Source organism: Janthinobacterium sp. Bl 1 (assembly GCF_058215535.1).
In genome coordinates, this window is sequence record NZ_CM177086.1 from 746775 (window position 1) to 971697 (window position 224923).

The following is a 224923-nucleotide window of genomic DNA, read 5'->3' on the forward strand; positions in this document are numbered from 1 at the left end:
ATTGCAAGAGGTACGCGGGCCGGACGAATTAACCAATGATCCACGGGCGACTCCGGCCCATGCGGCCGCCCTGGATCAATGGTCTCGTCAAGTTCTGCAACCACCTGCACCATGGCCTGCGGGCCAATCATGTTGATACAGGTTCCCGCGGCAGGACCGCAGGACGACTACTCCCCAATGTTCGAGGCGCATCATACGCCAATGCCCGCGCCGGCGCCAGTAGCGCCGGGGTGGGGCGCGGCCCGGTGTGTGGGACTTCGACAACAATGATCGGTTGCAAACAGACTCGACTTAGAATGCAGTTCTGTCCACGACTCCCAGATGGAATGCGCCATGCCGGTTCTCGTTCGCTTGCTTGCCCTGTGTTTGACCTTGTTTTCTCCCTTGCCCGGCCTGTGCGCCGCCGCGTCCTTCGACGACAAGTTCCGCCAGCTGGAAGAATTGCTGCCCACGCCGAACAGCTACCGCACGGCGTCCGGCGCGCCCGGTCACGCCTACTGGCAGCAGCGCGCCGATTACGTGATCCGCGCCACGCTCGATGAGGAACGCCGTGCCATCACGGCCAGCGAGCAGATCACCTATCACAACCGCTCGCCCGACGGCCTGGCTTATTTGTGGCTGCAGCTGGACCAGAATGGCTTGCGCCAGGATGCCGACCAGCGCCGCGTACTGAGTGCGCCATCGCGCCAGGCCTGGCTCAGTGGCAGCGAAGACGAGGCGCTGAAATTCGAGGACTTGCGCGCCATCCACGCCGGGCGCGAATTTGACGGCGGCTTCAAGCTCACCGCCGTGAAAGCGGCCAACGGCAAGCCGCTGCCGTATGTGGTCAACCAGACCATGCTGCGCATCGACCTGCCGGTGGCGCTGGCACCCGGCCAGAGCGTCACGTTCAGTATCGACTGGTCGTATCGGATCAATGACCAGAAGGTGCTCGTCGAGCGTTCCGGCTATGAATATTTTGAGGACGACAAGAACACGATCTTCCAGATCGCGCAGTGGTTCCCGCGCATGGCCGCGTATTACGACGCCGTTGGCTGGCAGCACAAGCAGTTCCTCGGCTCCGGCGAATTCACGCTGGAGTTTGGCGACTACGAGCTGTATCTGACGGTGCCGTCCGACCACGTGGTGGCCGCCACGGGCGAGCTGCAAAATCCTGCGGCCGTATTGAACGCGGCGCAGCGCGAGCGCCTGGCGCGGGCGAAAAACAGCAATACGCCGCTGCTGGTGATCACGCCGCAGGAAGCGCTGGCGGCGGAAAAGGGCAAGGCTGCGGGGATGAAAACCTGGCACTTCAAGGCGGCCAATGTGCGCGACGTGGCGTGGGCCTCGAGCCGCAAATTCATCTGGGATGCGCAGGGTCTGGACAGCGGCGGCAAGCGCGTGATGGCCATGTCGTATTATCCGAACGAGGGCAATCCGCTGTGGCAGCAGTACAGCACGCGCGCCGTCGTGCACGCGATCGAGCAGTACAACAAATACAGTTTCGACTACCCGTATCCGAACGCGATTTCCGTCAACGGCGCCGTGGGCGGCATGGAGTATCCGATGATTGCGTTCAATGGCGGGCGCCCCGTGAAGGACAAGAAGACGGGCGAACTCACGTATTCGAAGACGACGAAATACGACCTGATCGGCGTAATCATCCACGAAGTGGGCCACAATTATTTTCCCATGATCGTCAACTCGGACGAGCGCCAGTGGACGTGGATGGACGAAGGCCTCAATTCCTTCCTGCAGTACCTGGCCGAGCAGGCGTGGGAAGAGCATTTCCCGTCGTGGAATGGCGAGCCGCGCAAGATCGTCGACTACATGCGCAGCCAGAACCAGGTGCCCATCATGACCAATTCCGAGTCCTTGCTGCAGTTCACGGCGAACGCCTACGACAAGCCGGCCACGGCGCTCAACATCCTGCGCGAAACCATCCTCGGGCGCGAACTGTTCGACTTCGCCTTCAAGCAGTACGCGCTGCGCTGGAAGTTCAGGCGCCCGACGCCGGCCGACTTTTTCCGCACCATGGAAGACGCGTCCGGCACGGACCTGGACTGGTTCTGGCGCGGCTGGTTCTATACGACCGATGCGGTCGACATCAGCATCGACGGCATCAGTGAATATGGCGTGAGCACGAAGAATCCGGAAGTCGAGAAAGCGTGGAAGAAGGCGCAGAAGGACGCGCAGCCCATCTCGATCTCGGACCAGCGCAACAAGGCGCTGCCGAAGAAGGTCGACATCGATCCCGCGCTGAAGGATTTCTATAACCGGCACGATGACTTCACGGTCACCAACAAGGACCGCAACAGCTATGCGGAAGAGCAGGAAACGCTGGAGCCGTGGGAGCGCAAGCTGCTGGAACAGCGCAATATGGGCAAGCATCTGTACCTGGTCGACTTTTCGAATAACGGCGGCCTGGTGATGCCGCTGATCCTGGAAATCGAACTGAAAAGCGGCAAGAAGATCATCGAGCGCGTGCCGGCCGAAGTGTGGCGCTATGCGCCGCACAAGGTCAGCAAGGTGATCGTCACGGAAGAGCCGATGGTGGGCCTGGTGCAGGACCCGTACTGGGAGACGGCCGACATCGACACCAGCAATAATAGCTGGCCGAGAAAAATCACGCCTTCACGCCTGGAGCTGTTCAAGCTCGATCGCGACAAGAACAACCTGATGAAGGATTTTAATACGCCGTTGAAGGCGCCCGAGGCCAAGCCGGAAGCAAAATAGGGGAACAGCGCCGGCCAGTCCGGCGCTTTTTTCTGCCGGCCTGCGCCGGAAGTGCTATTCTGCGCGACGCCCCGACGCACACGGACCGGGGCTTTCGCAAATCATTCAAAAGACGACCATGCAAACTTTGACCTTCCTGCGCGCGCTGGGCTGTGCGCTCCTTTGCCAGGTAACCCTGGCCGCGCACGCCGACCCCCTCAGCTATGCGCGCTACGACCAGGTGCGCACGCGCGACCTGCAGCTGGACCTGAAAGCGGACTTCAAGCAAAAGACCCTCTCCGGCTATGCCGAGCTGTCCTTGAACTGGATCGATCCGGCGGCGCGCACTCTGGTGCTCGATACGCGCGATTTGTCGATCGCGAAAGTGCAGGTACAGGACAAGCGCGGCGCCTGGCAGATGGCGCCGTACCAGCTGGACAAGGCCGACCCGGAAAAGGGCCAGGCGCTGCGCATCACCACCACGGGCCAGCCGGGCAAAGTGCGCGTCTACTATCACACGGCGCCCAACGCCATCGCGCTGCAGTGGCTCACGCCGCAGCAGACCATGTCGGGCAAGCTGCCTTTCATGTTCAGCCAGTCGCAAAGCATCAACGCCCGCTCGTGGGTGCCGTCGCAAGATACGCCGGCCGTGCGTTTTACGTATAGCGCGCGCATCGATGCGCCAGCGGGCATGCGCGTCGTGATGAGCGCCGAGAACGATGAAAAGGCGACGGGCAAGGGCGGCTGGAAATTCAGGATGCCGCAGCCGATTCCATCGTACCTGCTGGCCATTGCCATCGGCGAACTGGAAGTGCGCAAGCTCGGTCCCCGCTCCGCCGTGTATGCGGAACCGCCGCGCATCAAGGCGGCCGAATACGAGCTGGCCGACACGGAAAAGATGATCCAGGCAGCCGAAGCGCTGTATGGCCCATATGGCTGGGGACGCTACGACATGATCGTGCTGCCGCCATCGTTCCCCTACGGCGGCATGGAAAACCCGCGCCTGACCTTCCTCACGCCGACCATGATCGCGGGCGACCGCAGCCTGGTCGACCTGATCGCGCATGAACTGGCCCACTCGTGGTCGGGCAACCTGGTCACCAACGCCTCGTGGAAGCACATGTGGCTCAACGAAGGCTTCACCACCTACGTCACCACGCGCATCGTCGAGCAGCTGTATGGCAGCGAAGTGGCGCAGATGGGCGTGCAGGTCGACCAGGAAGAACTGGCCGCTGCGATCCGCGAACTGCCGGCCGCGAAAACGGCGCTGATCACGCGCGATGCGGACGCCAATCCGGCCGAAACGTACACGGACGACGGCATCATCTATCCGAAAGGCGCCTGGTTCCTGGCCACCATGGAGCGCCGTGCCGGCCGCGCCGTATTCGATCCTTTCCTGCGCGGCTGGTTCGACCAGCACGCGTTCCAGAGCGTGACGACGGAGCAGTTCATCGCCTACCTGCGCAAGAACCTGCTGGCGCAGCATCCGGCCGTGATGCCGGAAGCGGAACTCGATGAATGGCTGTATGGCACGGGCGTGCCGGCCAGCGCGCAGCGCGTCGTCTCGCCGCGCCTGGCGCTGCTTGACCAGCACCGCAACGCCTGGTTGAAAGGCACATTGCCGACGAAAGACCTGGGCATGGACAAGTGGATCGCCATCGAATCGATGCACTTCCTGAACGACATCAACAACAAGGCCAGCGCGGCGCAATTGCGTGAGCTGGACCAGGTCTACGGCGTGGGCAAGAGCGGCAACAATGAAGTCGCCTACCGCTTCTACCTGGCCTCCGTGAACGCCGGCTACGACGTGCGGCAGCCCTTGCAGGCATTCCTGATGAGCGTGGGCCGTCAGAAGTTCGTCGTGCCCCTGTACAGCGCCCTGATGAAGACGCCGCAAGGCCACGCCTGGGCCAAGGACGTGTATGCGAAGGCGCGCGAACGCTACCACCCGGTGACGCAGGAAAGCGTCGACAAATTGATGGCCGCGCAAGCGCATTGAACCTTCTTTGGACATCCTGACCATGCATACCATGAACCGCCTCGCCGCCGCCATCGTGCTGGCGTTTTCCGCGATCGCCGTGCCGGCGCTGGCTGTTGACGCCGCCCCCATTGTCACTGCCGCACCGGCGCCCGCGCCGGCCTTCGATCTTGACCGCGACGTCGCCACCGCCCTGAAATTGTTCGACGTGCCCGGCATGGCGATCGCCATCGTCAAAGATGGCAAGGTCGTCACCGCCAGGGGTTTTGGCGTGCGCAAGCTGGGCGAACCGGCCGCCGTCGATGCGAAGACCGTGTTCGAAGTGGCATCGAACTCGAAAGGCTTCACGGCCGCCGCGCTGGCCATGCTGGTCGACGAGGGCAAGCTGGCCTGGGACGATCCCGTCACCAAGCACCTGCCCGGCTTCCAGATGCACGACTCTTACGTCACTGGCGCCATGACCATCCGCGACTTGCTGACGCACCGCAGCGGCCTGGGCCTGGGCGCCGGCGACTTGCTGTGGTGGCCGACGACGACCTTCAGCACCGACGAGATCATCGAGAAGCTGCGCTACATCCGTCCGGCCACGAGTTTTCGCAACAGCTATGCCTACGATAACCTGCTGTACATCGTGGCCGGCAAGATCATCGCCGACAAGGCGGGGAAAAGCTGGGGCGAGGCCATGCATGAGCGCATCCTGGCGCCGCTGGGCATGACGGGCACCACCACCAGCCTGGCTGAAAATGCGGGCAATCCCGACGTCGCCAATGCGCACAGCAAGATCGACGGCAAGATCGCCGCAGTCAAATCGATGCCCGTGCCGAATGCCGTGGGCGCCGTCGGTATCAACACGAATGCGGAAGACATCGCCAAGTGGATGATGGTGCTGCTTGACGGCGGCAAGATCGCCGGCGTGAAGGACAAGGACGGCAAGGACGCGCGCCTGTTCAGCGAAAAGCAGGGCCGCGAAATGTGGACGGCGCAAACGCCGATCAAGATTGCCGAGCCGAAACCGGCATTGGCCGCGACGAAACCGAACTTCAGCGCGTACGGCCTGGGCTTCCAGCTGCGCGACTACAAGGGCATGAAGGTCGCCATGCACGGCGGCGCGCTGCAGGGATTCTATTCGCGCGTGGTGATGGTGCCGGAAGCGAAACTGGGCGTGGCCATTCTCACCAATGCGGAAAATGGCGGTTCCATGACGGCGCTGCAATGGCGCATCCTCGACCATTACCTGCAGGCGGCGCCATCGGACTGGCTGGCGCTGGTGGCCAAGGTGGAGCAGGACCAGCATGCGGAAGAGGTGAAAAAGCAGGGCAAGGCGTCGAGCGCGCGCGCGGCGAAATCGCAGCCGTCGCTGCCGCTGGCATCGTACGACGGCGAGTATGAAGACGCCTGGTACGGCAAGGTCGTGATCAAGCCGGAAGGGAAAAAACATATCCTCAGCTTCACGCGCACGCCGGACCTGACGGGCGAGCTGGAACACTGGCAGCACGACACCTTCATCGTGCGCTGGAAGGAGCGCAACTTCAACGCGGACGCCTACGTGACGTTCTCGCTCAATCCCGATGGCAGCATCGACCGGGTGAAGATGGCGCCCGTGTCGTCCGAGACGGATTTCAGCTACGATTTCCAGGACCTGAGCCTGGTACCGGTGAAGCCGAAGGAAGCGAAGAAATAAAGGGGCGATACATAAAGGGTCGATACCAGAACCGCAGCCTGCGCTGCGGTTTTTTTTTCGCCCGTTGCCATGCAAATGCGTGGCGAAAGGGCAGCGGGCCGGTTTTTATTCCATGAAATCGGGCGAAAAAGAAACGTTATCTTGTTTTCTTGTTTGCGTATTTACTAACTTTTCAAAGTGGTACTATTTCCGTGCGCCATGTAATTCGTCTGTCGAGAGACGGTTTCTGGCGGCTGACGTCTTTGTCTTCCAGTGTTTTTTATAACGACTCAACTTTGGGGAATGGGATAAAAATGATCAATGTGAAAAAAGCCGTATTTGTCTTTTGTGCCGCCGTCGGTTTTGCCGGCGCCATCAGTTCTGCCGCGTATGCCCTGCCAACCCGTGAAACCTGCGAGGAAGCCTACACCGCCTGCGTGGTGGACGGCGACGCCAACTCCTGCACCCTGGTCAATCGCCTGTGCGGCGTGTACGGCATCCACCTGTAAGGCGGTATTCCAGTCCGGGATCGGGCGGCGCGCCGGAGTGGCGCGCCGCCGTTTTCTTTTCTAGGGCTTGACGAACTTCAAGGTCATGCGGTCGCTCTCGCCGATGGCCGTGTATTTGGCCCGGTCCACGTCCTTGTTGGCGTAGGTGGGCGGCAGCGCCCAGACGCCGCCCTGGTGGTCGGCCGTGTCTTTCGGATTGGCGTTGATCTCCGACTTGGCCGCCAGTTTGAAACCCGCGCTTTCGGCCAGCTTGATCACATACGCTTCGTGCATGTAGCCGCTGCTGGCCGTGGCGTCCTGCGCCTTGTTCGCCGGCAGGCGGTGCTCGACGACGCCGAATACGCCGCCCGGTTTCAGGCTGTCATACACTTCCTTGAACAGGGTCTGCATGCCCGCTTCGCCGATCGGTATCCAGTTGTGGATATTGCGGAAGGTGAGCACCATGTCCGCCGTGCCCTTGGGCGCGATGCGGTAGGTGGTGGGCGGCGCGAAGGCGCCGATGTCCACCTTGCCGAAGGCGGTGGGATTGGCGTCAAGTTTTTGCTGGAAGCGCGCCGCGCCACGGCGTGCGCCTTCGCTGCTCGACTGCGGGTCGTTGCCGGCGGCAATCAGCTTGCCGTTGTCGCGCAGGTAGGGCGCCAGGATCTCCGTGTACCAGCCGCCGCCGGGCGCCAGCTCCACCACCGTCATTGTCGGCTTGATGCCGAAGAACGTCAGCGTTTCATACGGGTGGCGGGCGCTGTCGCGCAGCACATTGGCCGGCGTGCGCGCACTGCCGGCGATGGCCGCCTTCAAGGCCGCGTCGCCCGCATCGGCGGCCAGCGCCGCGCCGCTGCCGCCACAGGCCAGCATGACCGTCAGGGCCGCGGCCAGGGATACTCGCTTCATCATCATTTGCTCCATGCGTGATTGGATCGGTTGCTATCTTGGTGGCGATCGCCATCAACGCCGATCATCGGCCAAGCACGCTGGCCGGTCAAGCGGATTCCGTCCCCCATGCGGCGGCATATGCGGGCATGTCGCTGGTGTTGAGCGCATCGGCGATGGCCGCGCCACGGCCGTGCGTAAACGGCAGTTCGCCCGTCCAGACGGCATGCGCCATGTCGCCAGCGTCGTCGAGCGGGCCGCCCTTGCGCTGCTTGACGGCGTATTCGTCGAGCGCGATGCGCAGCACGGTGGTAGCCGCATATTCCTTGGTGTTGCCGCCGCGCACGTGCGCCAGGCGTCCCGGCATCAGCTTTTCCATCAGCGCGTCCATTGCCGCATGTTGCTGGCCGATATCGCTGACTTTTTCAAACCGCCCGTACACCATCGCCGAACGGTAGTTCATCGTGTGGTTGAAGGCGGAGCGCGCCAGTACCAGGCCATCGAGATGGGTGACTGTCACGCATACGTCGCTATCTTGCAAGAGCTTGAGCATGCGGCTGCCGTTCGAGCCATGGATGTACAAGTGGCCATCGATGCGCCAGCAGGCGGTCGGGATGCAATGGCTGCCTTTGTCGTCGTGGAAGGCGATATGGCACAGGTAGGCGGCGTCGAGGATGGCGTACAGAGCGGCTTGCTCGTAGCTGGCCAGTTCGGCGACGCGGCGCACGCGGGTACGGGGGCTGGGAGGCAGGGCGGTAGCGGTCATGGTGAAAGTCCCGTTGGTTGAAGAGGAAGGCCGCACTATAATCGGCATCTGGCTCTGAAAAAAGATCCAGAAGTGAGAAATAATTTAGAGCCACAGTTGAGGGAGCCACATGGATTTTGCTTTGCTGCTGAACGCATTCGAGCGCACGCACCGTGAGCGGGGCTGGCCGCGCCAGCGCCTGCTGCATGAATGCCTGCGCGCGGCAATCCGCGGCGGCCAGCTGGCGCCGGGAACGCGCCTGGCCGCCACGCGCGTGCTGGCGGCCGAACTGGGACTGGCGCGCAATACCGTGCTGTACGCCTACGAGCAATTGGCCAGCGAAGGGTTTGTCTTGCCGGACCGGCGCGGCACCGTCGTCGCCGGCAGCGTTGGCGTGCCGGAAGCGGCACCTGCTGCTGCAGGCAGCAATGACGGCTTGTCGCGCCGCGCCCGGCGTTTGCGCGGCGTGGCGGGGCAGGATGCCAGCGCGGCGGTGGTATTTCCCGCCGATGCCATGGGCGCGTTTGCGCCTGGCGTGCCTGCGCTCGACGAATTTCCGCTGGCGCAGTGGAGGCGCATGCTGGACCGCGCGTGGCGCGCGCTGACGCCGCGCCAGCTCAATTACGGCGACCCGGCCGGCGAGCCGCAGCTACGCATGGCCATCGCGGAGCATTTGCGCGCCGCGCGCGGCGTCGTCTGCGATGCGGGCCAGGTGTTCATCACGGACGGCACGCAGAGCAGCCTCGATGTCTGCCTGCGCGCCTTTGCCGACCAGGGCGATAGCTTGTGGATCGAGCATCCCGGCTATGGCGGCGCGCTGGCGGCGGGCCGTGGCGCCGGCTTGCAGGTGACGGGTATCGCCGTCGACATCGATGGCATCGCGCCGACGGACGAGGACTGGCGCGATACGCCGCCGCGCCTGATCTACACGACGCCGTCGCACCAGTATCCGACGGGCAGCGTACTTAGTCCCGCGCGCCGCATGGCGCTGCTCGAACGCGCGCGCGCCGCTGGCGCCCTGATCATCGAAGACGATTACGACAGCGAATTTCGCCATGGCGGGCCGCCACTGGCGGCCATGCAGGGACTGGTGGCCGACGCGCCCATCGTATATCTGGGCACCTTCAGCAAGACCATGTTCCCCGCCTTGCGCCTGGCTTTTATCGTCGTGCCGGCCGCGCTGGCCGGAGCCTTCGCGCAGATGCAGGCGCAGGGCGCCGCGCGGGGCCGCGTGGCCGAACAGCTGGCGCTGGCCGAGTTCCTGCGCAGCGGCCTGTTTGCGCGCCACGTGCGCCGCATGCGCCGCCTGTACCGCCAGCGCCGCGACGCCTTGAGCGAGGCACTGCAGCGCCATGCGTGTGGGGGCGCGGCCATCCATGGCGGCACGGCCGGCATGCACCTGGCGCTGCGTTTTCACGATCGCGCATGGGACGATCTGGCGCTGAGCCGCCGCGCCGCGCAGGACGGCATCGTGGCGCTGGCGCTGTCCGCGCATGGCACGGGCGAGGGGACGGGAGAAGAGCCAGGCTGGAACGGTTTTTTGCTCGGTTATGCGCAGGTGCCGGCCGAGAACATGGATGGCCTGGCGCGCCGTCTGGGCGCAGTGCTGCCAGCGTGATGAGGTTACCTTACTGCTGATCCAGCATCCACTGTTTCAAGCCGTTGACCCAGTTCTTGGCGGGCAGGTTGAACTGCTTCTTGATGGTGGCGGCGCGTTCGTATAAATCGCTGAAGTCGAGCGATGGCGATTTTTTGAAGGCCAGCACGACGATGTTTTCATCTTCCATTTCCGGCACCCAGACGACGGCGTCGAAAACCAGTTCCATCGCCTGCAAATTCTTGTCGTAGTTGGGGAAGTCGCCGAAGACATTCGTACACATGATGCCGTCGTCCGTCAGGCAGTCGAAGCATGCCTGGTAGAACTCGGGTGTGTCGAGCACGGGGCCGCGCGCATCTTCATCGTACAGGTCCACCTGCAGCGCGTCGACGGTGCCATGGTTGGCCGGGTCGAGCACGAAGTCGAGCGCATTCATTTCGCGCACGTCGAGGCGTGCGTCGTTCGGCGGCAGCGCGAACTGGGCGCCGCAGATGGCGATCACGTTCGGATTGAGTTCAATGGCCGTGACCGAGGCGTCGGGGAAGCGGCGGTAGCTGAACTTGGTCAGCGCGGCGCTGCCCAGGCCCAGCTGCACGATGCGTCTGGGCTGCGTCTTGAACAGCATCCACATCATCATCATCTGCACGTATTCGAGCTCGATGGCATCGGGTTTGTTGAGGCGCATGGCGCCCTGCACCCACTTGGTGCCCAGGTGCAGGTAGCGGATGCCGCGGTGTTCGGTGGTGGTGGCGGGCGGGTGGCCCGGGTGGCTGAAAGCGGTGTGGCTGGTGGAGGTAAAGTCGGTCGTCATGGCGCCAGTTTAGCAGCCGCCAAAGAAAAAGACGCCGTGGCGTCTTTTGGGGGGAGCGCTCAAGATTGTTTGCGGCGCCGCGCCAGGAAGCCGAGTATGCCCAGGCCGGCCAGCAGCATGCCATAGGTTTCCGGTTCAGGAACGGGAGCCAGGTTCAGGTTGAAGACGCCGCCATAGCTGCCGCCTTTGGTGTTGCCGATGACGGTGAGGACCAGCGGGCCATTGAACAGGAGGGTCGTWGGCGCCAGTATCTCACCCTGGGCATAGCCAAAGACGGTGGGGCCGCCAAAGCCGGTCAGTCCAATGCCGTTCAGGTCGGCGCTGGTGAAGCTGATGGAGGAACTGTCCGAACCCGTGACGGAGAGGTTAGCCAGGAAGGCTTGCGCGGTGGAACCGAAGGTCGCGTTCGGTGTGAACGTGAAGGTATCGGTGAAGTCGCCGAGCGGGCTGGGCACGGCGCTGAAGCCGCTTGTCCACAGATTGCCGGTGGTGTTAACGAGGTTGACGGTGTAGGCGGTAGCGTTGGCGCTACCGATGGAAGCAGCGCTCAGTACTGCCACTGCGATGAGTGATTTTAATTTCATGTTGATCCCCGCGAAAAGACGATTGATGTTTCAAAAAAACCGTACCGCGCTGATAAATTATCGCTGGGGCATCACGTTGTCAATTAGTTATTTCAATATCATTATGCAAACTCAAATAGCTTATTTCTAACACACGGGCATGGGACGTCAGTGAATTCAATATTAAAAACCATAATTAACAATATTGCACTGAAAATAATAGCGGATAGTGTGATTTAAAAATCGTTACGCTGGGAACTAATTTCTGTCCAGCAAGGGAAGAATCAAGGTCACCGCCAGGCCGCCGCCCTCGCGGTTGGCCAGGGTGATGCGTCCGCCATGGGCTTCGGCGATTTCGCGCGCCAGGGCCAGGCCCAGCCCCGTGCCGCTGCGCTTGGTGGAATAAAACGGCACCAGCGCGTTTTCCAGCACGGCGCCGCTCATGCCCGGCCCGCGGTCGCGCACTTCGATGCGCAGCTGGCCATGCGCCTGGCTGACGTGCAGGCCGATATGCTCTTCCCGCGAGCCCGATTCCAGCGCATTCTTGAGCAGGTTCAGCAGCGCTTGCTGCATTTGCGCCGCATCGAACAAGGCCGCTTGCGCGGGCGGCGGGGCGTCGAGCGTGAAGGCCGCTTGCGAGGCCAGGCTGTCGAGGAAGAGGCGCCATTCGCATGGCGCCAGGCGCGGTGCTGGCAACTTGGCAAAGCGCGCATAGCCGAGGATGAAGGTTTCCAGGTGACGCGTGCGTTCTTCGATGGTGGCGAGGATTTGCGGCAGGCGCTCCGTCTGGCCGCGGCGCACCAGCTCGGCGCCGGAATGGGCCAGCGAGGCCAGTGGCGCCAGCGAGTTGTTGAGTTCATGGCTGATGACGCGGATGACTTTTTTCCAGGTCTGCACTTCCTGCCGGCGCAGTTCCAGGGTCAGCTGGCGCAACAGCAGCAGTTCGTGCTTGCGCCCGTTCAGGCTGAAACTGCGCCGCGCCAGGTGATACACCTCTTCCTGTTCCCCCTCGCCGCTGGTAAACAAGCCGTCGTTGCGGCGTGCCAGCGCTTCGGCCAGTGCCGGCGCCGCCTGCTGCACGATGTCGGCCAGGTGATGCCCTTCGAGCCGGCGTCCCTGGTGCAGCAGCTGGCGCGCGGCCAGGTTGGCGTAGACGATGGCGCTGCCCTCGGCCACCAGCAGCATGGCCACCGGCGTGTTTTGCACCATGGTGTCGAGCAGCAGTTCGCGCTGCACCAGGTCCAGGCGCTGCTTGCGCAGCACGTCGCCCAGCGCATTGTGGGCCGCCACCAGGTCGGCCAGCTCATCGTCCTGCGGCCAGCGCAGGCTGAAGCCGAAGTCGCCGTCCTGGTAGCTTGTCACCGTGCCGCTCAAGGCGCGAAACAGCGACAGCATCGATTGCAGCTGGGCGCGGATGGTAATGATGGCCACCGGCAGCACGCACAGCAGGGTACCGGCCAGCACCAGCAGCGGCTGGCCCGGCAAAAAATGCGCGAGCAGCAGGGCGATGCTGATGCCCAGCACCAGCAGGGTGACGATCAGCGCCGTCCAGCGCGTGAGCAGGGAGAGGCGCGTGGGGCGGTAGGCCATCAGCCGCGCGCGATGCCCAGGCGTTCCATGCGCCGGTACAGGGCCTGGCGCGACAGCCCCAGTTCCTGCGCCGCCTGCGCCACCACGCCGTGTGCGCGCGCAAGAGCGGCCGTGACGCTGTCGCGGTCCGGTTCCGTCGCGGCGGCATCCTGTGGCGCGCGCGGCGATGCCACACCGGCCAGCGGCAAGCCCGTCTCCAGCGCCCCGATCACGGGGCCGGCCGTCAGCAGGCTGGCACGCTGCATGACGTTTTTCAGTTCGCGCACATTGCCCGGCCAGCCGTGCGCCAGCAAGGTCGCCTGCGCCTGCGCATCCAGCGTCTTTTCGCTGCCCAGGAAATGCCGCGCCAGTACCAGGATGTCCAGCGGTCGCTGGGCCAGCGGCGGCAGTCGCAATTCGATTACGTTCAGGCGGTAGAACAGGTCTTCGCGAAACGTGCCGGCCTTGATCATCGCCGGCAGGTCGGCGTTGCTGGCGCTGATGACGCGCACTTTCACTTGCCGCTCGCGGTTCGAGCCGAGGCGCTCGAAGCGTCCCGTTTCGAGCACGCGCAGCAGTTTCATTTGTCCGGCCAGCGGCAGGTTGCCGATCTCGTCGAGGAACAGGGTGCCGCCGTCGGCCGCGTCGAACTTGCCGTCGCGCGCGCGCGTGATGCCCGTGTAGGCGCCCGCTTCCGCGCCGAACAGTTCCGCCTCGATCAGCTCCACGGGCACGGCGCCGCAATTGAGCACGACGAAGGGGCCGCTGGCGACCTGGGAATTGGCTTGCACGATGGCGGCGATGCGTTCCTTGCCGCTGCCGTTCGGCCCCGAGATGAGCACGGGCACGTCGGCGCGCGCCACCTGGCACGCCAGGTGCACGACTCGTTCCGTGGCCGGGTCTTGCCACACCATGCCGCGCAGGTCGAAGTCGTGTTCCAGGGCATGTCGCTGGCGCTGTTCGGCCACCACGCGCTGGCGCAGCGCGCGGTTGGCTTGTCCCAGCTCCAGCAGGTTCTGCACGCTGGCGATCAGGCGCCGGTCATCCCATGGCTTGGCCAGGTAGTCGGCCGCGCCGGACTTGATCAGGTCGACGGCCGCGTCGAGCTGGGTCCATGCCGTCAGCAGGATCACGGGCAGATCCGGGTAGCGTGCGCGGATCGCGTGGAACAGCGCGCCGCCTTCCTCGCCCGACGTGGTGTCGGCCGTGAAGTTCATGTCCTGCACCACCAGGTCGATGGCGTGGCGCTCGAGCAGCTGCAAGCCCTCCTCGGGCGAGGCCGCGCGCACGGCGTCGATCTCGTGCAGCGAGAACAGCACGTCCAGCGCGATGGCCACGGCGGCATTGTCGTCAATAATCAGTACGGTAGGCATGCGCGCAGCATATCACTCAGGTGCCGGCTCAGGTACTGCGGGTGGCAGTGGCCGGCGAAATGCTGGCCGCGCGCCATGCCGGGCCGTACACGGCGCCCACACCCAGCAGCCAGAACACGAGCGCGCCGGCCAGCAGATAGGCGGGCGGCAGGCGCGCCATTTCCAGCTGGCTGACCAGCAGTTGGTTCAAGCCCAATCCCAGCAGCACGCCGCACGCCACGCCGAAGCTGGTGATCATGAAATTCTCGGTCAGGAAGTAGCGCAGGATGTCGATGCGGCGCGCACCGAGTGCACGGCGTACTCCGATCTGTTTGCGGCGCTGCGTCACCCACAGGCTGGCGATGCCGACGATACCGCTGGCCGTCACTAGCAGCAGCAGGGTCGACACGGCGATCAGCATCCAGGACAGGCCGCGGTCGGCCCGGTAGCGTGACGTGCGGTGCTTTTCCAGCGTATCGGTGCGTACCAGCAGGCGGTCGCTGGTGGCGCTGCGGATGGCCTGTTCCGCCTCCTTGATCAGGCGGTCGCGCTGGCCTGGCTCGGCGCGCACCGCATACAGCAACGAATCGCGCCCGCCCGTCAGGCGCGCTGGCATCACGATAGAATATTCGCCTTGCGGCCTGACCTGCGCCCCCTGCGTCTGCAGCCGCTCGACGATGCCGACCACGCGCAGCTCGGGATCGTCGGCGCCCGTACCCATGTACAGCGTCTTGCCGACAAAGCTGGTTTCGCCGGGCCAGATTTTTTGCGCCGCCGCGCGCGTCAAGATGGCCACCTTGGGGTAGCTGTCATCGACATCTTCATCGATCTCGGGTACCTCCTCAGGCAGGAAGTCGCGTCCTTCCACCAGCTTCAAGCCATAGGTCTTGACCAGGGCATCGGGGGTGACGTAGGTCGAGATAGTGGCGCTGGGCGTGACCTGGCTGCGCTTGGCCGACACGCTGGTGGAGTTGCCGGAGCGCGACAGCACCGCCTGCGACGTTTGCGCCACCGACAGCACGCCCGGCAAGGCGCGCAGCAGGGCCGCCTGGCGCTTCTGCTCGGACAGCTGGCGCTCATGGCTGCCGCGGTCCATGTTCTGGATATGGACATAAAAAATGTCGTTTTCAGCGGCCACGCCGGTGGGCCGCGCGGCGACGGCCTGGCGCAGGTTGACGATGTGCAGGGCATTGGCCAGGATGGCCAGGCTGATCGCGATCTGCACGGCCACCAGGATGGCGCCGGTTTTGCTGCGCATCAGCGCCGACAGGATGGGACGGATTTCCATGCTGGACCTCATAGTGAATAAGTGGTGTTCATTGGGACTTGAGCTGGATCGCCGGTGTCACCTGGCAGGCGCGCCAGGTGGGCAACAGGCCGGCCAGCAGGGCCGCCAGCACCGACATGGCAAACGTCAGCAGCAGCATAGGTACATCCATGTGCGCGACGGTGCCCAGTTCCTCCGACTGCTTGCTGACCACGGCCAGCGCGCCAAACGCCAGCAGCAAGCCCAGTACGCCGCCAGCCAGGCCGATCACGCCGCTTTCGATCAGGAACTGGCGGAAGATGTCGCGCCGTGTGGCGCCCAGCGCGCGGCGGATGCCCACTTCGCTGGCGCGCACGGAAAACTTCGCCAACAGCAGGCCGATGGTGTTGACCAGGCACAGCAACAGAAAGCCGAACGCCAGCCAGGCCGCCAGTTTGTTGTCGTTGTCGACCACCTTCAGATGGGCCATCCATTCGTTCAGGTCGTACAGCTTGTTGGGAGCATTGCGCATCATGCGTCCCAGCTTGCGCTGCTCGCCCGCATACGCATCCAGGTATTGCTGCAGCTGGCCACGCTCGCCGCTGCCGGCCATTTCGAACCAGAACTGCAGCCAGGTGCAGCCGGAGCCGAGCCGGCCCTGGAAGCCAGGGGCGGTCTGCTCGCCATTGCAGCTCATGCCGCCGTCGTGTTCCGTCTCGTGGCGAATCGCGCTGGCAAACGGGATGAAGAATTCGTCTTCCGCGCCGAAAGCGCCCTTGCTGCCGATGATGCGGTGCGGGCGTGGCACCACGTCCCAGGTGGCCAGCACGCCCGTCACCATGTAGGGCCGGCCCAGTACCGTGACGCGCTGGCCGACCGGATTGCTGCTGCCGACGAGCTTTTCGGACAGCGCGCGGCTCAGGACGATCACGTCCGCGCCACTGGCGTCATCGGCTTCGCTCCACGGCTGGCCGTACAGGAATGGCGGCTCGAACATGTGAAAAAAGTCGCGTGTGGGCGCCAGGCCCTGGGCCTGGAAGGAACCGATATCCTTGCGCGCTGGCTCGACCGGACCGGCCACGCCGTACATCACGGTGCGACGCACGCCTACCTTGCTGGCCATGAAATTGCGCGCGTCGATATAGCTCATCTGTGCTTGCGAGAAGCCGGGCTTGTCGCCGGGCACGTAACCTTTGACGGGCAGGATGTCGATCATCGGCACGAACATGCGGTCGCTCTTGTGCGGCAGCGGATCGCCCGACATGGCGTGCAGGATGGTGACGGTGGACACGCTGGCGGCCACGCCCACGGCCAGGGTCAGCACCATCAGCGCGGTCAGGGCGCGGTTGCGGCGCAGGCTGCGCAAGCCCAAGGTGAAATAGTAGCGGAACATGGGCTCTCCTTACGCCGTCGCCGCGTGCTGCGGCTTGGCCGACAGCGTGGCGCGGTGCTGCACCAGGTCCGACACCTGGCCGTCGATGATGTGCACGTTGCGCTGGCTGCGCAGCGCCAGTTCCGGATCGTGGGTGACCATCAGGATGGTGGTGCCTTGCGCGTTGATGTCTTCCAGCAGTTCCATCACGCCGCGCGCCATCTGCGTGTCCAGGTTGCCCGTCGGTTCATCGGCCAGCAGCAGCTTGGGCGAGCCGGCCAGCGCGCGCGCGATCGCCACGCGCTGCTGCTGTCCGCCCGACAGTTCGGCCGGATAGTGTTTCATGCGCGACGCCAGGCCGACCTTGGCCAGCGCCTCCTCGATGCGCTCCTTGCGTTCGGCGCGGTTGAAGCCCCGGTAGCGCAGCGGCACGTCGACGTTGTCGAACAGCGACAGGTCGGGAATCAGGTTGAAACCCTGGAAGATGAAGCCGAGCTTTTCATTGCGCAGGCGCGAGCGGGCATTGTCGTCCATGCCCCTGACGTTGACGCCGTCGAGGATGTATTCGCCGTCCGTGAATTCCTCGAGCAGGCCGGCGATGTTCAGAAAGCTCGTCTTGCCCGAGCCGGACGGCCCCGTGACGGTGACGAATTCACCTTGTTGCACATGGATGTCGAAGCCGCGCAGGGCGTGGGTTTCGATCATGTGGGTGCGGTAGACTTTGCTCAGGTTTTGCATGCGCAGCATGGAGGGCCTCTCAGGGTATAAGTTGAATGATGTGTCAGTTGAGGGAGACGCGGGCCGCGTTCTCGAAGTTTTCCGTACCGGCGACGACCACCTTGTCGCCCAGCTTCAAGCCGTCGATAATTTCCACGGCCGAGACGCTGGTCGCTCCCAGCTTGATCGGCGTGCGCATCGCCACGCCGTCGCGCACGACGTAGGCGAAACGGCCGCCTTCCGCTTCGACGAAGGAGCCGCGCGCCAGCATCAGCACATTCGGTTTTTCATCGATCAGCAGGCGCGCCGCCACGCGCTGGTTCTGGCGCAGGCCGGCCGGCTGCTCGCCGTCGAAACGCACGCGCGCCAGCACCTGGTTTTTCACCACTTCGGGCGACAGCGCCGACAGCTTGCCGGTGGCCTTGATGATGCCCGTTTCGATCTCGGCGCGCATGCCCAGGCCGATGTCGGCCACATACGTTTCCGGTACTTCCAGCTCGACTTCCAGCTGCGACAGGTCGACCAGGGTCATCAGGGCCGTATTGGCTTGCACCACGCTGCGGTTGGCCACCGACAGGGTGCCGATGAAGCCGTTGACGGGCGCGCGCACGGTCAGCTCGTCGACCCGGCGCTGGGCGTTGTCGCGGCTCAGGCGCTGGCGTTCGAGTTCGTTGACCCTGGTCTTGAGGGCCAGGGTCACATCTTCGCTTTCCAGGCCTGCGGCCTGCGAAGCGTGCTTGCTGCGGATATCGGCCGAATTCAAGGCGTCCTTGGCCTTCTGGTAATCGATCTTGGCGATGATGCCCACCTGCGCCACGCTTTCATAGCGTTCGAGCGTGCGCTGCGCGGACAGGCGGTCGATTTCCGCCGTGTCGGCTTCGCGCCGCGCCAGCAGTTTCTGCTTCTTGGCCAGGATCTGCTGGCGCGCCACTTCCGCCTCCAGCTGCTGCACGCTCGATTGTTCGCGCTTGAGCGCGTCGGACAGGTCCGGCGACTCCAGCACGGCCAGGATGTCGCCCTTTTTCACCGTGTCGCCCGCCTTCGCTTTCAGCGTGACGGTGGCCACCGTGGTCGAATACAGGGTCGGGCTGATGGCAGCGACGATGCGGCCCGTGACGGCGGCGTCACGTATCAGGGTGCCGCGCGTGACATCGGCGATGCGCAGGCGGCTGCTGTTGACGGAATGCTCGCTGTTGCGCCAGCCGGCAACGGCAGCGATGGCGCCGCCGATGACGATGACGGCGCCGGCCAGCAGCAGGGCGCGTCGCTTGTGGCGCTGGCCCGGCGGGGCGGTCAGTACGGCGTCTTGGGAGGAAGTATCGCGGATCATGGTCATGTCTCGTGAAGGATACCTTTTACAATGCACGATCCATGCCAGTTATTAAGTCATTGATTTGAATCGGGAAAAATTCTGGCGTCCGGCTGTCCGCCGTGTCCGCGCTGTCCAAGCGGTGTCCGCGCGCGCGGTAATATCGCGGCGTTTGCGCATGGATCTTGATATTCTGGCAATCGACCTGATCTGCGACCCAGGCAGTGATGGCGCGCGGCGCCATGCCGGTCCCCTTCTTTGGAGCATGATGTCGCCTTCTCCCTCCCTGTTTGCCCGCCTGCGTCCCTGGCTGCGCCAGTTTGCCAGCCTGCCTGAGCCGCCGGAACTCGATTATCCATTTGCCGCCAGCGACATCGCCATGCTGCAGCGGCTCGACGGTGGTTCGCCCCAGCTTGATCGCCAGACGTGGGATGAAATGCTGCTCGACGACTATCATGCGCGACTGGCCACGCAGACCAGCATTCTTGGCCAGCAGCGATTGCATCAGCGCCTGGCAAGCGGTGCGGCCGGCGCCGTCTCGCAGGTGCGCATCGCGGCCTTGCTGGCCGCGCCGGCACAGCAGGCGGTGATCGAGCAAGCGATGCAGCCGCTGCGCACGGCGGACATGGAAGTGGCGGCGCTGTTGTGCGGCGCACCGCTGCCAGCACCGCCGTGGTGGAGCCGCTGGCTGCTGCTGCCGACGCTGGCGCTGTTGGCGTCGCTGCTGGCCGCGTGGCTGTTTGCGCCGCTGGCATGGGCCGTCGCGGTGCCCGTCTGGCTCTTGCTGATGGCGTTGCAGATGCGCTTACACGACCGTTGCAAACCGTGGGAGCGCAGCGTGTTTACCTTGCAGCAGATACTGCTGGTGCATGGCCGCCTGGGCGCGCTCGATACCGCGCTCACGGCGGAGCTGCGAGAAGGCGGGCGGGCTGCGGGCGTGATCAACCGCCAGATCACGCCAGTGCGCTGGATTAAGATGGTCCCTTTACTGAGCGAATATGACGACTGGCTCATGCTGGGCAATATCCGCCGCTACTTTCACAGCCTGCGTGTGGTGCAACGCGAACGCGCCTTCTTGCGCCAGAGTTTCCTGCTGCTGGCCGACCTGGAGGCGGATCTGGCGCTGGCGCGGCAGTTGCGTGGCGGCGCCGTGTTTTGCTGGGCGGAGCAAGCCGCCGCGCGGCAGCTGGCGTTTGAGGGCATGCGGCATCCCTTGCTGGAGAACGCCGCGCCGCTGTCGTTCGAGCGTGAGGGAAGCGGCGGTTTCATCTCAGGCCAGAACGGTATCGGCAAGAGCACCTTGCTGCGCTGCATAGGCTTGAACCTGGTCTGCGCACGGGCCTTTGGCTTCTGTCATGCGCAGGCGGCCGATGTGCCGCGCCTGCCGCTGTATGCGAGCATGCAGAACGAGGATTCGCTCGATGGCGGCGAAAGTCTGTATATCGCCGAATTGCGGCGCGCGCGCGAATTGCTGGCATTGGCCGAAGAGGGCGCGCCAGCCCTGTTCCTGATCGACGAGATTTTCCGCGGCACCAACCACCTCGAGTCGGTGGCGGCGGCCGCCGCCGTGCTGCACAGCCTGGCCGCAGATCACCTGGTGATCGTCTCGTCGCACAACCTGGTATTGGGGCCGCTGCTGGAAGACTGTCTGGCGCCGTGGTGCGTGCGCCGCGATGACGGGGGCGCGCTGCTGCTGGCGCCCGGCGTGCTGCAGGCCACGAATGGCATCGCGCTGCTGGCGCAGCGCGGTTTTGACGCCGGTATCGCGGACAAGGCGGGGCGCGTGTTTGACTGGCTCAGCATGCACATGGCGCAGCCGGCCGATTGCGGCGGCGTGCTGGAACGGGCGTGATGGCCGCCCTTACTTGTCCTGCTTTTCCGGCGTGCTCTTGTCGATCACTTCGCGGCAATCGCCGCGGATGATGGCGTTGTCGTAATTGGTCCAGCCGTAGCTGTCGACGTAGCGCTTGTGCTGCTTGAAGCGGGCGCTGGCGATGCTCCATTCGGGCTGTTCGCCGGCGAAGCGGATGTCGCCCAGGTCGAGCAGCGTATGAAACATGTTTTCCGTCGACAGGCGTGCTTTCTGATGGCGCCGCAGCTGCGTTACCTTGTCCGGATAGTGCTGCTTGAATTGCGGCGAATACCAGACGAAGGCGGGCACGTGGAATTCGAACTGCGTGTTGTGGCCATGGAAGGCCAGGCGGCAGGTGCCGTCGTACAGGGTCTGGCCGTGATCGGCCACATAGACGAGCGAGCTGCGCAGGGCGGTGCGCTGGCCATCGTCTTTCAGCATGCCGATCACGTTCGACAGGAACCAGTCCGTGTACAGGATGGAGCTGTCGTAGCTGTTGTTCAGCTGCGGCTTGATGGCCGTGTCCGTGTAGACGGGCTTGTCGACGCCGAACAGCGACGGCTGCCACTTGTCGAACGATTTCGGATAGCGCTGGCTGTAGTTCCAGTGGCTGCCCAGCGTGTGCAGCACGATGAGTTTTTTCGGCGCCGGGTCGGCCAGTGCGTTCTTGAACGGATCGAACAGGATCTGGTCGAAGTTCGAACTGTTGGTAAAGCCGCCCAGGTTCAGAAATTGCACCACGTCCGCTTCCTTGGCAAAGACGGACACGGGCGTGTCGAACTGGCCGAACGAAATCTGGTTCGACAGCCAGTAAGTCTTGAAGCCCGCTTCCTTGTAGGCGGTCAGGAAGGATTTTTCCGAGAAGCCATCCTTGAGGCTTTGCGTGGCCGGCTTGCGCGAGATGATGACGGGCACGGACAGGCGCGTGGCGGATACGGCCGTGATGACGTCGGCCAGCGGCACCAGGTTGCTTTCCTGTTTCAGCAGGGGATTGGTGTCGCGTTCGTAGCCGTTCAGGCTCCAGCGGTCGTAGCGCGACGATTCGCCGATCACCATGACCACCACTTCCGGGCTGGTATCGGGCTGTTGCTGGTGCGCGCCGAAACGGAAGCTGCTGCTTTTCTGTCCCAGCTCGGCCAGGTACTTGCGTTCCTTGTAGAAATCGAAGCCGCGCGCGGTCAGGCCGAAGGGCCAGGAATTGCTGACGGTGTCGAAGGCGTAGGGCAGGCGCGCCCAGTGGGGCAGGCTGGGCCAGCCCAGGCCCGTTTCATCGGCGCCGGCGATGCTGGCGTTTTCCGGCTTGCTGCTTTCCTCGTCTTCCTCTTCCGTTTCATCGTCGGCCGAGCTGGCGTCGCCGAAGCCGGAAGCACCCGGCTTGGCGCTGGCCGCCGGCTTGCTTGCCTTGGCGGACGCGGCGGCGCTGTGCACGGTCTTGGCCTCGAAACCGAATTCGTAGCCATACCACCAGAAGCCGCCCAGCAGGATCAGCAGCACGAAGGCGGCCGGGCGCGTCTTGCCGCGCCAGTCGAGGTCGCGCGTGCGCGTGGCCGCATACCAGCTCAGGGCGCACCAGGTGATCACGCCCAGCATGACGGCGCCCATCAGCCATACTTTTTGCCCGAGGAATTCCATCGCTTCCTTGGGGCTGGTTTCGAAGATGATGCCCAGGTGGTGCGTGGAAATGCCTTGGCCATAAAAGATGAACAGGTAGATTTCCGTCGGCAAGGCCAGGAAGGCGGGCACCAGCAGCCAGTGGAAGTAGGCGGGGCGCTTGAAGATGCTCCAGACGGCCAGCCAGGCCAGCAGCTCGAACGTGAGCATCTGCCACGGATGCTCGAGCGCACGCCCCAGCAGCGCGGGGATGAAGGGCACGGCCGTCAGCGAGGCATACGTCAGGAGCAGGATCAGATTGGCGGGGCGAAGCAAGGAGCGCATAAAGGAGGGCGGGAGGGCAGCGAAAAATGTCCGCTATTATCAATCCTTTTGTTGTCTTGCGGTCACACAAGAATGTGCACGGCAGATGCTTGGCCGTAGGGAAAGAATGCCAAATCATTCATCGTTTACGCAGGCCGGCATCCGCGCATCGTTGCCAAAGATTAGTCAAAATGCCACAAACGCCTGCCATTTTTGCCTTTTTTTATAGCAAAAAGCGGTAAACCGATTGACCCCCTGTGGCACAAGGTCTAAACTAGCGAGTTCTCGATTTTATTCTGCTCATCGTTTACGCATTACTTGGCATTTCATGGCCGCTCCTGATCGAGTGGCTGCGGGCGCCTCCGGTGCGCAGTAGATGAAAGCGGGACGAGGTTTTAGTCGCCGGGCATCTTGCCCGGGTTATTAATCGTAGTTTTTTGTTGGATTTATAACGATGCCAACCATCAATCAATTGATTCGCAATCCACGCGTCGCTTTGACCGTGAAGAGCAAATCGCCGGCGCTGGAAAACAGCCCGCAAAAACGTGGCGTCTGCACACGTGTTTACACCACGACTCCAAAGAAGCCTAACTCGGCTCTGCGTAAAGTCGCTAAAGTTCGCCTGACCAATGGTTTCGAAGTTATTTCGTACATTGGCGGTGAAGGCCATAACCTGCAAGAGCATAGTGTTGTGCTGTTGCGCGGCGGCCGCGTCAAGGATTTGCCGGGTGTGCGTTACCACATGGTTCGCGGTGCTCTGGATACCCAAGGCGTTAAAGACCGTAAGCAATCGCGTTCGAAGTACGGTACCAAGCGCGCTAAAGCTGGCAAGAAGTAATAAGTTGTACGCAGCAAACCCAAGTTTCGCTCAGTGGCAACTAGCTAAGTGAATGTAGTCGACCGCATCTGGTCGAGTAAGTGGAAGACTATGATGGTCGTCCGCGAGTGTGCGAAGAACGCGCGCTCAACTGAAGATTGAAAGGAATTGATATGCCACGTCGTCGTGAAGTACCCAAGCGCGAAATTTTGCCAGATCCAAAATTCGGCAACACTGATGTCGCTAAATTTGTAAACGTGCTGATGCTGTCCGGTAAGAAATCGGTTGCAGAAAACATCATCTACGGTGCTTTCGAGCACATCGCAGCAAAATCGGGCAAAGATCCGCTCGAAGTTTTTGCTACCGCAATCAACAACGCCAAGCCGCTGGTTGAGGTGAAATCCCGTCGCGTCGGTGGTGCAAACTACCAGGTGCCGGTCGAAGTTCGCCCAGTCCGTCGTATGGCTCTGTCCATGCGTTGGTTGCGTGAAGCTGCTAACAAGCGCAGCGAAAAATCGATGCCACAACGCCTCGGCGGTGAGCTGATGGAAGCGGCTGAAAGCCGCGGCGGCGCGATGAAAAAACGCGACGAAGTCCATCGTATGGCTGAAGCGAACAAAGCGTTCTCGCATTTCCGCTTCTAATATAAAGCCAGCTACCGCAAGGCGGCTGTCAAGCATCTGTTGTTCGAGGCCGGGCTCATTTTTGCAAAAAAATGCTGCTCGGTTTTGTCCATTCATTTAGGATTAATTATGGCCCGCAAGACCCCCATTGAGCGCTATCGTAATATCGGTATCTCCGCTCACATCGATGCAGGTAAGACGACCACGACCGAGCGCGTCCTGTTCTACACAGGCGTGAACCACAAGCTGGGCGAAGTCCATGATGGCGCTGCCACCACCGACTGGATGGCACAAGAGCAAGAGCGCGGTATCACGATTACCTCGGCTGCTGTTACGTGCTTCTGGAAAGGCATGGCAAACAACTTCCCAGCTCACCACATCAACATCATCGACACGCCAGGCCACGTTGACTTCACCATTGAAGTGGAACGTTCGATGCGCGTGTTGGATGGCGCCTGCATGGTTTACTGTGCAGTCGGCGGCGTGCAGCCACAATCGGAAACGGTATGGCGTCAGGCTAACAAGTACAAAGTGCCACGTCTGGCCTTCGTGAACAAGATGGACCGTACCGGCGCCAACTTCTTCAAGGTCTACGATCAGATGCGTTCGCGTCTGAAAGCCAACCCAGTGCCTATTCAGATGCCTATCGGCGCTGAAGACGTCTTCACCGGTGTTATCGATCTGGTCAAGATGAAAGCGGTTATCTGGGACGACGCTTCGCAAGGCATGAAGTTCGAATACGGCGACATTCCTGCACACCTGGCCGCTGATGCTGCCAAGTGGCGCGAAAACATGGTTGAAGCCGCTGCTGAAGCGTCGGAAGACCTGATGAACAAGTACCTGGAAGAAGGCGACCTCTCGGAAGAAGAGATCAAGGCTGCTCTGCGTCAGCGTACCATCGCCAGCGAAATCGTTCCAATGTTGTGCGGTACCGCCTTTAAAAACAAGGGCGTACAAGCCATGTTGGACGCGGTCATCGAGTACCTGCCATCGCCAATCGACATTCCACCTGTACCAGGTCTGGACGAGGACGAGCAGCCAGTCGAGCGCGCAGCTGACGACAATGAGAAATTCTCGGCATTGGCGTTCAAGATCGCAACCGATCCGTTCGTCGGTCAGTTGTGCTTCATCCGTTGCTACTCGGGTACCCTGAATTCGGGCGACTCGGTGTTGAACTCCGTGAAGCAGAAGAAAGAGCGTATCGGCCGTATCGTGCAGATGCAAGCGAACGAACGCGAAGAAATCAAGGAAATGCGCGCTGGCGACATCGCCGCCGTTGTGGGTCTGAAAGACACCACCACCGGCGATACGCTTTGCGACGAAAAAGCCAGCGTCGTTCTGGAACGCATGGTCTTCCCTGAGCCAGTGATTTCGCAGGCAGTCGAGCCAAAAACCAAGGCCGACCAGGAAAAAATGGGCCTGGCGCTGAACCGCCTGGCTGCAGAAGATCCATCGTTCCGCGTGCGTACCGATGAAGAATCGGGCCAGACCATCATCGCCGGTATGGGCGAGTTGCATCTGGACATCATCGTTGACCGCATGAAGCGCGAATTCAACGTTGAAGCGACCGTCGGCAAGCCACAAGTGGCTTACCGCGAAACGATCCGTAAAGTGTGCGAAGAGTCGGAAGGCAAATTCGTCAAGCAATCGGGTGGTCGTGGTCAATACGGTCACGTGGTTCTGAAGATCGAACCGCAAGAACCGGGCAAGGGCTTCGAATTCGTTGACGCGATCAAGGGCGGTACCGTTCCTCGCGAATACATCCCTGCAGTTGAAAAAGGTGTGCGCGACACGCTGACTTCGGGCGTGATGGCTGGTTACCCAGTCGTTGACGTGAAAGTCACGCTGTTCTTCGGTTCGTACCATGATGTTGACTCGAACGAAAATGCATTCCGCATGGCCGCTTCGATGGCATTCAAAGATGGCTGCCGCAAAGCATCGCCAGTCATCCTGGAGCCGATGATGGCCGTGGAAGTGGAAACGCCGGAAGACTACGCCGGTACCGTGATGGGCGATCTGTCGTCGCGTCGCGGCATGGTGCAAGGTATGGATGAAATTGCTGGCGGTGGCGGCAAGATCATCAAGGCCGAAGTACCGCTGTCGGAAATGTTCGGTTACGCCACATCGTTGCGTTCGTCGACCCAAGGTCGTGCGACTTACACGATGGAATTCAAGCACTATGCTGAAGCACCTAAGCATGTGACTGAAGCAATCGTAAGCTCGAAAGCTAAGTAATAGAAGTTCCGGGCCGGCTTTTACGAGAATGCCGGTCCCTACATTTAAATCATTGTTCTAAGGAAGAATAAAATGGCAAAAGGTAAATTCGAACGGACCAAGCCGCACGTCAACGTCGGCACCATCGGCCACGTCGACCACGGTAAAACCACGCTGACCGCTGCAATCGCAACGGTTCTGTCGAAGAAATTCGGCGGCGAAGCTAAAGCATACGACCAGATCGATGCAGCACCAGAAGAAAAAGCGCGCGGTATCACGATTAACACCGCCCACGTCGAGTACGAAACGGAAACGCGTCACTACGCGCACGTTGACTGCCCAGGCCACGCCGATTACATCAAAAACATGATTACCGGTGCAGCCCAGATGGACGGCGCGATCCTGGTGTGCTCCGCAGCTGACGGCCCAATGCCACAGACCCGCGAACACATCCTGCTGGCCCGCCAAGTTGGCGTTCCATACATCATCGTGTTCCTGAACAAGTGCGACCTGGTCGACGACGCAGAGCTGCTGGAACTGGTTGAAATGGAAGTGCGCGAGCTGTTGTCGAAGTACGAATTCCCAGGCGACGACCTGCCTATCATCAAAGGTTCGGCACGTATGGCGCTGGAAGGCAAAGAAGGCGAAATGGGCGTTGACGCAGTGTTGCGTCTGGCCGATGCGCTGGATGCTTACATCCCAACGCCAGAGCGCGCTGTTGACGGTGCATTCCTGATGCCAGTGGAAGACGTGTTCTCGATCTCGGGTCGCGGTACCGTTGTGACCGGTCGTATCGAGCGCGGCATTGTCAAAGTCGGCGAAGAGATCGAAATCGTCGGTATCACCGATACCGTCAAAACGACTTGCACCGGCGTGGAAATGTTCCGCAAGCTGCTGGACCAAGGTCAAGCTGGCGACAACGTTGGTCTGCTGCTGCGCGGCACCAAGCGTGAAGATGTGCAACGTGGTCAAGTTCTGGCCAAGCCAGGCTCGATCAAGCCGCATGCACACTTCACCGGCGAGATCTATGTTCTGTCGAAAGACGAAGGCGGCCGTCATACGCCATTCTTCAACAACTATCGTCCACAGTTCTACTTCCGCACGACGGACGTAACCGGTTCGATCGAGTTGCCAGCAGACAAAGAAATGGTTATGCCAGGCGATAACGTGTCGATCACCGTCAAGCTGATCAACCCGATCGCGATGGAAGAAGGTCTGCGCTTCGCTATCCGTGAAGGCGGTCGTACCGTCGGTGCTGGTGTTGTTGCAAAAATCCTGGCTTAATTCTTAAGCCTGCATAAAAGAAGACGCGTCGTCGCCCGGCGCCCTTCTTTTTATTCAACTGCCGGGGTTGGCAAGCATTTTGGTGCTATCATGTCGACCCTGACGGTTGTTGCGTCAGAAATTCCCGTATGACCTCATTGCCGTGCAAACCGCGCGGTTCGTTCTTTTAAGGAAATATCATGTCGGCACCAAACCAAAAAATCCGTATCCGCCTGAAGGCTTTCGATTACAAACTGATCGACCAGTCCGCTCTGGAAATCGTTGAAACCGCGAAGCGCACCGGCGCTGTCGTCAAAGGCCCAGTACCACTGCCTACCCGTATTCAACGTTTCGATGTGCTGCGTTCCCCGCACGTCAACAAAACTTCGCGCGATCAGTTCGAGATCCGTACGCACCAACGCCTGATGGACATCGTTGACCCAACGGACAAAACCGTTGACGCGCTGATGAAGCTGGACCTGCCAGCTGGTGTTGATGTCGAAATCAAACTGCAATAATCGTTTTTAAAAGGCCGGCGGGGTATCCCGCTGCCTGATGATGGGGCCGGGCCTGCTCACGATCGTGAGTGCGCCCGGCCCCATTGCTATTGGTGCCCGCGCACCTCTGCAAAATCGCTTTACAGTGCCGCGGCTGGCCGATAAAGTCGCTGCATGCTTAACGCCCTCGATACCCATCTGTTAAATGCCACTCCCCGTCAGCGCCTGCGCGGCTGGCCGCGCTTCCTGACCGAATTTTTGTATTTCGGTATCAAGGAGGCGAGGTCGTGCCTGTTCGTGGGGCTGTTTTTTGCTGCCGTCTTCCTGGTGCCGCGCGCCGGCCTGTTCGGCCTGCCGCGTTATGACGTGCTGCTGCTGGTAGCGCTGGCGATCCAGGGAGCGATGGTCTGGAGCGGGCTCGAGACGTGGGATGAATTGAAAGCCATCTGCCTGTTTCATGCGGTCGGCTTCGCGCTGGAGGTGTTCAAGGTGTCGGGGACGATCCAGTCGTGGAGCTATCCCGACTTCGCCTACACCAAGGTGTTCGGCGTGCCCCTGTTTTCCGGCTTCATGTATGCGGCTGTCGGCAGCTACATCATCCAGACCTGGCGCCTGCTCGACATGCGGATCCGCCACCATCCACCGTACTGGATGGCGGTGCTGATCGCGCTGCTGATCTACGCCAACTTCTTTACTCACCACTACATCGGCGACTATCGCTGGTATCTGGCCGCCTGTGCGCTGGGCCTGTATGCGCGCACGACCGTGGTCTTCCGCCCGCTCGACCGCGACCGCAGCATGCCCTTGCTGCTCGGTTTCGTGCTGGTCGGCTTCTTCATCTGGCTGGCCGAAAACATCAGCACCTTCTGGGGCGTGTGGCGCTATCCGAACCAGCTTGGCGCCTGGTCGGCGGTGCACGTCAGCAAATGGAGTTCATGGTCGCTGCTGGTGGTCATGACCTTCACCATCGTTGCACACCTCAAGCACATCAAGGCCAGCATCCACGTCGCCCAGCCTTAGGCCGGGCCCCGGGATTGCTTTTGCAGGCTGGCCGCCACCACGTCGAAGCGCGCCCCCAGCGCCGCTTGCGGGCCGCCTTGCAGTTGCTTCGCGTATTGGCGCAGCACTTCCGCCGAATAGGTGCGCGAGGCGGGCGACAGCTTCGGCAGCAACGGCAGCACGCGTTCCAGATAGCCCGTGCCTTCCTGCCACTTGCCTTGCGCGGCCAGGGCCGACGCCAGCTCCACCATGCGGCGTCCGACGCGCGCATCGCTGCGCGGCTGCGCCGCTTCTTCCGTGGCCAGGGCTTGGCGGTACAGTTGCTCCGCTTCGGCATTCTTGCCCTGCAAGCGCTTGATGCGGCCCAGGTTGTACTGGCGCTGTGAGAGGATGTCCGCGCTGGCGCCAGCCTGCTCGGCGCTGCGCAGTGCCTGTACACACGCCAGTTCCGCTTCGCCAAACTGGCCTTTGAGTTCGGCCGCGTTGCAGGCGTCCTGCTGTTCATTGGAGGTGGTGAGTGTCGCTGGCGCCGCGCAGGCGACCAGCAGGCTGACAGCGCATAGCAGGCTGATGGTATGGGTCTTCATAGTCTCCTCGGACGGGTGTCAAACACAGTGTATCGGTGGAGTCATGCCGTAATAAATATACTCTAAGTTTTTTGGGGTAGGGTGGCTTTTCGCCAGCCCGCACAATTGACGCCGCTTGCGTGCTTCAGGGATACTCCGGGCTTGTCCATTAATGCGTGCCGCCGCCATGTCCAAGACTGTCCTGATCGTGGAAGATGAACAGGCGATTGCCGACAGCATCGCCTATGCCTTGCGCACGGACGGCTTTACGCCGCGCCATGTGATGTTGGGCGAGCACGCCCTGGCCGCGCTGCGCCCCATGCCCGGGGAAGCCGCGCAGATGCCCGTGCTCGTGGTGCTCGACGTGGGCTTGCCCGACATGAGCGGCCTGGAGGTGTGCCGCCGCCTGCGCCAGTTTTCCGACGTGCCGGTGATTTTCCTGACGGCCCGCAGCGACGAGATCGACCGCATCGTGGGCCTGGAAATCGGCGCCGACGATTACGTCACGAAGCCGTTTTCGCCGCGCGAACTGGTGGCGCGCATCCGCGTCATCCTGCGCCGCGCGGGTGTCGCTCAGGTGCCGCGCGAGACTGGCATGACGATAGCCGCGCCTGCCGCCGCGACCGCGCCGGCGCGCTTCGAGTTGCGCGCGCTCGAAGCGCGGGTGCTGTTCCACGGCCAGCCGCTGGACCTGACCCGCTATGAATACCTGTTGCTGAAAACCCTGCTCGAGCATCCGGGTCACGTGCTGTCGCGCGCCCAGCTGATGGAGCGCGTGTGGAGCGGGGCGTCCGACACGCTCGAGCGCACCGTCGACGCGCACGTCAAATCGCTGCGGGCCAAGCTGCGTGCCGTCGATGCGCAGGTCGACCCCATCCACACCCACCGTGGCCTCGGCTACAGCCTGGCCGGCGCATGAAGATCGGTCTGCGTATCCTGCTCGGCTACTTCCTGATCGTCGGGCTGGCCGCGTGGTTCCTGCTCAATGTTTTCATGGAACAGGTCAAGCCGGGCGTGCGCTCGACCCTGGAAGACACCCTGGTCGATACCTCGCAACTGCTGGCCAACCTGGTGGCGCCCGACGTGAAGGCGGGCACGCTGGCGCAGTCGCCCGTGGCCGAACGCATGCAGGATTACGCGCGCCATGGCGTGGACGTCAATATCAATGGCGTGCGCAAGCGCACGCTCGATTACCGCATCTATATTACGGACCGGCACGGCATCGTGCTGTTCGATTCCAGCGGACGCGACGTGGGGCGCGACTATTCGCGCTGGAATGACGTCTACCTGACCCTGCAGGGCAAGTATGGCGCGCGCAGCACGCGCAGCCAGCCGGACGACGAGATGTCGACGGTGATGCACGTGGCCGCGCCGATTCGCGACGGCAATGAGGTAATCGGCGTGCTGACGGTGGCCAAGCCGAACGCCAGCGTGCAAGCGTTTGTCGAGCGCAGCCAGCGCAAGATCCTGCAGCGCGGCGCCGTACTGTTGCTGCTGTCGCTGCTGATCGGCCTGGCGTTCGCCTGGTGGCTGCACCATGCGCTGGGCAAGCTGATGGACTATATTGGCGACGTGGAAGCGGGGCGCAAGGTGGCGCTGCCGGCGCTGGGCACGAACGAGATCGGCACCTTGGGCAGGGCGCTGGAGGCAATGCGCACGCGCCTGGAAGGCAAGGAATATGTGGAGCAGCTGATGCATACCCTGGCGCATGAATTGAAAAGCCCGATCGCGGCCATCCAGGCCTCGGCCGAACTGCTGCAGGAAGACATGCCGCCGGCCGAGCGGCGCCAGTTCCTCGCCAGTATCCTGGAACAGAATGCGCGCCAGCGGCAGCTGATCGACAAGCTGCTGGCCCTCGTGCGCGTGGAAAAGCAGCAGCGCCTCGATCATCCCGAGCGCATCGCGCTGGGACCCTTGCTGGCGCAAGTGGCGCAGGATGGCGCGGCCACTTTGGCGGCGCGCGGCGTGCGCGTGCAGCTGCATACCGACGAGCAGCTTGTGGCAGGGGACGCCCTGCTGCTGCGCCAGGCGCTGGGCAACCTGCTCGACAACGCAGCCGGCTTTGCGCCGCCGGGCAGCTGCATCGACCTGACGGCGCAGCGCCACGGCAGCCAGGTGGAAATTGCCGTGCGCGACCGGGGCGAGGGGATTCCCGCGTATGCGCTCGAGCGCGTCTTCGAGCGCTTTTATTCGCTGCCGCGCCCGAGCGCCGGCAAGAGCACGGGCCTGGGCCTGCCCTTCGTGCGCGAGGTGGCCTCGCTGCATGGCGGCACGGTCGAAGTGCTCAATCACGCGGAGGGCGGCGCCTGCGCGCGCCTGTGCCTGCCGCTGGCTTAGCGCACTTTATTTGTCGGCTTCACACAGACTGCATCGTCAGCGCACACAGCTCTTTTACACTGGCCGCCTTACTTCAAGGATGCGCCATGCAAAAAACTCTGTTAGTCAAAGCGTTGATCGTGTTCGGCCTGATGCTGCTGATCGGCCTGCCTTTGCTGATGATTCAGGAAACGATCAAGGAGCGGATGGAATTCCGCCAGGAAGCCGTCAACAGCATCGCCGCCGATTCGGTGCGCGAACAAACCATCATCGGCCCCATCCTCGTGATTCCCTACACGGAGCAGTATGAAGAGCGCGTCGAGATCGCAGTGGCCAAGGAGCAGAAAGGAAGCGTGCCGGCGCAGCCGCAGTTGCTGCGCCGCCTGGTGCAGCGCCGCCTGATCGTGTATCCGAACATCTTGCAGCATCAAGGCAACATCGAGACGGACCGCCGCTACCGCGGCATCCACCAGGTGCTGGTCTACAGCGGCCAGCACGCGTTCAAGGGCGACTTCACGGTGACCGGCCAGCAGCAGCTGCCGCGCAAAACGCCGGACTCGCGCGTGACTCTCGGTGCGCCATTCGTGGCCCTGTCCATCGAGGACGTGCGCGGCATCCGCAATATTCCGAAAATCGACTGGGGCGGCCAGAAGATCGAGTTCGAGCAGGGCACCGACCTGTTTGCCTTCCGCAGCGGCCTGCATGCGCCGCTGGGCGCCATGCCGCTGGCGGCGCCGCAGCAGGTGCGCTTCAGCTTTGACCTGGGCCTCGATGGCATCGAACGCCAGCATTTCGTGCCGGTGGCGAAAAACAGTCAGATCAGCATCAAGTCGAACTGGCCCCATCCGCAGTTTGGCGGGCGCTTCCTGCCGTCGCCGAAGAATCGCCAGATCGACGCCCATGGGTTTCACGTGGCGTGGAATATCTCGTCGCTGGCCACCAATGCGCAAACCCAGCTGAGTACCATCGAGGGCGAATTCAAGGTGCCCGACAGTGCGCCGCTGGGCCAGATCGACCGCTTCAGCGTGGGCTTCATCGAACCCGTGAACGTGTATTCGCAATCGGACCGGGCCACCAAATATGGCTTGCTGTTCGTGGCGCTGACCTTTGCCGCCTTCTTCATCTTTGAAATCCTGAAGAGTCTGCCGATCCATCCGGTCCAGTATCTGCTGGTGGGCCTGTCGCTGGTGATCTTCTTCCTGCTGCTGGTGGGCCTGGCCGAGCACATCGCCTTCCTGTCCGCCTATCTGATCGCCAGCGCCGCCTGTATCGTGCTGACCAGCTTTTACCTGGTGCACGTGCTGCATAACGCCTGGCGCGGCATCGGCTTCGGCGTGGCGCTGACCATGCTGTATGGCGCGCTGTATGGTTTGCTCAGTTCGGAAAACAATGCGCTGGTGATGGGCAGCATCCTGCTGTTCGCCGTGCTGGCCGTCATCATGGTGGCGACGCGCAAGGTGGACTGGTATCAGATTGGCAAAGGAGCGCCGCAGGAATAAGGAGCGGCCGGGCGCCATGCGCCATAACGCTTGCAGCCAGCCCGGACGGTGATCTGTCCGGGCTGGCTTTTTTTGATTGGCTGGTATGCGGAGTCATTAATTGGTAGTTGGTTGGTATTGTTTACGGTATTCTATTGGCATTGCTTTTTAAGTAATGGCGGGTGCTGCGGCACCTGCCCGGGGCGGTGCGAGGATGGCGTGTCGTCCTGGTTGTTCTTCCATCTGATAAACGGAGATGAAATATGATCAAGAAGTCGATGGCTTTCCTGTTTGCGCTGGGCTTGAGCGCCTCGTATGCGTTTGCCGCTGGCGATGTCACGCAGTGCTATAGCGAATGCGGGCAAAAAGTGGCCAATTGCCGCGCGCATCTCGGCGGCAGCCCCATCTGCGAAGATCTGTACCAGCATTGCCTGATCAACTGCCAGCAATAAGCTTTTTCGGGCGTCGCGCCCGGGAAGTGCAGGGCAGGGCGCGCAAGCCATTGCGCGCCCTGTGTGTTTCTGCCATTGCCCGCCAGGGCGCATGGCGCCGTGCTTTGCGCCTCTCAAGTTGGCTCGCGGCGGCATTTTTCCGGCGCGCCGACAACTCCCGCAGGGGCGTCGCGCAACACTTTGACATACCTCGTGTTAACTTGTTGCGTCAAGGGTTTTTGTGCTATATACTAGCCGGCTTCGGTATGGATTCGTCTTTTTTGAGTCCTACGTTACTTTGTAGTTAAACAAGCCCCGCCCAATCGCAGGTGGGAATGGAGAAAAAATGAGCCTAGGCCTTCTCGGTCGCAAGGTTGGTATGATGCGCATTTTCACGGATGAAGGGGATTCGATTCCTGTCACCGTGTTGGACGTATCGAACAACCGTGTTGCGCAAATCAAAACCCCTGAAACAGATGGTTACTCCGCTGTTCAGGTCGCATTCGGTCAACGTCGCGCTTCCCGCGTGACCAAAGCTGTTGCTGGTCATCACGCTAAAGCTGGTGTTGAAGCCGGTACTCTGTTGAAAGAGTTCCGTGTCGACGCTGCCAAAGCCGCTGAACTGAAAGCTGGCGATGTTGTCGCTGCTTCCCTGTTCGAAGTCGGTCAAAAGATCGACGTGCAAGGCGTTACCATCGGTAAAGGCTATGCAGGCGTTATCAAACGTTACCACTTCGCTTCTGGCCGTGCAACGCACGGTAACTCGCGTTCGCATAACGTTCCAGGTTCCATCGGTATGGCACAAGATCCAGGTCGCGTTTTCCCTGGTAAGCGCATGACCGGTCATCTGGGTGACGTTAACCGTACGATCCAGAACCTCGTGATCGCCCGTATCGATGCCGACCGTCAGCTGTTGCTGGTCAAAGGCGCGATTCCAGGTGCGAAAAATGGCCAGGTAGTTGTCTCGCCAGCCATCAAAACCAAAGCCAAGAAGGGAGCTTAAACGATGGAACTCAAGCTTCTGAATGCGCAAGGTCAAGCCGCCTCGAACGTTGCTGCAGCCGATACGATTTTCGGCCGTGACTACAATGAAGCGCTGATCCACCAAGTCGTCATCGCTTATCAAGCGAATGCACGTAGTGGTAACCGCAAGCAAAAAGACCGTGAAGAAGTTCACCACACGACGAAAAAGCCATGGCGCCAAAAAGGTACCGGCCGCGCTCGTGCTGGTATGTCGTCGTCGCCACTGTGGCGCGGCGGTGGTCGGATTTTCCCGAACTCGCCTGACGAAAACTTCACCCACAAAGTGAACAAAAAAATGTATCGCGCAGGTATCTGCTCGATCCTGTCGCAGCTGGCTCGCGAAGAGCGCCTGATCGTAATCGACGATCTGACGATCGACGCGCCAAAAACCAAGCTGCTGTCGCAAAAATTGAACGGCCTGGGCTTTGATTCGGTTCTGATCATCACCGACGTTCTGAACGAAAACCTGGAACTGGCATCGCGCAATCTGCCTAACGTACTCGTCGTTGAGCCACGTCACGCAGACCCGATGTCCCTGGTGTTCTACAAGAAGATCCTGGTCACCAAAGCTGCATTGGCCAAGATTGAGGAGATGCTGGCATGAGCGCGATTTTGAAACATAGCGAAGAACGCTTGATGAAGGTGCTGTTGGCGCCCGTGATTTCCGAAAAGGCCACCATGGTCGCGGAAAAGAACGAGCAAATTGTATTCCGCGTATTGCCGGATGCAACCAAGCCTGAAATCAAGGCAGCGGTCGAACTGCTGTTCAAGGTTGAAGTTCTGTCCGTGCAAACTGCAAACCGCGAAGGTAAGCAAAAGCGCACCGGCAAGTTCAACGGTCGTCGTAACCATACCAAGCGTGCTTTCGTGTGCCTGAAGCCTGGCCAGGAAATCAACTTCTCCGAGGAGGCTGCATAATGGCACTCGTTAAGATGAAACCAACCTCGCCAGGCCGTCGCGGCATGGTGAAGGTGGTGAATGCCGACCTGTACAAGGGTCGTCCATTCGCTGCTCTGGTTGAAAAGAAATCCAAGACCGCTGGTCGTAACAACAACGGTCACATCACCACCCGTCATATCGGTGGTGGTCATAAGCAACACTACCGCTTGATCGACTTCAAGCGCACCAAAGATGGTATTCCAGCGAAAGTGGAACGTATCGAATACGATCCAAACCGCACCGCGAATATCGCTCTGCTGTGCTACGCCGACGGCGAACGTCACTACATCATCGCAACCAAAGGCATGGCCGTTGGCGACAGCGTGATGAACGGTTCGGAAGCACCGATCAAATCGGGTAACTGCTTGCCAATCCGTAACATCCCAGTCGGTACCGTGATGCATTGCGTTGAAATGCTGCCAGGTAAAGGTGCCCAAATGGCCCGTACCGCCGGCGCTGGCGTTGTGCTGATGGCTCGTGAAGGTACCTACGCTCAAGTGCGTCTGCGCTCGGGTGAAGTACGTCGCGTGCACATCGAGTGCCGTGCAACGGTTGGTGAAGTCGGCAATGCCGAGCACAGCCTGCGTAAAATCGGTAAAGCTGGTGCGATGCGCTGGCGCGGTGTTCGTCCTACCGTTCGCGGTGTGGTCATGAACCCGGTCGATCACCCGCACGGTGGTGGTGAAGGTAAAACAGCAGCTGGTCGTCATCCAGTTTCGCCTTGGGGCCAACAGACTAAGGGTAAGAAGACACGCAGCAACAAGCGTACTACTTCCATGATCGTCTCGCGCCGCGGCAAGAAATAAGGGGTAGCACATGACACGTTCATTGAAAAAAGGGCCGTTCTGTGACGCCCACCTGGTGAAAAAAGTTGAAGCCGCGCAAGCAGCCAAAGACAAAAAGCCAATCAAAACCTGGTCGCGTCGTTCGACAATCATGCCTGACTTCATCGGCCTGACGATCGCGGTTCATAACGGCAAGCTGCACGTGCCGGTTTATGTTTCCGAAAACATGGTTGGTCACAAGCTCGGCGAATTCGCACTGACCCGTACGTTCAAGGGCCATGCAGCTGACAAAAAGGCTAAGAAATAATGGAAACTAAAGCTATCCTCAAAGGTGTGCGCCTGTCGGACCAAAAGGGCCGCCTGGTTGCTGACCTGATCCGTGGCAAGAAAGTTGACGCTGCACTCAACATCTTGCAATTCAGCCCGAAAAAAGGTGCTGCGATCATCAAACGCGTTCTGGAATCGGCAATCGCCAATGCGGAACACAATGATGGCGCGGACATCGACGAATTGTTCGTGAAAACGATCTACGTCGAAAAGGGCCCGGTCCTGAAGCGCTTCACCGCGCGTGCAAAAGGCCGTGGCGACCGTATTTCGAAACAATCCTGTCACGTTTACGTGACTGTCGGTAACTAAGGAGCCACGATGGGTCAGAAAATTCATCCAACCGGTTTCCGTCTGGCGGTCACCCGTAACTGGGCTTCGCGCTGGTATGCAGGCAACGGTAATTTCGCTGCCATGCTGAACGAAGACTTGAAAGCACGTGCTTACCTGAAAAAGAAACTGAAGAACGCTTCGGTTGGCCGCATCGTTATCGAGCGCCCAGCAAAGAACGCGCGCTTCACGATCTACAGCTCGCGTCCAGGCGTGGTCATTGGTAAAAAAGGCGAAGACATCGAAGTACTGAAGTCCGCTTTGACCAAGATCATGGGCGTACCTGTTCACGTGAACATCGAAGAAATTCGCAAGCCTGAAATCGACTCGCAACTGATCGCCGATTCGATCTCGCAGCAGCTGGAAAAACGGATCATGTTCCGCCGCGCCATGAAGCGCGCAATGCAAAATGCAATGCGCCTGGGTGCACTCGGTATCAAGATCATGTCGTCCGGCCGTCTGAACGGTATCGAAATCGCGCGTAAAGAGTGGTACCGCGAAGGCCGCGTGCCTCTGCATACCCTGCGCGCCGATATCGACTACGGTACCAGCGAAGCATCGACCACCTACGGCATCATCGGTGTCAAGGTGTGGGTATATAAAGGTGACCGCGCGCCGAACGGCGATGCACCAGTCATCGATACCCCAGCTGACGAGAAGAAGAGCCGCGGTCCACGCCGTGACGATGGCAAGCCAGCCGGCCGCCCACGTCCAGCAGGCGCCGGTGCGAAACCATCCACAGCACCAGGTGCACGTGTGCGTACGGCCGCTAAACCGGCCGCCGCAGCAGCACCAGCTGAGAAAGCAGGAGAATAATCATGCTGCAACCAGCACGCAGAAAGTATCGTAAAGAGCAGAAAGGCCGTAACACCGGTATTTCGCACAGCCGCGGCACCGCCGTGTCGTTTGGCGAATTCGGTCTGAAGGCAGTTGCGCGCGGTCGTATCACTGCACGTCAAATTGAAGCGGCGCGTCGTGCAATGACGCGTCACATCAAGCGCGGTGGCCGTATCTGGATCCGTATTTTCCCGGACAAACCGATTTCGAACAAACCGGCTGAAGTCCGTATGGGTAACGGTAAAGGTAATCCTGAGTACTACGTCGCTGAAATTCAGCCAGGCAAAGTACTGTACGAAATGGATGGCGTTGACGAAGCGCTGGCACGGGAAGCATTCCGTCTTGCCGCCGCTAAACTGCCACTGGCGACGACGTTTGTCATCCGCCAAGTCGGCCAATAATTGGAGTTGTATATGAAAGCATCTGAACTCCGCGGCAAGGACCAGCCAGCTCTGCAAAAAGAGCTGAATGACCTGTTGAAGGCACAGTTCGGCCTGCGCATGCAAATCGCTACGCAGCAGCTGAGCAACACTTCGCAGCTCAAGAAGGTACGCCGCGATATCGCGCGTGTGAAGACGGTAATGAATCTGAAGGAAGCCAAATGAACGAACCAGTGAAACAGTCGCTCAAGCGCACGCTGATCGGTAAAGTGGTTTCGGACAAGATGGACAAGACCGTTACCGTTCTGATCGAGCGCCACGTAAAACATCCTTTGTATGGCAAGATCATCATGCGCTCGAACAAGTATCACGCGCATGACGAGACCAACCAAGTCAAGGCCGGTGACACGGTCGAGATCCAGGAAGGTCGCCCGATCTCCAAAACGAAGGCATGGACGGTGACACGTGTGGTTCAAGCCGCACCAACCGTTTAAATAAAAACCACCGTTTCGGCGGTGGGTTTTAATTAGTACTTGCAGGCCCGCAAATTGTATGTAATACTTGCGGGCTTCGTTCATGTAACGCCGCAAAGTGTCTGGCCACAGACAGTAGCATTCGCGGTCAGTTGATGTATGAAGGTCATGCACCCAAACAGTGAAGCCCAGCAGGGCGGCTCTGGCGGGACCAAGACTGACCGTGGGTCTACATTGTGTGGATTCTTCGGCTTAAGTTGGGAAAGAGAATACTATGATTCAAACTGAAAGCCGGCTCGAAGTGGCTGACAATACCGGTGCCAAAGAAGTAATGTGCATCAAGGTATTGGGCGGCTCCAAGCGCCGTTATGCTGGCATTGGCGATGTGATCAAGGTAACCGTTAAGGTTGCTGCGCCACGTGGCCGTGTCAAAAAAGGTGAAATTTATAACGCCGTGGTTGTGCGCACCGCTAAAGGTGTTCGCCGCCAAGACGGTTCCCTGGTGAAGTTCGACGGCAACGCCGCCGTTCTGTTGAACGCCAAGCTGGAACCGATCGGTACCCGTATTTTTGGACCTGTCACACGCGAACTGCGTACTGAGAAGTTCATGAAAATCGTGTCCCTGGCACCGGAAGTCCTGTAAGGAGTCGTAATGGATAAGATTCGTAAAAACGACGAAGTCATCGTTCTGACCGGGAAAGACAAGGGCAAACGTGGTGTGGTACAGCAGCGTATCGATGCTGAACATATCGTGGTTGACGGCATTAACATCGCTAAAAAAGCGACTAAGCCAAACCCGATGACTGGCGTAACTGGTGGTATCGTCGATAAGACCATGCCAATTCACGTGTCCAACGTTGCATTGTTTAATGCAGCGACTGGCAAGGCAGATCGCGTGGGTTTCAAAGAAGTGGACGGCAAGAAAGTTCGCATCTTTAAATCCTCCGGCGAAGTAGTGAAGGCTTAAGAAATCATGGCACGTCTCCAAGAATTCTATAAAGAAAAAGTCGTTGCCGACCTGACCAGCAAGTTTGGTTACAAGTCGGTAATGGAAGTTCCACGCCTGACCAAGATCACCCTGAACATGGGTGTTGGTGAGGCTATCGCGGATAAAAAAGTTCTCGAGCACGCAGTTGCTGACTTGACCAAGATCGCCGGCCAGAAGCCAGTGACCACCAAGTCCCGCAAAGCGATCGCAGGCTTCAAAATCCGTGAAGGTTACCCGATCGGTACGATGGTCACCCTGCGCGGCGCTCGCATGTACGAGTTCCTGGATCGCTTCATTACCGTGGCTCTGCCGCGCGTGCGCGATTTCCGTGGTGTGAACGGCCGTGCATTTGATGGTCGTGGCAACTACAACATCGGTGTCAAGGAACAGATCATTTTCCCTGAAATCGAATACGACAAGATTGACGCGTTGCGCGGTATGAATATCAGCATCACGACAACCGCTAAGACCGATGACGAAGCCAAAGCTTTGCTCGCCGCCTTTAAATTCCCTTTCAGGAACTGATCATGGCCAAACTGTCACTGATTAATCGTGAGATCAAGCGTGCTGACCTGGTGGCGAAATTCGCCCCTAAGCGCGAAGCTCTCAAGGCCATCGTCGATGACCAATCGAAATCGGAAGAAGAGCGCTACGAAGCTCGCCTGAAACTGCAGGCGCTGCCACGTAACTCGAACCCGACGCGTCAACGTAACCGTTGCGCCATCACTGGTCGTCCGCGCGGCACATTCCGTAAATTCGGTCTGGGTCGTATCAAGCTCCGTGAATTCGCCATGCGTGGTGAAATTCCGGGTATGACAAAAGCAAGCTGGTAATAGGAGAATATGCAATGAGTATGAGCGATCCTATCGCCGATATGCTGACCCGCATTCGCAATGCACAAGGCGTGCAAAAGACGACCGTGGCCATGCCATCGTCGAAAGTCAAAATTGCGATTGCCAGCGTCCTGAAGGACGAGGGTTACATTGAAGATTTCGCTGTTGCCGAAGCTGGTGGCAAAGCGGAACTGAAAATCGGTTTGAAGTATTATGTTGGCCGTCCCGTCATTGAGCGCTTGGAGCGCGTGTCCCGTCCGGGTCTGCGCGTCTACAAGGGTAAAGACGAGATCCCTGTTGTGATGAATGGCTTGGGTGTGGCGATCGTGTCGACTCCGCAAGGCGTCATGACTGACCGCAAAGCACGCGCTACCGGTGTCGGCGGCGAAGTTATTTGCTACGTGGCTTAAGGAGTTACACATGTCTCGAGTAGCTAAAATGCCTATCGTAGTGCCAGCTGGCGCCGAAGTCGCCATCTCCGCACAAGCGATCACCGTAAAAGGCCCGCTGGGCGTACTTTCCCAGGCCCTCACCGGCCAGGTCAAAGTGGAAAACAATGCAGGAACCCTGAGTTTCGACGTGGCGAACGACAGCCGCGAAGCCAATGCCATGTCCGGCACGCTGCGCGCACTGGTCAACAACATGGTTGTTGGCGTCACCAAGGGTTTCGAGAAAAAGCTGAACCTGGTAGGCGTGGGTTACAAGGCGCAAGCTCAAGGCGACAAGTTGAATCTGTCCCTGGGCTTCTCGCACCCTGTAGTGCATGACATGCCAGCTGGCGTTACCTGCGCAACACCAACCCCGACCGAGATCCTGATTAAAGGTATCGACCGTCAACAGGTTGGCCAGGTAGCCGCTGAAGTTCGTGCTTACCGCGCTCCTGAGCCTTATAAAGGCAAGGGCGTTCGCTATGCGGACGAAGTGGTTAAGCTTAAAGAAACCAAGAAGAAGTAATTAGGGGCTGACGATGGATAAGAAAGAATCACGGCTTCGCCGCGGACGCCAAACCCGCATCAAGATTGCGGAATTGAAAGTAAATCGCTTGTCGGTGCATCGCACCAACCTGCACATTTACGCCAACCTGATCAGCCCGGACGCTAAAGTCCTGGTTTCGGCCTCGACGGCTGAAGCGGAAGTTCGCGCTGAACTGGCAGGCCAATCCGGCAAAGGCGGCAATGCCGCTGCTGCAGCCTTGATCGGCAAGCGCGTCGCTGAAAAAGCGTTGAAAGCAGGGATTACCGAAGTTGCGTTTGACCGCTCCGGTTTCCGTTACCACGGCCGTGTGAAAGCGTTGGCAGAAGCCGCACGCGAAGCCGGTCTGAAGTTCTAAGGATCAATCATGGCAAAAATGCAAGCAAAAATGCAAAGCGACAAGCCGGATGATGGCATGCGCGAAAAAATGATCGCGATCAACCGCGTGACCAAAGTGGTCAAGGGTGGTCGTATCATGGGTTTCGCCGCGCTGACCGTAGTTGGTGATGGCGATGGCCGCGTCGGCATGGGCAAGGGCAAATCGAAAGAAGTGCCAGTTGGCGTGCAGAAGGCAATGGAAGAAGCCCGTCGCAACCTGATCAAAGTACCGCTCAAAAACGGTACCTTGCATCACACGGTTGTTGGTCGTCACGGCGCCTCCAAGGTCCTGATGAACCCAGCTAAGCCTGGTACTGGCGTTATCGCTGGTGGCGCAATGCGCGCTATCTTCGAAGTGATGGGCGTGACGGACGTGGTGGCGAAATCCACCGGTTCGAACAACCCATACAACCTGGTACGCGCTACGCTGGACGGCCTGTCGAAAATGAGCACTGCTTCCGATATCGCTGCCAAACGCGGCAAGTCGGTCGAAGACATTCTGGCTTAAGGTGGACAAAATGACAAACACAGTCAAAGTGCAATTGGTCAAGGGCTTGATCGGTACGCGCGAATCGCATCGCGCTACCGTGCGCGGTCTGGGTCTGCGTCGTGTAAATTCGGTTTCCGAATTGCAAGACACCCCATCCGTACGCGGCATGATCAATAAAGTATCGTATCTCGTTAAAGTTGTCGGGTAAGCCTTCGGGCTTACACGAACGGAGCAAATCATGGAATTGAATACTATTGCACCAGCCGAAGGCGCTAAGCACTACAAGCGTCGCGTCGGTCGCGGTATCGGCTCCGGCCTGGGTAAAACCTCGGGTCGTGGTCACAAAGGTCAGAAATCGCGTTCGGGCGGCTTTCATAAAGTCGGTTTCGAAGGCGGTCAGATGCCTCTGCAACGCCGTCTGCCTAAGCGCGGTTTCAAATCGATGCACGCAACCTTCAAAGCTGAAGTGCGCCTGTCCGATCTGAACAACCTGGCTGTTGGCGATGTCGACATTCTGGTCTTGAAGCAAGCTGGCGTTCTGGGCGTGTTGGCCCGTGACGTGCGCGTGATCTTGTCCGGCGAAATCACCAAAGCGGTGAATTTGAAGGGCTTGAAAGTGTCCGCTGGCGCGAAAGCAGCCATCGAAGCAGCCGGCGGCTCGGTAGCCTGAGTTGACCGCTAACAGCTTGATCGGAGCGAAAATTGGCGACTAATCCACAACTTGCTAAAAGTGCAGCGGCCGGTTTCCCTTGGGGACGGCTCTGGTTTTTGCTTGGCGCATTGGTGGTTTATCGTATCGGTGCTCACGTCCCGGTTCCCGGGATTGACCCGACACAATTAGCCTCGCTGTTCAAGGAGCACGAAGGCGGCGTCCTGGGCATGTTCAACATGTTCTCGGGCGGTGCCTTGTCTCGTTTTACAGTGTTTGCGCTGGGTATCATGCCTTATATCTCGGCCTCGATCATCATGCAATTGCTGTCGATCGTGTCACCGCAGATGGAAGCGTTGAAAAAAGAAGGCGAAGCAGGTCGTCGCAAGATCACCCAGTACACCCGGTATTTCACGGTTGCCCTGGCACTGTTCCAAGCGTTAGGCATTGCAGTCGCACTGGAGTCGCAAGCTGGTCTGGTGTTGGAACCTGGTCTTGCATTCCGCTTCGTGACGGTCGTCACTTTGTTGACCGGAACAATGTTTTTGATGTGGTTGGGTGAGCAAATTACCGAGCGTGGCTTGGGGAATGGCATCTCGATCATCATTTTTGCCGGGATTGCAGCAGGTCTGCCGTCGGCGTTGGGTGGCTTGTTCACTCAGGTGTCGAATGGTTCGATCGGCAGCTTCAGCGCGATTTTCATCGTGATCCTGGTAGCACTGGTAACGTACTTCGTTGTATTCGTCGAACGTGGTCAGCGCAAAATATTGGTCAATTACGCGAAGCGCCAGGTAGGCAACAAGATTTATGGCGGTCAAACCAGCCATTTGCCGTTGAAGCTGAACATGGCCGGCGTGATCCCGCCGATCTTTGCTTCTTCGATCATCTTGTTCCCGGCCACTATCGTGGACTGGTTTTCAAAGGGCGCCGACAACGCTAACCCTGCGGTGCGGTTCTTGAAAGATTTGGCAGCATCGATGGGGCCTGGTGAGCCTATCCATGCGCTGTTGTACGCAGTGGCGATCGTGTTTTTCTGTTTCTTCTATACAGCGCTGGTCTTTAACAGCAAGGAAACAGCGGATAACTTGAAGAAAAGCGGTGCGTTCATTCCCGGGATTCGTCCAGGCGAGCAGACAGCCCGTTACATCGACAAGATCCTGACACGCTTGACACTTGCCGGCGCAGTCTACATCACCCTGGTGTGTTTATTGCCGGAATTTATGCAAGCCCAGTGGAAAGTACCATTCTATTTCGGCGGTACTTCTTTATTGATTATTGTAGTTGTCACCATGGATTTCATGGCGCAAGTACAGAACTACGTGATGTCGCAGCAATATGATTCACTGCTGCGCAAAGCAAATTTCAAGGGCGGAATTCCGACGCGTTAAGCGCGGTAAACATACCGAATGGCAAAAGACGACGTCATACAGATGCAGGGCGAGATTCTTGAGAATCTCCCAAATGCAACATTTCGAGTGAAGCTGGAGAACGGACACGTGGTGCTCGGGCATATTTCAGGTAAAATGCGGATGAACTATATTCGCATTCTCCCTGGAGACAAGGTGACGGTGGAGTTAACGCCGTACGACCTGAGCCGAGCCCGCATTGTGTTCCGTACCAAGTAACACACTGAATCAAACCAAAGAAGCGAAAGAAAGAGCCCAAAAATGAAAGTTCTCGCATCAGTCAAGCGGATCTGCCGCAACTGCAAGATCATCAAGCGCAAAGGCGTAGTCCGCGTTATCTGCGTGGAACCACGTCACAAGCAGCGTCAAGGTTAATCGAGGAATAACAAATGGCACGTATTGCAGGGGTTAATATCCCAAATCATCAGCATACCGTTATCGGCCTGACGGCCATCTACGGTGTGGGCCGTCCACGCGCAGAGAAAATCTGTGCATCGACCGGTGTAGCAACCAACAAAAAGATCAAAGATCTGGATGACAGCGAACTGGAAAAGCTGCGCGATGAAGTAGGTAAATTCATCGTCGAAGGCGATCTGCGTCGTGAACTGTCCATGAACATCAAGCGTTTGATGGATCTGGGTTGCTACCGCGGCATGCGTCATCGTAAGGGTCTGCCTTGCCGTGGCCAGCGTACGCGTACGAACGCACGTACCCGCAAGGGACCGCGTAAAGCCGCTCAATCGCTGAAAAAATAATCCGCTAGGGAATAATTATGGCTAAGTCGCAAAATAACGCCGCATCAGCACGCGTGCGTAAAAAAGTTAAAAAGAACGTCGCTGAAGGCATCGCACATGTCCACGCATCGTTCAATAACACCATCATTACCATCACCGATCGTCAAGGCAATGCCTTGTCGTGGGCTACCTCCGGCGGTGCAGGCTTCAAGGGTTCGCGTAAATCGACCCCATTCGCAGCGCAGGTCGCCGCGGAAGCCGCTGGTAAAGTGGCTGTTGAGTGTGGCGTGAAGAACCTGGAAGTACGTATCAAGGGCCCAGGTCCTGGTCGTGAGTCCGCCGTTCGCGCGCTGAACAACCTGGGTATCAAGATCACCGAGATCCAGGACGTGACGCCGGTACCGCACAACGGTTGCCGTCCACCGAAACGTCGTCGTATCTAAGATAGTGTTGCAGAGGGCGCTTCGGCGCCAGCTGCTTTGCTGTCTGTTGTAACTCAGTACAGTTGTGTGAAAACGCTGGAGCAGGGAGCCGGAAACGGTTATACTGCCCGGCTGTTCTTGCCTGTCAAATTCTGTTTGGCGGGTTTTTCGTTTTCAGCCACCGTCTGATTGAAACCAAATCAGACTAGCGCCTAACCGCATCAGTGTGTTTGATCATGCATGTGGCTGGGGCGTTATCATTTAAAAAAAGGAAGTATCGTGGCACGTTATATCGGACCTAAAGCAAAACTTTCCCGCCGTGAAGGTACAGACCTGTTCCTGAAGAGCGCACGTCGCTCGCTGGACAGCAAGTGCAAACTGGACGTCAAGCCAGGCCAGCACGGTGTCAAATCCGGCGCCCGCACCTCGGACTACGGTAACCAACTGCGCGAAAAGCAAAAAGTCAAGCGCATGTACGGCGTGCTGGAACGTCAATTCCGCCGCTACTTCGCTGAAGCAGACCGTCGTAAAGGCAACACCGGCGAAACGCTGTTGAAGTTGCTGGAAACGCGTCTGGACAACGTTTGCTACCGCATGGGCTTTGGCTCGACCCGCGCTGAAGCGCGTCAATTGGTCAGCCACAAAGCGTTCACCGTGAACGGTATCGTTGTGAACATCGCTTCGTACGCAGTCAAAGTTGGCGACATCGTTGCTGTTCGTGAAAAATCGAAAAAGCAAGTGCGTATCGTTGAAGCACTGTCGCTGGCTGAACAAGTTGGTATGCCTAGCTGGGTTTCGGTTGATGCCAAGAAAATGGAAGGTACCTTCAAGTCCCTGCCAGAGCGTAACGAAATCGCTAACGACGTCAACGAATCGCTGATCGTCGAGCTGTACTCGCGTTAATAGTAGTCAGTAGCAAGATCTCCGCCCACTTTGCTTTTGTAAAGTGGGCGTTTCACTAATGCCATCAGCCTTATCGGTGTAATGAGCCGAGGGTATTGAAAAGGACATTTCATGCAAAACAGTTTGTTGAAGCCACGTATTATCGATGTTGAAGCTCTCGGTGCAGGTCACGCCAAGGTCGTGATGGAACCGTTCGAGCGCGGCTATGGCCACACATTGGGTAACGCGTTGCGCCGCGTTCTGCTGTCGTCGATGGTAGGCTACGCGCCGACCGAAGTGACGATCGCTGGCGTCGTCCACGAATATTCCTCACTCGATGGCGTGCAAGAAGACGTCGTCGATCTGTTGCTGAACTTGAAGGGTGTGGTTTTCAAAGTCCACAACCGCGATTCGGTAACCCTGACCCTGAAAAAAGAAGGCGAAGGCGCGATCCTGGCCTCCGACATCGACCTGCCGCATGACGTCGAACTGATCAACCCTGACCACGTGATCGCCCACCTGACCGCTGGTGGCAAGCTGGACATGCAGATCAAGGTTGAAAAAGGCCGCGGCTACGTTCCTGGTAACGTGCGTCGCCTGTCGGAAGACACGAACAAGACCATCGGCCGCATCATCCTGGATGCGTCGTTCTCGCCAGTGCGCCGTGTATCGTACTTCGTTGAGTCGGCCCGCGTTGAACAGCGTACCGACCTGGACAAGCTGATCATCAACATCGAAACCAACGGCGTGATCTCGCCGGAAGAAGCGATCCGCCAGTCGGCCCGCGTTCTGGTGGACCAGTTGAATGTGTTCGCTGCCCTGGAAGGCACGGAAGCCGCCGCCGAAGCGCCATCGCGCGCTCCGCTGGTCGATCCTATCCTGTTGCGTCCAGTCGACGACCTGGAGTTGACCGTGCGTTCGGCGAACTGCCTGAAAGCGGAAAACATCTACTACATCGGCGACCTGATCCAACGTTCGGAAAACGAACTGCTGAAAACGCCAAATCTGGGCCGCAAGTCCCTGAACGAAATCAAGGAAGTGCTGGCATCGCGCGGCTTGACCTTGGGCATGAAGCTGGAAAACTGGCCGCCTGCCGGCCTGGAAAAGTAATTCGAAGTTTGTAGCAAACTGCCTGGGACAGGTGTCCCAGGCTTTTATTTTTGAAGTACCAAACCGGTCCGCGATGAAACCCTGGTTTCATTGATCGAAGAACTGGATTTAAACTCACTACCGAAAGGATTTACCATGCGTCACGGTCACGGCCTCCGTAAACTGAATCGTACCTCGTCCCACCGTCTGGCAATGCTGCGCAACATGACAGTATCGCTGCTGCGTCACGAAGCGATCAAAACCACCCTGCCAAAAGCAAAAGAACTGCGCCGCGTTGTCGAGCCAATTCTGACCCTGGGCAAAACCGACTCCCTGGCAAACAAGCGTCTGGCCTTCAACCGCCTGCGCGACCGTGAAATGGTCGTCAAACTGTTCGCTGAACTGGGCCCACGTTTCGCCAACCGTAACGGTGGTTATGTGCGTATCCTGAAAATGGGTTTCCGCGTCGGCGATAACGCTCCTATGGCGTTCGTTGAACTGATGGATCGTCCAGATACGACCGAAGCAGTTGAAGTTGCTGGCGAGTAATCCCAGTAGCCGCTTCAAGAAAAGCCAGGCCTAGCCTGGCTTTTTTGTTTTCTGCTGCAGCTATCCTTGCTGCGGTGTACTATTCTTCTTTCGCGCCGGCCCTGCAGCCACTGCACGCCCCGCGCGTCTCTTGTTGAATGGCACAGCTGATGCCGCAGAAAAAGGTCGTTCATGTCCCGTTTCCCCTCCAGCGCCACCGCGCGCGCCGCCCCCTTACGTCAACTGTTGCTGTGGTTTGCCACCTGCTTGCTGCTGGCGATGGCCGTCTTTGGCGCCAGTCATGCCCGTGCCGACGATGAATTCCTCGATCCCGAGCTGGCCTTCAAGTTTTCCGCCCGCATGCAGGATCCGTCCACCATCGCCGTCACCTATGTGATCGCCGATGGCTACTATATGTACCACGAGCGCTTCAAGTTCGAGGCCGTGGGCGCCAAACTGGGCACGCCCGTGTATCCGGCTGGTAAGGTCAAGTTTGACGATACCTTCCAGAAGAACGTGGAAACGTTCCGCAAGACCCTCACCATCACGATTCCCGTGGAAGCGGCCGTCGCCTTCACCTTGAAGGCGACGGGCCAGGGCTGCTCCGACAAGGGCCTGTGCTATGCGCCGCAGGACGCCACGGCCCAGCTGGTGGGCGGTGGTGGCGGCCAGAGCATGGCGCCGGGCGGCTTGCCGTCGAAATTCGCCTTGCCGGCAGCTCCCGCAGTCGACACGGCGGCCGTCAATGGTCCGCAGGCGCAAGCGTCGCCTGGCGTGTCCGTCATGAGCATTCCCCAGGCCGATATCACCAGCACGCCCGAGCCGGTCGCGGCGGCCCCCGTGGCGGCAAGCGCCGCGCCTGCGCAAAGCGAGATGGGCAAGATCGAAGCGGCACTGAAGGGCGGCAAGCTGCTCGTCATCGTGCCCCTGTTCATGCTGCTGGGCCTGGGCCTCGCCTTTACCCCATGCGTGCTGCCGATGGTGCCGATTTTGTCGTCGATCATCATCGGCGATGGCGCCAAGGTCAGCCGCTCGCGCGGCTTGCTGCTGTCGCTGACGTACGCGCTGGGCATGGCCATCGTCTACACGGCGCTGGGCGTAGCGGCCGGCCTGGCGGGCGAAGGCCTGGCCGCGCAACTGCAAAACCCGTGGGTGCTCGGTTTCTTTGCCCTGCTGATGGCGGGCCTGGCCCTGTCGATGTTCGGTTTTTATGAGCTGCAAGTGCCGGCTTTCCTGCAAGGCAAGCTGACGTCCGTGTCGAACCAGCAATCGTCGGGCCGCCTGGCGGGCGTGTTCGTCATGGGCGCCATTTCCGCCCTGATCGTGGGGCCATGCGTGGCCGCGCCGCTGGCCGGCGCCTTGCTGTACATCAGCCAGACGCGCGACGTCGTCATCGGCGGCAGCGCCCTGTTCGCCATGGCCGTGGGCATGAGCGTGCCGCTGCTGCTGGTGGGCGTGTCGGCCGGCACCTTGTTGCCGCGCGCCGGCGCGTGGATGGATGCCGTCAAGCGCTTCTTTGGCGTGCTGCAACTGGGCGTGGCCTGGTGGCTGGTCTCGCCCGTGCTGCCGGGCGCCGTGCAGATGCTGGGCTGGACGGTCTTGTTCGTCGGCTACGGCATGTATCTGCTGGTGGGCAAGAGCGGCGCGAAGAACGCCTGGGTCGCCAAGGCCTTCGGCCTCGTGTTAGCCGTGCTGGGCGCGATGCAGCTGGTCGGCGTGGCCAGCGGTGGCCGCGACCCGCTGGCGCCGCTGGCGCACCTCGGTGGTGGCCAGGTGCATGCGCAACCATTTACGCGTGTAAAGACCGTGGCGCAGCTCGATGCGGCGCTGGCCCAGCTGGGTGGCAAGCCGGCCTTGCTGGACTTTTATGCGGACTGGTGCGTATCGTGCATCGAGATGGAAAAACTGACCTTCGTCGATCCCGCCGTGCGCGAGAAGATGGGGCAAGCCGTGCTGCTGCAAGTGGACGTGACGGCCAATGATGCGGACGACAAGGCCATGCTGAAACGTTTCCAGCTGTTCGGCCCGCCGGGCATCATCATGTTCAACCCGCAGGGACAGGAAATCGCCCAGTCGCGCGTGATCGGCTTCCAGAATGCGGCCACTTTCCTGACCTCCTTGCGCAAGCTGGCGGGGTAGGTCGGGTTAGCCCGCCAGGGCGTAACCCGACACCACCGCACACTTCAACAAGGTTGTCGGATTACGCGGCGTTCCGCCGCTAATCCGACCTGCGCTCAGCCTGCTTTATGGTGCGCACCATGACCACGATGGTGGCCGCGCATTCCACCATCTTTGCCGCCAGGCACACTGTCGTCAAACACTTTCTTTTGCTCCGGCGTCAGCACGGCATAAAAGGTTTTCAGCGAGGCCAATCGGCTTTCCTGGTCGGCGATGCGTTCCTTCGACATGGCGATCCATTGTTCCATGCGTTCCGGCGCCGACAGCTTGGCCATCGCTTCGCGCTTGGCTTTCCAGTCGCCCATCGGCTTTTTCGGTGCGTTGGCGGCCGTGAAAGTGGCCCAGGCCGGTTCCTGGGCGGCCGTCAGCTTCAGCTTGTCGTGCAGGCGGGCCTGGTACTTGGCCATGCGTTCGGCGGGATTGCCTCCGCGGTGCTGGCCGCGCTGGCCTTCATGTTGCATCTTGGTGCTGGCGGCAGGCGCGCTGGCGGCCGCTTCCTGGGCGTGGACGGTCAGCGATGCCGCACCCATGCCGAGTACGCTCATGGCGATGATCAAATTCTTGCGTAAAGTCTTCATTGAGGCGTTCATCTGGATTCCTTTGTAAAGTGAGGGATGTACATGTTGCTGCACATGAATCCATGTTGGACTTTCCATGTTTCCCCGAAGTGTCCGCTGCCAGACAGTTTGTATCTATATGTTTCTTCGGGTCTTCTATATACAAGACGATACAAATGCGTTGTGCAAGGCCGGGGGAAGTGGGGATAATTCGTACCATGGAACCCACTTCTACAATTCTCATCGTCGACGATGACCGCGATATCCGCAGCCTGCTGGCGGACTACCTGGAAACGAACGCCTACCGCACCCTGGGCGCGGCAGATGGCACGGCCATGTGGAAAATCCTCGATGAAACGCGGCCCGATCTGATCGTGCTCGACTTGAACCTGCCCGGCGACGATGGCCTGACCTTGTGCCGCAAGCTGCGCGCGCAGTCAACCGTACCGGTGATCATGCTGACGGCGCGCAATGAGCCGCTGGACCGCATCCTGGGCCTGGAAATGGGCGCCGACGATTACTTGCCGAAACCGTTCGAGCCCCGCGAACTGCTGGCGCGCATACGCAGCGTGCTGCGCCGCAGCCATGCCATGCCGTCGAACGTGCCGTCGGACAAGGCGCAGCAAATCCGCTTTTCCGGCTGGACCCTGGACTTGACGGCGCGCCACCTGCTCAATCCCAGCGGCCTCGTGATCATGCTGTCGGGCGCGGAATTCCGCTTGCTGCGCGTCTTCCTCGAGCACCCGAACCGCGTGCTCAACCGCGACCAGTTGCTGAACCTGACGCAGGGCCGCGACGCGGACCCGTTCGACCGCTCGATCGATATCCAGATCAGCCGCCTGCGGCAAAAGCTCGGTGAAGATGCCCGCTTGCCGCAAATCATCAAGACCGTGCGCAACGGCGGCTACGTGCTGGCCGGCCAGGTCAATGTGGAGCCGCACGCGTGAAGGCCTTCCTGGGCTCGATGACGGGCAGAGTCTTCGTGTTTTTGCTGATCGGCATCGTCGCTTCGGCCGCGCTGACGCAGTGGCTGGCCGTGGGCGAACGCCAGCGCGCCATCGAGCAATACCGCGATTACCACGCCGTCGAGCGGGCCGAGCAGCTGGTGATGGCGGCCGACGTGGTACCGCTGGCCTCGCGCGCCGCCTACCTGAAGGTGGCCAACAAGGGCAGCGTGCGCCTGGAATTGCGCCCCGACGTCGAGCATGTACCCGGCAAGCCGACGGAATTTTCCACCGCCCTGCAAGCCAAGCTGGGTGAAGGCTTCAAGGTCAGCGCGCTGGCCGAACGTCCGGCCGCCTGTATCGAGCCGCGCAAATCACCGGGCATGTTTTCCGCCAAGCCATGGGGCGGCACCTGCGAAAATCTCGATGTGCGCATGCAGGATGGCCACGTGCTGCGCCTGATGGTCTTGCCACCGCGCCAGCAGCCGCCGTTCAATGAACATAACGACTGGATGACCTTGCTGCCTTTCCTGATCAGCATCGCCATCCTCGCCTACCTGGTCACGCGCATGACCATGCGCCCGCTCAAGCAGCTGGCGCAGGCGGCGAAAGACCTGGGCAACGACATCAACCATCCGCCGCTGACCCTGTCGGGCGCCAGCGAGATCCGCCAGGCCAGCGCCGCTTTCAATGCCATGCAGGCGCGCATCCGCCAGCATATTTCCCAGCGTACACAGATGCTGGCCGCCATCACGCACGACTTGCAAACACCGCTCACGCGCTTGCGCTTGCGCCTGGAAAAAGTGGCCGATACGGAATTGTATGACCGCCTCGTGGGCGACCTGTCGGCCATGCAAAGCATGGTCAAGGAAGGGCTGGAGCTGGCCCGCTCGATGGACAGCACGGAAGCGATGCAGGCGCTCGATCTTGATTCCCTGTTGGATAGCGTCTGCTCCGACGCGGCCGATGCCGGCCAGAAAGTCACCCTCAGTGGACAGGCGGGCATGGCCTTGATGGCGCGCCCGATCGCCATGCGGCGCTGCCTGGTGAACCTGATCGACAATGCTGTCAAATATGGCCAGTACGCGCAGGTTACCGTTGAGCGCATCCCCGGTGCCGCGCGCATCCGCATCCGCGATGGCGGGCCGGGCATTGCGCCAGATCAGCTGGCCAAGGTGTTTGAACCGTTTTACCGTATCGAGACGTCGCGTTCGCGCGAGTCGGGCGGCACGGGCCTGGGCCTGACCATCGCGCGCAATATCGCCGAGCAGCACGGCGCCACGGTTTTGCTGTCCAATCACGTCGACGGTGGACTGGAAGTCACCCTCATCGTGCCAGAGTATTACGCAGGAAAGTGAGCATTTCCGTGCGACAATATTGTGCTTTATGCCTCCCTGGCAACTACATTCAACCTGCAGCCCTGCGCTGCGACAGCATGACAGAACAATGAAAAAGACTAGTCTGGCAATCCTCGTGGGTGCGGCCCTGTGTATCGGTGGCGGCATCTGGTATTTCACTCATCCGTCCGGCGCGGCGACCGGTGGGCAGGATGGCAAAGGGGGCAAGGGCGGACAGGCGCCGACGACGGTGAGCGTGGTCGCGCCCGTGCGCCAGGATGTGCCGATGGTGCTGCAAGCCAATGGCAGCGTGACGCCGATCAGCAGCGTCGACTTGCACCCGCAGACGACCAGCACGATTAGCAAGGTGCATATCCGCGAAGGCCAGTTCGTCAAGCAGGGCGAGCTGATGTTTACGCTGGATGCGCGCAGCGAGCATGCGAATGTCGACAAGGCACAGGCGCAAGTCTTGCGCGACCGCGCCTCGGTGCAGGACTTCGAGCGCCAGCTCAAGCGCAACCAGGATTTGCTGAGCAAGAATTTCATCGCCCAGGGCGCCGTCGATACCCTGCAAAGCCAGCTCGACGCGGCACGCGCCTTGCTGGCCGCCGATCAGGCCGCCTTGCGCGCGGCCCAGGTCGATTCCAGCTACACCGTCCTGCGCGCGCCGCAGGCGGGCAGGGTGGGCGCCATCAATGTCTACGCGGGCAGCCTGGTGCAGCCGACCACGTCGCTGACCAGCATCACCCAGCTCGACCCGATCGATGTGGCTTTCACCTTGCCGGAAAGCAGCTTGTCCGGCTTGCTGGCGGCGCAAAAGGCGGGCGAGGTGCCTGTCACGGCGCTGTTGTCGGATGCGGGGGGCAAGCAGCTCGATGGCAAGCTGAACTTTATCGACAATGCCGTCGATCCCGCCACGGGCGTGATCAAGATCAAGGCCCGTTTCAATAATGGCGGCACCGATTTGTGGCCAGGCCAGTACGTGAATACGCAGCTGACCGTGCGCACCCTCAAGGATGCGCTGGTGATCCCGCAAAACGCCATCATCACGAGTACTTCCGGCACGTTTGTGTACTCGATGGAAGCGGACAGCACGGCCAAGATGCGCAAGATTGCCCGCGTGTATGCATTTGGACCGAATGCCGTCGTCACCGGCCTGGCCGGCGATGAAAAAGTCATCGTCGATGGCAAGCAGAACTTGCGTCCGGGTAGCAAGGTGCACCTGGCGGAAAAACACAAGGCTGCCGATGGCGCCGCCGCACCGCAGGGCAAGCCAGCATGAACCTGTCCGAACTGAGCATCCGCCGCCCCGTCATGGTGGTGCTGCTGTCCCTCTCCATCATCCTGGCCGGCGTGCTGGCCTACCTGCAAATTCCCGTGGCAGCCTTGCCTAGCTACAACACGCCCGTCATCAACGTGAGCGCGGACCTGGCCGGTGCCAGCCCGGAAACCATGGCGTCCTCGGTCGCCTTGCCGCTGGAAAAACAGTTTTCCACCATTTCCGGCCTCAGCCTGATTACGTCCACGAGTACCCTGGGCAATACCTCGCTGACCCTGGAGTTTGACGCCAGCATCAATGTCAACGAGGCGGCCGTCGATGTGCAGGCGGCCCTGCTGCGCGCGCAGCGCCAGTTGCCGACGGAAATGACGGACTTGCCGTCCTACCGCAAGGTCAATCCGGCCGATGCGCCCGTGCTGTTCATCCAGATGACGTCGCCCTCGCTGAACTTGTCGGACCTTAACGATTATGCGGAAAACCTGATCGCGCCGAGCCTGTCGACCCTGCCCGGCGTCGCCCAGGTCATCGTCAATGGCCAGAAGCGCTTTGCCGTGCGTGTGCGCGCCCGTGCCGACCTGATGAATGCGCGCAATCTGACGATGGACGAGCTGGCCATTGCCTTGCGCACCTCGAACACGAATTCCCCGCTGGGCATCCTTGACGGCCCCAGCCAGACCCTGACCATCCAGGGCAATCCGCAAATGATGAAAGCGGCCGATTTTGCCGAACTGATCGTCGCCAGCCGCAATGGCCAGCCCGTGCGCCTGAAAGACGTGGCCGAGGTGGAAGACAGCTTTCAATCGATCAAGGCCGTCGGCAGTTTCAATGGCGAGCGCTCGATCAGCCTGATGGTGCAGCGCCAGCCGGACGCCAACACCGTGCAAGTGGTCGATGGCGTGCGCCGATTGCTGCCAGGCTTCAAGGAGCAATTGCCCCAGTCGATACAGATCAGCCTGGTCAATGACCGTTCGCTATCGATCCGCGAAGCCATCCACGACGTGAATCTGACCCTGGCCCTGACGGTGGTGCTGGTCGTGCTGGTGATCTTTTTGTTCCTGCACCGCGCGGCCGCCACTTTCATTCCGGCCGTCACCATGCCGATCTCGCTGCTCGGCGCACTGGCCCTGCTGTACTGGCTCGGCTACAGCCTCGACAACGTTTCCCTGCTGGGCATTACCCTGGCCGTCGGCCTCGTCGTCGACGATGCCATCGTGGTGCTGGAAAACATCGTGCGCCATATCGAAATGGGCAAGAAACCGATACGCGCGGCCCTCGAAGGGGCGAAAGAGATGGGCTTTACCATCATTTCTATTTCCGTTTCGCTGGTGGCCGTGTTCATCCCCATCTTCTTCATGCCGGGCGTGATCGGTTTGCTGTTCCATGAGTTCGCCGTTGTCGTCTCGCTGGCCGTGCTGGTGTCCGCCATTGTGTCGCTGACCCTGGTGCCGATGCTGGCCAGCCGCTTCCTGCCGGCCGACTCGCGCGAGCACAATGACAGCGACCCGAGCCATGGCGAGAAAACCTTTATCGGCCGTCATTTCGAAGCGGGTTTCACGGCATTGCGCAACGGCTATGTGCATCTGCTCGACAAGGCCCTGGCGCACCGCAACGTGGTGCTGTTCGTTGCCGTGTGCACCTTTGCGCTGACGGTGCTGCTGTACGCGACTATTCCGAAAGGATTCTTCCCCGAGGAAGACCTGGGCCAGATCCAGGTGAATACGGAAGCGTCGGAAGACATCTCATCTGCGGCGCTGCAGGATTTGCAAGCGCGCGTGGCGGCCGTGCTCAAGGCGGACCCGAGCGTGCAGGACGTGACGTCGTTCGTCGGCGGCGGCAACACGGGCCGCATGTTCATGGTCTTGAAACCGCGCAGCGAGCGGCCGAAAATGCCCGTGGTGCTGGAAAACCTGCGCCGCGCGGCGGGCACCGTGCCGGGCATGGCCGTGTATTTCCGTCCCGTGCAAAACTTGCAGCTGGGCGGGCGCCAGAGCAAGAGCCGCTACCAGTACACCTTGCAAAGCGTCAGTCCCGACGCCCTGAATGACTGGGCGGAAAAGTTTATTGCCGGCATGCGCACGGATCCCGCCTTCCGCGACGTCACCAGCGATTCGCAGATCAAGGGCTTGCAGGCCTCGCTGAGGATCGACCGCGACAAGGCCAATCTGCTGGGCGTGCAAATGTCCGATATCCGCACGGCCCTGTACAGCGCCTTTGGCGAGCGGCAAGTGTCAACCATTTATTCGTCGGCAGCCAGCTATTACGTGATCCTGGAAGCGGCCACGGCAGACCGCCAGTATGACGATGCGCTCACGCGCGTGTCCGTGCGCAGCAAGACGGGCGAACTGGTGAAACTGTCGAGTATTGCCTACGTGGAACGCACGATCGGTCCCACGTCCGTCAACCACCAGGGGCAGTTGCAGGCCGTCACCATCGCCTTCAACCTGGCGCCGGACGTGCCGCTCGGCATCGCCACGGGCAAGATCGACGCGATGGCCAAGGAAATGAGCTTGCCAGCCTCCATCATCACGCGCTATGGCGGCGACGCGGCCGTGTTCCAGAGCTCGCAGGCTAGTCAGATCATCCTCATCATTGCCGCGCTGGTCGTGATCTATGTGCTGCTCGGCGTGCTGTATGAAAGCTATATCCACCCGCTGACCATCCTGGCCGGCTTGCCATCGGCGGCCGTGGGCGCGCTGCTGACCCTGCGCCTGTTCGGCATGGACCTGACCATGATCGCCATCATCGGTATCCTGATGCTGATCGGTATCGTCAAGAAAAACGCCATCATGATGATCGACTTCGCCCTGCATGCGCAGCGCAATGAAGGCATGAGCCCACCTGAGGCCATCCGCCAGGCGTGCATTCTGCGTTTCCGTCCCATCATGATGACGACGGCGGCAGCCCTGATGGGCGCCTTGCCGATCGCCCTGGGCCTGGGCGCCGGCGCCGAGCTGCGCCAGCCGCTGGGCTTGGCCGTAGTCGGCGGATTGCTGTTCTCGCAAGTGATTACCCTGTTCATCACTCCCGTCATCTATTTGTTCCTGGACAAGTACAGCGGCACGGGGCCGATGACGGACGAGCAACTGGTGGCGCTCGACAACAAGGCTTGAGTACGTGAGCACTTGCGTGACCCGTGACCGGCGTCCCCTTCCTGCGTGAATGGGGCGCCGGTTTTGTATGGGCAGTGATACATACGGTAACAACCGTCAAGGGAGGGCTCGGGTACTCTGGTCAGCGCTGCAAGGAATGTCGCTATCCTGTACGCTTCGGGTTGGAAAGGCCGAGGAAGTGTTCCCAAAAGCAAGGGACTCTGGCACTATGGCTTCCCTGTAATGTTATTTCTTCGCTACACAGAAAGCACGATTCATTTTGCATGACACGACCCATTTGTTGGCTGCCGATTCCGATGTTTGCCCCACCTGCGGGCAAGTGATCCAGCCACCACCGGCCTACGGGTCCAAGACCAGCACGACGCGCAAGGTAGCGCTTGGCGTGTCCGTCTTGCTGCACGTGCTGCTGGCGGCGTATGTCCTGTTGCGCAGCGACAAGATTGAAAAGATTCCGCCGCCGAAGAAGGAAAGCGCGATGGTCTACATCGCGCCGCTGAAAGACAAGCCGCAACCGAAGCCCACACCGAAACCGAAGGACACGAAAGTGGCCAAGGTGAAACCGCCGCCAGCGCCGAGCAAGCGCGTGGTGACAAAAGACGTGCCGCGCGACAAGCCGAAACTGGAAACCTACACGCCGCCGCTGGTATCGAAAGTGCCGTTGCCGCCACCACCGGCTGAAGACATGAGCTCGATGATCGAGCAGCGCCGCAAGCAGCGCGAGGCGCAAAATCCCACGCCGCCGGCCGAGGAAAGCGAAAACGATCGCGCCATGCGCGTGGCCAAGGCGAATATCGCCGGCGCCCAGGGACGCAATTCCGGCAGCGACCGCGAGGATTCGGGCGGCGTGTTTTCCATCGTCAACCAGACCTCGTTCAGCGCGGAAGTCAAGTTCAAGGGCTGGAATGGCAATTTCAAGCGCAATTGGCTGAAGCAGGAAAAAGTCGAACTGGGCAATGAACCCGATATCGAATCAGCCATCATCAAGAAGATGATCCAGCTGATCCGTGCTGAAAAACCCGGTGACTTCGTCTGGGAATCGCGGCGCCTGGGACGTAACGTCAACCTCAGCGCCCGCGTGGAAGACACGGCCGAGCTGACGGCGTTCCTGCGCCAGGAATTCTTTTCCGAGAAGCGCTCTGGGCCGGGACGGCGCTAGACGGTCGGAAACGCGGCAATAAAAAAAGGCTGCGCCGTGTGAACGGGCAGCCTTTTTTACGTAGCGTTGATCTCGATCAAGCCGGTTTGTCGGTTCCCGCTTCCGGCTCGACGTCGTCTTCCATCTCGATCAGTTCGACCATCTGGGCCGCGCCATCTTCGCTGATGCCGGCCAGTTCCATGATCTTGTCGTTGGCTTCGTCGATGCCGACTCTTTTCAGGGCCGAGAACAATTGCACGGTGAACGGGAAGCCAACGCCGTCTTCATCCACGTAGCTGTCGAGCTTGGCTTTCGCCTGGCGCAAGGCATTCACCGATTCGTTGCGGTTCAGCTTATCGACTTTCGTCAGGATGCAGTGGATCGGCTTGCCCGTCGGGGCGAACCATTCCAGCATCTGGATGTCCAGGTCGGTGAACGGGCGGCGCGAATCCATGATCAGGATCAAACCGGCCAATTGTTCGCGGCGCTGTACGTAGTCGCCCAGCAGGCGCTGCCAGTGCAATTTGGCCGAGCCCGATACTTCCGCGTAGCCGTAGCCCGGCAAGTCGACCAGCAGGCATTCGATCTCTTCGACGATGGTGGCATCCTTGCGGTGCTGCGCCACGTGGGCGCCGCCGATGGAGAAGTAGTTGATGTGCTGGGTACGGCCAGGTGTCTTGGAGGCGAACGCCAAGCCTTTCTGATTACACAAGATGTTGATGGCGGTCGATTTACCGGCATTGGAGCGGCCGGCAAAGGCGATTTCCGGCACCGTGGTATCGGGCAGGTCACGCAATTGGTTGACGGTCGTAAAGAAGCGGGCTTGCCAGAGTTTTGACATGGGAGTAGTAAAGCAACAAAAGGGAGCGATAAGGGAGCGATAACGCCAAGAAGCTATTGTACAATAAGGGGTTGTTTATTGTTGCCGGCGTAGCAGCGATGCGGCTTGCGGCCCTGAAAATAAAGCAAAAATCCACAGGGCGCGGCAATGTCCACCACTAATTTCTCACTGTCTCAGGGTGCCTGAATGAATCGTGCGTTTTCACCGTTGTTCAAATCCATGCTGCTCGCTTTGCTGGCTGTATCGGCAACTGCCTCCGCGGTCGAAGCACCGAAACCGGCCATCAAGGCTGACGCTGCCAAGGGCGCTACCCTGTACGCCGATGGCGATGCGGCGCGCGGCTTGCCTGCCTGCGTCTCCTGCCATGGCGCGGCCGGCAATTCGACCATCGCGGTCAATCCGAAGCTGGCCGGCCAGCACGAAAGCTATATCTACAAGCAATTGGTCGATTTCACGACGCCGCAGCGCAACCAGCCCGTCATGACGACGTACGCGAAGATGCTCAGCGACGCCGACAAGAAGAATATCGCCGCCTACCTGGGCGCGCAGCTGTCCAAGCCGGGCGCCGCGAAAAACAAGGATACGATCGACCTGGGCAAGAAAATTTACCGTGGCGGCATTGCCTCAAAGCAAGTTGCCGCCTGCGCCAGCTGTCATGGCGCGACGGGCAATGGCATTCCCGTCCAGTATCCGCGCATCGCCGGCCAGCACCAGGATTACACGGTGGCCCAGCTGACGCTGTTCCGCAGCACCAAGGCCGATGCCCGCAAGAACAGCGCGGAAATGCACACCATCGCCGCCCGCATGTCGGATGACGAGATCGCCGCCGTGGCCGACTATATCGCCGGCCTGAAGTAAGTTTTCATAGTGGCAAGAGATTGCCAGGCGCACCAGCGCGCGTGAACAAGGGCGGCCGTCTCAACGGGCTGCCCTTTTTCATGGCAGGGACCAAACAGGAGTATGCTGCCGCCTTGCGCGGAGAAACACTCTGCTCCATGCCTACATTTTCTTGAAGATTGCATATCCCGTATGAGTATCCACGTATGAGCACAGGCACGACCGGAATCGAGTTAAAGACCCAACGCCGCAGCCTGGCTGAGTTCGTCGAGCTGGTCTCGTCGATGCGCTTTGCCATCAGCCTGCTGACCCTGATCGCCGTCGCATCGATCATCGGCACCGTGCTCAAGCAAAACGAGCCCATGCCCAATTATGTGAACCAGTTCGGTCCGTTCTGGTTCGCCGTTTTCGACAAACTGAGCCTGTATTCCGTGTATTCGGCCTGGTGGTTCCTCGTGATCATGGGTTTCCTCGTCGCCTCGACCTCGCTGTGCATCGTGCGCAATGCGCCGAAGATGCTCAAGGATATGCGCAGCTGGCGCGAAACCGTGCGCGAGCAATCGTTGCGCAATTTCCACCACAAGCTGGAATGGCAGGCGCCGCTGCCACGCGCCGTGCTGGCCCAGCAGATGGTGATGCGCCTGAAAGACGCCGGCTATGCGGCCAAGGTGGTCGAGAAGGACAACGCCACGCTGGTGGCCGCCAAGCGGGGCGCGGCCAATAAATGGGGCTATATCTTTGCCCACGGCGCCATCGTCATCATCTGCGTGGGCGGCTTGCTCGATTCGGAAATGCCGATCCGCGTACAGCAATGGTTCTTTGGCAAGACGCCATTTGCCGGCAGCGGCGTGATCGCCGACATTCCCGCACGGCACCGTCTGAGCCTGTCGAACCCCACTTTCCGCGGCAATACCATGATCCCGGAAGGCTCGTCGAGCAACACGGCCATCATTCCCCAGGCCGATGGCGTGCTGATCCAGGATTTGCCCATCACCATCCTGCTGAAAAAATTCCACATCGATTTCTACAGCACGGGCATGCCCAAGCTGTTCGCCAGCGATGTCGTGGTGACCGATCATGAAACAGGGAAAAGCTTCCCAGCGACCATCAAAGTCAACCAGCCGCTCCTGTACAAGGGCCTGGCCCTGTACCAGTCGAGCTTTGAAGATGGCGGCAGCAAGCTCAAGTTGACGGGTTTTCCCATGACGGGCAAGACGACGAAACGCTTCGATATCGGCGGCGAAGTGGGCGGCAGCACGCCGCTCGAGCGCAGCGATGGCAATTCCTACACGGTGGAATGGTCGGGTTTCCGCCCGTTTAACGTGGAAAACCTCAGCGCGGGCCAGGATGTGCGCGCCGTCAGCAAGGCGGAAAGTTTCAACGAGAAGTTCTCCGTCGGCCTGGACAAGCGCCTTGGTTCGGCCGCGAAGAACGCGAACAACAAGGATCTCAAGAACGTCGGTCCCTCGGTGCAATACAAATTGCGCGACAAGACGGGCCAGGCGCGCGAGTACCAGAACTATATGCAGCCCGTCACCGTCGATGGCACGACGGTGTTCCTGGCCGGCATGCGCGTCAACCCCAGCGACCCGTTCAGCTATCTGCGCATTCCCGCCGATGACAATTACAGCGTGAATGAATGGATGCGTTTGCGTGCCGCGCTGCAAGATCCGGCGCTGCGCCAGCAGGCGGCCACGCGCTATGCGGCGCGCGCCATGCCGCAGGCGGGCGCGGAAGCGTTGCGCGGCCAGTTGCAGGAATCGGCCGCGAAAAGCCTGGGCATCTTTGCCGGCAATGGACAAGAGGGCGGTTTCCTCGCCATCTCACGTTTCCTGGAGAAAATTCCTGCCGCCGAGCAAGAAAAAGCGGCCGATATCTTCATGAAAATCTTGAATGGCAGCCTGTGGGACTTGTGGCAGGCGGCGCGCGCGCAGGATGGCTTGAAAGCCATCGAGGCCGATGACAAGCACGGCCGCTTCCTGCAACTGGCCACGAATGCGCTGTCCGACAGCTTCTTCTATGGCGCGCCCGTGTATCTGCAGCTCGACGACTTTACGGAAATCAAGGCGTCCGTGCTGCAGGTGACGCGTTCGCCGGGCAAGAGCGTGGTCTACCTCGGTTGTCTGTTCCTCGTGATCGGCGTATTTTCCATGTTCTATATCCGCGAACGCCGCCTGTGGGTGTGGATCAAGGATGGCGAAGGCGGCAGCGAAGCCTTGATGGCCATGAGCACGCAACGCAAGACCCTGGATTTTGAAAAAGAATTTGAGAACTTGAAGGCAAAGCTGCCGCAATCGGCGTAAGCTGCGCTGAGTTGGATTAGCTGAGTTTCGGAACGCTGCAGCGCCGCCGGGAATGGAGAAAATGATGGAATTGGCAAACAAGCAAATATATACGCAGGAACCAGGATTTTTCAAGCGCCTGAGCCTGATCGATTGGCTGTACGGCGCCGGCTTGCTGGCCGCCTCCCTGTTCGGCCTGATGCGCTTTGGCGAATTCATGGATATCTATGAAAAAGCCATCCTGCTGGCCGCAGCGCCCACGTTCGCGTGGCTGGGCTGGTACTGGAAGCCCGTGCGCTGGCTGATCCCCGTGGCGGCCGTGCTGTCGCTGTTCGCCATCGAGCTGTACGCGGGTCACCTGGAGATGGCGAACCAGAAATTCTTCCTGAAATATATCTTGTCGAGCCAGTCCGCCATCTTGTGGATGGGTACGCTTTTCGTGCTGTCGACCCTGTTCTACTGGATCGGCCTGGTGGCGCGCTCGGAATTCGGCTCGTCCGTCGGCTCCCTGCTGTGCTGGGCCGGCGTCGTGCTGGGCCTGACGGGCATGCTGGTGCGCTGGTACGAGTCTTACCTGATCGGCGCCGACGTGGGCCATATTCCCGTGTCGAACCTGTATGAGGTGTTCATCCTGTTTTCCCTGATCACGGCCATGTTCTACCTGTACTACGAGCAGCACTACGCGACGCGCCAGCTGGGCGCCTTCGTCATGCTGGTCATTTCGGCGGCCGTCGTGTTCCTGATGTGGTACACGGTCACGCGCGACGCGGCCGAAATCCAGCCGCTGGTGCCGGCCCTGCAAAGCTGGTGGATGAAAATCCACGTGCCGGCCAACTTCATCGGCTACGGCACCTTCGCCCTGTCGGCCATGGTGGCTGCGGCCTACCTGCTCAAGTCGAGCGGCTACCTGGTCGACCGTTTGCCGTCGCTGGAAGTGCTCGACGACGTCATGTACAAGGCTATTTCCGTCGGCTTCGCTTTCTTTACGGTAGCGACCATCCTGGGCGCCCTGTGGGCGGCCGAAGCATGGGGCGGCTACTGGTCGTGGGATCCGAAAGAAACGTGGGCGCTGATCGTCTGGCTCAACTATGCAGCCTGGCTGCACATGCGCCTGATGACGGGCTTGCGCGGCCGCGTCGCCTCGTGGTGGGCGCTGGTGGGTTTGTTGGTGACGACCTTCGCGTTTTTGGGCGTGAACATGTTCCTTTCCGGCCTGCATTCTTACGGCAAACTTTAATGACAGAAGCGTCATGAACGGCCCGGAAAAACTGGTGTAAGGTATATCCAATCACCTTTTTCCGGAGCCGCCATGTTGATCAAGCGCAGTCCCAACGGCATTGAGTTGCCGTATTCTTCCGAAATCACGCCGCGCGCCGTGTTTGAATCGCGCCGCAGCTTCATCAAGCAAGTGGCGCTGGGCTCCGTGTCCAGTGCGGCCTTGCTGGAAATGGCCAGCCGCGAAGCCTTCGCACAAGGCACGAATCCCAAGCTGGCTGCCAAGCTCAATCCCGCCTATTCGGCGCTGGACAAGCAGACGGCGTATAAAGACGCCACCAGCTACAACAATTTCTACGAATTCGGCACAGACAAGAGCGATCCGGCGCAAAACGCGGGCACCCTGCGCACGCGGCCGTGGACGGTCAGCATCGAAGGCGAAGTCAAGAAGCCAATGACCCTGGACCTCGACGCGCTGCTGAAGCTGGCGCCGCTGGAAGAGCGCGTCTACCGGCTGCGCTGCGTGGAAGGCTGGTCGATGGTCATCCCTTGGGTCGGTTATTCCTTCTCGGAAATCATCAAGAAGGTCGAGCCGACGGGCAATGCCAAGTACGTGGAATTCATCACCCTGGCCGACAAGAAGCAGATGCCGGGCGTGGGCAGCCGCGTGTTGCAGTGGCCGTATACGGAAGGCTTGCGCATCGATGAGGCGAACCATCCGCTGGCGCTGCTGACTTTGGGCATGTATGGCGAAACCTTGCCGAACCAGAACGGCGCGCCCGTGCGCATGGTCTTGCCGTGGAAATATGGTTTCAAGTCAGCCAAATCCATCGTCAAGATCCGTTTCGTCAAGGAACAGCCACGCACGTCCTGGAACCTGTCGGCGCCGTCCGAATACGGTTTTTACTCGAACGTGAACCCCAACGTCGATCATCCGCGCTGGTCGCAAGCTTCCGAGCGGCGTATCGGCGAAGACGGTTTTCTCGCGCGCAAACGCAAGACCCTGATGTTCAACGGTTACAACGATGTCGCTTCCCTGTACGCGGGCATGGACCTGAAGAAGTTCTTTTAAGGAACGACCATGGCCCTCAATCCCACAGCCAGGCAGTTGTCGCTGCTGAAAAGCCTGATCTTTTTGCTGGCGCTGCTGCCGTTTGCACGCATGGTCTGGCTGACGTACACGGGGCAGCTGGTGGAGCCGCTGGAATTCATCACGCGCGGCACGGGCGACTGGACCCTGTATTTCCTGTGCATCAGTCTGGCGGTGACGCCCTTGCGCCGCTTCACGCAGTGGAATTGGCTGATCAAGCTGCGGCGCATGCTGGGCCTGTTCGCGTTTTTCTACGCGGTGCTGCACTTCACCACCTTTTTATGGTTCGATCACTTTTTCGATGTGCAGGAAATGTGGAAGGACGTGCTCAAGCGCCCGTTCATCACGGTAGGCTTTATCGCTTTCGTGCTGCTCATTCCGCTGGCCGTGACGAGCACGAATGGCATGGTCAAGCGACTGGGTGGCAAGCGCTGGCAGTGGTTGCACCGGCTGATCTACATCATCGCGCCGCTGGGCATCTTGCACTTCTGGTGGATGAAGGCGGGCAAGAATAATTTCGCGCAACCGATCCTGTTCGGCAGCATCGTCGCGCTACTGCTGTTAATCCGCGTTTATTTCGCCTGGAGCAAGCGAGAGAAAAGCGCCAGGGCGGCCAAGGCTGCCACCCCGGCACGCTCGACCTAGGTTGCCGGCACGATCACCGGTGGCGGCGGCACGGGCGCCGGTTCGACGGGGCCTTTGGCTGGCGCGCCTTTGGCCGCAGGTGGCTTGGGCAGGTACAGGGGGCCGGTCTGGCCGCAGCCGGCCAGGACGCTAGAAACCACAATGGCGGTGCCGATATAAAACGCTGAGGATGACTTCACGATTAGAATCACGGTTTGATTAAGATCTTTGGAGTGTAGCATGAGCGAATCGGAATTCCTGGCCCTGGCCGAAGCCACCCTGACCCAGATCGAGGCGGCGCTGGACCGGCTGAACGATGAAGACGTGCTCGACGTCGAATGCAGCCGCAGCGGCAATGTGCTGGAAATCGAGTTCATCGACAACGGCACGAAAATCATCGTCAACAGCCAGGCCCCCATGCGTGAAATGTGGGTAGCCGCCCGTTCCGGCGGTTTCCACTACAAGCGCGTGGGCGACGAGTGGATCAACACGCGCGACGGCTCGGAACTGTTCGCGGCCCTGTCGGCCATGGCCAGCGAGCAGGCGGGCGCGCCGGTGGTCCTGAAGTAATTCTGACTGCCGTGGCAATAAAAAAAGGGCAGCCTTTGCAGGCTGCCCTTTTTGCATGATTACCGTTTAAAACAACTCGTTCTTCACGGCCTCTTTCGCTTTCTCTTCCTCCGGCGTGCCGCGCGCCGCGCCTTCCAGGCTGCCGACGCCCGTGCCCGGTGGATTTTCCGCATAGTAATACTCGTCGCCCACGTGGATCAGACCTTCCGGCACGGCGCGTTCCTCGACGGGAATGCTTTTCAGAGCTTTCGCCATGTAGCTGATCCAGATCGGCAAGGCCAGGCCGCCGCCCGTTTCCCGGTTGCCCAGGTTGCGCGGCTGGTCGTAGCCGATCCAGGCGATACCGACCAGCTTGGCCTGGTAGCCGGCAAACCACGCATCGATGGAATCGTTGGTCGTGCCCGTCTTGCCGGCCAGGTCGGGACGCTTTAGGGCCATGGCTTTATTGGCCGTGCCGAAGCGCACGACGTCGTTGAGCATGCTGTTCATCATGAAGGCATTGCGCTCGTCGATGACCCGGTTGGCTTCCTCGCCCGCCAGGTCCGGCTTGGCTTGCGACAAGACATTGCCATCGCTATCGGTGACCTTGGCGATCAGGTAGGGGTTGATCTTGTAGCCGCCATTGGCGAACACGGCGTAGGCACCCGCCATCTGCAGCGGTGTCACGTTGCCGGCGCCCAGGGCCAGGGTCAGGTATGGCGGGTTCTTGTCCGCGTCGAAGCCGAAGCGCGTCGCGTATTCCTGGCCATACTTGGCGCCGATCTTGTGCAGGATGCGGATGGAAATCATGTTTTTCGATTTCATCAAACCCTTGCGCATGGTCATCGGGCCATCGTATTTGCTGTCGTAGTTCTTCGGTTCCCACGCCTGGCCGCCCGTCTGGCCCGCGTCGAACGAGATCGGCGCATCGTTGATGATGGTGGCCGGCGACAGGCCACGCTCCAGCGAAGCGGAATAGATGAAGGGCTTGAAGGCCGAACCGGGCTGGCGCCACGCCTGCGTGACGTGGTTGAACTTGTTGCGGTTGTAATCGAAGCCGCCCACCATGGCGCGGATGGCACCGTCGGTGGTGCTGGCCGAGACGAACGCCGATTGCACTTCCGGCATCTGCGTCAAGACCCAGGCATTGCCTTCTTGCATGACGCGGATCACGGCGCCGCGCTTGATGCGGCGGTTGGGCGCCGCTTTTTCCGACAGCCAGGCCGCGCCGAAGGTCAGGCCGGGGCCGGTAATGGTGATTTCCTCGCCGGCCGAGGTCACTGCCTGGATGGATTTTGGCGAGGCCTGCAGCACCATGGCGGCGATGATGTCGTCGCTGTCCGGGTGGTCGGCCAGTTCCGTCTCGATCGCGTCATCGGCTTCGGCCTTGGTTTTCGGAATTTCGATATACGCTTCCGGACCGCGGTAGCCGTGGCGTTTTTCGTAATCCATCACGCCCTTGCGCAAGGCGATGTAGGCGGCGTCCTGGTCGGCCTTGGTGATGGTGGTGTAGACGTTCAGGCCGCGCGTATAGGTGTCTTCCTTGAATTGTTCGTAGACGAGCTGGCGCGCCATTTCCGACACGTATTCCGCGTGCACGCCAAAGGCGCTGCTGTCGGTTTTCACTTTCAGCTCTTCATTCTTGGCTTCCGTGTATTGCTCTGGCGTGATGTAGCCCAGCTGCGCCATGCGCTGCAGAATGTATTGCTGGCGCATGCGCGCGCGTTTCGGATTGACGACGGGATTGTAGGCCGACGGCGCCTTCGGCAAGCCGGCCAGCATGGCCGCTTCGGCCACGGTCAGGTCCTGGATATTCTTGCCGAAATAGATTTGCGCGGCCGAGGCGAAACCGTAGGCGCGCTGTCCCAGATAAATCTGGTTCATATACACTTCGAGGATCTGGTCCTTGCTGAGGTTTTTCTCGATCTTCCAGGCCAGCAAGACTTCATACGCCTTGCGTTTCAAGGTCTGTTCGCTGGACAGGAAGAAATTGCGCGCCACCTGCTGCGTGATGGTCGAGGCGCCTTGCTTGGCGCCGCCCGTCAGGTTGTGCAGGGCCGCACGCGTGATGCCCAGGTAATCGACGCCGCCATGCTCATAGAAGCGGTCATCTTCGATGGCCAGCACGGCTTTCTTCATGACATCGGGAATATCCTTGATGTGCACCATGTTGCGGCGCTCTTCGCCGAACTCGCCGATCAGCACGCTGTCGGAAGTGAAAATGCGTAGCGGCATTTTCGGCTTGTAATCGGTCAGGGTATCGAGCGCCGGCAGGTTCGGATACGCCATGGCCAGGCCGAATACCACCAGCAGCACGCCGACGATGCCCAGGCCCAGCAGCGATGCCAGTGCCATCAGCAGGAAACGTTTGGGTTTGCTGCCCTTGGTGGGCGGCTTCGAGCCAGCGGGGCCAGCGGATTTTGAAGATGTCATGCGTGTCATGTCTTTCGGTTAATTTATGCCGGCCAATTATAAGCGAGCTTGCCGGGGTGGCAGCGCGCTGTGGCGCTTGCCGGGGGCGACAGTCGAAACTTGCCGATACTCTATATAAGCGTGTATTGGCCCGCTGGCAACCAGGATTTGGTAACAATTATCCTGCGCCAGATCACGGCCCCGCCAGATAGGCGCCGCGCGCCGCAGAGACCAGCGTGAAATCCATTTACAAGCCAGCGCTGCCGGGACTAGGCTTTCGGATGGCAGGACCTCCTTCCACGCTGACTTTTCTCTATGAAAAACATGTCCATCAGCAGTTTTCTTGGCACCGGCTTGCTGGGCGTCGACATGGCGGACGATGCCGTGCGCGTGGTCGAGTTGGGACGCCGGCGGGGGAAACTGTCGTGCCGGCATTGCGGCAGCGCCGCGCTGGCCGCAGGAGTGATGCTTGAAGGCAATGTCGAAGATATGGAAGGCATGGCCGATGCCGTGCGCCAGGCATGCCGCGACAGTGGCAGCACCTGCACCCGCGTGGCGTTGGCCATGCCGGCCACGGCCCTGATCACGCATGCGATCCGCCTGCCTGCCGGATTGCCGGAGGAACAGCTGGAAATCCTCGTGGAACTGGAAGCGGCGCAATACATGCCGTTTGCGCTGGAAGACGCCAGTCTGGATTTTGTCATGCTCGGCCCCGCGCCGCCGCTTGCCGGCCAGACCTGCAGCGAGATCGACGTGCTGCTGGTGGCGGCGCGGCGCGCCAGCGTGCAGCGCCGCCTCGATGCGGCCAAGGCGGCCGGCTTGACGCCGGTCATCATGGATAGCGAGGCGCTGGCCTTGCAGGCGGCGCTCGCGCAGGGCGGCTGGCAAGCCTTGTCCGACGGTGGCGTGGCGTACCAGTTGGCCTGGGGCCTGGCCATGCACCGGTACGCCCGATGAAGGCCGTGGCGGAAGCGCCGTGCATCAACCTTTTGCCGTATCGCCAGGTGGCGCGCCGCAAGCGCATTCAGTGGCTGCTGTGGCAACTGGCCGGCGGGGCACTGCTGGGATTGCTGCTGGCCCTGGCGGCAGGCGCCTGGCTGCAACAGCAGCTCGACGCGCAGCTGCGCCGCCAGGAGGACTGGCAACATCGCACGCAGCAAGTCAATGCCGTCCTCGCCGCCGGCAAGCGGGTGCAGGGCGAGACGGCGGCGCTGCTGCAGCGCCAGCAGGCCATTGCCAGTTTGCAAGAGCAACGCCATGCCTGGGTGCGCATGCTGGCGGCCCTGGCCCGGGCGATGCCGGCCGGTGTCGCCTTGCACAGTGTGCGCCAGGAAACGGCGATGGTGCGGCTGCAAGGGCAGGCCGTGTCGCAGGAAAAGGTCGCGGCATTGCTGCTGGCGCTCGAACAGGCCGCGCCCTGGTCCCGCCCGGAAGTGCTGGAAGTGCGCGGCGCGGTTGATGGCGCCGTGGAATGGACGATACGGCTGGCTTTGGCACCCGCTGGACAATCTTAGTCGTGGAGGTTGATCATGCTGAGCTTGAAGACCGCGTCGCTGTGGCCGCTACCGGCGCGCTTCGCTTGCGCCGCCCTGGCCGGTGCGCTGGTGGCTGCGCTGCTGCACGTTGTGTGGCTCGATGGCTTGATGGCCGCCGTGCAGGTGGCGCAAGGCGAGGAGGGGCGCTTGCGCACCGATTATCTGGCGGCGCAGGCCAGGGCGAAGCGGTTGCCGCAGTGGCGCGCGCAGCAGCGCCAGGCCGGCGCCGAACTGGCCCTGCTGGAACAGCAATTGCCGGACCAGCAAGCGATGGCGGCACTGTTGACGGACATTAACGCCGCTGGCCAGGCGCGCGGACTGCAATTTTCACTGTTCAAGCCCGGTGCTGCGCGGCCGCAAGCGCCTTATGTCGCCTTGCCGATCGCCATACAGTTGCGCGGTGGCTATCACGCCATGGGTGCGCTGCTGGCGGACCTGGCGCGCTTGCCGCGCATCGTCACCGTGCATGCGCTGGCCCTGACCCTTGGCAAGGACCGCTTGCTGACCCTCGATGCCGTGCTGCAAGCGTATCGCTTGCCCGAAGCGGGGGAGCTGGCGGCGCAAGCGGCATTGCCGCCCAAGGCGGGCGCGCCCGCAGTGACACCAACTTGGCGTCCGCTTGCCGCTGTCGCGCCGCATCCCTACGAAGCGGCCGCCCTGGCCGATCCATTTAATGCCTTGCCGCCGGTGCCCTGTCGGCAGCGGGGCGTGGCGGGGCCAGATCTGCGGCGTGTGCGCGAGCCGCTGGAAAGCGTGGCTTTGCCGGCCATCAGCATGGTTGGCAGCGTGCAACAGGATGGGCGCCTGAGCGCATTGCTGCTGGCGGGCCAGCGCGTGTACCGGGTGGCGGTGGGGCAGTACTTGGGACAAGACCACGGTGTGGTGACGGACATCAGCGAACAGGCCGTGCAGTACCGCGAATTGCTGCGCGACGGCCGAGGTCCCTGGCGCGAGCGGCGCGGTAGCCTGGCCTTGCAGGTAGCGGCGGCTGCTCCGAAGGCCAGCCTGCCCGAGGCGGCGCCATGAGGCCGCGCCGCATGCTCCTGGTCGCCATGCTGTGTCTGCATGCCTGCGGTCTTGCCCAGGAAGCCGTGGTGCAGGTGACGGCGCCGCGCCTGTATGCGGGCGACAAAATCTCCGTTGATTTCCAGAACGTGGGCGTGCGCGCGGCCCTGCACATCCTGGCCGATGCGTCGGGGCAAAACATCATCGCCAGCGACAGCGTGGCCGGCAATGTGACCGTGCGCCTGCGCGACTTGCCGTGGGACCAGGCGCTCGACGTGCTGCTGCAGGCCAAGGGCCTGGACATGCGGCGCAATGGCAACGTGCTGTGGATCGCGCCGCGTGAGGAAATTCTCGCGCGCGAAAAGCTGGAGCTGGAGCAGCGCGCGCAGATCGCGGAACTCGAACCGTTGCAATCAGCCATTTTCCAGCTCAATTACCAGAAGGCCGAAGCGTTCCGCACCGTGTTCGGCCTCGATGCGGGGGAAGGGCGCAGCCGGCTGCTGTCGCGCCGTGGCAGCGTGCTGATCGAGCCGCGCACGAATCAGCTGTTCGTCACCGACGTGCCGGCGCGCCTGGAGCAGATCCGCCAGCTGATCGCCAAGACGGATATTCCAACGCGCCAAGTGATGATCGAGGCGCGCATCGTCGAGGCGAACGACAGTTTCAGCCGCAACCTGGGCGCGCGCCTGGGTTTTACGGACCAGCGCCTGGCTGCGGGCCAGTTGCCCGGCTTTTCCCTGGGCGGCAGCGGGCGCCGCGCGGCCATCGGCGGCAGCTACCAGGGCGTGGGCGAGGCGACGGGGCAAACGGTGGCAGGCAGCGGCGCTTTCGTGCCGAACACGCAATTCGTCAACTTGCCGGCCGCCAGCATCAATGGCTTGCAGCCGGCCAGTTTCGCCCTGAGCCTGTTTTCGGCGGCCGCCAACCGCTTCCTGAACCTGGAACTGTCGGCGCTGGAAGCGGACGGCCGGGGCAAGATCATTTCCAGCCCCCGCGTGGTGACGGCCGACAAGGTGCTGGCGCTGATCGAACAGGGCATCGAACTGCCGTACCAGGTAGCCACCAGCAGCGGCGCCACGTCGATCACGTTCCGCAAGGCGAATCTGCGCCTGGAAGTGACGCCGCAAATCACGCCGGACGGCAACGTGGTGCTGGAAGTGGACGTCAACAAGGATAGCGTGGGTCAGGAAACCCGTTCCGGCTTTGCCATCGACACCAAGCACGTGCGTACGCAAGTGATGGTGGAAGATGGCGGCACGGTGGTGCTGGGCGGTATTTATCAGCAATCCGAACGGGGCACGGACAGCAAGGTACCGATTCTTGGCGACATTCCCGTACTCGGTGTTTTTTTCCGCAGCACGGGCCGCAGTCAAGAAAAAACGGAACTAATGGTGTTTATTACGCCGAAAATAGTGGCAGATCAGCCAGCAACACGTTAATGTCACATCTTTACGTTTAAGTAACAATGCAAACGAAAGCGGACTGATGGCGACTATGCGGAATGTATCTTGGGGCAACACTTATTGGAGTGGGGTATCGAACTGGCTGGTCTTGCTGGCTCTGAGCACTGTACTGGCCGCCTGTGGCGGCGGTGGCGGCGATCCGACCCTGGGCGTCAAGGATGGCGCGAATGCCGGTGTCGGCAGCGTGGTACTGGTGGCTGGCGCAACAACGATTGTGGCATCGGGCGCGGACGGCACGGAAGTTGTGCTGACGGCAGTAGTGAAAAATCCCGGCAATAATGCCATGGCAGGCCAGACGGTGACCTTTACCGCCGGTTCCGGCACCATCAGCAACACCAACCGCGTGACGGATGCCAATGGCACGGTGACGGAAAAACTCAGCGTGAAAGGCGATGCGAGCTTGCGCGACATTACCATCAAGGCCAGCAGCAGCGGCGTCGAGTCGGCGCCCGTGGTGGTGAAAGTGGTGCCAGTCACCTCCGGCATTGCCAGCTTGCTGCTGACGTCTTCCGGTGGCACCCTGGCGTCGTCGGGCGGTACCGCCGTCAACATGATCGCCTTTGTCAAAGACGCCAACAATGCCGTCGTGCCCAATGCCAGCGTGACATTCAGTGCCGATTCGGGCGCGCTGGGTGCGACGAAGGTCAATACCAATGCGCAGGGACAGGCACTGGTCAGCCTGAACACGGGTGGCGACGCCAGCTTGCGCACGATCAAGGTCACGGCCAGCGCAGGTGAGCAGACGGCCAGCACGGACATCGGCGTCAGCGGTACCCGGCTGGTCATCAGTGCCTTTTCGACGGTGAACCTGAAGACGAGCACCGACATGGTGGTGAAGCTGGTCGATTCGAGCGGCAATCCCCTCGTTGGCAAGCCGGTGACCTTCAGCGCCCGCAGCAATGCCATCACGGTCAAGGGCGGCGGCGCCAGTCCCGCGCTGACGGACAACAACGGCCAGCTGGTGTTGAGCTACAACGCTCAGGCGGGCAGCAGCGACAGCATCAGCGTCAAGGCGCAAGGTGACAGCGTCGTGTTGCCCATTGTAATTAATGCATCGAACTTCACGATCAATGCCGTGTCGGGAGGCAATGTTGCCTTGGCGACCTTGAACACGAACACCTGCTATGCGGTGACGGTGCATAGCGATGTGGCTGGCGTGCCACAAACGGGCAATGTGCGTTTCAGCACGTCGCGCGGCGCCATCTATCAGGACGCGACCTGCGGCACGCCATTGCAGGCGCCGCTGGCGCTGGTGGGTGGCAATGCCATCGCTTACGTAAAGGCCAGCGGCGCCGGCCTGACCGCCCTCACGGCGAAGTACGAAGACAGCGGCGCCTCGGTGCAGTCGGAAGTGGAGTTCGTTGCACCACTGACGGCCCAGGCCACGATCAGCCTGCAAGCCGATCCGGCGGTCATCGGCGCCAATACGGCCGGCAGCACGGCGCAGCGCAGCGCCTTGCGCGCCATCGTGCGCGATGGCACGGCAGAAAACAACCTGGTCAAGAACGCACAGGTGAGCTTCTCGATCCAGACCGACGCCAGCAATGGTTCCCTGAGTTCGCCTTCGCTGGTCTCCACCGATAGCGATGGTGTGGCCACGGTCAGCTACATCGCGGGGCAGGGCACCACCGGTGTCGATGGCGTCGTTGTCAAGGCGCAGCTGCAGGGCGTGTCGAGCAATGCGGCCACGGTCAAGCTGACGGTGACGAAAAAATCGCTGTTCATCAGCGCCGGCAGCGGCAATGCGCTCGACGCCTCCGACAGCAGCACCTACCGCAAGACGTATAGCGTGTTTGTGACGGATGCCGCCGGCAACCCCGTGCCGGACGTGATCATCACGGCCGCCGCCTGGCCACGCTATTATTACAAGGGCTATCTGCAATATTCCCAGGCTGCCCAGTCGTGGGTGGTGGCGGCCGCGCTGAAGTGCGACAATGAAGACCGGGACCGCAGCGGCGCCTTCAATCCGAATAACGACCTCAATCTGAATGGCCGTCTGGACCCGGGTATTCCGCTCAATCTGTCGACCGGCGGCAAGACCGACAGCTCGGGAACGGCGCTCGTCACCCTGACTTATCCGCGCGACAGGGCCAACTGGCTGGACGTCGAATTGACGATTCGCGGCAATAGTTCCGGGACGGAGGCAACTTATGTCGGTTACACTTTGCTTCCGGGGCTGGCGACGGACTTTAACCGCGTGGATATTTCACCGCCAGGCGTCATTAGTCCGTATGGGCAAGCCACTGATTGTCGTAATCCAAATTAACTGTCGCAGCACATGCAAAATCTGTTTTTAGTAGGCCTCATGGGCGCAGGCAAAACCACGATCGGGCGCATCCTGGCCCGCAAGCTGGGCTTGCGCTTTGTCGATTCCGACCACGAAATCGAAGCACGCACGGGAGCGACCATCCCGTGGATCTTTGAAATCGAGGGCGAGGCCAGCTTTCGCCGGCGCGAAGCCGAGGTCATCCGTGACCTGAGCGCCCAGGAAGGCATCGTCATGGCCACCGGTGGCGGGGCCATCCTCAACGCCGACAGCCGCGCCTACCTGAAGGAGCGGGGCACGGTCGTGTACCTGCGCGCCAGCGTCAGCAACATCCTCGCGCGCACCAGCCACGACAAGAACCGCCCCCTGTTGCAGACGGCCGACCCGCGCCGGAAGCTGGAAGAATTGACGGCACAGCGCGAGCCCCATTACATGGAAGTGGCCGACATTGTGATCGACACGGGCCGTCCTAACGTACAATCGATGGTCCAGACCATCCTGATGCAGCTGGCCAGCCTCGAATGCGAGGCCTCGCCCAACTGCGTCATTCATGCAGAGCCTTCGATGAACGAGCAATCCAAAATGTTGTTGAGCGTAGACCTCGACGAACGCAGTTATCCGATCGCCATCGGTCCTGGTCTCCTGGCCGACGCCGATGCGCTGCTGCGCCATATCAGCGGCCACAAGGTGGCCATCGTCACCAATACCACGGTCGCGCCGCTGTACCTGGGCCGCCTGCAGGCGGCGCTGGCCAGCGATGGCCGCGAAGTGATCAGCATCGTCCTGCCGGACGGCGAAGAATATAAAAACTGGGCCAGCCTGATGCAGATCTTCGACGCGCTGCTGGCCAACAAATGCGACCGCAAGACCACCCTGGTGGCGCTGGGCGGCGGCGTGATCGGCGACCTGACCGGCTATGCGGCAGCGAGCTACATGCGCGGCATCGGCTTCGTGCAGGTGCCTACCACCCTGCTGGCGCAGGTCGATTCCTCCGTCGGCGGCAAGACGGGCATCAACCACCCTCTGGGCAAGAACATGATCGGCGCCTTCTACCAGCCGCGCGCCGTGATCGCCGACACCTCGACCCTGGAAACCCTGCCGGCGCGCGAGCTGTCGGCGGGCCTGGCCGAAGTGATCAAGCATGGCGCCATCATCGACGCCGCGTTTTTCGACTGGATCGAGGCGAACATGGCCAAGCTGATGGCGCGCGACAAGGGCGCCCTCGCGTATGCGATCGCCCGCTCGTGCGAAATCAAGGCTGACGTGGTGCGCCAGGACGAACGCGAAGGCGGCTTGCGTGCCATCCTGAATTTCGGTCACACCTTCGGCCACGCCATCGAGGCCGGCCTGGGCTACGGCCACTGGCTGCACGGCGAAGCCGTCGGCTGCGGCATGGTCATGGCGGCAGACCTGTCGTGCCGCATGGGCTATATCGACGAGGCAGCCGTCGAGCGCGTGCGCAAGCTCGTCGCCGCTGCCGGCCTGCCGGTCAAGGCGCCGGACCTCGGTGTCGAGCGCTGGCTGGAACTGATGGAAGTGGACAAGAAGAACGAGGGCGGCGCCATCAAGTTCATCCTCTTGCAACCGCTGGGCAGCCCGAACATCACGGCCGCGCCGCACGAACTGGTGCTGGCCACCCTGGCCGCCGGAGTGCAATACCATGACGCCCGAAGACTTCCTTGCCCCCTACGCGGCCCACTCGGCACAGGGCCAGGGACGTCGCTTTGATGAAGCGGCACACGCCTCGCGCAGCCAGTTCCAGCGCGACCGCGACCGCATCATCCACTCCTCGGCCTTCCGCCGTCTCGAATACAAGACGCAGGTTTTCCTCAACCACGAGGGAGACCTGTTCCGCACGCGCCTGACGCACAGCCTGGAAGTGGCGCAGGTGGGGCGTTCGATCGCGCGCAACCTGCGCCTCAATGAAGACCTGGTGGAAGCCATCGCGCTCGCGCATGACCTGGGCCACACGCCGTTCGGCCACGTGGGCCAGGACGTGCTCAATGAATGCATGCAGGAGCATGGCGGCTTCGAGCACAACCTGCAAAGCCTGCGCGTGGTCGACACCCTGGAAGAGCACTACGGCGCCTTCGATGGCTTGAATCTGATGTTCGAGACGCGCGAAGGCATCCTGAAACACTGCTCGCTGACGCATGCGCGCGAACTGGGTCCCGTGGCGCAGCGCTTCATCGACCGCACGCAACCGACCTTGGAAGCGCAGCTGACCAACCTGGCCGATGAAATCGCCTACAACAGCCACGATATCGACGACGGCCTGCGTTCCGGCCTGATCACCATCGCCCAGCTGGAAGAGGTGGAATTCTTCGGCCGCCTGTGGCGCGACGTGCAGCAGGCGTTCCCCGGCCTGTCGGGCCGGCGCGCCATCTATGAAACCCTGCGCCGCCTGATCACGGCCCTGGCCGACGACCTGATCGTCACCTCGACCGGCCTGATTGCCGATGCCGCGCCGCGTGATGTGAACGAAGTGCGCGCGAGTGCCCCGCTGATCCGTTTTTCGGACGCCATGCGCAAGGACGCGACGGACCTGAAACGCTTTTTACGGGCAAACCTGTACCGCCACTATCAGGTCAACCGCATGCGCGTAAAGGCCAGCCGCATCGTGCGCGAACTGTATGACAGCTTCATGGCCGAACCGGCCCTGCTGCCGCCCGACTATCAGCTCAAGGATGGCGACGTCACGCAGCAGGCGCGCAAGATCGCCGACTACATCGCCGGCATGACGGACCGCTACGCGATCCGCGAGCATCGCCGGCTGTATTCGCTCGACGAGTTGTAACAGTCATTTTGGGGGCAGACCCGCCGGGTCTGCCCCCAGCATTTGCCGTTGGGTTATAAGCGCGTACACCCATCCGACATCCTCTGTCAATTGGCATGATCATCTAGGCCCCCGCACTATCACCCCAATATCCCCGCAGCACCTTCTTTTCTATCATGGCAGCAAGTCAACAAGGGCTTGCCGCCCATAGTCAAGGAGAGTGTCATGATTGAATCGCGCCGCAGTTTCTTGCGCGCCTTGCCAGCCGTAACGATCGGGGCGGCCATCGCGCCGCTGCCAAGCAAGGCGGCCACGAAGGGCGAAGGCGGCCAGCGCTGGGCGATGGTGGTCGATGTGCAGAAGTGCATCGGCTGCCAGGCTTGCACGGTCTCCTGCATCATGGAAAACGCCGTACCGGAAAACAGCTTCCGCACCGTCGTCTCGACCTATGAAGTGAAGGAAGAGAACCGCTGCGGCACCTACATGCTGCCGCGCCTGTGCAACCACTGCGCCAATCCTCCCTGCATTCCCGTCTGTCCCGTAGGCGCCACCTTCCAGCGCAAGGATGGCGTCGTCGTCGTCGATGGCGACCGCTGCGTGGGCTGCGCCTACTGCGTGCAAGCGTGTCCGTACGACGCGCGCTTCATCAACCACGAGACGGGCAAGGCCGACAAATGCACGTTCTGTGCGCACCGCGTCGACGAAGGCTTGCTGCCGGCCTGCGTGGAAACCTGCGTGGGCGGCGCGCGCATCTTTGGCGACCTCAATGACCCTGAAAGCCTGGTGCACCAGCTGCTCACCGAGAACAAGGTGAAGGTACTCAAACCCGAGCAGGGCACCCAGCCCCACGTATTTTATTTGGGACTGGACACGCGCTTCGCCGGCCACGTCGAAGGCGAAGCGACTCTTTGGCAACCGAGCAAACACGGGAAATAAACCATGGACAGCCACATCACCGAAATTGTCAACGTCACGCGCGAAGCGGCATGGCTGCCGTGGGCGGTGCAGTATTTTTTCCTCATCGGCCTCAGTTACGGCAGCTTCATGCTGACCTTGCCGTACTTCGTCTTCGGCCGCAAGGCGTATGAACGCCTGGGGCGCATCGCGCTGCTGGCGTCCCTCGTGTGCGGCATGACGGCGCCCGTGGCGCTGCTGGCCGACCTGCACGGGCCGGGCCGCTTCTACCATTTCTATATTTACTTCCAGCCGCAATCGTGGATGTCGTGGGGCTCGTTCTTCATTCCCCTGTACCTGGGCTGTCTGATGCTGTACGCGTGGCTGGCGCTGCGCGTGGATTTTGCCACGCGAGGGCAGGGACATGACCGACTTGCCTTTGCCTATCGCCTGCTGGGGCGGGGTGGCGCCGCTTCCTTGCGCGCCATCCGCATCGCCGCCGCTTGCACCTTGCTGGCTGCTTTCGCCGTGGGCCTGTACACGGGGATGGAAGTGATGGTGGTGCGTGCCCGTCCCCTGTGGTTCACGCCCTTCCTGCCGGCGCAATTTGCGGCCACGGCCTTTGTTGGCGCCGTGGGCCTGGCGCTGCTGTTCAACCGCTTCCTGCCGGGCCGCGAGCAGGCGCTGGAAGTATCGCTGAACCGCGCGCTGGCCCTTTCGCTGGCGCTGGTGCTGGCCCTGGGCGGCGGCTGGCTGTTCGTGAGTCTCTCTGGCGTGAGCGCCAGCCACAGCATGGCGTTCACCCAGGTAGCGGGCATGCCGCAATGGCAGTTCACGGCTGTCTGGGCCGTGCTGTCGTCCATCGTGCCGATGGCCCTGGCCATCTGGCGCCCGGCCACGAGTGGCCTGGTCAACGGCCTGATCGCGCTGCATAGCGCCTGGATGATGCGCTGGACGATTTTCATCGGCGGCCAGACGATCCCGAAAACGGGCGCCGGCCTGTACGACTACCACCTGCCGATGGGGAATGATGGCTTGATGGGGATTATCGGCACGGCCGGCCTGTGGATCGCGCTGCTGTTGCTGATGCTGGAATTTTTGCCATGGGCCGGACGCATGCTGCGCAGCCGCCCCGCCGTGGCCACGCACTGAGGAGTTAGAAATGAACGAACACACACACGACGACGTCCCTGAAGACGACAATGAAAAACGCCGCAAGCTGCTGCGCTATGGCGCCATCGGCGGTGGCCTGGCTGCGTTTGCCGCCAGTTTTTCCACCACGGCCGGCCGCATGGTCGACCACGCACTGGGCAAAGACAGGCCTGTGCAGAAACTGCACGGCAATTCGCTGCCGCCCGAATTTTCCGTCGACACGGCCACGGGCAAGCTGACCGTCAATCCGGACCAGCAGGTCAGCTACACCATGTGCATGGGCTGCACCACGTTTTGCGGCGTGCGCGTACGCCTCGATAAAAAAAGCGGCAAGGTCTTGCGCGTGGCCGGTAATCCGTACAGCCCCCTGTCGGCCGACCCGGCGCTGCCGTACCAAACGTCGATACGCGACAGCTTTGTCTCTCTGTCGCGCTTCCAGGAAAAGGGCTTGAAGGGCCGCTCGACGGCTTGCGGCCGCGGCAACGGCGTGCTGGAACAGATGGAGTCGCCATTCCGCGTGCTGGCGCCCATGAAGCGCGTGGGCCCGCGCGGCGGCGGCCAGTGGGAGCCGATCGCCTTTGATCAGTTGGTCAAGGAAGTGACGGAAGGCGGCGACCTGTTTGGCGAAGGCCACGTGCAGGGCTTGCGCGCCTTGCGCGAGCTGGAAAAACCGATCGATCCGGCGCAGCCGGAATTGGGCCCGCAAGTCAATCAGGTGGGCTTGATGTGCAGCACGGACGATGGCCGCCTGGCGTTCGGCACGCGCTTTTTCAAGCAGTCGTACGGCAGTCTGAACCTGGTCAACCACGGCTCGTATTGCGGCGGCGCCTACCGCAGCGGCTCGGGCGCCATGTTTGGCGACATGAAGAAAATGCCGCATGCGAAAGTGGACCTGGAAAACACGGAGTTCTGCATTTTCGTCGGCACGGCGCCGGGCAACGCGGGCAACCCGTTCAAGCGCCAGGGCACTTTGATCGCGAAAGCCCGCTCGGGCAAGCGCGACTTCAGCTACGTCGTCGTCGACCCCGTGCTGACGAATGCCGACAGCCTGGCTGCGGGTGACCGCAGCCGCTGGGTGCCGATCAAGCCGGGCACGGACGGCGCGCTGGCCATGGCCATGATCCGCTGGATCATCGAGCACGAACGCTATGACCGCAACTTCCTCGTGCAGCCGAACCTGAAGGTGGCGGAAGCGGCGGGCGAGGCCGCCTGGTGCAACGCCACGCATCTGATCATCAACGAAAAGGGCCATCCTCGCGATGGCCGCTACCTGCGCGCGTCGGACATCGGTGCGGTGGATCTGGCGGAAGAAGAGCGTTACAAGGATGGCGACGCCTACTGCGTGATCGACGCCGCCACGCAAGCCATCGTGCCGCACAACGCAGCCAAGGGCGAGGCGCGCCTGTTTTTCGATGGCCCGCTGGACGTGGCCGGCGCGCCGCTGCACCTGAAGACAGCGATGACGATGCTCAATGAAGAAGCGCAGCGCCACAGCATGGATGACTACGCGGCCGCCTGCGGCATCGCGCGCGACATCATCGAAGGGCTGGCGCAGGAACTGACCAGCCACGGCAAGCGCGCGGCCGTCAATGCGCACGGCGGCATGATGTCGGGCGCCGGCTTTTACAACGCGTATGCGCTGGTCATGCTCAATACCCTGATCGGCAATTTGAACCGCAAGGGCGGCACCCTCGTCAATGGCGGCAGCTTCAAGGATGCGGGACCCGGTCCGCGCTATAACCTCGAGAGTTTTGACGGCGAGATCAAGGCGGCCGGCATGCCGATCGGGCGCAATGTGCCGTATGAAAAAACCTCGGAATTCAAGCTGAAGAAAGAAGCGGGCAAGGCGTATCCGGCCAGGGCGCCGTGGTATCCGAACGCGCCCGCGCTGGCCACCGAATGGCTCACCAGCGCCATGAACGGCTATCCGTACACCTTGAAGGCGCTGATACTGTGGAGCTGTAATCCCGTCTACGGTATCACGGGCTTGCGCGCGCAGATCGGCAAGGAGCTGGCCGATCCGAAGAAGATTCCCCTGATCGTCGCCATCGACCCCTTCATCAATGAAAGCTCGGCCTTTGCCGACTACCTGCTGCCCGATACCTTGCTGTATGAAAGCTGGGGCTGGGCTGGCGCCTGGGGCGGCATGCCCGTCAAAATGAGCACGGCGCGCTGGCCCGTGGTCGAACCGCGCGTGCAAAAGACGCCGGACGGCCAGACCATCTGCATGGAATCGTTCTTCATCGCGCTGGCAAAAACGATGGCCTTGCCCGGTTTCGGCCCGGACGCCTTGCAAGACATGGATGGCCAGCGCTTTCCCCTGCAGCGCGCGGAAGACTGGTATCTGCGCGGCGGCGCCAACATCGCCTGGCAAGGAAAAACGTCCGTGCCTGACGCGAGCGACGACGACATCGACCTGTCCGGCGTGGCGCGCATCCGTCCCGAGCTGGAACGTACCCTGAAGCCGGAAGAGTGGCGCAAGGTGGCCTTCATGCTGGCGCGGGGAGGGCGCTACCAGAGCTATGGCGAGATGTTCGGCCTGCGCCTGCCGCCGCCCGCGAACCCCAAGGCGCCGGCTGTTCCTGCACCCGTGACCGACGAATCGCCGTATCCGCAGGACTGGTCCACGCACCGTTACCTGAAACCGATGATGCTGTACAACGAGGGCCTCGGCGTGAGCAAGAACAGCTTGAGCGGCAAGCGTTTCCCTGGTACGCCCGCGTGGCGAGTGGCGGCGTTCGCCGATGGCACGCCCGTGCGCAAGGCCTATCCGGCCAGCGAATGGCCATTCGAACTGATCAGCTTTAAATCGGCGCTGCAAAACTCGTACAGCATCGGCGCGCGGCGCTTGCGCGGTATCCATCCGGACAACCCGGTCGCCGTGCACCCCGACGACGCGGCCCGTTTGAAGCTGCAAAATGGCGACGTGATTTACCTGGAAACGCCGGGTGGCAAGGCCAGGGCGACGGTGATGCTGCGCCACGGCGTGCAGCGCGGCGTGATCGCCATCGAACACGGTTTCGGCCACAAGGAGCACGGCGCGCGCGCCCACCGCATCGGCAAGTTGCGCCAGCCCGACGAACCGGCCATCGGCGCGGGCATTAACCTGAACGACCTGGGATTGACGGACCCTAGCCGCGGCGACAAGAACGTTTTTGTCGATCCCGTCTCGGGTACGGCGGTGCGGCAGGGGCTGCCGGCGCGGATTATTCGTTGAGAAGCAGGCTCGAACCTTTTACCCCAAGGTCGTAACGGCCGGGGTCAGACCCGGCGGGTCTGACCCCGGTTAAATTTCCCCACCAGCCATCAGCAGCCGGGCCACCTCGGCTGCTGAATGCAGGCCCAGTTTTTCCATCGTGTTATGGCGGTGCACCTGCACCGTCTTGTCGCTGATGCCCAGTTCGCGGGCAATGACTTTCGATGCTTTGCCTTCGGCCATCAGCAGCGCCACTTCGCGTTCGCGTGCCGTCAATGTCGCCAATGCTGCCTGTGCCGTATTTGTGCTGGCGGCGCTGCGGCTTTCTTCCACGCTGCGGGCCACGGCGCGCGAGACGGCGTCCAGCAGCACCTGGTCCTTGCATGGCTTTTCCAGAAAATCGCAGGCGCCTGCCTTCATCGTCTGCACGGCCATGGCCAGGTCGCCGTGGCCGCTGAGGAAAATCACTGGCAGCGCGATGGCGTGGCGTGATAGTTCCTGCTGCAGTTCCAGCCCGCTCATCAAAGGCATGCGCACGTCGAGCAGCAAGCAGCCGGGCGCATGGCCTTCATAGCGCTGCAGGAAATCGCGCGCCGACTCGAACGTTGCCACTTTCCATCCGGCTGAATCGAACAGATAGGCCAGCGAGCGGCGCATGGCCGCGTCGTCGTCGACGACAAAGATGATCGCATCGCTTTCATTCATGGTGTTTCCTCTTGGTTTTCCTTGTGCGCTTCCATAGCCGTATCTTCGGGCAGGCGGAACCAGACCGTCAAGCCTGGCGCATCGGCGTTGGCGTGCGCCGACAGGCTGCCGCCGAACGATTCGATGATGCTTTTGCTGAGCGACATGCCCAGTCCCAGGCCTTCGGCCTTGGTGGTAAAGAACGGTTCGAACAATCGCGCCATCTGCGCCGCTGGCAGGCCGCATCCCGCATCGCGCACGGCCACCGTGCAGGCGCCGTTTTCACGGTGCAGCAGCACGCCGATCGGATGCTGCGGATTGCCGTTTTCCACCTGCGCATCGAGCGCATTTTTCAGCAGATTGAGCAGCACCTGCTGTACTTGCTGCGGGTCGGCCAGCACGCGCAGCTCAAGATTGCTGCCGTCGTGGTTCCAGCTGATATGGGCGTGCGGGTGGGCCGCACGGAACAGCGATACGGCTTGCTCGACGGCGTCGGCCAGGACGAAGGCCGTGCTGTGCGCGGGACGTTTTTGCGCCATCGCGCGGATGTGGCGGATGATGGCGCCCGCGCGTTCGCTTTGCGTGGCGATTTCCTGCGCGCCGTCGAGCAGGGGCGCCGCGTCGAGCCGGCCCGCCGTGATGCGGCGCGCCATGCCGCGCGCGAAATTGCCGATGGCCGCCAGCGGCTGGTTCAATTCGTGCGCGATGGCGCTGGCCATTTCGCCCAGGATCGCCAGGCGTGCCGTGTGGTCGAGCGTGGCCTGGCGCTGGCGCGCCTGTTCTTCCAGCGCGCGCTGCTGGTGCTGGGCCGCGCGCAATTGCTCCGTGCGCCGGCTGACCAGGTATTCCACGCGCACCGTGTGCACGGCCCAGGCCACGAGCAGGGCCAGCACAAGCAGCATCCAGCCCCAGTAGCGACGCAGCGCCGTCTCGAACGTCAGCTTGTCCAGATAGGCGTAGGGGCCGATGTGCAAGTCGCGGAACAGTTCATCGACGATCTGGTAATCGCTGGGCACTGTCCAGCTGTAGCCTTCACCGGTGCGCGGCATGGCCAGCAGGGCCTGCGCCACTTTTTTCGCCAGCGCGGGCGGCGTCTGGCGCAGGGCCACGAAGGGCCAGTCCGGATACAGCCGCGACGAGCTGGCGCAGCGAAAGCCGGGTATCGGGCGCGTCGTGATCACGCGCAGTTCCTCGGCCCGCACTTCGCCGCGCGCCACCATCTGCTCGAGCAGGCAAGTGCGCACGATGCCCGCATCCATATGCCCGGACCTTACGGCGTCGACGATCTGCTGCGAGGGAAAGCCGCTGTAGCGCAGGCTGGCAAAATCGTGCGTGGGATCGATGCCCGCTTCGCGCAGTTCGCGCGCGGCGATCTGGTAGCCGCCAAAGGCGTCGGGCGCCACGGCCATCACATTCTTTCCCGCCAGGTCGGCCAGGTCATGCAGCGGCGACGCGCTGCGCACGACGATGGCCGAGCCGATGGCCTGGCGCGGCGAGTCCGTCCATGGCGATTCCAGGGTGGCGATGCGGCTGGCGCCGTCGCTGTGTTCGAGCGCTACATAGTGGCCGCTGCTGGTGATGGCGAAGGCGATCGCTTGCGATTGCACGGCGCGCGTCAGGCCCGCCTGGTCGTAGTCGGCCAGGATGAAACGGATGCCGGGAATGCTGGCCTGCAGATGGCGCGTAACGTACGACCAGTCCTGCTGCACGGCATCGCCGCCCTTGTAGGCGAGTACGCCTATTCTGACTTCCGGCAGCGCCGTGTCGGCATGCACTGGCGAGAACAGGATCGCCAGCGCCAGTACGGCAAGCCTGCGCACTAAAACATGCTGCGCTGCGCCGAACGCGCATCGCCGAACAGGTCCAGCAGCAGTTTCTTGATCGGTGCAGGCAGCGGCGCATCGGCGATTTTCGCGCCGTCGTACCAGACGTGCGTCGCTTCTCCTGCCAGCGCCAGACGGCGCGCCACGGTGATGCGGCAGGGGACGATGTGCAGCTTGTAGTGGGTGAAGACGTGGACGATGGGCAGCAGCCGTTCCTGCGATTCGATTTCGCCGAACGGCGCTACGGCGCGCGCCAGCGCATCCTGGTCGATGTCGCGCGGACAGTCCTCGCCGGCCAGCACGTGGCCATCGAGTTCGGGCAGGGACAGCAAGCCGCCCCAGATGCCCGAACCGGGACGCTGTTCCAGCAGCACCTGGCCATCGTCGATGATGACGAGCATGACGGCGTGTTTTTCCGGGCTGGTTTTCTTCGGTTTACGCACAGGTAAGTCTTTAACCCGATGGGTGGCGTAGGCCACGCAGCGGGGCTGCAGCGGGCAGCGGCCGCAATCGGGGCTGCTGCGCGTGCACAGGGTGGCGCCGAAGTCCATCAGGCCCTGCGTGTAGGCTTCGATGCCGGTTTCAGGCAGCAGCGCTTCGGCGCGGCGCCACATGGCTTCCTCGACCCGCTTTTCGCCGGGATAGGCGTCGATGCCAAACGTGCGCGCGAACACGCGCTTGACGTTGCCATCCATGATGGCAGCGCGCGTGCCGCTGGAAAACGCGGAGATGGCGGCGGCCGTCGAGCGGCCGATGCCGGGCAGGTCGGCCAGCAGGGCCGGGTCGCTGGGGAACACGCCGTCGTATTCGGCCACCACGCGCTGCGCGCACTTGTGCAGGTTGCGCGCCCGCGTGTAGTAGCCTAGGCCGCTCCACTGCGCCATCACGTCTTCGACGGGCGCGCTAGCGAGGTCGCGCAGGGTGGGGAAACGTTCGAGGAAGCGCGCGTAGTAGCCGAGGACGGCGGTGACCTGCGTTTGCTGCAGCATGATTTCGGACAGCCAGATCAGGTAGGCATCACGCGTGTTTTGCCAGGGCAGCGCGTGGCGGCCATGCTGCTTTTGCCAGGCGATGACGGTGGCGGAAAAAGTCGGGTCGACATAATCTTCAAAAGGTGCCGTGCCCATGGCGGGCGAGAGCGGATGCAGCAAACGTTTCATGCAGGATTCCAGTGTTCTGTTGTCTATGTTGCGCTGGCCGCGCGCAAAGTGGCCAGCAATTGCGCCAGCTGCGCCTTGTCGCGTTCGAGCGCCGCCAGGCTGGCTTCGAAGCCGGCGATTTTCTGTTCCAGGCTGCCCGTCGCGTCGTGGATGCGCTGGATCGAGGCGAAGCGCAGTTTCAGCTGTTCCTTGTACTCGACGATCTGCGCTTCGAGCGGCGCCATGATGACTTTCAGCCAGGCGCTGGCGTCGTCATTGGCGTTGGTGAAACTGCGGCGCACGCGCGAGGCGATGGTGTCGAAGAATTTTTCCATCAGCACGACGCGGCTGGTGGTGAGCAGGGTCGCCGTGCCGAACTGCTTATGGTAGACGGCTTCGATGTCGGCGATCTCCTGGCGGTAGCGGACCAGCGAAAACGGCATCGGCAAGGCCAGCGCCAGGCCATGTTCGGAGGCGAATTTGCGGTACATCACGTTCATCATTTCCGTGATCTCGGCCGTCTTGCCTTCCGAGCGGTCCAGGTTGCTGGCGATGCGCTCGAAATACTGGCGTACGGCTTCGCGCAAGCCCGTGAAAAAGCGGCTGCGCTGCATGGCGGCGCGCACGCCGTCGATATCGTCGCGCACGATGTCCATGCCCAGGCTCGTGTACAGCTCCGTCGACAGGCGGGTAAACACGGCGCGCGTCGCCTGCAGCTTGAACAGGCTGCTGTCGAACTCCTTCTTCTCGATATCGATGCGCCGCATCATGTGCGCGATCACGCTCTGGTTCTTGCCGCGCAGGCTGTGCAGTTCGTGCAGCTGCTCGGCGATGCCGCGCGCGCGGGCCGCCGCCTGCACCTGCTGCGCCGCCTCGATGGCGTCCAGGTCGAACGCCAGCTGGCGCCGGATGATGTCCTTGCGCGCGGGGATCAGCTCCTCGAACAGGGCCGTCTCCAGCGGCAGCAAGCGGCTCTTTTCCAGGAGCGCCGCATCGTCGTTGATCTTGCCCACGAGGGCCTTTTGCGCCGAGACGGGAAACACCTGGCTCGCGTCGAGTGTCAACAGATGCGCCACGCTGGCCTGCTGGCGTTCGATCGCCTGCGCCACCTCGGCATCGCCGCGCAATTCGTCCCACATGCTGTCGATCTTGTTGAGCACCACCAGGCGCCCCGCACCGGCGCCGATATGGTTGCGCCATACCTCGATATCGCTGCGCGTGACGCCCGTGTCGGCTGCCAGGATGAACAGCACCGCGTGCGCATTCGGGATCAGGTTCAGGGTCAGTTCAGGTTCCGTGCCGATGGCGTTCAGGCCCGGCGTGTCGAGGATCACCAGGCCCTGTTTCAGCAGCGGATGGGGGAAGTTGATGATGGCGTGGCGCCACATGGAGATTTCCACCTGGCCGTCCTCGTCGAGCATGGCGGGGGCATCCGCGTCGTCGGCGTCGTACAGGCCGTAGCGCGCCGCTTCCTCGACGCTGACTTTTTTCGTCAGGCTGACCTGGCGGATCGCTTCCTGCATGTCGCCGCCCGCCTCGATGTTCAGGGGCAGGACGGTCCAGGCGGCGGGCAGGTCGCGGTAGTCGCTGGTCGACAGGTTCTGCGCGCGCGTCTCGATGGGCAGCAGCCGGATCGATGGCGGCCAGGCCGCGTCGTACAGCAGCTCGGTGGGGCACATGGTGGTGCGGCCCGCGCCCGATGGCAGAATGCGCTGGCCGTAGCCGGCAAAGAAGATGGCGTTGATCAGCTCGGATTTGCCGCGCGAGAATTCCGCCACGAAGGCGACGGATAAACGGTCATCGAGCAGGCGGGAACCACAGCGCGCCAGGCGCAGCGCGGAGGCGCCGTCGACCAGGCCTGCCGCGCTGGCGGCTTGCCGGTATGCCTGCAAGGCGGCCTGCACGTCCTGCCGCCATGCGCTGTACTGTTCCAGGTCTCTGACCATCTGCTCCCCTTTACCCATGACTTACTTTTGACAGTTCACGCAGTAGAACGTGGAACGCTGTCCCTGCACGATCTGGCGTATCGGCGCGCCGCACACGCGGCAGGGCTTGCCCGCGCGGTTGTACGTGAAATACGTCTGCTGGAAGTAGCCGGACTGGCCGTTCACGCCGATGAAGTCGCGCAGGGTGCTGCCGCCTTGCACGATGGCTTCGGCCAGCACGTCGCGGATCGCTTGCGCCAGTTTCTCATAGCGGGCCAGCCCGATGCGCCGCGCTGGCGTCTTCGGGTTGATCCCCGCGCGGAACAGGCTTTCGGAACAATAGATATTGCCCACGCCGACGACGATGTCGCCCGCCATCAGCACCTGCTTGATGTTGGTGCCCTTGTTGCGCGTTTTTTCGAACAGCAGCTGGCCCGTGAAGCCGCCTTCCAGCGGTTCCGTGCCCAGGCCGCGCAGCAGCGCGTGGCCGTCCAGCGGGCCGTCGGCCTCGTCGTGCCACAGCACGGCGCCGAAGCGGCGCGGATCCGTCATGCGCAGCACCTGGCTGCCGCCGTCCGCGTCTTCCACGACGAGGTCGAAATGGTCGTGCTTTTGCGCTTCCGTCCCCGTCGGCAGCACGCGCAAATGGCCCGACATGCCCAGGTGGATGATCAGGGTGCCGTGGCGGAAGTGGATCAGCAGGTATTTGCCGCGCCGACCCGTCAGGCCGATGGTTTGCCCCGACAATTGTTCGCCCAGAGCAGGGGGGAAGGGCCAGCGCAAGCCGTCGCGGCGCAGCACGACGGAGCGCACGGCGCGCCCTTCGAGGTGGGGCGCGACACCGCGCCGTGTGACTTCGACTTCTGGCAATTCTGGCATAGGGCTCGAATGGTTGAAAACCGGGTAAAAAAACAGGAGGCTTGCAGGCCGAGGACTGGCCCTGGCAAGCTACGCCGCCACGACGTATATATTTCGTTACATACGTGAAGTACGCGATAGCCGCGTTGGGCGTAGAATCAAACTTTGCCGTTTAGCCAGGATCAGCCTTTGAAAAACGCTTTCGCCATTGTAACCTTGTCCGCCCTGATGGCCACGCATGCCATGGCACAGACGCCTGTCGCCCCTGCCGATGCCGCGGCCAGCCCCTCTGCGTCCGCGCCCGCCGCGCCGCAGGAGGAGGGCGCCGAGTCCAAGGTGGACGCCAAGGCGGACGGCTTGCCCAAGGTCGAATTGAGCAGCGACCTGCTGTACAAGCTGACCCGCGCAGAAATGGAATTCAAGAGCGGCCAGTGGCAAGGGCCGTACGTGACGATGATGGTGGCAGCGCAGCAGACGCGCGACCCGCGCCTGGCGCGCCGCGCTTCCGAAATGGCGCTGGCCGCCAAGCAGGGCAGCGAAGCGCTGGCGGCCATCCGCCTGTGGCGCGAGCTGGCGCCCGACTCGGACGAGGCAACGCAATTCTTCCTCGGCTTCGTCGTCCTGACCGACAAGATCGAGGAAGCGGAACCGATCTTCGCCGAACGCCTGGCCAATGCGCCGGGTGGCGCGCGTGGCGTGGCCCTGTTCCAGATGCAGCAGATTTTGTCGCGCTCGAATGACAAGCTGTATGCCTATTCGATGATGACGCGCCTGGTGCAGCCTTACCTGGACATGTTCGAAGCGCACCTGGTGCTGGCGCAGGGCGCCTTGTCGCTTGGCGAGCGTGACCGCGCCATCCGTGAAGCGAACAAGGCGCTGGCCATCAAGCCGAACTCCGAACTGGCCGCGCTGACCCTGGCGCAGGTGACGGGCGAACCCGAGGCGGCAAACAAGGTGCTGGCCACGTTCCTGCAAAAGAATCCGGACGCCGTCGAAGTGCGCGGCGCGTATGCGCGCCTGCTGGTCGAGCAAAAGCAGCTGGAGCCGGCGCGCGAACAGTTCCTGCTGCTGCTGAAAAGCCAGCCCGATAACGTGGGCGGCCTGTACGCGCTCGGCATCGTGGCGCTGCAGCTGGAAGACACCAAGGGCGCGGAGCAGTACTTCAAGCGCTTCCTGGCCGTGCTGGAAAAAAATCCTGGCGATACGCGCGATCCGTTCAAGGCCCTGATGATACTGTCGCAGATCGCCGAGACGCGTGGCGACACGGCCGGCGCCATCGCCTGGCTGGACAAGGTCGACAACAGCGCGTCGGCCGGCTATGTCGAGGCGCGCTTGCGCCGCGCCCAGCTGATCGCCCGTGGCGGCAATCTTGATGCGGCGCGCAAGGCGCTGACGGAAATCGAAACGGACGATCCGGCTAGCCAGGCGCAGGTGCTGCTGGTCGACGCGCAATTCCTGCGCGACGCCGGCTACGTGCAAAGCGCGTACACGGTGATGGAAAACGCCTTGCTGCGCTTCCCCGACAATCCGGAACTGCTGTACGACTACGCCTTGCTGGCCGAGCGCCTGGATAAATTCGAGCTGATGGAAGCGAGCCTGCGCCGCGTGATGGCGCTGGCGCCCGACAACCAGCACGCGTACAACGCGCTCGGTTATTCGCTGGCCGAACGGGGCCTGCGTCTGGAAGAAGCCCATGCGCTGATCGAGAAAGCCTTGCAGATGGCGCCCGGCGACCCCTTCATCATGGACAGCATGGGCTGGGTACAATTCCGCATGGGTAACCTGGCCGCTGCGGAAAACGCGTTGCGCCGCGCCTATGCCGTGCGCAGCGACCCGGAAATCGCCGTCCACCTGGGCGAAGTGCTATGGCAGAAGGGCGACAAGGCCGAAGCGCAAAAGCTGTGGCGCGAGGCGCAAAGCAAGGACCCGAAAAACGATGCGCTGAAAAGTACGCTGGCGCGCTTGAATGTCAGTTTGTGAGCGAATCGATTAACTAAAATATCAGACCAGCGCCATGGGTCTGACCCTTCATAATTCCCATGTCAAAAAACCTCTTTGCTCTCACGCTCCTTTGCCTGTCCCTCTCGGCCTGTTCGACCCTGACTTCCCCCTTTTCGTCCGGCGCCGCGCCATCCGCTCAAACCGTCGCCCCCTACCGCGAACAGGTCGAGCTGACGGGCCGCCTGAACGTCGTGTACCAGAAGGATGACAAGCCCGAATCGGCCACCGTCAATTTCAACTGGCAGCAGACGGCGCAGCGCACGGACGTGACCTTGTATTCGCCCGTCGGCAGCACCCTGGCGACGATTGCCGTCACGCCGCAGCAAGCCGTGTTGACGCAAAGCGGCAAGGCGCCGCGCAGCGCACCCGATGTCGATGCTCTGAGCGCGCAGATGCTGGGCTGGTCCTTGCCCGTGTCGGGCTTGCGCGACTGGCTGCAAGGCCATGCCGTGGGTGCCGATGGCAAGCGCTTCGTCGCTTCGCCGGCCAACGACAGCGTCACCACGAAAGACGGCTGGCGCTTGCGCTATGTGTCGTGGCAAGATGCGGCCGACAATACATCGGGCGCCTTGCCCCAACCGCGGCGTATCGATGCCGAACGCAATGCCAGCGCGCAGGCCGATGCCGTCTCGCTGCGCATCGTGCTCGATGCTCCATCGGCTCAAGCACAATGACGTTGACTACCCTGAATAACTGCCCGGCCCCGGCCAAGCTGAACCTCTTTTTGCACGTCAACGGCCGCCGCGCCGATGGCTACCATCTGCTGCAGACGGTGTTCCAGTTGCTCGACCATGGCGACACCCTGCACTTCACGCTGCGCGACGACACGGCGATCCGCCGCGTGACGGAACTGGCCGGCGTGCCGCAAGAGCAAGACCTGATCATCCGCGCCGCGACACTGCTGCAGGCCGAAGTGCTGCGCCGCACGGGCGCCTTGCCGCGCGGCGTCGATATCGCCATCGACAAGGTGCTGCCCATGGGTGGCGGCCTCGGTGGCGGTTCTTCCGACGCGGCCACGGCCCTGATGGCCTTGAACCGCCTGTGGCAGGCGGGTTTGAGCCGCGAGGAATTGATGGCGCTGGGCTTGCCGCTGGGCGCCGACATCCCGTTTTTCATCTTTGGCGAGAATGCCTTTGCCGAAGGCGTGGGCGAAGCTTTGCAGCCCGTCGCCACGCCCGAGTGCTGGTATGTCGTGATCGAGCCTGGCGTGCAAGTGCCGACCGCCGCAATTTTTTGCGCGGAAGGCTTGACGAGAAATACCGAACCCGTCACAATAGCGGACTTTTCCAGGTACCTCGCAGAAGGAAACGATGCGGGCGGGTTTGGTAAGAATGATTTACAGCAAGTGGCATGCAGTCTTTTCAAGCCGGTAGCAGATGCGGTAGAATGGCTGAGTGCTTACGGTGAGGCCAGGATGACTGGCTCCGGTGCTTGTGTGTTTAGTGCGTTTGGCAGTCAGGAAGAAGCGGATGCGGTGCTCAGCAATGTGCCACCAGTCTGGATCGCCTGGAAGGCAAAAGCGCTGAATTATCACCCAATGCTCACCATGTTGTAGAGAGTAAAAAAAGATTTTGCTTAGCGTCAAATAGTCGGTATAATACTGGCCAACATGACGGCAAGCAGTCAGTAACGTAGGGGAATCGCCAAGCTGGTTAAGGCACTGGATTTTGATTCCAGCATGCGAAGGTTCGAATCCTTCTTCCCCTGCCACAATTTCACCGTAGTCTGTCGATGCGAAGTTGGCGTCCAGTACGGGAAAAAGCAGATGTGCCGCCACGCGGCATATTCTAAACATGACTGACCGGGCCTATGCCCGGTTAGTGCTTTTCAAGACTTCTATATCACCTCTTGGGACTCCCATGGCTTACGAAAACCTGATGGTTTTTACCGGCAACGCGAATCCAGCGTTGGCAGAGGGGGTCGCAAAAAACCTCGGCATCCCTCTCGGTAAAGCAAACGTTTCGAAATTCTCCGACGGCGAAGTAATGGTCGAGATTAACGAAAACGTACGCGGCAAGGATGTTTTTGTTTTGCAATCCACCTGTGCTCCAACCAACGACAGCCTGATGGAAATCATGCTGATGGTTGATGCCTTGAAACGTGCTTCCGCTGGCCGCATCACCGCCGCGATTCCTTACTTCGGCTACGCCCGCCAAGACCGTCGTCCACGCTCCGCGCGTGTGGCGATTTCGGCCAAGGTGGTGGCGAACATGCTGGAAGAAGCCGGTGTCGAGCGCGTCCTGATCATGGACTTGCACGCTGACCAGATTCAAGGTTTCTTCGATATCCCAGTCGACAATATTTACGCTTCGCCAATTTTGCTGGGCGACCTGCAAAAGAAAAACTACCAGGATCTGCTGGTGGTGTCACCGGACGTCGGCGGTGTGGTACGTGCGCGCGCCCTGGCAAAACGCCTGGGCTGCGACCTGGCCATCATCGACAAGCGTCGTCCAAAAGCGAACGTGTCCGAAGTGATGAACATCATCGGTGAAGTCGAAGGCCGCAACTGCGTGATCATGGATGATATGGTCGACACGGCAGGCACCTTGACCAAGGCTGCCGAAGTGCTCAAAGAGCGCGGCGCGAAAAAAGTCGTGGCGTATTGCACGCACGCGGTGCTGTCGGGCCCGGCGATCGACCGTATTTCGGCCTCGCCACTCGATGAGCTGGTCGTGACCGATACGATCCCCCTGTCCGAAGCGGCCCTGGCCTGCGGCAAGATCCGTCAATTGACGTGCGCGCCGCTGCTGGCCGAGACGTTCAAACGCATCATCAAGGGTGACTCCGTCATCTCGCTGTTCATCGACTGATTCGATCAGCAGTAACAGACGTAATGCCTGCGGCGCGACCGGCTTTTTGCCTGTTGCGCCGCAGTGTTTTAATTTTCGGGGTGTTTTGCACCCCATTTCCGAGGATTCCTGGTCGCGGGCATCCTCATAACACAAGGCGCAAGCCTTGTTCTTCTTGGAGTTTCACATGAAAGTTATCGCATTTAAACGCGAATTGCAAGGTTCCGGAGCGAGCCGCCGCCTGCGCATTTCCGGCCAAACCCCTGGTATCGTCTACGGTGGCGCTGAAGCCCCTGTGCTGATCTCGCTGGATCACAACGCCCTGTACCACGCGTTGAAAAAAGAAGTGTTCCACTCGTCGATCCTGGATCTGGAAATCGACGGCGTTTCCCAGCAAGTTCTGCTGCGCGACTTCCAAGTCCACGCATACAAACAACTGGTTCTGCACGCTGACTTCCAGCGCGTTGACGCTAAGCAAGCTATCCACGTGAAAGTGGCGCTGCACTTCGTAAACGCTGACGTTTCCCCAGCAGTCAAACTGCACGGCGCGACCATCAGCCACGTAGCCAACGAAATCGAAGTTTCGTGCCTGCCAGGCCAACTGCCAGAATTCATCAACGTTGACCTGTCGAACATCGACGTCGGTCACTCGCTGCACGTAGGCGACCTGGTCCTGCCAGCTGGCGTGACCGCTGTCACCCACGGCGCCAACCTGACCATCGCTACCGCTTCGGTACCGGCTGGCCACGTTGCTGCTGAAGCCGCTGCTGCTGAAGTTGTTGCTGACAAGAAGTAATTTTGCCGCCGCAGCAATGCGGTAGTCGCAAGGAAAAACCCGCCAGGTTCGCCGCGCGGGTTTTTTTCTGCCTGTTTTCACCGATAATGCTTTCTTTTACATTGCAGACACAGCCATGCCCATACGCCTGATCGTCGGCCTCGGCAACCCGGGACCCGAATACGAACAAACCCGCCACAATGCCGGCTTCTGGCTGGTGGACAATCTTGCCAACAGCTTGCCCGGCACGCGCTTGCAGCGCGATTCGCGCTACAACGCCATGCTGGCCAAGACCTCCATAGGTGGCAACGAAGTCTGGCTGCTCGAACCGCTGACCTTCATGAACCGCTCGGGCCAGTCCGTGGGCGCGCTGGCGCGCTTCTTCAAGATCGCCGCCGATGACGTGCTGGTCGTGCACGACGAACTCGATCTGATGCCCGGCATCGCGCGCCTGAAAAAGGGCGGCTCAGCCGGTGGCCACAATGGCTTGAAAGACATCACGGCCGCGCTGGGCACGCAGGATTACTGGCGCTTGCGCCTGGGCATCGGCCATCCGCGCACCCTGAGCCTGCAGCAGCAGGTGGCCGACTTCGTGCTGCACCGCCCGCGCCGCGAAGACCAGGAACTGATCGAGCAAGCGATCGATAAATCCTTGCAGGTGATGCCGCAGATCGTCGAAGGCAAGTTCGAAGCGGCCACCATGAAGCTGCATACGGCCTAGTTATTTTCCTGCCTGGCCGAAGCCGGCCATGATGGTTTTCGCCATCTGCTGCTGGCTGGCCTGGGCGCTGCTGCCTTCGCCCGCGTTGGCGGCGATCAACAAGCCGTCGCCGCTGCCGGGCGCCAGCGCGATCAGCGCGTGCCAGTAGCCGTTCGAGCCAAGGTGGGTGAGCACACGCTGCGGCGCTTGCGGTGGAAAATGCATCACGCCCCAGCCCAGGGCCGCATTCGTGTCGCCCTGCGCCGTGTGCAGCAACACATACGTTTCCCGTTTCAGCAGCTTGCCCTTGCCTTGTTCGCCGTGCAGTTGATCAAGCGCAAACTTGGCCCAGTCTTGCATGCTCAGGTGAATCTCCCCATCGGGCGCCATCATCAGCGGATTGCTGGCCATCAAGCCGGCGATCGGCTTGCCTTCCTTATGCCCCAGATTCTGTCCGCGCACGGTGGGGCCGAACGCGGCCCGCATGCCCAGCGGGCCGAACACTTCGGCCTGCATCAATTCCTCATACGTCTTGCCCGTGGCCTGTTCCGCGATGGCGGCGGCGATCATGGCGCCGCTGTTCGAGTAGTGCGATTCGCCGCGCGGCGCGGCCACTGGCGCGTCGGCCAGCGCGCGCTGCGCGTACTCCTGGCGCAGCAGCGGCAAGGGGCGCGTGTCCGCGTAGGTGGAATTGATCCACGCCTCGTCGGGATTGGGCGGCAGGCCGGCGCGGTGCGACAGCAGATCCATCAGGTTGACGTCGCGGTACTCGGCGCGCATGCCGCCAGCCAGCGCGGGCAGCATGCGCGACAGCGGCGCGTCCCATGACAGCACGCCCCGTTCCACCAGCCGCGCGATCAGGGTCACCGTCATGGCCTTGCCGTCCGAGCCGATATTCCACACATCATCGGCGCGCACGGCATCGTGGCCATCATTGGCGCGCACGCCAGCTTGCGCCTGCGCATCGATCTTGCCGTCGCGGATCACGAGTATGGCCATGGCCGGCACGCTCTTGTCGGCCAGCGCCTGCTGCAACATGGCGTTCACGTCATGGGCGCGGGCGGCGCCGCTGAGCAAAAAGGCGGTGCTGCAAACGAGCGAGGCAAGCAGGGTTTTCATGGTGTCTCCAGTCGATAGGGGTGGGCGAACATGTTAAAATGGTCGCAAAACATGATCTAATTATTGTTTTACGATAATTTATTCTAACGGCACTAGCCGCTTTCGTATACTTTTCTTTTAACTATGAAAAAAAATCAGACGGCGCCCGCGGCGCTGAGCCGGCGCGTGCGCTACGGCGTTTCGGGATTCTTTGTCTTGTACCTGCTGCTGACGGTGCTGGGCTGGCTGGCGCCCGCGCCGGCCGTGCAGGGAGCCGTCGGCAACGCCGGCATGTATGAGCTGTTGCTGCAATTGCAGAGCCAGACATTCGAGCGCCTGGCCGCCATGCCCTTGTGGCAGCGGGGACTGGGCCTGGCGCTGGCCTTGCCGGCCTTGTGCGTGCTGGGTGACGCCGTGCGCCAGCTGGCCGCGGTCTTGCGCCAGTTCGAGCAGGGCGTGTTTTTTACGCCGCAGGTAGCGCGGCACTTTCGCCGTTTCGCCGGCGGCTTGCTGCTGGGGACGGTGCTGACTTTGCTGGAACCGACCGTGCGCGGCATGCTGTTCGGCTTGCTGGAAGAGGGGACGAGCCAGTTGCGTCTGGTCATCGACATCACGGGCGGCGACCTGTGGACCTTGCTGCTGTGTTCCGTTTTCTTTGCGCTGGCGCAAATCCTCCATGAAGGCCAGCGATTGGCCGATGAAAACAGCGGGTTCATCTGATGGGTATCGTCGTGCGCCTCGACCTGGTACTGGCCAGGAAAAAAGTGAAATCGAAGGAACTGGCCGCCTTCATCGGCATCACGGAACAGAATTTGTCTCTCTTGAAATCGGGCAAGGTGCGCGGCGTGCGTTTCGATACCCTGTCGAAGATTTGCGAAATGCTCGAATGCCAGCCCGGCGACATCCTGGAATTCGATGCGTCGCAGCCGGACGACGGGGATGGCGGCAGTTAGCGGCACAGAGGGCGGTTTTTTTGAAGAGTTGGGTGCATAGAGGTACAATTGACCCTTACGAGCATTAATACAGCAAGATTATCCAGAAAACGCCGGTACAGGCCGTTTTTGCACCAGCCGCTTGCCGGCAAAATTGATTAATTAAAGGTTTTCCATGAGTCTCCAATGCGGTATCGTCGGCTTGCCGAACGTCGGCAAGTCCACCCTGTTCAATGCACTGACGAAAGCCGGCATCCCGGCTGAAAACTATCCGTTCTGCACCATCGAGCCGAACGTCGGCGTCGTCGAAGTGCCGGATCCGCGCATGGATGCGCTGGCCGCCATCGTCAAGCCGGAACGCATGGTCAACGCCATCGTGGAATTCGTCGACATCGCCGGCCTGGTGGCTGGTGCATCGAAGGGCGAGGGCCTGGGCAACCAGTTCCTGTCGCACATCCGCGAAACGGACGCCATCGTCAACGTCGTGCGCTGCTTCGAAGATGACAACGTCATCCACGTGGCTGGCAAGATCAACCCGCTCGACGATATCGAAGTCATCCAGACCGAACTGGCGCTGGCCGACATGGGCACCGTGGAAAAAGCGATCCACCGCGAAAACAAGAAAGCCCGCTCGGGCGACAAGGACGCGGCCAAGCTGCTGGCCATCATGGAACGCATGATGCCTTACCTGAACGACGCCAAGCCCGTGCGCGCCATGGGCCTGGACGCGGACGAAATGGAACTGATCAAGCCGCTGTGCCTGATCACGGCCAAGCCCGCCATGTTCGTGGCCAACGTGTCCGATTCGGGCTTCACGGACAACCCGCTGCTGGACCAGCTGACGGCCTATGCGCAATCGCAAAACGCCCCCATCGTCGCCATCTGCGCGGCGCTGGAAGCGGAAATCGCCGACCTGGACGACGCCGACAAGGGCGCTTTCCTGGCCGACATGGGCATGGAAGAGCCAGGCCTGGACCGTCTGATCCGCGCCGGCTACAAACTGCTGGGCCTGCAAACCTACTTCACGGCAGGCGTGAAGGAAGTGCGCGCGTGGACCGTCCCTGTGGGCGCCACGGCACCGCAAGCGGCCGGCGTGATCCACACCGACTTCGAACGCGGCTTCATCCGCGCGCAAACCATCGCCTATGATGACTTCATCGCCTACAAAGGCGAAGCGGGCGCCAAGGAAGCGGGCAAGATGCGCGCCGAGGGCAAGGAATACGTGGTCAAGGATGGCGACGTGCTGAACTTCCTGTTCAACGTCTAATCCCGACCCGCTCCCGTACGGAACCGCCACGAACCCTGCAAGTCATTGATTTGCAGGGTTTTTTATTGCCCGGATGGCCCAGCGGGCGCGGGATATGGTTGCGGCTGTCCTGTTTTTCACTATATAATGAGAATAATTCTCATTTATAATCCAATGCGCCTGTTCTTGCCGGCCGTTGGCGACAGGAAGGGTATCGTGAGCACCGCCGAGTTAGCGCTTCAGCAGCAAGTCAGCAGTCTGTACACCGACCACCATCACTGGCTGCGTGGCTTGCTGCGCCGTAAACTCGGCAATGCCTTCGATGCGGCCGACCTGGCGCATGACGTGTACCTGCACCTGATGAAGACGGGCAGGGTGCCTCCGGCCGGGGAGTCGCGCCGCCACCTGACGCAGATCGCCAACGGCATGGTCATCGACCTGTACCGCCGCCGCCAGATCGAGGCCGCCTACCTGGAAGTGCTGGCCTTGGTGCCCGAAGCGCTGGCGCCGTCCGAGGAAGAGCGCGCGCTGGTGATCGAGGCGCTGACGGAAATCGACGCGGTGCTGCACCAGCTGCCCGCCAAGGCACGCAAGGCCTTGTTGCTGTGCAAACTCGATGGCCTGAGCTACCGCGACATCGCCACCGAATTGCAGGTGTCCGTTTCGTCCGTCGAAAAATACATCGCCGCCGGTCTGCTGGCCTGCTACCAGGCCATGCACGCCCAAGGCGCCTGAACCATGGATGTGGTGATTGCACCGGCCATCGTGCAGCAGGCGGCCCAATGGATGGCGCGCCTGTGGTCCGATGACGCCAGCGACGAAGACCGGGCTGCCTGTGCCCGCTGGTGCGCAGCCCATCCGCACCACGCCATCGCCTGGCAGCGTTTGCAGGCGTTCGAGGGCAAGCTGCACAGCGTGCCGCGCGATGCGGCCCGGCACGCGCTGCGCGAACCGGCGCCAGCCGCCTACCTGAACCGCCGCCGTGCCCTGAAACTGCTGGCCGTGCTGCTGCCCGTGGGCGGCATGGCCTACATGCTGCGCGGCACGGATGCGTGGCAAGTGGCCACGGCAGGGCATGGCACGGCCACGGGCGAGATCCGCGAGATGACCTTGCCGGACGGCACGCGCGTGATGCTCGCTTCCGCTTCCGCCATCGATGTGCGCTTCGATGCCAGCGAGCGCTTGCTGATCCTGCGCAGCGGCGAAATCCTCGTCACGACGGCGCACGATCCCGATCCGGCCCAGCGGCCTTTCCGCGTGCAGGGCCGCCATGGCACGGTGCAGGCGCTGGGCACGCGTTTTACTTTACGCCAGGACGAATACACGTCGCGCGTGGCCGTCTTCGAGGGCGCCGTCGAAGTGCGCCTCGCGCATGCGCCGGGCCGCCCCGTGCGCATCGACACGGGCCAGGGCGCCGTCTACTCGGCCGACATCGTGCAGTCTGGCGCACCCGCGTCCGCCAGCGCCGCGGCCTGGGCCAAGGGCGTGCTGGTGGCCGACAACATGCGCCTCGATGAGCTGCTTGCGGAACTGGCCCGCTACCGTCCCGGCCTGCTGCGCTGCGACCCTGCCGTGGCCAGCCTCACCGTCAACGGCGTGTTTTCCTTGCGCGACACGGACCGCGCGCTGCACAACCTGGCGCTGGCCTTGCCCGTGCAGATCGTTGCGCGCACGCGCTACTGGGTGACCGTCCAGGCCGCTGCCTGACAATTTCGCGGACCCGATTGAGGGTTTTGCATTCTCGTTCGGGATATAGGGTGAGAGCCACCCTTATCCATTGAACTTATGCACGCTTTTTCCCGTTTTTCCCATGAGTAGCCACAGCAGCCAGGCCGGCCCGATCAGCCGGATACTGCAGCCCATCCGCGGGCGCCTGATCGCCGCCGCCGTGCTGGCCGGTATGGGTTCCATGCTGACCCTGGTACCGCTGGCCGGTATTGCGCACATCGCCAGCATCGCCCTGGCCCCTGCGGCCACGCAGCTTGGCATCTGGCCCACCATTCTCGCCAGCGTCGCCTGCCTGTTTGCCGGCATGGCCCTGATCACGCTGGGCGAGCTGGCCGCGCATCTGGCCGACAACCGCCTCACCCATCAATTGCGCCTGCAAGCCATGCAGCGCCTGGGGCAGGTGCCGCTGGGCTGGTTCACCAGCCGTGCCTCGGGCGAGGTCAAGCAGGCGATGCAGGACGATATCAATACCCTGCACAGCCTCACCGCGCACTTTTATACGACGACGGGACGCGCCGTGGGCGCCATCGCCATCTCCGTCATTTACTTGTTCGCCATGGACTGGCGCCTGGCCCTCGTCGCCATCCTGCCATTTCCCGGCTTCTTCCTGTTCTTCGGCCGCGCCATGAAGGCCAGTGGCGGCAATATGGAGCAATTTGTCGCCGGCATGGGGCGCATCAACAATGCCGTGGTGGAATTCGTCAACGGCATCCCCGTGGTCAAGGCCTTTGGCGCCACGGGACGTGCGCACGGCAGCTACCGCGCCGCCGTCGATGCGTTTGCCGAGGCGTTTGCCGCGTTTACGCGCCCCCTGGTTGGCTCCATGGCGAATGCCAATGCGCTGATCGCGCCCGTCGCCGTGCTGGGCGTGGTGGTGCTCGCCGGTACCGTGTTCGTGGCGCTGGAGGCGATGGCACCCGTCGATATCCTGCCGTTCGCCCTGGTGGCGCCCGGCATTTCCGCACCGATGCTGTTGCTGCATTACCTCACGCATGACCTCAACAATGCCACGGGCGCGGCCCAGCGCGTGCAAGCCTTGCTCGACACGCCCGTGCTGGCGCAGCCGGCGCCAGGCCAGCAGCAGTTGCCAGTCGGTACCGAGATTCGCATGGAAAATGTGGGCTATGCCTACGATGGGCAGAACAAGGTGCTGTCGGACATCACGCTGACTTTGCAGCCCGGCACGGTGACGGCCATCGTCGGCGCTTCCGGCTCCGGCAAGTCGACCCTGGCGCGGCTGCTGCTGCGCTTTTTCGACCCGACCGAGGGGCGCATCACCTTGGGCGGCGCCGACCTGCGGCACATCGCCACGCCCGAGCTCTACCGGCGCATCGGTTTCGTGCTGCAGGAAGTGCGATTGATCCACGCCAGCGTGCGCGAGAACATTGCGCTGGGTCGTCCATCGGCCAGCACGCACGAGATCGAAGAGGCGGCGCGCCTGGCGAACATTCACGAGCGCATCCTGGCCTTGCCGCGCGGCTACGATTCCGTGGTGGGCGAGGATGCGCAGCTGTCCGGCGGCGAGTTGCAGCGCGTGAGCATCGCCCGCGCCGTGCTGCTCGATCCATCCGTGCTGGTGCTCGATGAAGCGACGGCCGCAGCCGACGCGGAAAACGAAGTGGCGATCCAGGATGCGCTGTCGCGCTTTGCTCAAGGCCGCACCCTGCTGGTGATCGCGCACCGGCTCGACACGGTCATGCATGCAGACAATATCGTCGTCGTCGAGAACGGCGCCATCGCCGAGCAGGGCAGCCATGCCGGCTTGCTCGCCCACCAGGGCCGTTATGCGCAACTATGGGCGCTGGGCGGCTATCAGGATTCTCAGGAAGATGCGGTGCTCCCATGCTGAAAACGTTTATTCAACTGCTGGGCGATGATGCGCCCGTGTTCCGCCGCTATTGCGCCATGGCGCTCGCGTATGGCGTGCTCAGCGGACTGACGATCACGGCGCTGGTATTGGCTCTGGGCCGGCTGCTGGCCGGCGATGCGGGCGGCGCGGCCCTGTGGCTGATCGTGCTGCTGGCCGGGCTGGTCGCTTGCTGGGCCTGGCGGCGCCAGGTGGAGAAAGCGGGCGTGCGCGTGGGCGTGACGGTCTTGCAAGGGGCGCGCCAGCGCCTGGGCGACCACGTGGCGCGCCTGCCCGTCGGCTGGTTTACGCCGGAGAATACGGCGAAGCTGGGCCACGTCATCACGCAAGGCATGATGAACGTCGCGCAGCTGCCTGCCCACGTGCTCACGCCCGTGATTTGCGGCGCCGTCACGCCCGTGGTCTTGCTGGCCGCGCTGTTTGCGCTGCATTGGCAGCTGGGCGTGATCGCGCTGCTGGCGCTGCCCCTGCTGGCCGGCGCCTTGCGGCTCACGGCGCACCTGGGCCAGCGCGCCGACGATGCCTACCACCATCATTTTGCCCAGACCAGCCAGCGCCTTGTGGAGTTTGCGCAAGCGCAATCGGTGCTGCGCGCCTTCAATGGTAACGGCGGTGGCGCAGCTGACGGCGGCACGCGTTTCCTGCAACAAGCCATCGACGAGCAGCGCCACGCGGGCACGCGGCTCATTTATCTGTCGGCGCTGTCGTCGGTGCTCAACGCCTGGACCGTGCAAGCCATCTTCGCCGTCTTGCTGGCCGTTGCCGCGAGCCTGCTCGGTACGGTAGCGGTGGCAGACGCCATCACCGTCATCGTGGCATTGCTGCTGGTGGTGCGCTTTGTCGACCCGCTGCAGGAAGTGGCCAGCTACGGCGAAGTGCTGCGCGGCGCGCGTGGGCCGCTCGATGCGGCACGCGATATTTTCGCCGTGCAGCCCTTGCCGGAAGCACACAAGCCGCAAGCGCCGCGCGATGCTTCGGTCGAATTGCGTGGTGTGCACTTCCGCTATGCGCCGGACCAGCCCGACGTCTTGACGGACATCAACCTGCAGATTGCGCCGGGCAGCATGACGGCACTGATCGGCGCTTCCGGTTCAGGCAAGACGACCCTGGTGCGCCTGATCGCGCGCTTCTTTGACGCCAGTGCAGGCACGGTGCTGGTGGGTGGCGTCGATGTGCGCGACATGTCCAGCGAGCAATTGGCCGGCCAGATCAGCCAGATCTTCCAGGACAGTTATCTGTTCCAGGGCAGCATCGGCGACAACATTCGCATCGGCAAGCCGGAGGCGACCGATGCCGAGGTGCTGGAAGCGGCGCGCCAGGCTGGCGTGGCCGAAATCATCGCCCGCTTGCCGCAGGGACTTGCGACACCGGTGGGCGAGGGCGGCGCGCGCCTGTCCGGCGGCGAACGCCAGCGCATCGCCATCGCGCGCGCGCTGGTCAAGGATGCACCGATTCTGCTGGTCGACGAGGCGACGGCCGCGCTCGACGCGGAAAACCAGGCCGCCATCGCCGAAGCGCTGGCGCGGCTGCGCGGCAAGCGCACGGTGATCGTCATCGCCCACCAGCTGTCGACGGTGGCCATGGCCGACCAGATCGTCGTGCTCGATGGCGGCACCCTGGGCGAGCAGGGCGCGCCAGCCATCTTGCGCGCGCAGGGCGGCCTGTATGCGCACTTCCTGGCCCAGCGCCAGGCGGCCAAGGGCTGGCGCATCGCCGCGCCTGCGCGCCAGCCTGGAACGGAGTCCGGCATTTGACACACGCGCGTCTGCTTTTCCTTTTCGTGCTGCTGTGCTGCGCCTCCTTGCTGGTCGGCGCCAGGCAGATGGAGTGGGCACAACTATTGTCATCGTCCGGCGCGCTGTCTGCCGCTGCTTGGCTGACCCTGACGGCCAGCCGTCTGCCCCGTTTGGCGGCGCTGGTGCTGACGGGCGTGGGCCTTTCCGTGTGCGGCGTCATCCTGCAGCACATCGTGCGCAACAAATTCGTCGAGCCGGCCACGTCGGGCGGCCTCGACGCGGCCAAGCTGGGCATCCTCGTTGCGCTGACCGTGGCGCCGGCAGCGGGCACGGCCGGCAAGATGGCGTTCGCGCTGGCCTTCTGCCTTGCCGCCAGCGTACTGTACGTGGCCCTGATCCGCCGCATCCGTTTCAAGAACACGATACTCGTCCCCGTCATCGGCCTCGTGTATGGCGGCGTGCTCAGCGCCGTGGCCGAGTTTTATGCCTACCGCAACAACATCCTGCAAAGCATGCAGGGCTGGCTGCTCGGCGATTTTTCGCGCATCGTGCAGGGCAACTATGAAATCATTTATCTGATCCTGCCCATCGTTGCCCTCACGTATTTGTACGCGCAGCGTTTTACCGTGCTGGGCATGGGCGAGGACATGGCTACCAGCCTGGGCCTGAATTATGCGGGCACGGTGGCGCTGGGCCTGATGCTGGTGGCCGTCACGGTGGCGGCCACGGTGATCACGGTGGGGGCCATTCCGTTCGTCGGACTGGCCATCCCGAATCTGGTGGCCTTGCGCTATGGCGACAGGCTGGAGCGCACCCTGCCCATCGTCGCGCTGTGCGGCGCGTCGCTGCTGCTGGGCTGCGACATCGCCGGGCGCTTGCTGATCTACCCATTCGAAGTGCCGATCGGCCTGACGGCCGGTGGCGTGGGCGGCCTGCTGTTCCTCATCCTGATCATCCGGGGGCGGCGATGAGGCGCAGTTTGAACCAGCGGACGCTGTGGCTGGCCGTGTTTGCTTTGGCGCTCGCTTTCCTCTTCCTCGGCGCCAATCTCGACTTCGATTACGTCATTCCCAAACGATTGTCGCGGCTGGCCGCCATCGCCATCGGCGGCGTCTGCGTGGCCGTGTCGTCGATTGTGTTCCAGACCATCGCCGGCAACCGGATATTGACGCCGGCCGTCATGGGTTATGAAGCCGTGTACCTGCTGCTGCAATCGCTGCTGATCCTCGCGATGGGCATGCACAGCGTGGTGCTGCTGGGACAGAACGGCAATTTTGTCGTGTCGATTGCGCTGATGCTCGCGTATTCCTGGGCCATCCACTCTTGGCTGTTTCGTGATGGCAAGAACAACGTGTATTTTCTGCTGCTGCTGGGTTTTGTGCTGACGATGGTGATCGGCACGTTGACCCAGTTCATCCAGCTGCGCATCAGCCCCGGTGAATTTGCCATCTTGCAAGGCTTCAGCCAGGCATCGTTCAACAAGGCGCAACCTGCACAATTGCTGTACTCGGCCCTGTTGGCGGGCGCCGCCTGCGTGGCTGTCGTGAAAACTTTGCCGGCGCTCGACGTGCTGGCGCTGGGGCGCGAACAGGCGATCTCGCTCGGCATCGATTACCGGCGCATGGTGCGGCTGCAGCTGGCGCTGATCGCCGTGCTGGTGGCCGTGTCGACCAGTCTGCTGGGCCCCACGGCCTTCATGGGTATCTTTGTGGCGAACACCACGTATGCCCTGGCCCGCACGGGGCGTCACCGCGCCACCTTGCCGCTGGGCTGCGCCATCGCCATCGTCATCTTCCTGGCCGCCCAGCTGCTGGTCGAGCACGTTTTCAACTACCGGACCACGGTTGGCATCCTCGTCAACCTCGTATGTGGCGCGTATTTCCTCGCGCTCATGGTCCGCACCCGGGGTACCGCATGATCCACGTCAACCATATTGAAAAAAGCTACGGCGCCAGGCGTGTGCTGGACAACGTCAGCGTGCAGTTTCCCAAGGGGAAAGTGACATCCCTGATCGGCCCGAATGGCGCCGGCAAGACCACCTTGCTGATGCTCATCGCGCGCTTGCAGCAAGCGAATGGCGGCGAGATTGCGATAGACGGGCGCAGCATCGCGGCCATCAAGATCCAGGACTATGCGAGACTGGTGGCCACCCTGCGCCAGTCGCCCGATTTTCATTTGCGCCTGACGGTGGAAGAGCTGGTCGCCTTCGGCCGCTTTCCCTACAGCCGGGGTAACTTGACGCGGCAGGACCGGCAAGCCATCGACGAGGCCATCGCCTTTTTGTCGCTGGACAATCTGCGCTTGGCCTACGTCGATGAGTTGAGCGGCGGCCAGCGCCAGATGGCCTTCCTGGCCATGACGATCGCCCAGCAGACCGATATTTTGCTGCTCGACGAGCCGCTCAATAATCTCGACATGCAGCACGCCGTGCAGATCATGCGTGCGTTGCGCCGCCTGTGCGACGAGCAGGGCCGCACGGTGATCCTGGTGATCCACGACATCAATTTCGCCGCCAATTATTCCGACCACATCGTTGCCATGCAGGACGGCGCCGTGCGCTTTTCCGGCCCTGCCGACGAGGTCGTCACCGAGGCACGCTTGCGATCGTTGTACGGCATCGATTTTCACATCGTGCGCAATGAGCGCGGCTGCGTCTGCAATTACTTTACCCCCACAGGAGCTTGAGATGATCTGGAACAAATCCCGTCTGGCGCTGGCCGTGCTGCTCGCCGCCATGGCCGCCCTGCAAGGCTGCACCGACAAGGTGGCCACGGCGCCGCCGGCGCCTGCCGCATCCGCATCGGAGCAGGCATTTACTCCCGTCACCATCGTGCACAAGCTGGGCACGACGGTGATCCAACATCGTCCGCAGAGGGTGGCCGTGCTCGACATGAACGAAGTCGATTTCCTCGACCAGCTGGGCGTGCCCGTGGCCGGCATGGTGAAGGATTACGTGCCGCATTTCCTCAGGCGTTACAAGGACGACGCGAACATCCGCGACCTGGGCGCCATCGTGCAACCCAATCTCGAGCATATCCACGCGCTCCAGCCCGATCTGGTGCTGATGACGTCGATTCAGGCCAACCATTACAAGGAACTGAGCCAGATCGCGCCCACCTTGCATTTCGACGTGGATTACCAGAACAGCGAAAGCAAGCATATCGAGGTGGTCAAGCAGCACTTGCTGACGCTGGGGCGTATCTTCGGCAAGGAAGACATTGCCAACCGGAAAGCCGCAGGACTTGACGCCAAGGTGGCGGACGCGCGCAAGGTGACCCTGGACCGTCCCGAGAAAGCGCTGATCGTGCTGCATAACAATGGCGCCTTCAGCTCATTTGGCGTGCAGTCGCGCTACGGTTTTGTCTTTGATGCGCTGGGCGTGAAACCCGCCAGTTCGGCCATCGAAGCAGGCTTGCATGGCCAGCCCATTTCCAGCGAATTCATCCAGCAAGCCAACCCCGACATCATCTATGTTGTCGACCGTACGGCCGTGATGGAGCACCGTCCCGTCATGACGGCCGAACAGATGGCCAATCCGCTGCTGCGCCAGACCAAGGCCTGGAAGAACGGCCGCGTCGTCTTCGTCGATGCGGATGCCTGGTACATCACGGCGGCCAGCGTGACGTCGCTGAAACGGGTGATCGGCGACGTGCTCAAAGGTTATCAATAATATTTTCGTAATGATTCGTATTTAGATTGAGGGTTTTGCCTTTTCGTTCGGGAGATAGGGTGAGAACAAGCAATCATCCCATCTGAAAGGATTTACTGTATGACACACCGCATGGCAACGCGCCACCTTCCCGCCTTGAATCTGAGCCGCATCGCCACCGCCGTGCAACTGGCGCTCATCACGGGCTTGACCGTGGGGGCGCTGGGCGTGGCGGCCCCGCCGGCCTTTGCGCAAGCGGGGGCGGGCCAGGCCCGGCAAGCGTTCAGCGTGCCGGCCGGTGCGCTGGGCTCGGCGCTCAACATTTTCGCCGCCGAGGCGGGCGTGGAATTGACGGTCGAGGCTAGCCTGTTGCAAGGCAAGAACAGCGCCGGCCTGTCAGGCAGCTACAGCGTGCCCGAGGGCTTTTACGAATTGCTGCGCGGCCACGGCTTGCAAGCCGTGCGCGAGGGCAATGGCAGCTATACGCTCCGCCGCGAAGCGGCGCACAGTGCCGCCGCCGAGGCCGCCGCCACCATGCCGGCCGTGACGGTATGGGGCAAGGGCAACACGGTGACGGATGCCTATGCCGGTGGGCAAGTAGCATCGGGCGGCCGCGTGGGATTCCTGGGCGACAAGGATTTCATGGAAACCCCGTTCAACACCATCAGCTATACGGATAAATTCATCGAAGACCGGCAGGCGCGCGACATCACCGATGTGATTTCCGCCACCGATCCCACCGTCTTCAGCAGCGGCATGACGGGCATCATCGGCGAGAATTATTCGATACGGGGCTTCAGCTCGAATATCGGCGACGTCGCGTTTGGCGGCTTGTACGGCATCTCGCCCTACTACCGCACCTCGCCTGAAATGTTCGAGCGCATCGAGGTGCTGAAGGGACCGTCAGCATTGCTCAACGGCATGCCACCGGGCGGCTCGGTAGGCGGCAGCATCAATCTCGTGCCCAAGCGCGCGGGTGATACGCCGCTGGCGCGCGTGACGGCATCGTACATGTCGGACGCGCAATGGGGCGGCCATGTGGACCTGGGACAGCGGTTCGGCGAGCATAAACAGTTCGGCATCCGTGTCAACGGCGTCTACCGCGATGGCGAGGGCGCCATCGACCATCAGAAAAAGAAGACCAAGCTCGTTTCCGTGGGCCTGGACTGGCGTGGCAACGGTGCGCGCCTGTCCGCCGACCTGTACCACAGCGAGGACCGCGCCGACGGCTTGAACCGGGGCGTCAACCTGGCCCCCGGCTTGCCCGTGCCGCGTCCGCCGAAAGCGGAAACCTTGTTGAATCCCAGCTGGGCGTTCTACGATACCAAGGACAAGGGCGCCATGCTGCGCGGCGAGCTGGACCTGAACGGGCAAGTGATGGCGTATGCCGCCGTGGGCGCCAGCCGGGCCGACTACCAGTCGACGGGCGCGTACCTGATCCAGGTGTTCAACACGGCTGGCGACTACCGCACCAATCTTGCCGACCTGGGTTTTGATGTGGAAAAGCAGTCGGCGGAAGCGGGCTTGCGGGGCAAGCTGCGCACGGGCGATATCGGCCATCAATGGGCCGTCAACGCCACGTATTATCACCACACGGACAAGCAGTACGGGCGCAGAAATACCCTGGCAAAAGACTGGATCACGAATATCTATAACCCAGTCTGGGGTCCGGCGACGCGCTTCGAGGCGCCGCAAATTTCCAAGGCGGAACTCCGCCTGGCCAGTATCGGCCTGGTCGACACGCTTTCTTTTGCGCAAGACACCGTGCAGCTGACGGTGGGCTTGCGCCGCCAGGAAGTGCTCAGCGATAACTTCAACATCAAGACGGGCGCGCGCACCTCGCGCTATGACGAAGGCGCCACCACGCCGGCCGTCGCCCTGCTGGTCAAGGCGAGCAAGACGATTTCCCTGTATGGCAATTACATCGAAGGCTTGAGCCAGGGCGCCACGGCGCCGTTGACGGCGGCCAACTCGGGCGAGGTCTTTGCGCCATACAAGTCGAAGCAGGCGGAGCTTGGCTTCAAGGTCGACCTGGGCGAGTTCGCGCATACGGTCAGCATGTATGAAATCAAGCGGCCCAGCAGCTATGTCGATCCCGTCAGCAATATCTTTTCCTTTGGCGGCGAACAGCGCAACCGCGGCATCGACTGGGGCTTCTTCGGTTCGCCCCTGCGCGACGTGCGCCTGATGGGCGGCGTGGCGTATGTCGACCCGGTCTTGAGCAAGACGCCGGGCGGCGCCAACCAGGGCAAGCAGGCAACGGGCGTGCCCAAGCTGCAAGCCAAGCTCGGTGTCGAATGGGACACACCGGCCATCCCCGGCGTGACCCTGACGGCGAATGCGACGGCGGCATCGAAGCAATACATCAATGCCGACAATTCGATGTCCGTGCCGGGCCGTACCGTGTTTGACTTGGGCGCCCGCTATGCGACGAAGGCGGCGGGCCGGCCGTTGACCGTGCGCGCCAGCGTGACGAACGTCGGCAACAAGGCGTACTGGGCGCTGCCGCAATGGACCAGCCTGGGCCTGGGCGCGCCGCGCACGGTCATGCTGTCGGCCACGACGGAGTTTTAAGCCATCCCGCCGTTAGTCGTTCGCACCTCGCGCCAGGCTGTCCGAGCGCCGCCACGTCCACATCAGGCCGATGCCGGCCGAGGTGCCGCTGTTCTGGCGCAGCAGGGGGCTGGCGCGGTTGGCGGCGCCTGAGTAGTTGTCGTAGCGTAAGAAGGCAAAGGCGCGCCAGTCCTGGTGCAGCCGGTACGAACCGCCCAGACCCAGCCGCGTGAGCATCAGCCCGCTTTTTGCCGCATACGCTGGCCGCTGAGCGGTGGCAAACGCGGGGCTGACGCCATAAAAATAATCATTGATGGCGGAATTGCCCAGTACGGCGCCCAGGCTGGCGTCGACATGCCATGCCTGCTGTTCGCCTTGCAGCGCGTAGACGAGGCGCGGCTCGAACGTGGCGCCCTGGCGGCGCAGGCCGCCGCGCGCTTCGATGACGGTGCGCAACGGTAGTTCCAGGCCCAGGCGGCTGTGCTGCGTCGGCTCGGCCAGCTTGATTTTCAGACGCGGGCCAAATTCCACCAGGGTGCCCAGGTCGGGCATGCCGCGCCGGGCCGGCACGTCGCTGGAGCGGGCCGGCAAGGACAGGGCAAAACCGATATCGAAGTCGAGGCGGTCCGTATCGAGCAGGCGCGCGCCCACGCCCGAGCGGTCGGCGCGCAACACTTTTCCGCGATAAATCAGATAGGGCAGGGCCAGGCTGCGCGTCGAGCGTTCGCTGGCGCCGGGATAGGCGGGCGTGACGGCCGTGCCGCCAAATACGCCCGCTTCCCATAAGGGCAGCGGTGCTTCGGCGGCTTGCGCCGGCGCCATGGCGGCGAAGAGGGCGCAGGCGGCCAGCACGGTGCGGGCGGTGTTCATCAAGGGACTCTGCAAGGTTTGCCGGCCTGTAGCGATTCCAGCGCCTTGTCGCTGAGGGCGCTCGATTGGCCGCCTTTCTTGGCCAGCGCGATGGCGCGGCGGAAATGAAAGGCGGCCGCGTCTTCGCGGCAGGCGGCGCTGGCGGCGCGCCCCGCCTCGTGATGCAGCCGCGCCTGCCAAGCGAGATCGCCATGGCCCAGTTCGGCATTGCCGGCGGCGTCCGCGTAGTTGCGCATGGCTTGCGCCCAGTCGCCCTGGCTGGCCGCTTCCCGCGCGAACTGCTCCTGTTGCGCCGCCGTGCGCAGTTCGATTTGCGTGGCGCAGGCGCCCAGCGCCATCGGGACGAACGGCAGGACGAGGCAAGACCGGAAGGACAGGAGTGTGGACATGGCGCCACTGTAGCGCATGGGAAGGGGCGCACGTTTGCGCTGAACGCGTGAATCGGGGCTTTTTTGTAGCACTGATGACATATAATTTGCACACGACTTTGTTATCTTTGACACATCACCGAACAGGAGCACCATGTTTTCACGTAAATTTCATTCTTGTGCACAGCTGATGCTGGCTACCTTGCTGATGGGCTTTGTCGCGGCCTCGCCTGCGCGTGCACAACAGGCTGCCGTCAAATTGCCGAACGTGGTGATCCTGGCAACGGGCGGTACCATCGCCGGCAGCGGCGCCGACAGCACCACCACCGTCGGCTACACCTCGGCCACCGTGGGCGTCGAGCGCCTGATCGCGGCCGTGCCGGAACTGAAGAAAGTGGCAAACGTAAAAGGCGAGCAAGTGTTTCAGATCGCCAGTGAAAGCATGGGCAACAGCCACTGGCTGACCCTGGCCAAGCGCATCAACGTGCTGCTGGCCTCGAACGATGTCGATGGCGTGGTCGTCACGCACGGCACCGACACCATCGAGGAAACCGCGTATTTCCTGAACCTGACCGTGAAAAGCCACAAGCCGGTCGTGGTGGTGGGCGCCATGCGTCCGTCGACGGCCATCTCGGCTGACGGCCCGATCAACCTGTACAACGCCGTGTTGCTGGCCGGTAGCAAGGAAGCCGTGGGCAAGGGCGTCCTGGTGGCCTTGAACGACCAGATCAACGCCGCGCGCGAAGTGAGCAAAACCAACACCTCGACGACGGATACCTTCAAGTCGCCGGAACTGGGCATGCTCGGCTACATCCAGGGCAGCAAGCCTTTCTTCTACCGCCAGTCGACGCGCAAGCACACGCTGGAATCGGAATTTGACATCAGCAAGCTCGATGTTCTGCCGCAAGTGGACATCGTTTACGGCTATGCCAACATGAACCGTGTCGGCATGGACGCTTTCATCGCCGCTGGCGCCAAGGGCATCATCCACGCTGGCGTGGGCGATGGCAGCGTGGCCGCGCAAATGAAGCCGGCCCTGGTGGAAGCGCGCCAGAAAGGCGTGCTGATCGTGCGTTCGAGCAGAGTCGGCCAGGGCATCGTGGCGCGCAATGGCGAAGCGAACGACGATGAACTCGACAGTGTCGTGTCCGACACCCTGAACCCGCAAAAAGCCCGCATTCTGCTGATGCTGGCCCTGACCAAAACGAACAGCACACAAGAAATCCAGCGTATTTTCTACACGTATTAATCACTGCTACGCCACACTCAGCCTTATTGGCTCAGTGTGGCTGATTTACGCTTGCCCGCTTTGCTGCCATACTTCGCTTCTGAATAATTTCCTGACAGAAGCAGCAACACTGTCTCCGGTTCATGGCCATCCTGTCCGACATCATTCTGTATCCCATCAAATCGTGCGCCGGCATCCATTTGCGCGAGGCGGTCCTGACGCGTTCAGGGCTGATGAGCGAGCACGTGTTCGACCGCGAATGGATGGTGGTCGATGAGCAGGGCCGCTTCCTGACCCAGCGCGAGCATCCGCGCATGGCGCTGATCGTGCCGTCCATCAAGGCCACCACCCTGGAATTGCGCGCACCGGGCATGCTGCGCCTGGAAATCGAGCTGGGCTTGCCGCATCCGCAACACTCGCCCATGCTCGACGTGCAAGTGTGGGACGATTGCGTGCGCGCCTACGATTGCGACGACGTCACGGCCACCTGGTTTTCCAACGCCATCGGTGTGCCGTGCCGCCTGGCGCGCTTTCACCCGGACGTGGTGCGCGCCACCAGCACCAAATGGACGGACGGCATTGCCGCCGAGACCATGTTTGCCGATGGCTACCCGGTGCTGATCGCCGGCGCCGCTTCGCTGGCCGACGTGAATGACAAGCTGCGCGCCGCCGGCCGTGAAGCGCTGCCGATGAACCGCTTCCGCCCCAACCTCGTCATCGGCGATATCGGCGCCTTCGAGGAAGACTACGCCGACTTCCTGCAATTCGGCGCGACCGTGCTAAAACCCGTCAAGCCGTGCTCGCGTTGCCCGATTCCGTCGGTGGACCAGGCCACGGGCGTGCCCGGACCCGACCCGCTCGACGTCATGCATGGCTATCGCGCCAAGCCCGAGCTCGACGGCGCCATCTGCTTCGGCATGAACGCCATCGTCACCGAAGGCGGCGATGAGCGTATCGTGGTGGGGCAGGACATCGGTTTCGAACTGGCATTTTAAGCATGGCGCCCGCATACAAGGGTTTAAGGTTTCTATGAATCAAGCAATACCGCCGGACCCGCGCATTGCCAGCCTCGAAGCCGAAAACCAGGCCTTGCGCGCACGCATGGCTTTCCTGCTGGAACAGGCCGAGCGCAACCATGACATCATGTGCCGCCACCAGGCGTTCGACCTGGAAATCGTCAGCGCGTCCACGTTTCCTGAATTGATCGGCACCATCTTCCGCACCTTGCCCGTGATTTCCGACCTCGACGGCGTGACTTTGAGCCTGCTCGACGAGGATGACGATATCGTGCTGGTGATGGAAAAGCTCGGCGTCGATTTCAGTGCCTTCCCGCAGTTGCTGTTCGTGCATGCCGTGGCGGAGCTGGGTTTTGCCGCACCAAAGCCCGTGGCCGAGGGCGAAGCGGCCTTGCCGCCGATGCCGCTGCTCGGTGCCTTCGATGCGGCCGTGCATGGCCCGCGTTTTCCGCAGATCGACGCGCTGCGCAGCGTGGCGCTGGTGCCCTTGCTGCGCAACAAGCGCCTGATTGGCAGCCTGAACTTGGCCAGCAGCGACGTGACGCGCTTTACGCCCGCGCTGGGCACGGATTTCATCAAGCACATGGCGTCCATCATCGCCATTTGCCTGGAAAACGTGATCAGCAATGAAATGCTCAAATACATCGGCTTGACCGATTCCCTGACGGGTGTCTACAACCGGCGCTATATCGACCGCCGCCTGCTGGAGGAAATCGCCCGCGCGCGGCGCCAGAATTATTGTATTTCATGCATGTATATCGACATCGACCATTTCAAGCTGGTCAATGACACGCATGGTCACCAGGGCGGCGATGAAGTGCTGCGCGAAGTGGCCACGCGCATCCGCACGGAATTGCGCCGCTCCGATGCGCTGGGCCGCTTTGGCGGCGAGGAATTCGTCGTGCTGCTGATCGACGCCGATCTCGACAGTGCGACCTTCGTGGCCGAACGCATCCGCGCCAGCATCGCCGGCACCATGTTCGACTTGCCGGGCAGCGCGCAGGCGTGGGTCAGCGTGTCGATCGGCGTGGCCAGCCTGGAAGCGGACGCGGCGCTGCTGCCGATTGAAACGGTGGCGCAGCAACTGGTGGCGCACGCCGACCAGGCCCTGTACCAGGCCAAGGCTGATGGCCGCAACAAGGTCGTCAGCTGGAAAGCGCAGCGCGATTGATTATTTCAACAGCAAGGTCTCGGCTTTGGCCACGGCGTCGGCCGTGCCGCGCAGCACCACCACGTCGCCGCTGGCCAGCTGCGTCTCGGGGGTAACTTCCAGGCGGCCGCGGCCGCGGCGGATGGCCGTCACAAACGCGCCGCAGCCGGCCACGTCGACCGCACTCAAGGGCAGTCCCACGCAATGCGCGTCCTCGCTGACGGTGACCGTATGCAGGCGTTCCAGCTCGGCATCGTCGCCCGCGTCGCTGGAACCGTGGAAATAGCCGCGCAGCGAGGCATAGCGTTCCTCGCGCGCCGCCTGCACGCGGTGCACCACGCGGCGCAAGGGCACGCCCATCATGATCAAGGCATGCGAAGCGAGCATCAGGCTGCCTTCCATCAATTCCGGCACCACTTCGGCCGCGCCCGCCTTTTTCAACTGGTCGAGGTCGGTATCGTCATGGCTGCGCACGATGACGGGCAGGGTCGGCGCCATTTCGTTAAGCAGGTGCAATAACTTCAGTGCCGAAGGCGTGTTGGCATACGTGATCACGACGGCGCTGGCCCGGTAGATGCCGGCCGCCACCAGGCTTTCGCGCCGGCCCGCGTCGCCATACGACACGTGGGCGCCGGCCAGCTGCGCTTCCTGTACCCGTTCCGGGTCCAGGTCCAGCGCGTGGTATTCGATCTTTTCTTCCGCCAGCAGGGTGGCCAGGCTTTGCCCGCTGCGCCCGAAGCCGGCGATCAGCACGTGTTTCTGCGATGCCATGGTGCGCGTGGCGATCCTGGTCAGCGCCAGCGATTGCATCATCCAGTCGTTGGCCGCCAGCTTCATGACGATGGCGTCGGACTTGGCGATGAGGAAGGGCGCCACCAGCATCGACAGCACCATCGAGGCCAGCACCACCTGCACGACGAACGGGTCCATCAGCTTGATGCCGCCAGCCAGGTTCAGCAGCACGAAGCCGAACTCGCCCGCCTGCGCCAGCCCCAGTCCCGTGCGCAGGGCCACGCCGTTGCTGGACCCGAACAGCCGCGCCAGGCCCGCGATCAGGGCAAATTTCAGCAGCACGGGACCGCACAGCAAGAGCAGCACCAGCCACCAGTTATCGAGCACCACGCGGATATTGAGCAGCATGCCGACGGTGATGAAGAACAGGCCCAGCAGCACGTCGCGGAAGGGCTTGATATCCTCTTCCACCTGGTGCTTGAATTCCGTCTCGGAAATGAGCATGCCGGCAACAAACGCCCCCAGGGCCAGCGACAGCCCGGCCCGTTCCGTGATCCAGGCCGCGCCCAGCGTGATCAGCAGCAGGTTAAGCATGAACAATTCTTGCGAGCGGCGCTTGGCGACGATGGTCAGCCAGCCGCGCACCATTTTCTGGCCAATGAACAAGAGCAAAATGAGTACGACCAGGGCCTTGCCGCCGGCCCAGGCCAGGGTTTCGGCCAGGTTGTCCGAATCGCGCGTGAGGGCGGGAATCAGGATCAGCAGCGGCACGACGGCCAGATCCTGGAACAGCAAAATGCCGATGATCTTGCGCCCGTGTTCGCTTTCGAGCTCGAGCCGCTCCGTGAGCATTTTCGAGACGATGGCCGTCGACGACATGGCCAGCGCGCCGCCCAGGGCGAACGCGGCTTGCCAGCTCAGGTGGATGTAGGCGGACAGGTAGCGCCCGACGAACCAGCCGAAGACGACGGTGGCGATGATGGTGGTGACCACCTGCGCCATGCCAAGGCCGAAGACGATGCGCCGCATGGCGAGGAACTTGGGCAGGGAAAACTCAAGCCCGATGGAAAACATCAGGAAGACGACGCCGAACTCGGCCAAAGTGTGGCTGGCTTCGTTTTCCGCCGCCAGGCCCAGCGCGTGGGGGCCGATGACGATGCCAACGGCCAGATAGCCCAGCATGGGCGGCAAATGCAACATTCTGAAAGCGACCACGCCCAGCACGGCGCTGCCGAGTAACATCAGGGTCAGTTCAAGCGAGGAAAACATGGGTTGCCCGGTACGGTCAATGGAAATCGTTGTTTGTTGTGACTGGCAAGTTTTTTGCTTTCCTAATTCGTTTATACTTTGGGCATGAGTGTAACCCATGAAAAAACAATGCTGAAAGCTTTTGATCGAATTGACATGCAAGCGACGACCGAGCGCGCTGTCGAGCTGGCCCGCACCACCTTGCAGATCGAGTCCGACGCCATCGTTGCGCTGCACGCGCGCCTGGCCACGGACGACAGCGTGGGCCGCGCCGTGGCGCTGTTGCTGCAATGCAAAGGAAGAGTCGTCGTCTCCGGCATCGGCAAGTCCGGCCATATCGCGCGCAAGATTGCCGCCACCCTCGCTTCCACCGGCACGCCGGCCCTGTTCGTGCATCCGGCCGAAGCGGCCCATGGCGACCTGGGCATGGTCACCTCGGACGATGCCTTTATTGCCATATCGTATTCGGGCGAATCGTCCGAGCTGATGGCCATCATGCCTGTCGTCAAGCGCATGGGCGGCGTATTGATTTCCATGACGGGCAAACCGAATTCCAGCCTGGCCCAGCTGGCCGACGTGCACCTGGATATTTCTGTTGAGAAAGAAGCCTGTCCGCTGAACCTGGCGCCGACGGCCAGCACCACCGTCACCCTGGCCCTGGGCGACGCGATCGCCGTGGCCTTGCTCGACTTGCGCGGCTTCAAGGAAGAAGATTTCGCCCGCTCGCACCCGGGCGGCGCCCTGGGCCGCCGCCTGCTCACGCACGTGCATGACGTCATGCGCAGCGGCGAACGGGTGCCGAAAGTGCCGGTAGAGGCATCCTTGCTGCAGGCGCTGGAAGAAATGACGAAGAAGGGCATGGGCATGACGGCCATCGTCGATGCGGACAACCGCCCCGTGGGCGTGTTTACGGATGGCGACTTGCGCCGCATGTTCGAGCGCGTGCAGGATTTCACGCAAGTGGCGATCCGCGACGTCATGCATGCGCAGCCGCGCAGCATCGCACCCGAACGCCTTGCCGTCGATGCCGTGGCCGTGATGGAGCAGTTCCGCATCAACCAGATGCTGGTCGTCGATGCCGACGGCAAGCTGGTGGGCGCCCTGCATATCCATGATCTGACGCAAGCGAAGGTGATCTGATGGACAGCGTGGCGGACAACCTGGCGCGGGCGGCCAAGGTCAAACTGATGATCTTTGACGTCGATGGCGTGCTCACCGACGGCAGCCTGCATTTCGGCCCCGATGGCGAGATGATGAAAACGTTTAATGTGTATGATGGCCTGGGCATCAAGCTGCTGCAGGAATCGGGCGTGCAGACGGCCATCATCAGCGCGCGCCGCTCGGCCATTACGGCACGCCGCGCGCAAGACCTGGGCATTACCCATGTGCACCAGGGCGGCCACGACAAGCTGACGCCGTTTCGCGAACTGCTGGCGCTGACGGGCTTGACGGAAGAACAATGCGGCTACATCGGCGACGACGTCATCGATGCGCCCATCCTGAAACGCGTGGGCTTTGCCGTCAGCGTGCCGGGCGGGCGTCCGGAAGCGCAGGACCTGGCGCACCATGTGACGCAGGCCGGCGGCGGCCGCGGCGCGGTGCGCGAAATCTGCGAATTCCTGCTGCGCGCCCAGGACAACTATGCGCGCGTCATGGCGCCGTTCCTGGAGTGAGGCGTATCTTGCCGCCAGTGATATTTGAAAGAGTGAAACCCTATGCGTAAGCCAGGAGGCGCCCATCGCTGGCGCACGATTTTTACCCTGCTGGGCGCGGTTGTTGTCGCGCTGGCCAGCTTTTGGCTGCTCGAAGTGATGAACAAGAATAGCCAGGATATCAAGGCCAGCAAGCACCTGGATGAGCCCGACTATTTCATCACCAATTTCAGTCTGGTGCGCATGGATCTGACGGGTAAGCCCAGCTACATCGTGTCGGGCAACAAGCTCACGCATTATCCGGCTGACGATTCGTCCGATATCGACCAGCCCTTCGTGCGCAAGCTCACGCCGGGCATGCCGCCGTTGAACATGAACGCGGAACTGGCGCATATCGACCAGGACAATACCCGGCTGCAACTGCACCGCAAGGTCGTGATCGACCGCGCGGCCAGTCCGAAGGCGCAGAACCTGACGGTCAGGACGGAAGCGCTGACGGTGTTTCCGGACGAGGAAAGAATGGAAACGGACGTGCCTGTCGATATCCTGACGGGCACCTCGCGCCTCAATGGCATCGGCATGAAGGCCAATAACGCCACCGGCGTGGTGGAAGTGCAGAATGCGCTGCGCATGGTCCTCCCGCCGAAACCGCGCCCGGCCGCGGCGGCACAATGACAGAATGAAACAAGGAAACCCTACTATGAAGAACATCTTGCTGTTGACCGTATTTTCGCTGGCCATCATGGGCGTGGCGCATGCCGAGAAGGCCGATTCCGAGAAGGAAGCCGTCATCACGGCACGTAGCGGCCACGTCGATGACGTCAAGCAAGTGCGTACCCTGACGGGCGACGTCGTGCTGGTCAAGGGCACCCTGACCATGAAGGCGGGCCGGGCCCTGATCACGGAAGACCCGCAAGGCTACCAGTTCATCACCTTTTGGGCCGATCCCGGCAAGCTGGCCACGTTCCGCCAGAAGCGCGATGGCGCGGGCGACCTGTGGGTCGAAGGCGAGGCGGAGCGCGTGGAATACGACAACAAAACGGAAGTGGTGAAACTGTTTTCCAAGGCCAAGCTGACGCGCCTGGAAGGCACGAAAGTGACCGACGTGGCCAATGGCGCCTTCATCTCGTATGACAGCCGCCAGGAAGTATTCAAGATGGAAAATTCCGACAGCGGCACCAGCACCTCCGATGGCGGCAGCGTGCGCATGGTGATCCAGCCGAAGACCAAGGCGCCCCAAGCGGAGAAAGCGCCGGCCACGCCTGCGCCAGGAAAGAAATAATGGACAATACTCGTTGCGGCAGCACCCTGATCGTTCGCGGTCTGCAAAAAACCTATGGCAAGCGGCAAGTCGTGCATGATGTCTCGCTGCAAGTCGAATGCGGCGAAGTGGTGGGTTTGCTGGGCCCGAACGGCGCCGGCAAGACCACCTCGTTCTACATGATCGTCGGCCTGGTGCCGTCGGACGGCGGCAGCATCGACATCAGCGGCGTGGACATTTCCAGCCTGCCGATCCACCGCCGCGCGCAGATGGGCTTGTCCTATCTGCCGCAGGAAGCGTCCGTCTTCCGTAAGCTGACGGTGGAAGACAATATCCGCGCCGTGCTGGAAATCCAGACCGTCGAAGGCCGTCCTTTGAAGAAGGCCGAGATCGAGGAGCGCCTGGATAAACTGCTGGCCGATTTGCAGATTGAAAAGCTGCGCGAGAACCAGGCCCTGTCCCTGTCGGGCGGCGAGCGCCGCCGCGTGGAAATCGCCCGCGCGCTGGCCACCGATCCCCGTTTCGTGCTGCTCGATGAACCGTTCGCCGGCGTCGATCCGATCGCCGTGATCGAGATCCAGCGCATCGTGCGCTTCTTGAAGGAGCGCAATATCGGCGTGCTGATCACCGATCATAATGTGCGCGAGACGCTGGGTATTTGCGACCGTGCCTATATCATCAACCAGGGCTCGGTACTGGCGTCGGGACGCCCCGACGACATCATCGCGAACGAGTCGGTACGCCGGGTCTATCTGGGCGAACACTTCCGCATGTAAGCCAATGAAACAATCATTGCAGCTGCGCACTTCGCAGCACCTGGCACTGACGCCGCAGTTGCAGCAATCGATACGCCTGTTGCAATTGTCGACCCTGGAATTGCACCAGGAGCTCGAGCAACTGCTGACGGACAATCCCTTGCTCGAGCGCCTCGACGATCCGCTCGACCGTTCGCTGCGCCTGCTGTCCGACGGGGCCTTGAGTTCCACGGCCGCGCCGGCTGAAGCGCCGCCCCAGCCGCCAGGCCAGGAGGCGCCTGCCGCGCCGGCCGAAGCGGAAACCTTTGACGGCGAGGCGGGCGAGGGCCCGGCCGCTGCGGACGGCGGCGACAGCGACTGGAGCGAGGCGAGCCGGGGCAAGGCGCCCGACGACGAAGATTCGCGCCCGCAACTCGAGGCCCATCACTGCACCTTGCGCGAACACCTGATGGAGCAGATGCGCGTGACGGTGCTCGAGTTGCGCGACCGCGCGCTGGTCGAGCTGATCATCGACGCGCTCGACGACAATGGCTATCTGGAAGAGACGCTCGACGACATCCTGGCGCGTCTGCCGGAAGAGCTGGAAATCGATGCCGACGAGATGCGCACGGCCTTGTCGCTGCTGCAAAGTTTCGATCCGCCCGGCGTGGGCGCGCGCAATGCGTCCGAATGCCTGGCGCTGCAGATCAAGCGCTTGCCGCACATCGCCATGGTGACGCGGCGCATGGCCCTCGTCATCGTGGAAAAGCACCTGGCCTGGTTTGCCCAGCGCGATTTCAACAAGCTGAAAAAAGCCCTCGATTGCGACGATGAAGACTTGCGCGAAGCACAGACGGTGATTCGCCAGTGCAATCCGCATCCGGGCGCCGTATTCGCATCGGACGTGTCCGATTACGTGGTGCCCGACGTCGTCGTCAAGCGCGCGCGCAATGGCTGGCAAGTGACCCTGAACAACGACGTCATGCCGCGCCTGCGCGTCAATGCCATGTATGCCAACTTGCTCAAGCAGGGCAAGGGCGAGGGCGCCATGGGCGCACAGTTGCAGGAAGCCAAGTGGTTGATCAAGAATATGCGCCAGCGTTTCGACACGATCCTGCGCGTCGCACAGGCGATAGTAGAAAGACAAAAGAACTTTTTCTCGCACGGAGCCGTTGCCATGCGCCCCCTTGTGCTCCGTGAAATAGCTGATACACTGGGTTTACACGAGAGTACTATCTCGCGGGTAACAACTCAAAAGTACATGCTGACCCCGCACGGCATGTTCGAGTTGAAATATTTCTTTGGTAGCCACGTCGCCACCGAAGCGGGGGGCGAAGCGTCATCGACGGCGATACGGGCATTGATCGTGCAACTGACAGGAGCAGAAGACCCTAAAAATCCTTTATCCGACAGTAAGATTGCGGACATGCTGGGGGAACAAGGCATGGTGATTGCGCGACGTACTGTTGCCAAATACCGGGAAGCGTTGAAAATTCCGCCAGTGAGCCTGCGTAAGTGTTTGTAAGTTTTTTTCGGTTCCTCTGCGGGCCGGATAGGATGGACCGCACGAACCCGATCATCTTTAGGAGTGTGTATGAATCTCACCATCAGCGGACATCATCTCGAAGTGACACCAGCCATCCGTGAATACGTACAAACGAAGCTGGAGCGCGTGAAACGTCATTTCGATCAAGTTATCGATATCGCCGTGATTCTGACCGTGGATAACCTCAAAGAGAAAGAAAAACGTCAAAAGGCCGAAGTCAACCTGCGTTTAAGTGGCAAAACCGTCTATGTGGAAAGCCTGGCACAAGACCTGTATGCCGCGATCGATGCCCTGATCGACAAGCTCGATAGGCAAGTGATGAAATACAAAACCAAAGTGCAAGGGCACGGTAAAGAGGCGATCAAGCATCTGCCAGACAGCTCGGAAGAAGAATTCGCCCCCGCCGTTTAAGGGCCCGCGCTTTCAACCGTTGTGATCAACTAAGGGCGCACATTGCGCCCTTTTTTGCGCCCTGACCTTTTGAACGCAATGTTCCTCGCGCAGGCGCTAGAATGTTTGTACTTTCACTTTTTTCACGCCTGCCATGAGCGACTTCGTCCAGACTGCCATCCGCAACCGTACGGGGCATATCGTGCTCGACCGTCCGAAAGCCTTGAATTCCCTGTCGCTGGAGATGGTGCGCGCCCTGAGCGCGGCCCTGCTGGCCTGGCGCGACGATCCGCAGGTGGACGCCGTGGTGATCCGCTCGAGCAGCGAAAAAGCCCTGTGTGCCGGCGGCGACATCCGTTTCTTTTACGATGCGGGCCTGGCCACGCCGCAAGGCGGCAGCGCCTTGCTGGAAGATTTCTTTACGGAAGAATACGCGTTAAATCATGTGATTCATTTCTATCCGAAACCGTATATCGCCGTGATGGATGGCGTGGTGATGGGCGGCGGCATGGGCGTGGCGCAAGCCGGGCCCGGCAACCGCTTGCGCATCGTCACGGGCCGCACGCGCATGGCCATGCCTGAAGTCAATATTGGTTTGTTTCCCGATGTGGGCGGCAGCTATTTCCTGTCCCGCCTGGCCGGGCAGCTGGGCCTGTACTTGGGCTTGACGGGCTTGACGATCAGCGCGGCCGACGCCCTGTACACGGACCTGGCCGATGTTTACCTGCCCGAGGCGCAGATCGGGGCGCTGCTGGCCCTGTTCGAATCGACGCCGGGCGAGGCCTTGCCGGTGGCCATCAAGGCGCTGGCGGCGCCATTCCAGGCACAGGCAGGCGTCTCTTCGCTGGCGGTGGCGCGCGCGGCGCTGGACCGCCATTTCGGTGCGGGTTCCGTGGCGGCCATCATGGCTTCGCTGGCGCAGGATGACAGCGCGTTCGCCGGCAAGGCTTTGGCGGCCATGCGTCTGCGCTCGCCCTTGATGATGTCGGTAACTCTGGAATTGCTGCAGCGGGGGGCTCACTTGGGCGTGGCCGATTGCCTGCGTCTGGAACGCACCGTGGTGCGCCACAATTTCGAGCATGGCGAAGTGCTCGAGGGCGTGCGCGCGCTGGTGGTCGACAAGGACAATGCGCCGCGCTGGAATCCATCAAGCCTGGACGAGGTCGACGCGGCCATGGTGGCGCGCTTCTTCGCCCCCGTCTGGCCGGCGTCAGCGCATCCGCTGCGCCACCTGAATTAACTAGCTACGCTCGCGGTGGCGCAGGACCACGCGTTCGTTGGGGCCGAAGTATTGCGCCAGCCGTTCCGCCATGTACACGGAGCGGTGCTGGCCGCCCGTGCAACCGAGGGCCACCGTCAGGTAGCTGCGGTTGTCGGACTTGAATGACGGCAGCCATTTCTCGATGAAGGCGCGGATGTCGGCCAGCAGTTCCAGCGCGCTCGGCTGCGCGTCGAGGAAGGCGATCACGGGTGCGTCGCGGCCGTCGAGCGGGCGCAGCGCCAGGTCGTAATACGGGTTCGGCAAGGCCCGCACGTCGAAGACGAAATCGGCGTCCAGCGGCACGCCCAGCTTGAAGGCGAACGATTCGAAGAACAGGGTCAGCGGCGCGCGTTCGGAGGCGACGATATCCTTGATCCAGGCACGCAATTTGTTGGCGCTCAGCTCCGACGTGTCGATCACGTGGCCCAGCTGTTCGATGGCCGACAGGCGTTCGCGCTCTTCCGAGATGCACTCGATCAGTGTGCGGCGGCTGGCCGGATTCTGGTTCGGGCGCAATTCATGCGACAGCGGATGGCTGCGCCGCGTTTCCGAGAAGCGCGCCACCAGCGAATGCGTGGTGGCCGTCAAAAACATGACCTTGACGTCGTGGCCCTGGTCGCGCAGCAGCGCCACGTTGTGCGGCAAGCTGACGAGCGACTCGGCGCTGCGCGCATCGACGGCGACGGCCAGTTGCGGTGTACCTTCGTCGAGCAGGGTTTGCACCAGGCTGGGCAGCAAGGCCGGTGGCAGGTTGTCGACACAATAATAGCCGGTATCTTCCAGCACATTGAGCGCGACGGATTTACCGGAGCCGGATATTCCGGTGATAAGGACGATATGCATAGCCCGATCATACAATAAAGATCGGCACTCTGCTCCAAGGCAATTATCTTTACAAATTATTGCAATTTAGACTGTCGTATTTCTTTGCTGCACACGTCAACAATGTTGTCGGATTACGCGGCGGCTTTGCCACCGCTAATCCGACCTACGTTGCTAATCGTCGCTCATTGCGAGTCTTTGGTGCAGCAGGGAATTCACGCAGCACTGCTGCGTGCCTGCGTAACGGTTCGCCCTTGCAAGGGCGAACTCCTTGGCAACATTAATCGCCACTCATGGCGAGTCGTTGCCGTTCCATGGAATTCACGCAGCACTGCTGCGTGCCTGCGTAACGGTTCGCCCTTGCAAGGGCGAACTCCTTGGCAACATTAATCGCCACTCATGGCGAGTCGTTGCCGTTCCATGAACTCCTGCAAGGTATCGATGCCGCGCAGCTGCAAAATCGTATTGCGCACGGCCGCTTCCAGCAGCACGGCGATGTTGCGGCCGGCGGCGACGGGGATGACGACCTTGCGCACGGGCAGGCCCAGCACGTCTTCCGTGGGGAACAGGAAAGGCAGGCGCTCGACTTCTTCTTCCAGCGCGTTGCGGCGGACCAGGTGCACGATCAGTTTCAAGCGCATCTTGCGGCGCACGGCCGTTTCGCCAAAGATGGCCTTGATGTCGAGTAAGCCCAGGCCCCGCACTTCGAGCAGGTTTTGCAGCAGGGGCGGGCAGCGGCCTTCGATCATGTTCGGTGCGATGCGCGAGAATTCGACGGCGTCGTCTGCCACCAGGCCGTGGCTGCGCGAGATCAGTTCCAGCCCCAGCTCGCTCTTGCCCAGGCCCGAATCGCCCGTGATCAGCACGCCCACGCCCAGCACGTCCATGAACACGCCATGCATGATGATGCGCTGCGCCAGTTTTTTGGACAGGTAAACGCGCAGGAAGTCGATCACTTGCGCGGCCGGCAGCGGGGTGGAGAACAGGGGAATGTTTTGCTCGTCGCAGATGGCGAGGATGTCGGGCGGCGTTTCCAGCCCCTGCGCAATGATCAGCGCGGGCGGGCCGCCGGCGATCAGCTCGCCGATCACGTGGGTGCGCGTATTGACCTTCAGGCGCTGATAGTAATTGATTTCCTGGTGGCCGAAGACCTGGATGCGGCCCGGATGGATCAGGTTCAAGTGGCCCACCTGGTCGGCGGCCGACGAGACGTCGCCCGAGATCAGGCGTTCGCCGCCGGGGAAGCCGGCGAACCAGCCCAGTTGCAGACTTTCACGATTGTCGTCGTACAGGCGTTGTATCGTCAGCGGCGTTTGCAACATGGCAGTCTTCTTCAGGAGTGGAGGAATACCTGAAGTTTAACCCGCCGCTTGCAGACTGGGTTGCCAATTGACGATGCGCGAATGCACGGATTTCGGTTCCGGATCCGTGGCCAGCGCCGTGCGGAAGGCATCGTCGGAAAACATTTCGGCGATTTCCGACAGGATTTCCAGGTGTTGCTGGGTGACATGATCGGGAATCAGCAGGAAAAACAGCAGATTGACGGGCTTGCCATCGGGCGATTCGAAGGGAATCGGCTCGGCCAGGCGCACGAAGGCGCCCAGTGGCGATTTCAAGGTTTTACTGCCCTTGACTCTACCATGCGGCACGGCCACGCCATGGCCCAGACCCGTCGAGCCCAGGCGTTCGCGGGCAAACAGATTGTCCGAGACGGTAGAGCGGGCGATGCCGTAATTGTTTTCGAAGATCAGGCCGGCTTGCTCGAAGGCGCGCTTTTTACTGGAGACTTCCAGGTCCAGCAGGACGTTTTCGAGGGATAGTATTTTGCTAAGATTAGTCATGACACTCAATGAAATGGTGCAATGCGCAGAGGGCTTGCGAGCCGAATTATAGGCCTGTTTCGGCGGCCTGTAACGCCAATTCTCAACAGTATACGCCCGCTACGGGCGCAGTGGGCGCTACAGCCCACGTGACCATCATTTTAGCAAAAAAATAACATCGGCGTGTATCGGCTATTTCCTGATTAAAAACACGCGGCGCGCCGGTTTTTCCGCCGCCGAATGCCGATTTTCCAATTTTTCAGCGTCTGTGACATGCTCTGCGGCACTACTGCAACGTTGTTTTAAAACACAGCCAACATTCCTGCTGGCATGGTTTCGTGGTGGTGTTTGGTGTTACTGGCGCGCGTTGCGCAGATTGCCCGGCATCGTACCCGTGCTGAAGTTGCTGCGCCATGGATTGATATCGAGGCCGCCGCGGCGCGTGTAGCGCGCATACACGGACAGTTTTTGCGGCTTGCACTGACGCAAGATATCAACAAAGATGCGCTCCACGCATTGCTCGTGGAATTCATTGTGCTCGCGGAAACCGATCAGGTAGCGCAACAGGCTTTCCTGGTCGATTTGCGGCCCCGCATAGTCGATTTGCACGCTGCCCCAGTCGGGCTGGCCCGTCACCAGGCAATTTGATTTGAGCAAGTGCGAGACGAGTTTTTCTTCCACGGGCGCTTCATCCAAGGCGGCTTTCAGCAGCAGCGGCGAGGGCGTGTATTGCGTGATTTCCAGGTCCAGTCGGTCGAGCAGCACGCCGTCGAACTCGCCCATTTTCAGCTTGCCGAAATCTTCCTGCAAGGTCAGTTCCACTTGCACGGGCGCGCCGAAACCGTTCGACAAATCCTGCTTGAGCAGGGCCAGCAGCGCTTCGGGGCTGTCCAGTTTGGTCTGGTTGAACGAGTTCAGGTACAGCTTGAACGATTTCGACTCGATGATGTTCGGCGAATCGGCCGGCGCGCTGACCTTGGCGACGGCCACCTGCGGCTTGCCGCGCTGGTTCAGCCACGACAGTTCATACGCATTCCAGATATCGAGGCCGAAGAACGGCAGTGTGCCGTGCAGCTCCAGCTCGTCGCGCTTGCCCTGGCGCGGAATCGGAAACAGCAATTCGGGCGCGTAATCGGTGCGGTAGGCGGAGCTTTTGCCCAGGGGAGATTGTTCGGCGAGATCGTTGGTGGTGGTCATGGTCGTGTGGCGTGAGTTCGGTCAAGGACGCATGGTAGCCTATTTCAACCCAACGGCGACGGCTGGGGTCGTACCCTGCAGGGTAATGCGCCCCAGTATTTCGCAGTACGACCCCGAAGTATTTGCAGTTGCTATTACCCCAGGAACAGCTTATACACAGGATTGCTGCTCTCATCCCAGTAACGGTACCCGAGGGTATCGAGGAAGCGCGCAAACTCGCCCATCTCATCGGGCGGCACTTGCAGGCCGATCAGGATGCGGCCCACGTCGCCGCCCTGGCTGCGGTAATGGCACAGGGAAATATTCCAGTTCGGCGCCATGCTGTCGAGGAAACGCATCAGCGCGCCGGGGCGCTCGGGGAATTCAAAGCGGTACAGCAACTCGTCCTGCGCCAGGCGGCTCTTGCCGCCCACCAGATGGCGGATGTGCGACTTGGCCAGCTCGTCGTGGGTCAAGTCCAGGGTCTTGAATTCGTGTTCCTCGAAGGTTTTCGCCAGCACGCTCGACTCATGCCGGTCGGCAATCTGGATGCCGACGAATACGTGCGCGGCTTTTTCATCGCTGATGCGGTAATTGAATTCCGTCACGTTGCGCGCGCCGATGAGCGAGCAGAAACGCTTGAAGCTGCCCCGCTGTTCGCGCATGGTGACGGCAAACACGGCTTCGCGGAATTCGCCCAGTTCGGCCCGTTCCGCGACGAAACGCAGCCGGTCGAAATTCATGTTCGCACCGCTGGCGATGGTGACCAGGGTTTCGTTGTTGACGGGGTGCTTGGTCAGGCTGGCCCGTTCCACATAGGCCTTGGCGCCGGCCACGGCCAGCGCGCCGGACGGCTCCAGAATGCTGCGCGTATCCGTAAACACATCCTTGATGGCGGCGCAGATGGCGTCTGTGTCGACAGTGATGATTTCATCGACATATGCCTGCACGAGGCGGAAGGTTTCCTCGCCAGCCAGGCGCACGGCCGTGCCGTCGGCAAACAGGCCCACGTCGTTCAGGGTCACGCGTTCGCCGGCCTTCAGCGAACGGGCCATGGCGTTCGAATCGACGCTTTGCACGCCGATGATCTTGATGTCGGGGCGAATCTGTTTCACGTAGGCGGCAATGCCGGCGATCAAGCCGCCGCCGCCGATGGGGGCGAAGATGGCGTGGATGGGGCCGGCGTGCTGGCGCAGGATTTCCATGCCGATCGTGCCCTGGCCGGCGATCACGTCCGGGTCGTCGAACGGGTGCACGAAGGTCAGCTTCTGTTCCTTTTCCAGGGTCAGTGCATGGTTGTAGGCATCCGTGTACGACTCGCCGTGCAGCACCACTTCCACGTTCACGCCGCCGCGCCCTTTGACCGCCTCGACCTTTACCAGCGGCGTGGTGGTCGGCATGACGATGACGGCACGGCACCCCATGCGCGCGGCGGACAGGGCCACGCCCTGGGCATGGTTGCCGGCCGAGGCGCAAATCACGCCGCGCTTGCGTTCCGCTTCGCTGAGCTTGGACATCTTGTTGTAGGCGCCACGAATCTTGAAACTGAACACGCTTTGCATGTCTTCGCGCTTGAAGTAAATCTGGTTGTTCAGGCGCTGCGACAGGGCAGGGGCCAGTTCCAGCGGCGTTTCGGTGGCGACGTCATAGACGCGGGCGGTCAGGATTTTCTTGAGGTAGTCGATGTTCATAGTCTGCAAGCAAGTGATTCTGGGCCAGAAAGGGTCTGGAGCGTGTCTGTCGATAGCGGCGGCGCGGCGGCGGATAGCCTGGCGACAATAATGCTCTGTGGAACTGCGGGCGGGTATGCCTTTGCCGGCCGGCGCGATGTGTGCGGCGCCCAGGCTGCTCTTCATTATAATGGAGAGCCTTACTGCATCGCGAAGTGTTCCATGATCGAATCCGCAATCGCCTGGCTGCTGCAGCTGATCGCAGCACCGGAAGTCGGGCTGACATCGGTCTTTCTGATCAGCTTTATTTCCGCCACCTTGTTGCCGCTCGGCTCGGAGCCGGCCGTGTTTGCCGTCATCAAGGCCAATCCCGCGCTGTTCTGGGCCGCCATCGGCGTCGCCACCCTGGGCAATACCCTGGGCGGCATCGTCGACTACTGGCTCGGCTACCGGGCCAAGCAGGCGTTTGCCAAGGAGCGCGACACGCGCTGGTTCCGCTGGCTGGCCCGCTATGGCGCCAAGACCATGCTGCTGGCTTGGCTGCCCCTCGTGGGCGATCCCCTGTGCACTTTGGCTGGCTGGCTCAAGCTGCCGTTCTGGCCCAGCGTCGCCTACATGGCCGTCGGCAAGTGCGCGCGCTACCTGACCATGACGGGCTTGCTGCTGTACGTGCCCGATGGCGTATGGCACCGGATCGGCCAGATGCTGGCCTGAACGGGTCTGCCTGCAACGCCGATTTGCCCCATTTTTGGGCAGTCCGATAGTTTGCAGTGGAGTCCGATTCTTGGCATTTTTGCGTCAAAAAATCATGGAAACTGGTTTTTTATTCACGTAAAAGAAGGCTTTTCCATATTTTCTATGATGGCGGATCAGGTGCTTAAACCTTGGGCGGCATAAGGCTGTTCCCGCATGGTGCGGCGCAATAAGATAAAATGGCCCTTTAGGGTCCAGTCTATATCGTCACCACACTCCATGAACGCTCCCGCACAAATCCAAGCTTTACTGGCAGAAACGCCGAATGGTCCCGCAGCAAGCCGCCTGCGCGAAATCCCGTATAACTACACGTCGTTTTCCGATCGCGAGATCGTCATACGCCTGTTGGGGGAGGACTCCTGGCGCCTGCTCGACGAGCTGCGCGGCGCCCGCCAGACGGGCCGTTCGGCCCGCATGCTGTACGAGGTGCTGGGCGATATCTGGGTCGTGCGCCGCAATCCCTACCTGCAGGATGACTTGCTCGACAATCCGAAGCGCCGCCAGGGCTTGATCGATGCCTTGCATCACCGCTTGGCCGAAGTCGACAAGCGCCGCCTGTCCATCGATGCGGCCGGCGGCGACGCGCTGGCGGCCGGCGAAGCGCCGGAAGTGGCCAAGGCGCGCAGCGCCAACGTGGAGCTGCTGCTGAAGGCGGCCAGCAAGGCCGTGGCCGACTTTGGCGACGAATTCCGCAAGACCTACGATTTGCGCAAGCGCACGGTCAAGGTGCTGGGCCGCTACACGGAAAAACACAATGTGCGCTTCGACGGCATGACGCGCGTGTCGCACGTGACGGACGCCACCGACTGGCGCGTGGAATATCCGTTCGTCGTGCTCACCCCCGACACGGAAGAGGAAATGGCAGGCCTGGTCAAAGGCTGTATCGAGCTGGGGCTGACCATCATCCCGCGCGGCGGCGGCACCGGCTACACAGGCGGGGCGATTCCCCTGACGCCGATGTCGGCCGTCATCAACACGGAAAAACTCATCACCCTGGGTGCCGTGGAAATGACGGTCTTGCCGGGCCTGACGCATGAATATGCGACGATCAATTCGGGCGCGGGCGTGATCACGAACAAAGTGTCGGAAGCGGCGGAAAAGGCCGGTTTCGTGTTTGCCGTCGACCCGACCTCGGCCCACGCTTCGTGTATCGGCGGCAACGTCGCCATGAATGCGGGTGGCAAGAAGGCCGTGCTGTGGGGCACGGCGCTCGACAACCTGGCTTCGTGGCGCATGGTCGACCCGAACGGCGACTGGCTCGACGTCACGCGTCTCGACCATAACCTGGGCAAGATCCACGATATCGCGCTGGCACGTTTCCAGCTGGAATGGCGTCACCCGAGCACGCGCGACGCGACAAAACCGAACGCACCGTTCAAGACGGAAATTTTGGAAATTCCTGGCCGCAAGTTCCGTAAAGAGGGCCTGGGCAAGGACGTTACCGATAAATTCCTCGCCGGCTTGCCGGGCATCCAGAAAGAGGGTTGCGACGGTCTGATCACGTCGGCGCGCTGGATTTTGCACAAGATGCCGAAATTCGCCCGCACCGTCTGCCTGGAATTCTTTGGCCAGGCGCGCGACGCGATTCCGTCGATCGTGGAAATCAAGGATTACCTCGATGGCTTGCCGGCCAAGGGCGAGCAATACACGAGCATCCGCCTGGCGGGCCTGGAGCATCTGGACGAGCGCTACCTGCGCGCCGTCGGCTACGCTACCAAGTCGAAGCGCGGCGTGCTGCCGAAGATGGCCCTGTTTGGCGACATTGTCGGCGACGATGAAAACGCCGTCGCGCAAGCGGCGTCGGAAGTGGTGCGCATCGCCAACACCCGCGTGGGTGAAGGTTTTGTGGCCGTCAGCCCGGAAGCGCGCAAGAAATTCTGGTTAGATCGTGCCCGCACGGCCGCGATCGCCAAGCACACCAACGCTTTTAAAATCAATGAAGACGTCGTCATTCCCCTGAACCGCATGGGCGAATACACGGATGGCATCGAGCGCATCAATATCGAACTGTCGATCAAGAACAAGCTGCAACTGGCTGACGCCCTGAGCGCGTTCTTTGCCAAGGGTAACTTGCCAATCGGCAAGAGCGACGATGCGTCGGACGACCGCGTGGACGATGCTGAAATGCTTGGCGACCGTGCCGAGCAGGCGCAGCAGTTGCTGGCGCAAGTCACGGCACGCTGGACCTATCTGCTGGCCCAGCTGGACCGTCCGCTGGTCGACGCGAAGGGTGAATTGGCCGAACTGGGCATGGAGCGCTTGCTGCCCGTGTTCGAGGCGCGCCTGGAAACGCAGCCGAACGCCACCTTGTTCGACGTGGTGCAGGACCGCACCGTGCGTATTACATGGAAACAGGAAATCCGGGCCCAGCTGCGCCAGATTTTCAACGGCGCCGCGTTCAAGCTGATCCTCGACGAGGCGACGGCCATCCACGCGCGCATCCTGCGTAGCCGCGTGTTCGTCGCGCTGCACATGCATGCGGGTGACGGCAACGTGCACACGAACTTGCCCGTCAACTCGGACAATTACGAAATGCTGCAGGACGCCCACGAAGCCGTGGGCCGCATCATGATTTTGGCCCGCTCGCTCAATGGCGTCATTTCCGGCGAGCACGGCATCGGTATTACCAAGCTGGAATTCCTGACGGAAGAAGAAATCGGCGACTTCCGCAGCTACAAGCAGCGCATCGATCCGGAAGGCCGTTTCAACAAGGGCAAACTGCTGAACCTGCCGGGCATGGGCGCCGACTTGCGCAATGCCTACACGCCATCGTTCGGCCTGATGGGCCATGAATCCTTGATCATGCAGCAAAGCGATATCGGCGCCATCGCCGACAGCGTCAAGGATTGCTTGCGTTGCGGCAAGTGCAAACCCGTGTGCTCGACCCACGTGCCGCGCGCCAACTTGCTGTACTCGCCACGCGACAAGATCTTGGCGACCTCGTCCTTGATCGAAGCCTTCCTGTACGAAGAGCAGACGCGCCGCGGTATTTCCATCAAGCATTGGGAAGAGTTCGAGGACGTGGCCGACCATTGCACGGTCTGCCATAAATGCGTGACGCCTTGCCCTGTGAACATCGACTTCGGCGACGTGTCCATGAACATGCGCAACCTGCTGCGCAAGATGGACAAGAAGAGCTTCAATCCGGGCACCAAGGCCACGATGATGTTCCTCAACGCCACCGATCCCGTGACCATCAATGCCACGCGCAAGGTCATGATCGGCTGGGGTTACAAGGCGCAGCGCCTGGGCAACGATTTGCTGAAGAAGTTTGCCAAGAAGCAAACCAAGGCGCCGCCGCCATCGACGGGCAAGCCGCCCGTCAAGGCGCAGGTGATCCACTTCATCAACAAGAAAATGCCGGGCAACCTGCCGAAGAAATCGGCGCGCGCGCTGCTCGACATCGAAGACGACAAGGTCATCCCGATCATCCGCAATCCGAAGACGACGACGGCCGATACGGAAGCCGTGTTCTACTTCCCCGGTTGCGGTTCGGAGCGTTTGTTCTCGCAAGTGGGCCTGGCCACGCAAGCGATGCTGTGGGAAGTGGGCGTGCAGACGGTATTGCCACCGGGCTACCTGTGCTGCGGTTATCCGCAGCGGGGCGCGGGCGAGTTCGACAAAGCCGAGAAGATGATGACGGACAACCGCGTCCTGTTCCACCGCATGGCCAACACGCTCAATTACCTGGACATCAAGACGGTGCTCGTGTCGTGCGGCACGTGTTACGACCAGCTGGCCACCTACCAGTTCGAGAAGATTTTCCCTGGCTGCCGCATCATGGATATCCATGAGTATTTGCTGGAGAAAAACGTCAAGCTGGAAGGCGTCAACGGCACCCGTTATATGTACCACGAGCCATGCCACAATCCGATGAAGCTGCAGGAATCGGGCAAGACCATCAACTCCCTGATCAGCACGGTAGATAACGTGAAGATCGAGAAGAATGACCGTTGCTGCGGCGAATCGGGTTCGCTGGCCGTTACGCGTCCCGACATTTCCACGCAAGTGCGTTTCCGCAAGGAAGAAGAGATGGTCAAGGGCGCCGACAAGCTGCGCGGCGACGGTTTCACGGGCGACGTCAAAATCCTCACCAGCTGCCCGTCGTGCCTGCAAGGACTCTCGCGCTACAATGACGATTCGGGCACGACGGCCGACTACATCGTCGTCGAGATCGCCAAACACTTGCTGGGAGAGAACTGGATGCCGGATTACGTGAAACGCGCCAATGACGGCGGTATCGAACGGGTGCTGGTGTGACCTGCGATCTGTGCACATTGCTGGACGGCTTTGCCAACAAGCAGGGCTGTGAAGCCTTGCTGTGGCGCAGCGAGCGCCTGTCCGTCGTGGCCGTCGATGACGCCGCCTATCCCGGCTTTTGCCGCGTGATCTGGAACAAGCACGTGAAAGAAATGACGGATCTGACGCCTGGCGAGCGCAACTACGTCATGGAAGTCGTGTGGCAAGTCGAGCTGGCCGTGCGTGAAGTGATGCAGCCGGAAAAGGTCAACGTGGCCAGTTTCGGCAACATGACGCCGCACGTGCACTGGCACGTGATTCCCCGCTACCGCGACGACGCGCATTTCCCGAACCCCAGCTGGGCTGTCGTGCAGCGCGAGACGGCACCCGAGGTGCTGGCCGCGCGCCGCGCCCTGTTGCCGGCCTTGCGCGACGCCATCATTCAACGTTTATCCGCATAAAGTATCGTCATGACTGAAAAAGCAGCAACACCGCAACCGACCGGCTTGACCGTGCACAACCAGTCGCGCGTGCTCGACGTGGCTTTCGACGATGGCAGCGAATTTGCGCTGCCGTTCGAATACCTGCGCGTGTATTCGCCGTCGGCCGAAGTGCAGGGCCATGGCAAAGGCCAGGAAACCTTGCAATTAGGAAAGCGCCTGGTCGGCATCATAGGCCTGGAGCCGGTCGGCAACTACGCCGTGCAACCGACCTTCAGCGATGGCCACAATTCCGGTCTGTACACCTGGGCATACTTGTACAAGCTGGGCGCGGAAAAAGACAAGCTGTGGCAAGCCTACCTGGACCAGCTGGCGGCAGCCGGCTACCCGGGCGACAGCGGCCGCGACGCCAAGGCCGACATGACGTTCAAGCAATCTTCCGGCCACGTCCACGGACCGAGCTGCGGTCACAAACACTAGGGTAAAAAATAATGCGGTAATCTTGTCGGATTGCCGCCGCCCCGTTCGTCGTATGAATGCCCGCGCTTGCGGGCATTTTTCTTTTGGAGAAGAGACTATGGAATACCTGATCCTGATCTACGCCGACGAGGCGCGCTTTGAATCCATGGAAGAGGGCCAGATGGCCAGCCTGATGGCCGACTTTGCCAGCTATACGCAGGCGCTGGAGGCGGCAGGCGTGCTGCGCGGGGGCGCCGAGCTGGCGCCAGTGGGCAGTGCCACCTGCGTGCGGGTGCGCAATGGCAAACCCGTCATCACGGATGGGCCGTTCGCGGAAACCAAGGAACAGCTGGGCGGCTACTATCTGCTAGCCTGCGCCAATCTGGACGAGGCGCTGGCCTGGGCCGGGCGTTGCCCGGTGGCCTCCTTGGGCACCATCGAAGTGCGGCCCGTGACGGCTTGACGATGGCCGGCGACGCCATCGCGGCCGTCGAACGCGTCTTTCGCCAGGAAAGGGGCAGGGTGCTGGCAGGCCTGATGCGGCGTTTCGGCGACCTGGGCCTGGCGGAAGATGTGTTGCAGGAAGCGTGCCGCAAGGCGCTGGAACTGTGGCCGCGCACGGGCACCCCCGATAATCCCGCCGCCTGGCTCAGTTCCGTGGCGCGCAATGCGGGCCTCGATCACGTGCGCCGGGCGGGCAAAAGCGTCAGCGATGCCGAGGCCCAGCTAGCCAGCCTGACTGCGGCCGTGGCGGTGGACGCGCCGCCGATCGAAGACGACCGCCTGCGCCTGCTGTTCATCTGCTGCCATCCTGCGCTCGCGCCCGAGGCGCAGGTGGCGCTGGCCCTGCGCACCCTGTGTGGGCTGTCCACGGGCGAGATCGCGCGGGCCTTCGGCGTGGCGGAAGCTGCCCTGTCGCAGCGGCTGTTGCGCGCCAAGCGCAAGATCGCGGAAGCGCGTATCCCCTTCGAGTTGCCGCCGGAGCAAGAATTGCAGCCACGGCTGGCGCAAGTGCTGCACGTGATTTACCTGGTGTTCAGCGAAGGTTATTGCGCCAGCGGCGGCGACACCCTGCTGCGCGCGGACCTGTGCGCGGAAGCGCTGCGCCTGGGGCGGCTGCTCGACAGTCTGCAGCCGGGGCAGCCGGAAGTGCAGGGTGTATTGGCCCTGATGCTGTTGCAGGCGTCGCGCGGCCCGGCCCGGCTGTCGCCTGAAGGCTATTTGCTGACCCTGGAAGAGCAGGACCGGCGTCTGTGGGAAGGGGAATTGATTGCCGAGGGTCTGGCTGTGCTGGAACTGGCCTTGCTGGCGCGCGCGCCAGGGCCATATCAGCTGCAGGCGGCGATTGCCGCCTTGCACGCCAAAGCGCCCACGGCCAGCCAGACGGACTGGCGCCAGATCAGCGCCCTGTACGGCGCTTTGCTGCGGCACAAGCCGGAACCGTTGATCTTGCTCAATGCCGTGATCGCCTGCGCCATGGCGCATGGCACCGCACACGGGCTGGCGTGGCTCGAGCGCCTGGAAGCCGTGCCCAGCCTGGCGCCATCGCATTATCTGCATGCGGCCCGGGCCGACTTGCTGCGCCGCCAGGGCGACCGGCCGGAGGCGCTGGCGGCATATGCCCGGGCGGCCATGCTGGCTTCGAATGCAGTGGAAAGGCAATACCTTCTCCGGCGTCACGGGGAAATGCGCCTGCCGCTTGTATAATGCTCCCAAGTTCAAACAGACTGCCTACCATGACCAATACGACCCATTTCGGATACAAAACAGTTGCAGAAGACGACAAAGTGCGCGAAGTCGCCAAGGTGTTCCATTCCGTCGCTGCCAAATACGACGTGATGAACGACTTGATGTCGGGCGGGCTGCACCGTCTGTGGAAGACGTTTACCATTGCCAACGCGGGCGTGCGCCCCGGTTTCAAGGTGCTCGACATCGCTGGCGGCACGGGCGACCTGTCGAAGGCATTCGCCAAGCAGGCGGGCCCTACCGGCGAAGTCTGGCTGACCGATATCAATGAATCGATGTTGCGCGTGGGCCGCGACCGCCTCTTGAATCGCGGCTTGCTGACCCCCACCTTGTTGTGTGACGCGGAAAAACTGCCATTCCCCGATAATTATTTCGACCGTGTCAGCGTGGCCTTTGGTTTGCGCAACATGACGCACAAGGATGTGGCGCTGGCGGAAATGCGCCGCGTGCTGAAACCGGGCGGCAAGCTGCTGGTGCTGGAGTTTTCCAAGGTGGCCGCCCCCCTGCAAAAGCCGTACGACCTGTATTCGTTCTCGGTCTTGCCGTGGTTCGGGCAGAAAATCGCCGGCGACGCGGAAAGCTATCGTTACCTGGCAGAATCGATCCGCATGCATCCGGACCAGGAAACCCTGAAGACCATGATGGAAACAGCGGGCCTGGAGCGCGTGCAGTACTACAATTTGACGGCAGGCATTGCCGCTTTGCACACCGGTATCAAGATGTAATGCATCAATGTTGGTGATTTTAGGAGATGGAATGAAATTGAAGAAATTTATGGTCGGCATGATGCTGGCCGCGACCACGGTATCCATGCTGGGCGAGGCGCTGGCCCGTCCCATGGGCGGTGGCCGTTCGATAGGTCGTCAGTCGCAGAACGTGAGCCGCCAGGCGCCGGCCCCAGCGCCGGCACCGGCTGCCACGCCACGCCAGGCGCAACCGGCGCCGGCTCCTGCGCCAGCACCTGCCGCCAAGGCACCGAGCCGCTGGAAGGGTTTGCTGGGCGGCGCCTTGCTGGGTCTGGGTCTGGGCGCGCTGCTGTCGCACTTCGGCCTGGGCGGCGCCCTGGCCAGCATGATCAGCACCTTGCTGATGGTGGCTTTGCTGGCCGGCGTGGTCTTCTTCATCTACCGCATGGTGCGCGGCAAGCGTGCTGGCAACAGCAGCGGCAATACGCCGTTCGCCGGCTTCGGCAACCAGCCTGCGCCAGCGGGCAACCTGCCTGACATCGGTTCGCGCATTCCACCGCTGCCACCGCTGCAGCCCGTCTCGTCCGGCGTCGGTCTGGACAAGCCGGACCCGGTCCCGGTGCCGGCTGCCGCGCCATGGGGCGTGCCAAGCGACTTCGACAAGGATGCCTTCCTGCGCCACGCGAAAAGCAATTTCATTCGCCTGCAAGCGGCCTGGGACAAGGCTGACGTCAACGATATCCGCGAATTCACGTCGCCGGAAGTGTATGCGGAACTGCGCATGCAAATCCAGGAACGGGGTGCGCAGCCAGACTTTACCGATGTCGTCACCATCGATGCCGAACTGCTGGGTATCGAGACGAGCGTCAACGATTACCTGGCCAGCGTGAAGTTTGTGGGCCTGATCCGTTCGGCGCCGGGCGCCGCGGCGGAACCGTTCGCGGAAGTGTGGAATATGTCGAAACCCGTCAGCGGCAATAGCGGCTGGGTCCTGGCAGGCATCCAGCAATTGAATTAATTGCAAAAACTTGCTGAATATTGGCTTAAGTCCATGCGGAATGCATGATGCTTAACAGATATTGCCTGCTGAACTGGTAAGATCGAAACCGCCCACGTTGTTTTACGGGCGGTTTTTTCTTTTTAGGGGCGCGCCGCGCGCTATATGATGGCACCACTTTCCGACCTTTCCCTGATGACGCCTGTCATTGCAACCATCAACCACTTGCTGGCGCAAGAGCCGTGGGCGCGCCATCAGCTGGCCGTGCACGCCGGCAAGCTGGCTTGCATCGACACGGGCGCCGTGGCCCTGCGCCTGCGCGTCGACAGCGCCGGCATGCTGGAAGCTGTGCCGGCTGACATGCCGGCCAACGTCACCATCCGCGTAAAATTGTCCGACGTGCCGCTGATCCTGCAAAACCGCGAGCGGGCGTTTTCCTACGTCAAGATCGAAGGCGATGCCGAGTTTGCCAATGCGATTTCGCAATTGAGCAAGGGCTTGCGCTGGGAAGCCGAGCACGACCTGGAAAAGGTGGTCGGGCCCATGCTGGCCACGCGCCTCGTTGCCGGCGCGAAGGATGCGGCCGCGTTTGTGCGCACGGGCCAGCAAAAGCTGGCGGAAAACGTGGCCGAATATTTTCTCGACGAACAGCCCATGCTGATCCGTCCTTCCACCTTGCAAGAGTATTCCGCTGGCGTAACGCGCGTGCGCGATGACGTCGAACGCCTGGCCAAGCGCCTTGCCCGGCTGGAAAAGGCGGTCGCCGCCGTCCAGCCGCAGTCTTCCTCACCGGATTTGTCTACATGATATTGAAATTCCTGCGCCTGTTTAAAATCATCCGTGTTTCCATCAAGTACGGTCTGGATGAGATAGCGATTTCTGGTCTGCAAGTTCCCCGCACCGCCAAATTGATCGACACCCTGATTTTCTGGCGCGACCTGTCGTCGCCACGGGGCTTGCGCCTGCGCCTGGCGCTGGAAGAGCTGGGCCCGATTTTCGTCAAATTCGGCCAGGTGCTGTCGACCCGGCGCGACCTGATGCCGCTCGACATCGCCGAGGAACTGGCGCGCCTGCAAGACCGCGTGCCGCCTTTCGATTCCGACCTGGCCATCGCGCAAATCACCAAGTCGCTCGGTGCACACCCGGATCAGTTGTTTGCCCACTTCGAGCGCGAGCCGGTGGCGTCCGCCTCGATTGCCCAGGTGCACTTCGCCACCTTGAAAGATGGACGCGAAGTGGCCGTGAAGGTCTTGCGTCCAGGCATGAAAAAGCTGATCGACGAAGACGTGGCCCTGATGCACATCGCCGCCGACTGGACCAGTCGCCTGTGGGCCGACAGCAAGCGTTTGAAACCGAAAGAGGTAGTGGGCGAGTTCGACAAATATCTGCACGACGAGCTGGACCTGATGCGCGAGGCGGCCAACGCCAGCCAGCTGCGCCGTAATTTTGCCAACTCGGACTTGCTGCTGGTGCCGGAAATGCACTGGGATTACTGTTCCAGCAGCGTCATCGTCATGGAGCGGATGGTCGGCATTCCCGTGTCGCAAACGGAGCGCCTGGTGGCGGCCGGCGTGGATTTGCGCAAACTGTCCAGCGATGGCGTGGAGATTTTCTTCACGCAAGTGTTCCGCGACGGCTTTTTCCATGCGGACATGCACCCGGGCAATATTCTCGTGTCGATCGCGCCTGAATCGTTCGGCCGCTACATCGCGCTCGACTTCGGCATCGTCGGAACGTTGAACGACTACGACAAGGATTATCTGTCGCAAAACTTCCTCGCCTTCTTCCGCCGCGATTACAAACGCGTGGCCGAAGCGCACATTGAATCGGGCTGGGCGCCGAAAGACACCCGCGTCGATGAGCTGGAAGCGGCCGTGCGCGCCTGTTGCGAGCCGATCTTCGACCGTCCGCTGAAAGATATTTCTTTTGGGCAAGTGTTGCTGCGTTTGTTCCAGACCTCGCGCCGCTTCAACGTGGAAGTGCAGCCGCAACTGGTGCTGCTGCAAAAGACCCTGCTCAATATCGAAGGCCTGGGCCGCCAGCTGGACCCGGAACTGGACCTGTGGCAAACGGCCAAGCCCTACCTGGAAAAATGGATGAGCAACCAGGTGGGGCCGCAAGGCTTCATGGAGCGCCTGCGCGCCGAGGCGCCCCGTTATGCGCACATCTTCCCACAACTGCCGCGCTTGTTGCACCAGGCCTTGACCGTGCATGGCGAGCCGCGCGAAAACGATGTGGAATTGATGAAAACCTTGCTGGCGGAGCAACGCCAGACGAACCGCTTGCTGAGCTTTATCGTGTACTTCGTGGGCGCCTTCGCCCTCGGCGCGCTGGGCTTGCAAGTGTTCATGCGCTGGCATCAACTGCCGTTTTAAAGGCTGAGGACGTAAGTGATGGCTGACTTCAATTCCCGCGATCCGCTCTCGCCCGCCTTCTGGGACGAGCGTTTCGAAAAGCAATTTACGCCCTGGGACCACGGCGGCGTGCCGTCGCGCCTGCGCAGCTTCGTTGCCGGCAGCCCGGCGCCGCTGCGCTGCCTGATCCCCGGCTGCGGCTCGGCCTATGAGCTGGTTTTCATGCTCGATCACGGCTGGGATGCCACGGCCATCGACTTTTCGCCGGCCGCCGTGGCCGCCGCGCGGGCCGTCGTCGGCGAACGGGCAGGGCAGGTGGTGGAAGCCGATTTCTTTGCCTGGGAACCTGTTGCGTCGCTGGACCTGATCTATGAGCGGGCTTTTTTGTGCGCCATGCCGCGCGCCATGTGGCCGCAAGTGGCGGCCCGCTGGGCGCAGCTGTTGGCGCCGGGCGCCATGCTGGCCGGTTACTTTTTCTTTGACGACAATGCCAAGGGACCGCCATTTGGTATTTCAAAGGAGAAACTGCAGGAATTGCTGGCCCCGCATTTCGACTGCCTGGCCGATGAAGCCGTTGACGATTCCATCGCCGTCTTCGCCGGCAAGGAGCGCTGGATGAGCTGGCGCCGCCGGGCGGACTGAGGCGGACCGGTCAATTTCCGTTGAGGGCAAAGGAAAAGCTTTATAATTCAGGGTTTTTGATGATTTTCTCGGAGTAGAGATGCCGATTTACGCTTACCGTTGTGACGAGTGTGGTTTTGCCAAGGACGTCTTGCAAAAGATCTCCGATCCAGTACTGACGGTGTGCCTGTCGTGCGGCAAGCCCAGTTTCAAGAAACAATTGACGGCCGCCGGTTTCCAATTGAAGGGCACTGGCTGGTACGCGACCGATTTCCGCGGCGGCACGGCGCCCACCACGGCCATTCCGACGGGCCCGGCCGATAACGCCAAGCCTGCCCCGGCCGCCGAGAGCGCGCCTGCTGCCGCACCTGCGCCCGCCCCAGCTGCCACCGCGCCGAAAGCGGACTGAGCGCGCGCCGCGCCGATACGATCCATTACCGAGAAACTGATGCGTAAATACTTTATTACCGGATTACTGATTTTGGTGCCCCTGGCCATTACGGCCTGGGTCCTGAATCTGGTGATCAGCACGATGGACCAGTCGCTGTTGCTGGTGCCCGGCAGTACGCAGCCCAGCGTCTGGTTCGGCCACAAGGTTCCCGCGCTGAGCACCATTCCCGGCCTGGGCACGGTATTGACGGTGCTGATCGTGTTCTTCACGGGCTTGCTGACGAATAACCTGGTCGGCAATTACGTGGTGAAGCTGTGGGAAAAATTGCTGCAACGCATACCCATCGTCAATTCCCTGTATTCGAGCGTCAAGCAAGTGTCGGATACCCTGTTTTCCCCGTCGGGCAATGCGTTCCGCAAGGCCGTGCTGGTGCCGTATCCGCACCAGAACTCCTGGACCATCGCTTTCCTGACGGGCGTGCCGGGCGGCGATGCGGCGAACCACCTGGTGGGCGACTTTGTCAGCGTGTATGTGCCGACGACGCCGAACCCGACATCGGGCTTTTTCCTGATGATGAAGCGCAGCGATGTCGTCGAACTCGACATGAGCGTCGATGCGGCGCTCAAATATATCGTCTCGATGGGCGTGGTGGCGCCTGCGGAAGTTGTTGCTGTACCGGCCCCGGCAGCCAAAGAATAAAGGCAGGCGTCCCATACGGGACGTGGCCGGATTGAACACTCACTAACCTGAACTGAGAATTTTATGTCTATGCGTACTGAATACTGCGGCCTCGTTACCGAAGCCATGCTGGGACAAACCGTCAGCCTGTGCGGCTGGGTACATCGCCGCCGCGACCACGGCAGCCTGATTTTCATCGACTTGCGCGACCGTGAAGGCCTGGTGCAAATCGTCTGCAACCCGGAACAAGCGGAAATGTTCAAGGTCGCCGAAGCCGTGCGCAACGAATTCTGCCTGCGCGTGACGGGCGTCGTGACCAACCGTATCGAAGGCACGATCAACAACAACCTGAAGTCGGGCAAGATCGAAGTGGTCTGCTCGGAGCTGGAAGTGCTGAACCCTTCCGTGCCCGTGCCGTTCCAGCTGGACGACGACAACCTGTCGGAAACGACGCGCCTGACGCACCGCGTGCTGGACCTGCGCCGCCCGCAAATGCAAAACAACCTGCGACTGCGTTACAAAGTGACGATGGAAGTGCGCAAGTACCTCGACGCGCTGGGCTTCATCGACATCGAAACGCCGATGCTGACCAAGTCGACGCCAGAAGGCGCGCGCGATTACCTGGTGCCATCGCGCGTCAACGCGGGCAGCTTCTTCGCCTTGCCGCAATCGCCACAGTTGTTCAAGCAACTGTTGATGGTCGCTAACTTCGACCGTTACTACCAGATCACCAAGTGCTTCCGCGACGAAGACCTGCGCGCGGACCGCCAGCCTGAATTCACGCAGATCGATTGCGAAACCTCGTTCCTGACGGAACAGGAAATCCGCGACCTGTTCGAAGACATGATCCGCGTCGTCTTCAAGAACACCCTGGACATCGACCTGCCGAACCCGTTCCCGGTAATGGATTTCGCCGAAGCGATGGGCCTGTACGGTTCCGACAAGCCGGACATGCGCGTCAAGCTGGCCTTCACGGATTTGACGGAAGTCATGAAATCGGTCGAGTTCAAGGTCTTCAACGGCGCCGCCAACATGAAAGGCGGCCGCGTGGTTGCCCTGCGCGTACCGCAAGGCGGCAGCATGCCCCGTTCGGAAATCGACGCCTACACCCAGTTCGTCGCCATCTACGGCGCCAAGGGCCTCGCTTACATCAAGGTCAACGAGAAAGCCAAGGGTCCTGAAGGCTTGCAGTCGCCGATCGTCAAGTTCCTGCCTGCCGACGTGCTGGCCACCATCCTTGAGCAGACCGGTGCGCAAGACGGCGACCTGATCTTCTTCGGCGCCGACAAGGCCAAGGTCGTCAACGACGCCATCGGCGCGCTGCGCGTGAAAATCGGTCACAGCGAGTTCGGCAAGAAAGCCGGCCTGTTCGAAGACGTGTGGAAGCCATTGTGGGTGGTCGACTTCCCGATGTTCGAGCACGACGAAGAAGCGGACCGCTGGACGGCGACCCACCATCCATTCACGGCGCCAAAAGACGGCCATGAAGACATGCTGGAAAGCGATCCGGGCGCCTGCATCGCCAAGGCCTACGACATGGTCTTGAACGGCTGGGAACTGGGCGGCGGTTCGATCCGTATCCACCGCGAAGAAGTGCAGTCGAAAGTGTTCCGCGCACTGAAGATCGATGCCGAAGAAGCGCAGCTGAAGTTCGGCTTCCTGCTCGACGCCCTGCAATACGGCGCGCCACCGCATGGCGGCCTGGCATTCGGCCTGGACCGTATCGTGACCATGATGACGGGGTCCGAATCGATCCGCGACGTGATCGCCTTCCCGAAAACCCAGCGCGCGCAAGATTTGTTGACCCATGCGCCGTCGGAAGTGGACGAGAAGCAACTGCGCGAACTGCACATCCGTTTGCGCAGCGCCGAGCCAAAAGTAGTGTAATGAAGCATGCGGCTGCCCCGGTGGCCGCTGTTTGATCCACTATGCAAAAAAAGGCGCTGTCGTGGCGCCTTTTTCATTGTTGATATGACTCATAAAATTCCTGTTTCCGTGCTGGTCGTCATTCATACGGCTGACCTTGACGTCTTGCTCATCGAACGCGCGGGCCAGCCCGGTTTCTGGCAATCGGTGACGGGTTCCGTCGATGCCGTCGATGAACCGCTGCTGCAGACGGCCGCGCGCGAACTGTTCGAGGAAACCGGCATCGTTGCTGATGGACACGATATCGTGCTGCGCGACTGGAACCTGTCGAACGTGTACGAGATCTATCCGATCTGGCGCCACCGCTATGCGCCCGGCGTGACGCGCAACACGGAACACGTGTTCAGCGTGCAAGTGCCGCGCGATATCGCCATCACCCTGAGTCCGCGCGAACACTTGCAGTACGCGTGGTTGCCGTACCTGGCGGCGGCCGACCGCTGTTTCTCGTCGTCCAACGCGGAAGCGATTTTGCAATTGCCAGCCATGACGGGCCTGGCGCGTCCCACCTGATTTTCCTAGAAAGCATTCCATGTTGAACTGGTTACATTTGACTGCACAGCAAAAACTGCTGGGCACCCTGGGCATCGTTTTTTGCCTGTGCTTTATCTTCCTGCTGTTCAGTTCCACCGTGCCCGGCCGTACGCCACCGATCGGCATGCCGCTGATGGCCATCGGCTGGCTGCTGCACCCGGGCGCGTTTGCCAAGGGCAAGCGCACCGTGGCCTGGCGCGGCGCGCCGTTGCTGGTCAAGATCGTCTGGGCGGCTGGTATCACCGCGCTGCTCGTCAGCGTGACGGCGGGCGTGGGACGCATGCTGGCCTGAACACGCGATAGCGAACGATTACCCGGCAACATTTTGATATGAATAACAACGTCAGCGATGACGAGAGGATGGCATGCTGAATTGGTCTCAACTTTCTTTACGGCAGCGCATGATCAGTGTGCTATTCCTGTCCTGGGTGTTGGGCAGCCTGTATGCCGTCTGTTTCCCGGAGCAGCCGCATGCCAGTTTTCCGCAGGCGGGCTTGCCCTTGTTGATGCTGGGATTTTTGCTGCATCCGCGTTTCTTCGCTGGCGGACGCGGACCGTTCAGCTGGAGCAGCGCGCCCAGTTTGATAAAGGGCTTGTGGGTGACAGGCGCCATCGTCGGCAGCATCAGTGCCGCTAGTAGTCTGCTGCTGTCGGCTGCAGGCAAATAAAGCTGCCGTAGGTGCGCACGCGCACCTACGCTGGCGCCGCGCGGGGCCCGTCTGGGAGTAGAATCAATGCATGAAAATCCGCGTAGCAACTTATAATATTCACAAGGGTGTCTCCTCCGTGCGAGGCTTGCCCCGCGTACATGCTTTAAAACAGGCGATTGCCCTGTTTCATGCCGATGTCGTCTTTTTGCAGGAAGTGCAAGGCAAGCACGACCGCAATGCGGCCCGCTATGGCGCCGAGAAAAATGGCCACAAGCATTGGCCGGAAGCGTCGCAGCACGAGTTCTTTGCCGGCGCCGAGCACCATTCCGCGTATGGCATGAATGCCGTGTACGATCACGGCCACCATGGCAATGCGTTGCTCAGCAAGTTTCCCATCGCCTCGCAAACCAACCACGACGTCTCCGACCATGCCTACGAGCAGCGCGGCATCCTGCATTGCGTGCTCAAGACGCCGCAGGCCGATGTGCACTGCTATGTCGTTCACCTGGGCCTGTTCGAGTCGGGACGGGGCCGCCAGACGCAGGCGCTGATCGACGCCGTGATGGAATCGGCGCCCGATGGCGAGCCCGTCATCATTGCCGGCGATTTCAACGACTGGCGCAACACGCTCAGCGACAAGCTGCGCAATGCGCTGGGTGTGGTCGAGGTATTCGACCAGCGCGCGTCGAACTCGGCCTTGGGTGACCTGGTGCGCACCCTGGCGCGGCGCCAGACGAAAACGCCGATCCCCGTGCCGGCGCGCACCTTTCCCGCCGCCTTGCCGTGGTTCCGCCTGGACCGCATCTATGTGCGCGGTTTCCACGTGGAAGGCGCGCAAGTGATGCATGGCACCCTGTGGGCAAAACTGTCGGACCACGCGCCGATCGTTGCTGCTTTGAAACTCGCGTAGACTGCCGGCATGCGTACAGTCAATTTCATCGCCCACAACGACATCAAGCTGCTGTATTGCGGCACCGATTACTTTCCTGCGCTGATCGCGGCCATCGACGGCGCGCGCTCGGAAGTCTATTTCGAAACGTATATCTTTGCCGACGACGCGACGGGCACCCTGGTGCTCGACGCGCTCAAGCGTGCCGCCGCGCGCGGCGTGCTCGTGTGCATGATCACGGACTGGTTCGGCACGGGCAACCGCCGGGTCAATGCCATGCATGCGCAACTGGAAGCGGCCGGCGTGCACCACCGCATCTTCAACCCGTGGTTCCGGCGCGGCATCACGCGCACGCACCGCAAGATCTGCGTGGCCGATGGCGAGATCGCGCTGGTGGGCGGCATCAATATCAATGATGACATGTTTTGCGACTACGACCACAACATCAGCCTGGAAGCGCCGCGCTGGGATTTCGCCGTGCAGGTGAAGGGCCCGCTGGTCGACGCCATCCACGAAGAAGTGCAGGCGCAGTGGGCGCGATTGGGCAAGATGAATCTGGTGCGGCGTATCAAGCTGTACCGCAAGATGCGCGTCGTCAGCAAGGAGCTGGCAAAAAATCCCGTCGTGGCCGGCTTTGTCGTGCGCGACAACCTGCGCAACCGCCGCACCATCCAGCGCGCCTACCTGCAGGCGCTGGGCCAGGCGCGGAAAAGCGTGATGCTGGCAAACCCGTATTTCGCGCCCGGACACAAGCTGCGCCACGCCCTGGCCCAGGCGGCCCAGCGGGGCGTCGACGTGGTGCTGCTGATCGGCGTGGGCGAATTCCGCATGCAGGATGCCGTGGCGCACTCGTTTTATCCGAAACTGCTGGCCGCCGGGGTGAAAATCGTCGAATACCGCAAGACGCAATTGCACGCCAAGGTGGCCGTCGTCGATGACGACTGGGCGACGGTGGGCTCCAGCAATATTGACGCGCTGAGCCTGTTCCTGAACCAGGAAGCGAACGTGGTGATCAAGGACGTGGCCTTCGCGCAAAGCTTGCGCCAGCATATCGAGCAGGGCGTGGCCGACGGCATCGTCATTCACCAGGACGATTTCAAGCACATCGGCCGCTTCCGGCGCATCGGCTATGAAGCCGCGTTCCTCGCGTACCGGCTGGTGATGCGCATTTTTTCAGTAGGCAAGTACGCATGAGCGAGATGACAACGGTAAGGCTGGACAAATGGCTGTGGGCGGCGCGCTTCTTCAAGACGCGCTCGCTGGCCAGCGAAGCTGTCGACACGGGCAAGGTCAAAGTGGGCGGCGAGCGCGTGAAACCGGCGCGCAGCGTGCGCGTGGGCGACGAGCTGGCCATCGACAATGGCGCGGAGACGTGGGAAGTGGCTGTGCTGGGCCTGTCCGACAAGCGCGGCGCTGCGCCCGTGGCGCGCCTGCTGTATGCGGAAACGCTGGCCAGCATCGCCGGCCGCGAGCAGCTGGCCGAGGAGCGCAAGCTGTTCCGCGAGCCGGGCACCACCATCAAGGGGCGGCCGACCAAGCGCGACCGCCGTCAACTGAACAAGGCAGGCGGCCTCGACTGAGGCACGCTGGCACTCAGGCGGCAGGGCTGCGCACCGCTTTTGCCTGCCTGAAATCGCTACAAACACGCGGCTAAAAAATGCTGCGCCGCATCAATAGAACACCGGCTCTAAAGTTCCCGTTTGACTTTTACGTGGTAGTGGATAATAGTACGAGCGTTCGGATTTTTTCGAAGCGTGCTTTTTTTACCCTCGCTTCAGTCCGCCAGATCGGCAACATCACTTTGAGAACGGACCTCTTGAATACTTCAGTCAAATTCATGCGCAAGGGCGAACTGACCCGTGCAGCCATCCTCGACGTGGCGCTGGACCTGTCCAGCCGCGACGGCCTGGAAGGCCTGACCATCGGGCTGCTTGCGGACAAAATGAACATGAGCAAGTCGGGCGTGTTTGCCCACTTTGGCTCGCGCGAAGACTTGCAGATGGAAGTGCTGAAGCTCTACCACTATCGTTTCGAGCAAGAAGTCTTTTTCCCCAGCATGAAAGAACCACGCGGCATCCAGCGCCTGCAATCGATGTTTGCGCGCTGGGTCAAGCGGGTCAGCGTGGAAATCGCTTCCGGCTGCATCTATATCAGCGGCGCCGTTGAGTATGACGACCGTCCCGGTCCCATCCGCGAGGCCCTCGTGGCCATGGTGCGGGCCTGGCAGGGCGCGCTGCTGCGCTGTGTCGAGCAATCGATCGCCACGGGCGACCTGAAAGCGGACACGGACGCGCAGCAGCTGGTGTACGAGATGTATGGCCTGATCCTGGCCCTGCATCACGACGCGCGCTTCCTGCGCGTGCCGGGCAGCATCGAACGGGCGCAAGCGGGCTTTATCCGCCTGCTGGCGTCGTACCAGAATTCCGTCACAAGCAAATAAGCCGTCAGGCAGTATCCGCAACAACGCACACGCACTTACAAGTACAACACTTTAGCTAATCGCCTTCAGGAGAAAATTATGGGTCAATACGTCGCGCCAATCCGGGATATGCAATTCGTCCTGCATGAGTTCCTGCAAGTGGAAGAAGAACTGAAGCAAATGCCGTCGTATGCCGACGTCGACGCCGACATCATCAACCAGGTGCTGGAAGAGGGCGGCAAATTCACTTCCGAAGTACTGTTCCCGCTGAACCACTCCGGCGACCGCGAAGGCTGCCACCACGACCCGGTCACGAAAAGCGTGACCACGCCTAAAGGTTTTAAAGAAGCCTACAAGCAGTACGTCGAAGGCGGCTGGGCGGCACTGGCTTGCGATCCGGAATACGGCGGCCAGGGCTTGCCTGTCGTGCTGAACAATTCTTTCTATGAAATGCTGAACTCGTCGAACCAGGCCTGGTCCATGTACCCGGGCCTGTCGCACGGCGCCTACGAGTGCCTGAAGGAACACGGCACCGACCACCAGAAGGAAGTGTACCTGCCGAAACTGGTGTCGGGCGAGTGGACGGGCACCATGTGCCTGACCGAACCGCACTGCGGCACCGACCTGGGCCTGCTGCGCTCGAAAGCGCTGCCTGAGGCGGACGGTTCCTGGACCATCACCGGCAACAAGATCTTCATCTCGGCCGGCGAGCACGACATGGCGGAAAACATCCTGCACCTGGTGCTGGCCCGCGTGCCGGACGCGCCGGAAGGCTCGAAAGGCATCTCGCTGTTCCTGGTGCCGAAATTCCTGCCGAACGCGGATGGCACGGTCGGCGAACGCAACCCGATCACCTGCGGCGCCATCGAAGAAAAAATGGGCATCCACGGCAATTCGACCTGCCAGATGAACCTGGACGGCGCGAAAGGCTGGATCATCGGCCAGCCGAACAAGGGCTTGAACGCCATGTTCGTCTTCATGAACGCGGCCCGTCTGGGCGTGGGCATGCAGTCGCTGGGCCTGACGGAAATCGCTTACCAGAACGCGCTGATCTACGCCAAGGACCGCACGCAAATGCGTTCGCTGTCGGGCATCAAGAACCCGGAACTGCCGGCCGACCGCATCATCGTGCACCCTGACGTGCGCCGCATGCTGCTGACGGGCAAAGCCTACGCCGAAGGCGCGCGCGCTTTCACCTCGTACGTGGCGCTGCAGATCGACCGCGAACTGCACCACCCGGACGCCGACGTGCGCAAGGAAGCGGCCGACGAAGTGGCGCTGCTGACCCCTGTCATCAAGGCCTTCATTACCGACAACGCTTGGATCGCCACCTCGGACGCGATGCAAGTGTTCGGCGGCCACGGCTACATCTCGGAATGGGGCATGGAGCAGTATGTGCGCGACGCGCGCATCAACATGATCTACGAAGGCACGAACACGATCCAGTCGCTGGACCTGTTGGGCCGCAAGATCCTCGGCGACAACGGCGCCAAGCTGCGCAAGTTCGGCGAAAAGATCAAGGCTTTCGTCGAAGACAACGGCACCGATGAAGCGATGAGCGAATTCGTCACGCCACTGGGCGACCTGGGCGACAAAGTCACCAAGCTGACCATGGAAATCGGCATGAAGGCCTTCCAGAACCCTGACGAAGTGGGCGCGGCATGCGTGCCTTACCTGCGCGTCGTCGGCCACATGATCTACAGCTACCTGTTCGCACAGATGGCCAAGATCGCCCTCGAAAAAGAATCCAGCGGCGACAAGTTCTACACCGCCAAACTGGCTACCGCACGTTTCTACTTCGCCCGCTTGCAGCCTGAAACGGCAACCCTGATCCGTCAGGCGCGTTCCGGTTCGGCCAACCTGATGGCACTCGACGCAGACCTGTTCTAAGACTTGAGGAAAATATGACCAATTTCATCGTTAAAAAAGTAGCCGTCCTCGGCGCCGGCGTGATGGGCGCGCAGATCGCCGCCCATTGCATCAACGCGAAAGTGCCGGTCGTGCTGTTCGACCTGCCAGCAAAAGAAGGTCCAAAGAATGGCATCGTGCTGCGCGCCATCGAGAACCTGAAAAAGCTGTCGCCTGCCCCGCTGGGCAACAAGGATGACGCCGCGCTGATCCAGGTCGCCAACTACGAAGACAACCTGGACCTGCTGGCCGGTTGCGACCTGATCATCGAAGCCATCGCCGAGCGCATGGACTGGAAACACGACCTGTACCAGAAGGTGGCCCCGCACATCGGCCCGAACGCGATCTTCGCCTCGAACACCTCGGGCCTGTCGATCACCAAGCTGGCCGAAGGCTTCGACGCCGACCTGAAATCGCGCTACTGCGGCGTGCACTTCTTCAACCCGCCGCGCTATATGCACCTGGTCGAAATCATCCCGACCGAGTTCACCAAGCCTGAAATCAGCGACCAGCTGGAAGGCTTCTTGACCACCACCCTGGGCAAGGGCGTGGTACGCGCCAAGGATACGCCGAACTTCATCGCCAACCGCGTTGGCGTATTCGGCATCCTGGCCATCGTGCACGAAGCTGAAAAATTCGGCCTGTCCGTGGACGTCGTCGATGATTTGACGGGCGCCAAGCTGGGCCGCGCCAAGTCGGGCACCTTCCGCACGGCGGACGTGGTCGGCCTGGACACCATGGGCCATGTGATCAAGACCATGCAGGACTATCTGCCGAACGATCCGTTCGCCGCCGTCTACAAGACGCCGGAAGTGCTGGCCAAGCTGGTGGAAAAAGGCGCGCTGGGCCAGAAGAGCGGCGCAGGCTTCTACAAGAAGGTCGGCAAGGAAATTCAACGCCTGGACTTCGCAACCGGTGAATACGTGGCCGGCGGCGCCAAGGCTGCCGACATCATCGCCCGCATCCTGAAGGAAAAGGATCCGGTCAAGAAGATGAAGGCGCTGCGCGAATCGACGAACCCGCAAGGCCAGTTCCTGTGGGCGATCTTCCGCGACGCTTTCCACTACATCGCCATCCACCTCGACACCGTGGCCGACAATGCGCGTGACATCGACTTCGCCATGCGCTGGGGCTTCGGCTGGAACGTCGGTCCGTTTGAAACGTGGCAGGCATCGAACTGGCTGCAAGTGGCCAACTGGGTCAAGGAAGACATCGACGCCGGCCACGCGCTGTGCAACGCACCGCTGCCAGCCTGGGTCTTCGAAGGTCCGGTTGCAGACAAGGGCGGCGTGCATACGCCGGAAGGTTCGTACTCCGCCGTGTCGAACAGCTTCGTGCCACGTTCGACCCTGTCCGTATATGACCGCCAGCCATTCCGCGCGCCCGTCCTGGGCAGCGGTGCCATCGACGGCAAGACCGCCGGCACCACCGTCTTCGAAGACGAATCCGTGCGCGTCTGGCATACGGGCGACGACGTTCTGATCATCTCGTTCAAGACCAAGATGCACGTGATCGGCGAGGGCGTCATCAATGGCCTGAAACTGGCCTTGGCCGAAGCCGAGAAGAACTTCAAGGGCCTGGTGATCTGGCACGCCGACGCAGCCGAAGGCGGCGCGTTCTCGGCCGGCGCCGACCTGCAATCGGCCCTGCCGGCGTTCATGCAAGGCGGCGTGAAAGCCGTCGATCCGATCATCGCCGAACTGCAGAACACCTTCATGTCGCTGAAATACGCGAACGTGCCGGTGATCGCCGCGGTCGCTGGCCTGGCACTGGGCGGCGGTTGCGAACTGGCCCTGCACGCATCGAAGCGCGTGGCCTCGATCGAGTCGTACATTGGCCTGGTGGAAGTGGGCGTGGGCCTGATTCCTGCCGGCGGCGGCTTGAAGGAAGCGGCGCAGCGCGCCTTCAAGGAAGCCAAGGGTAACGACATCCTGCAATTCCTGAAAACGGGCTTCACCAATGCAGCCACCGCCAACGTGTCGAAATCGGCGCTGGAAGCGAAGAAGATGGGCTACCTGAAGGAAGACGACGTGATCGTGTTCAACGCCTACGAGCTGCTGCACGTGGCCAAGGTCGAAGCACGCGCCATGTTCGACGCCGGCTTCCGTCCAGCGCTCCCATCGCTGATCCAGGTCACGGGCCGTTACGGCTGGGGCACCATCAAGGCGCAGCTGGTCAACATGCGCGACGGCGGCTTCATTTCGGCGCACGATTTCAAGCTGGGCGAGATGATCGCCGAGATCGTATCGGGCGGCGACGTGGACCAGGGCAGCTTCGTCAGCGAACAGTGGCTGCTGGATATGGAACGCAAGGCATTCCTGGAGCTGTTGAACCATCCGAAAACCCAGGAACGGATCATGGGCATGATGCAAACCGGTAAGCCGGTACGCAACTAAGCCTGACGTCGATGACGATCCTGTCCATTATTTTTAAAGTATTGCTGCGCGTGAGGCCAAGCATGGTGTATGACCGTATCAAACAACAGATGATGGACACCTTGCCCTTCGTGCGGCTGCTGGGGATCAGCATCGACGACATCGGCGCCGGCACCTCGAAGGTGTCGATGCCGGAAGATCCAAAACTGAATAATCACCTGGGCACGCAGCATGCGGGCGCCTTGTTTACCCTGGCCGAAACGGCTTCCGGCGCGGCCATGGCTGGCGGCTTCGCCGAGCTGATACTGGGCTTGCGCCCGGTGGCCAAGGAGTCGCGCATCCAGTACCAGAAGGTGGCCCGGGGCGCGACGCGCGCCGAAGGCCGGGTACCGGGCGACCTGGCTGCCTTGAAGGCGCAGCTGGCGCAGGACGGCAAGGTGGCGTTTCCCGTGGCAGTCGATATTTTCGACGCCGAAGGCACGCTGGCGGCACAGGTGACGGTGGACTGGTATTTGTCGCGGAAGCGATAGGCCAGCATCCCGGACATTCGACAGAACACGAACCTCGTTCAACATCTTTGAAAGAAAAAAATGAGCAAACAACTTCAAGACGCGTACATCGTCTCTGCAACCCGCACCCCGATCGGCAAGGCGCCGCGCGGCATGTTCAAGAACACCCGCCCGGACGACCTGCTGGTGCGCGTGCTGCAATCGGCCCTGGCGCAAGCGCCTGGCCTCGACCCGGCTTTGATCACCGACGCCATCATCGGCTGCTCGTTCCCGGAAGCGGAGCAGGGCTTCAACATCGCGCGTAACTCGGTGCTGCTGGCCGGCTTGCCGAAAACCGTCGGCGGCGTCACCGTCAACCGTTATTGCGCTTCGGGCATCACGGCGATTGCCATGGCGGCCGACCGCATCCGCGTGGGCGAAGCCGACGTCATGATCGCCGGCGGCATCGAATCGATGTCGATGGTGCCGATGATGGGCCACCACCCATCGATGAACCTGGACATGTTCAGCGACGAGAACATCGGCATGGCTTACGGCATGGGCCTGACGGCCGAAAAAGTGGCGCAGCAATGGAAAGTGTCACGCGAACAGCAGGACGCGTTCTCCGTTGAATCGCACCGCCGCGCCATCGCCGCGCAGCAAGCCGGTTTCTTCAAGGCGGAAACGACGCCAGTGGAAATCATCACGCGCACGCCGAACCTGGCCACCGGCCAGGTCAATGTAACGCGCCGCACCGTCGACACGGACGAAGGCGCGCGCGCCGATTCGTCGATGGAGTCGCTGGCAAAACTGAAGCCTGTGTTCGCCGCCAAGGGTTCCGTCACGGCCGCCAACAGCTCGCAGATGTCCGACGGCGCCGGTGCGCTGTTGATCGTCAGCGAAAAAATCCTGCGCGAGCACAACCTGACCCCGCTGGCGAAATTCTCCTCGTTCGCCGTGCGCGGCGTGCCGCCGGAAATCATGGGCATCGGTCCTAAATTCGCCATTCCCGCAGCCTGCGCCGCCGCCGGCATCACGCAAGACCAGCTGGACTGGATCGAGCTGAACGAAGCGTTTGCCGCGCAAGCCCTGGCCGTCATCGGCGACCTGGGCCTGGACCCATCGAAGGTCAATCCGATGGGCGGCGCGATCGCCCTGGGCCACCCGCTGGGCGCGACCGGTGCCATCCGCGCCGCCACCGTGATCCACGCACTGCAGCGCACCAAGCAGAAGTACGGCATGGTCACGATGTGCGTCGGTGCGGGCATGGGCGCGGCAGGTATTTTCGAACGCGTCTAAGTTCGACGGGCTAAAGCAATAAAACAGGGCGCTGCGGGATTACCCCGGCGCCCTTTATCTTTTTGGAGACGACATGGATATTTTGTGCAGCAAGAGCGAGGGCATTCTGACCCTGGAATTCAACCGCCTGGAACGCAAAAATGCGATCACGGGCGCCATGTACCAGACCCTGGCCGATGCGCTGGTGGCGGCCGAGACCGATGATGAAGTACGCGCCATCCTGATCTGCGGCAAGCGCGAGATTTTCACGGCCGGCAACGACCTCGATGACTTCATGAAGACGGCGCGCCCGAAGGATGGCTCGCTCGACCATGACCGTCCCGTGTTCCAGTTCATGCGCGCCCTGTACGGCAGCAGCAAGCCCGTGGTGGCGGCTGTTTCCGGCCCGGCCATCGGTATTGGCACCACCTTGCTGATGCATTGCGACCTCGTCTACGCGGCCGACAATGCCAGCTTCTCGATGCCGTTCACGCAACTGGGTCTGTGCCCGGAGTTCGGCTCCAGCCTGCTGCTCACGCAACTGGCCGGCTATCCGCGCGCGGCGGAAAAATTGATGCTGGGCGAGTCGTTCCCGGCCAGCGAAGCGCTGGAAATGGGCCTGGTCTCGAAAGTCGTGCCCCTGTACGACTTGATGACGTATGCGCAAGGCCAGGCGGCCAAGCTGGTAGCGTTGCCAGCCGCCTCGATCCGCGCTACCAAGCGTTTGATGAAGCAAAGCCGCATGGAGCCGATGAAGGCCGCCATCGCCGAGGAAAACAAACTGTTCAGCGCCATGCTGGGCGGCGCCGAAGCGAAGGAAGCGTTTACGGCCTTCTTTGAAAAGCGCAAGCCGGATTTCAAGAAGTTTGCCTAAGGCAGGGCCTGACATCTCGTCGGACCCGGCACCATCTGATTTGGACATGATGATCGGTGATGAGAATGCGGTGGCCGGTGCTGCCGCAATTCATCGAATGGATTTTTCTCAGCCCCCGGCCTGCGTAGGAGGATGTGCCTTCAACGAGTGATGGAAGCGGCCAATTCCGAGCTATCGAGGAAGAATGCGCGGTTGTCAGCGAGTTTCTCGATCATGAAATCAATAAAAGTCCTCACCCGCAGAGACTGTTCCGCCCGATGCCCATAGTAGATATAGATGGCGCCGCACTCGCTGACATGCTGCATGAGCAAAGGCACGAGCCGGCCGCTACGGATATGCGGCATCGCCTCGAAACTCCCTAGCTGTCCAATGCCAAGACCCGATAACACCGCCCGTGTCTCCATCGCGGTGTCATTCACGCAAATGACGGCCGGTATGTCCCGATGCACAATTTCATCGCCGATCTGGAACTGCCATTGGGCGACCTTGCCTGTATTTGCCCACCGATAGCCGGTGCAGCTGTGCTGGCTCAGTTCGTCTATCGTCCGAGGAGCGCCGTGGCGCTGAATGTAGTCCGGCGATGCGCAAACGATCAGCTGAATGGGCACGAGCCGCCGCGCAATCGACCCTCCCGAGGGCGGCGGCCCACCCCGGAAGCCGACATCGGCGCGTCCGCTCACCAGATCGGTGAACTGGTCATCGAGCTGGATGTCGAGCTGCACTTTGGGATGGGACTGGTGGAATAATTCGAAAAATTGCCAAAGCACGGACAGCCCCAGCGACTGGGGAGCGTTGATGCGCAATATCCCGTTCACTTCGTCCTTTGACCGGCGCGCTTCGTCGAGGGACGACGACAGTATGGCCAGTGCCGGTTTCACGCTGTCGAACAGGCGCTGGCCTTCTTCCGTCAAACTCAGCTTGCGCGTGGTGCGGTGGAACAGGCGCACGCCAAGTGATTTTTCCAGCTGGATCACCGATTGGCTGGCCGCCTGCGGCGAGATGCCCTGGTCGATGGCCGCGCGCCGCAAACTGCCCAGCGTTGCCGTGCGGACGAAGACGGTAATGGCGCGGATATCGTTCATGGAGCGAGAATGATTAGCAAGTTTTAGTTGATTATCATTCTAGCATTTGACCACTAGTTCATGCCAATTTTTGCTTCTATCATTCGCCCTTTAAGCACCTCGGGAGCAGAATGATGAAGAACGTTCAACAGCACGAATTCAAGCGCGTCTGGTTGATCACCGGTGCATCCAGGGGCATCGGCGCGCTGATTGCAGAGGCGGCACTGGCGGACGGCAATGCGGTGGTCGCAACCGGGCGTAACGCGGCAGCGGTCGTCGAGCGGCTTGGCACATCCTCCGCGTTGCTGCCGCTTGCGCTCGACGTGACGAATGAGGAGCAAATCAGGCTGGGCGTGCGTGTTGCGCTGGAACATTTTGGGCGTATTGACGTGCTCGTCAATAATGCGGGCTTCGGTCTGCTGGCTGCCGTGGAAGAGTCTGGCGATGCGGATGTGAGACGGATGTTTGACACGAATGTCTTCGGCTTGCTGAACGTGACGCGCGCCGTGCTGCCCACAATGCGGGCGCAGCGTTCCGGTCACGTGATCAATATTTCATCGATCGGCGGCTATCAGGCTGCGGCAGGGTTCGGGGTGTATTCATCGACAAAATTTGCCGTCGAAGGCATCACGGAAGCCATGCATACCGAACTCAAGCCACTGGGAATTCACGCCACCATCGTTGAACCAGGTTATTTCCGCACCGATTTCCTCGATGCCTCATCGCTGCTCGTAGCACCCGATGAAATTGGGGATTACGCGGCGACTTCGGGCGCCGTGCGCAGACAAGCGTTAGCGCTGAACCACAATCAGCCCGGTGATCCCAAAAAATTGGCGGCCGCCATGCTCCGCCTTGCCGACGCGCCCAATCCGCCACTGCGCCTTCCCATGGGCACCGATACGCTGGCTGCGATTGCTGCAAAAAACGCCTTTGTGGCACAGGAAATGGAGACGTGGCGCGAGCTCTCCGCATCGACGGATTTTCCCGCCTGACAGAGTTTGACCGGGGGGCCATGCCTGAATTTGCCCATATAAGCGGTTTGCAGCTGCATCCCCCGATGCTTGAAACCATTATTGATATCGCGTTCGCTGGCAAGGAATAACGCATGAGCACATCTGATTCTGTTGGCAAAGTTCTCCACCATCACATACGGCGGATGTCAGGACGCGATCCGCACGAGCCGCACCGTGTCGCATCGTCTCTGGAATTGTTATTCGACCTGACTTTCGTCACATGCTTTGCGTTTGCCGCGGCACAGTTCGCACACGCACTCGCGGCAGGCCATTACGCCAGCGCGCTCATCGGATTTGGATTTTCGAGCCTCTGCATCTGCTGGGCCTGGTTCAATTTCACGTGGTTTGCATCCGCCTACGACACTGACGACTGGATTTTCCGCATCACCACCATGGTACAGATGACGGGTGTGCTGGTGCTGGCGGTTGGCTTGCCGCGCCTGTTCTCTTCCCTCGAACACGGCCAGCAGCTCGATAACTCGGTGATGGTACTTGGCTACGTGATCATGCGCGTGGCGCTGATATTTCAATGGTTGCGGGCAGCGAGGCAAGACGTCGCACGGCGCCGCGCGTGCCTCACCTATGCCGCCGCCATTGCGATTGCCCAGATAGGCTGGATAGCGATTATTCTTTTCCCTTTCTCGATGGGCGTGACCATTGCCCTCGTTGTCATCTGGTTTCTCATCGAGTTCGCCGGCCCCGTGCTGGCGGAGCGCAAGGATGGCGGTACGCCCTGGCACGCGGAGCACATTGCCGAACGCTACAGCCTGTTCGCCATCCTTGCCTTGGGTGAAGGGTTGGTCGGTACGGTCGCGACTTTGTCTGCCGAAATAGAGCACCAGGGCTGGACACTGGAAACGGCGCTCGCTTGCCTTGCAGGTGTCGGACTGACCTTTGGCATGTGGTGGGTGTATTCCATTCTGCCGTCGGCAAATGTGCTGCACGTGCATCGCTCACGCGCTTTCATCTGGAGCTATGGGCAGATACTGATCATTGCATCTATTGTGGCGACGGGGGCTGGCCTTGACGTCGCGGCGAACCTGATTGAAAACAAGGCCCATATCGGCACACTCCCGGCCCTGCTCGCCACCGCGATTCCCGTGACCATTTTCCTCGCCTTGATTTATGCGCTCCACTATTTTCTTGTGCGCCGCTTCGACCAACTGCATATATGGCTTTTGCTTGCAACAGCCATCGTCATCGCGACAGCGATCATGGCGGCGATCTTTGGCGCGAATATCGTTGAATGTCTCGGTATTCTGCTCTTTGCACCGGTCATCACGGTCGTCGGCTATGAAGTCTTGGGACACCGTCACCAGGACGAAATGCTCACGTCCGTTAATGTGTGACGCAGTGCGCGAACCGATTGCATGCTGTTGATAGGGCTGCCGGCAAGCAAACCTGACATTTTTATCTTTTATGATACTTTTCTGAAGAATTTCATTTTTTTACGCTAATTCATTGATTGCGACAATTGTCATTCTCAAATGATGTGAGAGTCCGTGGCCATACGCTTTCACAGCCATGACGGCCAGTTAATGCGTATTGTTCGAGTATTGCTGCTGCAGTTAAAAACAGGAGGAGCATTCATGATTCGATTGGTGTTGCTGTTATTGGGCGTCGAATATCTACGCAAGCGCTGGCGCGGTATCCTGTTGATCGGATTGATATGGCTGCTCGCAGGCCTGGTCATATTTATCGACGCACTCGATAACGCACTGTACTTCCCGATCAATTTCTTTGCTTACCTGTTCCTGGCCGAAGGCCTGGCAACGCTGGCTGTGGCATGGACAGGCGTCGGCGGCCAACGCATCCTGCGATACGTGAAAGGCTGCGCCGTCGTGCTGGCGGCGATGCTGATCTTCGCCGGTCACCACCATGGCAATTTCCTGTTATCGATGATTTTTGGGACGCTGTTTCTCGCCGATGGGCTGATACAGTGCATTTCCGCTTACATGGTCCGCTATCGCCGCTGGCGCGTGGCCTTTTCGTGGGGTGTGGCCGAGATTGCGCTGGCCATTTTCTTTTATCAGCCCTACCCGACGCATTATGTCGGCACACTGCCGTATTGTCTGGGCTTGTTTTTGATGTTTGGCGGCGCCAACTTGATCGCCCTGGCCGCCCGTGTTCGCCGCATGAGCGATAACCCGGCGCTGTCGGAATCGGTGCGGCCTGACGTTCAGCCGGATGAGCAGCTTGCTTCCGCATTCACGCAAGTGGAGTGGGAAGGTCCTCCCGCGGACCATGAGCAGGCGCTGACGGTGCACGTCTGGACGCCTTCCGGTTCAGCCAAGTCGCCCACCCAGAATTACCCGATCGTCGACCGCTATATCGCCGCGGTCGATGTCAACGGCGTGATCTCCACCGGGCATGCGGCATTGGAGTCGCCGGAGGGTATTTATATCAGCCTGTATCCGAGTGTGGAGATTGACCGTTCGCCCGACGATTTCGGGCGCCTGCTGCGCGCCACCCGCGAAAATGACGTACCGGGCGTATTCCAGCCCGATTACGCGACAGAGTCGAAGGCATGGTGCCCGTCCACCGTTCAGGTCCGTATCCGGAATTATGACCCACGCCAGCTGCAGTCTTTCTGGCGCCATTATCGCGAGGACGCGACTTACAATCTCACGCATCGCAATTGTTCCAGTACCGTCGCCCGGGCTCTGGAAGCGGCTATCGACGGCGCCGTTGGACGTCTGTACGGGGAGCGAGCAGGCTGGAGAGTGTTTTTCCGCATCCTGGCGACACCGGAACTGTGGGTCGCCGCCCAGATCCGCAAGCGTGCCGTGACGATGGCGTGGACGCCCGGGCTGACGCTCGATTACTCCCGAGCGCTCAGCATGCTGGCCGACCCGCGTCCGTTCGCCTGGTGGAAATTGGCAAGGACCGCCTTCAGCCGGATGGCGCAATTGCGCCGCGAATGGCGCGCCCAGGATCATGGCGCCGTTGATCTTCGCGAGCAGCCTGATGAAGACGCCATGCGTGACAAGCGCGCGTAGGTCGCCGCTGCTGCATTGAAATAGAGGCCTCTAGACGACTGGTCTAATTGTGCTACAATGCCTCGCATGAAAGCTGAATACACCGACGTGCGCCAGCACATTATCGACCAGGGCAAGGCCATCATCACGCGCAAGGGTTTTGCCGGGGTGGGGCTGAACGAGATCCTGTCGGCCGCCGACGTGCCCAAGGGCTCTTTCTACCATTACTTCAAGTCCAAGGAATTGTTTGGAGAAGCGATGCTGGAAGATTACGTCACCGGCTACCTGGACGAAATGGAGCTCGTGCTGGGCCAGCCCGGCCAGAGCGCGGCGCAGGCGCTGATGGCGTATTGGGCCAGCTGGACCAGCGAGAGCCTCGATGGCAGCGGCTGTGATTGCCGCTGCCTGGTCGTCAAGCTGAGCAGCGAAGTGGCCGACATGTCGGAGCCGATGCGCGTGGCGCTGCTCGACGGCACCCACCGCATCATCGCCAGGCTGGCCTTGGCCATCGCGCGGGGCAGGGTGGACGATACCTTGCCATCGGTGGCCGATCCGGCGCAGATGGCAGCCACCTTGTACCAGCTGTGGCTGGGCGCGGCCATGCTGACCAAGCTGCGGCGCGACGCCAGCGCCTTGCAAACGGCCTGGCGGGCGACCCTGGCCATGTTGCAGCTGCCGCCGGACAGCGACCGATAAGCAGTGTACCAAGTAAACAAGCGGATACAGCACGTCCGCGTTTTTTGAATTGCATTCTAGACGACCAGTCTAATAATAAAGGAGCCGCAGCATGAAGAATTTTGAATTCCATAACCCGACGAAGATCGTGTTCGGCGCCGACACCGTCAGCAAATTGTCCGCCCTGGTGCCGCACGATGCGCGCGTGCTGATTTTGTACGGCGGCGCCAGCGCGGAAAAGACCGGTACCCTGGCCGAGGTGCGAGCTGCTCTTGCGGTGGGCCAGCGCAGCGTGCAGGAGTTTGGCGGCATCGAACCCAATCCCAGCTATGAAACCCTGATGCGCGCCGTGGCCCAGGTGCGCAATGAGAAAGTGGACTTCCTGCTGGCCGTCGGCGGCGGCTCCGTGATCGACGGCACCAAGTTCGTCGCCGCCGCGGCCCTGTACGACGGCGAGCCGTGGGAAATCGCCGAGCGCGGCGGCGCCAATGTGCAGCGCGCCTTGCCGTTCGGCACGGTGCTGACCTTGCCGGCCACGGGATCGGAAATGAACAGCGGTGGTGTGGTGACGAAAAAAGCCACGCATGCCAAGCTGAGTTTTCGCAACCCGCTGCTGTACCCGCAGTTTTCCGTACTCGACCCGAGCAAAACGTTTACCTTGCCGGCCACGCAGGTGGCCAATGGCCTGGTCGACGCCTTTGTCCATACCACGGAGCAGTATCTGACCTATCCGGTGCAGGCGCGGGTGCAGGACCGCTTTGCCGAAGGCTTGCTGCAGACCCTGATCGAGATCGCGCCGCAGGCCGTCGCTTCGCCCGACGACTACGAAACACGCGCCAACCTGATGTGGACCGCCACCCTGGCCTTGAATGGCTTGATCGGCGCCGGCGTGCCGCAGGACTGGGCCACCCACATGATCGGCCACGAACTGACGGCCCTGTACGACATCGACCATGCGCGCACCCTCGCCCTGGTGCTGCCGGCCCTGCTGGACGTACAGCGCGAGCAGAAACGCGGCAAATTGCTACAGTATGGTGAACGTGTCTGGAACATCACCGAGGGCAGCGACGATGAGCGCATCAATGTTGCCATCGCCAGCACACGCGCCTTCTTTGAAGGCCTGGGCATTCCGACCCGTTTGTCGGCCTATCAGCTGGGCCAGGAAGCGGTGGAAGCGGTACTGACGCAATTGGAAGCACATGGCATGACCTCACTCGGCGAACACCGCGATATCGACCTCGCGCGCAGCCGCCGTATTCTCGAAGCAGCACTGTAACCCTGACATAAAAGGAAACAGCATGAACATCCTGATGGTACTGACCTCGCACGACCAACTCGGTAATACCGGCAAGAAAACCGGCTTCTGGCTGGAAGAATTCGCCGCGCCTTACTATGCCTTGCAAGAAGCGGGCGCGAAGCTGACGGTAGTGTCGCCCCACGGCGGCCAGCCGCCGCTGGACCCGAAAAGCGACGAGCCGGAGTCGCAAACGGACGCCACGCGCCGCTTCAAGCAGGACGCCGATGCGCAAGCTGTGCTGGCCAACACGGGCAAGCTGGCCGACGTGAAGGCAGCGGACTTTGACGCCGTGTTTTACCCGGGCGGTCATGGCCCCCTGTGGGACCTGGCCGAAGACCCGCACTCGATCGCGCTGATCGAGCAGATGATCGCCGCCGGCAAGCCCGTCGCCGCCGTCTGCCATGCGCCCGGCGTGCTGCGCCACGTGAAGGCAGCTGACGGCACGCCGCTGGTGCGCGGCAAGCAGGTGACGGGCTTTACGAATACCGAGGAAGAGGCCGTCGGATTGACGGCCATCGTGCCTTTCCTCGTCGAGGACATGCTCAAACAAAACGGCGGCGTCTACTCGAAGCTGGGCGACTGGCAGCCGTACGCCGTCACCGATGGCTTGCTGGTCACGGGCCAGAATCCCGCATCGTCGGAAGCGGCCGCGCAGGCGCTGCTCAAGCTGCTGGGCTGATACCCGGGTAGCGCGTCCGGCTGCTCGTCGTCACACCGCAGTGCGCCCGGCGGCCATGCCTGCCAGGATCAGGCCGACCGAGGCGTGCCATTGCGTCTCGCTGGCCGGCCTGCCCGCTAGCGCATAGCCGTGCAGGAAATCGACGACGGCATCGCGCCCGCGCAGCCGGGTTTTCTTGTCCAACTCGAGACCGTCGAGGGCCTGCTCAAACAGCGCCGTGAACCGCTCGGCCACGTCGGCTTGCTCCACCAGCCCGCGCGCCATCAGGCGCACGAAATACGGCGTGGCGCTGACCAGCTCCAGATACAGCGCGCACAGCGCGAGCAGACGACGCTGCGGCCCCTGGCGTTGTGTAAACGGTGGCTGGCGCGGATCGAGCGCGGCAAAACGCTGCGCCATCAAGGCCAGCAATAATTCCTCTTTCCCCGCGTAGTAGTGATACACGGCCATGGCGTCGACGCCCAGGCTGTGTGCCAGCGCGCGCATGGAAAATGCGTCACCTTTTTCTTCCAGCAGGGCCAGGGCCGCTTGCAGGATGGCGGCGCTGTCCAACGCGGGCTTGGTGCGGCGCGGACGTCCGGCGCGGCGCACGGGAGATTCCAGGTCTTGAAGTTTTTTGGTTTTCATGGGCATAATTCTACACTGTAGAATTAAATCAAGGAGCACCCATGCAAAAACCTTTTGTCAGTGTGTTTCTCGGCATCAGCCTCGATGGCTGCATCGCGGGAGAAAACGGCGACCTGTCCTGGCTGGCCGAACTGGCGCCCGACTCGCCCGAGGCCACCGGTTACACGGCATTGATGGAGCAAGTCGATACCTTGCTGATCGGCCGCACCACGTATGACGCCGTGCTGGGGTTCGAACCGTGGCCGTATGCGGACAAGCGCGTGGTGGTATTGAGCCATCGCGGTTTCGCACCGCGCCATGGCGAGCAGCGCCGTGAAGGCAGCGTGCGGGAAGTGCTGGAGACGCTGGCGGAGGAGGGTTGCCGCCACGTGTATCTCGATGGCGGCGCCGTCATCCGCGCCGGTTTGCGTGAGGGGATCATCGACAGCCTGACCTTGTCCGTGCTGCCCGTGGTGCTGGGCAAGGGCGTGCGCCTGTTCGAGGACGGCTTGCCGCGCAGCGATTGGCGCCTGGACGGCACGCGCCAGCTGCCCAGCGGCGTGGTGCAGCTGCGCTATCGGAAAAATTAGTCTGCGCTGGCGATGTCGACGATAAAGCCGGGATCGTAGCGTTCATTTTCCGGCGTGCCGTCGGGGCGCTTGTAACCGCAGGGGTTGCACACGACGCGGCAATCCTGGACGCGGTAGTCGAGCGAGGCATGCATGTGGCCATGCACCCACAGGTCGGCCTGGGCCACCACATCGTCCAGCTGCGAGGCGAAAGCGGGCGAGCCCAGGTTCGCCGCGTATTGCTCTTCCACCGACAGCATCGATGGCGCCATGTGCGTGATGACGACCGTCTTGCCATTGAAGGGCTGCGCCAGCTGCCGCTCCAGCCAGGCGCGGTGCCGCGCGTGCAGCTGCGCCGTGTCGCTCGCACACAGCAGGCGCGGCGTGTCGCCGCCCGTGCTGATGCGTTTGTAGTCGGGCATGTAGGCTTGCGCCGCGCTCAATGCTTCGTCCCGGCGCTCCTCGCCGAACAGCAGGAAATCCGTCCACAGCGTGACGCCGAGGAAGCGCACGCCGCCAAGCGTCACCGCGTCGCCGTCGAGCAGGCGGATGTTGGCGCCCTGTGCATTCGCGCTGGCGCAGGCGCCGCGCACGGCGTCCTGCATGTGCTCGAGCTGGTGGCCATAGCCTTCGTGGTTGCCATGCACGTACAGCACGGGCAGGGCGCCAAAGGTGCGCGCGGCCCAGGCGATGGCGTTGCTGCCCGTGTCGATGTCGCCGGCCAGGATCACCACGTCGGGTCGGCAGGCGGCAAGGTCGATGGCGGGGGTGTCGTCACCCCAGACTTCCAGGTGCAGGTCGGACAGGATCAGCAGACGCATGGCAATAGGGGAGCAGTGACTGGGCCTCTATCGTAGCGCAAGTCGCCGCGCCCGTCTGCTTGACCGCGCAAGGGTAGCGACGTTACCCTGTGGCATCGATTACCGCAACTTACCCTGGAGCCGCATGCCGCCTTTCTTCCTTCCCAAGACCTTGCTCAGCATCGCGCTGGCCGCCATGGCGCTGCCGTTTGCCGCGCATGCGGAAACGCCCGCCATCGATCCCTTGACGCAGCCGATCGCCTCACCCTATGCGGCACAGTGGAACCGCCCGCAGCAGCCGGCGCGCATCCACGGCGACACGTATTACGTGGGCGTGGGCGGCTTGAGCGTGGTGCTGATCGACACGCGCGAGGGATTGATCCTCATCGATGGCGCGTTGCCGCAATCGGTGGCCGCCATCAAGGAGCATATCCTCGAGCTGGGCTTTCGCCTGGAAGACATCAAGTTCATCTTGAATACGGAAGCGCATTTCGACCATTCGGGCGGCATCGCCGCCCTGGCCCGCGACAGCGGCGCGCAAGTGGTCGCCAGCCCGCTCGGTGCGCAGGCGCTGCGTGCAGGCTCGGTGCTCGCCATGGATCCGCAAGCGGGTGAAATCGACCCCATGCCGGCCGTGGAAAACGTGCGCGAAATCGTCGATGGCGAAACCCTGCAACTGGGCGACGTGACCGTCACGGCGCGCTACACGCCCGGCCATACGCCGGGCAGCACCAGCTGGACCTGGGTGTCGTGCGAGGATGCGGAGCGTACCGACTGCCTGAACGTGGTGTTCGGCGCCAGCCTCACGCCGGTGGCGGCCGACGATTTTCACTACCTGGGCGATGAGCGCCATGCGGACCTGACGCCGGCCTTCCGCCAGGTCATGCGGGATTTCGCCAAACTGCCGTGCGACATCCTGATCTCGGCTCACCCCGACCACTCGGGCGGCGACCGCAAGCTGACGCAATTGCTGGAAGGCGTCACGCCGAATCCCTTTATCGATACGCAGGCGTGCAGCAGCTATGCGGCCAAAAATGAAGCGAAGCTCGATGCGCGCATCGCCAAGGAAAAAGCGGCTGCGACAAAATAACAACGTTGGCGCGTTCGCCATGAAAAGCGGTTGACGCACTGCAGCATCCGGTGCAGAATCATCGTCCGCAGTGCAGATTAACCCAACAAAAGAAAGGATACCCATGTTCGAGCAGGCTGGCAGCAAGTCGTACCTCCACTAGCCCCGCGCATGACGCTCGGGGCCATCGGCATCTTGCCGATCCCGAGCCGGTGTCCTTGAAAACCCCGGTGAGGAAACTCGCCGGGGTTTTTTGGTTTACCAGGACCCCGGCATAACGCAGACATCAGGAACACCGTTATGCCCATTCATCAGACACTGCGCGGCGCCCATGTGCCCGTGCATATTTTTACCGACGATATCGACGCGCAGGCATTGCGCCAGCTGCGCAATATCGCCAGCCTGCCCATCGTCCATCCATATGTGGCGGCCATGCCCGACGTGCATGCCGGTATCGGCGCCACCGTCGGCAGCGTGATTCCCACGCGCGGCGCCATCATTCCGGCCGCCGTGGGCGTGGACATCGGCTGCGGCATGAACGCCGTGCGCACCACCCTGACGGCCAGCGACTTGCCCGACAACCTGGCGCGCCTGCGCAGCGCCATCGAAGCGGACGTGCCCGTCGGTTTCGAGCAGCACGACTGGAGCCGCGTTCAGGGTTCGCGCCATGCACGCGCCGCGCGTCCCCTCGCCGGCCGCCTGGAGCACATCGTCGAGCGCCACCGCGGCATCGCCAAGATGCTGCGCCAGTTCGAACGCACGTGGATCTGCCAGGCCGGCACCCTCGGCGGCGGCAACCATTTCATCGAGATCTGCCTCGACGAGGAACAGCGCGTGTGGATCATGCTGCATTCGGGCTCGCGCGGCATCGGCAACGCCATCGGCCGATACTTCATCGCCGCCGCGCAGAAGGACATGCGGCGCCACCAGCTGCAGTAACTGCCGGACGCGGACCTGGCCTATCTGAGTGCAGGCTCCACGGTGTTCGACGACTATGTGGAAGCGGTGGACTGGGCGCAGGATTACGCGCTGCTCAACCGCAGCGAGATGATGCGCCGCGTGCTCGACGTGCTGGCGAAGTTTGTGCCACCGTTCCAGCTCGACGGAGAAGCCATCAACTGCCACCACAACTACATTGCGCACGAAACGCATGGCAATGCCGACTTGTACGTGACGCGCAAGGGCGCCATTTCGGCGCGGCAGGGGGAGCTGGGCATCATCCCCGGCAGCATGGGCGCGCGCAGCTTCATCGTGCGCGGCAAGGGCAATCCGGAGTCGTTGTGTTCCTGCTCGCACGGAGCGGGGCGCAGCATGAGCCGCAGCGAGGCGAAGCGCCGCTACGACCGCTTCGACCTGGCCGAACAGACCGCCGGCATCGAATGCCGCAAGGATGGCGGCGTGGTCGACGAGATTCCGGCCGCCTATAAAAATATCGACGCCGTGATGGCGCACCAGAGCGACCTGGTGGAGGTGGTGCATACCTTGCGCCAGGTCGTCTGCATCAAGGGTTGAAAGGAGAGCATATGAAAATCAAAGTGAAAGCCACGCCCAAGCCGCGCAACCCGCTGGTGGCGGCAGCGAAACTGCGCGGCGGCGCCGGCGCGCACCAGTCGGAGGCGTCGCCGCGCGCGGCGCGCCGGGCCGGCAAGCACCGCCTGCAGCAATGGCTGGCGGGCCGTTTGAAGCCGGACGATTAGCGGACCGGCAGTTCGACGATGAAGTTCGGATCAAAAGCGGGATTTTGCGGCGTGCCGCTGCGCGTCCTGTAGCCGCACGGGTTGCTGACGACGCGGCAGGGGCCTATGCGGTAGTCGCGCGAGACGTGGAGGTGGCCATGCACCCACAGGTCTGCTTGCGCGGCCAGGTCGTCCAGGCGCGAAGCGTAGGCAGGCGAACACCCCTCGCTGCCGTAGGCATCGTCGACGGACAGCAGCGACGGCGCCATGTGGCTGATGACTACCGTGCGCCCGTCGAAGGGCTGCGCCAGTTCGCGCGCCAGCCACGCTTTTTGCTGCGCGTGGAACATGGCCGTGTCGGCCGCGCGCAGCTTGCGAAAGCCCATGCCGGCCAGGCGAATGCGCTTGTAATCGTTCATGACGGCTTCCGCGTCGCGCATGGCCGCTTGCCGCGTGTCGTCGCCCAGCAGGCGGAAATCCGTCCACAGGGTGGCGCCCAGGAAGCGCACCTTGTTGCCTGCCTGGTCGGTGATCACATAGGACTCCGCATCGAGAAAATGCACGTTGGGCGTGGCGGCGCAGGCCGCGCGCAGCTCCTGGCGCACCTTGTCCAGATGGTGGCCGTAGCCTTCGTGATTGCCATGCACGTACAGCACGGGCAGGCCCGCGAATGCGCTGGCGGCCCAGGCGACGGCGCGCGATCCCGTGTCGATGTCGCCGGCCAGGATGACGGCGTCGGGGCAGCTGAGCGCGAGGTCGCCCTGCGGCGCTTCATCGCGCCATAGCTCGTGGTGCAGATCCGACAGTATCAATAAACGCATGCTGTTTTCACGCCTGTTGAAAGAACACCATCGTACCTGAAAACCCTCATTCTTCCGGCAGTGCGGCGAAGCTGTGCGCCAGGTAGTCGATCAGTGCGCGCACGGCCGGCAGCAGGCCGCGCCGCGAGGGAAACACGGCGTGGATGATTTCGCGCTGCGGCCGCCATTGCTCCATCAGCTGCAGCAGGCTGCCATTGGCCACCTGCTCGGTGATCATCATGGTCGGCAGCTGCACCACGCCCACGCCGGCCACGGCCGCGTCGCGCAGGGTCAGCATGTCGCCCGTGACGAAGCGCGGCGTATGGCGCAGCTGGGCGCGCGCCCCATTGGGGCCATGCAAATCCCACTGGTAGTGCTGTTGCGGCATGCCCAGGGCCAGGCTGGGCCAGTCGGCCAGGTCGGCCGGCGCCTTCGGCAGCGGTGCACCGGCGAACAGCAAGGGGCTGCCCACCATGCACTGGCCGCGTTCGGCCAGCACGCGCAGCACCAGGTCGCTGTCGGGCAGCGGCGGCGGACGCACGCGGATGGCCACGTCGATGCCCTCGGCCACCAGATCGACGCGGCGGTTACTCGCTTCCAATAACAGAGTCACCTGCGGATGCGCGCGCATGAAGCCGGCCAGCATGGGCGCGACCAGCGATTGCAGCAGGGCGATGGGGCAGGACAGGCGCACCGTGCCGCGCGGCGCGGCCCGCGTCAGTTCGATCGCTTCCTGCGCCGCCTCCGCTTCCACCAGCATCGCCTTGCAATGCTCGTAAAACGTCAGCCCCACGTCGGTGACGGAAAAATGCCGCGTCGTGCGCTGCAGCAGGCGTGCACTGAGGCGCTCTTCCAGCAGCGCGATGCGCCGGCTCAGTTTGGATTTCGGCATGCCCAGCGCCCGTCCGGCCGGCGCAAAGCCGCCATGGTCGACCACCTGCACAAAGTAATACAAGTCATTCAGGTCCTGCATGCCGCCTCCTTGATCGTTCCATTTTTAGAACGCTGATGGCCTATTTTACCGTCTACCCGCTTCATCGTTGCAGGTCTATTCTGTCTCCATCGTAATGCAAACCTCAACAGGAGATCGAGATGAACAAAGTCACAGGTATCTACAGCGCACCGCGCCAGCACTGGGTAGGCGATGGTTTCCCCGTGCGCTCGATGTTTTCGTATAACGGCCATGGCAAGCAGCTGAGCCCATTCCTGCTGCTCGACTATGCCGGCCCCGCCGAATTTGCACCCGGCACCCGTCCGCCCGGCGTCGGCTCGCACCCGCACCGCGGCTTTGAAACGGTGACCATCGTCTACAAGGGCGAAGTGGCGCACCGCGATTCGACGGGCCAGGGCGGCGTGATCGGCCCCGGCGACGTGCAGTGGATGACGGCCGGCGCCGGCATCCTGCATGAAGAGTTTCACTCGCCAGCCTTCACGCAGTCGGGCGGCACCCTGGAAATGGTGCAGCTGTGGGTGAACCTGCCGGCGAAAAACAAGATGACGGCGCCCGGCTACCAGGCCATCACCAGCGACACGATACCCACGCTGGCGCTGCCCGACGATGCAGGTTCCGTACGCGTGATCGCCGGCGACTTCGCTGGCCAGCATGGTCCGGCCCGCACGTTCTCGCCGATGCAGGTGTGGGATGTGCGCCTGGCCCAAGGCAAGCTGACGGAACTGCCCGTGACCCGCGGCTGGAGCACGGCGCTGATCGTCCTGCATGGCACGGCGCTGGTCAATGGCGAGAGCGTGGTGCGCGAAGCGCAGATGGCGCTGTTCGAGCGCGACGGCGACAGCATCACCGTCGAGGCGAACAATGACGCCGTGGTGCTGCTGCTCAGTGGCGAGCCGATCGATGAACCCATCGTCGGCCATGGCCCCTTCGTCATGAACACCGAAGCGGAAATCGCGCAGGCGTTCGAGGATTTCAACAGCGGCCGCTTCGCCCGCATCGCGAAGTAATTTGTGCAGTGAATTTGTGTAGCGAATTTGTGTAGTACCCGTGCCGCATCCCGCGGCACGGTTTTTCAGGAGACCACCATGAGCACCCCCGCCAACTTCCAAGGTTTGCCACCGATGATCGATCCCGACGATGCCGTCATGCTGCTGATCGACCACCAGAGCGGCTTGTTCCAGCTGGTGCGCGACATCGAGCAGCACGTGCTGCGCGGCCACGTCACGGCGCTGGCCAAGCTGTCGCGCCTGGCCAAGATGCCGACGTTTACCACCGCTTCCGTGCCTGACGGCCCGAACGGCCCCTTGATCCCGGAAATCCACCATTTCAACCCGGAAGCCGTCTATATCCCGCGCACGGGCCAGATCAATGCCTGGGACAACCCGGCCTGGGTCGAAGCGATTGAAAAGACGGGGCGCAAGACCCTTCTGATCGCCGGCACGCTCACCAGCGTGTGCATGGCCTTCCCCACCATCAGCGCGCTGGCGGCCGGCTACAAGGTGTTTGCCATCATCGACGCCTCGGGCAACTGGTCGAAGATGGCCACCGATATCACCATGGCGCGCGTGACGCAGGCCGGCGCCGTGCCGATCGACACGTATGCCGTGCTGGCTGAAGTGATGAGTACCTGGAACCGCGCCGACGCGATGGAATTCGCCGCCATCATGACCGACCACATCGTGCCGCCGTACCGCGCCCTGATCGAAAGCTATGACAAGGCGCAGGGCGTGCAAAAGAATGGCCGCGAAACGAAGCTGGAAATCCTCGAGGCGGCATCGAAGGGCTGACCGCCGCTAAGGCGCTTCATAGCTGCTGCGTATCGCCGCCAGCACGCCGCGCTGTTCCAGGCGCGTGATGGCGGCGTTCAGGCGCGCCGGGTCGGCGGGGCTGGTCGTGCGCGCGTTGAGCATCAGGTGCACGGGCGCGCGCAGTGCCAGGAAGGGCAGGGTGTTCAAGGCCACACCCTGCAGACGCGCTTCGTGGCGCACGGCCAGCACGTCGCCCAGCAACAGGTCGGCGCGGCCCGCGTCGAGCATGAGGATGCCTTGCCGGAAGCTGCCGAAGGTATTCAGGCGGCCGTCTTTTTCCAGTGCCGGACGGGCCGCCGCATAGTCGGCCCCGTACCAGCCCACCTTGGGCGCCAGCAGGGTGGACTTGCCGCGCGCGAGCTGCGCGAAGCTGGCGACTTGGCGGTGGTTGCCGGGCGCGCCGGATTTGCTGAAGACACCGACGGCTTCATCGCGATACGAGAGGGAAAAGCGGGCATAGGAGTGGCGTTCCGGCGTCTCGGACGCGGCGGGCAGCAGGTCCAGTTCGCCTTTCTGGAACAGCAACTGGCGCCGCGCCGTGGGCAGTTCCGGCACGGTCAGCAAGGTGCAGCGCGCCTCCTTGAAGATGGCGCGCAGCAGTTCCAGGTCCAGGCCCGTATAACTGCCCTGGGCGTCGCGGTAGACATACGGCGGCCATTGCTCGAGCGCCATCGTCATGCGGCAGGCCAGGGCGGGCAGGACGCTGCCAAGCAGCGTTGCCGCAAGCAGCACGTGGCGCAAGCGCATGGAACATCTCCGCAGTGGTTCAGGGGGTACTGCTTAGCAATTTGCCAGAATGGCCACGGAAGTCAAGCAGTGCATGGCGGGTTGCGGATATCAAATGGGCTATAGTGGCGGCGTGTCTTCACCCAAAGGAAATCCGCTTGACTCCCCCGCTCGAGATCGCCGCCAATGTCTTGATGACTGCTTCCATCATCCTGGCCGGACGCAATAACATTCATTCCTGGTGGATCGGCATGGTCGGCTGCGTGCTGTTTGCCGTGCTGTTTTTCCAGGTTAACCTGTACGCCGACGTGATGCTGCAGCTGTTTTTCATCGTCACCTGCGTCATCGGCTGGGTGCAATGGCGGCGCGGCGCCGGTGGCAAACCGTTGCCGATCACGCGCACGGGCTGGCGCAGCCTGGCCTGGATAGTCCCGGCCGGCATCGCCTCCGTGGCGATCTACGGCATGCTGCTGCACCGCTTCACGAATGCCTACGCGCCGTTCATCGATTCGGCGGTGTTGGTATTTAGCATCATCGCGCAATTCCTGCTGATGAGCCGGCGCATCGAGACGTGGGCCTTCTGGTTGCTGGTCAACACGGTGGCCGTGCCGCTCTACTACAGCCGTGGCCTGCACCTGACGGCCGTGCTGTATGCGGCCTACTGGGTCAACGCCGTCATTTCCTGGTACTGGTGGAGCGTGCAGGCACGCCGCGCGGCGGCCGCGCCACAGGCGCTGGTCGACGCCTGATATTGCCAAAAACCAAGTCCTTAGATCCAAATCGTATATACATTCAATTTTTAATTCGTTCACCCCATAAAGACACCGGGATATAGTGGCCTTTCCCCGCTTACCGGTGTCTTTTATGTTGCGTTTTACCCTTTCTGCCTGTTTTTACGCCACCCGGCACCAGCTGACCATGCAATGCATGGCGCAGTGGATGCCGGTGCGTGGCCGTCCACGCATCCCGTAATTCCGTCATCCCCCCGTCGTCGTTTTTCCCGCAGACCCACCCGGTCCGCGTGCCCCTGCTCGGCCTTTTTTATGTGAAAAAGGCTGCAATCCCAATAAGAGGAAACCATGTTCAAACCACTCGCCATCAGTCTTGCCATCGCCGCCGCCTTTCCCGCCGTTTCGACCATCGCCCACGCCGAGGACGACATGCTGCGCGTCAACGTGACCGGATCGAATATCCGCGTCAGCGAAAAAGAGGGCGCCAGCGCCGTGCAAGTCATCACGGCCAAGGAATTGAAAGCCAGCGGCAAGACCAGCGTGTCGGATGTGCTGCGCGCCATCTCGGCCAATAGCGGCAACAGCTACAACGAACAATATACGGGCAGTTTCTCGGCCGGCACCTCGGGCCTGTCGCTGCGCGGCATCGGCCAGAAAAATACCCTGATCCTGGTGAATGGCAAGCGCGTGGCCAGCTATGCGACGGCGCAAAACCTGCAGGAAACCTTTGTCGACCTGAACAGCCTGCCGATGGCGGCCGTGCAGCGCATCGAGGTGCTCAAGGATGGCGCCTCGTCGATCTACGGTTCCGACGCCGTGGCCGGCGTCGTCAATATCATCCTGTACAAGGAATTCACGGGCACGGACATCACGGCGCAGTGGGGCGGCTCGACCGAAGGCACGGGCCAGCATGAAAAGAGCGCGGCGCTGCAGACGGGTTTCGGCAAGCTCGAGGAAGACGGCTACAGCCTGGTCTTCTCGATTGACGCGCAGCAGCGCGACAAGCTGCAGCAAAGCGACGTGGCGTGGATGCGCGATGCGGACTTCCGCAAGCAGCAGCGTGGCGCGCTGGGCTGGGTAGCCACCAATTATGCGGGCAGCGATCCGACGCGGACTCTGGGCGGCGTGCGCGCACCGCTGCAGCTGGTCAATTATGGCGACATCACCCCCGGCAAGACGGGGCAGGTGCTCGCGTATAACCCGTCGCCGTATAAAACCCTGATCCCCGGCATCAAGCGCGTGCACACGGCCGCGCGCGCCACCTTCAAGCTGAACGCGGACACGGAAGCGTACGTCGACTTGCTGCATAGTTATTCGCGCGCCGACCAGACCTTCAGCGCGCCGCTCACCGTCAACAATGCCACGCGCGTGTGGAACAACGCCACCCAGGCGCTCGACACCATTCCCGTCGTGCTGCCGGTCGGCCACCCGAACAATCCGGGCACTACGCCCCTGCCGTTCACGGCCACCCTGTTCGACCTGGGACCACGGCTGAAGCAGGACAAGGTCACCTTCTACCGCGCGCTGGCGGGTGTGAAAGGCACGCTGGCGGGCTGGGACTGGGATGCGGCCGTGGGCCACTCGAGCAGCAAGCTGGAAGAAACCGTGCAGAACTTCGTCAACCGCTACGAATTCCAGAAGGTGCTGGCCGACGGCAGCTATAACTTCTTCGACCAGTCGCAAAACAGCGAAGCCGTGCGCAACCGCCTGCGCCTGTCGACCTTGCGTCCGGCCGAGTCGACTCTCGACACCGTCGACTTCTCGGCCGCGAAAGACCTGTGGCAATTGCCTGCCGGTCCGCTGGGCTTTGCCGCCGGCGCGCAGTGGCGCCGCGAAAAGATGGATTCGCAAACCTCGACGGCCGTGCTGTCGGGCACCGAGCTGCGTCCGGCCATCAACATCATCAACGGTTCGCGCAGCGTGTCGGCCCTGTTTGCCGAATTCAACGTGCCCGTCGTAAAAGACCTGTCCGTCAACCTGGCGGGCCGCGCCGACCATTACAGCGATTTCGGCAATGCGTTTTCGCCGAAAGCCAGCGCGCGCTACCAGGCGGCACCGTGGCTGCTGGTGCGCGGTACCGTGTCGCGCGGCTTCCGCGCGCCGTCGCTGCCGGAAATCACCGACAGCACGGCCGTCAGCTATACCGGCGTGATCGATCCGCGCGACCCGATCACGCCCACGCAGTCGCGCGGCGTGACGGCCATTACCATCGCCAATACGGCGCTGCGTCCGGAGCGCTCGAATAACCTGAACCTGGGCGTGGTGGTATCGCCGAGCAGCAGTTCGAGCATCGGCCTCGATTACTACCGCATCAAGCAAGATGGCGTGATCGGCACGGAAAGCGCCACCACCACGCTCGCCAACGAAGCGTCGGCGCCGCAGAAGATCACGCGCGATGCCGATGGCCGCATCACGACCCTGTACCGCCAGTACCGCAACCAGGGGCAGCGCGAAGTGTCCGGTATCGACCTCGACCTGCGCCAGCGCTTCGTCGACAAGGACTGGGGCAAGCTGACCCTGGCCGGCCAGTTGAGCCGCGTGCTGCGCTTTGCCGAACCGCTGTCCGACGGCGCGCCGCTCACCGATGGCGCCGGCACCAATTATTTCGGCTCGATTCCGAAATGGCGCGGCGTCACGTCGGCCACGTGGGAGCAGGGCAAGTGGTCGTCCACGCTCACTTGGAACTACGTGGGCAGCTATGCGCAAAACACGCATCTTGATGAATCCGTGGCCGCCTTCAGCACGTTCGACGTGACCACCAGCTGGCAAGTCACGCCAGCGGCGAACGTCACCTTCATCGTGCAAAACCTGGCCAACAAGCGCGCGCCGTGGGATTACTCGGCCTCGGGTTTCGACTATACGCAGGCCGACCCGCGCGGCCGCTTCGCCTCGCTCAAGCTGAACTACAAGTTCTAATGACCGTTTGACACCTGCCGCTGCCCCGTCTGCTCCTGCAGGCGCTGGCGGTAGGCGCTGGGCGTGACGCCCATGCGTTCGCGGAAAGCCGTGGCGAAGTTGCCCGCGTTGTGAAAGCCGATCAGCAGGGCGATGTCCTGCACGTCGATCTCGGTCTGCTGCAGCAGTTCCACGCCGCGGGCGATGCGCGCTTCGCGGATGAAGGCGAAGACCGTCATGCCCGTCTGCTCGCGGAACATCAGGGTCAGCTTTTCGCGGTAGGTGCCCACGCTGCGGGCAATTTCGGACAGGTTCGGCAGGCTGCCCAGGTTGTCGAGGATCAGTTGTTTGACGGCATTGACGAACACGAGGTCCGGATGCTGCAGCTTGTCGCTGATCGGCGCCGTTGTCGGTGGCGTACCGTTGCTTTTACGCATCAAACCCAGGTGGATATGGATGCGCGCGGCCAGTTCTGCCGGCGTGAACGGCTTGGAAATGTAGTCGACGCCGCCCACCTGCAAGCCCATGATGCGCTCCTTGGCGGCATCGGCGCCGCTGAGAAAGATCACGGGAATCTCTTCCGTTTCGGGATTGGCCTTGAGCAAACGGCACGCCGTGTAGCCATCCATTTCAGGCATGCGCACGTCAAGCAGGATCAGGTCTGGATGCGTGGCCAGTGCCAGCTGGTAGCCCTGGTAGCCATTGAAGGCGATGCTGAAACGATAGGGCTGCTCGCTGAGCAGTTCCATCAGCATGCGCTGCTCGAACGCGGAATCGTCCACGATCAAGATATTTTTTTTGATGGTTTCGCTGGTCAATGGCATGGCATGGATGACTTAACCAAATAGCAAGTTGTGGCTTATTATGCCTCGCTTTTTCTTTTTTTTCTGCTTTTCTCGTGTTTCAAAAGATGTTTCTCCGCCAGAAGAAGCGCGGATTTCCCAGATCGCCAATAATTCACTCATGCATTGATTTTAAGCAATGTCGCTTGCCAAAAAATCTGTTTTGCCAATGCCGCAAAAAATGCCGGAGTCCCCGGGTTTCTGACTCTTGGCACAAGTATTTTGTCGTCCTGGTTTGCGTGCCCGAGAAAACGCCGGCAATACCGTGACTATCCTCGATGCCCTTCATATTGGTGGGCTCATTAATGATGTTCCATCATCAGGAGGTATCATGTTGCGAGTGATTTTTCCCCGCCTTGTCGTTGCCGCCAGCGTGGCTGTTGCCGCCACGGCGCTCCTGCCGCGTGGCGCCGACGCCGCCGTGTATTTGAATGGCAGCGCCACCACCACCTTTGACGTCACCCTGAAAATCATCGCCAATTGCACCATCGCGGCGGCCAATCTCGACTTTGGCCAAAGTCAGGGTGTACTGGCTACTGCCGTGAACGTCAATACGACCGTGAACGTCACCTGCACCAATACCACGCTGTATAACGTGGGCTTGACGGCCGGCTCGGGCAGCGGCTCGAGCGGCACCACGCGTTATATGAGCGGCACGGGCGGCAATCTGGGGACGGTGCAATTCAATCTGTACCAGACGGCCGGCAGCACCTTGTGGGGCGATACCCAAGGCACGAATACCGTCGGCGGCACCGGCAACGGCTCATCGCAGCCGATCACGGTGTACGGCAATATTCCGCCGCAGGCGACACCGGCGCCCGATACCTACAAGTCGACCATCACGGCCACCGTTTACTTTTAAGCCAGGCGCTGCGTGAAGGCCGCTGCTGTTTCCCTGATGAAAAGCGTGCTGGCGCTGCTGGCCTGCTGCGCCGCTGGCGTTCAGGGCGCCAATCTGCAGATTTCGCCGGTGACGCTCAATTTGCGCGCGCCACAGAATGCAGCGGGCATCAATTTGCAAAACCTCGGCGACCAGCCCATCTACGGACAGGTGCGGGTGTTCGCCTGGGAGCAGCGCGATGGCGAGGAAACCCTGGCGCCGACGCAGGAACTGGTGGCCAGTCCGCCGATCGTGGAAATCGCCGCCAACAGCCGGCAGACCATCCGCCTCGTGCGTGCCCAGGCTGGCCCCGTGGCGCAGGAAAAGACGTATCGCGTGCTCATCGATGAAGTCAGCCGCGAAGATGGGGCGGGCCGCAGCGGCATCGATATCCGCCTGCGCTACTCGGTGCCCGTGTTCGTGCTGCCGGCCGGTGCGCCGGGCAAGGAAATACTCGACTGGCAAGTGTTTCGCGAGCGGGGCGAGTGGATGTTGCGTGTCAAAAACAGCGGCAACTTCCATGCGCAGATCGGTGCGATGACGCTGACGAACCAGGCGGGCAAGGAGTTTGTCATCAGCAAGGGCCTGTTTGGCTATGTCCTGGCGGCACGCATGCGCGTCTGGCGCCTGCCCGTCGCCAGGGAGGCCGAACTGGATGGACCGTTGAGTATTGCGGCAAACGTGAACGCAAAGGCGCTCGTTGCCACGAATTCGACACCTTGAACCGGGCCGCCATGGCGGGCGGGCTTGCCGCGAACCGGGTTAAACCATGAGACGCGCACTGGCATCCTTGCTGTTGCTGTTGCTGGCCATGGCACCGGTGGCCAAGGCCGATGGATCGGCCGCCGAGACGGGTGCGGATCCGGGACCGGCCAGCTTGCCGAGCGATCCGATGGCGCCGAATGAACTGTATCTGGAGGTGACTGTGAATGCTGAATCAACCGGGCTGATCTTGCGCTTTACCCAGGTGGGCAAAGGCTTGCGCAGCAGTGTGGCGAACTTGCAGCAGCTGGGGCTGGACCCGGCGCGCCTGCTCGCACCCGGTCAGACCGAAGTGGCGCTCGATGCGATTCCCGGACTCAGCTATGACTATGATGCGGCGCGCCAGAGCGTGTCGCTGCAGGTGGCGGACGACTTGCGCTCGCCGTACCGCATCAACGCGCGCCTGGCCCCGCAGACGCCGCCGTCGCGCGTCACGCCCGGCGCCGTCCTCAATTACGAAGCCTATGCGGAACTGGGCCGGACGCGGCGCGCCGCCATCTTCAACGACTTGCGCTATTTCAATGACAGCGGCGTGTTCAGCAACACCGGCACTTTGAACCTGGGGTCGGAGCAGCGCAAATACATGCGTTTTGACACGTTCTGGAGCCATGCCGACCCCGAGACCCTGCAGACGTGGCAAGTGGGCGACCTGATTTCGTCTTCGCTCAGCTGGAGCCGCGCCGTGCGCGTCGGTGGTCTGCAGTGGCGCAAGAATTTCCAGCTGCGCCCCGACCTGCTGACCTTTCCCGTCGCCTCCGTCGATGGCACGGCGCTCGTGCCCTCATCGCTGAGCCTGTACGTCAATGGCGTGCAGCAATATGCTGCCAGCGTGCCCAGCGGTCCGTTCGTGCTGAACCAGGTGGCCGGCATCAATGGCGCCGGGCAAGCTACCATCATCACGCGCGATGCCCTGGGGCGCAGCGTGACGACCGTGCTGCCCCTGTATGTCGATACGCGCATGCTGGCTGCCGGCTTGAGCGATTATTCGGTCGAGGCGGGCGCCGTGCGGCGCGACTATGGCCGCCGCCTGTTCGGCTATGAGCGGCAGCTCGTTGCCAGCGCTTCCGTCCGCCATGGCGTCAGCGACAGCTTCACCATCGAAGGACATGCGGAACTGGCTGCCGGCCTGTATCAGGCGGGGGCGGGCGCTCTGGTGCGGCTGGGCCAGGCGGGCGTGCTCAGCGGATCGTTGTCGGCCAGCGCCGGCCATAGCCGTGGCGCGCAGCTGGGCGCCGGCTACCAGTACATGGGGCCGCGCTTCAGTGTCGACGTGCAAAGCGTGCGCGCGAGCGCCGGCTTTGGCGACCTGGCCTCGCGCGACGGCAGCCCCGTGGTGCGCGCGGCGGACCGCTTTACCGTCAGCCTGCCTTTGCCGGCGGGTAGCAGCATCAGCAGCAGCTATATCAGCTACCGCACACCGGGCGCACCGCCATCGAAGCTGGCCACCGTGGGCTATTCGGCCACCCTGTTTCACGGCCTGTTCCTGAACGCCAGTCTGTTCCAGGATTTGCGGCAACGCGAGAAGCGGGGATTTTATGTCGGCCTGAGCATGGCTTTCGACAACAATCTGTCCATCAGCACGAGCGCCAGCCGGCAAAACGGCGAGAGCGGCCGCAGCGTCAGCGCGCAGCGCGCGGCGGACTTTGGCGGCGGCTTCGGCTGGAACTTGCAAGCTGGCACGGTGGGCGGCAATACCTACCGGCAGGCGCAAGTGGAATACCTGGGCAACGACGGGCGCGTGAGTGCGCGCACGCAAAGCAGCAGCATGGGCAATGCCTCCTCGTTGGGCGCGGCTGGCGCGCTGGTGCTGATGGATGGCCATGTCGAGACGGCGCGCCAGGTGGGCAACGGTTTTGCGCTGGTCTCCACTGGCGGCGTGGGCAATATTCCTGTGCTGCATGAAAATCGCCAGATCGGCGTGACGGGCAGGAGCGGCTATCTGCTGGTGCCGAATTTGAATCCCTATGGCAATAACCAGATCAGCATCGCCACGGATGAGCTCGACGTCGACGCGCGCGTGCCCGTGACCAATATGACGGTCGTGCCGCAGCAGCTGGCCGGCGTGCTGGCGGCGTTTCCCGTCGAACGCTACAGCGCCGCCACCGTCATCGTGCAGGGCGCCGATGGCAAGCCGCTGGCCACGGGCATGCCCGTGCTGCATGTGCAAAGCGGCAGGCAGACGGTCGTGGGATTTGACGGCATCATTTTCGTCGACGAGCTGCGCGAACAGAATCAGTTGCAAGTCGGCGAGGAGGACAGCGCGTGCACGGTCGGCTTTGCGTATGTGCGTCCGGCCGCAGGCGGCTTGCCCGTGATCGGGCCATTGCGCTGCGCGGCCGCCGGGGGAGGCCGCTGATGCGCCGTCTGCTGCCATGGCTGACCTTGCTGCTGGGCTGCGCCTGGAGTAGTGTGGCGCAGGCGGCCGATACCTGCACGGTCAGCATGACGAATATCAATTTCGGCTCCGTCAGCCCGATTTCCGGCACCGATTACGTGGCGCAGGCCACGGGTACCTTCAGCTGCCTGTTTTCGTCGCTGAACCTGGGACAGTTACTTACGCCCAATGCGCAAGTGTGCATCTCGCTGGGGCTGGGCACGAATTCCACCTCGGCCCTGCCGCGCAAGCTGGGCAATGGAAGCAACCGCATGGAGTACAACGTGTACGTGGACAGTTCATATGCGACGGCGAAGATCTGGGGCGGCGCCGGCGTGACGGGCGCACCATCGACCTTCGGCATGACCCTGTCGGCCGGCTTGCTGGCCCCGCCCGGCACGTATTCCACCACCTTTACCGTGTACGCGAAGATCCCTGCCGGTACGGCCCTGGCCGCCGTGCCCACGGTCGCCAACGCCAATACCGTCTATGCGTCGAGCTTTGCCGGCGTGGGCACCTACACGTACACGACGTATGGCCTCGTCAACCTGCAGGGGTGCTCGGCCACCAGCGGCAGCTTCGGTTTCACGGTAAGTGCCACAGCCGTCAACGACTGCACCATCGCCGCCAGCCCGATGGCATTTGCCAACGCCTCCATCTTGACGGGCAACTTGCGCAGCACCAGCACCTTGTCCGTGCGCTGCGTGAATAACAACGCCTACCAGATTGCCCTGAACGGCGGCAGCGTGGCGGCCAATGTGGCCAACCGGCAAATGAAAAACCTCTTAACGACGGACAAGGTCAGTTACCTGCTGTCATCCACGCTCGATGGTGCGCCCTGGGGCGATGGCACGGCAGGCACGAGCATGGTGACGGGGACGGGCACGGGCGCCAGCGTGCCGTTGACGATTTACGGCCGCGTGCCGGCGCAGGTGTCGCCGCGCCCCGGCGACTACAAGGACACGGTGACGGCAACGATTTATTTTTAGAACGTGACGGTAACGAGGCCGGCGCCCGATGGCGTCGCCTGCTGGTGCAGCAGATAAGGCGTGTTGTGCTGGCAGCGTACCTGGGTGATGTTGCGCTGCGAGACGATGGTGCACGCTTCCTGCACGACGAAGGTGGCCTGCAGCGTTGCGGAAGAGGTGGTACCGGCGGTGGTGGTCTGGCAAAGGGACAGGGCGAGCAGGGCAGTCAGTACGGCAAGCTTCAAAGGGGTCATCGTGAACGCATCGAGTGAAAAACGGGCGTGGGCAGCAGCGCCGGAAGGCGTGGCTGGCACCGTTTTTCGCACCGGGATTGGGAGAGCAGAACCAACCATGATTGTACTTGAACAAGGAAAGTGTGAGTTTTCGTGTATTTTCAGCCCGCCGCAGGGGCAAGCACCTCACTTTCAAAATGATAGTAACTAAGTTTCCGTGTTGCAACTGAAATTTTTTTCGATTGTTGTGTTGAATCAATGTGAGGAGATGGCCATGAAACATACCAACTTTAATAATTTGCCTTGCCCGATTGCGCGCAGCCTGGGCAAGGTGGGCGAATGGTGGAGCATCCTCATCCTGCGCGAAGCGTTTTATGGCAAGACGCGCTTCGACGAATTTGAAAAAAGCCTCAAGATCGCCCCGACCATCCTGACGCGCCGCCTGGCCGACCTGGTGGAGGGCGGTTTGATGACGCGCCGCCTGTATTGCGCCAAGCCGCCCCGCTACGACTATGTGCTGACCAAGTCCGGGCGCGCCTTCAAGCCCGTCTTGCTGGCGTTTATCGCCTGGGGCAATGAAAACTTTGCGCCCGAAGGCGCCAGCCTCGTCATCGCCAGCCGCGATACGGGCCTGGCCGCCGATCCGGTGCTGGTCGACGCCACGACGGGCTTGCCTATCAATGACGAGTATTACGCGTTCGCGCCAGGACCTGCCGCCAGCGACAGCATGCGCAGCATCATCCTCGACGCGGAAAAAAGCAGCGGCATCGCGCCCAAGCCGAAGGCGCCGGCCGCCAACCGCGGCTGGGTGGCGGAAGGGCATCTGGCCTGAAGACGCGCTGGCGGAGGTGCGCCGAGTTTGGCGCAAAGCAAGACGGACTGCACGGCATGGCGCTACCGTCGCACTATGCAATGCAAGTGCGGCGCAGGCCCGGCTGTGCAGGGCGAGGCGCCATCCGTGACCCGATGTCCGTTGAAGGAGTACTGCGATGACTACATTGCCACAACACGCTCGCCGCGCCGCCACCGTGCTGGCGCTGGCCGCCCTGCTGGGCGCCTGTTCCCATGGCCCGCATCAGCCGGGCGGCCATGACGTCACCTTGACGGGCGCGCAGGAAGTGCCGGCCAATACGAGCACGGCCAGCGGCAGCAGCACGCTTCGCGTCGCCCACGACCGCAGCGTCAGCGGCGGCGTGCGCTACACGGGCATGGTGGCCACCGTCGCGCATATCCATGAAGCGCCGGCCGGCGCCAACGGCCCCGTCATCATGCCCCTGATGAAAACGGCCGAAGGCCTGTTTGCCGTACCGGCCGGCGCCATGCTGACGCCGCCCCAGTATGCGAGCTACCAGGCCGGCAAGCTGTACGTGAACGTGCACAGCGCCGCCTACCCGGCCGGCGAGATCCGCGCCCAGCTCAAGCCCTAGCCGCCGCCGCTTTCCCGAAACCTCCTTGGGCCGCGCGAGCGGCCTTTTTTTGCGCCCGGCGGCCAGCCGCAGCAGCGCGCTACAATGGCGCTTCATGCTGACCATCCTCGCCATCACCTTTCCCTTCTTCGCCCTGGTACTGTGCGGCTACCTGGCCGTGCGGCGCACGCTGCTGCCGCTGGCCGCCATCGGCGGCTTGAACAGTTTTGTCCTGTACTTCGCGCTGCCGTGCATGCTGTACCGCTTCGGCGCCGCCACGCCCATCGCGCAGCTGCTCGACGCCAGCGTGTTCGGCGTGTATCTGCTGTGCGCGCTGATCATGGTAGGCGTCACGACGGCGATGACCCTGAGCCACCGCATCGACTGGAATAACGCCGCCTTTGGCGCGCTGGTGGCGGCCTTCCCGAATACGGGCTTCATGGGCGTACCCCTGCTATTGACCCTGCTCGGACCCCGCTCGTCCGGCCCCGTCATCGTCACCATCATCGTCGACATGCTCATTACCAGCTCGCTGTGCATCGCCCTGTCGCGTATCGGCAGCGGCGGCGCGCACGGCAGCCGCGCCGCCGTCGCCAACGCCATGAAAGGCATGCTGGGCAACCCGATGCCGTGGGCGATCGTGCTGGGCGCCATGTCGTCGTGGCTGGAGCTGGCCTTGCCCAAGCCATTGATGCAGACGGTGGGCCTGCTGGCCGATGCCGCCTCGCCGGTTGCCCTGTTTACCATCGGCGCCGTGCTGGCCCGTTCGCAAATGAGCACGGCCGACCCGGCGCCGCTGGGCGAGTATGTGCCCGTGGCGCTGAAAAAACTGCTGCTGCATCCGCTGCTGGTGTGGGGCATTGGCCACGCGGCCATCGCGCTGGGCGCGCCGCTCGATCCGTTCGCGCTGACCTGCATGGTGCTGGTGGCGTGCCTGCCCAGCGCCAGCAACGTCTCGCTGCTGTCCGAGCGCTTCGGGGCAAATACTGCGCGCATCGCCCGCATCATTTTAGTGTCGACGGCGCTGTCGTTCCTGACGTTTTCGGCGGCCGTCAGCTGGCTGGCGTGMCGTTCCCGGCGCCGCAACGTGCCTCGCTGCTGTCCGAGCGCTTCGTCGAGAGCAAATCGACTGCGCGCATCGCCCGCATCATTTTAGTGTCGACGGCGCTGTCGTTCCTGACGTTTTCGGCGGCCGTCAGCTGGCTGGCGTGACGTTGGCGGCGATCAGCGCACCGAGTGCCTGCGCCGCGCCGGGCTGGGTGCCGGCGGCCAGTTCGCGCGCCATGGTGGCCTGGTCCTGCATGCTGCGGTTCTGCCCCAGCTTCCATTTGCCCGTGATGCGCGTGAGGGGGATTTCGATGCCGACGATGGCTTTCAAGAGTTTCTCGATATAGCCGGCCGGCGCATCGCTCACCCGCCATGGCGCGGCTAGCCCCGCCTCGTGGCGCGCCGTCAGCCGCTCCACCAATCCCAGCAGCCACGCCGCATCGTCGATGGCGCGCAGGGGACCGTGGGCGTGCACGACCGCGTAATTGAAGGTCGGCACCTCCTTGCCGCTGCGCTGCTTTTCCGCATACCAGGCGGGCGTGATGTAGGCGTGCGGGCCCTGGAAAATCACCAGTGCATCATCGCTCCCGCCGGCGGCGCGCCACAGCGGATTGGCACGCGCCACGTGGGCGCGCAGGGTGCCGAATGGGGCGTCAAGCGTGGGCGCGGCGATCTCGAACGGCAGGTGGTCGGCGCACAAGCCATCGGCATCGTGGCGCACCAGCGCGCCCAGCGGATGCGCGTCGATCAAGCCATGCAGCACCTCGAGGCGTTCTTCGCGAAAGCTGGCGGGCGAGTACATTTAATCGGCTCCTTCCACGACCACGTCGGCCGTCAGCGAATTGGCGATATAGCAGCGTTCGTGCGCGTCGTGGTGCAGGGCGGCCAGCGCCTCGGGCGAGGGCGGCGTTCCCGCAAACGCGATGCGCGGACGCAGCACGATGCGCGTCATGGCCAGGCGGCCTGCCGCATTTTTCCCCAGCTCGCCGGTGGCGTCGTCGCGGTAGTCGTCGATGACGTAGCCGCGCTGCGCTGCCAGCGACAGGAAGAACAGCATGTGGCAGCTCGACGTGGCCGCCACCAGCGCTTCTTCAGGGTCGATATTTGCCGCCACCGACATGGGCAGCGGCACGGACAGGGGCGACGACGAGGCAGCTACCGTCAGGCCGCCGTCGAACTGCCATTCATGGCCGCGGCTGTAGCGCTGGCCGGCGAAATCCTGGCCGTCGCGCTGCCAGGCCACGGTGGCGAAAAACTGATGCATGGGTGCTCCGCAAGAGTAGAGGGGATGCGCCATCTTAGCGCCAGTCTTGGCTATTTAAAACAGCCAATAAATGCTATCTTGAGGCTACCAATTCAAGAGTGCCACCATGCCAGCTTCCCATCTGCACCAGATCATCGCCACCTTGCCGCTGCAGCGCGGCGCCAGCGAGCCGCTGTTTCGCCAGCTGTATGCGGCCATCAAGGCCGCCATCCTCGATGGCCGCATGAATCCCGGCATGCAGCTGCCGCCCACGCGCGACTTTTGCCGCCTGCTGGCCGTGTCGCGCCAGACGGTGCTCAATGCGTATGCGCTTCTGACGGCCGAAGGCTATCTCGATGGCGCCGTGGGGCGCGGTACTTTTGTCAGCGTCGACGTTCCGCTGCCGGCGCCTGTCACCTAGCCGCCAGCGCCTGGCCTGCTGCGCCCCCTGTCGGCGCGCGGCCAGGGCGTGGTGACGGCCATGCGCCAGGTGGCGTTCCACCGTGGTCCGCTGCGGGCCTTCCGCGTCGGCATGCCGCGCATCGACCATTTCCCGTTCGACGTGTGGAACCGCCTGGAAGCGCGGCGCTGGCGCAGGCCCGACCACCATTTCGGCTACAGCGATCCGGCCGGCTACCTGCCGCTGCGCGAACTGCTGTGCGTGTATTTGAAGGCGTCGCGCGGTGTCCAGTGCACGCCGCAGCAGATCGTCATTACGTCCGGTTCGCAGCAGGCGCTGTTCCTGCTGTCGACCATTTTGCTGGCGCCCGGCGACCCGGTCTGGATGGAATCGCCCGGCTACCGGGGCGCCAGCGGCCCGCTGCGCGCGGCCGGCGCGCGCGTGTTTCCCATCCCCGTCGATGCGCAGGGGCTGGACGTGGCGTATGGCGTTGCGCACTGTCCGCAGGCGAAGCTGGCGTACGTGACGCCGTCGCACCAGATGCCGCTGGGCGTGAGCATGAGTTTACCCCGCCGCCTGGCCTTGCTGGCCTGGGCCGCACAGCACAAGGCGTGGCTGGTGGAAGACGATTACGACAGCGAATACCGCTACGCGGGCGCGCCATTGGCTTCGCTGCAAAGCCTGGACCGGGCCGGCTGCGTGGTGTATGTCGGCACCCTGTCGAAAGTGCTGTTCCCTGGCCTGCGCCTCGGCTACATGGTGGCGCCGCCCGCGCTGGCCGAGGCGCTGGTGCAAGCCAAGGCCGTGATGGACCGGCACACGGCCATTGTGCCGCAGATGGCGCTGGCCGACTTTATCGCCGAGGGCCACTTTGGCCGGCATATCCGCCGCACGCGCGACAGCAATGCCGAACGGCGCGACTTGCTGGTGCGCGGCATCGCGCGCGAACTGGGCGACCAGCTCGCGTGCGGCCCGGCCGACAGCGGCCTGGAACTGTGCGCGTATTTTCGCGCCGGCCACGATGAAGAAACGGTCTCGCGCGCGGGCCTGGCACGGGGCATCGAATTGCGTCCGTTGAACCACTATGCCGATCCGGCGGCAGGGCTGGAGTGTGCCACGCCGCCCGGGCTGCTGCTGGGCTTTGCGGCCATCCCCCCCACCGAGATACAGCACGGCGTGCAGGAACTGGGACGCATCCTGCGCGGCCGATAAACTATACTGGCACTTGCCTGCACATGAAGAACACGACCATGACCACCATCCGCTGCGCCTGGGCCAACCCGGCCAATCCCCGCTATCTCGACTACCACGATACGGAGTGGGGCGTGCCCTGCCACGACGAGCGACGGCTGTTCGAGATGCTGAACCTGGAAGGCGCGCAGGCTGGCCTGAGCTGGGAAACCATCCTCAACAAGCGCGACACCTACCGCGCCGCGTTCGATGACTGGGACGCGGACAAGATCGCCGCGTATGGGCCGGACAAGGTGGCGCAGCTGCTGGCGGACCCCGGCATCGTGCGCAACCGCCTGAAGGTGGCGGCCGCCATCACGAATGCGCAAGCCTATTTGCGCCTGCGCGCACAAGGGCAGACCCTGGACAGTTTTTTGTGGGCGTATGTCGATGGCCAGCCCATCGTCAACAGCTGGCAGCCGGGTGAATTCCCCGCCAAGACGGCCCTGTCCGACCAACTGTCGAAAGACTTGCTCAAGCTGGGCTTCAAGTTCGTCGGCTCGACCATCATCTACGCCTACATGCAGGGCATCGGCATGGTCAATGACCATGCGCCCACCTGCTTTTGCCGCGCGGGGCGCTGATGCACCGCGCGCTCGTCCTGCTCGACACGGATTTCGACGGCGCGCGCTTGAGCGCCGTCTGTGCGGCGCATGGCGGGCGCCGCCTGCATTACATCGCGCTGGCGCCGCGTCCCGTCGACGCGCGCCACTTGCCCGAGCAGTGGCGTGCGCAATGGCCGCCCTGCGTGCCGGGCCTGCACCGCATGGTGTCGCACGATGGCCTCGTCACGCTCGATGTGCTGATCGGCGAGGCCGATGCCTGCCTGGCGCAACTGTCGGCGCGCGTCGATGAAGTGCACCTGGCCTGGGTGCCGCCAGCCACGCCGGTGCTGGCGCGCCTGATGGCCGATGGCGCCCGCCTGCAAGCCGTGCACCTGGACGAGGCGCAGCGCATGGCCCTGCAAAAGCATGGTTTTGTCTTCGACGAGAGCCGGCTGCGCGCCATGTTTTATGCGCGGCGCGGAGAATCCGTGAGCGTCGGTGGTCCCGAGCGGCGCGCCATCGTCATCGGCGCGGGCGTGGCCGGTGCGGCCGCCTGCGAGCGGTTGGCCGCGCGCGGCTGGAAGGTGACCCTGGTCGAACGCCACGCGCAGCCGGCCAGCGAAGCCTCGGGCAACCTGGCCGGCATCTTCATGCCCCTGATGTCGAAGGACGACAATATCGCCACGCGCCTCGTGCGCGCCGCCTACCTGTATTCGCTGAACCGCTGGAAAGACCTGGGCGGTATCGGTGCCGCTTTTGACGGCGCCCAATGCGGCGTGCTGCAACTGGCTCGCGACGGCGCGCATGCGCAGGTGCAGCGGCAGATCGCCGCCAGTGGCCTGTATCCGCGCGAATTCGCTCGCTGGCTGGAAGCGCCCGAGGCGACCGCCATGCTGGGCGCGCCGGCGCCCGATGGCGCCTGGTGGTTCGAGCAGGGCGGCTGGGCGCGCCCGTCCTCCGTCTGTGCCGCCATGCTCGACGCCTGCGGCGGCTTGCTCACACGGCACTTTTCCAGCAGCGCCCTGCGCCTGGAGCGTGGCGACCAGGAATGGCTGGTGCGCGATGCGGACGGCACCCTGATCGCTGCCGCACCCAACGTCATCCTGGCGGCGGGCACGGGTGCCATCGATTTCGAGCAGGCGGCCGGCCTGCCGCTGGACGCCGTGCGCGGCCAGGTCACGCACCTGGACGAAGGCAGCTTGCCATCGTTGCCCTTCGTCGTCTGCCGCGAAGCCTACATGACGCCGGCGCATCAGGGCATCGTGTGCGTGGGCGCCAGTTACGATGCGGACGCGGACACCAGCTTGCGCCCATCGAGCCAGGAAGACAATATCGCGAAGATCGCCGATATCCTGGGCGTGGCCCCGTTCGCCGCGCCGCTGGCGGGCCGCACGGGCTTTCGCTGCATGGCACCGGACCGCCTGCCGCTAGCGGGCGCCTTGCCCGACCCCGGCGTACCGGGCCGCTGCGAGCGCTTGCGCGACGTGCCGCGCTGGCCCGGCCTATTTGGCTTGCTCGGCTACGCCTCGCGCGGCCTGATCTGGGCGCCGCTGGCGGCCGAGCTGCTGGCGTGCCAGCTGGAGGGGGAGCCGCTGCCGCTGGAGAGTCAATTGGCCGCTGCCTTGGATCCTGCGCGATTTTTATTACGAGAGCGCCGTAGAGCATATTGATTCTGGTCTTTTTATAATTCACCCCCAAAACAAGTTCTGGGGTCAGACCCGGCGGGTCTGACCCCGGCTTTACGCTGCCATATCTCCATATACGTTTTTCAGCTTTCCAAACTCTTTTTAATTTGTTTTCCGAACAACATAAGTTCGCTACAGTGGACTCGTGCTGGTTTTTGACGACGGAAGAAAGAGGTGGAAAGATGGCTGCTGCAGAACTGATTTTCGATCCCCGCGCCGCGCATGGCGAGGCGGCGTTTGACGAAGTGCTCAATCTGGCGCGCACCCAGGCGCAGGCGCAAGGCTTGCCGTATGCGGGCATCGTCAGCGCGCAGGATGCGTGGCAGCTGGTGCAGGCCGGCAAAGCCGTGCTGGTCGACGTGCGCACGCATGAAGAACGCACTTTCGTCGGCTACGTGCCTGCCTCGCTGCACGTGGCGTGGGCGACCGGCACGGCCATGAACCGCAATCCCCGCTTTACGCGCGAACTGGAAGCGAAGGTGGGCGGCAAGGATGGCGTCGTGGTGCTGCTGTGCCACAGCGGCAAGCGCTCGGCCGCGGCCGCCGAAGCTGCCGCCAAGGCCGGTTTCACGCACGTCTACAATATCGCGCAAGGCTTCGAGGGCGACCTCGACGAACAGCAGCAGCGCGGCCACAGCGGTGGCTGGCGCTGGCATGCGCTGCCCTGGCTGCAAGATTAATTTTCTTCCCGGGACCACCATGAACCAGCGAGCCATTCCCCCGGCCTCCCTTGCCGCACAGCCGCAATGGGAACTGCGCCAGATCGTCGATGAATTGCGCGCCGTGCGCGAGCAGTGGCGCGAAGGGCTGGCCAGCAATCAGGAGTGCGGCGCGCGCGAATTCCCGTCGCGCCAGCATTTGCACGACATCATCAAAGCCCTGTGCGCGGCCCTGTTCCCCATGCGCCTCGGGCCCTTCGACCTGCAGCAGGAGAGCGAGGATTTCTTCGTCGGCCACACGCTCGACACGACCCTCACGGGCTTGCACGAACAGGTGCGGCGCGAACTCAGTTACCACGCGCGCCAGCACGGCTTGCAGCAGACGGTGTCCATCGAACAGCAGGCGCTGGCCATCGTGCAGCGCTTCGCCCGCGCGCTGCCACGCATCCGCACCCAGCTCGACACGGACGTGGCGGCCGCCTTCCATGGCGACCCGGCCGCGCACAGCGTCGATGAAGTGCTGCTGTGCTATCCGGGCATCCTGGCCATCATCCATTACCGCCTGGCGCACACCTTGTATGCGCTCGGCGCGCCGCTGGTGGCACGCATCATCGCCGAAGTGGCCCATTCGCAGACGGGCATCGACATCCACCCGGGCGCCATCATTGGCAGCAGTTTTTTCATCGACCATGGCACGGGCGTGGTGATCGGCGAGACGGCCATCATCGGCGAGCGGGTGCGCATTTATCAAGCCGTCACCCTGGGCGCCAAGCGCTTTCCCGCCGGCGCCGACGGCGTGCTGAAAAAGGGACTGGCGCGCCACCCGATCGTGCAGGACGACGTGGTCATTTATGCGGGTGCGACGATCCTGGGACGGGTGACCATCGGCCAGGGCTCCGTCATCGGCGGCAATGTCTGGCTGACCCGCAGCGTGGCGCCCGGCAGCCATGTCACGCAAGCGCACAACCAGCAGGAGGCACCGGAGCCGCCGGCGCCATCCCACCCCGCCTTTGCCCACCACCCATGAGGACAGCATGTTGATCAAACAGTTTGGACTGGCCGTGCGCCAGTTGCGCGAAGGGCATGGCTGGTCGCAGGAGCGCCTGGCCGAAGCGGCCGACTTGAACCGTTCGTTCATCGGCGAAATCGAGCGGGGCGCCGCCACGCCGTCGCTGCTGACGGTGGAAAAGCTGGCCGGCGCGCTGGGTATCGGCCTGGCGGGTTTGATGGCGCGCTGCGAGCCGGAGTTGGTGGACTAAAGCGGTTGGATTAAGTGCCGCGTTGGTGGCGATAGCATGTTGAGAGAAAGAGAGAGACGTCCGATACTTTATTCGTTTTTCAGATAAGCATATTCACTTTTCTCATCAGGAGTAGTCATGACAGTAGCAACAGAGAACCAGTTCGCGCTGGGCGATAACGCCGCGCGCCAGCTGGCCAATGCAAGCAAGAGCGTCCCCCAGTTATCCACGATCACGCCGCGCTGGCTCGTGCATTTGCTGCAATGGCTGCCTGTGGAAGCGGGTATCTACCGCCTCAATCGCGTAAAAAACCCGAAGGACGTGCGCGTGGCCTGCTCGCAGCGCGACGAGTCGGAACTGCCGCAAACCTTCGTCGACTACGACGACCAGCCGCGCGAATATTTTCTCAATGCCGTCAGCACGGTGCTCGACGTGCACACGCGCGTGTCGGACCTGTACAGCAGCCCGCACGACCAGATCAAGGAGCAGCTGCGCCTGACCATCGAGACGATCAAGGAACGCCAGGAAAGCGAATTGATCAACAATCCCGATTACGGCCTGCTGGCCAGCGTGCATGACGACCAGCGCATCTTTACCCTGACGGGCGCGCCCACGCCGGACGACCTCGACGAACTGCTGACGAAAGTGTGGAAGGAGCCGGGCTTCTTCCTCGCCCACCCGCTGGCCATTGCCGCCTTTGGCCGCGAATGCACGCGCCGCGGCGTGCCGCCGCCGACGGTCAGCCTGTTCGGTTCCCAGTTCCTCACGTGGCGCGGCGTGCCGCTGGTGCCATCGGACAAACTGCCGATCGAAGACGGCAAGACGAAGATCATTTTGCTGCGCGCGGGCGAACAGCGCCAGGGCGTGATCGGCCTGTTCCAGCCTGGCCTGGCGGGCGAGCAAAGCCCGGGCCTGTCCGTGCGTTTCATGGGCATCAACCGCCACGCGATTTCGTCCTATCTGATTTCGCTGTATTGCTCGCTGGCCGTGCTGACCGACGATGCGCTGGCCGTACTGGAAGACGTGGAGATCGGTAAATACCATGACTACCCAGACACCTACAAGTGATGGCGCGGCGGGCTTGCCTGCCGTCCCGTTCTTGCCCGACGAAGCGACCCTGAACCGCCTGGCCGGTGAATTCTTTGCCCGCCTGCCGGGGTTGGCCCCCGCGTTGGACAAGTCGCCCAGCCTTGGCGGTTCCGGCAGTGTGCTCGATGCGGCGCCCCGCTACGCGAACCGTCCGCCGCCGCAGCCCGGCCCTTCCTTCGCCGCCATCGCCCCTGGCGTGGCGACGGCGCAAGTGCCGCCCGTGACGGCGCCGCTGGAGGCACCGATTGCGCCGGCGCCCGCATCGATTCCCACGCCGCGTGCGTCCGCCCTTGGCGCGCCGTCGCCCTACTATTTTGTCGGTGGCGCGCATGGCTATCCGGCATCGGACGGCAAGCTCGATGGCCTGGCGCAGCAGGGTTTGGGACAGGCCGCGCCGCAGCAGGCACCCGCGCGCCAGCTGCCCGTATCGCCGGCGAACAGCCAGCCCGTGTTCTATTTCCAGACCGAGCTGCCCTCGGCGACGAAGCCGGGCCAGCACCAGACGCCGGCGCCGTTCGACGTGCATGCCGTGCGGCGCGATTTTCCCGTGCTGGCCGAGCGGGTCAACGGCAAGCCGCTGGCCTGGTTCGACAATGCGGCCACCACGCACAAGCCGCAGTCGGTGATCGACCGCGTGTCGTATTTTTATGCGCACGAGAACTCGAACATTCACCGCGCCGCGCACGCATTGGCGGCGCGCGCCAGCGACGCATATGAAGCGGCACGCGCCAAGGTAGCCAATTTCCTTGGTGCGGCTTCGCCCAATGAAATCATCTTCGTGCGGGGCGCCACCGAGGGCATCAACCTGGTCGCCAATACGTTCGGGCGCAAATACATCGGCAGCGGCGACGAGATCATCGTCTCGCAGCTCGAGCACCACGCCAACATCGTGCCGTGGCAGCAGCTGGCGGCGGAGAAGGGCGCAACCCTGCGCGTGATTCCCGTCGACGACAGCGGGCAGATCATCCTCGATGAATTCCGCAAGCTGCTCAACGGCCGCACCAGGCTCGTGTCCGTGACGCAGGTGTCGAATGCATTGGGCACCGTGACGCCCGTGGCGCAGATCATCGCGCTGGCGCATGCGGCCGGCGTGCGCGTGCTGGTCGACGGGGCGCAAGCCGTGTCGCATTTGCGCGTGGACGTGCAGGCGCTGGGCGCCGATTTCTATGTCTTCTCGGGCCACAAGGTATTTGGTCCGACGGGCATCGGCGCCGTGTATGGCAAGGCGGACTTGCTCGAGCAATTGCCGCCATGGCAGGGCGGCGGCAACATGATCGCCGACGTCACGTTCGAGCGCACCGTCTACCAGGGCGTGCCGAATCGTTTCGAGGCGGGCACGGGCAATATCGCCGATGCCGTGGGCCTGGGCGCGGCCATCGACTACGTGCAACGCATCGGCCTGGAAAACATCGCTGCCTACGAGCACGCGCTGCTGGAATACGCGACGCACCAGCTGCAGTCCATTCCCGGCGTGCGCCTGATCGGCACGGCGTTCGAGAAGGCGAGCGTGGCCTCGTTCGTGCTGGCCGGTTACGAGCCGGCGGAAGTGGGGCGCGCGCTGAACGACGAGGGCATCGCCGTGCGCTCCGGCCACCATTGCGCCCAGCCGATCCTGCGCCGCTTCGGCGTGGAAGCGACCGTGCGGCCATCGTTCGCCTTCTACAACACGTATGAGGAAATCGACCGCATGATCACCGTGGTCAAGCGCCTGGCGGGTGCGCGCCGCTGATCTTGCCTGTTTGTCAGCCTGATGCCGCCCCTGCGCAAGCGAGGGCGGCATTGTTGCGTCATGTCACGGACTTTGCGCGCGGCTGGCTGGCGCTTGCAGGCTGGCGGTATAATTTATCCTTGGCAATATTGAAGCTGCGGCCCAAGGAGATATCCGGTGGAAGATCAACACAGCTCGCCCGAGCTTTTCCTGTTCCTGGCGTCGACCGTGCACGACATGAAAAACTCGATCAGCGTGGTCAGCGGCACTCTGGAGTCGCTGCTGGCGGCCGAGCAGGCGAAAACAGCCCCCCAGGCCGACCCTGCCTACCTGCAGATGGCGCAGATGCTGTACCAGACCAAGCGTCTCAACGATAACCTGATCCAGCTGCTGGCCCTGTACAAGGAAGTGGGCAAGCCCGGCTACCCGTTCGACGTGCAGCCGCAGCTGGTGAGCCAGGTGGTCGACCAGGTGGTGGACCAGGAAAAGATCCTGCTGGCCTCGAAAGGCATCGCCCTGGAGACGGCCTGCCCGCCAGAGCTGATCTGGACCCTCGATGAAGACCTGGTCATCGGCGTGCTCGCGCATGCGATCAACAACGCCATCCGCTACACGAAGGACACGATCCGCCTGTCCGTGCGGGAGCACGGCGGCATGCTCGAGCTGCGCGTGGAAGACAATGGCGACGGCTATACGCAGGCCTTGCTCGACGCGGGCAGCGCGGCCATGGATGGCATGGCGGCCGGCGTGAATTTTTCCACCAACAGCACGGGCCTGGGCCTGTATTTTTCCAGCGAAGTGGCAAAAATGCACAAGCACCGGGGCAGCAGCGGCAGCATCGCCCTGGAAAACGGCGGCGCCCTGGGTGGCGGCTGTTTCATCCTGCGCCTGCCCTGAACGAGGACTCCATGACGACAGACAGCCACGCCACGGCCGCCGAAGCGGGCAGCACCGACTGGGCCGACAAACATTATCTGCTGGTCGACGATTTCATCGGCATCCGCATCCTGCTGCGCGAATCGTTGCGCAATCTGGGCGCGCGCCATATCGACCAGGCGGCCAGCGGCGGCGAAGCCATGAAGCTGCTGGCCAAGACGCGCTACGACGTGGTGCTGTGCGATTACAACCTGGGCGAAGGCAAGAACGGCCAGCAAGTGCTGGAAGAGACGCGCGTGCGCAACCTGACGGCGCCGTCCAGCGTGTGGCTGATGGTGTCGGCCGAGAAAAGCGTGGAGTCCGTGATGGGCGCGGCCGAGCACCAGCCCGACGCGTATCTGATCAAGCCGATCACGGAAGGCGTGCTGCTGACGCGCTTGAACCGAGTGTGGCACAAGAAGCAGGTGTTCCGCGAAATCGACCAGGCCTGCATGGAAAAGGATTATTTGCGTGCGGCCAAATTGTGCGACGCGCAGATCGAGCTCAACAAGCTGCACGAGCTGGAATTGCTGCGCATGAAGGCGCAGTTGCTGCTGAAAAGCGGCGAGCCGGAAAAGGCCCGCGCCGTGTACGAAAAAGTGCTGGCCGACCGCGATTACAGCTGGGCCAAGGCGGGCCTGGGCAAGATCCGCATGAACAACGGCGAGCACGAGGCGGCGCGGCAGATATTCCAGGGCGTGATCGTCGAAAACAAGTACTACATCGACGCCTACGACCAGATGGCCGTCGCCTACCAGCTGATGGGCCAGCACGAGGAAGCGTGCGGCGTGCTGGAAAAGGCGGCGCGCCTGTCGCCCAATTCCGTGCCGCGCCAGCGCAATCTGGGACTGGCGGCCCTGAAAGTCTGCAATGTCAGCATGGCGGAAAAGGCGTTTCGCAAATGCATCTCTATCGGCGAGTTTTCCGTCATGAAGACGCCGGATGCCTACCTGGGTCTGGCGCGCGTGTGCGGCTTGAAGAAGGATGCCAAGGAGGCGCTGCAGTGGCTGCTGCTGGCGCAGCGCGAGTTCTCGCCCGAGCAGATCGGGCTGCGCGCGAAGATCACGGAAGGCATGGTGCACCACGAAACGGGCGACTACCGGCGCGCGCGCAAGTGCGGCGACGAACTGGAAGCCATGCTGGCCGAAGACCCGGCGCGGCCCGAGAAAAGCATCTGCATGGAACTGGCGACCCTGCTGTTCGCCGTCGGCGTCAAGGATGCGCCGGCAGGGCTGCTGTGTTACGTGGTGAAGAACAACCACGACAACCAGGTGGTGCAGGACGAGGTGCAAAAGATTTTCGACAAGGCGAAGATGGGCGACGAGGGCACGAGCCTGATCATCGCCTCGCGCAAGGAAGCGTCGGACTTGATGAACAAGGGCGTGCTGTTGTGGAAGACGGACAAGCTCAACGAAGCCGTTGCCTGGATGCGTACGGCGCGCGAAAAGCTGCCGAACAACCTGCGCATCCTGTTCAATTCCGCGCAAATCATCGTCTCGTTCCTGGAGCAGCGCGGCTACCAGGCGGAATTGGCGGCCGAAGCCATGGAAGTGTTGTTGTATGTGGACAAAATTGCACCAGGCCAGCAGCGCTTCGCGCAATTGATGGAGCAACTGGTGCAGCTGACGCCGCCGCCCGGGCCGGAAGAGGCCGTCGTGGTGCCGGAAAAAGCGCCACCGGCGCCGGAAAAAGGGGGAAAAGTCGTGCGTGAGCGTGCCGGATGATAAACTAGGGGCCAGCGTGGGTTCGCCTGCGCTTGAGTTGCTCTACAACAATAAGGAAGAAACTATGCGTGATGTGGTCAATGAAGTATACAAAAAAATGAAAGTCGGCGCCGTTGCCTGGGTACGCCCGGTCGCCGCCAAGGGAGACACGCTGGAAACATTCCAGTCTTCGTACGAGCACGCCAAGGCGCTGGCCGACGAAGGCCTGATCACGATCGGTGACGTAAAACGCCAAGCCGACAATCAGATCGAGGCGATCCGCATTCATCGTATCGCCTGATCATATCGCCAGCTTGAAACATCAGGCCTTGCCTGGTGCTTTCGACTTGGGTGCCGCGCGCTTTGCCGGCGCCTTGCGCAGCGGGGCCTTGGCCTTGGCTGCCGTGCCTGCTTCTGCCGGCTTGGCGGATTTTCCGGCCGCCGGCTTGGCCGCCGCTCCAGCCGCTCCAGCGCCAAAACTGGCAGCATCGGGCGACATCGCTGTCGACACGGCCTGCTTGAACTGATCTTGTAACAAATTCCACCAGGCACTTGGATTGGCCAGCTGGGCTGCCGCCTGGCTGCCGGCATCGTTGGGCGCTGCTGCGGCTGGTTCCGGCGCGGGTGCGGGTGCAGGCGCCGGTTTCGGTTCAGGCGCTGCAGCTGCGGGTGCGGCTTGCTGGAAAAACGCGGAAGCGTAGGGCACGGATTCAAACACGGATTTCTCGCTGGCGCCGGGCTGGGTGATGGCCGCCGCCAGGGAAGCACCCATCGATTTCAGGGTGGCGATGGTGCCGCGCTGCACTTCCAGTGCCTGGATACTGCCGCGCAGCATGCTGGTATTGAGGTTCAGCCAGGCTTCGACGGCTTTCAAGTCATTGATTTTCTTGTCCAGCTCTTCCACCGACATGGTGGGCGCCGTGATGCCGGGCACGCCCATGCCGGGCACGCTCATGCTGCCCCACAGGTTCTTGACGAAGTCGAGGGTGTCGGTCACAACTGCTGCGCCCGGCATTTGGGGCATTTGCGGGTTTGCCATGCGAAATCTCCTGGTAGGTGGATGTGCCTAGCGTAGCAGATATCAGCTTGCTACTGACGCAAAGCCGCCAACATTTTCTTACATAAAACAGTAGGAGTTGAGCACGGGCAAGAAGCAGGAAGTGGGGCGAAGGCGGTACACTACGGCCTATGATGCCTGACTCCTTCTTTTCACCACCGCGCCGCCGCACCGTCATTTTTGTTGCGATCATCGGCGCATTGCACTACGTGGCGCTGGAATGGCTCACCTCGCGTGCCAGCATGGTGCCGCTGGGGCAGGATCATGCGCAGGTGGTCAGCATGGCGCTGATCGCCGAGCCACCCAAACCCGTGCCGGTGGCGCCGCCTCCGCCGCCGCCGAAGCTGCAGCCCTTGCCCGAGCCCCGCTTGCCGCCACCGCCGCCGCCGACGGAACTGCCGTCGAGCGAAGCGCCGCAGTTGACTGCGCCGGCCAGCGACGTGCCGGAAGGACCTGCCACGCCAGCCGCCGCCGTGGCTAGCGCGCCGGCCATCACGGCGCCGGCACCGGCTGTGGCGGCCGCGCCCGTGCCGGCCAGCGCGCCGCCGCCGCCCGTCGAGCAGGCGCGGCGCTACAAGACGAATGCGCCTGCCTCGGCCCAGTTCGACCTGCACGTGGACCGGCGCGATGCGGACGGCACCAAGTGGCAGGGCGTGGCCGCCATGGCGTGGGACAACCGCGGCGACACGTACCAGCTGAAACTGGAAGTGGGCTTGAGCATGCTGATCACGCGCATCAATCTGCTGGTGCTGACCAGCGAGGGCCTGATCGATGACGGCAGCATCGTGCCCGTCACGGCCACGGAAAAACGCAAGGGCCGCGCGCAAACGGCCACGCATTTCAACCGCGACGCCAAGGCCATCACGTTTTCTGCCACGACGGCCACGGTGCCATGGCAGGAGGGGACGCAAGACAAGGCCACCGTGCCATTCCAGCTGGCCGCCATCGGCCGCGCGGACGTCAACCAGCTGGCGGGCAATATCGATATCCTCGTCGGCGAGGAAAAGGAAGCGACCGTCTTCCGTTTCCAGCTGGTGGGCGAGGAAGAACTGGAGACCAAGATGGGCCGCCTGGTGACCTGGCATTTGCGCCGGCCACCGAAGCCCGGCACGTATTCGTCGCAGCTCGATATCTGGCTGGCGCCGTCCATGCAATGGTATCCGGTACAAATACGCAATACCGAAGCAAACGGGGCGCTGACCACGCAAACCGTGACCCAAATTCGCGTCAATGACGCTACAGGAAAATAGATGACTACTTTGCATAATTTGAAACGCCTTCTGATCGCCAGTCTGCTGGCCGCCACCCTGGCTCCCGCCATGGCCGACGAGCCCGTGGACCACCCCGTCATCAAGCGCCCGTACAAGCTGGCGCCGTCGGCCGACCTTGTGTATTCGATCAAGGCCAGGCAGCGCGGCATTGCGCTGTCCGGCGAATCGGTCAGCAACTGGCGCGCCGGCGATGGCAAGTACTCGCTGCTGGCTGAAACCAAGGCCGCCCTGTTCGGCAAGATCCTCGAGCAGCGCAGCGAAGGCGCGATCGACGATTTCGGCCTGGCACCGGCCCAGTTCGTGGAAAAACGTTTCCGGAAGGAAGCGGCCACGACCACCTTCAAGCGCGACAGCAAGACCATCGTCTTCAGCGAAGGCGATGACAGCTATCCGCTGAAAGGCGGCGAGCAGGACCGCAACAGCACCGTCTGGCAACTGGTCAGCATCGCGCGCGCCACGCCCGAGAAATTTACGCCCGGTTCGGAATGGAGCTTTTTCGTTGCCGGCCGCCGCGACGCCGAGCCATGGACCTTCAAGGTCGTCAAGCAGGAGACCGTCGCCACAGGCCAGGGTCTGGTGGAGGCCGTGCACCTGACCAAGGCGCCGCCGCCGGACAAGAAAGGCCAGCAAGTGGACCTGTGGCTGGCGCCGTCGCTGGAATGGTATCCCGTGAAGGTGACGTTCGCCGATGAAGACGGTGATTACGTGGAGCAAACCTTGCAAAAGGTCGTGCAGAAGTAAGTGCTTGCTGTTGTTGTGGGGTCAGACCCGCCGGGGGGAGGTGCCCAATGGGCGCATCCCGATTCCAAAGGAACTGACCCTTGTCCGCCCGTTTTCGCCATCAGGAGTCTTGATAAGCAGGCGCCAGCGTTGCGCCGTGTCCGCACCTCCCCCTCCCACGCGCTAAATTGCATGTCAGAACTGATATACTGACGCCCCCGCCCCGCAGCGCTGCGTTAGCCCGCTGCGCCGCCCGCTGAACACTCATCCGGAAAAGAATGATTGATATAATGGCAAGTGCAGCCGTGGCTACGGATGCAAATCAGACAGAGCAAGAGCATCACGATTCCTTGCAGGCGCATTTCCAGCCCAATATTTCGGCCGATGAAATCGAGCAAGTTTTTCACTTGAAGCGGGCGCAGCCCCTGCTGCAAGTGTTTACGGCTCTGTTTCACGGCGGTTTCGATGGTGTGCTGGTGCGTCTGCTTGTGTTGCGTGAACTCGCGTCCGATGCGGCCACTTCCGCCTATACGCGCGCCGATATCAACACGAAACTGGCCTATCTGTTGCCGGAAAGTCTGGAAACGGTCTTGCTGCGCCTGCGCTCGAATCAGTTGCTGGCCTGGGATGCACAGCAGGGCGTGTACCGCGTCACGCCGATGGCGCGCAACGTGCTGTCTGCCATCGACAGCTTGCTGGGCCTGGGCCAGACGGAAGACGAAGCGGAAATGGGGTTTCTGCTGTCGCAGGTGGCGGGCGCGCAAGCCGTCGGTGGCGTGTCGGTCGAGCAATTGCAGCATTTGCTGGGACGCCTGGTGGACTTGACGGAGGAGTTCTCCGACGCCATCGCGTCCGGTTCCGAATTCCGGCTGCGCACGGCACAGGCAAAGTGGAACATGGCGTGCGACTGGGTCGAGAAGGGTTCCGAGATTCTCGTGGCCATCACGTCCGATGAAAACGCGGACAGCGCCACGCACAAGGCGGCGCAAGCGATTGGCCGTGCGCAAAGTAAATTGCTCAACATGCAAGGCATGTTTTCGCGCGCCCTGAACCAGATCGAGCGCCAGCGCGTGCACCTGGGCCAGTCGGGCCTGTCGACCACGGACATCAAACGCTGGCTCTTGCTGCACGAAGACCTGGCCAGCCTGGCCGAAGGCGCCATCGATCAGCCCGTCGTGCCGCTGTTCTCCACGCCGGCCGAGATGATCGACGTTGCCGAAACGGAACTGCTGTCCGAACGGGCGGCAGGCATTACCAACACGGGCCTGCCCAGCGGAGAGGATGCGCCCACCACCATCAGCGACGGACCCGCCATGCAGCTTGAACTCGATGACCTGTTGGACCGCCTGTCGAACTTCGCCAGTCTGGGCAATTTCCCCAGCATCGGCGAAGAGGGGCCGAAATCGGTGCCCGTGCAGGATTCCTTGCTGCCTGCCAGCTTTGCCGTCGCGTCGTACCGCGCCTCGATGCTGCCGCTGCTGGGCGACGTCTCCGAAGCGAGCTTGCAAGGCTCGACGGCCGAACTGGCCCGCCTGCCGATTACCTTTACACCGACCGACGAGATGGTCCAACTGACCGACCCCCACGTGGCGGCCATGTCGATCGCCTCGCTTTCACTGAATGTTTCACTTGATTTAGATAGCGGCACAGCCGATGAATGACGATTCCCAAATCCTGATTGCGCGCCTGCTCACGCATCAAACCCTGCGCCGCGACGACAAGCTCGTCAAGCGCGTGCTGTCCGACGAGCTGTTCCGCGCCGAGATCGATGCGCGACTGCTGGCCTGCGGCTTGAAACTGCTCGACAACGTGTATGCCGACCACGTGACTTTGGCATTGACGCGCACCATCGAGCCAAAGATTTTCGGCGCGCGCGACGTGTGGCAAAACAATAATTTCGGTCTGGCCCGCGATGGCGTGGCCTTGCTGGTGGTGCTGTGGGCGCAGATCATCCTGCCCAAGCGCGAACGCCAGGAAACGCACCAGCACGCGGACGATGACCAGAACGATATGTTCGGCACGGAAAAGCCGCTGCCGCGCGCGGAAGACGCGTCGATCGGCATTTCCTACAAGGCGCTGCTGTCCGACTTCGGCGACAAGCTGGGCAAGAAGACGCGCATGGACATGAACCTGGGTACCCTGGCCAAGCTGGGCTTCATCGAACGGCGCGGCGATTTCATCCTGGAAGGTCCGCTGCTGGACCTGATGATGGACACGGACGTCTTGAAAGAGCGCATCATCAACGGCGCCCTGGCCGACGTATTCAAGCGGGCGCCGGCGCGCCTGGTGGCCGTCGATCCTGATGCTGACTTGTCCGCTGATTTGTCCGCCGACATCGGCGACCTGCCTGATGCTGGCGACGAGCCCGCGTCCGACCTTCCTCACTGAAAGCGCCCATGTTTCATATCAAATCACTTGAACTGGTGCACTGGGATTACTGGCAGCGCATCAAGAATATCCCGCTCGACGCGAAGATCATCACCATCGCGGGGCAGAACGGATCGGGCAAGACCACCTTGCTTGACGCCTTGCGCACCCTGTTCGGCCTCGACTGCTCGATGGGGCGCACGTACAAGCACTATGCGCGCCACTCGGGCCAGCAGACGGCCTGGCTGCGCGCCGTGGTCGACAACAAGAACGTGGGCAAGCAGCTGTCGAACCGGCCATTCCGCAGTTCCGGCTTCTTCAGCGACGATGAAGTGACCCTGTTTTGCCAGATTCAGAAAAATGGCGGCGACTGGAAGCGCCAGTATCTGATGCGTCCGGGCAATGTGCAGATCGAGGACATCACGGATGCCAACGATTGGCTCGGCGTGGAAAACTACCGCAAGCGCCTGGCCAATGCGGGCCTGTCGCCAGCCATGTCGAAAGTGCTGGCGCTGGAGCAGGGCGAGACGGACAAATTGTGCGAATATGCGCCGCGCCAGCTGCTCGATCTGGTCTTCCAGGTGTTCGGCGACAAGGAAGTGCTGGATGCCTACGACGAAGCCAAGCGCCACCAGCGCGACACGGAAGTGGAGCTGAAACGCTTCGAGACGGAACTGGAAGCGTCGAAAACCAACCTGGAAGGCTTGCGCCTGCGCGTGGCCAATTACCACCAGTGGGAAGGGCTGCATAAAGAGCGCCGCAACCTGCTGGAAGAAGTGCTGCCCAGCCTGCAATACCACGAGGCGCGCGAAAAAGCGGCCATCGCGAGCCGGCAATTGCGCGATGCGCGCAAGCCGATGGCGCAGGCGGACCAGCAGCTGACGGATAAACGCAATGCGCTGGCCGCGCAAGCCAAAGCCCTGTCCGACGCGCAGATGAACGAGACCTTGCTGGAGCAGGAATCGATCGGCCTGCAGAGCCGCTTGTCACTGATCAATGCCAAGTTGAAACCGCTGGACAGCCTGCTGGAACAGAAGGACCGCCTGCAGAAGCTGGCGGCGGACTCGGGCAGCGACATCGCCGAAGTGGCGGCCCAGCTGGAACAGAAGGAAGCGGAATTGCTGCGCCAGCGCCAGCAGCGCGACGCCCTGTCGGCGCGCATCGCGGGCGAGCAGGCGACGATTGCAGCATTGCAAGGCAAGACGGCCATGCCGGAGCCGGACAATGTGCGCGGCATGCGCCGCGCGCTGCGCGACGCGGGCATTCCCCACGCGATGCTGTCGGACATCGTCGAAGTGACGGATAGCCGCTGGCAGGGCGCCGTTGAAGGCGTGCTGGGCGGTTACGCCTCGGTTGTCTTGCTCGACAAGGCCAAGGATGCGGCCGCCGCTTACCGCCTGGCCGAGAAGGAGCGCTACCGCCACTTCATCGTGCCCGACCTGGTCACGGCGCCCGTGGCGAAAGACGAGAGCCTGCTGGCCGTGGTGAAATTTTCCGCGCCCGTACCAAGCTGGCTGATCGAGCAATTGTCGCGCATTTCGCGCGTCGATTCCGTCGAAGCAGGCTTTAAATTGGGCAACCACGAAGAGTGGATCACGCCCGAGGCTTACCACCGCGAACGCCGCGGCGGACGCTCGCTATTCGTGGAAGCATCGCGCTACCGCTTCGGCCAGGCTGGCCGCAGCGGCCGCCTGGAAGCGCTGCTGCGCTCCTTGCCGGGCCTGGAAGGCCAGGAAGACACGCTCACCCTGGCGATCTCGAAGCTGGCGGCCGAAGTGGGCGCGTTAAAAGCGCGCATCGCCGGCGTTGATGCGGCCAAGGAGCTCAGTGCACGCCAGGAAGAATTCGCCGAAGCGCTGCGCAATTCCAAGCCGCTCAAGGAAGAGCGCCTGGAAGTGGGCGGCCGCCTGGGCGAGTTGCAAAACCTGACGAAGAACGCCACCGTGGCGCGCACGCGTGCCGATACGGTGTGGCAAAACGCGCGCCTGGCCTTGTCCGAAGCGGAAGCCGGTTCACGTCTCGGTTACAAGAAGCAGATTGAACAGCGCGCCGAGCATGCGCGCGCCTTGCTGGCCCTGCGCCATGCGTGGCGCCACCTGCCGAAAAGCTGGCGCCGTCCCGCACGTCGCGCAGCCCTCGTGGCCGAGCACCAGAATGCGCACCAGGTCGATCTGCGCGTGGCCAGCCTGCAAAACAGCCTGGCGCGCGACGACTGGGAACTGGACGCGACCGTCATCGATCAGCACCACCGCCTGTCGGACCAGCTGCATGGCCGCCAGTCGGAAACGGACGAGCGCCGCTACCAGAACAACCGCGCCATCGAAGCGACGGGCAATGCCCGCGGCGCCTACATGGAGCGCTTGCGCTACACCATCAAGACGTACAGCAAGAACATCAAGGAGCTGGGCGAACTGGCCGGCATCGAAGTCCATGCCGACCCCGTGCGCCTGGAAAACGACGACGTGCAACTGTCGCAGGCGGGCTTGCACGTGCGCTTCAAGTTCGATGGCAAGGGCGTCATCGGCATGAACGATGGAGAAGCGTCGGGCGGCCAGCAGGTGATGAAGTCGCTGGTGCTGCTGATCGGCTTGCTGAAATCGGAAGACGGTTCCGGCGGCTTCGTCTTCATCGACGAACCGTTTGCCCACCTCGATATCCGCAACATTCAACTGGTCGGCGAGTTCCTGAAAAACACGGAAGCGCAATACCTGATGACGACGCCATTGACGCACAACACGGACGTCTACGATCCGTCCGAGCTCACTTTGATCACCAGCAAGAAGAAAAAGGATACCCAATGGGCGCAACCGATTTTCGTGCTGCAGCGCCGGGTCGATCCGGCACCGGGCAAGGCGGCGTGATGATCATGCGCACTTTTCTGGCTGCGGCCGTACTGTCGCTGGCATGCTCGGCGCCAGCCGTGGCCAACGACGGCATCGGTTCCGTGAGCGCGGGCGGCATCCTGTTCGGCAAGACGGATGCCGTGGCCATGAAAAAGGAAGTGCTCAGCGTGAGCACGGACTTGATCAAGGTCGAGTATGAATTCCTCAATGAATCGGCCAAGGATGTGGAAGAGACGATCTTCTTCCCGCTGCCCGAATACTCGGCCGGCTACCATGGCTCGCCCACGTATTACGGCCAGCCGCAGCAGTTTACCGTCGATGTCGATGGCAAGCGTAAGGACTATCAAACGACCTTCGTCGCCAAGCTCGACGCCGAGGACGTGACGGCCCGCTTGCGCCAGCTGGGTCTGTCGGATGCGCAAATTGCCTATTTCCCCTCGCACACGCCGTTCGACAAGAAGGTGGCGCCGCTGACGGCCGCGCAGAGCAAGATCATGATACGCGAAGGCTTGCTGGCCCAGCTGTATGATGAGGAATGGGTGCCGGCCTGGACCGTCAAAGTCATCTACCTGTGGCAGCAGAAATTCCCCGCCGGCAAAGTCGTGCGCGTGCGCCATCAATATGCGCCATTCGTCGCGGCCGGTCCGGGCGCGTCCTACCTGGGCGATGGCGATACATTTGAAAAGAAATACTGCGGCGACAAGGCCTTCTACAAGACGTGGAACCGCCTGGCGGCCAAGCAGGGCGAGAGCGGCTTCGTCAATGCTGTCTGGGTGTCGTACATTCTGACGACGGGCAACACGTGGAAGAATGGCATCGAAGACTTTACCTTGAACCTGATCAAGGGCAAGCCGGACGAGCTGATCAGCCTGTGCTTCCCCGGCACGTTCACCAAAATCAACCCCACCACCTTGCAAGTCAAGCTGCGCAACTTCCATCCGAAGCAGGATCTCGACGTGTACTTCGGCAATGTCGAAAGCGCGGGCGACCACGACGGCGTGGCGCCACGGATCCGGCCATAGCGCTGAGCACGCAGGAAGCACTGGCCGCGCGTCTGCGCGCCATCGCCAGCGCCACGCCGTGGTGCATGCAGGCCCTGCACGCCGTGGCGCAGCTGGGCTTGCCCCACTGCTGCATCGGTGCCGGCGCCGTGCGCAACCTCGTGTGGGACGCCTTGCACGGTTACGCGCAACCATCGGCATTGAGCGACATCGACGTGGCGTATTTCGATGCGCACGATGTGCATCGGGAAAGCGAAACGCAGTTGCGCCAGCGCCTGGAGACTGTGCTGCCCGGTGTGCCGTGGGAAGTGTGCAACCAGGCCCGGGTGCACCTGTGGTTTGAAGATTACTTTGGCTACGCCGTGCCACCGCTGTTGTCGCTCGACGACGCCATCGCTTCCTGGCCCGAGTTTGCCACTTCGGTTGGCATCTATCTGCAGCCTGACGGCGGGATCGGCATCATCGCGCCGCATGGCCTCGATGACCTGTTCGCCATGGTGGTGCGGCGCAACCCCGCGCGCATCAGCGAAGACGGCTATGCGCAGCGCCTGGCCAGCAAGAACTATGCGGCGCGCTGGCCGCGCGTCACCATCATCGCTTGAGAAATGCTGGCGTAAAAGCAATTAAATGCACTGTGGATACAGATTGCCTATAATTGGCAGCTATCCAATAGTGTTTTCCTGATCTCATGTCCCTGTCCATTTCCATGCCGCTGCGCCGCCTCGGCCGTTTGTTCTGCCTTTCCTCCGCCCTCTTGGCGCCCGCCGCCTGGGCCGACAGCTACAGCGATTTCCAGCAAGCAAGCGGCCAGCTGGAAGCGCTGATGGCCAAGGCCACGTCGCAAAGCGGCTTGCCGCGCCTGGGCGACCCTGCCGTGGCGCATCTGTTTGCCCAGGTCGCCGATGGCCCGCGCCTGTTCCAGGCGCCCGTGACCGCGCTGCAAGACATGAATCAGAGCGTGGCCGTGTGCGAGCGGAGCACCAATCTGGGCAAGTCCTATTACCAATTTGGCCTCACGCGGCCGCTGCCGTTGTCGGGCGCCGAATTGCAGCAGGCGCGCAGGGAACAGGTGACGCAGAACCTGGCTGATTACGGCGATGAAATGGCCGCCTTGTTCGCCTTTGGCATGCATTGCCATGCGCACTTGATTGGCTTGATGGAAAAGGAGTTCAGCAGCCAGCCCTTGCAGGAAGTGAGCAGTGCAGAGCGCATGCGCGCCCGCGCCTTCAGCAAGGGATCGAGCACCATGTTTGTGAACGTGGTGCAGTTCGTGCAAGTGCCGTTCTGGAACGTGGCGCAAAAGAAGCGGATGCTGGAAGCGGCGGCGCAGCACGCTGCGGCGAATGCCAATTTGATGGCGCCGCCCTTGCGCGAGCGTTTGCTGACCAGTCTGGCCGATGCGGACAAGGATATCGATCCGGCCCTGGCGCCGGCGCTGGCGGCGATACGCCAGGCGCTGTCGGTGACGACGTGTACCGGCCTGTGCCAGTACTACTGACCGATGTGACTTACTCGGATGCCTGCAGCGGCTTGTTGCGCTGGCGCCAGCGCACGAGGCCCCACGCATACACGGCGTAGTAGCCGACGACGAGGCCGTAGGCGGCCATGGTCAGCGGACTCTGGCCGAATGGCGGCGGCGGCACGGGCACGTCCAGGCGCGTGTTCAGGTAGATTTCCATGCCGCGGTACAGCAGGCGGGCGATGAACAGCATCGTGACGGCCAGGCCCAGGTAGCGGTGCTGGGTAAAGAAGAAATCTTTGCCGACCTGTTCGAAGCGCGTCAGCTTCAAGCCCAGCACGCCGAGCCAGCCGCCGGCCAGCGCGCCTGCGCCCAGGCTGGACAGGGGCAACAGCTCGAATTTCGTCGTCGTCGCCAGGAACAGCAGCAGCGCGGGAAAGGCGATCGCCACGCTCCAGTGGCGCCACAGCTGCGACTTCTGGCGCGCCACCAGTTTCTTCAGGCGCGAATAAATGCGCCAGACCAGCAGCGGGACCAGGAACAGCAGGGCGAGGGTAGTGGTTTCCATGTAGGCAATCGGGTGCGGGTAAAACAGCGATTGTAAGCCAGATGGGGACGGGCGGCGATGCTTGTCAAACAGCAAAAGTTGCTGGTTGACATTTACATGGCATGAACGCACTATGCCCTGTCACAAAGCGCCGCCATGAGCGGTGCGGTGCGCTCGCTTGTTGTCACCACCTTCATACACTGGAGTTCCATGTCTACTCGTTTGCCTTTGCTTCCCATCACTGTCGGTCTGATGGCCTCGTCTTCCCTGGCCATGGCGCAAGATGGCGTCTATCAAGCCCCGCCGGCGCCCCTGCAAGCCATCGTCGATGCACCGCGCGCGCCGACCCTGAGCCTGAGCCCGAAACGCAACCTGGCGGCCTTGCTGCCCACGCCATCCTTGCCCAGCATCAGCGAAGTGGCGCAGCCGGAACTGAAGCTGGCGGGCTTGCGCATCAATCCGCGCACGTATTCGGCCAGCCGTTTCAGTTTTCACACGGGACTGGGCTTGCTCGACATCGATACGCAGAAGGAAATCAAGGTCAGCGGCTTGCCCGCCTCGCCCCGCATCGCCGACCTGGCCTGGTCACCCGACCAGCGCTACCTGGCGTTTACGCACATCGCCTTTGCCGATCCCGCCAAGGGCGTGAAGGAATCGGGCGTGGAGCTGTGGTTGCTCGACGTGCAGACGAAAGCGGCGCGCAAGCTGGGCAATCAAGCGCTGTCGACCGTGTATGGCCGCGGTTTTTCCTGGATGCCAGACAGCAAGACCTTGCTGGTGCAAGTGAAACCGGCCAAGCTGGGCGCGGCGCCCGTGGCGAGCGGTATCCCGACGGGCCCGTCCATCCAGGACAGCGTGCCGGGCGGCGGTGTCAAGCAATTGCGCACCTATCCCGACCTGCTGAAAAACGAACAGGATGCGCAGCTGTTCGAACACTACATCACCGTGCAGCTGGCCATGCTGGACGTGGCGGGCAAGCAGCGCCTCGTGGGCCGGCCCGGCCAGTTCTCGCGCGTGGCGGCCTCGCCCGATGGCAAGCACCTGCTGACGACCAGCATCGTGCGTCCGTATTCGTATATCGTGCCGGCCTCCGATTTTGCCCACAAGATCGACGTGCGCGACCTGAATGGCAAGGTGGTGCATGCGGTGGCGGCCCTGCCGCTGGAAGAAGGCCTGCCGCTAGGTAACGATGCCGTGTCCGCAGGCGTGCGTTCCGTCAGCTGGCGCGTTGATGCGCCAGCGACCCTGGTGTGGGCCGAAGCGCAGGATGGCGGCGACCCTGCCAAGGCGGTTGATATCCGCGACATCGTCTACACGCAAGCGGCGCCGTTCACCGCCAAGCCGGCCGTGCTGGCCAAGCTGGGTTCGCGCTATGCGGGCGTGGCCTGGGGCCGCGGCGACCTGGCCCTGCTCAGCGAAGCGTGGTACAAGACGCGCGCCGTCAAGCAGTGGAAGATTTCGCCGGATCAACCTTCCGCGCCGGCCGACCTCGTGTATGCGGGATCGTTCGAAGACCGCTACAACGACCCGGGCAAGCCTGTCATGCGCGCCGACGCTGCCGGCTTGCCGCGCTTGCTGATCGCTGCTGATAGTTCCATCCTGCTCGACGGCCAGGGCGCCTCGAAGGAAGGCGACCGTCCCTTCATCGACCGCCTGAACCTGGCGACGAAACAGAAGCAGCGGCTGTTCCAGAGCGCCGCGCCGTATTATGAAAACGTGGTGGCCGTGCTGGACGAGGATGGCAGCCGTTTGCTGTCCACGCGCGAATCGCCGACCGAGCAGCCGAATTATTATGTGCGCAACCTCAAGCAGCAGGGTGCGGCGCAATTGACGGCTCTCACGCATTTCCCCCATCCGCTGCCGCAATTGAAGGACGTGCAGAAAGAGCTGATCCGCTACAAGCGCGCCGACGGCGTGGACTTGACGGCGACATTGATGCTGCCGCCGAACTATGACGTCAAACGCGATGGCCCGCTGCCGACCCTGATGTGGGCATACCCGCAGGAATTCAAGACGGCCAGCGCCGCCAGCCAGACCAAGGGTTCGCCGTACAAATTCAATGCCGTCAGCTATTGGGGGCCGGCCGCCTTCCTGTCCATGGGCTACGCCGTGCTCGACAATCCATCGTTCCCCATCGTCGGCAATGGCGATCAGGAACCGAACGACACCTATCTGCCGCAGCTGGTGGCCGACGCCGAGGCGGCCGTCGAGGAAGTGGTCAAGCGGGGCGTGTCCGACCGCAACCGCATCGCCATCGGCGGCCACTCGTACGGTGCTTTCATGACGGGCAATTTGCTGGCGCACACGCGGCTGTTCCGCGCCGGCATCGCCCGCAGCGGCGCCTACAACCGCACCCTGACGCCGTTCGGCTTCCAGGCGGAAGAGCGCTCGTTCTGGCAGGCACCCGCCGTCTACCAGGCCATGTCGCCGTTTAATTATGCGGACAAAATCAAGGATGCGCTGCTGATGATTCATGGCGAGCAGGACAACAACTCGGGCACCTTCCCCATCCAGAGCGAGCGCATGTTCCAGGCCGTCAAGGGACTGGGCGGCACGGCGCGCCTGGTGATGCTGCCGAACGAGAGCCACGGCTACCGCGCACGCGAATCGATCATGCAGATGCTGTATGAAAGCAACAACTGGCTGGAGAAATATGTGAAGAACGCGGCGCCACCGGCCGCCGACGTCAAGCCGGCAGGCAAATAAGGGCAGCGGCGCGCATCTCGTGGTATGGTCTTCCTTTGCCCGCAGGGAGGCCAGCCATGTCAGTCATCCATACCCACCGCGCGCCCGACCCGGCGCCCGTCGATGAGCCCATGCCGGCGCCGGAGCCGCAAGAAGCGCCCGGGCGCCAGCCGGGGCCCGTGCATCCGGTGCCGCAGGACGATCCCGTGCCGCACCCGCATCCCAGTTAACTTCGTCAAGAAAGGCTGTTTTAGATGGCAATTGTCAAGGAAGTCTACACACGCAAAGTCAGCGGAGAATCGTTCGACTATGAACTCGACTACACCCAGGGCGCGGACGTGGCCTGGATTGCGCGCGTGTACCACGACGGCGTGCTGAAAGGCTCGCCGCACGGCGCGCTGACGGCCAACGTGCTGTCCGGTCCCGCACTGGAACAATACCTGCGCGCCTACGTCGAAGGCATGATCGAGCGGGGGCTCGACGTGGCTGAATAAGCTGTTTTCGTTAGAGCAAAGAAAAGGGCGCCGAGGCGCCCTTTGTGTTTCTGCTGGTGTCGGTTTACGCGGCTGCGCCGCTAATCCGACCTACGCGCATGCACATGGAGCGTAGGTCGGATTAGCGGGGCAACGCCCCGCGTAATCCGACAACATGGTTGGCCGCCAATTCAATCAAACGCCCACGTATACAACACGTCCAGCGCATTGTTCGTGCCCGTCTGGAATTGCAAGGTGATGCGGCGGTTCAGTTTGTAGCGCAGTTTGACCAGGCTCGTCGCCGTGCTCGTGCCTTGCTCGAACGTCAGGTAGGCGCGCGACGACAGGCGCTTGCCGACGGTGACGACCGTGCTTTCCAGCCCCTGCGCCTGCGACAGGCCCACTTCGTCGAGGCCCAGCGAATTGGCCAGCTTGCCTTGCAGACCGCCGCCGGAGCCGCCGAAGAGGGCGCCGGCCGCCGTCGTCAGGAGGGCCATTTCATCGCCGGCCGCCGTTTCCGCGCCGTGACCCAAAATCAACCAAGCCAGCTTGTCGCTGTCCGACACGCTCGGCGTGGACACCAGCTTGGCCGTCGGCGCCTGGGCCGTACCGCGCACTTCCACGCCCGCTTCCACGTTCGTTTCCGACAAGGCTTCGCCTTCAGGGCGCTTGCGCACGGCCAGGATATTGAGCGACGGGTTATCGTAGGCGCCCGTGAAGGCGATCAAGCCCCGTTCGATCGACAGCTTCTGCCCGTAGGCCGCGTACTGGCCGCTGGTGACCTTGATGCTGCCCGTCACGCGCGGCGCGGCGCGGTTGATGACTCTGGCGCGCACATTGCCGGCCAGGTCCGCGTCGATGCCCATGCCGCGCAGGTGGAAGGCATTGCCCAGGTCGAACTCGAGGTCGATATTCAGGGGCAGCGAAGGCGCTTCCTTGCTGCCCTTGACTTCCTTGCCCAGCACCACCACGTCGCTGCTTTGCGTCGGCGTGTCTTGCGGCGCCAGTTCGATCAGCGCGCGGTTGGCCCTGAACTTGCCCTCGAAGCTGAAACGCTTGTCGTTGCGCACCAGGGTGCTGTTGCCCGACAGGACCAGAGTGCGGTCGGGGCGCGATAGCGCCTGCAGGCGGTCGGCCATCAATTTCAGTTCCAGGCTTGCCTCGCCATTCGCAAAGCGTACCCAGCCATCTGCCTGCACCTTGCCATCGCCGCCGTCAAAGCTCAGGCGCTGCAGTTGCAGTTGATCGCCGGCCAGCTTGGCTTGCAGCACGCCATTGCGCAATTTCAAGCCCTGGTCGGCCCAGTTCACCAGCAGCTTGCTGCCGTTGATGTCGCCATTCAATTGCGGCGCGCCGATGGTGCCGCTGCCGGACAGTGCCACCTTCAGGGCGCCGCCCAGTTCCAGGCCCGGCTGGCCCGTCAGCGGCGCCAGCCACGCCAGCGAATCGATATTGGTGGTGCCCGTCAGCGAGAGGGCGCTGTCGTTGCTGATGCGTCCGCCCAGCATTTGCACGGTGGCATTGATGTCGCTCTGGCCCGCGCGCGCGCCGTCGAGTTTCACGGCCAGGCGCAGCTGCTGGTTGGCCACGTCGACTCGCGCATCGAGCGTGCGCAAGCCCAGCGCCAGCGGCTGTTCCACGCCCACCGTCACATCGCCTTTTTCGCGGTAGATGTGCAGCATGCCGGCCAAAGAGGGATCTTTCTGCTTGGCCGTCGACACCTGCATGTCGAGCGACCATTGCGCGCCCAGGGTCAGGTCGCTGCGCGCATTGGCTTGCAGCGCCGGAATCACTTGCGCCAGATAGGTCAGGGCCACGCCGGCCGCCTGGCCGGAACTGGTCCAGCGGGGGCCGTTCTTGACGAGGCTTTGCATGGTGATGCTGCCCGCCGGCAGTTTGATGACGGTATTGCCCACGCTGATCTGCTCGGGCTGGCCGAGGCCCGCCACGCCGCTGTTGGCAGGGCCCGCCACTTTCACGGGCACGGGCGCTTGCAGCACGAGTGCATAGCGGCCCTTGTTTTGCAGGCTGTCGATGGTGCCCGTCCAGCTGGCGCCGCTCTGGCTGCCGCGTACTTGCACGGTGGCGTCGAAATCGTCATTGCGCGCCGCCAGGCTCACCGTATGGCTGCCGCGCGTGCCCGTCGTGCCCAGGCGGGCGCTGGCCAGCTTGAAGGTGGGTGTGCTGTAGCCCGTGATCTCCAGGCTGCTGACCATGGGGTCGAGCGCGCCCTGGCCGGCGCCCACGCTGGCGCTGCCTTTCACGGCTTTCAACTGCTGGTCGCCAAAGAAGGTCAAGTCCTTGCCATCCAGGGTCAGCTGCGCGGCGGGCGCGTCCATCTTGCCCGAGACGGAACCGGCCGCATGCAGCACGCCGGCAAAGCGCGGGCCCAGGGTCGACAGTTGCGGCGCATCGAGTTTCCACGTCAGCTGGTCCGTGGCGCCGCCCAGCGCGCCCTTGGCCAGCAGGCTGTTCGGTCCCAGGCGCAATTCCGTATCGACGCTGTCGATGCGCTTGGCGTTGGCCGACAGCTTGGCGTAGCCGGCCAGCGGCGCGTTTTGCAAGGTCGATTCGCGCAGGGCCAGGTTCAGGGCCACTTGCCAGTCGCTCGTCAGGCGGCCGTTGCCGTTGAAATCCGCATTGACGTTGCCGTTGGGCAGCGATGCGCCAAACGCGGCCGGGTTGATCTTTTGCAGGGAACCCGTCATTTTCAATTCCGCTTGCTGCTTCGGTCCCGTCAAGCCCACTTCGCCGCTGGCGTGGATGGCGCTGTCGGGCGCAGGGCGCTTGCCGCTGGTCAGGCCCAGGCCCTTCGCATCGGCAACAAAGCTCGTGCGCGGCTGCTGCATGGTTCCCTGCACCACGCCGCTGGCCAGCACCGTGCCCAGCAAGTCGCCTTGCAGGGCGGACAGTTGGCGCGCATCGACATTCCAGTTGAGTTTTTCGCCGGCGCCGCCAAAGTTGCCCTTGGCTTTCACATTGTTCTTGCCCAGTGCCAGTTGCACGTCGATGCCGCTGAAATGGGCCGCGTCGGCCGTCAGCTTGCCCTTGCCGGACAGGGGCTGGTCGAGCAGCTTGCTGGGGCGCACGGTGAAGTCCGCATTCGCCAGCCATGTTGGTGCCACGTGGCCATTTGCGCGCACGTCGAGGTTCAGGTCGGCCACGGGGAAGGCGCCGAAGTCGGCGGGATTGAGACGGTTGGTGCTGGCCACGGCCTTGAATGGCTGCTCGTCCTTCAGGCTGATCTGGCCCGTCGCATTGACGCTGCTTTTGCCCGCTTGCAAGGTCGCCTTGCGCAATTGCACGAGCGAGTCGGCCAGGGTCGCTTCCACGTCCAGGCGCAGCTTGGCTTCACCGAGTTTGGCACGCAGGGTCTGCGTCTTGCCGTCGCTGTCGAGCACGATGTCGCCGACGATCTTCGTGCTGTTGATGCTGCTGTAAATGTGCTGCAAGTCGATCTTGTCCGTGTGCAAGGTCAGCTGCGCATTGCCGATGGGCGCGTCGGCCGCGTCGCGGTTAAGCTTGCCGCCGCCCGTGAATTTGCCCGCGTTGCCGAAGTCGATGATGGCAGACTCGAGCGTCGTGGCCGTCAGGGTGCCGCCCAGGCGCGCCTCAAACTGGCGCAGCGGCAGCTTTTGCTGGTCGATGGGGCCCGGCGTGGCGTGGTTGAGGATGGCCAGCTTGCCCGACACGGTTTGCGCGTTGGGGCGCGTGTCGATGGCGGCGTCGAGTTCCAGGCTCAGGTCCGCCTGTGGCAATGTCGCGTCGAACTTGCCCGGATTGATGTTGCGGCCACGGATGCTGGCCGAGCGCAAGATGATGACGGGATCGAACGGCGCCAGCGCCAGCCGGGCGTCGGCCGTGGCCGCGCCCGCGTTGCCCTTGGCCGTGACGTTCAGCACGTTCAAGTCGCCGCCCAGTTGCAAGGCGAGCGCGGCCGGTTTTTCGCCGGCGGCGGGGTTGAGTTGCGTCAAGCCTGCCTTGCCTGACAGTTTGAATGGCTGCGTGGCGGCTATCGTCGCGCTGGCCGTGGCCTGGCCGAACGGCGTCAGGGCCGAGGCGTCTTCCAGCTGCCATTGCGACTTGTCGCCCGACAGGGTGAAATGGATTTTTTCAAACACCGTGTTGCCGCCCGGGCTGACCAGGGTCACCTTGTCCAGGCGCGCGTCGGCAATGCCGATCCTGAACGGCGCGGCCAGGCTGGTGGGCATGGTCGACGGTTCCTCGGACGGCGCCGTGCTTTCGACGGACAGGCTGGCCACGTGCAGTTCGCTGATGGCGATGCCTTCCGAGAAAAACTGGAACGGCGACCAGTTGATGTCGATGTTGTCGGCCGTGATGTGCTGCGTCTTGCTGCGGTAGCTGACGTGGCCCAGGTGCATGCGGTTGTACAGCGAACCGGACACGCCCGACACTTCGATCTCGCCGCCGCTGGCGCTGGCCACTTTTTGCACCAGCATCTGCAAGGTCGATTCGCGGCCCAGGAACCAGAAGGCGCCGCCCAGCAGCACGGCCAGGCTGGCGACGGCGATCAGTACATAGCGCATGGCCCGGCGCGGTTTTTTTGCCGGCGGCGGAGGGATGGCGCCGGGGGATTCGGTAGTCATATCGGACATCAGAAAGTGAATCCCAGAGAGAAGTGCAAACGGTAGGCGTGGACGGCGTGGCCATATGCCACGTCGACATTGATGGGACCGACGGGGCTCTTGTAGCGCCCGCCCAGGCCGTAGCCCGATTTCGGCGTCATTGCCTCTTTCACGGTGTCGGCCGCGTTGCCGGCGTCATAGAAGGCGGCGATGGCCCACTTCGGCTTGAACCAGTACTGGTATTCGGCGCTGCCGGTGAGCATGTAGCGCCCGCCGACGGTAGCGTCGCCCTCTTTGACGCCCAGTTCCTGGTAGGCATAGCCGCGCACCGACTGGTCGCCGCCCGCGCGGAACAGGTAGACGGCCGGCACACCGCGTTTTTCCTTCGAGCCCAGCGCGCCCATTTCGCCGCGCACGATCAGCTCGCCTTTTTCACCGAGCGGACGGTAATACACGGCCTTGCCGGCCACGCGCACGAAGCGCTCGTCCGTCAGCACGGGCAGCAGGGCGCCGCCCACCTGGGCGTTGATGACATAGCCCTTGGTGGGGAACAGCAGGCTGTCGAGGCTGCGCTTGGTGATCGCATAGGTCAGCGGCAAGCTCTTGCTGCGCGTCTGTTCCAGGCCCACGACGGTTTTGTTTTCGCTGAGGAACTCGAACGTCAGGCTGCGCTCGAGGTTGGTGCCGCCCCAGTTGCGCTTGGCCGAGATGGTCGTCACGGCCGTGATTTCGTTGGAAATGTCGCTGCGCTCGAACGAGGCACCCGCGCTGTCGTTGTAGCCGCGTTCGGTCGTTGGAAAGTAAAAATTGGCGTGCGCCGCCTGCTTCTTCGTTTCCATGGTGAGAGCGCTCTTGAAGCGCGTGCCCCACACGTTCAGGTTGTCATAGTTGAGCTGGGCGCGGTTACCCGTGTTCGTACTGAAACCGAGACCGGCGCTGACGTTCTGTTGCTTGTTTTCCGTCACGCGCACGACCAGCGGCAGCTGCGGCGCGGGGCCGCGGTTGGCGGGCTTGGCGTCGGGCGCGGCGCCGGCGGCATCGGCTTGCTGGCTTTCCTGGCCCGCCTCGATCTGCTCGCTGAGGATGCTGCTCATGTCGGCGCTCACTTCCACGCTGGCAAAGTAACCGGTGTCCTGCAGGCGTGCCTGGAACGATTGCAGCGCCGATTCGCTGTAGTACTCGCCCGGACGTATCTTGTCGAGGTTGCGGATGATGCTGGCATCGTAGCGCTTCAAGCCTTCGATGCGCAGTTCGCCAAAGCGCAGCTCGGGGCCGCTGTCGAGCACCACCAGCAAGGAAACCTTGTGCGTTTCCGGGTCGACCACGGCTTGCGTATCGACCAGCTGGGCGCGCGGGTAGCGTGTTTGCACCACTTCGCGCAGCAGCGCGCGCTTGGCCGCTTCCCAGTCGGACTGGCGAAACACGCTGCCCGTCTTCAGGGCCCAGCTGCGTTTCAGCGCTTCCGTATCGTAAGGCTCGCTGGCGGCCAGCGGCGGCGTGGGGTCGAAGCCGCGCAATTCCAGCTCGACCTTGTCGATGGTCGCGGGCTGGCCCGGGTCGACGTCGACGATGACGACGGGTTTGGCGCCCGTCGTATCGACGCGCACCGTGACGACGGGCGTGTAGTAGCCGGCCGTGGCGATGAGGTTTTTGGCTTCTTCGGGTGTAGCGCGCACGAGGCGGCGCAATTGCTCGCGGTCCATGCGCGGGTTGCCGCGGAAGCGTTCCAGGTCCAGGTTTTTTTCGAGCAACTCATCGAGGTCGCCGGGCGCGTTGACCTTGACCTCGTACTGCAGCGGGGCAGGCGCCGCTTCCGTGGCGCTGGCGCTCTCTGGAGCAGCATCTTGCGTGGCCTCTTGTGCGGCAGCATGGGCGGTAGGAAACAGCAATATGGCACCGCCGGCGGCCGCCAGTGTCAGTTGACCCATTACTTTTGCCACTACTTGTGCCAAAATTCGTGGTCGTATCGCCTTGCCGGCAGCCGTATGCCGTATGGGTCGTGCAGAAAACATGGTGCTCCAGATAAGTAAATGCTGACTGCATGTTACCGGAATAGGTAAACTGATGGCGGACGAATAAGTATTTTTTGCGCAGGGAATCATGTTTTCCCGCGCACTCGAACAGAATAAAACTGAAAAGAAAGAAATTATGCTAGCAACGGACTCCGCACTGGTGCTCTTTAGCGGTGGACAAGATTCCACCACCTGCCTGGCCTGGGCCCTCAAGCACTATAGCCGCGTCGAAACCATCGGCTTTGATTATGGCCAGCGCCATGCGATCGAACTGACCGTGCGTCCAGGCGTGCTGGAACAGATGCGCCAGCAGTCGCCCGAGTGGGACAGCCGCCTGGGCCAGGATCACATGATCGACCTGTCGCTCATTTCCGCCATTTCCGATACGGCCATGACGCAGAACGTCGAGATTGTCATGCAGGAAAACGGCTTGCCGAACACCTTCGTGCCTGGACGCAACTTGCTGTTCATGACCGTGGCCGCCACCGTGGCCTACCGCCGCGGTTTGACGGTGTTAGTGGGCGGCATGTGCGAGACGGATTTCTCCGGCTACCCGGATTGCCGCGACGACACGATGAAGGCGCTGCAAGTGGCCCTGAACCTGGGCATGGACACGCGCTTGAAGCTGGAAACGCCGCTGATGTGGCTGGACAAGGCGCAAAGCTGGGATCTGGCGGAAGACCTGGGCGGCCAGCCGCTGGTCGACCTGATCCGCAGCGGCACGCATACGTGCTACCTGGGTGAACGTGGTGAATTGCACGAGTGGGGCTATGGCTGCGGCACTTGCCCTGCCTGCGCCCTGCGCGCGAATGGCTACCAGCAATATGCCGCGAGAAAAGCCCTGAAGTAACAGGTTGCGCCGTTTCTTCAAGCGGCGCGGCGGGGAGAGCAGCCATGCTGTGGTTTTTGCCACAGGAGCGTCTTGCCATGAAATCCCTCTTTGCCGCGCTGTACGGCCCCGTGTTCTGGGCCGGCTTCATCGGCGCCGCCGCTTGCCTGATCGCGGCGTGCCACTATTCTCTGTGGGTCTTGCCGCCCTTGCTGCTGCTGGCCCTGCTCACTTCCTTTCTTGCCGAACGCTATCTGCCGTATGACGGCGCGTGGAACGACGGTCACGGCGACGGCTGGCGCGATACGCTGCACGCGCTCGTCAATGAAGCGCTCTACCTGCTGGGCCTGGCGGCCTTTCCCCTGCTGGCCGGGCATTTGGCGCTGGGCCCATTCTGGCCAGTCCAGTTGCCGTTCTGGGCGCAGCTGCTGCTGGCGATCCTGATTGCCGATTGCGGCATCACGCTCGTGCATTACCTGAGCCACCGCTATTATTTTCTGTGGAAACTGCATGCCGTGCACCACAGCGTGCAGCGCATGTACGGTTTCAACGGCTGGATGAAACATCCGCTGCATCTGCTGCTCGAAGCGGCGGGCGGCATGCTGCCCTTGCTGTTGCTGGGCATACCGGAGAAGGTCATGGCCGTGCTGGCGTTTGCCGTGGCGATCCAGCTGTTGCTGCAGCACGCGAATGTCGACATGCGCATGGGGCCGCTGCGCCACGTGTTCGCCTGGGCGCCCTTGCACCGTTTTCACCACATGAAGTACGGCACGGCCGGCGACGTGAATTTCGGCCTGTTTTTTACGTGCTGGGACCGTCTGCTGGGCACGGCCTTCGACGCGCCCGGCTACCGCATGCGGGGCGAGGACCTGGGCATCGGCAGCCGTCCCGATTATCCCGTTGCTTATGGACCGCAGCTGCTGGAACCGTTCCGCTCGGAAGAGGGCGTGCGCGCGCCCGAGCTGCCGGCCGGCTTGCAGCAGGCGCTCAATCGTGCCGTCAATCGAGCAGCTTGACGTCGAGCTGGCGCAAGCTGCGGTCGGCGCGCACGCCGAACAGGCTGCGCATGGTGCGCGAAAAATGCGCGGCATCGGCAAAGCCGGCGCCGTGGGCCGCCTGTGTCAGGGTACTGCCGAGCAAGACGAAACGGATGGCCAGGCGCAGGCGGCGCCACAGCACCAGGCGCCGCACGGGCAAGCCCAGCTGGGCGCTGAACAGGCGTTCCAGCTGGCTTAGCGACAAATGCGCGGCCTCGGCCACTTCCGCCGCGCTGACCTTGCCGGACAATAGCGCATCGACCTTGTCCAGCGCCCGCAGCAAGCGGGGATCGGGCAAGCGCTCGCGCGGCTGCGCCTGCAGCGCGGCGGCCAGGCTGTCGAGGCTGGGTACGCCGGCGCTGGCGGCCGCCGCCAGCAGGGCCGCGCCGCCCAGACGCTGCGGTTCCGCATAGATGGTCAGCATGGGTGCCGGTGCGGCGATGATGGCGTGCGGGCGCAGGCTGTCGACGAGCAAGTGCCGCGCCGTGTGGACGATGCCGTCGAGCTCGGCGGTGAAGGGCGCTCCCGTGCTCAGCATCAACTGGTGCGCATAATGGGCGTGGCTGTCCGTGGCGCCCGCTGCGCCATGCAAGATGGCAAAGTCCGGCGCCAGCCAGAGTGTTCCCTGCCAGCTATCTTGCTGCAAACGCGGCTCCTGGTTGATGGATTGCGGGGCGATCATACCAGTGTCGGACGATGGTTTTCATGGCATCGAATTTTCCTGGAGTACACATCATTGCGTTCACGAAATATGTGCTCTTTTTAATACAATATTCAGCATTGCAAGGGCGCCCGCTGTAACGTACTATCATTCTCATCGACTACCGATGGTAGTTGTACAGCCCGCTGCCAGCCATGTTGCTGGCCGTGAAATGGTTTGATGTCCGTCCTGTCAGCCCGTCATGTCTACACGCGCGTCTTCGTCGTGGTTTACCAAGCCAGTGTCGCACTGGGTGGGACCGCGCGCGTTGGCCGCGCTGGTGCTGGCGCTGTGCCTGGGGTTGACGTACGGCGCCTGGCGCAACGCCCATGATGCCAGCGAACAGCAGGTGCAGGCCGATTTTGATTTCCGCGTGCGCGAACTGGTGGGCAACATCGCCGGCCGCATGCAGACCTATATCCAGGTGCTGCACGGGGTGCAGGGACTGTATGCCAGTTCGCAGGAAGTCACGCGCCGCGAATTCCATGCCTATCTGTCGGTGCAGCAGGTGGACCGTCACTTTCCCGGCATCCACGGCATCGGCTTCCTGCCGCTGTTGCCCGGCGCCGCCCTGGCGCGGCACGAGGCCAGCGTGCGCGCGGAAGGCTATCCCGGCTATGCCGTGCGTCCGCACGGCCAGCGTGCCTGGCATGCGCCCATCACCTATCTGGAACCTTTAAGCGACAGCAACCTGCTGGCCTTCGGCTATGACCTCTGGTCCGAACCCGTGCGCCGCGCCGCGCTCGAGCAAGCGCGCGATACGGGGCGGGCCGCCATGACGGGCAAGATTCACCTGGTGCAAGATAGCGGCAGCGCCCAGGCGCATGGCTTCCTCGTCGTGCTGCCCGTTTACGAGAATGGTGTGCCGCATGGCACTGTGGAACAGCGGCGCGCCGCCTTGCGCGCCTGGGTGTTTGCGCCGTTCCGCATGGGTGACCTGATGGCGGGCGTGGGCGGTGAGGCGGCGCGCCAGCTGGACCTGGAAATCTATGACGGCGCGCAACTGGCCGAGGCGGCCCTGATGTATGACAGCTTGCCGGGCGGCTTTTCCTCTGCCGCGTCGGACAACCTCGTGTCGCGGCAAGTGATCACCATCGCCGGCCGCCCCTGGACCTTGCGCGTGCGCGCCATGCCGGGTTTCGATGGCGAGCTGCTGGCGCGGCCCCGTCTGGTGGCCTGGACCGGTGTGCTGGCCAGCATCGTGCTGGCGCTGGCCGCCTGGCTGCTGGCGGCGGGCCGTGCCCGCGCCCAGGCGGCGCTGGCGCGCTCGAGCGAGCTGACCGGCCAGCTGGAGCAGGGGCAGGCGAGCGTGCTGGCGATGGCCGAGGCGGCGCAGCGCAGCCAGGCCATGCTGCGCAGCATCCTCGATTCGACCATCGACGGCATTCTGGTCGACAATATCAACGGCCGCATCTTCACGTCGAACCGGCGCTTCCGCGACCTGTGGCAAGTACCCGACGCGCTCGACTGGCAAGCCGATGGCACGGCGCTCGTGCGCCACGTGGAAAGCCAGCTCGAGCAGGCGGCGCCTTTCCTCGGAGCACGCACCCACGCGCCGCACGGCCACCGCGAGCGGCGCGACGTGCTGCACCTGCGCGATGGACGGGTGGTCGAACAATATGTGCGCAGCATGCAGTTGGGCAATGAGCAGGCGCGCTTGTGGACTTTCCGCGATATCAGCGAGCGCAGCCAGATGGAACGGCGCGAGCATACGCGGCGGCAAGTGCTGGAAATGCTGGCCACGGGCGCGCCGCTGGAACGGGTGCTGGAAAGCGTGGTGCTGAGCGTGCAAGCCGACCATCCCGCCATGCTGTGCAGCATCTTGCTGCTCGATGAAAGCCGCCACCGCCTGGTGCTGGGCGCGGCGCCGAGCTTGCCCGCGTTTTTCAACCTGTCCAGCCATGGCCATGACCTCGACACTCTGCAGGGCGTGCATGGCATCGCCGCGCAAGCCGTGCGCGACGGCCAGCGCGTGATCGTCGGCGACTTGCATGCCGCTGCGCAGGAAACGATGGAACTGGCGTGCCGGGCCCAGCTGCAATCGTGCTGGGCCGAGCCCGTGCGTGGCGGCTCGGGCAAGCTGCTCGGTGTGCTGATGGCGTATCACCGCCAGCCGACCTTGCCGGGCGCGGCGCATCTGGCGCGGCTGAGCGAGGCGGCGCACCTGGCCGGCATGGCCATCGAGCAGGCGCAGGTGGCGCTGGCCCTGCGCGCGGGCGAAGCGCGTTTCCGCAGCCTGTACGACCATGCGCCCGTGGCCTTGTGGGAACAGGACTGGTCGGCCGTGCGCGCCGCGCTCGATGCTATCGAGCAAGCGGGCGTGCGCGACCTGGGCGCCCACTTCCAGGCCAATCCGGATGTGCTGCGGCGGCTGGCGGGGCTGGTGCGCATCATCGACGCGAACGGCGCCGCGCTGGCGCAAGTGCGGGCCAACGAGGACGACCAGCGCCGCGGCGCGCTGAGCCTGGCGCAGAATTTCGACGACAGCGCCTTGCCCCGTTTCTGCGATGCGCTGCTGGCGCTGTCTGGCGGCGCCCACCTGTACGAGTGCGAGAGCAGCTTCGTGCGTCTCGATGGCGCGGCGCGGCAAAACGAGTTGAGCTTGCTGGTGATGCCCGGCCATGCGGACAGCCTCGATTTCGTCATGGTGTCGTCGCTCGACATCACCGAGCGCAAGCGCATGAACGCGGAACTGCTGCAGCTGGCCACCACGGATTTCCTGACCGGCTTGCCGAACCGGCGCCACTTCATGGCGTCGCTGGAAAACGAGCATGCCCGCTTGCAGCGCGAGCTGGCCAGCTCCGCCAGCGTGCTGATGCTCGATATCGATCACTTCAAGCGCGTCAACGACGAGTATGGCCATGCCGTCGGTGATGCCGTGCTGCGCCACTTGGGCGCGCTGATGTGCCAGGCGCTGCGCAAGGTCGACGTGCCGGGCCGCGTGGGAGGCGAGGAATTTGCCATCTTGCTGCCGGGCACGGATCTGGGCGCCGCCGCCGTGTTTGCCGAACGGCTGCGCCGGCGCGTGGCGGAAAGTTCGCTGACCATCGATGGCGGCACGGTGATCACCATCACGGTGAGTATCGGCATGGCCGCCATGGCCGGTACCGATGCCGATTGCGACGCCGTGCTGGCGCGCGCCGACGAGGCGCTGTACCGGGCCAAGCGGGGCGGGCGCAACCGCATCGAACAGAATGATGGCGGCGGCGACGGCGTGCTCAGCAAGTTTATGGCGCAGTGATTACAGGCTGTGCTGACGCGCTTGCGCCTGCTTGCGGTTGCGGCTGACGATCAGCCAGACGATAGCGACGGGTATCAGCAGCGGCAGCAGCACGGGCGTGCTCAGCGCCAGCGCCAGCACCACGCACAGGGCCACGGCGGCGATCAGCACCACGCCCACGCCGGCCAGCACCACGCCCGCCACGATGGCGGCGCACACCACCGCAATGGCGGCGATCAGCAAGCCGCCGCCGGCAAACACGAGGCCGAACAGCCACTCGAGCGGACCGTCGACATCGTCGCCGTTGAACTGCATGTGCATGTCGCTGCCGCCGACCTTGTCGAGGAACAGGCAGGCGAGCATGACGATGAGGACGAAGGTGAGCAGTTTTTTCATGGTAAGCCTCGCAGTGTGGGTGATCGGGTATTGCATGGTCACACTGTAGGGGCGCGCCCGGCTTGCCGCCAGCGGCGTGCGACAGGCCGTCATTTTCACGGTATGGAAGGCGCTGGAGGCCAGAAAAGGCTGATCTGGAACAAGATTTCTTTTCTTGTAATGTGCGCAAGCCGTCCTATACTGAATACCTCACTCTCGCAAGGAGGGCAAC

212 protein-coding genes, 1 tRNA gene, 2 pseudogenes and 1 riboswitch are annotated in these 224923 nt (G+C 62.3%); of the genes and pseudogenes, 169 read left to right on the top strand and 46 right to left on the bottom strand.

What is annotated here, in order from left to right:
- Positions 1 to 18: 18 nt before the first annotated feature.
- Positions 19 to 188: riboswitch (yybP-ykoY riboswitch) on the bottom strand.
- 145 nt (positions 189 to 333) lie between these two features.
- The 4 genes from AC4BCN_RS03325 to AC4BCN_RS03340 all read left to right on the top strand — a co-directional run bounded on the left by AC4BCN_RS03325 (position 334) and on the right by AC4BCN_RS03340 (position 6841).
- Complete coding sequence (locus tag AC4BCN_RS03325) at positions 334 to 2715, top strand: M1 family metallopeptidase (RefSeq protein ID WP_490492563.1); 2382 nt, start codon at positions 334 to 336, stop codon at positions 2713 to 2715.
- Between the two features lie 118 nt (positions 2716 to 2833).
- Positions 2834 to 4693, top strand: a complete 1860-nt coding sequence (locus tag AC4BCN_RS03330) for a M1 family metallopeptidase (protein ID WP_490492564.1) — start codon at positions 2834 to 2836, stop codon at positions 4691 to 4693.
- Positions 4694 to 4715: 22 nt separating this feature from the next.
- Positions 4716 to 6353 carry a serine hydrolase gene (locus tag AC4BCN_RS03335; protein ID WP_490492565.1) on the top strand — a complete coding sequence of 546 codons (1638 nt, stop codon included), beginning with the start codon at positions 4716 to 4718 and terminating at the stop codon, positions 6351 to 6353.
- 293 nt (positions 6354 to 6646) lie between these two features.
- Positions 6647 to 6841, top strand: a complete 195-nt coding sequence (locus tag AC4BCN_RS03340; protein ID WP_139091458.1) for a hypothetical protein — start codon at positions 6647 to 6649, stop codon at positions 6839 to 6841.
- 60 nt (positions 6842 to 6901) lie between these two features.
- Here AC4BCN_RS03340 and AC4BCN_RS03345 read toward each other — a convergent pair whose 3' ends face one another.
- Together AC4BCN_RS03345 and AC4BCN_RS03350 are read right to left on the bottom strand one after the other, a co-directional pair.
- Positions 6902 to 7729 (bottom strand): class I SAM-dependent methyltransferase, encoded by an 828-nt coding sequence (locus tag AC4BCN_RS03345; RefSeq protein ID WP_490492566.1) that lies wholly within the window; start codon positions 7727 to 7729, stop codon positions 6902 to 6904.
- Between the two features lie 88 nt (positions 7730 to 7817).
- Positions 7818 to 8474, bottom strand: coding sequence for a pyridoxamine 5'-phosphate oxidase family protein (locus AC4BCN_RS03350; protein ID WP_128141061.1), 657 nt, complete (start codon positions 8472 to 8474; stop codon positions 7818 to 7820).
- Positions 8475 to 8583: 109 nt separating this feature from the next.
- On the opposite strand from AC4BCN_RS03350, the gene pdxR (AC4BCN_RS03355) reads away from it, so the two are divergent.
- Positions 8584 to 10071: a MocR-like pyridoxine biosynthesis transcription factor PdxR gene (gene pdxR, locus AC4BCN_RS03355; RefSeq protein WP_485880434.1), complete on the top strand. Its 1488-nt coding sequence runs from the start codon at positions 8584 to 8586 to the stop codon at positions 10069 to 10071.
- A gap of 10 nt (positions 10072 to 10081) precedes the next feature.
- Here pdxR (AC4BCN_RS03355) and AC4BCN_RS03360 read toward each other — a convergent pair whose 3' ends face one another.
- From AC4BCN_RS03360 to AC4BCN_RS03395, 8 genes are all read right to left on the bottom strand, one after another.
- Positions 10082 to 10861 carry a spermine/spermidine synthase domain-containing protein gene (locus AC4BCN_RS03360; RefSeq protein WP_490492567.1) on the bottom strand — a complete coding sequence of 260 codons (780 nt, stop codon included), beginning with the start codon at positions 10859 to 10861 and terminating at the stop codon, positions 10082 to 10084.
- 59 nt (positions 10862 to 10920) lie between these two features.
- Entirely contained in the window at positions 10921 to 11445 is a 525-nt protein-coding gene (locus tag AC4BCN_RS03365) for an FxDxF family PEP-CTERM protein (RefSeq protein WP_490492568.1), read from the bottom strand.
- 237 nt (positions 11446 to 11682) lie between these two features.
- Entirely contained in the window at positions 11683 to 13014 is a 1332-nt protein-coding gene (locus tag AC4BCN_RS03370; protein ID WP_490492569.1) for a sensor histidine kinase, read from the bottom strand.
- Positions 13014 to 14366 carry a sigma-54-dependent transcriptional regulator gene (locus AC4BCN_RS03375; RefSeq protein ID WP_490492570.1) on the bottom strand — a complete coding sequence of 451 codons (1353 nt, stop codon included), beginning with the start codon at positions 14364 to 14366 and terminating at the stop codon, positions 13014 to 13016. Before AC4BCN_RS03375 ends, AC4BCN_RS03370 begins: the two co-directional genes overlap by 1 nt.
- 28 nt (positions 14367 to 14394) lie before the next feature.
- A complete protein-coding gene (locus AC4BCN_RS03380) occupies positions 14395 to 15633 on the bottom strand; it encodes an ABC transporter permease (protein ID WP_490492571.1) in 1239 nt (412 codons plus the stop codon).
- Positions 15634 to 15661: 28 nt separating this feature from the next.
- Positions 15662 to 16984, bottom strand: coding sequence for an ABC transporter permease (locus AC4BCN_RS03385; protein WP_490492572.1), 1323 nt, complete (start codon positions 16982 to 16984; stop codon positions 15662 to 15664).
- A gap of 9 nt (positions 16985 to 16993) precedes the next feature.
- Positions 16994 to 17710, bottom strand: coding sequence for an ABC transporter ATP-binding protein (locus AC4BCN_RS03390; RefSeq protein WP_139091465.1), 717 nt, complete (start codon positions 17708 to 17710; stop codon positions 16994 to 16996).
- Between the two features lie 34 nt (positions 17711 to 17744).
- Entirely contained in the window at positions 17745 to 19010 is a 1266-nt protein-coding gene (locus tag AC4BCN_RS03395; RefSeq protein ID WP_490492573.1) for an efflux RND transporter periplasmic adaptor subunit, read from the bottom strand.
- A 157-nt stretch (positions 19011 to 19167) separates the two neighbouring features.
- Here AC4BCN_RS03395 and AC4BCN_RS03400 point away from each other — a divergent pair, with 157 nt between their 5' ends.
- Positions 19168 to 20841, top strand: coding sequence for a MutS-related protein (locus AC4BCN_RS03400; protein ID WP_490492574.1), 1674 nt, complete (start codon positions 19168 to 19170; stop codon positions 20839 to 20841).
- A 9-nt stretch (positions 20842 to 20850) separates the two neighbouring features.
- On the opposite strand, the gene AC4BCN_RS03405 is transcribed toward AC4BCN_RS03400, so the two are convergent.
- Positions 20851 to 22776 carry a phosphoethanolamine transferase gene (locus tag AC4BCN_RS03405; RefSeq protein WP_490492575.1) on the bottom strand — a complete coding sequence of 642 codons (1926 nt, stop codon included), beginning with the start codon at positions 22774 to 22776 and terminating at the stop codon, positions 20851 to 20853.
- 433 nt (positions 22777 to 23209) lie between these two features.
- Here AC4BCN_RS03405 and rpsL point away from each other — a divergent pair, with 433 nt between their 5' ends.
- The 6 genes from rpsL to AC4BCN_RS03435 all read left to right on the top strand — a co-directional run bounded on the left by rpsL (position 23210) and on the right by AC4BCN_RS03435 (position 29189).
- Entirely contained in the window at positions 23210 to 23593 is a 384-nt protein-coding gene (gene rpsL, locus AC4BCN_RS03410) for a 30S ribosomal protein S12 (RefSeq protein ID WP_010394376.1), read from the top strand.
- A 152-nt stretch (positions 23594 to 23745) separates the two neighbouring features.
- The gene (gene rpsG, locus AC4BCN_RS03415) at positions 23746 to 24216 is read left to right on the top strand and encodes a 30S ribosomal protein S7 (RefSeq protein ID WP_010394377.1); all 471 of its coding nucleotides are present in this window, start codon (positions 23746 to 23748) and stop codon (positions 24214 to 24216) included.
- 108 nt (positions 24217 to 24324) lie between these two features.
- A complete protein-coding gene (gene fusA, locus AC4BCN_RS03420) occupies positions 24325 to 26430 on the top strand; it encodes an elongation factor G (RefSeq protein WP_034753184.1) in 2106 nt (701 codons plus the stop codon).
- A 72-nt stretch (positions 26431 to 26502) separates the two neighbouring features.
- A complete protein-coding gene (gene tuf / locus AC4BCN_RS03425) occupies positions 26503 to 27693 on the top strand; it encodes an elongation factor Tu (protein ID WP_034753125.1) in 1191 nt (396 codons plus the stop codon).
- A 179-nt stretch (positions 27694 to 27872) separates the two neighbouring features.
- On the top strand, positions 27873 to 28190 hold the full coding sequence (rpsJ, locus tag AC4BCN_RS03430; RefSeq protein WP_010394389.1) for a 30S ribosomal protein S10: 318 nt from the start codon (positions 27873 to 27875) through the stop codon (positions 28188 to 28190).
- A gap of 153 nt (positions 28191 to 28343) precedes the next feature.
- Positions 28344 to 29189, top strand: coding sequence for a DUF817 domain-containing protein (locus AC4BCN_RS03435; RefSeq protein WP_485880414.1), 846 nt, complete (start codon positions 28344 to 28346; stop codon positions 29187 to 29189).
- Here AC4BCN_RS03435 and AC4BCN_RS03440 read toward each other — a convergent pair.
- Positions 29186 to 29755 carry a tetratricopeptide repeat protein gene (locus AC4BCN_RS03440; RefSeq protein WP_490492576.1) on the bottom strand — a complete coding sequence of 190 codons (570 nt, stop codon included), beginning with the start codon at positions 29753 to 29755 and terminating at the stop codon, positions 29186 to 29188. The genes AC4BCN_RS03435 and AC4BCN_RS03440 overlap by 4 nt on opposite strands.
- Positions 29756 to 29921: 166 nt before the next feature.
- Between AC4BCN_RS03440 and creB the strand changes: the two genes are divergently transcribed.
- The 33 genes from creB to dsbD all read left to right on the top strand — a co-directional run bounded on the left by creB (position 29922) and on the right by dsbD (position 50560).
- Positions 29922 to 30653 (top strand): two-component system response regulator CreB, encoded by a 732-nt coding sequence (creB, locus tag AC4BCN_RS03445; RefSeq protein WP_485880410.1) that lies wholly within the window; start codon positions 29922 to 29924, stop codon positions 30651 to 30653.
- Positions 30650 to 32071 carry a two-component system sensor histidine kinase CreC gene (gene creC, locus AC4BCN_RS03450; protein ID WP_490492577.1) on the top strand — a complete coding sequence of 474 codons (1422 nt, stop codon included), beginning with the start codon at positions 30650 to 30652 and terminating at the stop codon, positions 32069 to 32071. Before creB ends, creC begins: the two co-directional genes overlap by 4 nt.
- 86 nt (positions 32072 to 32157) lie before the next feature.
- Positions 32158 to 33549, top strand: a complete 1392-nt coding sequence (creD, locus tag AC4BCN_RS03455; RefSeq protein WP_490492578.1) for a cell envelope integrity protein CreD — start codon at positions 32158 to 32160, stop codon at positions 33547 to 33549.
- A 242-nt stretch (positions 33550 to 33791) separates the two neighbouring features.
- The gene (locus AC4BCN_RS03460) at positions 33792 to 33980 is read left to right on the top strand and encodes a hypothetical protein (RefSeq protein ID WP_034753196.1); all 189 of its coding nucleotides are present in this window, start codon (positions 33792 to 33794) and stop codon (positions 33978 to 33980) included.
- A gap of 325 nt (positions 33981 to 34305) precedes the next feature.
- Positions 34306 to 34962 carry a 50S ribosomal protein L3 gene (rplC, locus tag AC4BCN_RS03465; protein WP_010394393.1) on the top strand — a complete coding sequence of 219 codons (657 nt, stop codon included), beginning with the start codon at positions 34306 to 34308 and terminating at the stop codon, positions 34960 to 34962.
- 3 nt (positions 34963 to 34965) lie between these two features.
- Positions 34966 to 35586: a 50S ribosomal protein L4 gene (rplD, locus tag AC4BCN_RS03470; protein WP_034753197.1), complete on the top strand. Its 621-nt coding sequence runs from the start codon at positions 34966 to 34968 to the stop codon at positions 35584 to 35586.
- Entirely contained in the window at positions 35583 to 35900 is a 318-nt protein-coding gene (rplW, locus tag AC4BCN_RS03475) for a 50S ribosomal protein L23 (RefSeq protein WP_010394398.1), read from the top strand. Before rplD ends, rplW begins: the two co-directional genes overlap by 4 nt.
- Positions 35900 to 36727 carry a 50S ribosomal protein L2 gene (gene rplB / locus AC4BCN_RS03480; RefSeq protein ID WP_034753198.1) on the top strand — a complete coding sequence of 276 codons (828 nt, stop codon included), beginning with the start codon at positions 35900 to 35902 and terminating at the stop codon, positions 36725 to 36727. Before rplW ends, rplB begins: the two co-directional genes overlap by 1 nt.
- Before the next feature lie 10 nt (positions 36728 to 36737).
- A complete protein-coding gene (rpsS, locus tag AC4BCN_RS03485; protein WP_008444295.1) occupies positions 36738 to 37013 on the top strand; it encodes a 30S ribosomal protein S19 in 276 nt (91 codons plus the stop codon).
- Positions 37010 to 37342 carry a 50S ribosomal protein L22 gene (rplV, locus tag AC4BCN_RS03490; RefSeq protein ID WP_170840583.1) on the top strand — a complete coding sequence of 111 codons (333 nt, stop codon included), beginning with the start codon at positions 37010 to 37012 and terminating at the stop codon, positions 37340 to 37342. Before rpsS ends, rplV begins: the two co-directional genes overlap by 4 nt.
- A gap of 9 nt (positions 37343 to 37351) precedes the next feature.
- On the top strand, positions 37352 to 38176 hold the full coding sequence (gene rpsC / locus AC4BCN_RS03495; RefSeq protein WP_092718261.1) for a 30S ribosomal protein S3: 825 nt from the start codon (positions 37352 to 37354) through the stop codon (positions 38174 to 38176).
- Positions 38177 to 38178: 2 nt separating this feature from the next.
- Positions 38179 to 38598: a 50S ribosomal protein L16 gene (gene rplP / locus AC4BCN_RS03500; protein WP_034753201.1), complete on the top strand. Its 420-nt coding sequence runs from the start codon at positions 38179 to 38181 to the stop codon at positions 38596 to 38598.
- 12 nt (positions 38599 to 38610) lie between these two features.
- Positions 38611 to 38802, top strand: coding sequence for a 50S ribosomal protein L29 (rpmC, locus tag AC4BCN_RS03505; RefSeq protein WP_010394412.1), 192 nt, complete (start codon positions 38611 to 38613; stop codon positions 38800 to 38802).
- Complete coding sequence (gene rpsQ, locus AC4BCN_RS03510; protein WP_010394415.1) at positions 38799 to 39071, top strand: 30S ribosomal protein S17; 273 nt, start codon at positions 38799 to 38801, stop codon at positions 39069 to 39071. The genes rpmC and rpsQ overlap by 4 nt, the downstream gene beginning before the upstream one ends.
- A 253-nt stretch (positions 39072 to 39324) precedes the next feature.
- Entirely contained in the window at positions 39325 to 39693 is a 369-nt protein-coding gene (gene rplN, locus AC4BCN_RS03515) for a 50S ribosomal protein L14 (RefSeq protein WP_008444317.1), read from the top strand.
- Between the two features lie 9 nt (positions 39694 to 39702).
- The gene (gene rplX, locus AC4BCN_RS03520; RefSeq protein WP_034753204.1) at positions 39703 to 40017 is read left to right on the top strand and encodes a 50S ribosomal protein L24; all 315 of its coding nucleotides are present in this window, start codon (positions 39703 to 39705) and stop codon (positions 40015 to 40017) included.
- 6 nt (positions 40018 to 40023) lie between these two features.
- The gene (gene rplE / locus AC4BCN_RS03525; RefSeq protein ID WP_010394421.1) at positions 40024 to 40563 is read left to right on the top strand and encodes a 50S ribosomal protein L5; all 540 of its coding nucleotides are present in this window, start codon (positions 40024 to 40026) and stop codon (positions 40561 to 40563) included.
- 2 nt (positions 40564 to 40565) lie between these two features.
- On the top strand, positions 40566 to 40871 hold the full coding sequence (rpsN, locus tag AC4BCN_RS03530) for a 30S ribosomal protein S14 (protein WP_010394423.1): 306 nt from the start codon (positions 40566 to 40568) through the stop codon (positions 40869 to 40871).
- Positions 40872 to 40885: 14 nt separating this feature from the next.
- Entirely contained in the window at positions 40886 to 41281 is a 396-nt protein-coding gene (rpsH, locus tag AC4BCN_RS03535; protein WP_034753208.1) for a 30S ribosomal protein S8, read from the top strand.
- A 10-nt stretch (positions 41282 to 41291) separates the two neighbouring features.
- Positions 41292 to 41825, top strand: coding sequence for a 50S ribosomal protein L6 (gene rplF / locus AC4BCN_RS03540; RefSeq protein WP_034778281.1), 534 nt, complete (start codon positions 41292 to 41294; stop codon positions 41823 to 41825).
- A gap of 13 nt (positions 41826 to 41838) precedes the next feature.
- Complete coding sequence (rplR, locus tag AC4BCN_RS03545; RefSeq protein WP_010394431.1) at positions 41839 to 42201, top strand: 50S ribosomal protein L18; 363 nt, start codon at positions 41839 to 41841, stop codon at positions 42199 to 42201.
- Between the two features lie 9 nt (positions 42202 to 42210).
- On the top strand, positions 42211 to 42729 hold the full coding sequence (rpsE, locus tag AC4BCN_RS03550; RefSeq protein ID WP_010394433.1) for a 30S ribosomal protein S5: 519 nt from the start codon (positions 42211 to 42213) through the stop codon (positions 42727 to 42729).
- 10 nt (positions 42730 to 42739) lie between these two features.
- Complete coding sequence (gene rpmD, locus AC4BCN_RS03555) at positions 42740 to 42919, top strand: 50S ribosomal protein L30 (protein ID WP_010394435.1); 180 nt, start codon at positions 42740 to 42742, stop codon at positions 42917 to 42919.
- A 30-nt stretch (positions 42920 to 42949) separates the two neighbouring features.
- The gene (rplO, locus tag AC4BCN_RS03560) at positions 42950 to 43381 is read left to right on the top strand and encodes a 50S ribosomal protein L15 (protein WP_034753211.1); all 432 of its coding nucleotides are present in this window, start codon (positions 42950 to 42952) and stop codon (positions 43379 to 43381) included.
- Between the two features lie 32 nt (positions 43382 to 43413).
- Entirely contained in the window at positions 43414 to 44748 is a 1335-nt protein-coding gene (gene secY / locus AC4BCN_RS03565; protein WP_010394438.1) for a preprotein translocase subunit SecY, read from the top strand.
- Positions 44749 to 44766: 18 nt separating this feature from the next.
- The gene (gene infA, locus AC4BCN_RS03570) at positions 44767 to 44985 is read left to right on the top strand and encodes a translation initiation factor IF-1 (RefSeq protein WP_005663428.1); all 219 of its coding nucleotides are present in this window, start codon (positions 44767 to 44769) and stop codon (positions 44983 to 44985) included.
- Positions 44986 to 45027: 42 nt separating this feature from the next.
- Entirely contained in the window at positions 45028 to 45141 is a 114-nt protein-coding gene (gene rpmJ, locus AC4BCN_RS03575) for a 50S ribosomal protein L36 (RefSeq protein WP_010394471.1), read from the top strand.
- A 14-nt stretch (positions 45142 to 45155) separates the two neighbouring features.
- Positions 45156 to 45521, top strand: coding sequence for a 30S ribosomal protein S13 (gene rpsM, locus AC4BCN_RS03580; protein WP_046681666.1), 366 nt, complete (start codon positions 45156 to 45158; stop codon positions 45519 to 45521).
- A 17-nt stretch (positions 45522 to 45538) separates the two neighbouring features.
- Complete coding sequence (rpsK, locus tag AC4BCN_RS03585; protein WP_010394475.1) at positions 45539 to 45943, top strand: 30S ribosomal protein S11; 405 nt, start codon at positions 45539 to 45541, stop codon at positions 45941 to 45943.
- A gap of 258 nt (positions 45944 to 46201) precedes the next feature.
- On the top strand, positions 46202 to 46825 hold the full coding sequence (rpsD, locus tag AC4BCN_RS03590) for a 30S ribosomal protein S4 (protein WP_010394478.1): 624 nt from the start codon (positions 46202 to 46204) through the stop codon (positions 46823 to 46825).
- 111 nt (positions 46826 to 46936) lie between these two features.
- The gene (locus AC4BCN_RS03595; RefSeq protein WP_008444343.1) at positions 46937 to 47914 is read left to right on the top strand and encodes a DNA-directed RNA polymerase subunit alpha; all 978 of its coding nucleotides are present in this window, start codon (positions 46937 to 46939) and stop codon (positions 47912 to 47914) included.
- A gap of 135 nt (positions 47915 to 48049) precedes the next feature.
- Positions 48050 to 48442, top strand: a complete 393-nt coding sequence (rplQ, locus tag AC4BCN_RS03600; RefSeq protein WP_034753219.1) for a 50S ribosomal protein L17 — start codon at positions 48050 to 48052, stop codon at positions 48440 to 48442.
- A gap of 171 nt (positions 48443 to 48613) precedes the next feature.
- A complete protein-coding gene (dsbD, locus tag AC4BCN_RS03605) occupies positions 48614 to 50560 on the top strand; it encodes a protein-disulfide reductase DsbD (protein WP_490492579.1) in 1947 nt (648 codons plus the stop codon).
- A 95-nt stretch (positions 50561 to 50655) separates the two neighbouring features.
- Here the strand turns inward: dsbD and AC4BCN_RS03610 are convergent, their stop codons facing one another.
- Entirely contained in the window at positions 50656 to 51189 is a 534-nt protein-coding gene (locus tag AC4BCN_RS03610) for a Spy/CpxP family protein refolding chaperone (protein WP_161781502.1), read from the bottom strand.
- Positions 51190 to 51374: 185 nt separating this feature from the next.
- Here AC4BCN_RS03610 and AC4BCN_RS03615 point away from each other — a divergent pair, with 185 nt between their 5' ends.
- From AC4BCN_RS03615 to AC4BCN_RS03635, 5 genes are all read left to right on the top strand, one after another.
- On the top strand, positions 51375 to 52103 hold the full coding sequence (locus AC4BCN_RS03615; protein ID WP_034753223.1) for a response regulator: 729 nt from the start codon (positions 51375 to 51377) through the stop codon (positions 52101 to 52103).
- Positions 52100 to 53458 (top strand): ATP-binding protein, encoded by a 1359-nt coding sequence (locus tag AC4BCN_RS03620; RefSeq protein ID WP_490492580.1) that lies wholly within the window; start codon positions 52100 to 52102, stop codon positions 53456 to 53458. Before AC4BCN_RS03615 ends, AC4BCN_RS03620 begins: the two co-directional genes overlap by 4 nt.
- Positions 53459 to 53546: 88 nt before the next feature.
- Positions 53547 to 54719, top strand: coding sequence for an efflux RND transporter periplasmic adaptor subunit (locus AC4BCN_RS03625; RefSeq protein WP_139092241.1), 1173 nt, complete (start codon positions 53547 to 53549; stop codon positions 54717 to 54719).
- Positions 54716 to 57826 (top strand): efflux RND transporter permease subunit, encoded by a 3111-nt coding sequence (locus AC4BCN_RS03630; protein ID WP_128141079.1) that lies wholly within the window; start codon positions 54716 to 54718, stop codon positions 57824 to 57826. The genes AC4BCN_RS03625 and AC4BCN_RS03630 overlap by 4 nt, the downstream gene beginning before the upstream one ends.
- A gap of 259 nt (positions 57827 to 58085) precedes the next feature.
- Complete coding sequence (locus AC4BCN_RS03635; RefSeq protein WP_490492581.1) at positions 58086 to 58982, top strand: hypothetical protein; 897 nt, start codon at positions 58086 to 58088, stop codon at positions 58980 to 58982.
- A gap of 76 nt (positions 58983 to 59058) precedes the next feature.
- Here the strand turns inward: AC4BCN_RS03635 and yihA are convergent, their stop codons facing one another.
- Positions 59059 to 59802: a ribosome biogenesis GTP-binding protein YihA/YsxC gene (yihA, locus tag AC4BCN_RS03640; protein WP_034753234.1), complete on the bottom strand. Its 744-nt coding sequence runs from the start codon at positions 59800 to 59802 to the stop codon at positions 59059 to 59061.
- A gap of 186 nt (positions 59803 to 59988) precedes the next feature.
- Here yihA and AC4BCN_RS03645 point away from each other — a divergent pair, with 186 nt between their 5' ends.
- From AC4BCN_RS03645 to msrQ, 5 genes are all read left to right on the top strand, one after another.
- Positions 59989 to 60660: a c-type cytochrome gene (locus tag AC4BCN_RS03645; protein WP_128141082.1), complete on the top strand. Its 672-nt coding sequence runs from the start codon at positions 59989 to 59991 to the stop codon at positions 60658 to 60660.
- A gap of 185 nt (positions 60661 to 60845) precedes the next feature.
- A complete protein-coding gene (locus AC4BCN_RS03650) occupies positions 60846 to 62942 on the top strand; it encodes a cytochrome c biogenesis protein ResB (RefSeq protein WP_490492582.1) in 2097 nt (698 codons plus the stop codon).
- Positions 62943 to 63006: 64 nt separating this feature from the next.
- Positions 63007 to 64158 carry a c-type cytochrome biogenesis protein CcsB gene (ccsB, locus tag AC4BCN_RS03655; RefSeq protein WP_070305283.1) on the top strand — a complete coding sequence of 384 codons (1152 nt, stop codon included), beginning with the start codon at positions 63007 to 63009 and terminating at the stop codon, positions 64156 to 64158.
- Between the two features lie 72 nt (positions 64159 to 64230).
- Positions 64231 to 65208 carry a protein-methionine-sulfoxide reductase catalytic subunit MsrP gene (gene msrP / locus AC4BCN_RS03660; protein ID WP_034753241.1) on the top strand — a complete coding sequence of 326 codons (978 nt, stop codon included), beginning with the start codon at positions 64231 to 64233 and terminating at the stop codon, positions 65206 to 65208.
- A 9-nt stretch (positions 65209 to 65217) separates the two neighbouring features.
- A complete protein-coding gene (gene msrQ, locus AC4BCN_RS03665) occupies positions 65218 to 65871 on the top strand; it encodes a protein-methionine-sulfoxide reductase heme-binding subunit MsrQ (RefSeq protein ID WP_490492583.1) in 654 nt (217 codons plus the stop codon).
- On the opposite strand, the gene lptM is transcribed toward msrQ, so the two are convergent.
- A complete protein-coding gene (lptM, locus tag AC4BCN_RS03670; RefSeq protein WP_034753244.1) occupies positions 65868 to 66050 on the bottom strand; it encodes an LPS translocon maturation chaperone LptM in 183 nt (60 codons plus the stop codon). The two genes, msrQ and lptM, sit on opposite strands and share 4 nt — an antisense overlap.
- Before the next feature lie 40 nt (positions 66051 to 66090).
- Between lptM and cyaY the strand changes: the two genes are divergently transcribed.
- Entirely contained in the window at positions 66091 to 66420 is a 330-nt protein-coding gene (gene cyaY, locus AC4BCN_RS03675) for an iron donor protein CyaY (RefSeq protein WP_035824041.1), read from the top strand.
- 66 nt (positions 66421 to 66486) lie between these two features.
- On the opposite strand, the gene AC4BCN_RS03680 is transcribed toward cyaY, so the two are convergent.
- Complete coding sequence (locus AC4BCN_RS03680) at positions 66487 to 68832, bottom strand: penicillin-binding protein 1A (RefSeq protein WP_128141083.1); 2346 nt, start codon at positions 68830 to 68832, stop codon at positions 66487 to 66489.
- A 303-nt stretch (positions 68833 to 69135) separates the two neighbouring features.
- Between AC4BCN_RS03680 and pilM the strand changes: the two genes are divergently transcribed.
- The 10 genes and pseudogenes from pilM to AC4BCN_RS03730 all read left to right on the top strand — a co-directional run bounded on the left by pilM (position 69136) and on the right by AC4BCN_RS03730 (position 83119).
- Positions 69136 to 69768, top strand: a complete 633-nt coding sequence (gene pilM / locus AC4BCN_RS03685; RefSeq protein WP_189396682.1) for a pilus assembly protein PilM — start codon at positions 69136 to 69138, stop codon at positions 69766 to 69768.
- A complete protein-coding gene (locus tag AC4BCN_RS03690; protein ID WP_490492584.1) occupies positions 69765 to 70325 on the top strand; it encodes a PilN domain-containing protein in 561 nt (186 codons plus the stop codon). The genes pilM and AC4BCN_RS03690 overlap by 4 nt, the downstream gene beginning before the upstream one ends.
- A gap of 15 nt (positions 70326 to 70340) precedes the next feature.
- Positions 70341 to 71372, top strand: coding sequence for a pilus assembly protein PilP (locus tag AC4BCN_RS03695; RefSeq protein ID WP_490492585.1), 1032 nt, complete (start codon positions 70341 to 70343; stop codon positions 71370 to 71372).
- 92 nt (positions 71373 to 71464) lie between these two features.
- Positions 71465 to 72790: pseudogene (locus AC4BCN_RS03700) on the top strand (type IV pilus secretin PilQ); the annotation flags it as partial.
- Between the two features lie 112 nt (positions 72791 to 72902).
- Positions 72903 to 75080, top strand: coding sequence for an Ig-like domain-containing protein (locus AC4BCN_RS03705; protein ID WP_490492586.1), 2178 nt, complete (start codon positions 72903 to 72905; stop codon positions 75078 to 75080).
- Positions 75081 to 75119: 39 nt separating this feature from the next.
- Positions 75120 to 76808 (top strand): bifunctional shikimate kinase/3-dehydroquinate synthase AroKB, encoded by a 1689-nt coding sequence (gene aroKB / locus AC4BCN_RS03710; protein WP_490492587.1) that lies wholly within the window; start codon positions 75120 to 75122, stop codon positions 76806 to 76808.
- On the top strand, positions 76741 to 77877 hold the full coding sequence (locus AC4BCN_RS03715) for a deoxyguanosinetriphosphate triphosphohydrolase (RefSeq protein ID WP_485880373.1): 1137 nt from the start codon (positions 76741 to 76743) through the stop codon (positions 77875 to 77877). The genes aroKB and AC4BCN_RS03715 overlap by 68 nt, the downstream gene beginning before the upstream one ends.
- A 204-nt stretch (positions 77878 to 78081) precedes the next feature.
- Complete coding sequence (gene dsrO / locus AC4BCN_RS03720; protein ID WP_051991383.1) at positions 78082 to 78792, top strand: sulfate reduction electron transfer complex DsrMKJOP subunit DsrO; 711 nt, start codon at positions 78082 to 78084, stop codon at positions 78790 to 78792.
- A 3-nt stretch (positions 78793 to 78795) separates the two neighbouring features.
- Positions 78796 to 79902, top strand: coding sequence for an NrfD/PsrC family molybdoenzyme membrane anchor subunit (gene nrfD, locus AC4BCN_RS03725; RefSeq protein ID WP_490492588.1), 1107 nt, complete (start codon positions 78796 to 78798; stop codon positions 79900 to 79902).
- 10 nt (positions 79903 to 79912) lie between these two features.
- Complete coding sequence (locus AC4BCN_RS03730; RefSeq protein ID WP_490492589.1) at positions 79913 to 83119, top strand: molybdopterin dinucleotide binding domain-containing protein; 3207 nt, start codon at positions 79913 to 79915, stop codon at positions 83117 to 83119.
- Positions 83120 to 83188: 69 nt separating this feature from the next.
- Here AC4BCN_RS03730 and AC4BCN_RS03735 read toward each other — a convergent pair whose 3' ends face one another.
- The 5 genes from AC4BCN_RS03735 to mutM are packed head-to-tail and all read right to left on the bottom strand — an operon-like array spanning position 83189 to position 89548.
- The gene (locus tag AC4BCN_RS03735) at positions 83189 to 83803 is read right to left on the bottom strand and encodes a response regulator transcription factor (RefSeq protein WP_490492590.1); all 615 of its coding nucleotides are present in this window, start codon (positions 83801 to 83803) and stop codon (positions 83189 to 83191) included.
- Positions 83800 to 85602 (bottom strand): sensor histidine kinase, encoded by a 1803-nt coding sequence (locus AC4BCN_RS03740; protein ID WP_490492591.1) that lies wholly within the window; start codon positions 85600 to 85602, stop codon positions 83800 to 83802. Before AC4BCN_RS03740 ends, AC4BCN_RS03735 begins: the two co-directional genes overlap by 4 nt.
- Positions 85602 to 86765: an A/G-specific adenine glycosylase gene (mutY, locus tag AC4BCN_RS03745; protein WP_490492592.1), complete on the bottom strand. Its 1164-nt coding sequence runs from the start codon at positions 86763 to 86765 to the stop codon at positions 85602 to 85604. Before mutY ends, AC4BCN_RS03740 begins: the two co-directional genes overlap by 1 nt.
- Before the next feature lie 23 nt (positions 86766 to 86788).
- Positions 86789 to 88690, bottom strand: coding sequence for a dynamin family protein (locus tag AC4BCN_RS03750; RefSeq protein ID WP_490492593.1), 1902 nt, complete (start codon positions 88688 to 88690; stop codon positions 86789 to 86791).
- Between the two features lie 21 nt (positions 88691 to 88711).
- The gene (gene mutM, locus AC4BCN_RS03755; RefSeq protein ID WP_046681687.1) at positions 88712 to 89548 is read right to left on the bottom strand and encodes a bifunctional DNA-formamidopyrimidine glycosylase/DNA-(apurinic or apyrimidinic site) lyase; all 837 of its coding nucleotides are present in this window, start codon (positions 89546 to 89548) and stop codon (positions 88712 to 88714) included.
- 168 nt (positions 89549 to 89716) lie between these two features.
- On the opposite strand from mutM, the gene AC4BCN_RS03760 reads away from it, so the two are divergent.
- From AC4BCN_RS03760 to pth, 7 genes are all read left to right on the top strand, one after another.
- Entirely contained in the window at positions 89717 to 91507 is a 1791-nt protein-coding gene (locus tag AC4BCN_RS03760; protein ID WP_490492594.1) for a tetratricopeptide repeat protein, read from the top strand.
- 59 nt (positions 91508 to 91566) lie between these two features.
- Positions 91567 to 92202: an outer membrane lipoprotein LolB gene (locus AC4BCN_RS03765; RefSeq protein ID WP_490492595.1), complete on the top strand. Its 636-nt coding sequence runs from the start codon at positions 91567 to 91569 to the stop codon at positions 92200 to 92202.
- Entirely contained in the window at positions 92199 to 93083 is an 885-nt protein-coding gene (gene ispE / locus AC4BCN_RS03770; protein WP_490492596.1) for a 4-(cytidine 5'-diphospho)-2-C-methyl-D-erythritol kinase, read from the top strand. Before AC4BCN_RS03765 ends, ispE begins: the two co-directional genes overlap by 4 nt.
- A gap of 78 nt (positions 93084 to 93161) precedes the next feature.
- Positions 93162 to 93238: transfer RNA gene (locus AC4BCN_RS03775), tRNA-Gln, on the top strand.
- A 149-nt stretch (positions 93239 to 93387) separates the two neighbouring features.
- Complete coding sequence (locus AC4BCN_RS03780; protein WP_034753270.1) at positions 93388 to 94338, top strand: ribose-phosphate pyrophosphokinase; 951 nt, start codon at positions 93388 to 93390, stop codon at positions 94336 to 94338.
- 166 nt (positions 94339 to 94504) lie between these two features.
- Entirely contained in the window at positions 94505 to 95113 is a 609-nt protein-coding gene (locus tag AC4BCN_RS03785; protein ID WP_128141099.1) for a 50S ribosomal protein L25/general stress protein Ctc, read from the top strand.
- 115 nt (positions 95114 to 95228) lie between these two features.
- On the top strand, positions 95229 to 95813 hold the full coding sequence (gene pth / locus AC4BCN_RS03790; RefSeq protein WP_490492597.1) for an aminoacyl-tRNA hydrolase: 585 nt from the start codon (positions 95229 to 95231) through the stop codon (positions 95811 to 95813).
- On the opposite strand, the gene AC4BCN_RS03795 is transcribed toward pth, so the two are convergent.
- Positions 95814 to 96911 carry a serine hydrolase domain-containing protein gene (locus AC4BCN_RS03795; RefSeq protein ID WP_338680589.1) on the bottom strand — a complete coding sequence of 366 codons (1098 nt, stop codon included), beginning with the start codon at positions 96909 to 96911 and terminating at the stop codon, positions 95814 to 95816.
- Positions 96912 to 97034: 123 nt separating this feature from the next.
- On the opposite strand from AC4BCN_RS03795, the gene AC4BCN_RS03800 reads away from it, so the two are divergent.
- The 12 genes from AC4BCN_RS03800 (at position 97035) to AC4BCN_RS03855 (ending at position 110622) form a co-directional block, all read left to right on the top strand.
- Positions 97035 to 97610: a hypothetical protein gene (locus AC4BCN_RS03800; RefSeq protein ID WP_338680591.1), complete on the top strand. Its 576-nt coding sequence runs from the start codon at positions 97035 to 97037 to the stop codon at positions 97608 to 97610.
- Positions 97610 to 97843, top strand: coding sequence for a helix-turn-helix domain-containing protein (locus AC4BCN_RS03805; protein ID WP_034753279.1), 234 nt, complete (start codon positions 97610 to 97612; stop codon positions 97841 to 97843). The genes AC4BCN_RS03800 and AC4BCN_RS03805 overlap by 1 nt, the downstream gene beginning before the upstream one ends.
- Before the next feature lie 154 nt (positions 97844 to 97997).
- Positions 97998 to 99089, top strand: coding sequence for a redox-regulated ATPase YchF (gene ychF / locus AC4BCN_RS03810; protein ID WP_034753282.1), 1092 nt, complete (start codon positions 97998 to 98000; stop codon positions 99087 to 99089).
- 195 nt (positions 99090 to 99284) lie between these two features.
- Positions 99285 to 99803, top strand: a complete 519-nt coding sequence (locus tag AC4BCN_RS03815; RefSeq protein ID WP_072457695.1) for a sigma-70 family RNA polymerase sigma factor — start codon at positions 99285 to 99287, stop codon at positions 99801 to 99803.
- A gap of 3 nt (positions 99804 to 99806) precedes the next feature.
- On the top strand, positions 99807 to 100775 hold the full coding sequence (locus tag AC4BCN_RS03820) for a FecR domain-containing protein (RefSeq protein ID WP_490492598.1): 969 nt from the start codon (positions 99807 to 99809) through the stop codon (positions 100773 to 100775).
- Between the two features lie 103 nt (positions 100776 to 100878).
- Positions 100879 to 102645, top strand: a complete 1767-nt coding sequence (locus AC4BCN_RS03825; RefSeq protein ID WP_490492599.1) for an ABC transporter ATP-binding protein — start codon at positions 100879 to 100881, stop codon at positions 102643 to 102645.
- Positions 102639 to 104417, top strand: coding sequence for an ABC transporter ATP-binding protein (locus AC4BCN_RS03830; RefSeq protein WP_490492600.1), 1779 nt, complete (start codon positions 102639 to 102641; stop codon positions 104415 to 104417). The genes AC4BCN_RS03825 and AC4BCN_RS03830 overlap by 7 nt, the downstream gene beginning before the upstream one ends.
- Positions 104414 to 105370 (top strand): ABC transporter permease, encoded by a 957-nt coding sequence (locus AC4BCN_RS03835; RefSeq protein ID WP_490492601.1) that lies wholly within the window; start codon positions 104414 to 104416, stop codon positions 105368 to 105370. Before AC4BCN_RS03830 ends, AC4BCN_RS03835 begins: the two co-directional genes overlap by 4 nt.
- Positions 105367 to 106317: an iron chelate uptake ABC transporter family permease subunit gene (locus AC4BCN_RS03840; protein WP_490492602.1), complete on the top strand. Its 951-nt coding sequence runs from the start codon at positions 105367 to 105369 to the stop codon at positions 106315 to 106317. Before AC4BCN_RS03835 ends, AC4BCN_RS03840 begins: the two co-directional genes overlap by 4 nt.
- Positions 106314 to 107084 (top strand): iron ABC transporter ATP-binding protein, encoded by a 771-nt coding sequence (locus AC4BCN_RS03845; protein WP_490492603.1) that lies wholly within the window; start codon positions 106314 to 106316, stop codon positions 107082 to 107084. The genes AC4BCN_RS03840 and AC4BCN_RS03845 overlap by 4 nt, the downstream gene beginning before the upstream one ends.
- 1 nt (position 107085) lies before the next feature.
- Positions 107086 to 108069, top strand: coding sequence for a siderophore ABC transporter substrate-binding protein (locus AC4BCN_RS03850; protein ID WP_490492604.1), 984 nt, complete (start codon positions 107086 to 107088; stop codon positions 108067 to 108069).
- 99 nt (positions 108070 to 108168) lie between these two features.
- Positions 108169 to 110622, top strand: a complete 2454-nt coding sequence (locus AC4BCN_RS03855; protein ID WP_490492605.1) for a TonB-dependent siderophore receptor — start codon at positions 108169 to 108171, stop codon at positions 110620 to 110622.
- Positions 110623 to 110634: 12 nt separating this feature from the next.
- On the opposite strand, the gene AC4BCN_RS03860 is transcribed toward AC4BCN_RS03855, so the two are convergent.
- Together AC4BCN_RS03860 and AC4BCN_RS03865 are read right to left on the bottom strand one after the other, a co-directional pair.
- Positions 110635 to 111471 carry a MipA/OmpV family protein gene (locus AC4BCN_RS03860; protein WP_490492606.1) on the bottom strand — a complete coding sequence of 279 codons (837 nt, stop codon included), beginning with the start codon at positions 111469 to 111471 and terminating at the stop codon, positions 110635 to 110637.
- Positions 111471 to 111860 (bottom strand): hypothetical protein, encoded by a 390-nt coding sequence (locus AC4BCN_RS03865; protein ID WP_490492607.1) that lies wholly within the window; start codon positions 111858 to 111860, stop codon positions 111471 to 111473. Before AC4BCN_RS03865 ends, AC4BCN_RS03860 begins: the two co-directional genes overlap by 1 nt.
- 133 nt (positions 111861 to 111993) lie before the next feature.
- On the opposite strand from AC4BCN_RS03865, the gene AC4BCN_RS03870 reads away from it, so the two are divergent.
- The 3 genes from AC4BCN_RS03870 to AC4BCN_RS03880 all read left to right on the top strand — a co-directional run bounded on the left by AC4BCN_RS03870 (position 111994) and on the right by AC4BCN_RS03880 (position 115254).
- Positions 111994 to 113088: a type II asparaginase gene (locus AC4BCN_RS03870; RefSeq protein WP_139092215.1), complete on the top strand. Its 1095-nt coding sequence runs from the start codon at positions 111994 to 111996 to the stop codon at positions 113086 to 113088.
- Between the two features lie 122 nt (positions 113089 to 113210).
- The gene (locus AC4BCN_RS03875; RefSeq protein WP_128141113.1) at positions 113211 to 114062 is read left to right on the top strand and encodes an MOSC domain-containing protein; all 852 of its coding nucleotides are present in this window, start codon (positions 113211 to 113213) and stop codon (positions 114060 to 114062) included.
- A 34-nt stretch (positions 114063 to 114096) separates the two neighbouring features.
- Complete coding sequence (locus tag AC4BCN_RS03880; RefSeq protein WP_490492608.1) at positions 114097 to 115254, top strand: GGDEF domain-containing protein; 1158 nt, start codon at positions 114097 to 114099, stop codon at positions 115252 to 115254.
- On the opposite strand, the gene AC4BCN_RS03885 is transcribed toward AC4BCN_RS03880, so the two are convergent.
- Positions 115255 to 117234 carry a monovalent cation:proton antiporter family protein gene (locus tag AC4BCN_RS03885; RefSeq protein ID WP_128141115.1) on the bottom strand — a complete coding sequence of 660 codons (1980 nt, stop codon included), beginning with the start codon at positions 117232 to 117234 and terminating at the stop codon, positions 115255 to 115257.
- An 84-nt stretch (positions 117235 to 117318) separates the two neighbouring features.
- On the opposite strand from AC4BCN_RS03885, the gene AC4BCN_RS03890 reads away from it, so the two are divergent.
- The 8 genes from AC4BCN_RS03890 (at position 117319) to AC4BCN_RS03925 (ending at position 124036) form a co-directional block, all read left to right on the top strand.
- Positions 117319 to 118353: a KpsF/GutQ family sugar-phosphate isomerase gene (locus tag AC4BCN_RS03890; RefSeq protein WP_490492609.1), complete on the top strand. Its 1035-nt coding sequence runs from the start codon at positions 117319 to 117321 to the stop codon at positions 118351 to 118353.
- The gene (locus tag AC4BCN_RS03895) at positions 118353 to 118886 is read left to right on the top strand and encodes a KdsC family phosphatase (RefSeq protein WP_046681707.1); all 534 of its coding nucleotides are present in this window, start codon (positions 118353 to 118355) and stop codon (positions 118884 to 118886) included. The genes AC4BCN_RS03890 and AC4BCN_RS03895 overlap by 1 nt, the downstream gene beginning before the upstream one ends.
- Before the next feature lie 42 nt (positions 118887 to 118928).
- On the top strand, positions 118929 to 119540 hold the full coding sequence (lptC, locus tag AC4BCN_RS03900; protein ID WP_490492610.1) for an LPS export ABC transporter periplasmic protein LptC: 612 nt from the start codon (positions 118929 to 118931) through the stop codon (positions 119538 to 119540).
- 25 nt (positions 119541 to 119565) lie between these two features.
- Positions 119566 to 120147 (top strand): lipopolysaccharide transport periplasmic protein LptA, encoded by a 582-nt coding sequence (lptA, locus tag AC4BCN_RS03905; RefSeq protein WP_128141118.1) that lies wholly within the window; start codon positions 119566 to 119568, stop codon positions 120145 to 120147.
- Complete coding sequence (lptB, locus tag AC4BCN_RS03910; RefSeq protein WP_034753325.1) at positions 120147 to 120902, top strand: LPS export ABC transporter ATP-binding protein; 756 nt, start codon at positions 120147 to 120149, stop codon at positions 120900 to 120902. The genes lptA and lptB overlap by 1 nt, the downstream gene beginning before the upstream one ends.
- A 4-nt stretch (positions 120903 to 120906) precedes the next feature.
- Entirely contained in the window at positions 120907 to 122385 is a 1479-nt protein-coding gene (locus AC4BCN_RS03915; protein ID WP_072457685.1) for an RNA polymerase factor sigma-54, read from the top strand.
- A 69-nt stretch (positions 122386 to 122454) separates the two neighbouring features.
- Positions 122455 to 122817, top strand: coding sequence for a ribosome hibernation-promoting factor, HPF/YfiA family (hpf, locus tag AC4BCN_RS03920; RefSeq protein ID WP_490492611.1), 363 nt, complete (start codon positions 122455 to 122457; stop codon positions 122815 to 122817).
- A gap of 133 nt (positions 122818 to 122950) precedes the next feature.
- Positions 122951 to 124036, top strand: coding sequence for an enoyl-CoA hydratase/isomerase family protein (locus AC4BCN_RS03925; RefSeq protein WP_490492612.1), 1086 nt, complete (start codon positions 122951 to 122953; stop codon positions 124034 to 124036).
- Here AC4BCN_RS03925 and rapZ read toward each other — a convergent pair whose 3' ends face one another.
- From rapZ to ilvA, 5 genes are all read right to left on the bottom strand, one after another.
- A complete protein-coding gene (rapZ, locus tag AC4BCN_RS03930) occupies positions 124037 to 124900 on the bottom strand; it encodes an RNase adapter RapZ (protein WP_139092210.1) in 864 nt (287 codons plus the stop codon).
- Positions 124901 to 125265: 365 nt separating this feature from the next.
- Positions 125266 to 126201, bottom strand: coding sequence for an HPr(Ser) kinase/phosphatase (gene hprK, locus AC4BCN_RS03935; RefSeq protein WP_034753337.1), 936 nt, complete (start codon positions 126199 to 126201; stop codon positions 125266 to 125268).
- Positions 126202 to 126237: 36 nt separating this feature from the next.
- Positions 126238 to 126720: a PTS sugar transporter subunit IIA gene (locus AC4BCN_RS03940; protein WP_034753339.1), complete on the bottom strand. Its 483-nt coding sequence runs from the start codon at positions 126718 to 126720 to the stop codon at positions 126238 to 126240.
- 333 nt (positions 126721 to 127053) lie between these two features.
- Positions 127054 to 127896: an NADPH-dependent 7-cyano-7-deazaguanine reductase QueF gene (gene queF, locus AC4BCN_RS03945; RefSeq protein WP_139092209.1), complete on the bottom strand. Its 843-nt coding sequence runs from the start codon at positions 127894 to 127896 to the stop codon at positions 127054 to 127056.
- Between the two features lie 134 nt (positions 127897 to 128030).
- Complete coding sequence (gene ilvA / locus AC4BCN_RS03950) at positions 128031 to 129566, bottom strand: threonine ammonia-lyase, biosynthetic (protein WP_139092208.1); 1536 nt, start codon at positions 129564 to 129566, stop codon at positions 128031 to 128033.
- Positions 129567 to 129767: 201 nt separating this feature from the next.
- On the opposite strand from ilvA, the gene AC4BCN_RS03955 reads away from it, so the two are divergent.
- The 26 genes from AC4BCN_RS03955 (at position 129768) to AC4BCN_RS04080 (ending at position 156247) form a co-directional block, all read left to right on the top strand.
- Positions 129768 to 130259 (top strand): YqaA family protein, encoded by a 492-nt coding sequence (locus AC4BCN_RS03955; RefSeq protein WP_034753347.1) that lies wholly within the window; start codon positions 129768 to 129770, stop codon positions 130257 to 130259.
- A gap of 258 nt (positions 130260 to 130517) precedes the next feature.
- Entirely contained in the window at positions 130518 to 134558 is a 4041-nt protein-coding gene (locus AC4BCN_RS03960; protein ID WP_128141121.1) for a DUF3683 domain-containing protein, read from the top strand.
- On the top strand, positions 134555 to 134998 hold the full coding sequence (locus tag AC4BCN_RS03965; protein WP_070305338.1) for an HIT family protein: 444 nt from the start codon (positions 134555 to 134557) through the stop codon (positions 134996 to 134998). Before AC4BCN_RS03960 ends, AC4BCN_RS03965 begins: the two co-directional genes overlap by 4 nt.
- Before the next feature lie 9 nt (positions 134999 to 135007).
- The gene (locus AC4BCN_RS03970) at positions 135008 to 135457 is read left to right on the top strand and encodes a gamma-butyrobetaine hydroxylase family protein (protein ID WP_490492613.1); all 450 of its coding nucleotides are present in this window, start codon (positions 135008 to 135010) and stop codon (positions 135455 to 135457) included.
- A gap of 97 nt (positions 135458 to 135554) precedes the next feature.
- Positions 135555 to 135899: a YciI family protein gene (locus AC4BCN_RS03975; RefSeq protein WP_490492614.1), complete on the top strand. Its 345-nt coding sequence runs from the start codon at positions 135555 to 135557 to the stop codon at positions 135897 to 135899.
- Positions 135900 to 135901: 2 nt separating this feature from the next.
- On the top strand, positions 135902 to 137143 hold the full coding sequence (locus AC4BCN_RS03980; RefSeq protein WP_490492615.1) for an RNA polymerase sigma factor: 1242 nt from the start codon (positions 135902 to 135904) through the stop codon (positions 137141 to 137143).
- A 29-nt stretch (positions 137144 to 137172) separates the two neighbouring features.
- Positions 137173 to 137907 (top strand): bifunctional demethylmenaquinone methyltransferase/2-methoxy-6-polyprenyl-1,4-benzoquinol methylase UbiE, encoded by a 735-nt coding sequence (gene ubiE, locus AC4BCN_RS03985; protein ID WP_034753359.1) that lies wholly within the window; start codon positions 137173 to 137175, stop codon positions 137905 to 137907.
- 31 nt (positions 137908 to 137938) lie between these two features.
- On the top strand, positions 137939 to 138886 hold the full coding sequence (locus AC4BCN_RS03990) for a Tim44 domain-containing protein (RefSeq protein ID WP_490492616.1): 948 nt from the start codon (positions 137939 to 137941) through the stop codon (positions 138884 to 138886).
- A 147-nt stretch (positions 138887 to 139033) separates the two neighbouring features.
- Positions 139034 to 139672 (top strand): ubiquinone biosynthesis accessory factor UbiJ, encoded by a 639-nt coding sequence (locus tag AC4BCN_RS03995; RefSeq protein WP_490493572.1) that lies wholly within the window; start codon positions 139034 to 139036, stop codon positions 139670 to 139672.
- Positions 139669 to 141240: a ubiquinone biosynthesis regulatory protein kinase UbiB gene (ubiB, locus tag AC4BCN_RS04000; RefSeq protein ID WP_128141126.1), complete on the top strand. Its 1572-nt coding sequence runs from the start codon at positions 139669 to 139671 to the stop codon at positions 141238 to 141240. Before AC4BCN_RS03995 ends, ubiB begins: the two co-directional genes overlap by 4 nt.
- An 18-nt stretch (positions 141241 to 141258) precedes the next feature.
- Positions 141259 to 141861 (top strand): methyltransferase, encoded by a 603-nt coding sequence (locus tag AC4BCN_RS04005; RefSeq protein ID WP_490492617.1) that lies wholly within the window; start codon positions 141259 to 141261, stop codon positions 141859 to 141861.
- A 79-nt stretch (positions 141862 to 141940) separates the two neighbouring features.
- On the top strand, positions 141941 to 142249 hold the full coding sequence (locus AC4BCN_RS04010) for an FmdB family zinc ribbon protein (protein WP_070221636.1): 309 nt from the start codon (positions 141941 to 141943) through the stop codon (positions 142247 to 142249).
- Positions 142250 to 142288: 39 nt separating this feature from the next.
- Positions 142289 to 142930: a DUF502 domain-containing protein gene (locus AC4BCN_RS04015; RefSeq protein ID WP_034753372.1), complete on the top strand. Its 642-nt coding sequence runs from the start codon at positions 142289 to 142291 to the stop codon at positions 142928 to 142930.
- Positions 142931 to 142999: 69 nt separating this feature from the next.
- Positions 143000 to 144796 carry an aspartate--tRNA ligase gene (gene aspS / locus AC4BCN_RS04020; RefSeq protein WP_035824170.1) on the top strand — a complete coding sequence of 599 codons (1797 nt, stop codon included), beginning with the start codon at positions 143000 to 143002 and terminating at the stop codon, positions 144794 to 144796.
- A gap of 84 nt (positions 144797 to 144880) precedes the next feature.
- Positions 144881 to 145345: a dihydroneopterin triphosphate diphosphatase gene (nudB, locus tag AC4BCN_RS04025; protein ID WP_046682129.1), complete on the top strand. Its 465-nt coding sequence runs from the start codon at positions 144881 to 144883 to the stop codon at positions 145343 to 145345.
- Positions 145346 to 145364: 19 nt separating this feature from the next.
- A complete protein-coding gene (locus AC4BCN_RS04030; RefSeq protein ID WP_072457749.1) occupies positions 145365 to 145658 on the top strand; it encodes a hypothetical protein in 294 nt (97 codons plus the stop codon).
- Positions 145659 to 145767: 109 nt separating this feature from the next.
- Entirely contained in the window at positions 145768 to 146034 is a 267-nt protein-coding gene (locus tag AC4BCN_RS04035; protein ID WP_070305354.1) for a hypothetical protein, read from the top strand.
- Between the two features lie 70 nt (positions 146035 to 146104).
- A complete protein-coding gene (locus tag AC4BCN_RS04040; protein WP_034753381.1) occupies positions 146105 to 146926 on the top strand; it encodes an endonuclease/exonuclease/phosphatase family protein in 822 nt (273 codons plus the stop codon).
- Positions 146927 to 146935: 9 nt separating this feature from the next.
- A complete protein-coding gene (gene clsB / locus AC4BCN_RS04045; RefSeq protein ID WP_034753382.1) occupies positions 146936 to 148099 on the top strand; it encodes a cardiolipin synthase ClsB in 1164 nt (387 codons plus the stop codon).
- Entirely contained in the window at positions 148096 to 148485 is a 390-nt protein-coding gene (locus AC4BCN_RS04050; protein ID WP_128141130.1) for an RNA-binding S4 domain-containing protein, read from the top strand. Before clsB ends, AC4BCN_RS04050 begins: the two co-directional genes overlap by 4 nt.
- 257 nt (positions 148486 to 148742) lie before the next feature.
- Positions 148743 to 149345 (top strand): TetR/AcrR family transcriptional regulator, encoded by a 603-nt coding sequence (locus AC4BCN_RS04055; protein WP_034753385.1) that lies wholly within the window; start codon positions 148743 to 148745, stop codon positions 149343 to 149345.
- A gap of 78 nt (positions 149346 to 149423) precedes the next feature.
- Positions 149424 to 151214, top strand: coding sequence for an acyl-CoA dehydrogenase C-terminal domain-containing protein (locus AC4BCN_RS04060; RefSeq protein ID WP_034753387.1), 1791 nt, complete (start codon positions 149424 to 149426; stop codon positions 151212 to 151214).
- 14 nt (positions 151215 to 151228) lie between these two features.
- Positions 151229 to 153628, top strand: a complete 2400-nt coding sequence (locus tag AC4BCN_RS04065) for a 3-hydroxyacyl-CoA dehydrogenase/enoyl-CoA hydratase family protein (protein WP_490492618.1) — start codon at positions 151229 to 151231, stop codon at positions 153626 to 153628.
- Between the two features lie 62 nt (positions 153629 to 153690).
- Positions 153691 to 154137 carry a PaaI family thioesterase gene (locus tag AC4BCN_RS04070; protein WP_490492619.1) on the top strand — a complete coding sequence of 149 codons (447 nt, stop codon included), beginning with the start codon at positions 153691 to 153693 and terminating at the stop codon, positions 154135 to 154137.
- A gap of 60 nt (positions 154138 to 154197) precedes the next feature.
- Positions 154198 to 155394 (top strand): acetyl-CoA C-acyltransferase, encoded by a 1197-nt coding sequence (locus AC4BCN_RS04075; protein ID WP_139092196.1) that lies wholly within the window; start codon positions 154198 to 154200, stop codon positions 155392 to 155394.
- Between the two features lie 73 nt (positions 155395 to 155467).
- Complete coding sequence (locus AC4BCN_RS04080; RefSeq protein ID WP_058050031.1) at positions 155468 to 156247, top strand: enoyl-CoA hydratase; 780 nt, start codon at positions 155468 to 155470, stop codon at positions 156245 to 156247.
- Between the two features lie 140 nt (positions 156248 to 156387).
- On the opposite strand, the gene AC4BCN_RS04085 is transcribed toward AC4BCN_RS04080, so the two are convergent.
- Positions 156388 to 157329: a LysR family transcriptional regulator gene (locus AC4BCN_RS04085; RefSeq protein ID WP_338680618.1), complete on the bottom strand. Its 942-nt coding sequence runs from the start codon at positions 157327 to 157329 to the stop codon at positions 156388 to 156390.
- A gap of 113 nt (positions 157330 to 157442) precedes the next feature.
- Between AC4BCN_RS04085 and AC4BCN_RS04090 the strand changes: the two genes are divergently transcribed.
- The 6 genes from AC4BCN_RS04090 (at position 157443) to AC4BCN_RS04115 (ending at position 163950) form a co-directional block, all read left to right on the top strand.
- On the top strand, positions 157443 to 158300 hold the full coding sequence (locus tag AC4BCN_RS04090; RefSeq protein ID WP_338682228.1) for an oxidoreductase: 858 nt from the start codon (positions 157443 to 157445) through the stop codon (positions 158298 to 158300).
- Positions 158301 to 158413: 113 nt separating this feature from the next.
- Positions 158414 to 159670, top strand: coding sequence for a low temperature requirement protein A (locus tag AC4BCN_RS04095; RefSeq protein ID WP_338680619.1), 1257 nt, complete (start codon positions 158414 to 158416; stop codon positions 159668 to 159670).
- Between the two features lie 240 nt (positions 159671 to 159910).
- Complete coding sequence (locus AC4BCN_RS04100; protein ID WP_319992198.1) at positions 159911 to 161320, top strand: HdeD family acid-resistance protein; 1410 nt, start codon at positions 159911 to 159913, stop codon at positions 161318 to 161320.
- A gap of 66 nt (positions 161321 to 161386) precedes the next feature.
- Entirely contained in the window at positions 161387 to 161995 is a 609-nt protein-coding gene (locus AC4BCN_RS04105; protein ID WP_490492620.1) for a TetR/AcrR family transcriptional regulator, read from the top strand.
- A gap of 91 nt (positions 161996 to 162086) precedes the next feature.
- A complete protein-coding gene (locus AC4BCN_RS04110) occupies positions 162087 to 163250 on the top strand; it encodes an iron-containing alcohol dehydrogenase (protein WP_490492621.1) in 1164 nt (387 codons plus the stop codon).
- A 22-nt stretch (positions 163251 to 163272) separates the two neighbouring features.
- Positions 163273 to 163950, top strand: a complete 678-nt coding sequence (locus tag AC4BCN_RS04115; RefSeq protein WP_490492622.1) for a type 1 glutamine amidotransferase domain-containing protein — start codon at positions 163273 to 163275, stop codon at positions 163948 to 163950.
- Between the two features lie 30 nt (positions 163951 to 163980).
- Here AC4BCN_RS04115 and AC4BCN_RS04120 read toward each other — a convergent pair whose 3' ends face one another.
- Positions 163981 to 164577, bottom strand: coding sequence for a TetR/AcrR family transcriptional regulator (locus AC4BCN_RS04120; protein ID WP_189396680.1), 597 nt, complete (start codon positions 164575 to 164577; stop codon positions 163981 to 163983).
- Between the two features lie 41 nt (positions 164578 to 164618).
- On the opposite strand from AC4BCN_RS04120, the gene AC4BCN_RS04125 reads away from it, so the two are divergent.
- Positions 164619 to 165146 (top strand): dihydrofolate reductase family protein, encoded by a 528-nt coding sequence (locus AC4BCN_RS04125; protein ID WP_490492623.1) that lies wholly within the window; start codon positions 164619 to 164621, stop codon positions 165144 to 165146.
- On the opposite strand, the gene AC4BCN_RS04130 is transcribed toward AC4BCN_RS04125, so the two are convergent.
- The gene (locus tag AC4BCN_RS04130; protein WP_490492624.1) at positions 165143 to 165946 is read right to left on the bottom strand and encodes a metallophosphoesterase family protein; all 804 of its coding nucleotides are present in this window, start codon (positions 165944 to 165946) and stop codon (positions 165143 to 165145) included. The two genes, AC4BCN_RS04125 and AC4BCN_RS04130, sit on opposite strands and share 4 nt — an antisense overlap.
- A gap of 124 nt (positions 165947 to 166070) precedes the next feature.
- Between AC4BCN_RS04130 and bla the strand changes: the two genes are divergently transcribed.
- The 3 genes and pseudogenes from bla to AC4BCN_RS04145 all read left to right on the top strand — a co-directional run bounded on the left by bla (position 166071) and on the right by AC4BCN_RS04145 (position 168691).
- Complete coding sequence (gene bla / locus AC4BCN_RS04135; RefSeq protein WP_139092189.1) at positions 166071 to 167015, top strand: subclass B3 metallo-beta-lactamase; 945 nt, start codon at positions 166071 to 166073, stop codon at positions 167013 to 167015.
- A 279-nt stretch (positions 167016 to 167294) separates the two neighbouring features.
- A pseudogene (locus AC4BCN_RS04140) lies at positions 167295 to 168506 on the top strand (RtcB family protein).
- An 11-nt stretch (positions 168507 to 168517) separates the two neighbouring features.
- Positions 168518 to 168691, top strand: a complete 174-nt coding sequence (locus AC4BCN_RS04145; protein WP_189396679.1) for a hypothetical protein — start codon at positions 168518 to 168520, stop codon at positions 168689 to 168691.
- Here the strand turns inward: AC4BCN_RS04145 and AC4BCN_RS04150 are convergent.
- Both AC4BCN_RS04150 and AC4BCN_RS04155 read right to left on the bottom strand, forming a co-directional pair.
- Positions 168688 to 169491, bottom strand: a complete 804-nt coding sequence (locus AC4BCN_RS04150; protein WP_128141139.1) for a metallophosphoesterase family protein — start codon at positions 169489 to 169491, stop codon at positions 168688 to 168690. The two genes, AC4BCN_RS04145 and AC4BCN_RS04150, sit on opposite strands and share 4 nt — an antisense overlap.
- Positions 169492 to 169537: 46 nt before the next feature.
- On the bottom strand, positions 169538 to 170443 hold the full coding sequence (locus tag AC4BCN_RS04155; RefSeq protein ID WP_490492625.1) for a LysR family transcriptional regulator: 906 nt from the start codon (positions 170441 to 170443) through the stop codon (positions 169538 to 169540).
- Positions 170444 to 170562: 119 nt separating this feature from the next.
- Here AC4BCN_RS04155 and AC4BCN_RS04160 point away from each other — a divergent pair, with 119 nt between their 5' ends.
- Together AC4BCN_RS04160 and AC4BCN_RS04165 are read left to right on the top strand one after the other, a co-directional pair.
- Positions 170563 to 171429 carry a pirin family protein gene (locus AC4BCN_RS04160; protein WP_456148372.1) on the top strand — a complete coding sequence of 289 codons (867 nt, stop codon included), beginning with the start codon at positions 170563 to 170565 and terminating at the stop codon, positions 171427 to 171429.
- 78 nt (positions 171430 to 171507) lie between these two features.
- The gene (locus AC4BCN_RS04165) at positions 171508 to 172209 is read left to right on the top strand and encodes an isochorismatase family protein (RefSeq protein WP_198511246.1); all 702 of its coding nucleotides are present in this window, start codon (positions 171508 to 171510) and stop codon (positions 172207 to 172209) included.
- 6 nt (positions 172210 to 172215) lie between these two features.
- On the opposite strand, the gene AC4BCN_RS04170 is transcribed toward AC4BCN_RS04165, so the two are convergent.
- Positions 172216 to 172977: a substrate-binding periplasmic protein gene (locus tag AC4BCN_RS04170; protein ID WP_490492626.1), complete on the bottom strand. Its 762-nt coding sequence runs from the start codon at positions 172975 to 172977 to the stop codon at positions 172216 to 172218.
- Positions 172978 to 173114: 137 nt separating this feature from the next.
- Between AC4BCN_RS04170 and pnuC the strand changes: the two genes are divergently transcribed.
- Both pnuC and AC4BCN_RS04180 read left to right on the top strand, forming a co-directional pair.
- Positions 173115 to 173705, top strand: coding sequence for a nicotinamide riboside transporter PnuC (gene pnuC / locus AC4BCN_RS04175; RefSeq protein ID WP_139092186.1), 591 nt, complete (start codon positions 173115 to 173117; stop codon positions 173703 to 173705).
- 330 nt (positions 173706 to 174035) lie between these two features.
- Positions 174036 to 176603, top strand: a complete 2568-nt coding sequence (locus AC4BCN_RS04180) for a TonB-dependent receptor (RefSeq protein WP_490492627.1) — start codon at positions 174036 to 174038, stop codon at positions 176601 to 176603.
- On the opposite strand, the gene AC4BCN_RS04185 is transcribed toward AC4BCN_RS04180, so the two are convergent.
- Complete coding sequence (locus AC4BCN_RS04185; RefSeq protein ID WP_490492628.1) at positions 176600 to 177406, bottom strand: response regulator transcription factor; 807 nt, start codon at positions 177404 to 177406, stop codon at positions 176600 to 176602. The two genes, AC4BCN_RS04180 and AC4BCN_RS04185, sit on opposite strands and share 4 nt — an antisense overlap.
- Positions 177407 to 177755: 349 nt before the next feature.
- On the opposite strand from AC4BCN_RS04185, the gene AC4BCN_RS04190 reads away from it, so the two are divergent.
- From AC4BCN_RS04190 to AC4BCN_RS04205, 4 genes are read left to right on the top strand one after another with little or no spacing between them, the layout of a single operon-like run.
- Entirely contained in the window at positions 177756 to 178286 is a 531-nt protein-coding gene (locus AC4BCN_RS04190) for a Csu type fimbrial protein (RefSeq protein ID WP_490492629.1), read from the top strand.
- 12 nt (positions 178287 to 178298) lie between these two features.
- Positions 178299 to 179027, top strand: a complete 729-nt coding sequence (locus AC4BCN_RS04195) for a fimbrial biogenesis chaperone (RefSeq protein WP_223279080.1) — start codon at positions 178299 to 178301, stop codon at positions 179025 to 179027.
- 46 nt (positions 179028 to 179073) lie between these two features.
- Complete coding sequence (locus tag AC4BCN_RS04200) at positions 179074 to 181422, top strand: fimbria/pilus outer membrane usher protein (protein WP_490492630.1); 2349 nt, start codon at positions 179074 to 179076, stop codon at positions 181420 to 181422.
- Positions 181422 to 182429 carry a Csu type fimbrial protein gene (locus AC4BCN_RS04205; RefSeq protein ID WP_490492632.1) on the top strand — a complete coding sequence of 336 codons (1008 nt, stop codon included), beginning with the start codon at positions 181422 to 181424 and terminating at the stop codon, positions 182427 to 182429. Before AC4BCN_RS04200 ends, AC4BCN_RS04205 begins: the two co-directional genes overlap by 1 nt.
- On the opposite strand, the gene AC4BCN_RS04210 is transcribed toward AC4BCN_RS04205, so the two are convergent.
- Positions 182426 to 182662 (bottom strand): hypothetical protein, encoded by a 237-nt coding sequence (locus AC4BCN_RS04210; RefSeq protein WP_490492633.1) that lies wholly within the window; start codon positions 182660 to 182662, stop codon positions 182426 to 182428. The genes AC4BCN_RS04205 and AC4BCN_RS04210 overlap by 4 nt on opposite strands.
- Before the next feature lie 253 nt (positions 182663 to 182915).
- On the opposite strand from AC4BCN_RS04210, the gene AC4BCN_RS04215 reads away from it, so the two are divergent.
- The 3 genes from AC4BCN_RS04215 (at position 182916) to AC4BCN_RS04225 (ending at position 185203) form a co-directional block, all read left to right on the top strand.
- Positions 182916 to 183473, top strand: a complete 558-nt coding sequence (locus AC4BCN_RS04215) for a winged helix-turn-helix transcriptional regulator (protein ID WP_034753667.1) — start codon at positions 182916 to 182918, stop codon at positions 183471 to 183473.
- 157 nt (positions 183474 to 183630) lie between these two features.
- A complete protein-coding gene (locus tag AC4BCN_RS04220) occupies positions 183631 to 184068 on the top strand; it encodes a CHRD domain-containing protein (RefSeq protein ID WP_139092181.1) in 438 nt (145 codons plus the stop codon).
- 94 nt (positions 184069 to 184162) lie between these two features.
- Positions 184163 to 185203, top strand: coding sequence for an AEC family transporter (locus AC4BCN_RS04225; RefSeq protein WP_490492634.1), 1041 nt, complete (start codon positions 184163 to 184165; stop codon positions 185201 to 185203).
- 39 nt (positions 185204 to 185242) lie between these two features.
- On the opposite strand, the gene AC4BCN_RS04230 is transcribed toward AC4BCN_RS04225, so the two are convergent.
- Positions 185243 to 185896: an FMN-binding negative transcriptional regulator gene (locus tag AC4BCN_RS04230; RefSeq protein WP_490492635.1), complete on the bottom strand. Its 654-nt coding sequence runs from the start codon at positions 185894 to 185896 to the stop codon at positions 185243 to 185245.
- A complete protein-coding gene (locus tag AC4BCN_RS04235; protein WP_456148380.1) occupies positions 185897 to 186358 on the bottom strand; it encodes an OsmC family protein in 462 nt (153 codons plus the stop codon).
- Between the two features lie 106 nt (positions 186359 to 186464).
- Between AC4BCN_RS04235 and AC4BCN_RS04240 the strand changes: the two genes are divergently transcribed.
- From AC4BCN_RS04240 to AC4BCN_RS04295, 12 genes are all read left to right on the top strand, one after another.
- Positions 186465 to 186758, top strand: coding sequence for a GntR family transcriptional regulator (locus tag AC4BCN_RS04240; RefSeq protein WP_490492636.1), 294 nt, complete (start codon positions 186465 to 186467; stop codon positions 186756 to 186758).
- Between the two features lie 48 nt (positions 186759 to 186806).
- Positions 186807 to 187949, top strand: a complete 1143-nt coding sequence (pdxR, locus tag AC4BCN_RS04245; protein WP_490492637.1) for a MocR-like pyridoxine biosynthesis transcription factor PdxR — start codon at positions 186807 to 186809, stop codon at positions 187947 to 187949.
- 38 nt (positions 187950 to 187987) lie between these two features.
- Positions 187988 to 188551, top strand: a complete 564-nt coding sequence (locus AC4BCN_RS04250; protein WP_490492638.1) for a DNA-3-methyladenine glycosylase I — start codon at positions 187988 to 187990, stop codon at positions 188549 to 188551.
- The gene (gene mnmC1, locus AC4BCN_RS04255; RefSeq protein ID WP_490492639.1) at positions 188551 to 190182 is read left to right on the top strand and encodes an FAD-dependent 5-carboxymethylaminomethyl-2-thiouridine(34) oxidoreductase MnmC1; all 1632 of its coding nucleotides are present in this window, start codon (positions 188551 to 188553) and stop codon (positions 190180 to 190182) included. The genes AC4BCN_RS04250 and mnmC1 overlap by 1 nt, the downstream gene beginning before the upstream one ends.
- Positions 190183 to 190379: 197 nt before the next feature.
- Positions 190380 to 190877, top strand: a complete 498-nt coding sequence (locus AC4BCN_RS04260) for a rhodanese-like domain-containing protein (protein WP_490492640.1) — start codon at positions 190380 to 190382, stop codon at positions 190875 to 190877.
- A gap of 19 nt (positions 190878 to 190896) precedes the next feature.
- On the top strand, positions 190897 to 191883 hold the full coding sequence (gene epsC / locus AC4BCN_RS04265) for a serine O-acetyltransferase EpsC (protein ID WP_490492641.1): 987 nt from the start codon (positions 190897 to 190899) through the stop codon (positions 191881 to 191883).
- A 7-nt stretch (positions 191884 to 191890) separates the two neighbouring features.
- Entirely contained in the window at positions 191891 to 192115 is a 225-nt protein-coding gene (locus AC4BCN_RS04270) for a helix-turn-helix domain-containing protein (RefSeq protein WP_034784364.1), read from the top strand.
- A gap of 117 nt (positions 192116 to 192232) precedes the next feature.
- Entirely contained in the window at positions 192233 to 193162 is a 930-nt protein-coding gene (locus AC4BCN_RS04275) for a family 2A encapsulin nanocompartment shell protein (protein ID WP_128141157.1), read from the top strand.
- Positions 193137 to 194912 (top strand): family 2A encapsulin nanocompartment cargo protein cysteine desulfurase, encoded by a 1776-nt coding sequence (locus tag AC4BCN_RS04280; protein WP_490492642.1) that lies wholly within the window; start codon positions 193137 to 193139, stop codon positions 194910 to 194912. Before AC4BCN_RS04275 ends, AC4BCN_RS04280 begins: the two co-directional genes overlap by 26 nt.
- Positions 194913 to 195068: 156 nt before the next feature.
- Positions 195069 to 195788, top strand: coding sequence for a sensor histidine kinase (locus AC4BCN_RS04285; RefSeq protein WP_070305412.1), 720 nt, complete (start codon positions 195069 to 195071; stop codon positions 195786 to 195788).
- 11 nt (positions 195789 to 195799) lie between these two features.
- A complete protein-coding gene (locus AC4BCN_RS04290) occupies positions 195800 to 197530 on the top strand; it encodes a response regulator (RefSeq protein ID WP_490492643.1) in 1731 nt (576 codons plus the stop codon).
- The gene (locus AC4BCN_RS04295; protein ID WP_223279079.1) at positions 197514 to 197810 is read left to right on the top strand and encodes a hypothetical protein; all 297 of its coding nucleotides are present in this window, start codon (positions 197514 to 197516) and stop codon (positions 197808 to 197810) included. Before AC4BCN_RS04290 ends, AC4BCN_RS04295 begins: the two co-directional genes overlap by 17 nt.
- A gap of 21 nt (positions 197811 to 197831) precedes the next feature.
- On the opposite strand, the gene AC4BCN_RS04300 is transcribed toward AC4BCN_RS04295, so the two are convergent.
- Complete coding sequence (locus tag AC4BCN_RS04300) at positions 197832 to 198548, bottom strand: PhaM family polyhydroxyalkanoate granule multifunctional regulatory protein (RefSeq protein WP_490492644.1); 717 nt, start codon at positions 198546 to 198548, stop codon at positions 197832 to 197834.
- A 149-nt stretch (positions 198549 to 198697) separates the two neighbouring features.
- Between AC4BCN_RS04300 and AC4BCN_RS04305 the strand changes: the two genes are divergently transcribed.
- The 8 genes from AC4BCN_RS04305 to AC4BCN_RS04340 all read left to right on the top strand — a co-directional run bounded on the left by AC4BCN_RS04305 (position 198698) and on the right by AC4BCN_RS04340 (position 208266).
- On the top strand, positions 198698 to 199816 hold the full coding sequence (locus tag AC4BCN_RS04305; RefSeq protein ID WP_490492645.1) for a DUF3108 domain-containing protein: 1119 nt from the start codon (positions 198698 to 198700) through the stop codon (positions 199814 to 199816).
- Positions 199817 to 200578, top strand: coding sequence for a DUF3108 domain-containing protein (locus AC4BCN_RS04310; protein WP_490492646.1), 762 nt, complete (start codon positions 199817 to 199819; stop codon positions 200576 to 200578).
- A 269-nt stretch (positions 200579 to 200847) separates the two neighbouring features.
- Positions 200848 to 202218 carry a hypothetical protein gene (locus AC4BCN_RS04315; RefSeq protein ID WP_128141393.1) on the top strand — a complete coding sequence of 457 codons (1371 nt, stop codon included), beginning with the start codon at positions 200848 to 200850 and terminating at the stop codon, positions 202216 to 202218.
- On the top strand, positions 202211 to 202945 hold the full coding sequence (locus AC4BCN_RS04320) for a hypothetical protein (RefSeq protein ID WP_490492647.1): 735 nt from the start codon (positions 202211 to 202213) through the stop codon (positions 202943 to 202945). The genes AC4BCN_RS04315 and AC4BCN_RS04320 overlap by 8 nt, the downstream gene beginning before the upstream one ends.
- A gap of 8 nt (positions 202946 to 202953) precedes the next feature.
- Positions 202954 to 205785 (top strand): ATP-binding protein, encoded by a 2832-nt coding sequence (locus AC4BCN_RS04325; protein WP_456148388.1) that lies wholly within the window; start codon positions 202954 to 202956, stop codon positions 205783 to 205785.
- 5 nt (positions 205786 to 205790) lie between these two features.
- Positions 205791 to 206789, top strand: a complete 999-nt coding sequence (locus AC4BCN_RS04330) for a DUF4424 family protein (RefSeq protein WP_490492648.1) — start codon at positions 205791 to 205793, stop codon at positions 206787 to 206789.
- Between the two features lie 65 nt (positions 206790 to 206854).
- Positions 206855 to 207370, top strand: a complete 516-nt coding sequence (locus AC4BCN_RS04335) for a nucleotidyltransferase family protein (RefSeq protein WP_189396683.1) — start codon at positions 206855 to 206857, stop codon at positions 207368 to 207370.
- Between the two features lie 86 nt (positions 207371 to 207456).
- Entirely contained in the window at positions 207457 to 208266 is an 810-nt protein-coding gene (locus AC4BCN_RS04340) for a hypothetical protein (protein ID WP_490492649.1), read from the top strand.
- A 10-nt stretch (positions 208267 to 208276) separates the two neighbouring features.
- Here AC4BCN_RS04340 and AC4BCN_RS04345 read toward each other — a convergent pair whose 3' ends face one another.
- Positions 208277 to 208795, bottom strand: coding sequence for a CcdC protein domain-containing protein (locus tag AC4BCN_RS04345; RefSeq protein WP_128141167.1), 519 nt, complete (start codon positions 208793 to 208795; stop codon positions 208277 to 208279).
- 189 nt (positions 208796 to 208984) lie between these two features.
- On the opposite strand from AC4BCN_RS04345, the gene AC4BCN_RS04350 reads away from it, so the two are divergent.
- From AC4BCN_RS04350 to AC4BCN_RS04360, 3 genes are read left to right on the top strand one after another with little or no spacing between them, the layout of a single operon-like run.
- The gene (locus AC4BCN_RS04350; protein ID WP_490492650.1) at positions 208985 to 211480 is read left to right on the top strand and encodes an alpha/beta hydrolase family protein; all 2496 of its coding nucleotides are present in this window, start codon (positions 208985 to 208987) and stop codon (positions 211478 to 211480) included.
- Between the two features lie 56 nt (positions 211481 to 211536).
- Positions 211537 to 211689 (top strand): hypothetical protein, encoded by a 153-nt coding sequence (locus AC4BCN_RS04355; protein ID WP_175444616.1) that lies wholly within the window; start codon positions 211537 to 211539, stop codon positions 211687 to 211689.
- A 24-nt stretch (positions 211690 to 211713) separates the two neighbouring features.
- Positions 211714 to 211953: a hypothetical protein gene (locus tag AC4BCN_RS04360; protein ID WP_034753464.1), complete on the top strand. Its 240-nt coding sequence runs from the start codon at positions 211714 to 211716 to the stop codon at positions 211951 to 211953.
- 170 nt (positions 211954 to 212123) lie between these two features.
- Here the strand turns inward: AC4BCN_RS04360 and AC4BCN_RS04365 are convergent, their stop codons facing one another.
- Both AC4BCN_RS04365 and AC4BCN_RS04370 read right to left on the bottom strand, forming a co-directional pair.
- A complete protein-coding gene (locus AC4BCN_RS04365) occupies positions 212124 to 216539 on the bottom strand; it encodes a translocation/assembly module TamB domain-containing protein (RefSeq protein WP_490492651.1) in 4416 nt (1471 codons plus the stop codon).
- An 8-nt stretch (positions 216540 to 216547) separates the two neighbouring features.
- Positions 216548 to 218446, bottom strand: a complete 1899-nt coding sequence (locus AC4BCN_RS04370) for an autotransporter assembly complex protein TamA (RefSeq protein ID WP_490492652.1) — start codon at positions 218444 to 218446, stop codon at positions 216548 to 216550.
- A gap of 220 nt (positions 218447 to 218666) precedes the next feature.
- Between AC4BCN_RS04370 and queC the strand changes: the two genes are divergently transcribed.
- Positions 218667 to 219380, top strand: coding sequence for a 7-cyano-7-deazaguanine synthase QueC (queC, locus tag AC4BCN_RS04375; RefSeq protein WP_490492653.1), 714 nt, complete (start codon positions 218667 to 218669; stop codon positions 219378 to 219380).
- 77 nt (positions 219381 to 219457) lie between these two features.
- Entirely contained in the window at positions 219458 to 220375 is a 918-nt protein-coding gene (locus AC4BCN_RS04380; RefSeq protein WP_490492654.1) for a sterol desaturase family protein, read from the top strand.
- On the opposite strand, the gene AC4BCN_RS04385 is transcribed toward AC4BCN_RS04380, so the two are convergent.
- The gene (locus tag AC4BCN_RS04385; protein WP_490492655.1) at positions 220359 to 221078 is read right to left on the bottom strand and encodes a helix-turn-helix domain-containing protein; all 720 of its coding nucleotides are present in this window, start codon (positions 221076 to 221078) and stop codon (positions 220359 to 220361) included. The genes AC4BCN_RS04380 and AC4BCN_RS04385 overlap by 17 nt on opposite strands.
- 220 nt (positions 221079 to 221298) lie before the next feature.
- On the opposite strand from AC4BCN_RS04385, the gene AC4BCN_RS04390 reads away from it, so the two are divergent.
- The gene (locus tag AC4BCN_RS04390) at positions 221299 to 224337 is read left to right on the top strand and encodes a sensor domain-containing diguanylate cyclase (RefSeq protein ID WP_490492656.1); all 3039 of its coding nucleotides are present in this window, start codon (positions 221299 to 221301) and stop codon (positions 224335 to 224337) included.
- On the opposite strand, the gene AC4BCN_RS04395 is transcribed toward AC4BCN_RS04390, so the two are convergent.
- A complete protein-coding gene (locus AC4BCN_RS04395; RefSeq protein ID WP_490492657.1) occupies positions 224338 to 224712 on the bottom strand; it encodes a hypothetical protein in 375 nt (124 codons plus the stop codon).
- Positions 224713 to 224923 lie beyond the last annotated feature (211 nt).

What these genes read in the sequence shown, in the direction of transcription:
- AC4BCN_RS03325 (WP_490492563.1), top strand. Translation starts at nt 334, where the DNA reads ATGCCGGTTCTCGTTCGCTTGCTTGCCCTGTGTTTGACCTTGTTTTCT.
- AC4BCN_RS03330 (WP_490492564.1), top strand. Translation starts at nt 2,834, where the DNA reads ATGCAAACTTTGACCTTCCTGCGCGCGCTGGGCTGTGCGCTCCTTTGC.
- AC4BCN_RS03335 (WP_490492565.1), top strand. Translation starts at nt 4,716, where the DNA reads ATGCATACCATGAACCGCCTCGCCGCCGCCATCGTGCTGGCGTTTTCC.
- AC4BCN_RS03340 (WP_139091458.1), top strand. Translation starts at nt 6,647, where the DNA reads ATGATCAATGTGAAAAAAGCCGTATTTGTCTTTTGTGCCGCCGTCGGT.
- AC4BCN_RS03345 (WP_490492566.1), bottom strand. Translation starts at nt 7,729, where the DNA reads ATGAAGCGAGTATCCCTGGCCGCGGCCCTGACGGTCATGCTGGCCTGT.
- AC4BCN_RS03350 (WP_128141061.1), bottom strand. Translation starts at nt 8,474, where the DNA reads ATGACCGCTACCGCCCTGCCTCCCAGCCCCCGTACCCGCGTGCGCCGC.
- pdxR (WP_485880434.1), top strand. Translation starts at nt 8,584, where the DNA reads ATGGATTTTGCTTTGCTGCTGAACGCATTCGAGCGCACGCACCGTGAG.
- AC4BCN_RS03360 (WP_490492567.1), bottom strand. Translation starts at nt 10,861, where the DNA reads ATGACGACCGACTTTACCTCCACCAGCCACACCGCTTTCAGCCACCCG.
- AC4BCN_RS03370 (WP_490492569.1), bottom strand. Translation starts at nt 13,014, where the DNA reads ATGGCCTACCGCCCCACGCGCCTCTCCCTGCTCACGCGCTGGACGGCG.
- AC4BCN_RS03375 (WP_490492570.1), bottom strand. Translation starts at nt 14,366, where the DNA reads ATGCCTACCGTACTGATTATTGACGACAATGCCGCCGTGGCCATCGCG.
- AC4BCN_RS03380 (WP_490492571.1), bottom strand. Translation starts at nt 15,633, where the DNA reads ATGGAAATCCGTCCCATCCTGTCGGCGCTGATGCGCAGCAAAACCGGC.
- AC4BCN_RS03385 (WP_490492572.1), bottom strand. Translation starts at nt 16,984, where the DNA reads ATGTTCCGCTACTATTTCACCTTGGGCTTGCGCAGCCTGCGCCGCAAC.
- AC4BCN_RS03390 (WP_139091465.1), bottom strand. Translation starts at nt 17,710, where the DNA reads ATGCTGCGCATGCAAAACCTGAGCAAAGTCTACCGCACCCACATGATC.
- AC4BCN_RS03395 (WP_490492573.1), bottom strand. Translation starts at nt 19,010, where the DNA reads ATGATCCGCGATACTTCCTCCCAAGACGCCGTACTGACCGCCCCGCCG.
- AC4BCN_RS03400 (WP_490492574.1), top strand. Translation starts at nt 19,168, where the DNA reads ATGGATCTTGATATTCTGGCAATCGACCTGATCTGCGACCCAGGCAGT.
- AC4BCN_RS03405 (WP_490492575.1), bottom strand. Translation starts at nt 22,776, where the DNA reads ATGCGCTCCTTGCTTCGCCCCGCCAATCTGATCCTGCTCCTGACGTAT.
- rpsL (WP_010394376.1), top strand. Translation starts at nt 23,210, where the DNA reads ATGCCAACCATCAATCAATTGATTCGCAATCCACGCGTCGCTTTGACC.
- rpsG (WP_010394377.1), top strand. Translation starts at nt 23,746, where the DNA reads ATGCCACGTCGTCGTGAAGTACCCAAGCGCGAAATTTTGCCAGATCCA.
- fusA (WP_034753184.1), top strand. Translation starts at nt 24,325, where the DNA reads ATGGCCCGCAAGACCCCCATTGAGCGCTATCGTAATATCGGTATCTCC.
- tuf (WP_034753125.1), top strand. Translation starts at nt 26,503, where the DNA reads ATGGCAAAAGGTAAATTCGAACGGACCAAGCCGCACGTCAACGTCGGC.
- rpsJ (WP_010394389.1), top strand. Translation starts at nt 27,873, where the DNA reads ATGTCGGCACCAAACCAAAAAATCCGTATCCGCCTGAAGGCTTTCGAT.
- AC4BCN_RS03435 (WP_485880414.1), top strand. Translation starts at nt 28,344, where the DNA reads ATGCTTAACGCCCTCGATACCCATCTGTTAAATGCCACTCCCCGTCAG.
- AC4BCN_RS03440 (WP_490492576.1), bottom strand. Translation starts at nt 29,755, where the DNA reads ATGAAGACCCATACCATCAGCCTGCTATGCGCTGTCAGCCTGCTGGTC.
- creB (WP_485880410.1), top strand. Translation starts at nt 29,922, where the DNA reads ATGTCCAAGACTGTCCTGATCGTGGAAGATGAACAGGCGATTGCCGAC.
- creC (WP_490492577.1), top strand. Translation starts at nt 30,650, where the DNA reads ATGAAGATCGGTCTGCGTATCCTGCTCGGCTACTTCCTGATCGTCGGG.
- creD (WP_490492578.1), top strand. Translation starts at nt 32,158, where the DNA reads ATGCAAAAAACTCTGTTAGTCAAAGCGTTGATCGTGTTCGGCCTGATG.
- AC4BCN_RS03460 (WP_034753196.1), top strand. Translation starts at nt 33,792, where the DNA reads ATGATCAAGAAGTCGATGGCTTTCCTGTTTGCGCTGGGCTTGAGCGCC.
- rplC (WP_010394393.1), top strand. Translation starts at nt 34,306, where the DNA reads ATGAGCCTAGGCCTTCTCGGTCGCAAGGTTGGTATGATGCGCATTTTC.
- rplD (WP_034753197.1), top strand. Translation starts at nt 34,966, where the DNA reads ATGGAACTCAAGCTTCTGAATGCGCAAGGTCAAGCCGCCTCGAACGTT.
- rplW (WP_010394398.1), top strand. Translation starts at nt 35,583, where the DNA reads ATGAGCGCGATTTTGAAACATAGCGAAGAACGCTTGATGAAGGTGCTG.
- rplB (WP_034753198.1), top strand. Translation starts at nt 35,900, where the DNA reads ATGGCACTCGTTAAGATGAAACCAACCTCGCCAGGCCGTCGCGGCATG.
- rpsS (WP_008444295.1), top strand. Translation starts at nt 36,738, where the DNA reads ATGACACGTTCATTGAAAAAAGGGCCGTTCTGTGACGCCCACCTGGTG.
- rpsC (WP_092718261.1), top strand. Translation starts at nt 37,352, where the DNA reads ATGGGTCAGAAAATTCATCCAACCGGTTTCCGTCTGGCGGTCACCCGT.
- rplP (WP_034753201.1), top strand. Translation starts at nt 38,179, where the DNA reads ATGCTGCAACCAGCACGCAGAAAGTATCGTAAAGAGCAGAAAGGCCGT.
- rpmC (WP_010394412.1), top strand. Translation starts at nt 38,611, where the DNA reads ATGAAAGCATCTGAACTCCGCGGCAAGGACCAGCCAGCTCTGCAAAAA.
- rpsQ (WP_010394415.1), top strand. Translation starts at nt 38,799, where the DNA reads ATGAACGAACCAGTGAAACAGTCGCTCAAGCGCACGCTGATCGGTAAA.
- rplN (WP_008444317.1), top strand. Translation starts at nt 39,325, where the DNA reads ATGATTCAAACTGAAAGCCGGCTCGAAGTGGCTGACAATACCGGTGCC.
- rplX (WP_034753204.1), top strand. Translation starts at nt 39,703, where the DNA reads ATGGATAAGATTCGTAAAAACGACGAAGTCATCGTTCTGACCGGGAAA.
- rplE (WP_010394421.1), top strand. Translation starts at nt 40,024, where the DNA reads ATGGCACGTCTCCAAGAATTCTATAAAGAAAAAGTCGTTGCCGACCTG.
- rpsN (WP_010394423.1), top strand. Translation starts at nt 40,566, where the DNA reads ATGGCCAAACTGTCACTGATTAATCGTGAGATCAAGCGTGCTGACCTG.
- rpsH (WP_034753208.1), top strand. Translation starts at nt 40,886, where the DNA reads ATGAGTATGAGCGATCCTATCGCCGATATGCTGACCCGCATTCGCAAT.
- rplF (WP_034778281.1), top strand. Translation starts at nt 41,292, where the DNA reads ATGTCTCGAGTAGCTAAAATGCCTATCGTAGTGCCAGCTGGCGCCGAA.
- rplR (WP_010394431.1), top strand. Translation starts at nt 41,839, where the DNA reads ATGGATAAGAAAGAATCACGGCTTCGCCGCGGACGCCAAACCCGCATC.
- rpsE (WP_010394433.1), top strand. Translation starts at nt 42,211, where the DNA reads ATGGCAAAAATGCAAGCAAAAATGCAAAGCGACAAGCCGGATGATGGC.
- rpmD (WP_010394435.1), top strand. Translation starts at nt 42,740, where the DNA reads ATGACAAACACAGTCAAAGTGCAATTGGTCAAGGGCTTGATCGGTACG.
- rplO (WP_034753211.1), top strand. Translation starts at nt 42,950, where the DNA reads ATGGAATTGAATACTATTGCACCAGCCGAAGGCGCTAAGCACTACAAG.
- infA (WP_005663428.1), top strand. Translation starts at nt 44,767, where the DNA reads ATGGCAAAAGACGACGTCATACAGATGCAGGGCGAGATTCTTGAGAAT.
- rpmJ (WP_010394471.1), top strand. Translation starts at nt 45,028, where the DNA reads ATGAAAGTTCTCGCATCAGTCAAGCGGATCTGCCGCAACTGCAAGATC.
- rpsM (WP_046681666.1), top strand. Translation starts at nt 45,156, where the DNA reads ATGGCACGTATTGCAGGGGTTAATATCCCAAATCATCAGCATACCGTT.
- rpsK (WP_010394475.1), top strand. Translation starts at nt 45,539, where the DNA reads ATGGCTAAGTCGCAAAATAACGCCGCATCAGCACGCGTGCGTAAAAAA.
- AC4BCN_RS03595 (WP_008444343.1), top strand. Translation starts at nt 46,937, where the DNA reads ATGCAAAACAGTTTGTTGAAGCCACGTATTATCGATGTTGAAGCTCTC.
- rplQ (WP_034753219.1), top strand. Translation starts at nt 48,050, where the DNA reads ATGCGTCACGGTCACGGCCTCCGTAAACTGAATCGTACCTCGTCCCAC.
- dsbD (WP_490492579.1), top strand. Translation starts at nt 48,614, where the DNA reads ATGTCCCGTTTCCCCTCCAGCGCCACCGCGCGCGCCGCCCCCTTACGT.
- AC4BCN_RS03610 (WP_161781502.1), bottom strand. Translation starts at nt 51,189, where the DNA reads ATGAACGCCTCAATGAAGACTTTACGCAAGAATTTGATCATCGCCATG.
- AC4BCN_RS03615 (WP_034753223.1), top strand. Translation starts at nt 51,375, where the DNA reads ATGGAACCCACTTCTACAATTCTCATCGTCGACGATGACCGCGATATC.
- AC4BCN_RS03625 (WP_139092241.1), top strand. Translation starts at nt 53,547, where the DNA reads ATGAAAAAGACTAGTCTGGCAATCCTCGTGGGTGCGGCCCTGTGTATC.
- AC4BCN_RS03630 (WP_128141079.1), top strand. Translation starts at nt 54,716, where the DNA reads ATGAACCTGTCCGAACTGAGCATCCGCCGCCCCGTCATGGTGGTGCTG.
- yihA (WP_034753234.1), bottom strand. Translation starts at nt 59,802, where the DNA reads ATGTCAAAACTCTGGCAAGCCCGCTTCTTTACGACCGTCAACCAATTG.
- AC4BCN_RS03645 (WP_128141082.1), top strand. Translation starts at nt 59,989, where the DNA reads ATGAATCGTGCGTTTTCACCGTTGTTCAAATCCATGCTGCTCGCTTTG.
- AC4BCN_RS03650 (WP_490492582.1), top strand. Translation starts at nt 60,846, where the DNA reads ATGAGCACAGGCACGACCGGAATCGAGTTAAAGACCCAACGCCGCAGC.
- ccsB (WP_070305283.1), top strand. Translation starts at nt 63,007, where the DNA reads ATGGAATTGGCAAACAAGCAAATATATACGCAGGAACCAGGATTTTTC.
- msrP (WP_034753241.1), top strand. Translation starts at nt 64,231, where the DNA reads ATGTTGATCAAGCGCAGTCCCAACGGCATTGAGTTGCCGTATTCTTCC.
- msrQ (WP_490492583.1), top strand. Translation starts at nt 65,218, where the DNA reads ATGGCCCTCAATCCCACAGCCAGGCAGTTGTCGCTGCTGAAAAGCCTG.
- cyaY (WP_035824041.1), top strand. Translation starts at nt 66,091, where the DNA reads ATGAGCGAATCGGAATTCCTGGCCCTGGCCGAAGCCACCCTGACCCAG.
- AC4BCN_RS03680 (WP_128141083.1), bottom strand. Translation starts at nt 68,832, where the DNA reads ATGACATCTTCAAAATCCGCTGGCCCCGCTGGCTCGAAGCCGCCCACC.
- pilM (WP_189396682.1), top strand. Translation starts at nt 69,136, where the DNA reads ATGTCCATCAGCAGTTTTCTTGGCACCGGCTTGCTGGGCGTCGACATG.
- AC4BCN_RS03690 (WP_490492584.1), top strand. Translation starts at nt 69,765, where the DNA reads ATGAAGGCCGTGGCGGAAGCGCCGTGCATCAACCTTTTGCCGTATCGC.
- AC4BCN_RS03695 (WP_490492585.1), top strand. Translation starts at nt 70,341, where the DNA reads ATGCTGAGCTTGAAGACCGCGTCGCTGTGGCCGCTACCGGCGCGCTTC.
- aroKB (WP_490492587.1), top strand. Translation starts at nt 75,120, where the DNA reads ATGGGCGCAGGCAAAACCACGATCGGGCGCATCCTGGCCCGCAAGCTG.
- AC4BCN_RS03715 (WP_485880373.1), top strand. Translation starts at nt 76,741, where the DNA reads ATGACGCCCGAAGACTTCCTTGCCCCCTACGCGGCCCACTCGGCACAG.
- dsrO (WP_051991383.1), top strand. Translation starts at nt 78,082, where the DNA reads ATGATTGAATCGCGCCGCAGTTTCTTGCGCGCCTTGCCAGCCGTAACG.
- nrfD (WP_490492588.1), top strand. Translation starts at nt 78,796, where the DNA reads ATGGACAGCCACATCACCGAAATTGTCAACGTCACGCGCGAAGCGGCA.
- AC4BCN_RS03730 (WP_490492589.1), top strand. Translation starts at nt 79,913, where the DNA reads ATGAACGAACACACACACGACGACGTCCCTGAAGACGACAATGAAAAA.
- AC4BCN_RS03735 (WP_490492590.1), bottom strand. Translation starts at nt 83,803, where the DNA reads ATGAATGAAAGCGATGCGATCATCTTTGTCGTCGACGACGACGCGGCC.
- mutY (WP_490492592.1), bottom strand. Translation starts at nt 86,765, where the DNA reads ATGAAACGTTTGCTGCATCCGCTCTCGCCCGCCATGGGCACGGCACCT.
- AC4BCN_RS03750 (WP_490492593.1), bottom strand. Translation starts at nt 88,690, where the DNA reads ATGGTCAGAGACCTGGAACAGTACAGCGCATGGCGGCAGGACGTGCAG.
- mutM (WP_046681687.1), bottom strand. Translation starts at nt 89,548, where the DNA reads ATGCCAGAATTGCCAGAAGTCGAAGTCACACGGCGCGGTGTCGCGCCC.
- AC4BCN_RS03765 (WP_490492595.1), top strand. Translation starts at nt 91,567, where the DNA reads ATGTCAAAAAACCTCTTTGCTCTCACGCTCCTTTGCCTGTCCCTCTCG.
- ispE (WP_490492596.1), top strand. Translation starts at nt 92,199, where the DNA reads ATGACGTTGACTACCCTGAATAACTGCCCGGCCCCGGCCAAGCTGAAC.
- AC4BCN_RS03780 (WP_034753270.1), top strand. Translation starts at nt 93,388, where the DNA reads ATGGCTTACGAAAACCTGATGGTTTTTACCGGCAACGCGAATCCAGCG.
- AC4BCN_RS03785 (WP_128141099.1), top strand. Translation starts at nt 94,505, where the DNA reads ATGAAAGTTATCGCATTTAAACGCGAATTGCAAGGTTCCGGAGCGAGC.
- pth (WP_490492597.1), top strand. Translation starts at nt 95,229, where the DNA reads ATGCCCATACGCCTGATCGTCGGCCTCGGCAACCCGGGACCCGAATAC.
- AC4BCN_RS03795 (WP_338680589.1), bottom strand. Translation starts at nt 96,911, where the DNA reads ATGAAAACCCTGCTTGCCTCGCTCGTTTGCAGCACCGCCTTTTTGCTC.
- AC4BCN_RS03800 (WP_338680591.1), top strand. Translation starts at nt 97,035, where the DNA reads ATGAAAAAAAATCAGACGGCGCCCGCGGCGCTGAGCCGGCGCGTGCGC.
- AC4BCN_RS03805 (WP_034753279.1), top strand. Translation starts at nt 97,610, where the DNA reads ATGGGTATCGTCGTGCGCCTCGACCTGGTACTGGCCAGGAAAAAAGTG.
- ychF (WP_034753282.1), top strand. Translation starts at nt 97,998, where the DNA reads ATGAGTCTCCAATGCGGTATCGTCGGCTTGCCGAACGTCGGCAAGTCC.
- AC4BCN_RS03820 (WP_490492598.1), top strand. Translation starts at nt 99,807, where the DNA reads ATGGATGTGGTGATTGCACCGGCCATCGTGCAGCAGGCGGCCCAATGG.
- AC4BCN_RS03825 (WP_490492599.1), top strand. Translation starts at nt 100,879, where the DNA reads ATGAGTAGCCACAGCAGCCAGGCCGGCCCGATCAGCCGGATACTGCAG.
- AC4BCN_RS03830 (WP_490492600.1), top strand. Translation starts at nt 102,639, where the DNA reads ATGCTGAAAACGTTTATTCAACTGCTGGGCGATGATGCGCCCGTGTTC.
- AC4BCN_RS03840 (WP_490492602.1), top strand. Translation starts at nt 105,367, where the DNA reads ATGAGGCGCAGTTTGAACCAGCGGACGCTGTGGCTGGCCGTGTTTGCT.
- AC4BCN_RS03845 (WP_490492603.1), top strand. Translation starts at nt 106,314, where the DNA reads ATGATCCACGTCAACCATATTGAAAAAAGCTACGGCGCCAGGCGTGTG.
- AC4BCN_RS03850 (WP_490492604.1), top strand. Translation starts at nt 107,086, where the DNA reads ATGATCTGGAACAAATCCCGTCTGGCGCTGGCCGTGCTGCTCGCCGCC.
- AC4BCN_RS03855 (WP_490492605.1), top strand. Translation starts at nt 108,169, where the DNA reads ATGACACACCGCATGGCAACGCGCCACCTTCCCGCCTTGAATCTGAGC.
- AC4BCN_RS03860 (WP_490492606.1), bottom strand. Translation starts at nt 111,471, where the DNA reads ATGAACACCGCCCGCACCGTGCTGGCCGCCTGCGCCCTCTTCGCCGCC.
- AC4BCN_RS03865 (WP_490492607.1), bottom strand. Translation starts at nt 111,860, where the DNA reads ATGTCCACACTCCTGTCCTTCCGGTCTTGCCTCGTCCTGCCGTTCGTC.
- AC4BCN_RS03870 (WP_139092215.1), top strand. Translation starts at nt 111,994, where the DNA reads ATGTTTTCACGTAAATTTCATTCTTGTGCACAGCTGATGCTGGCTACC.
- AC4BCN_RS03875 (WP_128141113.1), top strand. Translation starts at nt 113,211, where the DNA reads ATGGCCATCCTGTCCGACATCATTCTGTATCCCATCAAATCGTGCGCC.
- AC4BCN_RS03880 (WP_490492608.1), top strand. Translation starts at nt 114,097, where the DNA reads ATGAATCAAGCAATACCGCCGGACCCGCGCATTGCCAGCCTCGAAGCC.
- AC4BCN_RS03885 (WP_128141115.1), bottom strand. Translation starts at nt 117,234, where the DNA reads ATGTTTTCCTCGCTTGAACTGACCCTGATGTTACTCGGCAGCGCCGTG.
- AC4BCN_RS03890 (WP_490492609.1), top strand. Translation starts at nt 117,319, where the DNA reads ATGAGTGTAACCCATGAAAAAACAATGCTGAAAGCTTTTGATCGAATT.
- AC4BCN_RS03895 (WP_046681707.1), top strand. Translation starts at nt 118,353, where the DNA reads ATGGACAGCGTGGCGGACAACCTGGCGCGGGCGGCCAAGGTCAAACTG.
- lptC (WP_490492610.1), top strand. Translation starts at nt 118,929, where the DNA reads ATGCGTAAGCCAGGAGGCGCCCATCGCTGGCGCACGATTTTTACCCTG.
- lptA (WP_128141118.1), top strand. Translation starts at nt 119,566, where the DNA reads ATGAAGAACATCTTGCTGTTGACCGTATTTTCGCTGGCCATCATGGGC.
- lptB (WP_034753325.1), top strand. Translation starts at nt 120,147, where the DNA reads ATGGACAATACTCGTTGCGGCAGCACCCTGATCGTTCGCGGTCTGCAA.
- AC4BCN_RS03915 (WP_072457685.1), top strand. Translation starts at nt 120,907, where the DNA reads ATGAAACAATCATTGCAGCTGCGCACTTCGCAGCACCTGGCACTGACG.
- hpf (WP_490492611.1), top strand. Translation starts at nt 122,455, where the DNA reads ATGAATCTCACCATCAGCGGACATCATCTCGAAGTGACACCAGCCATC.
- AC4BCN_RS03925 (WP_490492612.1), top strand. Translation starts at nt 122,951, where the DNA reads ATGAGCGACTTCGTCCAGACTGCCATCCGCAACCGTACGGGGCATATC.
- rapZ (WP_139092210.1), bottom strand. Translation starts at nt 124,900, where the DNA reads ATGCATATCGTCCTTATCACCGGAATATCCGGCTCCGGTAAATCCGTC.
- hprK (WP_034753337.1), bottom strand. Translation starts at nt 126,201, where the DNA reads ATGTTGCAAACGCCGCTGACGATACAACGCCTGTACGACGACAATCGT.
- AC4BCN_RS03940 (WP_034753339.1), bottom strand. Translation starts at nt 126,720, where the DNA reads ATGACTAATCTTAGCAAAATACTATCCCTCGAAAACGTCCTGCTGGAC.
- queF (WP_139092209.1), bottom strand. Translation starts at nt 127,896, where the DNA reads ATGACCACCACCAACGATCTCGCCGAACAATCTCCCCTGGGCAAAAGC.
- ilvA (WP_139092208.1), bottom strand. Translation starts at nt 129,566, where the DNA reads ATGAACATCGACTACCTCAAGAAAATCCTGACCGCCCGCGTCTATGAC.
- AC4BCN_RS03955 (WP_034753347.1), top strand. Translation starts at nt 129,768, where the DNA reads ATGATCGAATCCGCAATCGCCTGGCTGCTGCAGCTGATCGCAGCACCG.
- AC4BCN_RS03960 (WP_128141121.1), top strand. Translation starts at nt 130,518, where the DNA reads ATGAACGCTCCCGCACAAATCCAAGCTTTACTGGCAGAAACGCCGAAT.
- AC4BCN_RS03970 (WP_490492613.1), top strand. Translation starts at nt 135,008, where the DNA reads ATGACTGAAAAAGCAGCAACACCGCAACCGACCGGCTTGACCGTGCAC.
- AC4BCN_RS03975 (WP_490492614.1), top strand. Translation starts at nt 135,555, where the DNA reads ATGGAATACCTGATCCTGATCTACGCCGACGAGGCGCGCTTTGAATCC.
- AC4BCN_RS03980 (WP_490492615.1), top strand. Translation starts at nt 135,902, where the DNA reads ATGGCCGGCGACGCCATCGCGGCCGTCGAACGCGTCTTTCGCCAGGAA.
- ubiE (WP_034753359.1), top strand. Translation starts at nt 137,173, where the DNA reads ATGACCAATACGACCCATTTCGGATACAAAACAGTTGCAGAAGACGAC.
- AC4BCN_RS03990 (WP_490492616.1), top strand. Translation starts at nt 137,939, where the DNA reads ATGAAATTGAAGAAATTTATGGTCGGCATGATGCTGGCCGCGACCACG.
- AC4BCN_RS03995 (WP_490493572.1), top strand. Translation starts at nt 139,034, where the DNA reads ATGGCACCACTTTCCGACCTTTCCCTGATGACGCCTGTCATTGCAACC.
- ubiB (WP_128141126.1), top strand. Translation starts at nt 139,669, where the DNA reads ATGATATTGAAATTCCTGCGCCTGTTTAAAATCATCCGTGTTTCCATC.
- AC4BCN_RS04005 (WP_490492617.1), top strand. Translation starts at nt 141,259, where the DNA reads ATGGCTGACTTCAATTCCCGCGATCCGCTCTCGCCCGCCTTCTGGGAC.
- AC4BCN_RS04010 (WP_070221636.1), top strand. Translation starts at nt 141,941, where the DNA reads ATGCCGATTTACGCTTACCGTTGTGACGAGTGTGGTTTTGCCAAGGAC.
- AC4BCN_RS04015 (WP_034753372.1), top strand. Translation starts at nt 142,289, where the DNA reads ATGCGTAAATACTTTATTACCGGATTACTGATTTTGGTGCCCCTGGCC.
- aspS (WP_035824170.1), top strand. Translation starts at nt 143,000, where the DNA reads ATGCGTACTGAATACTGCGGCCTCGTTACCGAAGCCATGCTGGGACAA.
- nudB (WP_046682129.1), top strand. Translation starts at nt 144,881, where the DNA reads ATGACTCATAAAATTCCTGTTTCCGTGCTGGTCGTCATTCATACGGCT.
- AC4BCN_RS04030 (WP_072457749.1), top strand. Translation starts at nt 145,365, where the DNA reads ATGTTGAACTGGTTACATTTGACTGCACAGCAAAAACTGCTGGGCACC.
- AC4BCN_RS04035 (WP_070305354.1), top strand. Translation starts at nt 145,768, where the DNA reads ATGATCAGTGTGCTATTCCTGTCCTGGGTGTTGGGCAGCCTGTATGCC.
- AC4BCN_RS04040 (WP_034753381.1), top strand. Translation starts at nt 146,105, where the DNA reads ATGAAAATCCGCGTAGCAACTTATAATATTCACAAGGGTGTCTCCTCC.
- clsB (WP_034753382.1), top strand. Translation starts at nt 146,936, where the DNA reads ATGCGTACAGTCAATTTCATCGCCCACAACGACATCAAGCTGCTGTAT.
- AC4BCN_RS04050 (WP_128141130.1), top strand. Translation starts at nt 148,096, where the DNA reads ATGAGCGAGATGACAACGGTAAGGCTGGACAAATGGCTGTGGGCGGCG.
- AC4BCN_RS04055 (WP_034753385.1), top strand. Translation starts at nt 148,743, where the DNA reads ATGCGCAAGGGCGAACTGACCCGTGCAGCCATCCTCGACGTGGCGCTG.
- AC4BCN_RS04060 (WP_034753387.1), top strand. Translation starts at nt 149,424, where the DNA reads ATGGGTCAATACGTCGCGCCAATCCGGGATATGCAATTCGTCCTGCAT.
- AC4BCN_RS04065 (WP_490492618.1), top strand. Translation starts at nt 151,229, where the DNA reads ATGACCAATTTCATCGTTAAAAAAGTAGCCGTCCTCGGCGCCGGCGTG.
- AC4BCN_RS04070 (WP_490492619.1), top strand. Translation starts at nt 153,691, where the DNA reads ATGGTGTATGACCGTATCAAACAACAGATGATGGACACCTTGCCCTTC.
- AC4BCN_RS04075 (WP_139092196.1), top strand. Translation starts at nt 154,198, where the DNA reads ATGAGCAAACAACTTCAAGACGCGTACATCGTCTCTGCAACCCGCACC.
- AC4BCN_RS04080 (WP_058050031.1), top strand. Translation starts at nt 155,468, where the DNA reads ATGGATATTTTGTGCAGCAAGAGCGAGGGCATTCTGACCCTGGAATTC.
- AC4BCN_RS04085 (WP_338680618.1), bottom strand. Translation starts at nt 157,329, where the DNA reads ATGAACGATATCCGCGCCATTACCGTCTTCGTCCGCACGGCAACGCTG.
- AC4BCN_RS04090 (WP_338682228.1), top strand. Translation starts at nt 157,443, where the DNA reads ATGAAGAACGTTCAACAGCACGAATTCAAGCGCGTCTGGTTGATCACC.
- AC4BCN_RS04095 (WP_338680619.1), top strand. Translation starts at nt 158,414, where the DNA reads ATGAGCACATCTGATTCTGTTGGCAAAGTTCTCCACCATCACATACGG.
- AC4BCN_RS04100 (WP_319992198.1), top strand. Translation starts at nt 159,911, where the DNA reads ATGATTCGATTGGTGTTGCTGTTATTGGGCGTCGAATATCTACGCAAG.
- AC4BCN_RS04105 (WP_490492620.1), top strand. Translation starts at nt 161,387, where the DNA reads ATGAAAGCTGAATACACCGACGTGCGCCAGCACATTATCGACCAGGGC.
- AC4BCN_RS04110 (WP_490492621.1), top strand. Translation starts at nt 162,087, where the DNA reads ATGAAGAATTTTGAATTCCATAACCCGACGAAGATCGTGTTCGGCGCC.
- AC4BCN_RS04115 (WP_490492622.1), top strand. Translation starts at nt 163,273, where the DNA reads ATGAACATCCTGATGGTACTGACCTCGCACGACCAACTCGGTAATACC.
- AC4BCN_RS04120 (WP_189396680.1), bottom strand. Translation starts at nt 164,577, where the DNA reads ATGAAAACCAAAAAACTTCAAGACCTGGAATCTCCCGTGCGCCGCGCC.
- AC4BCN_RS04125 (WP_490492623.1), top strand. Translation starts at nt 164,619, where the DNA reads ATGCAAAAACCTTTTGTCAGTGTGTTTCTCGGCATCAGCCTCGATGGC.
- AC4BCN_RS04130 (WP_490492624.1), bottom strand. Translation starts at nt 165,946, where the DNA reads ATGCGTCTGCTGATCCTGTCCGACCTGCACCTGGAAGTCTGGGGTGAC.
- bla (WP_139092189.1), top strand. Translation starts at nt 166,071, where the DNA reads ATGCCGCCTTTCTTCCTTCCCAAGACCTTGCTCAGCATCGCGCTGGCC.
- AC4BCN_RS04145 (WP_189396679.1), top strand. Translation starts at nt 168,518, where the DNA reads ATGAAAATCAAAGTGAAAGCCACGCCCAAGCCGCGCAACCCGCTGGTG.
- AC4BCN_RS04150 (WP_128141139.1), bottom strand. Translation starts at nt 169,491, where the DNA reads ATGCGTTTATTGATACTGTCGGATCTGCACCACGAGCTATGGCGCGAT.
- AC4BCN_RS04155 (WP_490492625.1), bottom strand. Translation starts at nt 170,443, where the DNA reads ATGCAGGACCTGAATGACTTGTATTACTTTGTGCAGGTGGTCGACCAT.
- AC4BCN_RS04160 (WP_456148372.1), top strand. Translation starts at nt 170,563, where the DNA reads ATGAACAAAGTCACAGGTATCTACAGCGCACCGCGCCAGCACTGGGTA.
- AC4BCN_RS04165 (WP_198511246.1), top strand. Translation starts at nt 171,508, where the DNA reads ATGAGCACCCCCGCCAACTTCCAAGGTTTGCCACCGATGATCGATCCC.
- AC4BCN_RS04170 (WP_490492626.1), bottom strand. Translation starts at nt 172,977, where the DNA reads ATGCGCTTGCGCCACGTGCTGCTTGCGGCAACGCTGCTTGGCAGCGTC.
- AC4BCN_RS04180 (WP_490492627.1), top strand. Translation starts at nt 174,036, where the DNA reads ATGTTCAAACCACTCGCCATCAGTCTTGCCATCGCCGCCGCCTTTCCC.
- AC4BCN_RS04185 (WP_490492628.1), bottom strand. Translation starts at nt 177,406, where the DNA reads ATGCCATTGACCAGCGAAACCATCAAAAAAAATATCTTGATCGTGGAC.
- AC4BCN_RS04190 (WP_490492629.1), top strand. Translation starts at nt 177,756, where the DNA reads ATGTTGCGAGTGATTTTTCCCCGCCTTGTCGTTGCCGCCAGCGTGGCT.
- AC4BCN_RS04200 (WP_490492630.1), top strand. Translation starts at nt 179,074, where the DNA reads ATGAGACGCGCACTGGCATCCTTGCTGTTGCTGTTGCTGGCCATGGCA.
- AC4BCN_RS04205 (WP_490492632.1), top strand. Translation starts at nt 181,422, where the DNA reads ATGCGCCGTCTGCTGCCATGGCTGACCTTGCTGCTGGGCTGCGCCTGG.
- AC4BCN_RS04210 (WP_490492633.1), bottom strand. Translation starts at nt 182,662, where the DNA reads ATGACCCCTTTGAAGCTTGCCGTACTGACTGCCCTGCTCGCCCTGTCC.
- AC4BCN_RS04215 (WP_034753667.1), top strand. Translation starts at nt 182,916, where the DNA reads ATGAAACATACCAACTTTAATAATTTGCCTTGCCCGATTGCGCGCAGC.
- AC4BCN_RS04220 (WP_139092181.1), top strand. Translation starts at nt 183,631, where the DNA reads ATGACTACATTGCCACAACACGCTCGCCGCGCCGCCACCGTGCTGGCG.
- AC4BCN_RS04230 (WP_490492635.1), bottom strand. Translation starts at nt 185,896, where the DNA reads ATGTACTCGCCCGCCAGCTTTCGCGAAGAACGCCTCGAGGTGCTGCAT.
- AC4BCN_RS04235 (WP_456148380.1), bottom strand. Translation starts at nt 186,358, where the DNA reads ATGCATCAGTTTTTCGCCACCGTGGCCTGGCAGCGCGACGGCCAGGAT.
- AC4BCN_RS04240 (WP_490492636.1), top strand. Translation starts at nt 186,465, where the DNA reads ATGCCAGCTTCCCATCTGCACCAGATCATCGCCACCTTGCCGCTGCAG.
- AC4BCN_RS04250 (WP_490492638.1), top strand. Translation starts at nt 187,988, where the DNA reads ATGACCACCATCCGCTGCGCCTGGGCCAACCCGGCCAATCCCCGCTAT.
- mnmC1 (WP_490492639.1), top strand. Translation starts at nt 188,551, where the DNA reads ATGCACCGCGCGCTCGTCCTGCTCGACACGGATTTCGACGGCGCGCGC.
- AC4BCN_RS04260 (WP_490492640.1), top strand. Translation starts at nt 190,380, where the DNA reads ATGGCTGCTGCAGAACTGATTTTCGATCCCCGCGCCGCGCATGGCGAG.
- epsC (WP_490492641.1), top strand. Translation starts at nt 190,897, where the DNA reads ATGAACCAGCGAGCCATTCCCCCGGCCTCCCTTGCCGCACAGCCGCAA.
- AC4BCN_RS04270 (WP_034784364.1), top strand. Translation starts at nt 191,891, where the DNA reads ATGTTGATCAAACAGTTTGGACTGGCCGTGCGCCAGTTGCGCGAAGGG.
- AC4BCN_RS04275 (WP_128141157.1), top strand. Translation starts at nt 192,233, where the DNA reads ATGACAGTAGCAACAGAGAACCAGTTCGCGCTGGGCGATAACGCCGCG.
- AC4BCN_RS04280 (WP_490492642.1), top strand. Translation starts at nt 193,137, where the DNA reads ATGACTACCCAGACACCTACAAGTGATGGCGCGGCGGGCTTGCCTGCC.
- AC4BCN_RS04290 (WP_490492643.1), top strand. Translation starts at nt 195,800, where the DNA reads ATGACGACAGACAGCCACGCCACGGCCGCCGAAGCGGGCAGCACCGAC.
- AC4BCN_RS04300 (WP_490492644.1), bottom strand. Translation starts at nt 198,548, where the DNA reads ATGGCAAACCCGCAAATGCCCCAAATGCCGGGCGCAGCAGTTGTGACC.
- AC4BCN_RS04305 (WP_490492645.1), top strand. Translation starts at nt 198,698, where the DNA reads ATGATGCCTGACTCCTTCTTTTCACCACCGCGCCGCCGCACCGTCATT.
- AC4BCN_RS04310 (WP_490492646.1), top strand. Translation starts at nt 199,817, where the DNA reads ATGACTACTTTGCATAATTTGAAACGCCTTCTGATCGCCAGTCTGCTG.
- AC4BCN_RS04315 (WP_128141393.1), top strand. Translation starts at nt 200,848, where the DNA reads ATGGCAAGTGCAGCCGTGGCTACGGATGCAAATCAGACAGAGCAAGAG.
- AC4BCN_RS04320 (WP_490492647.1), top strand. Translation starts at nt 202,211, where the DNA reads ATGAATGACGATTCCCAAATCCTGATTGCGCGCCTGCTCACGCATCAA.
- AC4BCN_RS04325 (WP_456148388.1), top strand. Translation starts at nt 202,954, where the DNA reads ATGTTTCATATCAAATCACTTGAACTGGTGCACTGGGATTACTGGCAG.
- AC4BCN_RS04330 (WP_490492648.1), top strand. Translation starts at nt 205,791, where the DNA reads ATGCGCACTTTTCTGGCTGCGGCCGTACTGTCGCTGGCATGCTCGGCG.
- AC4BCN_RS04335 (WP_189396683.1), top strand. Translation starts at nt 206,855, where the DNA reads ATGCAGGCCCTGCACGCCGTGGCGCAGCTGGGCTTGCCCCACTGCTGC.
- AC4BCN_RS04340 (WP_490492649.1), top strand. Translation starts at nt 207,457, where the DNA reads ATGTCCCTGTCCATTTCCATGCCGCTGCGCCGCCTCGGCCGTTTGTTC.
- AC4BCN_RS04345 (WP_128141167.1), bottom strand. Translation starts at nt 208,795, where the DNA reads ATGGAAACCACTACCCTCGCCCTGCTGTTCCTGGTCCCGCTGCTGGTC.
- AC4BCN_RS04350 (WP_490492650.1), top strand. Translation starts at nt 208,985, where the DNA reads ATGTCTACTCGTTTGCCTTTGCTTCCCATCACTGTCGGTCTGATGGCC.
- AC4BCN_RS04355 (WP_175444616.1), top strand. Translation starts at nt 211,537, where the DNA reads ATGTCAGTCATCCATACCCACCGCGCGCCCGACCCGGCGCCCGTCGAT.
- AC4BCN_RS04360 (WP_034753464.1), top strand. Translation starts at nt 211,714, where the DNA reads ATGGCAATTGTCAAGGAAGTCTACACACGCAAAGTCAGCGGAGAATCG.
- AC4BCN_RS04365 (WP_490492651.1), bottom strand. Translation starts at nt 216,539, where the DNA reads ATGACTACCGAATCCCCCGGCGCCATCCCTCCGCCGCCGGCAAAAAAA.
- AC4BCN_RS04370 (WP_490492652.1), bottom strand. Translation starts at nt 218,446, where the DNA reads ATGGGTCAACTGACACTGGCGGCCGCCGGCGGTGCCATATTGCTGTTT.
- queC (WP_490492653.1), top strand. Translation starts at nt 218,667, where the DNA reads ATGCTAGCAACGGACTCCGCACTGGTGCTCTTTAGCGGTGGACAAGAT.
- AC4BCN_RS04380 (WP_490492654.1), top strand. Translation starts at nt 219,458, where the DNA reads ATGAAATCCCTCTTTGCCGCGCTGTACGGCCCCGTGTTCTGGGCCGGC.
- AC4BCN_RS04385 (WP_490492655.1), bottom strand. Translation starts at nt 221,078, where the DNA reads ATGATCGCCCCGCAATCCATCAACCAGGAGCCGCGTTTGCAGCAAGAT.
- AC4BCN_RS04390 (WP_490492656.1), top strand. Translation starts at nt 221,299, where the DNA reads ATGTCTACACGCGCGTCTTCGTCGTGGTTTACCAAGCCAGTGTCGCAC.
- AC4BCN_RS04395 (WP_490492657.1), bottom strand. Translation starts at nt 224,712, where the DNA reads ATGAAAAAACTGCTCACCTTCGTCCTCATCGTCATGCTCGCCTGCCTG.